The 209,859-nt window shown below is 41.0% G+C and carries 148 protein-coding genes and 2 pseudogenes; 105 read left to right on the top strand and 45 right to left on the bottom strand.

Annotated elements, in window-relative coordinates:
- Positions 1–231 (top strand): annotated as a pseudogene (locus J4N25_RS23265) (IS66 family transposase); the annotation flags it as partial.
- A 202-nt stretch (positions 232–433) separates the two neighbouring features.
- Here the strand turns inward: J4N25_RS23265 and J4N25_RS27210 are convergent.
- A pseudogene (locus tag J4N25_RS27210) lies at positions 434–763 on the bottom strand (DUF3644 domain-containing protein); the annotation flags it as partial.
- A 488-nt stretch (positions 764–1,251) separates the two neighbouring features.
- Between J4N25_RS27210 and dptF the strand changes: the two are divergent.
- The 3 genes from dptF to J4N25_RS23285 are packed head-to-tail and all read left to right on the top strand — an operon-like array spanning position 1,252 to position 9,758.
- The gene (dptF, locus tag J4N25_RS23275) at positions 1,252–2,976 is read left to right on the top strand and encodes a DNA phosphorothioation-dependent restriction protein DptF (protein WP_207424290.1); all 1,725 of its coding nucleotides are present in this window, start codon (positions 1,252–1,254) and stop codon (positions 2,974–2,976) included.
- Positions 2,977–2,979: 3 nt separating this feature from the next.
- A complete protein-coding gene (gene dptG, locus J4N25_RS23280; RefSeq protein ID WP_207424293.1) occupies positions 2,980–4,446 on the top strand; it encodes a DNA phosphorothioation-dependent restriction protein DptG in 1,467 nt (488 codons plus the stop codon).
- Between the two features lie 38 nt (positions 4,447–4,484).
- Positions 4,485–9,758, top strand: coding sequence for a helicase HerA domain-containing protein (locus J4N25_RS23285; RefSeq protein WP_207424294.1), 5,274 nt, complete (start codon positions 4,485–4,487; stop codon positions 9,756–9,758).
- A 48-nt stretch (positions 9,759–9,806) separates the two neighbouring features.
- Here the strand turns inward: J4N25_RS23285 and J4N25_RS23290 are convergent, their stop codons facing one another.
- The 7 genes from J4N25_RS23290 to J4N25_RS23320 all read right to left on the bottom strand — a co-directional run bounded on the left by J4N25_RS23290 (position 9,807) and on the right by J4N25_RS23320 (position 22,131).
- Positions 9,807–11,825 carry a DNA sulfur modification protein DndB gene (locus J4N25_RS23290; protein WP_207424295.1) on the bottom strand — a complete coding sequence of 673 codons (2,019 nt, stop codon included), beginning with the start codon at positions 11,823–11,825 and terminating at the stop codon, positions 9,807–9,809.
- Complete coding sequence (locus J4N25_RS23295) at positions 11,812–12,444, bottom strand: GIY-YIG nuclease family protein (protein WP_207424296.1); 633 nt, start codon at positions 12,442–12,444, stop codon at positions 11,812–11,814. The genes J4N25_RS23290 and J4N25_RS23295 overlap by 14 nt, the downstream gene beginning before the upstream one ends.
- Positions 12,445–13,548 (bottom strand): phosphoadenosine phosphosulfate reductase family protein, encoded by a 1,104-nt coding sequence (locus tag J4N25_RS23300; RefSeq protein ID WP_207424297.1) that lies wholly within the window; start codon positions 13,546–13,548, stop codon positions 12,445–12,447. It abuts the gene before it with no gap.
- The gene (locus J4N25_RS23305; RefSeq protein WP_207424298.1) at positions 13,545–16,763 is read right to left on the bottom strand and encodes a hypothetical protein; all 3,219 of its coding nucleotides are present in this window, start codon (positions 16,761–16,763) and stop codon (positions 13,545–13,547) included. The genes J4N25_RS23300 and J4N25_RS23305 overlap by 4 nt, the downstream gene beginning before the upstream one ends.
- A complete protein-coding gene (locus tag J4N25_RS23310; RefSeq protein WP_207424299.1) occupies positions 16,753–17,613 on the bottom strand; it encodes a DUF4007 family protein in 861 nt (286 codons plus the stop codon). The genes J4N25_RS23305 and J4N25_RS23310 overlap by 11 nt, the downstream gene beginning before the upstream one ends.
- A 356-nt stretch (positions 17,614–17,969) precedes the next feature.
- Positions 17,970–18,932 carry a carbon-nitrogen hydrolase family protein gene (locus J4N25_RS23315; protein WP_207424300.1) on the bottom strand — a complete coding sequence of 321 codons (963 nt, stop codon included), beginning with the start codon at positions 18,930–18,932 and terminating at the stop codon, positions 17,970–17,972.
- A gap of 1 nt (position 18,933) precedes the next feature.
- Positions 18,934–22,131 (bottom strand): RNA-directed DNA polymerase, encoded by a 3,198-nt coding sequence (locus tag J4N25_RS23320; RefSeq protein ID WP_207424301.1) that lies wholly within the window; start codon positions 22,129–22,131, stop codon positions 18,934–18,936.
- A 422-nt stretch (positions 22,132–22,553) separates the two neighbouring features.
- On the opposite strand from J4N25_RS23320, the gene J4N25_RS23325 reads away from it, so the two are divergent.
- Positions 22,554–22,898, top strand: a complete 345-nt coding sequence (locus J4N25_RS23325; protein ID WP_207424302.1) for a hypothetical protein — start codon at positions 22,554–22,556, stop codon at positions 22,896–22,898.
- Positions 22,899–23,028: 130 nt separating this feature from the next.
- Here the strand turns inward: J4N25_RS23325 and J4N25_RS27000 are convergent, their stop codons facing one another.
- The gene (locus J4N25_RS27000) at positions 23,029–23,154 is read right to left on the bottom strand and encodes a hypothetical protein (protein ID WP_255537144.1); all 126 of its coding nucleotides are present in this window, start codon (positions 23,152–23,154) and stop codon (positions 23,029–23,031) included.
- A gap of 71 nt (positions 23,155–23,225) precedes the next feature.
- Here J4N25_RS27000 and J4N25_RS23330 point away from each other — a divergent pair, with 71 nt between their 5' ends.
- The 3 genes from J4N25_RS23330 (at position 23,226) to J4N25_RS23340 (ending at position 24,496) form a co-directional block, all read left to right on the top strand.
- Positions 23,226–23,519: a hypothetical protein gene (locus J4N25_RS23330; RefSeq protein ID WP_207424303.1), complete on the top strand. Its 294-nt coding sequence runs from the start codon at positions 23,226–23,228 to the stop codon at positions 23,517–23,519.
- Positions 23,520–23,614: 95 nt separating this feature from the next.
- On the top strand, positions 23,615–23,794 hold the full coding sequence (locus J4N25_RS23335) for a hypothetical protein (RefSeq protein ID WP_207424304.1): 180 nt from the start codon (positions 23,615–23,617) through the stop codon (positions 23,792–23,794).
- Between the two features lie 6 nt (positions 23,795–23,800).
- A complete protein-coding gene (locus J4N25_RS23340; RefSeq protein ID WP_207424305.1) occupies positions 23,801–24,496 on the top strand; it encodes an SOS response-associated peptidase in 696 nt (231 codons plus the stop codon).
- Positions 24,497–24,625: 129 nt separating this feature from the next.
- Here J4N25_RS23340 and J4N25_RS23345 read toward each other — a convergent pair whose 3' ends face one another.
- Positions 24,626–25,222 carry a hypothetical protein gene (locus J4N25_RS23345; protein WP_207424306.1) on the bottom strand — a complete coding sequence of 199 codons (597 nt, stop codon included), beginning with the start codon at positions 25,220–25,222 and terminating at the stop codon, positions 24,626–24,628.
- Positions 25,223–25,765: 543 nt separating this feature from the next.
- Between J4N25_RS23345 and J4N25_RS23350 the strand changes: the two genes are divergently transcribed.
- Complete coding sequence (locus J4N25_RS23350) at positions 25,766–27,010, top strand: aminotransferase class I/II-fold pyridoxal phosphate-dependent enzyme (RefSeq protein ID WP_207424307.1); 1,245 nt, start codon at positions 25,766–25,768, stop codon at positions 27,008–27,010.
- A gap of 30 nt (positions 27,011–27,040) precedes the next feature.
- Positions 27,041–27,682, top strand: coding sequence for a TetR/AcrR family transcriptional regulator (locus tag J4N25_RS23355; protein ID WP_207424308.1), 642 nt, complete (start codon positions 27,041–27,043; stop codon positions 27,680–27,682).
- Positions 27,683–27,828: 146 nt separating this feature from the next.
- Here the strand turns inward: J4N25_RS23355 and J4N25_RS23360 are convergent, their stop codons facing one another.
- Positions 27,829–28,212, bottom strand: coding sequence for a winged helix-turn-helix transcriptional regulator (locus J4N25_RS23360; protein WP_207424309.1), 384 nt, complete (start codon positions 28,210–28,212; stop codon positions 27,829–27,831).
- 104 nt (positions 28,213–28,316) lie between these two features.
- Between J4N25_RS23360 and J4N25_RS23365 the strand changes: the two genes are divergently transcribed.
- Positions 28,317–28,949, top strand: coding sequence for a nitroreductase family protein (locus J4N25_RS23365; protein ID WP_207424310.1), 633 nt, complete (start codon positions 28,317–28,319; stop codon positions 28,947–28,949).
- 518 nt (positions 28,950–29,467) lie between these two features.
- On the opposite strand, the gene J4N25_RS27005 is transcribed toward J4N25_RS23365, so the two are convergent.
- Together J4N25_RS27005 and J4N25_RS27010 are read right to left on the bottom strand one after the other, a co-directional pair.
- Positions 29,468–29,602, bottom strand: coding sequence for a hypothetical protein (locus J4N25_RS27005; protein WP_255537147.1), 135 nt, complete (start codon positions 29,600–29,602; stop codon positions 29,468–29,470).
- A gap of 245 nt (positions 29,603–29,847) precedes the next feature.
- Complete coding sequence (locus J4N25_RS27010) at positions 29,848–30,084, bottom strand: helix-turn-helix domain-containing protein (RefSeq protein WP_207424311.1); 237 nt, start codon at positions 30,082–30,084, stop codon at positions 29,848–29,850.
- A gap of 452 nt (positions 30,085–30,536) precedes the next feature.
- Between J4N25_RS27010 and J4N25_RS23375 the strand changes: the two genes are divergently transcribed.
- From J4N25_RS23375 to J4N25_RS23390, 4 genes are all read left to right on the top strand, one after another.
- On the top strand, positions 30,537–30,803 hold the full coding sequence (locus J4N25_RS23375) for a hypothetical protein (protein ID WP_207424312.1): 267 nt from the start codon (positions 30,537–30,539) through the stop codon (positions 30,801–30,803).
- Positions 30,804–31,063: 260 nt separating this feature from the next.
- The gene (locus tag J4N25_RS23380) at positions 31,064–32,392 is read left to right on the top strand and encodes a TlpA disulfide reductase family protein (protein WP_207424313.1); all 1,329 of its coding nucleotides are present in this window, start codon (positions 31,064–31,066) and stop codon (positions 32,390–32,392) included.
- A 31-nt stretch (positions 32,393–32,423) separates the two neighbouring features.
- Positions 32,424–35,669, top strand: a complete 3,246-nt coding sequence (locus tag J4N25_RS23385; protein WP_207424314.1) for a SusC/RagA family TonB-linked outer membrane protein — start codon at positions 32,424–32,426, stop codon at positions 35,667–35,669.
- Positions 35,670–35,685: 16 nt separating this feature from the next.
- Positions 35,686–37,047 carry a RagB/SusD family nutrient uptake outer membrane protein gene (locus J4N25_RS23390; protein WP_207424315.1) on the top strand — a complete coding sequence of 454 codons (1,362 nt, stop codon included), beginning with the start codon at positions 35,686–35,688 and terminating at the stop codon, positions 37,045–37,047.
- A gap of 97 nt (positions 37,048–37,144) precedes the next feature.
- On the opposite strand, the gene J4N25_RS23395 is transcribed toward J4N25_RS23390, so the two are convergent.
- From J4N25_RS23395 to J4N25_RS23430, 8 genes are all read right to left on the bottom strand, one after another.
- A complete protein-coding gene (locus J4N25_RS23395; protein WP_207424316.1) occupies positions 37,145–37,432 on the bottom strand; it encodes a hypothetical protein in 288 nt (95 codons plus the stop codon).
- An 87-nt stretch (positions 37,433–37,519) separates the two neighbouring features.
- A complete protein-coding gene (locus J4N25_RS23400; protein WP_207424317.1) occupies positions 37,520–37,984 on the bottom strand; it encodes a MauE/DoxX family redox-associated membrane protein in 465 nt (154 codons plus the stop codon).
- 118 nt (positions 37,985–38,102) lie between these two features.
- Complete coding sequence (locus J4N25_RS23405) at positions 38,103–38,681, bottom strand: Crp/Fnr family transcriptional regulator (RefSeq protein WP_207424318.1); 579 nt, start codon at positions 38,679–38,681, stop codon at positions 38,103–38,105.
- Between the two features lie 123 nt (positions 38,682–38,804).
- Positions 38,805–39,035 carry a hypothetical protein gene (locus J4N25_RS23410; RefSeq protein WP_207424319.1) on the bottom strand — a complete coding sequence of 77 codons (231 nt, stop codon included), beginning with the start codon at positions 39,033–39,035 and terminating at the stop codon, positions 38,805–38,807.
- 52 nt (positions 39,036–39,087) lie between these two features.
- Complete coding sequence (locus J4N25_RS23415) at positions 39,088–39,633, bottom strand: C40 family peptidase (protein WP_242696003.1); 546 nt, start codon at positions 39,631–39,633, stop codon at positions 39,088–39,090.
- Positions 39,634–39,652: 19 nt separating this feature from the next.
- Positions 39,653–39,991: a hypothetical protein gene (locus J4N25_RS23420; RefSeq protein ID WP_207424320.1), complete on the bottom strand. Its 339-nt coding sequence runs from the start codon at positions 39,989–39,991 to the stop codon at positions 39,653–39,655.
- A 19-nt stretch (positions 39,992–40,010) separates the two neighbouring features.
- On the bottom strand, positions 40,011–40,646 hold the full coding sequence (locus tag J4N25_RS23425) for a DUF6266 family protein (protein ID WP_207424321.1): 636 nt from the start codon (positions 40,644–40,646) through the stop codon (positions 40,011–40,013).
- 58 nt (positions 40,647–40,704) lie between these two features.
- The gene (locus J4N25_RS23430; protein ID WP_207424322.1) at positions 40,705–41,352 is read right to left on the bottom strand and encodes a DUF6266 family protein; all 648 of its coding nucleotides are present in this window, start codon (positions 41,350–41,352) and stop codon (positions 40,705–40,707) included.
- Positions 41,353–42,196: 844 nt separating this feature from the next.
- Between J4N25_RS23430 and J4N25_RS23435 the strand changes: the two genes are divergently transcribed.
- From J4N25_RS23435 to J4N25_RS23455, 5 genes are all read left to right on the top strand, one after another.
- A complete protein-coding gene (locus tag J4N25_RS23435) occupies positions 42,197–42,451 on the top strand; it encodes a hypothetical protein (protein WP_207424323.1) in 255 nt (84 codons plus the stop codon).
- Positions 42,452–42,548: 97 nt separating this feature from the next.
- The gene (locus J4N25_RS23440) at positions 42,549–43,175 is read left to right on the top strand and encodes a hypothetical protein (RefSeq protein WP_207424324.1); all 627 of its coding nucleotides are present in this window, start codon (positions 42,549–42,551) and stop codon (positions 43,173–43,175) included.
- Between the two features lie 146 nt (positions 43,176–43,321).
- Positions 43,322–44,974: a trypsin-like peptidase domain-containing protein gene (locus J4N25_RS23445; protein ID WP_207424325.1), complete on the top strand. Its 1,653-nt coding sequence runs from the start codon at positions 43,322–43,324 to the stop codon at positions 44,972–44,974.
- Between the two features lie 509 nt (positions 44,975–45,483).
- Positions 45,484–46,110 (top strand): TetR/AcrR family transcriptional regulator, encoded by a 627-nt coding sequence (locus tag J4N25_RS23450; RefSeq protein WP_207424326.1) that lies wholly within the window; start codon positions 45,484–45,486, stop codon positions 46,108–46,110.
- A 193-nt stretch (positions 46,111–46,303) separates the two neighbouring features.
- Positions 46,304–46,729 (top strand): hypothetical protein, encoded by a 426-nt coding sequence (locus J4N25_RS23455; RefSeq protein WP_207424327.1) that lies wholly within the window; start codon positions 46,304–46,306, stop codon positions 46,727–46,729.
- Between the two features lie 150 nt (positions 46,730–46,879).
- On the opposite strand, the gene J4N25_RS23460 is transcribed toward J4N25_RS23455, so the two are convergent.
- Complete coding sequence (locus tag J4N25_RS23460) at positions 46,880–47,833, bottom strand: bifunctional helix-turn-helix transcriptional regulator/GNAT family N-acetyltransferase (RefSeq protein ID WP_207424328.1); 954 nt, start codon at positions 47,831–47,833, stop codon at positions 46,880–46,882.
- 349 nt (positions 47,834–48,182) lie between these two features.
- On the opposite strand from J4N25_RS23460, the gene J4N25_RS23465 reads away from it, so the two are divergent.
- Positions 48,183–48,452, top strand: coding sequence for a hypothetical protein (locus J4N25_RS23465; protein ID WP_207424329.1), 270 nt, complete (start codon positions 48,183–48,185; stop codon positions 48,450–48,452).
- Positions 48,453–48,593: 141 nt separating this feature from the next.
- Here the strand turns inward: J4N25_RS23465 and J4N25_RS23470 are convergent, their stop codons facing one another.
- Together J4N25_RS23470 and J4N25_RS23475 are read right to left on the bottom strand one after the other, a co-directional pair.
- On the bottom strand, positions 48,594–49,244 hold the full coding sequence (locus tag J4N25_RS23470) for a zeta toxin family protein (protein ID WP_207424330.1): 651 nt from the start codon (positions 49,242–49,244) through the stop codon (positions 48,594–48,596).
- On the bottom strand, positions 49,231–49,479 hold the full coding sequence (locus J4N25_RS23475; RefSeq protein ID WP_207424331.1) for a hypothetical protein: 249 nt from the start codon (positions 49,477–49,479) through the stop codon (positions 49,231–49,233). The genes J4N25_RS23470 and J4N25_RS23475 overlap by 14 nt, the downstream gene beginning before the upstream one ends.
- Before the next feature lie 465 nt (positions 49,480–49,944).
- Between J4N25_RS23475 and J4N25_RS23480 the strand changes: the two genes are divergently transcribed.
- The gene (locus J4N25_RS23480) at positions 49,945–50,766 is read left to right on the top strand and encodes an SDR family NAD(P)-dependent oxidoreductase (RefSeq protein ID WP_207424332.1); all 822 of its coding nucleotides are present in this window, start codon (positions 49,945–49,947) and stop codon (positions 50,764–50,766) included.
- A 134-nt stretch (positions 50,767–50,900) separates the two neighbouring features.
- Positions 50,901–51,791, top strand: a complete 891-nt coding sequence (locus J4N25_RS23485; RefSeq protein ID WP_207424333.1) for a helix-turn-helix domain-containing protein — start codon at positions 50,901–50,903, stop codon at positions 51,789–51,791.
- 41 nt (positions 51,792–51,832) lie between these two features.
- Here J4N25_RS23485 and J4N25_RS23490 read toward each other — a convergent pair whose 3' ends face one another.
- Positions 51,833–52,723: a helix-turn-helix domain-containing protein gene (locus tag J4N25_RS23490; RefSeq protein ID WP_207424334.1), complete on the bottom strand. Its 891-nt coding sequence runs from the start codon at positions 52,721–52,723 to the stop codon at positions 51,833–51,835.
- Positions 52,724–52,980: 257 nt separating this feature from the next.
- On the opposite strand from J4N25_RS23490, the gene J4N25_RS23495 reads away from it, so the two are divergent.
- From J4N25_RS23495 to J4N25_RS23530, 8 genes are all read left to right on the top strand, one after another.
- Entirely contained in the window at positions 52,981–53,550 is a 570-nt protein-coding gene (locus J4N25_RS23495; protein WP_207424335.1) for a DUF417 family protein, read from the top strand.
- A 33-nt stretch (positions 53,551–53,583) separates the two neighbouring features.
- The gene (locus J4N25_RS23500) at positions 53,584–54,126 is read left to right on the top strand and encodes a carboxymuconolactone decarboxylase family protein (protein ID WP_207424336.1); all 543 of its coding nucleotides are present in this window, start codon (positions 53,584–53,586) and stop codon (positions 54,124–54,126) included.
- A 110-nt stretch (positions 54,127–54,236) separates the two neighbouring features.
- Positions 54,237–54,449: a hypothetical protein gene (locus tag J4N25_RS23505; RefSeq protein WP_207424337.1), complete on the top strand. Its 213-nt coding sequence runs from the start codon at positions 54,237–54,239 to the stop codon at positions 54,447–54,449.
- A 289-nt stretch (positions 54,450–54,738) separates the two neighbouring features.
- Positions 54,739–55,278 (top strand): RNA polymerase sigma factor, encoded by a 540-nt coding sequence (locus J4N25_RS23510; protein WP_207424338.1) that lies wholly within the window; start codon positions 54,739–54,741, stop codon positions 55,276–55,278.
- A gap of 36 nt (positions 55,279–55,314) precedes the next feature.
- Positions 55,315–56,463, top strand: coding sequence for a FecR family protein (locus J4N25_RS23515; protein ID WP_207424339.1), 1,149 nt, complete (start codon positions 55,315–55,317; stop codon positions 56,461–56,463).
- A 76-nt stretch (positions 56,464–56,539) separates the two neighbouring features.
- On the top strand, positions 56,540–59,782 hold the full coding sequence (locus tag J4N25_RS23520) for a TonB-dependent receptor (protein WP_242696004.1): 3,243 nt from the start codon (positions 56,540–56,542) through the stop codon (positions 59,780–59,782).
- Between the two features lie 18 nt (positions 59,783–59,800).
- Entirely contained in the window at positions 59,801–61,450 is a 1,650-nt protein-coding gene (locus J4N25_RS23525) for a RagB/SusD family nutrient uptake outer membrane protein (RefSeq protein ID WP_207424340.1), read from the top strand.
- Between the two features lie 366 nt (positions 61,451–61,816).
- Positions 61,817–66,184: a hybrid sensor histidine kinase/response regulator transcription factor gene (locus J4N25_RS23530; RefSeq protein ID WP_207424341.1), complete on the top strand. Its 4,368-nt coding sequence runs from the start codon at positions 61,817–61,819 to the stop codon at positions 66,182–66,184.
- A gap of 28 nt (positions 66,185–66,212) precedes the next feature.
- On the opposite strand, the gene J4N25_RS23535 is transcribed toward J4N25_RS23530, so the two are convergent.
- Positions 66,213–67,919 carry a RagB/SusD family nutrient uptake outer membrane protein gene (locus tag J4N25_RS23535; RefSeq protein WP_207424342.1) on the bottom strand — a complete coding sequence of 569 codons (1,707 nt, stop codon included), beginning with the start codon at positions 67,917–67,919 and terminating at the stop codon, positions 66,213–66,215.
- A gap of 8 nt (positions 67,920–67,927) precedes the next feature.
- Positions 67,928–71,065 carry a SusC/RagA family TonB-linked outer membrane protein gene (locus J4N25_RS23540; protein WP_207424343.1) on the bottom strand — a complete coding sequence of 1,046 codons (3,138 nt, stop codon included), beginning with the start codon at positions 71,063–71,065 and terminating at the stop codon, positions 67,928–67,930.
- 638 nt (positions 71,066–71,703) lie between these two features.
- Here J4N25_RS23540 and J4N25_RS23545 point away from each other — a divergent pair.
- The 21 genes from J4N25_RS23545 to J4N25_RS23645 all read left to right on the top strand — a co-directional run bounded on the left by J4N25_RS23545 (position 71,704) and on the right by J4N25_RS23645 (position 102,656).
- Positions 71,704–74,181 carry a glycoside hydrolase family 95 protein gene (locus tag J4N25_RS23545; protein ID WP_207424344.1) on the top strand — a complete coding sequence of 826 codons (2,478 nt, stop codon included), beginning with the start codon at positions 71,704–71,706 and terminating at the stop codon, positions 74,179–74,181.
- Between the two features lie 369 nt (positions 74,182–74,550).
- Positions 74,551–75,111: an RNA polymerase sigma factor gene (locus J4N25_RS23550; RefSeq protein WP_369410878.1), complete on the top strand. Its 561-nt coding sequence runs from the start codon at positions 74,551–74,553 to the stop codon at positions 75,109–75,111.
- 147 nt (positions 75,112–75,258) lie between these two features.
- Positions 75,259–76,227 (top strand): FecR family protein, encoded by a 969-nt coding sequence (locus J4N25_RS23555; RefSeq protein WP_207424345.1) that lies wholly within the window; start codon positions 75,259–75,261, stop codon positions 76,225–76,227.
- Between the two features lie 161 nt (positions 76,228–76,388).
- Entirely contained in the window at positions 76,389–79,835 is a 3,447-nt protein-coding gene (locus tag J4N25_RS23560; protein ID WP_207424346.1) for a SusC/RagA family TonB-linked outer membrane protein, read from the top strand.
- An 11-nt stretch (positions 79,836–79,846) separates the two neighbouring features.
- On the top strand, positions 79,847–81,256 hold the full coding sequence (locus J4N25_RS23565) for a RagB/SusD family nutrient uptake outer membrane protein (protein WP_207424347.1): 1,410 nt from the start codon (positions 79,847–79,849) through the stop codon (positions 81,254–81,256).
- A gap of 20 nt (positions 81,257–81,276) precedes the next feature.
- Positions 81,277–82,032: a DUF4843 domain-containing protein gene (locus J4N25_RS23570; RefSeq protein ID WP_207424348.1), complete on the top strand. Its 756-nt coding sequence runs from the start codon at positions 81,277–81,279 to the stop codon at positions 82,030–82,032.
- A gap of 26 nt (positions 82,033–82,058) precedes the next feature.
- The gene (locus J4N25_RS23575) at positions 82,059–83,597 is read left to right on the top strand and encodes a PKD-like family lipoprotein (protein ID WP_207424349.1); all 1,539 of its coding nucleotides are present in this window, start codon (positions 82,059–82,061) and stop codon (positions 83,595–83,597) included.
- 10 nt (positions 83,598–83,607) lie between these two features.
- Positions 83,608–84,837 (top strand): hypothetical protein, encoded by a 1,230-nt coding sequence (locus J4N25_RS23580; protein WP_207424350.1) that lies wholly within the window; start codon positions 83,608–83,610, stop codon positions 84,835–84,837.
- Positions 84,838–84,886: 49 nt separating this feature from the next.
- Positions 84,887–86,170 (top strand): TlpA family protein disulfide reductase, encoded by a 1,284-nt coding sequence (locus J4N25_RS23585; RefSeq protein ID WP_207424351.1) that lies wholly within the window; start codon positions 84,887–84,889, stop codon positions 86,168–86,170.
- A gap of 13 nt (positions 86,171–86,183) precedes the next feature.
- Positions 86,184–88,157 carry an alpha/beta fold hydrolase gene (locus J4N25_RS23590; RefSeq protein ID WP_207424352.1) on the top strand — a complete coding sequence of 658 codons (1,974 nt, stop codon included), beginning with the start codon at positions 86,184–86,186 and terminating at the stop codon, positions 88,155–88,157.
- Positions 88,158–88,400: 243 nt separating this feature from the next.
- A complete protein-coding gene (locus J4N25_RS23595) occupies positions 88,401–88,955 on the top strand; it encodes an RNA polymerase sigma factor (RefSeq protein WP_207424353.1) in 555 nt (184 codons plus the stop codon).
- A 145-nt stretch (positions 88,956–89,100) separates the two neighbouring features.
- Entirely contained in the window at positions 89,101–90,156 is a 1,056-nt protein-coding gene (locus tag J4N25_RS23600; protein WP_207424354.1) for a FecR family protein, read from the top strand.
- A 46-nt stretch (positions 90,157–90,202) separates the two neighbouring features.
- Complete coding sequence (locus J4N25_RS23605; RefSeq protein WP_207424355.1) at positions 90,203–93,481, top strand: SusC/RagA family TonB-linked outer membrane protein; 3,279 nt, start codon at positions 90,203–90,205, stop codon at positions 93,479–93,481.
- 16 nt (positions 93,482–93,497) lie between these two features.
- Positions 93,498–95,276 (top strand): RagB/SusD family nutrient uptake outer membrane protein, encoded by a 1,779-nt coding sequence (locus tag J4N25_RS23610; protein ID WP_242696005.1) that lies wholly within the window; start codon positions 93,498–93,500, stop codon positions 95,274–95,276.
- 43 nt (positions 95,277–95,319) lie between these two features.
- A complete protein-coding gene (locus J4N25_RS23615; protein ID WP_207424356.1) occupies positions 95,320–96,945 on the top strand; it encodes a hypothetical protein in 1,626 nt (541 codons plus the stop codon).
- Positions 96,946–96,957: 12 nt separating this feature from the next.
- Positions 96,958–97,833: an endonuclease/exonuclease/phosphatase family protein gene (locus J4N25_RS23620; RefSeq protein WP_207424357.1), complete on the top strand. Its 876-nt coding sequence runs from the start codon at positions 96,958–96,960 to the stop codon at positions 97,831–97,833.
- 258 nt (positions 97,834–98,091) lie between these two features.
- Entirely contained in the window at positions 98,092–98,280 is a 189-nt protein-coding gene (locus J4N25_RS27265) for a hypothetical protein (RefSeq protein ID WP_500784471.1), read from the top strand.
- 18 nt (positions 98,281–98,298) lie between these two features.
- Entirely contained in the window at positions 98,299–99,525 is a 1,227-nt protein-coding gene (locus J4N25_RS23630; RefSeq protein WP_207424358.1) for a purple acid phosphatase family protein, read from the top strand.
- 409 nt (positions 99,526–99,934) lie between these two features.
- Positions 99,935–101,590, top strand: coding sequence for a sensor histidine kinase (locus J4N25_RS23635; RefSeq protein ID WP_207424359.1), 1,656 nt, complete (start codon positions 99,935–99,937; stop codon positions 101,588–101,590).
- Positions 101,587–102,219, top strand: coding sequence for a response regulator (locus tag J4N25_RS23640; RefSeq protein ID WP_207424360.1), 633 nt, complete (start codon positions 101,587–101,589; stop codon positions 102,217–102,219). Before J4N25_RS23635 ends, J4N25_RS23640 begins: the two co-directional genes overlap by 4 nt.
- Positions 102,220–102,332: 113 nt before the next feature.
- The gene (locus J4N25_RS23645; RefSeq protein WP_207424361.1) at positions 102,333–102,656 is read left to right on the top strand and encodes a hypothetical protein; all 324 of its coding nucleotides are present in this window, start codon (positions 102,333–102,335) and stop codon (positions 102,654–102,656) included.
- A 131-nt stretch (positions 102,657–102,787) separates the two neighbouring features.
- Here the strand turns inward: J4N25_RS23645 and J4N25_RS23650 are convergent, their stop codons facing one another.
- Positions 102,788–103,666: an AraC family transcriptional regulator gene (locus J4N25_RS23650; protein ID WP_207424362.1), complete on the bottom strand. Its 879-nt coding sequence runs from the start codon at positions 103,664–103,666 to the stop codon at positions 102,788–102,790.
- Positions 103,667–103,799: 133 nt separating this feature from the next.
- Here J4N25_RS23650 and J4N25_RS23655 point away from each other — a divergent pair, with 133 nt between their 5' ends.
- From J4N25_RS23655 to J4N25_RS23700, 10 genes are all read left to right on the top strand, one after another.
- On the top strand, positions 103,800–105,146 hold the full coding sequence (locus J4N25_RS23655) for a sugar porter family MFS transporter (RefSeq protein ID WP_207424363.1): 1,347 nt from the start codon (positions 103,800–103,802) through the stop codon (positions 105,144–105,146).
- Between the two features lie 42 nt (positions 105,147–105,188).
- Positions 105,189–108,512 carry a DUF5107 domain-containing protein gene (locus J4N25_RS23660; protein WP_207424364.1) on the top strand — a complete coding sequence of 1,108 codons (3,324 nt, stop codon included), beginning with the start codon at positions 105,189–105,191 and terminating at the stop codon, positions 108,510–108,512.
- A gap of 16 nt (positions 108,513–108,528) precedes the next feature.
- Entirely contained in the window at positions 108,529–111,426 is a 2,898-nt protein-coding gene (locus J4N25_RS23665) for an exo-beta-1,4-galactosidase (RefSeq protein WP_207424365.1), read from the top strand.
- A gap of 46 nt (positions 111,427–111,472) precedes the next feature.
- On the top strand, positions 111,473–113,905 hold the full coding sequence (locus J4N25_RS23670; protein ID WP_207424366.1) for a beta-galactosidase: 2,433 nt from the start codon (positions 111,473–111,475) through the stop codon (positions 113,903–113,905).
- Between the two features lie 220 nt (positions 113,906–114,125).
- Positions 114,126–115,805, top strand: coding sequence for a DUF5060 domain-containing protein (locus J4N25_RS23675; protein WP_207424367.1), 1,680 nt, complete (start codon positions 114,126–114,128; stop codon positions 115,803–115,805).
- Positions 115,792–120,141, top strand: coding sequence for a hybrid sensor histidine kinase/response regulator transcription factor (locus J4N25_RS23680; RefSeq protein ID WP_207424368.1), 4,350 nt, complete (start codon positions 115,792–115,794; stop codon positions 120,139–120,141). Before J4N25_RS23675 ends, J4N25_RS23680 begins: the two co-directional genes overlap by 14 nt.
- Positions 120,142–120,616: 475 nt before the next feature.
- A complete protein-coding gene (locus tag J4N25_RS23685; protein WP_207424369.1) occupies positions 120,617–123,832 on the top strand; it encodes a SusC/RagA family TonB-linked outer membrane protein in 3,216 nt (1,071 codons plus the stop codon).
- 30 nt (positions 123,833–123,862) lie between these two features.
- Positions 123,863–125,791, top strand: a complete 1,929-nt coding sequence (locus J4N25_RS23690; protein WP_207424370.1) for a RagB/SusD family nutrient uptake outer membrane protein — start codon at positions 123,863–123,865, stop codon at positions 125,789–125,791.
- A 23-nt stretch (positions 125,792–125,814) separates the two neighbouring features.
- The gene (locus tag J4N25_RS23695; protein ID WP_207424371.1) at positions 125,815–127,965 is read left to right on the top strand and encodes a hypothetical protein; all 2,151 of its coding nucleotides are present in this window, start codon (positions 125,815–125,817) and stop codon (positions 127,963–127,965) included.
- Between the two features lie 264 nt (positions 127,966–128,229).
- Positions 128,230–130,131: a PAS domain-containing sensor histidine kinase gene (locus J4N25_RS23700; RefSeq protein ID WP_207424372.1), complete on the top strand. Its 1,902-nt coding sequence runs from the start codon at positions 128,230–128,232 to the stop codon at positions 130,129–130,131.
- Between the two features lie 73 nt (positions 130,132–130,204).
- Here the strand turns inward: J4N25_RS23700 and J4N25_RS23705 are convergent, their stop codons facing one another.
- On the bottom strand, positions 130,205–130,999 hold the full coding sequence (locus J4N25_RS23705) for an SDR family NAD(P)-dependent oxidoreductase (protein ID WP_207424373.1): 795 nt from the start codon (positions 130,997–130,999) through the stop codon (positions 130,205–130,207).
- A gap of 77 nt (positions 131,000–131,076) precedes the next feature.
- Positions 131,077–131,658 (bottom strand): TetR/AcrR family transcriptional regulator, encoded by a 582-nt coding sequence (locus tag J4N25_RS23710; RefSeq protein ID WP_207424374.1) that lies wholly within the window; start codon positions 131,656–131,658, stop codon positions 131,077–131,079.
- Between the two features lie 208 nt (positions 131,659–131,866).
- Between J4N25_RS23710 and J4N25_RS23715 the strand changes: the two genes are divergently transcribed.
- Both J4N25_RS23715 and J4N25_RS23720 read left to right on the top strand, forming a co-directional pair.
- On the top strand, positions 131,867–132,868 hold the full coding sequence (locus tag J4N25_RS23715) for an aldo/keto reductase (protein ID WP_207424375.1): 1,002 nt from the start codon (positions 131,867–131,869) through the stop codon (positions 132,866–132,868).
- 60 nt (positions 132,869–132,928) lie between these two features.
- On the top strand, positions 132,929–133,843 hold the full coding sequence (locus tag J4N25_RS23720) for a helix-turn-helix domain-containing protein (RefSeq protein WP_242696006.1): 915 nt from the start codon (positions 132,929–132,931) through the stop codon (positions 133,841–133,843).
- 119 nt (positions 133,844–133,962) lie between these two features.
- Here J4N25_RS23720 and J4N25_RS23725 read toward each other — a convergent pair whose 3' ends face one another.
- Entirely contained in the window at positions 133,963–134,559 is a 597-nt protein-coding gene (locus J4N25_RS23725; RefSeq protein WP_207424377.1) for a TetR family transcriptional regulator, read from the bottom strand.
- A 136-nt stretch (positions 134,560–134,695) separates the two neighbouring features.
- On the opposite strand from J4N25_RS23725, the gene J4N25_RS23730 reads away from it, so the two are divergent.
- The 5 genes from J4N25_RS23730 to J4N25_RS23745 are packed head-to-tail and all read left to right on the top strand — an operon-like array spanning position 134,696 to position 142,168.
- Positions 134,696–137,929 carry a SusC/RagA family TonB-linked outer membrane protein gene (locus J4N25_RS23730; protein WP_207424378.1) on the top strand — a complete coding sequence of 1,078 codons (3,234 nt, stop codon included), beginning with the start codon at positions 134,696–134,698 and terminating at the stop codon, positions 137,927–137,929.
- 10 nt (positions 137,930–137,939) lie between these two features.
- The gene (locus J4N25_RS23735; RefSeq protein ID WP_207424379.1) at positions 137,940–139,739 is read left to right on the top strand and encodes a RagB/SusD family nutrient uptake outer membrane protein; all 1,800 of its coding nucleotides are present in this window, start codon (positions 137,940–137,942) and stop codon (positions 139,737–139,739) included.
- 7 nt (positions 139,740–139,746) lie between these two features.
- The gene (locus J4N25_RS23740) at positions 139,747–140,988 is read left to right on the top strand and encodes an alkaline phosphatase family protein (protein ID WP_207424380.1); all 1,242 of its coding nucleotides are present in this window, start codon (positions 139,747–139,749) and stop codon (positions 140,986–140,988) included.
- Between the two features lie 2 nt (positions 140,989–140,990).
- Positions 140,991–141,248: a CBU_0592 family membrane protein gene (locus J4N25_RS27245; protein ID WP_439648775.1), complete on the top strand. Its 258-nt coding sequence runs from the start codon at positions 140,991–140,993 to the stop codon at positions 141,246–141,248.
- 20 nt (positions 141,249–141,268) lie between these two features.
- Positions 141,269–142,168, top strand: coding sequence for a metallophosphoesterase family protein (locus J4N25_RS23745; RefSeq protein ID WP_207424381.1), 900 nt, complete (start codon positions 141,269–141,271; stop codon positions 142,166–142,168).
- Positions 142,169–142,258: 90 nt separating this feature from the next.
- Here the strand turns inward: J4N25_RS23745 and J4N25_RS23750 are convergent, their stop codons facing one another.
- Positions 142,259–142,909, bottom strand: a complete 651-nt coding sequence (locus J4N25_RS23750) for an HD domain-containing protein (RefSeq protein ID WP_207424382.1) — start codon at positions 142,907–142,909, stop codon at positions 142,259–142,261.
- 119 nt (positions 142,910–143,028) lie between these two features.
- On the opposite strand from J4N25_RS23750, the gene J4N25_RS23755 reads away from it, so the two are divergent.
- The 7 genes from J4N25_RS23755 to J4N25_RS23785 all read left to right on the top strand — a co-directional run bounded on the left by J4N25_RS23755 (position 143,029) and on the right by J4N25_RS23785 (position 152,093).
- Entirely contained in the window at positions 143,029–143,883 is an 855-nt protein-coding gene (locus J4N25_RS23755) for a helix-turn-helix domain-containing protein (RefSeq protein WP_207424383.1), read from the top strand.
- A 141-nt stretch (positions 143,884–144,024) separates the two neighbouring features.
- On the top strand, positions 144,025–145,122 hold the full coding sequence (locus J4N25_RS23760) for a D-TA family PLP-dependent enzyme (RefSeq protein ID WP_207424384.1): 1,098 nt from the start codon (positions 144,025–144,027) through the stop codon (positions 145,120–145,122).
- Between the two features lie 22 nt (positions 145,123–145,144).
- Positions 145,145–145,984, top strand: a complete 840-nt coding sequence (locus tag J4N25_RS23765; protein ID WP_207424385.1) for a helix-turn-helix domain-containing protein — start codon at positions 145,145–145,147, stop codon at positions 145,982–145,984.
- A gap of 76 nt (positions 145,985–146,060) precedes the next feature.
- A complete protein-coding gene (locus tag J4N25_RS23770) occupies positions 146,061–146,471 on the top strand; it encodes an ester cyclase (protein ID WP_207424386.1) in 411 nt (136 codons plus the stop codon).
- A 281-nt stretch (positions 146,472–146,752) separates the two neighbouring features.
- Positions 146,753–148,837 (top strand): glycoside hydrolase family protein, encoded by a 2,085-nt coding sequence (locus J4N25_RS23775; RefSeq protein WP_207424387.1) that lies wholly within the window; start codon positions 146,753–146,755, stop codon positions 148,835–148,837.
- Between the two features lie 171 nt (positions 148,838–149,008).
- The gene (locus J4N25_RS23780) at positions 149,009–149,446 is read left to right on the top strand and encodes a hypothetical protein (protein WP_207424388.1); all 438 of its coding nucleotides are present in this window, start codon (positions 149,009–149,011) and stop codon (positions 149,444–149,446) included.
- Positions 149,447–150,038: 592 nt separating this feature from the next.
- Positions 150,039–152,093 (top strand): DUF2264 domain-containing protein, encoded by a 2,055-nt coding sequence (locus J4N25_RS23785; protein WP_207424389.1) that lies wholly within the window; start codon positions 150,039–150,041, stop codon positions 152,091–152,093.
- A gap of 27 nt (positions 152,094–152,120) precedes the next feature.
- On the opposite strand, the gene J4N25_RS23790 is transcribed toward J4N25_RS23785, so the two are convergent.
- Entirely contained in the window at positions 152,121–153,119 is a 999-nt protein-coding gene (locus J4N25_RS23790; protein WP_207424390.1) for a helix-turn-helix transcriptional regulator, read from the bottom strand.
- Positions 153,120–153,292: 173 nt separating this feature from the next.
- Positions 153,293–154,372, bottom strand: a complete 1,080-nt coding sequence (locus J4N25_RS23795) for an alkene reductase (protein ID WP_207424391.1) — start codon at positions 154,370–154,372, stop codon at positions 153,293–153,295.
- Positions 154,373–154,646: 274 nt separating this feature from the next.
- Here J4N25_RS23795 and J4N25_RS23800 point away from each other — a divergent pair, with 274 nt between their 5' ends.
- The 12 genes from J4N25_RS23800 (at position 154,647) to J4N25_RS23855 (ending at position 177,191) form a co-directional block, all read left to right on the top strand.
- On the top strand, positions 154,647–157,025 hold the full coding sequence (locus tag J4N25_RS23800; RefSeq protein WP_242696007.1) for a beta-galactosidase: 2,379 nt from the start codon (positions 154,647–154,649) through the stop codon (positions 157,023–157,025).
- A gap of 141 nt (positions 157,026–157,166) precedes the next feature.
- Positions 157,167–157,751, top strand: a complete 585-nt coding sequence (locus J4N25_RS23805) for an RNA polymerase sigma-70 factor (protein ID WP_207424392.1) — start codon at positions 157,167–157,169, stop codon at positions 157,749–157,751.
- A 55-nt stretch (positions 157,752–157,806) separates the two neighbouring features.
- Positions 157,807–158,895 (top strand): FecR family protein, encoded by a 1,089-nt coding sequence (locus J4N25_RS23810; protein ID WP_207424393.1) that lies wholly within the window; start codon positions 157,807–157,809, stop codon positions 158,893–158,895.
- Positions 158,896–159,125: 230 nt separating this feature from the next.
- Positions 159,126–162,527: a SusC/RagA family TonB-linked outer membrane protein gene (locus J4N25_RS23815; RefSeq protein WP_242696008.1), complete on the top strand. Its 3,402-nt coding sequence runs from the start codon at positions 159,126–159,128 to the stop codon at positions 162,525–162,527.
- 15 nt (positions 162,528–162,542) lie between these two features.
- Positions 162,543–164,054: a RagB/SusD family nutrient uptake outer membrane protein gene (locus tag J4N25_RS23820; protein ID WP_207424394.1), complete on the top strand. Its 1,512-nt coding sequence runs from the start codon at positions 162,543–162,545 to the stop codon at positions 164,052–164,054.
- Between the two features lie 191 nt (positions 164,055–164,245).
- Positions 164,246–164,851 carry an RNA polymerase sigma-70 factor gene (locus J4N25_RS23825; RefSeq protein WP_207424395.1) on the top strand — a complete coding sequence of 202 codons (606 nt, stop codon included), beginning with the start codon at positions 164,246–164,248 and terminating at the stop codon, positions 164,849–164,851.
- A gap of 63 nt (positions 164,852–164,914) precedes the next feature.
- On the top strand, positions 164,915–165,901 hold the full coding sequence (locus J4N25_RS23830; RefSeq protein WP_207424396.1) for a FecR family protein: 987 nt from the start codon (positions 164,915–164,917) through the stop codon (positions 165,899–165,901).
- Between the two features lie 142 nt (positions 165,902–166,043).
- The gene (locus J4N25_RS23835) at positions 166,044–169,349 is read left to right on the top strand and encodes a SusC/RagA family TonB-linked outer membrane protein (RefSeq protein WP_207424397.1); all 3,306 of its coding nucleotides are present in this window, start codon (positions 166,044–166,046) and stop codon (positions 169,347–169,349) included.
- Between the two features lie 100 nt (positions 169,350–169,449).
- Positions 169,450–171,081 (top strand): RagB/SusD family nutrient uptake outer membrane protein, encoded by a 1,632-nt coding sequence (locus J4N25_RS23840; RefSeq protein WP_207424398.1) that lies wholly within the window; start codon positions 169,450–169,452, stop codon positions 171,079–171,081.
- 92 nt (positions 171,082–171,173) lie between these two features.
- Positions 171,174–173,228 carry a glycoside hydrolase family 127 protein gene (locus tag J4N25_RS23845; protein WP_207424399.1) on the top strand — a complete coding sequence of 685 codons (2,055 nt, stop codon included), beginning with the start codon at positions 171,174–171,176 and terminating at the stop codon, positions 173,226–173,228.
- 300 nt (positions 173,229–173,528) lie between these two features.
- Complete coding sequence (locus tag J4N25_RS23850) at positions 173,529–174,590, top strand: glycoside hydrolase family 43 protein (RefSeq protein ID WP_207424400.1); 1,062 nt, start codon at positions 173,529–173,531, stop codon at positions 174,588–174,590.
- A gap of 102 nt (positions 174,591–174,692) precedes the next feature.
- Positions 174,693–177,191, top strand: a complete 2,499-nt coding sequence (locus tag J4N25_RS23855) for a glycoside hydrolase family 2 TIM barrel-domain containing protein (protein ID WP_207424401.1) — start codon at positions 174,693–174,695, stop codon at positions 177,189–177,191.
- Between the two features lie 198 nt (positions 177,192–177,389).
- Here the strand turns inward: J4N25_RS23855 and J4N25_RS23860 are convergent, their stop codons facing one another.
- The 7 genes from J4N25_RS23860 to J4N25_RS23890 all read right to left on the bottom strand — a co-directional run bounded on the left by J4N25_RS23860 (position 177,390) and on the right by J4N25_RS23890 (position 186,426).
- The gene (locus J4N25_RS23860) at positions 177,390–178,730 is read right to left on the bottom strand and encodes an alkaline phosphatase family protein (RefSeq protein ID WP_207424402.1); all 1,341 of its coding nucleotides are present in this window, start codon (positions 178,728–178,730) and stop codon (positions 177,390–177,392) included.
- A 20-nt stretch (positions 178,731–178,750) separates the two neighbouring features.
- Positions 178,751–180,175, bottom strand: a complete 1,425-nt coding sequence (locus tag J4N25_RS23865; protein ID WP_207424403.1) for a hypothetical protein — start codon at positions 180,173–180,175, stop codon at positions 178,751–178,753.
- Positions 180,176–180,185: 10 nt separating this feature from the next.
- Positions 180,186–183,416: a TonB-dependent receptor domain-containing protein gene (locus J4N25_RS23870; RefSeq protein ID WP_207424404.1), complete on the bottom strand. Its 3,231-nt coding sequence runs from the start codon at positions 183,414–183,416 to the stop codon at positions 180,186–180,188.
- A 123-nt stretch (positions 183,417–183,539) separates the two neighbouring features.
- Complete coding sequence (locus J4N25_RS23875) at positions 183,540–184,520, bottom strand: FecR family protein (protein ID WP_207424405.1); 981 nt, start codon at positions 184,518–184,520, stop codon at positions 183,540–183,542.
- Between the two features lie 65 nt (positions 184,521–184,585).
- Positions 184,586–185,194, bottom strand: coding sequence for an RNA polymerase sigma factor (locus J4N25_RS23880; protein ID WP_207424406.1), 609 nt, complete (start codon positions 185,192–185,194; stop codon positions 184,586–184,588).
- Between the two features lie 413 nt (positions 185,195–185,607).
- Positions 185,608–186,102, bottom strand: coding sequence for a hypothetical protein (locus tag J4N25_RS23885; RefSeq protein WP_207424407.1), 495 nt, complete (start codon positions 186,100–186,102; stop codon positions 185,608–185,610).
- Complete coding sequence (locus J4N25_RS23890) at positions 186,103–186,426, bottom strand: hypothetical protein (protein WP_207424408.1); 324 nt, start codon at positions 186,424–186,426, stop codon at positions 186,103–186,105.
- A 258-nt stretch (positions 186,427–186,684) separates the two neighbouring features.
- Here J4N25_RS23890 and J4N25_RS23895 point away from each other — a divergent pair, with 258 nt between their 5' ends.
- The 9 genes from J4N25_RS23895 (at position 186,685) to J4N25_RS23935 (ending at position 198,554) form a co-directional block, all read left to right on the top strand.
- Positions 186,685–187,368, top strand: a complete 684-nt coding sequence (locus J4N25_RS23895; RefSeq protein WP_207424409.1) for a response regulator transcription factor — start codon at positions 186,685–186,687, stop codon at positions 187,366–187,368.
- 1 nt (position 187,369) lies between these two features.
- The gene (locus tag J4N25_RS23900) at positions 187,370–188,740 is read left to right on the top strand and encodes an ATP-binding protein (protein WP_207424410.1); all 1,371 of its coding nucleotides are present in this window, start codon (positions 187,370–187,372) and stop codon (positions 188,738–188,740) included.
- A 107-nt stretch (positions 188,741–188,847) separates the two neighbouring features.
- Positions 188,848–189,399, top strand: a complete 552-nt coding sequence (locus J4N25_RS23905) for an OmpH/Skp family outer membrane protein (RefSeq protein WP_207424411.1) — start codon at positions 188,848–188,850, stop codon at positions 189,397–189,399.
- Between the two features lie 125 nt (positions 189,400–189,524).
- Positions 189,525–189,890 (top strand): response regulator, encoded by a 366-nt coding sequence (locus tag J4N25_RS23910; RefSeq protein WP_207424412.1) that lies wholly within the window; start codon positions 189,525–189,527, stop codon positions 189,888–189,890.
- 400 nt (positions 189,891–190,290) lie between these two features.
- Positions 190,291–191,214, top strand: a complete 924-nt coding sequence (locus tag J4N25_RS23915; RefSeq protein ID WP_242696009.1) for a pectinesterase family protein — start codon at positions 190,291–190,293, stop codon at positions 191,212–191,214.
- 144 nt (positions 191,215–191,358) lie between these two features.
- Positions 191,359–192,123 (top strand): rhamnogalacturonan acetylesterase, encoded by a 765-nt coding sequence (locus J4N25_RS23920; protein WP_207424414.1) that lies wholly within the window; start codon positions 191,359–191,361, stop codon positions 192,121–192,123.
- Between the two features lie 10 nt (positions 192,124–192,133).
- The gene (locus J4N25_RS23925; protein WP_207424415.1) at positions 192,134–192,901 is read left to right on the top strand and encodes a rhamnogalacturonan acetylesterase; all 768 of its coding nucleotides are present in this window, start codon (positions 192,134–192,136) and stop codon (positions 192,899–192,901) included.
- A gap of 621 nt (positions 192,902–193,522) precedes the next feature.
- Positions 193,523–196,753, top strand: coding sequence for a SusC/RagA family TonB-linked outer membrane protein (locus tag J4N25_RS23930; protein ID WP_207424416.1), 3,231 nt, complete (start codon positions 193,523–193,525; stop codon positions 196,751–196,753).
- A gap of 22 nt (positions 196,754–196,775) precedes the next feature.
- A complete protein-coding gene (locus J4N25_RS23935) occupies positions 196,776–198,554 on the top strand; it encodes a RagB/SusD family nutrient uptake outer membrane protein (protein WP_207424417.1) in 1,779 nt (592 codons plus the stop codon).
- 109 nt (positions 198,555–198,663) lie between these two features.
- Here J4N25_RS23935 and J4N25_RS23940 read toward each other — a convergent pair whose 3' ends face one another.
- Complete coding sequence (locus J4N25_RS23940; protein WP_207424418.1) at positions 198,664–199,788, bottom strand: alpha/beta fold hydrolase; 1,125 nt, start codon at positions 199,786–199,788, stop codon at positions 198,664–198,666.
- Positions 199,789–199,883: 95 nt separating this feature from the next.
- Positions 199,884–200,276, bottom strand: coding sequence for an SPW repeat protein (locus J4N25_RS23945; protein ID WP_207424419.1), 393 nt, complete (start codon positions 200,274–200,276; stop codon positions 199,884–199,886).
- 400 nt (positions 200,277–200,676) lie between these two features.
- On the opposite strand from J4N25_RS23945, the gene J4N25_RS23950 reads away from it, so the two are divergent.
- Positions 200,677–201,618 (top strand): hypothetical protein, encoded by a 942-nt coding sequence (locus tag J4N25_RS23950; RefSeq protein WP_207424420.1) that lies wholly within the window; start codon positions 200,677–200,679, stop codon positions 201,616–201,618.
- A gap of 192 nt (positions 201,619–201,810) precedes the next feature.
- Here J4N25_RS23950 and ccsB read toward each other — a convergent pair whose 3' ends face one another.
- Complete coding sequence (gene ccsB, locus J4N25_RS23955; protein ID WP_242696010.1) at positions 201,811–205,152, bottom strand: c-type cytochrome biogenesis protein CcsB; 3,342 nt, start codon at positions 205,150–205,152, stop codon at positions 201,811–201,813.
- Positions 205,153–205,413: 261 nt separating this feature from the next.
- Here ccsB and rpsF point away from each other — a divergent pair, with 261 nt between their 5' ends.
- From rpsF to mtgA, 4 genes are all read left to right on the top strand, one after another.
- Positions 205,414–205,779: a 30S ribosomal protein S6 gene (gene rpsF / locus J4N25_RS23960; protein ID WP_207424421.1), complete on the top strand. Its 366-nt coding sequence runs from the start codon at positions 205,414–205,416 to the stop codon at positions 205,777–205,779.
- Positions 205,779–206,042, top strand: a complete 264-nt coding sequence (gene rpsR / locus J4N25_RS23965; protein ID WP_207424422.1) for a 30S ribosomal protein S18 — start codon at positions 205,779–205,781, stop codon at positions 206,040–206,042. The genes rpsF and rpsR overlap by 1 nt, the downstream gene beginning before the upstream one ends.
- 17 nt (positions 206,043–206,059) lie before the next feature.
- Entirely contained in the window at positions 206,060–206,503 is a 444-nt protein-coding gene (gene rplI / locus J4N25_RS23970; RefSeq protein WP_207424423.1) for a 50S ribosomal protein L9, read from the top strand.
- 74 nt (positions 206,504–206,577) lie between these two features.
- On the top strand, positions 206,578–207,303 hold the full coding sequence (mtgA, locus tag J4N25_RS23975; RefSeq protein ID WP_207424424.1) for a monofunctional biosynthetic peptidoglycan transglycosylase: 726 nt from the start codon (positions 206,578–206,580) through the stop codon (positions 207,301–207,303).
- A gap of 34 nt (positions 207,304–207,337) precedes the next feature.
- Here mtgA and J4N25_RS23980 read toward each other — a convergent pair whose 3' ends face one another.
- A complete protein-coding gene (locus J4N25_RS23980) occupies positions 207,338–207,823 on the bottom strand; it encodes an ABC transporter ATPase (RefSeq protein WP_207424425.1) in 486 nt (161 codons plus the stop codon).
- A gap of 52 nt (positions 207,824–207,875) precedes the next feature.
- Here J4N25_RS23980 and J4N25_RS23985 point away from each other — a divergent pair, with 52 nt between their 5' ends.
- From J4N25_RS23985 to J4N25_RS23995, 3 genes are all read left to right on the top strand, one after another.
- Positions 207,876–208,340 carry a hypothetical protein gene (locus J4N25_RS23985; RefSeq protein ID WP_207424426.1) on the top strand — a complete coding sequence of 155 codons (465 nt, stop codon included), beginning with the start codon at positions 207,876–207,878 and terminating at the stop codon, positions 208,338–208,340.
- Positions 208,341–208,689: 349 nt separating this feature from the next.
- Positions 208,690–209,043, top strand: coding sequence for an ISAon1 family transposase N-terminal region protein (locus tag J4N25_RS23990; RefSeq protein WP_207424427.1), 354 nt, complete (start codon positions 208,690–208,692; stop codon positions 209,041–209,043).
- Positions 209,036–209,794, top strand: coding sequence for an ISAon1 family transposase (locus tag J4N25_RS23995; protein ID WP_242696011.1), 759 nt, complete (start codon positions 209,036–209,038; stop codon positions 209,792–209,794). Before J4N25_RS23990 ends, J4N25_RS23995 begins: the two co-directional genes overlap by 8 nt.
- The last annotated feature ends 65 nt before the right edge of the window (positions 209,795–209,859 follow it).

A 209,859-nucleotide genomic window follows, 5' to 3' on the forward strand; every position in this document is an offset into this window, starting at 1 on the left:
ATCCGTCCGATTGCTTTAGGCCGCAAGAACTATCTTTTTGCAGGAAGTCATGATGCTGCTACTCGTGCAGGAATGCTCTATTCCTTTTTTGCTATATGCAAGAAGCACGAGGTGAACCCTTACCGATGGTTAAAATACGCCCTGGAGAATATCATGACGATCAACCATAAGAATATCAGAGATCTCTATCCGCAGAACTTTAAGAAACTAGTTGAAACTGACAATATGTAGTTGTTCGGGCGGATACGCTTTGAAAAGCTGGCCTTATCTTCGTTAGATAGTGAATTCCAATTTACAAATTCTATTGCGAGATCATTTTTATTCGTGTTAGCTATTTTGGGAACCTGGATTAACTTAATACTATATTCCTGAGTATTGAAAACTTCAAAATCAATTCCATTTCTATATTTTTCAATAAACTCTTTAAGTTGCTTTACCTCTGTAGAAAGTAATTGTTTATTAGCTTCAGTCTGTTCTCTTGTTCTGATTCTCGAAAATTGCAGGGAATATGCCAAGCTTCATTTAAGGCGTATTCGTGCCCGAAGAGTTTGATTAGTTCATTCTCAAAATTATACAAGAGTGCCTGACATTCCCCAAAAATCATCATGCCGATTTCTTCTTTATCGATACAATGGTGTTCTATCTTGTTCCTGAGTTTTATAAAGAATTCAAGATTTGTTTTAACACCATCCGACAGTTCTCCATACTTTGTAAGGCATGTTTTAAGTTCCCAAGCCTTTTTGTCACCATCAATTATCTTGTATCGACCGTTTTTTTCCTAGTTAAGGAAAACTAAAGGTTCATATAATTAAGAGATATAGAAATCGACTGTAGGTGAGGAGTTTAAGCAGGATGGGCGAAGCGGATTTATTATGCATATCGCTAATAAACTTTTCCAAGAAATACAAAAAGCTTATGACTCGTCCTTGCTTGATGCTATTCTGATTAAGGAAAAAGTTATTCCAAAGCTTCCAAAAGATATTGCAGAGGTCTTTTGGAGAAACATAGGTTAATTTTTTGAGGGAAAATGACCAACCTTAATTTAGCGGCTATTAGTTTTCTTATAAAGAGGTAACGATTTGATGATAGAAAAATTGCTTGTATGATTTTTTCAATTTCTTAGAGGTTGGAAGAATATTCCTCATTAATCTTTTGTATTTTAGATCCTCGGTCAAGGCAATTATTAGTTGTTAACCTTATTTCAAGAATGTCTAGGCCGTTTAACTTAGTCCTTATAAAAAAAATCCCTTGATGTTTAAAGAGTTACTGGATAAATTAAGTATTTCCTCACGAGAAGCGGTTGTTGATGGAACTCATAATAGTTTCGATGATTTTAAAAATTATCTGCATGTTGACCGACCTGTCGACCAGGTATTAGAGAATATTGTCATTTCATCAGTAAAAAGCGAGCAATCTCGGTTGATTTTGATCTCAGGAAACGTGGGCGATGGGAAATCTCACATGTTAGCGAAGTTGTTCAACAAATATGCCGACTTAATGGGTTCTGTAGGTGTGAGAAATGACGCCACGGAAAGCAATTACGTCAGTAAGAGCTGGGTTGAGGAACTGGAGGATTTTTTGAAACCCTTTAGTGATGATGAGTTGCAGATAAAAAATTCTGCGAAGGTCACCAAGATTGTTGCAATTAATTTGGGAGTATTATCTAGGTTTTTGAATGAAACTTCGGTCTCGTTTAGTGAGCTTTCATTATTTGTAAGAAACAAAGGAATTCTAGAAAACCGAGCGGTTTCCCATCATTACTACGAGGAAAGTTTTTTTCAATTTATCAACTTAGCTGATTTTAAATTATTTAGCCTGAATAAAGAAGGAGCGACCTCTGCGCTGTTAGAGACTCTGTTTGAAAAAATCACAGCACCGGAAGCAAGCAACCCTTTTTACAAAGCATTTATTGATTTTTACTCAAATCATCCCTATAGGGACAACTGCGTTATCAGATTCAATTACTTGCAGATTTCTAAAAAAGAAGTTCAGAAAGCTCTAATAAATTTGATTATTTACGCAATTGTTAAATTTAAATTAATAGTTTCAATAAGGGACTTGCTTAATTTTATTTATGACATAATTGTACCCTATCCTTACCAACAACAATCGAGTGAGAGTCTTAAGTCGTTAAAAGACTACAGCGACTTTTATTTTTCTTTGAAGCACTCACTTTATAACAAGTTGTTTGATTCCGAAGGACGCTCTGCTCTGTTATCCGCCATTAAGCAGCTGGATCCGCTTAGTTTACGGAGCGAAAAGCTTGATAACCTAATTTTTCAATTAAGCTCTTCCGAATATACTATCAGTTATTTTGAGTCTAAAAACATAGACCTTAATGTTTGGCGTAGTGAAGGTTTTGATCTCGCAGAAAAACGGGATTTAGTGAAAACTTTTGTAAGGTCTCTTTACATGAACAATCTTAATGAATTTAACCTTGACTTAGAAGATTTTTATGCTTACGCTCGGTACTTATATGCTTATCACACTGGTAACGTTTCGACATTAAAGACATTATACAAGATAGCTATTAAGGCTATACATACTTGGAATGGTAATGCACGCTCTGAGAATGAAGTCACAGTCCCAATAGGAAAACATCAACTAACCTATAATATTAGTCAAAACATCCTAATTGCTCCTGCTTCAATCAAAGTGTTAGCTAAGAGGGAATGCGAAGAATTGTATGACTTTGACACTTCAATAGTTGTAGACATTACTGCAGGGTCTGTAAATAATCCATTCACATTGGATTTTAATTTATATAGGCTATTAAAAAAGGTAATACACGGATATCACCCTAACAAGTTTGATAGAGATGAGCATATTGACTTTCAGAAGTTTGTAGACACAACTATTTCTGAGGCATCAAAAGACGTAAAGAGCATTAATATTGAAAAAATTAATGGAAGTATAAGAAAGAGATATCAGCTTTCTTTTAAAAATGCATTTGGATATGAATTCACAACTAATTAGAAAATGCTTTTCTCAATAGACGAACAAGGTTATTCATCCTCTTTCGAGGGATCAAAAAAAGGGTTTCAGCACAATAAAGGTAATTTAATCAAGCTATTTCCATTTGCAACCGAATTGAAAGAACTCCCAGAGTCATCTTTAGATCTGATCAATTTTTATGGCGTTGCCGGAAAGTTTCATCGTTCATGTCTCGGAATGGAGCAAACCTCCTTGCTGCCTAAAGATCAATTGATACAACTAATTGTAGACGAAGTAGATGCTGGACCTAATAAGGAAGACCTTGAAGACATCATTGAGGAATTACTTTTTGATAAAAATGACCATTTAATCTTATTCTCATTTCAAGTTTTACCTCATTTAGGATTCCAATGGCCAAATGCGAAATTAAAAAACCTAGAAAATTTTATTTGCAACTTGTTAATTGATGATGAGGTAAAGCAAATAATAGAGAGTACAATATCTGATAATGTTGCAAATAATATTCTTTATCAACTTGTCCTTGATAAGTTTAAAAATATTACAAGTAATGGAGTATCAACTTATAATAGCAAGGGTTATTACGAAGGGCTTTTGGTGAAGGAAATCCGAAATCTTTTTAAAGAAGACCTAAGTAATTTGATCCAAAACAAATCATTATTTACAGAGAAGGTTTCTACTCTTATAAAATTCTATTATTTCCAATACATATTGAAGTTGACTACTCAGTTAGGCAATCTATTTAGTGATAATCCCAAACCCAGTTTATTTTATTTTTCTCTTGATTGGGAAAAGCTATCTAAATCAAGATTAGCGATTGATAATGGATGGCGAAAGCTGGAAAAGCTAGTTGAACCAATGTTTGCCCATGCAAATTGTTTAGAGCTTTTACATACAATTCAATCTGAGGGCGGGTTTCTTAAGAAATGTTTTACTTATAAGGAAATCCAGACTGATATCGAGCAAATGGATGAAGAATCAGAAAAGGAATTAACCCTAGTTGTTAATAAACTTATTAACAGATATCGCGACGGCATTAAAGATACTGACTGGTCTGATTTCGAGGCCAACTATCAAATACCTGAAGGAAAAACTTATTCAACCTACCACTCCACGTCTCTAATACATAAACTGTACTCGATGATAAAATATCAATTCGAGAAATCCTACACGCGAAGGGCAGCTTATCGTTCTTTTAACGCTTGGTACAAAGAGTTTGTGAAATTAAACTACTATAAGTCTAGAGGCAGCTTAGGAGGGACCTTAAAACTAGATAAGGAAGGCCTTCTGCTTTTTACAGAGATGAGCATAATGAGTTCGAGGAAAGAAAAGATATTGATTAGTCAATTATGGTTGCAACTAGAAAGAAGAGGAATATTGCTTGATAATCAATCTAAACGAGAAGTTGTAAATTTCTTTGAGAAAATAAACATTTTAGAAAAAAAGAGCGACAGCGGGGATGCCCAATATGTAACTCGCTTATATAACAGGTAATGGTACAGGAGAACAGATTATATTTCTATTTATCAAAATTGATACTAGATTTTTTTACGGCTGGCACTATAAAGGATGGAAGTAAGTATCAAATAAGATTTGAGAGGGAATCAGATGTCCATCAATTATATAGTTGTTTAAAAACTTTTGCTGAAGCTGCATACAAAGAAGAAGGTATTGAAGTTGTTCCCTTTCTTTATAATGATTACGAAACTTATGCACTCAACATAAAGGATACAAAAATTATAATCGCTAGCCATGATAACGAGGACTTACTCACCGGCCTGAGGAATAATTTTCAAAAAGTATCACACTTTGAGAGTAATTCTGCCATTTTTTTCATTCACTCATCTGAGCTTGAGAGTATAAACAAAGGTGCAGAGAGCCTGGCTAGTAGAGACATGCCACTGCACTATGAAACGGTTAGTAGAAACATTATTTCAGAATTTTCAAAAGAACCGGCGTTCACCTCAACTCAAAAAGAATTTCTGCGAGAGCTGATAAAATCAGAGTCTAGTGACTACCAAATCGAAAACTCAAATGTTTTTGATCTGAAGAAATACTTAATAATTTTAATAACTAAAAAACTTGTTAAAGAGGATTATAACCTTTTAGGTGTATTTTTTGATGAAAAAGTTCATGATGAAGAGCTACCAAAGAAAGAAATACGTTACAGGGTCTTGAAAAATCGAAAGTACTTTTCAGAAATTTCTCAGAACGAGGAACTAGGCACTTTGGATGATTATTTGGAAAGACATTTTGATAAAAGTGGACAAAAAGCCCTTTCGGACAGAGAAAACTGGCAAAACGTTTCATTTGATCAAATATTGAAATATGAAGAAAATAGAGACAATATAAAATTCAATGAGTATATTCCTAATATTGATGGAATCACTTGTGAAGGGAATATTATTTGGGATAAAGAGGAAGGGACTAGTGCAAGCAAATCGAAAATTCGAAATATTATTATTTTTAATCCTAAGCTGCAAGATGAACTTTCAGTTGATCTGAAATTCAAAAAACGACCTTCCCTTGAAGCTTTTTCGGGGCCAGGTTTAGCAACTATAGAAGAAGAAAATAGATCTCTACATATCACGTTTTCAATACAGAGTTCAACCGACTTCAGTGTCTGTAGACTCCTGTACACGGAAATGAAGGATGGCAAAAAAAATACTTATGTTTTTAAAGTTCTTGTAGTACCCTTTGCGGAGGCTATTTTAAGACCGGTTAAAACTAAATATATAGTCCAGATTCAAAAAAATGGCAAATTTGGAATTGAGTTCTATTCCGATGATTACTTACTTTTCAACGAAGACGGATTAGATACAGAACCGATTTTATTTTATCCAAGTAATGCCTACGAGCTGTCGTCAGAGCAATCTTTAAAACTCGAATTAGGAGAAGTTGATGTAACAGACAGCCTATCTCTACCATTTACCCTAAATTACAAGTCTGCTTCAATCTTTGCTAGATTCGTGATGTCAGGTATTAAACCTGCACCAATAGGAGGACAAGCTGTTTGGAGTAAAAAGAATATTAGTAAAAAATCTTTCTATTACCTTAAAAGGGCAGATGAAAAGCGTCCTGATAGAGAAATTATTACTCTGGAGCATTTTAATACAGTGTATTTCCCAACTGGAGATTTCAGGGAAAATCTAAAATTAGAAGAAGAAATAATTGATCTAGGATATTCAGAGATTGTCATAACTGAACATGGAAAGCTAGAAGATAAAACAGGTGTCTTACCTCCCGACTTGGATGAGGCATATAAAAATATCATTTCCTATTTCCGGTCAACAATTAAAGGAAGTTATAGAATTTTACCTAGTACTATCTATGTTGATGGAGAACTCAGGACTTTATATCAGAAATACATAAACATCTATCTATCACAACTTAACAATATAGAACAAAATGGCTCCCTTTCAATAACTCAAAAGTCTCTATTACGGATTGGCACAATTAGGGAACAAGGAAATTTAGAGCGGCTAAAACTTTCCCCCTTACATCCACTTTTAGTAGCATACCAATTAACATTATTAGATTCCCTAGACGAACAATTTTGGAATAATGAAAACGGGGAGCTTGCAAAGAAATTTTCCCCTATAAATCTACTACCTTTTATAAATGATGGAGGCGGCGAGAAAGAGTATTTTATAGGCGTTGATCAAGATCAATCTCCCGACTGGTTGTATTATGTTAATGCTACAGTTGAAGGTCAGTCGATAAATCGGAAAAATGTTCCTGAGATGATGTCTTCTAAAATCAGGGAGTTTGTGAAACACTTTTCCTTTTTATACATTGAAAAAAATGCTCCAATACGCTTAAACTTAATTAATATTGGAGACGGGAGAGAAGCTCTGCAGGGGATTTTTGAATATTTTAGTTCGGCTACAAAAGAACTTTCAAAAAATTCTAAGAATCCGAATGACGTTTTTCCTATTTCCATCAACATTTACGGCTCAGAAAGTTTCGTTACTTGCTTTGAGCAATTTTCTAAGTTCGAAAATGCAGAAATCATTAAAAGCGAGTTTGGCATAAACCTAGAGCAGTTGCGCGGAAAACTTGAAGTTGAGGACTTCTTGAAACTTTATCATGAAAAAGTTCAGTTTTTCCTTAAAACTGACTCAAATAAAAATGAAACAAATTATGAATATGCTCATATTACTTTCCATCAATTTGACGAAAGTGATGTGGAGAAATCCGACAACAACACAAGCGAAATAGCGTCTGGAGTATCACTGGGTGGTATCCTATCTGACCTGCCTTCTATTTATAGTCAAGGGAATTACCGCACAGGCTTTGGAGTTAAATACTTAGAGGAAGTTGATGGGAATATTTTGCTTCAACTGTCTAGGAAGCTTAATTCTCTCGCCCATATAGAGGGAACTTCACAAATTTATAAAGATCATTATGCCTTTGCTTCGGTAATAAACAGTAAAGTCAAGCAAAACTTGCAGGAAGTTTACTCTAGTTCACAATGGGTTACTTTTATCAATCCTCGTGTTGATTTAAGCTTTTTCAAAAGTGATAAAGATGTTGTTATAATACACTACACAGATCAATATAGTACATCTAGTGGTTTTGATTCTATTACGGTCACAAGTAAGTGGGAGCAGTACGAATATATTCTTAAGGACTATCTGAACTCGAAAGTCGAGAACCTTGATGGTGCAATTAAGCCTATTATTGATATGTTCAATGCAATTAACGGATATTGGCTATTGAAGCTTGGATCGCAGAACCCTCATGAAAAGGTAGAAAAAGAGAAAGTTAGCATTCTATCAGCGGTAAAAGAGTTGTTAGCAATTCTTGATCATCCGAAAATAACGTGGGTAGTGCTGTCTTTAGAAGAAATTCTTAGGGTGACTGGGGGGGCAGGATTGAAACAAAAGTCAGGATTGTTTTCAGTGAAGAATCTAAATAAGACCGGGCAGTTTAGTGACGATTTATTGATGGTAGGCCTTGAAGAAATTGAAGGTGTACTACAATTATATTTTTACCCGGTAGAAGTGAAGATCGGCAATAATTCTTCTCAGGTTATCAAAAAAGGGGTTACCCAAGGAAAAAATTCTTTTGAATTAATTATAAAGACTCTTTCACAATCAGGCCTGAGCGGAAAAATTTACCGGAATTACTTCTCGAAATTGATTTTAACCGGCGCACAAAAATTGGCACTGTATAATGTTTGGCCCGAATACTCACCCAGGTGGGAAAATATTGAACGGTGGCGAGGTAAGCTTCTAAATGATTCATTTTCTATTGGAACGCTCAACAGTTACATTGGGAATTTCGGTGTTCTTTCCTTCAAAGAGAATTCTTCATACGGTAGACGAGAGTTAACGTTGCGAGAGAATTACTTACAGATAAGTTTATTTGAGTCAGACGGACTAAATGATTTGGTGCAGTCTGTAGAGAAATTGAAAGCCCGATATTCGGATCAGAATGCAATCGGCATTACCATTTCTGATCTATTTGAACAAAAATATTGTACTTCTGTTGTACGCAACATACTTGAAGACCCCGACTTTCTTCTTTCCGTAGAGTCAGAGGCAGGAATTGAGATCATCGATGAAGATTCGCTTTACATTGAGGAGATTAAGGCTGAAGAATCCCTCAAAAAAGAAACTATAGAGGAACCTGTACAACCATATTCGAAATCTCCTTTAAAGGTGTTGTTTGGAAGCCAAGCTAGCAATGGTAAGCCTATTGATTGGTTTCCAACCTCAACTAATAAGGTCATGCATATGAATACTGGCATCATAGGTACAATGGGGACAGGAAAAACTCAATTTACAAAGTCTCTTATCACACAATTAATAAGGAATACAAAGGATAATGTAGAGGCAAAAAAGCTCGGTATTTTAATCTTTGACTACAAGGGAGATTATATAAAAGAGGACTTTGTAAATGCAACAAATGCTAAAATCTACGAGCTACATAAGCTACCCTATAATCCTCTTGCTTTAGCTATTGGAAAGAACCCCAAACCATTGCTTCCTCTGCATACTACTAGGACGTTACAAGAGACAATCTCGAAGGCCTTTACTTTAGGAAATATACAAAAGACAGCACTACGAGGAATTATCATGCAAGCTTACGCAAATGCAGGTATAATAAGGGATGAGCCCAAAACTTGGGGAAGGATTGCACCAACAATTAATGAAGTATGTGAAATCTATCTAGAAAGTGAAAATCCTAAAATTGATAGTTTACATGCTGCTTTAACGGAAATATATGACTATGAGATCTTTGAGTCTGATGGAGAAAAAACAAAACCATTATTTGAACTTATAGATGGAGTTACAATCATTAATTTGAATGGATATAGCACCGATTTGCAGAACTTAATAGTGGCTATAACACTTGATCAATTTTACTCACAAATGCAGATTGATGGACATAGTAAGATAGACGGGGACTTTAGACAAATTAATAAAATTGTTCTTGTTGATGAGGCTGATAATTTTTTAAGTAAGGACTTTGAATCGCTCAGAAAGATACTGAAAGAAGGAAGAGAGTACGGTGTCGGAACAATTTTATCAACGCAATTTTTAAATCATTTCATAACTGCAGAAAATGAGTATTCCAACTATATTCTTACCTGGATCATACATAGGGTGAATGAGATCAAAGACAAGGAAATTGCTACCTTATTTGATTTACCCAACAGGAATGACAGGGACGCTTTAACAGGGGTGATTAAAAGTCTAGATAAGCATTACAGCATTGTTAATCTGGCTGGAAGTGAGCCTATAAAAATAAAGGATAAGGCATTTTGGGAATTGATAAAGGACTTTGAACCTGTCTAGTTAAAAAGAGTACTTTCTGCTTTAAGAAGTAGGAAGTACTCTTTTAATTTAGGAACTAGGCTTGCCTATAATTTCATTGATAACTTTCAATGCTTCATTATTTGTATCCACTTCTTTTATGATAGGGATGTTTGCTTTTAGAAAAAGGTTATCAACTTCATCTTTTGCTTGCCTTCCCCATTTGCTAATCGTTGTCATCGAAATTACATCTACGGTTAAATCTCCCTCTGAAATGTCATCTCTAGTGTTCCACCAGGAGTTGAAGTAAGTAATAACACGATCTTTAAATATTCTACCATCCGGGGAGCTGAGAAAATTTGTATTCAAGTAATATGGCGACTCATTTTTCTGAATCACCCGAATAATAAGCTTTTGATACGAAGGCCATAGTTTAGGATCTACACCTTTGATAAGTTCAGGTTTTATATCAGTCAAAATTGTTACCCAGTCTTCTGGTGATATTTTATTTAATGCGGAAATAAAATCTTCATAGCTATCGTTGAAAACATTTGAATCTTTGTAGAGGTCTAAAGCCATAAATAGACCGACTTGAAATGCTTTTGTAGTCGCTGATTCGAAGCAAAGGTTAACCTCCTTCTCTTTGCTCCCTTTAAAATACTCCGCACGAATCTGTTTAAACCTTTTTTCTATTTCGTCAATTGCCTGCACATAATTTTTTAAAGTTTTGTTTGCCTTGTCTTTAAGCTCCTTACTCTTAAATGTATAATAAAGGCCTTCGCCCCCACAGAAAACTTGTTCCCACACAGTTCGCTGAGTTGTATTCATCTCTTCATCATACCAATTCCCTATCTCCGTGCACGCTTTGTAATGCTGTTGAAATAGTGTAAATTTTGAAAAGATCGAGTATAATGGAGGATGTAAAACTTGGAGATATTGATTTTCGAAGTCACCAATTTTTTTAAAATCATTAATAGACACAACTTTACTATTTAACGATTCATCATCATAATTTATGTGGGAACTGTTAAATATGGGAGAATTGAAAATCTCGGAAAACTCAAAAGAATTGTTCTTAAAATAATCTCTACTTTTATATTGATGTAACTGGTTATATTGTCTTGATCCTAAAGTCAACCACGACTGGATTTCATATACGAATTCCGGATTAGTTATTGCTAGGACATTGCTTGATGACTCGACTAAATCAGAATCCTTATCGAATTCTGAATGAAAAAGCGAAAATGTATTTAATGCAAAGGAATTACTAGTAGCAACAGCTGAGTAAAAGAAACGAGTTAGTAAAGAGGGTATTTCGTAATCATTAAGTAGAATTTTCCTTGATTTACTTACTTTCTTGGCTGAATTGTTAACATCAACAAAAAGTCTCCTTGAGATGTACTTAGGGTCAAAATCCGATTCAAATTTATCATCCTCGAACCAAATTAGGGTAATCGGCAGATCCGCATTTAGCGCATCAGAAGGTACAACATCTTTGTAAAATGCAGGATAGACTGTGCTATCCTTGTCAGAAAAAGCTCCGCATGCAACACGGAAAGCATTTGCTCTATGTTGTCCGTCCAAAACTATAATATCTACATCAGAAATGTCTATTGACAATATCCCCAATCTGCTTTGCTGATTATTAATGTTGAAAAGTTCTAATTTCCACTTATCATCGAAATTAAAAATTTGATTTTCACTACCATCCGACGCAGTACTGACTTTACATTGAGGATATGCGGAGCTAATATTAGAGCTTAGTAAATTTTTAGGCATTAGAACACCCAATACTGCTGGAAAAAATGCAATACTTTGATTTTTTATTAAATACGGTATTAGCTCATATGCCACACGGTAGTCATCCAGATTCCGTTGAAGAAGGGATGCAAGATCCTTTATTTCACTAGCCTTGACCCTTTCCCTCATAGGTTTTAATTCTTTTAATAGGGTATATGAATCAGACTTGTTATCACTTCCAGTAGCAAGTGTAGAGAAATATCTTACTTTGACTGTTTTTTTTGGTAAATCAAAAACCCCGTACATGCCATGTAAATCAATGTACTTTCTTTGATTTATTGATTTACCGGTTATCTTATTTCCTGCCATAAATGGGATTGTAAGTTCTATTTAAATATTTTTCAACTTTTTGTAAATCATTCCAAATATATCCAACTGGCATTTCTATCGTTCTAATATATAGCGAACTTAGCTTCATTTTCCTAAACGATTTGATAGTGGTACCAATCCTTTGAGCAAAATGACTTGATTCTTTTTCTGTGTCAAAATCAATTTTACGTAATGGCGTAGGTGGGCTTAGTTTTGTTTTTCCAAAGTAAATATCCTCCAATTCGTCTCCATGCTCATTCAAACGTCGTTTTAAATTCTTTGATATTCCAATATAGAGGGGTGGGCTAAAAGCAAGGCTAGCTATTTCACACAAGTCGAAATCAATACTTGGACTTTCGAAGTCTTTAGCATTATAAGTAGATTTTATACTTCCTTGGTAAGACTCTTTTAATGGTCCCTCTATATTCACCTTTATACGCTTTTGTTTATACAACTTAAAATAATCCTCCAAATTAGTACTATCAAGTTTTAAATACCAAGCATAAATTCCTGGGACTTCTGGAATCTTATCAAGCTCACTTAAAGCATAAACACAATGGTCGTTGATACTCGATCCGCTAAGAACCTTCAACCAGTAATTATTTACCTTATTATCCATTCAAATAAAGCAAGAAGCACACCCTTCTTCTTCTGCATCCAAAATGTTATCAATCATAAATGATGAGTTCGAATTATCTGAGCGAGATTGACGAGCCAAATAATCCTCCTTAATTTGTCTAACTCTTTCTGGCCGGCTCAATTCTTCCAAAGTTTCGTCTTGATTCCACGTATAATCTCCCCGCTCATATTCTTTTGCCTGATTGAAAAGCTCAGGGTGCTGCTCTAGTAACCAAACCCATTCTATTTTTTGTTGATAAAAACAGAAATAACAACCCGAACGGCTTCTACAGTAACTACCCTTCTTGCCATTAACTTGAAACTCTATTTTATTATAATACTCTGGAATTCCTACTCCACTCCGTTCTAAAATCGTGAAGATATCATCTATTTTTAAGACTCGATCATCATCAACCAAAGAAAAATTTTGCTCAGCAGCAAGAGGATATGATGTAGTTTTAAGAAATTCAAAAACGAGTCTATTGAATAATTTTGTATTGGTCCGAAGTAGTGAATTGAGTTTTTGCTTCTGATTAAAATTAATCGTCAAGGGCGTACAAAGAATTTCACGAAAATAATCCCCGTTCGATGCCGGGATCAACCTGTCATAAATTTCGCAAACTTTAATTCGATTCGTTTCAATTAAAACCTTATTAATAACATCTTCGCTCCAAATATTTTGCCGGAAGGGAAAAATTGATTGAATATTGGATTTCGTTGAGATGTAGCCTTCACGGTCTTCATCTCCTCTAATTCCCACGTACGATATGACAGGGTCGTTCCCAACAAATCTTTCGAATGTGTCAAGCTTTAAACTTTTAGTACACCATCTATTTACAGGAGAGGGTAAAAATCCCCCTAGGGTTTTTAGCTTATGGTCAAATGGGTTCTTGTGACTACCGTCGAATGCTTGCAAGCGTGTAATTTTCTTACCAAGATAAACTTCCAGGTGGTCGATCAGTTTATAAGTTGCACCTAGCTCCTTACCTGTATCTGAAGTATAATATTCAATATCAAGGTCGGGATAATTATCCTTCATATAAATTGCTAGTGCTGCACTATCCTTACCTCCGGATATACCGAGCACATGTCTTACTTTCTTCATTTCTCCATCAACTCCTTTAGTATCTTCGATAAAGCGGCCAAATCAGTTATAGTATTATTTGAAAGTGTTTTCCGTAATTCCATTTCTACTTTCTCTACATCCTCCCTTCTGTCTTTAGGAAGCCTAATTATTCTCTTATTCAGGCCTGTATCAAAAGAACTGATTTCTAAACTTAATAAATCTTCTTTTTCTATTGAAAAATTTGTTTGAGATAAAGAAGTCAAACTGTCCAGTTCAAGAATTAATAATTCAAACTGGTCATAAAGCATAATCTCCTCTTCATCTGAGATTTTATCCAAGGTATTTCCCACTACTGGCTGCATTATGGAGTTAAGCCATGCTTTTTTATCATCCAGATCTGATTCTAATCTTTGTAGGAAACGTTTTTGTCTTGGCAACAATAAGTGCTTTTTTATACCTTGAAATCTTTCTCTTAGCCTTGATTTATAAGCGATAAAGTCCATTTCCTCTCCAAGTATTCCAAAAGAAAGGAATTCCTCAATTCTAGACAATAGTTCGTCGTAAGCTCCCCGTAATTCTCTAACTGCATCCTGAAGCTTTTCTGTATACTGTTGTAGTTTGCCTTCATTTTCCAAAAGTTGACTTAAGTCGAACCCTAGTGCAGAGGGGAAGGCTTCGAAAAAAGTTTGCTCAGGATCTTTAGCTCTGGCAATTACCTCGCGCACTTGTTTAGCCTCTTTGCTTAATCTACTTGTGTTTTTAGAATATTCCGGCAAATTGCGATAGAAGATCAAAAAGGGCTTAATAGTTTCGATAAAGCTTTGATTTCCTGGATTGATTTCTGATGATTGATTTAAGAATGTTCTGTAACTATTGAAAAGGTTAAGTTTAACTCCAACTATATCGAATGCTTTTATCTCGTACTCTTCCGGATTCTTGATAATTAGTTCAAGAACTTCATAAGATAATTGCGGAATGTATCTATCATCACAGAATAACGCAAATTCATTTCTTCTAATAAATAGAAATGTTGGTATCCAAAAGTCTATCAATCCCTGCTTAAGCTTATACGGCTTTTTAGATAGTATACTCCCCAATTCAGAGACTTTCCTTTTAGAGACTTTTGCCGTATTTAAAAAGCCTTCTGAAGCGTCCCATATAAAATGAAAATTATTTTTAGGATCTACTAGGATGTTATCCAAGATATTGTCGTATAGACGAATCCCATTTTCTTCAAGTAGAGCAAGCGCTATCGTTTTTTCGGGTGGAAATTTGTTAGATGCAAATCCAAGGTCCCTCTTGTCCCAATTTTCAACTAATGCTTTTAAATAACCGCGTTTAGCACTGTGAATAGAACCAGAAAGCTTATGCTTGTTAATCAGCTCGTTGTTGAATCTAGGAGCCTTATCGTAAATCTCAGCGCACATTTCGGACAATAATTTATTGAAAGTTCTTTTATTGACAACCCGTTCCTGAATGCTGCCCTTAAAAACCCATTGAACGTCCTTTGAATTATAGAGATTACTTAGAATTTTATGATTTAGTAAGTTTTGTTGATGTAGCAAAATTTCATTAAGCTCTTTAATGGCGACCTTGTCATCGATATTTTCATCAATTACTTTCTTTGTCTTTTCGATTTCAAAAAGTAACTCCTTAATAGCGTTTGAATTCTTATATAATCCAAACAAAATAGCTTCTTCCTGTTCCTCCGAAAATTTTTTAAGTTCCTCAGATGTTAGATTGTCATTGAAAATTAAATTAATGTACCCATCCGTCTCGCCTTCCGCTACAATGCTTTTAGGATACTCGGATATAAGGAACTCAAAAAGGCGGGGAGTCCCCGATTTATAAGTTGCCTCTTTTGCAATAACAGGAGGTAATTTGTAATATCTATTTAAAAGAGTAGTAACATCATTTACTGTATCAACCTTTTGTGAAGCCTTCGACAGTTCTAGTGGTATATCCAGATCTGTTCCTTCTGTAACAATAAATCGCGTCGCATAGTTGCGATATATTATCACTTTATAAACATTTTCGAGACTAGCAATAAGCTCGGAAGCGTCCTCTATTCCTAGACAAACAGTGCCGTATTGTTGTATAAAGTTTCTATCTAACGTAGCGCCAGGACTTGAAAATATATTTAATAGCCCTACTGTTTTGACAATTGACGAATAATCTTCAATTCTGTTCTCCACTTTTCTCTCAACCAGATCAAGTGCAGTTTTTATTGCTCTCCAAGCCACAAGATCCGGATTCCCATAAAAGTATAAGTAGGAGTAGAAATTAAAGATCAGGTAATCATAAACATGGGATAAATTGTAAAACTTATCTGTTCGCTTGGAATGTTCCCTGAGGCTAGTAGGATCGGTCGACTGAAGGAAAGAAAATAGTGATCTTTCATTCTGTCCATATTTCTGCAGAGCATGAGTCAAAATATGAGCAGAAAGTAGATCCATAGGATATAAATTCTCAGCAATATTTTGAAGGTCTGTAGATAAATGATTGAACGCTCTCGTATTCTTAAAGAGATCCAAACCAACTTCTATCTCCTTACTCTTTTCTACCCTCTTCTCCTTTGAAAGTTGTTGAGATGCTAAAAACAGGAGTTGTTCTACAGGTTCATTGAAAGTGAGTTCTCTAAATCTTCCTTTAACTTTTATCCATTCATTTTGCTGCCTTACATTTAGATTATAAGAGTAAGCGTCAAAACTCTGGTGAACAGCTGTAATTAATACAATATTATTATCTGGATTGTTAACAAACTCTGCTAATTGCTGGACAAAATACAGCTCTTTTTCTGCAGAGTGTTTAAAAGCATATTCTAAAAATTTTCCAAATTCATCTATGAAAATAACAAGTAATTTTCTGTCACCGGTTAAATCGTAGTATTCGTTATAAATCTGGGAAAAAATCCTTTGTGGCAAAGTTTCGTAGTCTCCAAGATCGAACTTATCAACAAAAGCGTCTTTAATAGATCGGAATTCACCTAAAATATTTATGAATTTTACATTAGCATTCTCTAATAAATCTACCTCAAAGTATTTTGATAGTCCCGAGAGATGTCTTTGTAACGCTAAGATGAACGCTGATTTCCCTGTTCCATAGGAACCAATGATTCCAAAAGATCTTACGCCTTCCTTAAAATCATTAGCAATTTGGCTTGCGATGATACGAGAATTCGGCGTTGGAATGTACTCTATATTTTTATCAACATCTCTTACAATATTGATAGAGGCAACATTCTTAGTTAGCATAGTAATGGTTTAAGATTTCTAATGGGGAGACTTGCCGTTTGATCTGCAACTCTTTTATCCCAGCGTGATCACTATAATTTACGTAATCGTAATTTTTAGATATTTGCTCAAGCTTGTTAGCTAAAGAAGTTCGCGATATGGCTAAAACCGAAGTTACATTGTTGTGATTTTGCTCTATTGTGGAGATACTGATCGACGAAGATTCTGTTCCACAATTATCAAGTATGATATACAGAAATAAAGCTTCTGGTAATTCATCTCTTTCTTTGTTTTCAATAGAGTATAATTCTTCTCCTCTTTTTCCTAAAGGTTTGACTAAGTCTAATTCTGTAAACAGTCCTTGAAATATATCCTCCTTAACCTTGCTGTCACTTCTTATATACATTTTAATAAGGACACCAAAATCATCCGAAATGGTTTTTTCATTTACTTGAAACGTTTTAATTTGCTCAGCCTTTCGTTTCAAAAAGCCGAGGTATGTATTTTTATTAAACTCTATTTTTTCTCTCCTGAGTTCGTTAAAAATCAAATTATAGGAGGAAGCTAACCCTTTCTTTACAAGATTATAATGTAAAAGCCATAAACTCATCTCATCTTCAAGGTAAGGATCCCACCCTTCGTCATCGAGAAGATGGGTTGCAAAATCCGTGAGTTGGTCTTCTGTATCTAGTATGCCCATCGCCCTCATCCAAAATCTAATTGCGGACACCATATTTTTACCCACTCCAAGATCAATAACCGCATCCTCACTATTAAAGGATTTTTTAGCTTTGACAAAATCGTATCCCTTCTTCAACCAGAATTGTCTACAAGGAAAAGTGTCGTGGCCCGAAAAACTAAACTTAGCCATAATAAAACAGAATTATCCAATTTGCAAATTTACTACAATGGAAATCACTATTACGATTTCACATCCAGAAGTTTCTAACAACATCATACTTTCAAATATACTAAAAAAATTAGCAATCAAAGGATTGGACTTCGGTTTTAAACGAAATTATGCATTACAATGAGATGGATAAGATTCATCTGCAGCTGCTGTTCATTTGGTTGAAAGTACTATTATTTTTATGCCATATAAGACCCTATTAGAAAGTCAAGTGAAGTATAAATATTTAAAATATTTTTGACAAAATCAGCTCAGAACCAGGATCGGTTGAATTATCTACGCCCACTTCGAAATCTATCATTTATGCCTTTCGCTATTTAAATTGTAATTACCTTCTTTTTTCGGTCTTTCTTTTTATCTTTCCTGTATCCAGGGGGGCTAGCTTTAAATGGGATGTTTGCCTCTTTTTTATCCTTTTCGCCATAATCAAAATCCTGGGCCCGATCCAGTTCCGCTACCGGGAGTGAAACGACTTGGATATTGAACATCTGCTGCCCCTGATACTTATAGATCAATCGTTGATAGTCCTTTTCGTAGGGTGACATGGCCAATGAACCTCCATAAAAACCAGAATTACAAATTACAACATTGCAGTACAGCAAGCGTGTAAGTGATTCAGCCATTGCAAAGTATGTATTGAGGTCTTTATTTAATGCAATTATAAATAGATGGTGAATTTGGCCTTGATAAAGCATCATTCTTTCGATATCAAAAATGTCAGAACAAATTATAAGGCCAAAATTTCCAAACCGTTGGGATTGGAAAATGAACATGGTTTGTTCTGGATCTTCTTTGCATGCCTGTGCTACTCCTCCATTCAGAATTCCGTGTTTAAACATTTGGCGTTCCATATAAGTGAAGTATGTTTTGCCAAAGTAAAAAGAGTTTTGACGAGTAGCCTTTAAATCGTTACCGAAATTATTTGGTATGGAAATAACTGCTCGGTTTCGGATATGGTCTTGCCTCGCGGGGTGTCGCTGGAAGTCTATTCCCGCAATAAATAAAATTCCATTTACTCTACAGATGTGCCTAATATCGGCAAGTTTTGATACAGGTAGATGTAACTCCGGTATTAAGATAATATCGGGCCGAACGGGCTCTTTTAGCATTGCAGCTATTCCTGCTTTGATTTCACCCCATACTCGAGCAGCAGTAATTGAATCCACATTAAGCTCGTAAAATAGCTTTTTGTTTACTTTAGTAGGCCCGCCCCAGGAACTATCAGAATCAAGAACAGGTTGAATAAGGCCAACTTTAAGGTGCTGTGATAAATTAGTCATTTTATTGGTGAAAAAAAGTACTTGCGTCCATATTCATCGCGTCAATATTAATTACCGTTAATTGTCGTGGCATTTTATCCCGGACCGAAAATTGATATTGTTCCAGCTTTCTCTGAATTTTCCTAATTTCGGTTTTAAAATCGGCTATAGTGACCATGTTCTTGTCTTTAGAGAGCTTGATTGGCTGTTCTCCATAATAGAGTTCCACTTCCTTCCTCGACAAGATCGCTCCGATTAAAATTCTTGTTTCAGAGGATACTGCTTCTGATTCTATTGAATAAAGGGCTTTAGAAAATAACTCATCAATAAATACGCGTTTACTAGAAGTGATAGGCCATGAAAATGACTTGGAAATCAGTTGAACAAGCAACACAGTAAGGCAGACGATTAGATCTGTCTCACCGCTACCATATAACCATTGCGATCTTTGCTGCCAGTTTGTTTCACTTGGAAAGTATCGAAAATCATCGATGAGATATCTATCCTCAACAATGCGTATCTTCTCTTTTGAACGTATACGACGCTTCCACGCATGCCAAGTTAATGTATTTTTGTTTGCCTTCCATTTTTCAGGTATTATAAAATTTGCAGGGTGAAAACTTGTTAATTTGGGGCCTGTTAGAAGAATTTTTTCAGGATCTTGCGGAACCTGAGCATAGGTGTCGGCAATCTGACTTATAATTTCCAGAAAGGTCCATTCTGACAATCGCGGGTCTGTCCATCGATCTTTTGAAGATTCTTTTATCACTTCCTTATACCATTCCATTAAGTTTTGCTCTTCTTTGGATGTATCGAGAATATACCGAAGCTTATCATATTTGCTTAAAAAAGCATCTTTGATCTGCTGATTGCATTCAAATACTTCGTACATGAAGCCTGAGTTACCCGAGAAGTTCCATCGCTCAGATAAAACCATTGCCATAGAGTCATCTTTGCTATGAATCAGAGGTATAGCATTGAAAATGTGAAAAGGGATTAAACTAGGATACATTGATATTAAGGACCATGAAATGGGTTGATTCCAATCAAGAGAATCAATATTCTCCCGCCATAAAGTTGGTTTATCCTGACTGTTTACCTCGTTTAGCAAAAAACAAAGGTGCTGTTCAAGTACATAAAGATTATTTTTATTAAATCGAGCGGGATTTAACTTAGAACTATGTGTATAGAAGGAGGTTTTATTGTTTACTGTACTTAAACTAAGCAGACTAAGTACGGGAGGTATCCTAGTTAGAATCTCGAAAGCAAGTCCAGAAACAACCTCGAAATTGAAAATCGTCTCTTGGAAAAAGGGATAGTCGATAGAGGGATTAATCAGGGAGAACGTAGCCGATAACGATGCTAAGTTACTCAGGAAGTTCCAGCTGGTATAACTGCGCCAGAAGTCAGTGGAACCGGAGACATTATTGTAAGCTCTTATTAATGATGCCTGAATAATTAATACACAATAGCTTTTAAGATAAGTCCTACTTTGATCATGAACTTCGACCATATTAATGATGGCCAAAATTTCTTCAATGCCATCATAGCCGCTATAGTAGCAGAATTCAACTGTCCTTTTCCAAAGCTTTATTTTGTCAGGATTTTCTTTACAGGCTTTAAGTAACAAGTTAAATATCCTGTGATACCTTTTGTTAATCTTTTCAACTTCGCGGCTAAAAATAGTTTGAATTTTGAGCCGCTTGGCCTCTTCTATAATTACGAGCTGTTCCTCTTCTTTTTTATTCCTTAGCTGGGCGGAAATTTCATTTAAAATCGCCTCCTTATTATCACGTGTTGATAAATCAAGTTTAGTGAAGTCAGGTTGAATATGCTTTGCCAGTTGAGCTAATTTCATCGCCCCAAAGGACATTCGAGTATCCCTACGGATTTCCGTTTCAGAAAAGTCAGCTATTAGAAAATGCTCCAAATCATCCTGTGCCTTTTCCAAATCATCCTCATTACTCAGGTTAAAATCCTCTCCGTTCAAATCAGACATCTTTTTGAGCGTATGAGTCATCAACGGTTCTGGATATTGTACGTCCAATTCGTTTCCTAAATGTTGGTTGGCAGGTATTCCTAATGCAAATCTTCCTTTTTCATCTTTGATAAAAACACCTGTCGGGCCCATCTTATCTGGGTGGAATTTAATTCCTTTGCCTTCGGCTAAGAGAAGATTTTGATAGAAATTCAAAAATTCCAGAAGTCCCTCCTGCGATGTGCTAAGAATTACTTGATCATCAACATATTTAAACAGTGCCAGATCTCGTTTCTCTTCAATCCAGTCTTGTAGTTTTTGATCAATTTTATAAAGTGCAAGATTTGCCAGGAATCCTGCCGCATACAAACCAGTGGGAAGGCCAGTGAACGAGTCAGCCTTTTGCAGGCCATACTCTTTCAGAAAATATGCCTTATCCCAGGGATTTCGAATAGGGAAGGTCAACATTTTTTCAGCAAGGTCAAGTATGATACCGACATCATTGCGATTTGCAAGAATGTCTCGCATATTTGAAATTACTAAACTAGCATCAACAGACGGGAAAAATCGGGAGAAATCAAGTCCAGCCCAGTAGAGTGTGTCTATTGATATCTCAGGCCAAAAGGTTTTATTGAAGTAGATGTTCTTATCAGGGTCGCTAGAGTTGTTCTCCTCAAATAGCAATTGTTCTTTTTCATCATAAAGATCTTCCGGCTGAAAGTTTTTATTTCGACTCATAACCTTGATGGTCATAGAGATATGACGTCTGTAAAGAGGCCAGCTTTGGTTCCATTTTCTATAAAGCCGTTGTGAGGTATTTGCAACCCTGCCTTTTTGCAGACTATTTATCCCATCCTTATCCAATTCATACCAGAGTGGTCTGTAAAGGCGGTTGCCATAATTCCAAAAAGGAAGCTTCGTGTCAACTGCTTCTCCAATAATATTAATGATAGCAATCCATATCAATTGATCATCCAGTGAAATACGAAAATAGGGGCGCATTTCCTGAGCATCACCTTTGTTTTTTTTTGGAAACGGAAATGGTTCTATTGCTTGCGGTGTGTATGTATTTTCTTCTATTTCTTTAATTAATCTGTAAATTTTGTAAGGCAGCTGTGCTTCATAAGCTTCTAATTCAACAGGATTATACCATTCATTGGCTTGAACTAAATACTGCCTGAGTTTTTTGAAGGCTAAATAAAAATTTTCTTTGTTTAGGAATCGCTGGGTATAATTAGACATATACAATCTGTTGATTTAGGTATTGTCAATACTTTAATAGCTCAAAATTAGATTTTTCAAGCAATAATTTGATTAAGCCTGGGCTTAAAATTCTATAAAGTCAGCCTGTGTCGCGGAAAAACGGAAGTCATCTAGCCAGTCTTCTCGGATGATTATGGCTCATTAATAACGCTGCGAGTTGGGCCAAAAGTAATGTAAGTATAGTTCGACGAACTAGAAGAAACAGAGTAAAATGGAGGTCATTGGTCCAAAAAACAGAAGTGACTGTTATTGAAGAGGGACGTTCTTAAATAACGGAGGCAATTGGGCCAATTTACGTTTCAAATAACGGAGGTTATTGGGCCAAAATCAGAGAGAAAACGGAGGTCATTGGCCCTCTTTCCATCAGGCGATTTTTGTGCAGTACAATACATACAGCACAAATGGCAGGTCAACGAATAGACATGATGGAAATACGCGCATTAATCCGTTTAAAGCAAAAGAACATCAGTAATCGTAAAGCGGCTCAGGCATTAAGGGTAGACCGAAACATAGTTGATGCTTATGTAAGTCGTTTTATAGCATTAGAACTATCCTATGATAAACTTTCTACCCTAAACGAGAAAGATCTGCTGGAACTGTTTACAGTAGAAAGCCAGACCGAAAAAGAGCGCTACGAACAGCTAGCAGCGCAGTTTGACTACTTTAAGAAAGAGCTGAGTACACTACACCCTTACCAATCCCTGCCTTGGAAACTGTGCACCCTGCTTCATTATTTTAAGCTTTAGGTGCATCACCTGGAGCTCGTTATCCCTCATCCATTCTTTCACCACTTCCACTAACTTCTTTGATAGTAGCTGGCATTTTGCTGAAAGAGGCTTCGCGTGAAAAACCTGCCGTAGGAGCCATTGATGTAGTCTACATGAATTTCAATCGTACAATAGCCTCCCGTTTATTACGATCTAATATCTCCGTCTTTGCGTTACTGTTGAACCAGTTGATCAGGTGATGAACTAAATTGTCTGTTGATAATCCGGTTGCCATGTCTTAATCTATTTCGACAAATCTCTCTAAAATTACTTACGTTTGCTAAAAATATTAGTAATTTTGAAAATGTGATTAAGGTTCATAAGACTACTTATCTGACTGTGGGCTTTATGTTTGAGGACAAACATCACACGCTGATTATCCAGCCCTATATTAAAATGGATTGCTGCAGTCGGCCTACGCAGTACACGTTTGAAGTAGGAATGTCAAATTGGAAGCTTGGATCTATTGAATTTAAAAATGGGGTTTGGAGACAGGTGTATAGAATAGATACCTGTAAATCCTGGCCTTATGAATTTACGACTGACGATTTAGACTTGATTGGAGAATACATAGAAACGTATTTGCCAGAATACCTGTAACAGATTAAACTTGAGAATATGGGGAAGATAGAAGAAGCGCTACCCGAACAGTTTTTAATGTAAAAGTGTATCTTGAGGGAACCCTATACGAGTTTATGATTATCCCTGGACATAATCCGAGGAAACAAGATTCTGAATTTCTGGTTGGTTTAGATGGAGAAGATTGCGGAATCCTCAAAATGGATTTTCCTGAGCGATGGGCCTGGAGTAAAGGAGGCTTAGGGCAAGACCTGGCCGAAGCAATTGGTGACCAGATTGATAAACATTCTATGTAAACAGCTATGTGCGGAAGAGTAGCAGTGCCAGAGTCGGTAGATATTTTTACTGCCCTGGATCTTATCCTTAAAGAGAAGGAGCATCCTATTGATATTAATGTACCTCCTGCGGCAAGCGTGCCTGTTATCTCCGATGCGAACCCTAAGGAGCTATCCTATAAACGTTGGTCACTTATCCCTCCGTTCGCTCAACCGGATCCTAGAAGCGGAAAACCTCTGGTGAAGCTCAGCACTTTCAATGCCCGTTACGATAAACTTCTCAACTCCAACATTTGGAAACCTTTGTTAGGAAAGAGACATTGTTTAGTGGTGGTAAATGGCTATTACGAATGGGAGGAGCTGGATGAATGGGCAGACGACAAGAATAAGAAAAAGAAGAAGCAGCCCCATTTTATCAAGCAAAAAGGTGAAGAGCTTACTCTTCTTGCGGGCCTCTGGTCAGATTGGGTGAACAAAGGTACAGGAGAAATTATAAGCAGCTGTACGGTGATCACTCATGAGGCAGTAGAAGCATGGGGTAAAATACATGATCGCATGCCTGCCTTCGTTACAAGGGAGGATTCTAAGATATGGCTGGATAAGGAGATTTCTCTTCAGGATAGATTGAAAGTCATCCAGCCGGTGGGTGAAGACTTTTTAGAATCTGTTAAGATTGATACTGTTGGGGATATTCAGGAGTTTGAGCAAAAGGTTTTAAAATAAAAATAAGCCCTATATCTACCTGTTGATTTCGTTAATACCTTCGGCGTGTTGCGAAACACTAATCTATGTAATTTAACTCAAGAGCCTCGCTACCTGTAGATAAATCAGCGGGGCTCTTTTTTTGGATTATTAATCATAATCTTCCGGGTTCCATGGAATACTAGAGCCTTTCACCTCAAGATTTATAATACTTCTTCTCGGATCATTCTTCCAGTAAGTTACCTCATACAGGTTACCCTTTTCAATTCCTTTGAATCGATAATCCTCCGGAAAAGTCATTGATCTTTCATAAAGATACTGACCTACGGCATACTTAAACGTCACTTGCACATCGAATAGTTTCCCGCCGGTATAATGGGTTATATATCCTACGGATTTTCCTGTTTCCTCGCCCTTTATAAAGACAGGTTTCATTTCCATAACATCTGCAACTTCGGGCTCTTCAAAATCATAACACAGGATAAATTTATCACCGACAATAAAATATGAAGGGCTTCCTCCCTCTTCTATATATCGTTTCCCTTTTACATAATATTCAAAACGGGCAGACCTTGAACCTTTAGATCCTCTTCCTTCATAATCAATGCAGGTACCTACAGTATACCTAGGGTTATCAATTGTTTTGTGCTGGGTGATCAATGCATAAACTACCATTCCAAAGAAACTTGTAAGACTTACTCCCACGAACCACATACAGCCATACCCCAAATGCTTCTCAGTAATCATTAGCCTAATTTTCCCTTTCTAACGTTAGAAAGCCCAGTAAGGTTAGCAATAGCTAAACAAGGTAAGTAATTAGCTAGAGGAGCTATGGTGATCTGAGAACTTCCGGTACATCAATCTGACGCTTTCCTTTGTAGTAAGTTTCTTTACCGGTAAGAGTTATCCAATTACTTCAAGTGGTCTTCGGGCTTCTCTGCGAACTTATCTCTATCGTTGCCTGAATACCTGTAGCTTCTTCTGTTCATGGGATCATTTCCATCGGATTGCTTGTGATGTATATTGTATTTCTCTATAGTTGTTATAGAAACTTTAGAAATAAGATTAAAAGAGCCGCTTTCTCGGCAAGAATTCAAGTGTTAATTGAATATCAATATTGTTTTTTTCTTAAATGAACGAAGTGTTTAAGTGTATTCTATCTCTTTTATAGTATACCTCTTTGCAATATTAAATAATTGTTAAGAATAACTCCTAAAAGTGAGAAAAGTCATAGTTTTCTTAACAAGAGGTAGCTAGTTTTAGGAAACAAAACCCTAAAATCATATCAAAATGCCTATTGATTTTTACTCTGCCAGTTTTAAAGACTTCGAAGATATTCCTGGTCTTAATGTTTATGAACGATCAGCTTACTTTACACAGTTTTTAAATTACCTAAAGAGCCAGGATCGGCTCAATTACCGTCTACTTTCCAACAGTCCCTGTTCTCCAGAAATGGAAATACAACTTGAAGGAGGCTCGAAACCGAGACGGATGGTAAGCTTCGTTTCTAATGATTACCTCGGCTTTTCGCAGCACCCTAAAGTGAAAGAGGCGGTGATAAAAGGAGTGGAGCAATTTGGTGCAGGTTCCGGTGCTTCTCCGGCAATAGGTGGGCATTTTAGCTACCACCAGATCTTGGAAGATAAGATAGCTGCCTTTTTTAAACGTAAGGATGCTATTCTTTATACCACTGGCTACACAGCAAACAGCGCTTCCCTGATAAGTTTGCTGAGAAAGCAGGATATCGCTATTCTTGATATGGCAGTACATGCCAGTATGTACGAAGGCTGCGCTTATACCAATGTTAAAACCTTTCCTCACAATAACCTGGATGCCCTGGAAAGGATCCTTCAAAATACAAAAGATACTTACCGTACCCGTGCCGTAGTTATCGATGGCGTTTACAGCCAGGACGGAGACCTGGCGCCACTAAACCGGATCGTTGAGCTTACAAAAGCATACGGAGCTTTTTTAGTTGTGGATGACGCGCATGGAACAGGCGTACTTGGAAAGTCGGGGAGAGGGCTCATCGAAGTATACGATCTTTTCCATGAGATTGATATGATCACCGGAACCTTCAGCAAAACCTTTGGCAATATTGGTGGATATGTAATCGCAAAGCCTGAGATTATTAACTACCTGAAATATCAATCCCGCCAGCACCTGTTTTCTGTAACAGCCACACCTGCAGTCCATGGAATCATAAAAGCAATCGACCTTATAGATGAGGAACCCCAATGGATGAACCGTTTGTGGAACAACATAGACTATCTGAAAAACGGACTAGTTGATCTTGGCTTCAATATAGGAAATACCCAATCCGCAATTATCCCTGTGAAGATAGGTGATCCTGTACTAAATGCAGAATCGGCACGCATTCTTCTAAATGAAGGAATATACGTCAACCCAATTATGTATCCTGCTGTCTCCCGAAAAGACGCCCGAATAAGGCTCTCTGTAATGGCTACTCATACTACCGAAAACCTGGATAAAGCTTTGAATGCATTCCAAAAAGTAAAATCATTAATTCATTAAATATTCAATACACATTAATCATTAAACATTATGATGGATTTTAAACAAAGCAGGAACAAAGATTTAACAATGGCGAGACTTATCGAAGCAGTTGGGGAGATTTTTAGGAAAGACGGTGTTAAGGGTTTAGGACTTAACAATATAGCCAGGGTAGCGGGTTGTGACAAGAATCTAATAAATCGGTATTTCGGATCACGTGATGGGCTGCTGGACGCATTTATTGCAGACAGAGACTATTGGTTAAAATATAAGACGGAGATCCGTCAATCAATAAATAATGTAATTGACATTAAAGATTACCCCTTAGTTGTTGCAAGGATATTAAAAGATCAGTTCAATTATTATTACGAAAACAAAGATGCCCAGCTAATAATACTGGCAGAGATTTGTGGTGAGGAAGAGGAGCTTTTACAAAGTATCGCCCGGGTTAGGGAATTATTAGGTGAAGATATCTTTGAAAAAATAGACCCGATATTTATAAAGTCCGGGCTTAATATTCGGACGGTGATGGCCCTGCTTACAGCCGGTATTTACTACCTGATCTTACATGCCATCAATAACGGTTCAACATTCTGTGGTGTGGATATTAACACTAAAGAAGGTAGAGATAGCGTTGCGAAAGGTATTGACTGGGTGGTGGATTTGGTTTTCAAAGCTACTGGCCTTTTGTAACCGAGGCATCGAAACTTCAATAAAGATACCTGCACTAGATTGAGAGAACTAGTGCATTTTTTAGCGTTATGTTGCTCTCATAGCAATGTGTTGAATTTACAAAAACCTGAGCTCCCTTAGCTTGGGTTTTGTGAATCTCCTTTAATTTATTCTTGAAGATCAGCTACTTTCTTTCTGCTACTTCTAATGATCTGCTCCCGGTGCTGTAGCCCCCAATTAGCAATAACATCAATAACCTCTTTTAAGGTTTCTCCATACTCCGTCAATTCATAGATTACCGTTTTTGGATAACCACTACCCTCTGTTCTTTTAATCAGCTGGTTCATTTCCAAATCTTTCAACTCTCTGCTCAACACCTTACCAGAAATACCTAGTACTTTTTTTAGCAGATCGGAGTATCGCTTAGGACTAAAACACAGACAAGACATGATCGAGACCTTCCATTTTCCGTTTAATACGTCCATTGCGTCATAAATTGCCATCACCCGTTTACGGCACTCTTCAGAATTAAGTATATCCTGCTCATCCATATGATTAAATTGATGGTGACTCAAATGTCACCATTATTACCGACTACAAAAATAGCTAATGCACTACTCGGATTATAGCTTTGCATCCTAAAATAGAATATAACATGGGTTTACTACAAGATTTAAACTGGCGCTACGCAACAAAAAAGATGAATGGATCAAAGGTTTCTAAAGAAAAGCTCGACTACATCCTTGAAGCGGCCAGGTTAGCTCCATCTTCCTCTGGTTTACAGCCCTATCAAATTTTTGTGATCACTAATAAGGAACTATTAGAAGAAATAAAAAAGATAGCCTTTAATCAAAGTCAGATTACTGATTGCTCACATCTTTTAGTGTTTGCAGCCTGGAATGGATATAGCGATGAACGAATTTCAAACGTTTTCAACTTTATAGTAAAAGAACGGGATTTACCTCCAGGGACGATGGATGACTACAAAAAACAACTACTGGATCTATATTTACCACTAGGAACCGACTGGCAGGCGCAGCATGCAGCAAAACAAAGCTATATTGCATTTGGTATGGCCATAGCTGCCGCTGCCGAACAAAAGGTCGATGCAACTCCAATCGAAGGCTTTGTTAATAAAGATCTGGATAAGCTTTTGAATTTGGATACATTAGGGTTAAAGAGCACAGTTCTTTTGCCCCTAGGTTACCGGGATGAACAAAACGACTGGTTGGTTAAAATGAAAAAAGTTCGGCAATTGCCAGAGCAATTTATAACTTATATAGAGTAGGTCTTACGGCTTTAAAAATCGCTTTCGCTAGACTCGAAAAGGTAAAATGGGGAGGAGAGCTCCCCTTTCCTAAATTTTATAACCTCAAATGTTTTGACCCGATCTCATAAATATGAAACCCGCCGATAAACGCCAAACTACGGATTATAAGATTATTGAGCTCTTGATGAAGGAGGCGCGAGTATGCATGTGAAGGAGATTGGGTATAAGGTGCATAAGAGTTAATCTCCAGTTCCAGTATTTGTTGCTGTACTTCCTTTTAGTGGTTATGCTATGAAGAAGCTTTAAGTAATGCCCGGCTACCCCAAGTAGTTTCAGCACTCAATCATTAGTGGAATACATGGTGGCGTACCGCGGCCTGCCAAGTCGGATAACATGAAGCAGTGGGTATCAAAAAGCAACAGGTACGAGCCTGTATTTACCGAAATGCTCGAACAATGGGCTGATCATAATCACATTGCCTTCCTTGCCGGAAGACCTCTCTGTCCCGGTTACATGTCTTACAAAAGCTAGCTGACTTAGCCGCCCGCTTCACTGTCATGTTTGCTTTTAGCTTTTTTTGCCTCAGCTTTAATGCGCTCCTGATGTTCTTTTTTTTCCTTAAATTCTTTTTGACGCTGCTTCTTTTGTTGCTCTGCTGCCTTGGTACTCATGACTTGCTGGTTGGTAGATCTATTTGAAAAAGGGCTGGTTTCCCAACGGTGATTTAAATTGAAATTTTATAAAGAATACAACTTAAGTGCCAAAGCGTAACCTAGAGATGTAAAGTAACGACGACCAAAAGTTGGGAAAAACCCTTATGTTACCCCACCATTGCCAGTGACACTTAGATAGCTAAGTAAACTGAATTTAGGTTTTCAGCAGGAATTTTCGAAGGAGGCTATTGGCAAGAATACAGTTACTTCAGCTTACTGAAATCTACTAAATCATTCATTGTAACATCTAGAGCTTTAGCTATTAACCACAGGTTGTAAGCTGTCGGGTTAGCTCCTTGCCGTTCGTATCTATTAATAGCTTGTTTATCCTTACCGCCCAAAATTGCGGCTAAAGTAGTTTGAGGAATGTTTTTTTGCTCACGAAGTTGACCTATACGCTTCCCTAAATTTTCCCTAAACTTTTCAAGCTCATTATCCACCAATGCAAGTTCAAAAGAAAATAAAATTTCAGGTCAACATATATGTTTACTTTTCCATTTTATTTTTTATATTTGAGTTAAATAATTAGGTATTAATAAGAGTCTTACAATCGCATTTCTGACGCCGTGATGTAAGACAGCAGATTAGTACCCCACTTTCTATTAGTAGGTATGTATATTTGCCTACCTCAATAGATGTGGGGCTGCTGTTATACGTGGCACGTAAGGCGTCAGAAACTTTAAGCGATCACGAATACGGTTCCCCCACATCTATTGGAATCAGTTCGAAGACTCGTAATCCCAATACGAGTATGAAACATTTATCATTAAAAAACCTTCTGCAAAATCTTATCTCAGCGCCCGAATAACGCTGTTATCTCCCTTTAGCCGAATTGGCTTCTCCGTTGCAATCACAGACAATCCCAAAATGATTTTACCAAACCGTTTAACATATGAATACAACCTTAAATCACCAGCTTCAGGCCGATTCAGACCCGAGCTTGTTGGAAAACTTTTTCAAAGCCTATCCTCCCGAAAGGACGGAGAAGATTTTATGGCGTTGGCTATTAGCCAGTGTGAAGAATGATTTTACTGGGATTTCCCAGGAGGATATGCAGGAGTTTTCGGATTTCTTCGAGAACCTTCATCGTCTGGAAGTTGTGCTCCACGAGCAGTACAATGAGCGGCAGAGTCAGCTAAAGAAAGGGGAAAGCGCATGAACTTAAACGCTGAACTGAAGGCCAGAAAATGGTCCCTTCTCATTTGTCCTCCTGAATAAATTCTCCCGTTTTCTAGTGTTAACGCTCCTGCATTCTATCTGCTGTTTGCTTCTACACTAAATCTATTACCTGTTTTTCTTCGCCTTGCCTTTCAAAAAAAAGCGCTTTAGAATGCTTAGGGGAATTCTATTGCCTTTTCTGAAGGAGCGAGGCGGGAAGAACATACTCGATCATTAATTCAATTCTTAAAAAATTATACTATGTCCGTTTACTATGATCCGAAGGAATCGCCCGAACGAAGACTTCTCAGAGGATTACTTTTCTTTCTTTTTGCCTTATTAATTGGCCTCATATCTTCTGCCGTTAAAGGCCAGGAAATTTCATCTACCATTAGAGCCTTGCAAAAAGGAGATACCGTTCCTGATCTTACGCTTAGCAACCTGGTGAATACCAGAGAGCCGGCAGAAACAATTCGTATTACAAGTGCAGATGACCGACTTACCGTCCTGATTTTCTTTGGCACTTGGTGCTCCTCCTGTCGTGCTGAATTTCCTTCACATCAGGCTTTACAAAACCAATTCAAAGAAAAGCTCCGCTTGATTATTGTTAGTGCAGAGCCTAAGGCTAAGCTAGCCTCTTTCTTCAGTACCGCCCGTTTTACCGATGGAACTCCTTACACATTCCCATGTGTGGGTGAAGACAAGCAGCTAAAGATGCTTTTTCCTCACAGATTGATTCCGCATCTGGTATGGATCAAGTCCGGTAGAGTGGTAGCAGCCACAGATGGTGAGGAACTTACCGCAGAAAATATTATCACTGTTTTTGAAGGATCAACTCCTCCGTATCAGAAGAAGGATATAGACCCGGAAAAGCCTCTCTTCTTTAATGGAGATCTGCCTGCCTCGGCAACCTTTTCACTTTTCACGAAAGGTCAGGTAGATGGGCTTGGCAATGGAACTAGATTCAGGAGATCCGGAGAAGTGGTTGTTGGGAGGCTATTGCATAACTGGCGCTTGTATAACATGTACCGGGCTGCGGCATCGGAACTTATACCTGGATTCAATGAAAAAAGAGTGTTATCAAATATTCGGGACTCATCAGGTTACTATACCCCGGCAGAAGCTTCTGCGGCAGAGCGCAGGAAGAATTATTGTACCTACGAAATCAGGGTTTCTTTAAAAGAAGCAGACAGTTTGTATGCCTACATGTTGAAAGATCTGAACCGTTATACTCCTTACCATGGCTCCATTGAAAAGCGAAGAGTGAAATGCCTGGTATTAACGGTTATCCCCGGATTTGAAGAGCGCTTAAAGACCAGGGGAGGTACGCCTGAATTATCGTTTTCTCCCGGACAGCCACCTTTGATGGTGAACTATTCCACAAAGATCCTGCTGATTAGGCTTAACGACTTGAAATATGTTCCCATACCCATAGTAGACGAAACTGGTCTGACAGAAAATATTGATCTATCGCTAAGCTTTTTTCCAACCAGCGAAGCCGAACTTAAATCTGCTTTATTAAAACAGGGACTGAAACTTACCGAAAGGGAACGTGAGCTTGAAATGCTTTGCCTTAAAGACGATAAATGATTTTTTATCTAATACCTCTCATTAAATAATTATGATCCAGCATTTTGAAAAATCTATACTCATTAAAATAAATTTCATTGCCATTCTACTTGCACTTTCCGGATTGTTCCTGACCTCAAATGTTGTAGCTCAAAGCGAAAGCTTTGAACTAAGCGGGAAAGTGGTCGACGAGAACGGAAAACCCTTGCCAGGTACATCGCTTGTTGTTGCGGGAAGCACAGTTGCACATACTGATCAGCTTGGGAAATTTGCTATAAGAACAAAAGTTGGTGATGTCCTCTTAGTTCGTTTTGTGGGTTACCAGGATAAAAAGATAACTATACATCCCGGTGATACCTCTCTGATAGTACGGATGGAACCTTCGAGAACCGAAATGGCAGCAGTACAGGTGACTGTTTCTACAGGTTACCAGCAATTGCCAAAGGAAAGGTCAACTGGATCTTTCAGTACCGTTGACGCCAAAGTGCTCGGTCAGCAGGTAAGTACCGGGCTGATGGAAAGATTGGAGGCTGTTGCTAATGGGATTACAGTCGATAGAAATACCAGTCAGCAAGGGCGCCTAATGGTAAGAGGGCTAAGTACCATCAACGGCCCAACTGCCCCGCTTATTGTTTTAGATAACTTTCCTTACGAAGGAGATCTGAATAATATCAATCCTAACGATGTTGAAAGTGTAACGATCTTAAAGGATGCTGCTGCGGCTTCTATCTGGGGCGCCAGGGCTGGAAATGGTGTAATTGTGATCACGACGAAAAAGGGCAGGTATGGGCAGAAAACTCAGATAGAGTTTAACAGCAATGCCGGTTTCGGTGAAAAGCCGGATCTGGGTTATTTAAGGCAGATATCTTCTGCTGATTTTGTCGAGGTAGAGAAGCTGCTGTTTGAGAAAGGTTATTATGATAGCCAGATAAACAATGCAGTTCAAACCGTATTAAGTCCGGCAGTGGAAATATTGCTAAGGAAACAGAATAATATTTTATCAGCTGATGAGGCAGATAGCCAGCTCGACCTGCTTAAGCAGCAAGATATGCGGGACGATTTCAGTAAACACTTTTACCAGCCATCCCTCAATCAGCAATATGCCTTATCGCTACGGGGCGGTTATGAGAATGTTTCCTGGAATGTATCGGGCGGTTATGACGATAATACCTCTAACCTGGATGCCCGCTATAAACGCTTCACATTAAGACTCAACAATAGTATCAAGCCTGTAAAGAACTTAACGATCAGTGCTGGGGGATTTATGACCAGCAGTAAGAGTACCAGTGGTAAGCCAGGTTATGGGGAAATAGGCTCCTTGTATGGTACTTACATCTATCCCTATGCTTCATTTGCTGATGAAGCAGGAAATCCTGTTGCCCTACCGCGAGAGTACAGGCAAAGTTTTTTGGAGACACTGGGAGGAGGGAAATTGCTGGACTGGAAGTATTATCCTCTGGAGGATTATAAAAATACAGTGAGTCAGAACTCGATACTGGACTTAAATCTGCATACCGGCCTGGAGTACAAATTTGCAAGGTATTTCAGCGTGGATTTAAAATACCTCTACGAGCGGCAAAATACTTCCGGAGAGCTAAACCAGGGGGAGAACAGCTGGTTCACCCGAAACATCATCAATACCTATAGTCAGCTTAGTTCTTCAGGTGCGCTGACTTATAAAATTCCAAGGGGTGCAATTTTGGATCTAACTGAAAAGAAGCTTAATAGTCAGAACCTGCGCGGTCAGTTGAATTTCAATAAGGACTGGAGTGTGCACAGTTTTAACGCGATAGCAGGAACTGAAATGAGAGAAACAAGAGTGAATGGGAATATCTACCGCACTTACGGCTATAACGGTAATATTTTAAACAATACCCCTGTTGATTACACTACCGCCTTTCCATCCATTATTAGTGGTTTTACCAGTTTCATCCCTAACCCAGCGGACTTTTCGCTTACCAATGATCGCTTTGTGTCTTATTATGCCAATGCAGCTTATTCTCTTCTCGGTAGATACACGTTGTCTTTGAGCGGCAGAAGGGACGCATCCAATCTATTTGGCGTGGGAACCAACGATAAGTGGAACCCCTTATGGTCGGCGGGATTAGGATGGGAACTTTCAAAGGAGCGTTTCTACTCTCTAAAATTGCTGTCTCTTTTAAAGCTTCGGGCAACCTACGGTTTTAGCGGAAATGTAAATCCTGCCATGACTGGCGTAACCACGATAGAATACCTGCCTGCTAATGCACTTACCGGACAACCCTACGCTCGTTTCCGTACCTATGCTAACCCGGAACTAAAATGGGAAACCGTCCGCACAAGCAATTTAGGGATAGATTTCAGAACTACCGCCGGCAGGGTATCCGGAAGCCTGGAGTATTACTGGAAAAAGGGAGATCACTTATTCGGCAGTGCACTAGTCGACTACACCGCTGGTATAGGCTCCACTATCGTAAAAAACGTGGCCAATATGAAAGGTAAGGGTTGGGATGTAGAGTTGAATAGCAATAATCTTAGCGGAAATCTGCGTTGGACGACTAACCTAAATATGAGTGGCTATAAAGACAGGGTCACTAAATACTACCTGAGTTCCAGGACTGGCAGCACCTTTATCAATACAAAACAAGCTATTTCAGGAGTGGAAGGAAGGCCGGTTTACTCAATATTCTCTTACAAATGGGCTGGCCTCGATGAGACTAACGGAGATCCATTGGGATACTTCAATGGGGAAGTTAGTAAAGACTATACTAGCTTAACAGGTGCTGCAACCACTGTTGATGATCTGAATTATCATGGATCGGCTATTCCTACCCTGTTTGGCTCTTTAGGAAATACTTTCTCCTGGAAAAATATCTCTTTAACCGCCCGCCTGTCCTATAAGTTCGGTTATTACTTCCGCCGTGAAAGCATTAATTACGGAAACTTATTTACCCAGTGGAGGGGAGATCAGGATTTTGCATTACGCTGGCAAGCCCCTGGAGACGAACAGCATACTAACGTTCCTTCCATGGTTTATCCTTATTCCTTTATCAGGGACGATTTTTATGCTGGATCATCTGTATTGGTAGAAAAAGGTGATCATGTTCGGCTTCAGTATATCAATCTTTCCTTTTCGCTGCCTGATAAGTACCTGAGGACTGTGAGCTTGAAAGGTTTAAACTTTTACCTGAACTGCTCCAACCTTGGACTTTTATGGGCGGCCAATACTAAAGGAATTGATCCGGATAATTATTACAGCTATTCCAGTCTTAAGCCTGCGAAAACATTTTCCCTTGGCTTAAAGGCAGATTTTAAATAAAAATAGAGACAAGACTATGTTTAGATTTATATATAAGGCAGTTTTATTGCTACTAATAACGATACTTATTTCCCTATCTGGCTGCGAAGATTTTCTGGATGAAAAGCCTAACCAGAAGCTGGCTGTACCCTCTACATTAGAGGATCTCCAAAACTTACTGGATAATACTGCAGCAATTAGCGTAAATAACGCTTCTTTACCTGAGGTTTGCGCTGACGATTACTACAATAGCGAGACCAACTGGAAGGCTTTGGATCCCTTTCTTAGAAATGCAACGATTTGGGAAAAAGACCTCGGCACGCAGGCAGTTAATTCTTGGCGAAATCAATATACTGCTATCTATTACATGAATTCGGTATTGGAAGGCTTGCAGAGTATTGAAAGAGGCGCTGGAAATGCGCAGCTTTATGACAATATAAAGGGACAGGCGCTTTATTACCGGGCAAAGTCTTTTTTGCTACTGGCTTCTCTTTTCTGCAAGGCCTATGACCCGGCAACAGCATCCAGTGATTTGGGATTGCCTTTAAGAACTGGGACTGACTTTAATAAGGTTTCTAAAAGGGAAAGTGTAGAAGCAACTTATTCTTCAATCCTGAATGATCTGAGTGCCGCAAGCTCCTTGCTAGACAACTCTCAGGTGCATAAGTTAAGGCCAACAAGGGCTGCAGCTTTCGGCTTGCTTAGTCGCGCTCACCTTTTTATGCGCAACTACCCAGCGGTTGGTGCATTCGCTGATTCCTGCCTTCAGATTAATAACAAGCTGCTCGATTATAATACGCTGAAGTCATCGGATACTTACCCAATAAAATATACCAATGATGAAGTTCTTATTTTAAACAGGATAACTGTACCCGCCCCTTTAAATGCTACATCGGGTAAAATTGATTCTAATCTTTACCGCTCTTACCACAACAATGATCTCCGGAAGAGTATCTATTTCAAAAAGAATGCAGATAATTCTTATGGATTCCGTGGGGGCTATGAAGGCAATGGATCTTTTTTTGGAGGGCAGGCAACGGATGAAATTTACCTGATGAGAGCTGAAGCTTTTGCACGTGCGGGAAAGAAAGACGAGGCGCTTCGAGATCTGAATGCCCTGCTGGAGAAGCGTTTCAAGGCTGGAACCTTTGTATCCGTAAGTGCTGCAAGTGCTGATGAGGCATTAGAGCTAATTTTAGTTGAGAGAAGGAAGGAGCTTCTGTTCCGTAATATACGTTGGCCGGATATCAAAAGGCTAAATAAAGAAGGCCGGAATATAAGCTTAGTAAGAAAGATCGGAGAGCAGGTTTATACTCTTCCCCCAAATGATAACCGCTTTGCGCTTCAAATACCGGAAGATGTAATTGCGTTATCGGGAATGGAACAGAATCCGAGGTAAGGATTTTTGAGAGGATTTCTACCATTGGACGGTTTTATATCATAGGTAGCATGATTAGGGAAGCAGGCAGGATGGCCTCATGCCATCCTGCTATTGCTTAATCGCGTTTGTGGTCTGACATTGCCACGATGTCGCTTTCAGAAACAGAATTCAGAAAGCTTTGCAAACCTTGCTGAGTGGAAGCATCCGTTTGAATGGAACAAGGAAGGGTTTCTCCTGAACCACAACCAGAAGGTTCAGCAACTCCTTGTTGATAAGCTGATGCTGACTTTATCTGTGATGAGTTTCCTGTAAATACCCAGGTTGTAGTTCTTCTGGCGCTGGTAAAGGCGCTTCCGATTACTGCTAATGCAATTACTGCTGTGCTTAAAATGTACTTTTTCATGTTTTTCAATTTTTGTGTTTTAAATAATAATAGATGTAGAGTTTAAGGGCTCCTTCACCTGGTGAAAAAGCTTCTTCTGTGTTGGAATTACTGTCTTGACCTCCTTTCTTTAATCAGTAAGCCGGCGATGGATAGGATGAGAAGCGTTATGTTAAATAGTAAATGAGCGTCCCAGGAAAGATAGGAGATAAGACCGCCACAGGTGCATGCTGTATCACCCAGTAGGTCAAGGAGAGCCATTACGACATAGAAAGTAAACACGAGCAGGAGTACAGTTGAGAGCTTGAATCCCAGCTTTCTTGTACTGGGAAAGAACAGAAGGATTACAGTTAGCAATTCAACGGCCGGGATAAACCAGGCAAGTATTCCAGCAATCGATTCCGGAACAGGTTGGTTTAGCATTTGCCGTTGTGTTTCCTCGAAATTCTGTAGTTTACTTAATGAGGAATAGGTATAGACTAAAATTAACAATAGGTAGCAAGTGGTAGTAACCAGATCGGAAGATATATAACCAAGCCTTGCTCTGTTTAGGATCTTGTATTCGATTTCCATAGCCGATGATCTTTACTCTAAAATTAGATCAGCTGAGGCGGGAAGTAAAGGGTCGAAAGTCGCGGGATGCAAAGAAGAATAAGGTTGAGGGATGGAGCAAATGCGTGGTTAGTTCTACCTATTTGCGAAAGATTTCCTGATTCTTAATCCTGCTGAGGTGTTTCCTCGACATGTTCAGGTAGGAGGAAAGCATAGGCAACGTTGCACGATCCGATATAAATCTGGATTGCAACCGGAATAGCCGGTATCTCTCAGCCGCTGAGTTGATCCTCAGGAACTGATCTCGCTGCTGTACTCGTTCATACCGGTACTCCAGCAGTTCCCTAATACCTTGGTTCAGTTCAGGGTAGTCTTTTATCACCAGCATCAGGTCTTCATAGCTGATTTGGTGTACTATACTCCGGTCCATAACTTCAACGTAATCTGATGAAACACCTCTGCTAAAAAAGTTACCTGGTATCAGAAAATCATTATCGGTAAAGAACTCTCTTGTAATTTCATTTGATTTCTGCAGGTAGTAAGAACGAAGCAGCCCTTTTTCTACAAAATAGATTGATCCTGCTTTTTGCCCTCCTCCAAGCAGGATTTGGTTGGGGGAATACACTTGTCTGATAAAGCTGGCTACAAGAGAGGTTTTAGTTTCAGTTGAGATAGAGGTAAGTTCTGTGAGTCTTACAAAAATAGGATGTATAGTCATAGTGATAATTCATGGAACTAATTTAGTCCGCTATTTTTGCAAGACTGGTGACATCAAATAATTTCTTTAAAAAAAGAAAGCCCTTTCGGGCCTTCTTCAACAAGTAGTAACATTTAAAAATTTCTAGTCTGACTCTCGCTTCACCGTTGCCGCTGAAACTGCAGACGCTACTACTCCTGCTGTTGCCAGGTACCCGGCAACTGTAATCACCGCCGCCGGTAAACTTATAGGTGCAGTCAATATAGCTCCACTAATTGCTGCTAGCACTAAACCCGCATTCCTTAACTTCTGAAAGAAGGGAGGACAGGGGGAGCTTAGGCGGGTACTTAAACTTAAGGTATTTTGATTTTTCATTCTGTTAATTTTAATTGTTCAAATTCTGTTAATTAAAGCCGGGGTACATTGTTTACTGCCACCTGGAAATGCAATAGATACTGCTAAGCAATCTCCTTTTTCTGAACACGCCATCTCCTTCGCGACTACCGGCTTCGTTGGTATTGCCTTCTACAGAAATGAGCATATTACTTTGTATCCGATCAACGAAGCCTACATGAGCAATTCTGCCCTTCTCGGGAAAGTAAAGTCCGAAAACATCTCCAATCAATAGCTTTTTGGGAAATGGGCTTCCGCGGATCCAGATCTGCTTGGATTTAGGAAAAAGGGAAGGGCTATAACCTGATCTTGGGTTCGGGATTCCTGCCTTTCCCAGAGCCCAGCAAACAAAACTGGCGCACCAGGGAGACCCTCTTTTTAATCCGGCATAAGCCAGGTACTCTTCTACCCGTACGCCATCATTTTTGCCACTTTTCTCCTTTACTCCAATCTCGGCTGTGTATATAGCCCTCAGGTCTTTTCTGCCTCGAACTGCTTTTTGCTCCTTATTAAAGTTGGTGATGCGAGAGACCTGCGAAAGGAGAAGAAGGGGCAGGATATAGGTTAATATTTTGATCATATTTTCCTTACTGCTGAGGTTAAACGAGGGCTGCAAGCGTGAAAACAAAACTCAGCAGCAGTATTAGGTAAAAGCCCAGGAAGATAAGCACTTTGTGGAGCTCCTTTAATCCCAGGAAGTCTAAGAACAGGTCGAACTGTGCATATTCGGCAAAGTCGGGCCAGATAGACCGGATGAGGATCCAGGTAACAGCCTTGAACGTTAGTACGCCAAGGATAGCCACAAAGACAGCACTCAATATGCCCGGATCCAGGGGCGCAGAGGTTACATCAATTTCTCTGATCAACCAGGGAAAGGCAAGGAATATGAGATACGATAGGCCTAGCATAGCGTACTCTTTTTTAAGTAATAAATTCATCTTTTTCTTATTGTTGGTATTAAGAAGTGAATCCCAGATAGTGTGTGGCCGACGCCTTTTTGAATGCCCTATCATGGAAAAAGAAATAGTAATGTAATTTTTGATTCCTGAAGGCTTCAGGAATGTAGAAATTCGCCACCCGGTCTATCCGTTCTCCGATATTTCGCTCAATTGCATATTCGTTCTTATCGGGCGAATAGATCAATACGGCTACCTCTTCTGCTGCTCCTTCAGGATTGTAATCCAGCTCGATATCCCATTCCACTCTGACGGTAAAGTTTTCCAGTAATTGCATTGCTGTCCTTGTTCTGGCAAGAGAGCCAGAGCTAAACATCAGTTCTGGATAATTGATCTCCAGATCCGGGTACTGGCCTTTGAACCCGTTCTTAAGTAGCTGCGACATGGCTGCTCCATAGCCGCTGGAAAAAGTTTTGCTTTTGCGAGTAATACTTTCTTCCAGCAGACTTCTGATGGGACTTAGCAAGGCCGAGGCCATGGCCATCTTTCGGTGTGAGGCCAGTTGCAGAAGGCTAAACTCCTGTTGCTTTTTCCTGGGAGCACTTCTGATGTAGCTTCTCTTACTGCCGTTGCAGCCTACTATATCGCCGATCCTTCCGGAAAACAGCATCTTTTTTAAGTTACGTAGTATTGCCATAGATTTTAAAGGATTAATGATGAGAAAAGAGCGGGCCGCTGAGGCCCGCTATGATTAATTAAAGTACAGTCACCTCGCCCATGTAATACGAGTTGGAAAGTCTTCCTTTCTCCGGGGAAGTAAGGAAGATATAACCATGAAGAGTATCTCCTGCATAGGTAGCCGGAACCTCAATATCGATCGTTCCATCACCTCTTAGTGCAGGGCTAAGACTGTTACTCATAAACAGTTTTTTAATACTGTTATAGAGGATAACCGTAACCTTGTCGGATACGCTGCCATTGAACTCGTTTGGTGTAGGATCCCAGCTTGCACTAACCTGTCCTGCTGTATCTGCAGTTAGCGTTGCAGCTCCCGGTAAATTAAGCGTTCCCTTACTGAGTAGCACCTTAGAATAATCAATGCTGAATTCAGGATAGACACCTGCGATAGCATTTGTGAGATTGTATTGTACCGCCAGGTTGTAGGCTGTTGCGCGCCCTGTTTTGCCACCGGCAAATCCCAGGTTCAACAGATCTTTCACCTGACCCAGGAAGGCGACCATCATCGCGAACTTCATTTGCTGTTCGATCTGGCCCTGACTGGGGTCTTTTTTACTACGTTTTGCAATTCCGCGGATGTAATTTATTTCCCGCCAGTTACTGCCTACCACACTTCCAACTTTACCACTGAATGAGCCATTTGCTCCATTATTAAATTCTGCCATTTTTTTAAAAATTTAAAGTTTTACCTTTTTGTGAATTATCGCTCAAAACGTATGGATACCGGTATTTTCTGTTTTGATGAAGCAATGTTAAGGGCTATTCCAGCGATCGAAAAATGAGTGAAAGGATTTGAAAGGATTTGAAAGAAATTGAAAGGATTTGAAATGAAAGGCAGGTTAAAATCCCTCAGCTTCGTCTGTTATTCGTCTTTTCTTTTACTGTTTGCTAAGACTGATTCGGGATCGGTTCGGGAAGGCTTTTACTGTTGTTTACCTTTTCTTTTACTAGTCTTTTGCAGTTCTTTTTCTTTTCTTTTACTAAAGTCGGCCAAGACTCGGCCGAGATTCGTCCAAGAGTCGTAGGGTTTCCGAATCGGTCTTAAACCCATCCCGAAAAGAGGTAAAAGACTTGCCGAAGAGAACCCTTTAAGCCTCTGGTTAAGAAGGTGTTTAAAGAAATGTTAATAAAAGGGGAAGTGTTGAATAATTTATTGCTGTATGTCACCACTTTGCGAAAAAAGCTGGGCTATTTTGGACAGATAACAACAAAAGGAGGTTTTATGATGAGAAATTTTACTAAATCTGGTTTTGAAAGATTAAGGAGCCCGCCAGGTTGAGAAAAACGTGATAGTTTTCATACTATCCTTAGAAAAAGTACACGTAATGAACTGATAAAGGTTTTCTTCTTTATTGTCTCCGCTTTATTAACGCTCCTAAACCTTTGTCCTAGGCATTACCACCAAATAATTATTCGCAATTTTTTCCGGTATGTGTATTCTGCCCGGAAAAATCATTTTCAGTTTAAACCCCTAATAACATGTTAAATGAATTAAAAATTCAATCCCTAATGACAGAGCAACTTCAGGTGCTCAAAGAGATCCGCAAATTTTTTGAAGACTTCTTCAAACCTAAAAAAGTTAATAAAGAAGAGTTGAAAGACGACAATTATGTAAAGACCCTTCTTGGCATAAGCGACACTACACTTTGGCGAATGAAGCAGAGTGGAATTCTGCTTGGTTCTAAAATTGGCGGTCGTGATTATTATTCTCACGAGTACCTGATGCAAGTGTACGAAGACCGCAAAAGGAAAAAGGGAAAATAGAGTTTGGAAGAGGGGAGGTGCTAGCTACTTCCCCTTTTGTTTCATCAGCTTAGCTAGTGTTTTTTATTTAAATTATAATTACATTTCAAAAATCCTTATGCAAGATTTTAATTACCGCCAGCACTTAATTAATATCCATCAAGATCTTCAATACTTCGTAAACGAGCTTTATGCCTACGGTTTGAGGATCGGAGAGAAGGGCGAGCTATCCGATATGCACAAGATCTTCGAAGTAGGAGACGAAATACCAGGGGATCTGGACATCTTGTGGGCTTTAGAAAGCGAGGCTGTTGCTGGCTTTGTAAAGATCATTGAATCTCTTTTCGAAATACAAGCCTCTCTGGTTAACCTGAACGCACTTTCTGAAGAAGAGTTGGAATTATCTAAGGAGCTTGAATCGGAAGAAGACCCTGAGGAAGAAAACGAACTTCCAGATCTTGGTGTTTACCTGAACGCCCAACGCTTTGTCTACGGCGAACTTCTTAACGCTTTTCTTGCCACCTGGCAACTGGCCCATCAAACTGAAGAAGTTCCGGAATCAGCTATCAGTCTTTTTGACGATTATTTCTTCGATGGCAAACTAGAATTAGCATCGGAAGATGCAAATGTTCAGCTACTGATGGAGGGTATAAACGAGATATTAGAGCTAAACAGGGAGATTAATTATTATGAGGATGAAGATGAGGATATGGATATGAGGAAAATGGGCTGGACAATGGAGTAGAGGAGGGTAACAGCTTCTGTAAATCGGAATAATTCAACCTACAATTAGATAAAAGAGTCGATTGTCCAACATTAATGCTTACATGTCCAAGGTATAAACTGGTGTTGTTGTTATGTTTGTAACTGGCCAATCTGCTAATTAAACTAATGCTTGCTGCTGAGAAACTTCTTTTTTCGTTAGTTTTTGTTTTTTTACAACTCAGCAATGCTGCTATTGTAAAAGCACAGACGGGTGATATTCAAAGTGTAATTTACAAAGCTATTGAAAAGGCCAGACCTGCGAGTGTAAGGATCTGGGGCTTTGATACGGTTTCAAAACAACAGAATAGCGCTCAATTTAGCGGAGTAGTAGTTACCTCAGAGGGCCATGTTCTTACCGTTGCACATACGATCAAACCCGGAAATACCTATAAAATTTTGTTTCCGGATGGGTTGGAAGTGTTAGGGGTGGCACACGGACGAATAGGGATGGCAAATGATGCCAATCGCCCCGATATGGGAATGATTAAAATTCAACCGAAAGGAAAATATCCCTTCGCAGAAATGGCCTGGTCCGGATCTCTTAAACCTGATGAGCCTTGCTTAAGTATAGCTTATCCGGAGAAGCTGAATCAGCTTTTTCCAACAATAAGATTTGGCGTAATTGCAGATACTCAACTTCATTATGGATTTCTTCGTTCTACTTGCAAAATGGAACCGGGGGACTCCGGTGGCCCGCTTTTCGATTATTTAGGCCGGGTAATCGCATTACATAGCAGAATTGATACTCTGGAGAAAGATAACTACGAGGTGCCGGTCGATCTCTATAGAAAGTACTGGACTGCCCTGAATGAAGTTAAAGATTACGAAACATTACCCTCAACCTTAGATAGCATTGGAACAGATCCTTTGAAAGATGCCATTCTTACCATGACAGAGCTTAAGGCTTTAACAGCTTCTAAGCGCAAAACAAGTGTGGTTAGTATCCGTACTTTTGACCACGGGAACGAGGTATCTATTCTGGGAACAGTTATTCAATTTAAAGGATCCTTGTACGTCCTAAGCAAAAGTTCTGAAGTGGGTGATAAGGGATATATTCTTGCCGCTGGTAGAAAAAATAACTTTAGTATCGTAGCCAGGGATAAGGATAAAGACCTGGTATTATTAAAGATTAAGGGGAGTTTACATAAGTCCATTTCAGCACTGCCTCCAGCTTCATCAGATCAAGTGGAACTTAAGACCGGAGCAATATTATCTGCTCAGTTAGCAGCAAATAAGGTAATGACGGGTGTTTTAAGCAGTGGAGTATTCGATCTACCCTTAATGTTCAGCAGAGGATACTTTGGCGCCAACGCTGTTTTTAGAAACAGTAAAGTTGAATTGTCAAGTATTTACCCGGGTAGTCCGGCTGAAACAGGAGGGCTGCAATTAGGAGATAAAATTCTGGAAATAGGAGGTGTTCCCATGACTGCCCCTATTGATTATGGGAGAACATTAGGGGAATATATCCCGGGGGATGATGTAAAAATCAATTTGGAGAGAAATGGGGCGAACATGGTTAAAGTAATAACCATGAAAAAAGTGCCTGAAACGTCGCACCCTGCAGGCAAATTCCCAGGAGGAAGTAGTACGCGTTGTGACGGCTTCAAAAATATTTTTGTTCATGATATTGCCGTGCGGGCGGAAGAGTGTGGGAGCCCAATCTTCACAAGCGACGGTAAATTCATGGGGATCAATATTGCCAGGTTCTCCCGTACCGCAACTGTAGTTATCAAAACATCAGATATTGAATCGTTTCTTGAAACTTCTGTGAAAGAATAAGGGTTATTTAATTCCCTCAAAGGAATATAATGCCTACGAGCCCTCTGATAAGTTATACTTGATGAAAGCCCTGGATTTCTATGATAGCAAGGAGTTGAATAATTATATTGACTCAGTAAGGAAGATTGAGTATGGTAAACTGGATGTCGTTTCTAGAGAATAATCCATGATATTTATTGGATGTGTGGACCGTTGCCACTTGTATTTTGCCGGATCTTAACCTGTTCCTGGATCTGACTCGTTCTTCAAATTTGCTGCGATTTTCATCAAGGATTCATGCTAAACAAAACCATACTATCAATTTTTCTTATAGCTCTTAGCAGTTGCTGTTATATAGGACCTCGAACACCGTATGGCCTTTCCTTGCTATTATTTATATCTCTTCATTATTAATAATACCCTCTTAATATATTATTAACCTCTCGTTAATTTAATTTCTAAAAAGTGACCCAAGTCCTATTTTTTTGTTTCACCCCTGTCTAACTTTAATAAAAGAATAAAATTAAGACATGGTTAATCAAGAAGTTACGCGAAAGACGATCCTGGAGGCTGCAAGAACTTTAATTAAAAAGTTGGGCTGGCAGAGTTTAACGGTTGAAATGCTGATAGCTGAGGCAAAAATTAGCAAATCAACTTTTGAAAACTATTACAAGAACCTGGATGAGCTCAAAAAGGCATATATCCAAAGTCAGGATTTCTGGTTTAAGCAACTTGGAAAATTGAGGAAGCCAGATTTTAATATTAACTCAAGCAAAGAGGTAAAGGAATTCCTGAAATCATTGATGGTTGAACGGCTCAATTTCATTTTTGAAAGTGAAGAATGGCGAGATATTATTCGGGAACAGGTTCGTACTAGTGCCCCCTTATTTAGTATTATTATTGAGACCAGAGAAAATGCAGCCTCCCTGGTACTAGACATTGTAAATCCTTTTTTCTCAAATTCAACTGTTGAAATTGGAGCAGCTATGGCCATGGTATTCAGTTCAATAGATTTCTTTAGCCTTCCGGAAGCTCCATATGGTTTCCTTGGTTTTAGTGCCGGCAGCCGGACGCCAGAACAGCGGCAGGATCTGATTAAAACAATTGATTTAGTAATAGATGAAGCCTTTTCCAAATGTCCGGAATTAGTTAATTGACCAATCTATTCTTGAGCGAGAGATCGTTGCAAAGCTCAGCTGATAGTCGCTTTAAGAGGTCGAGGTGTATCTTTAAATAGGAGAGATGATGGAAAGAAAGCCGTTCTAATTAAGTTCGGCTTTTGTGTTTTAAATCATTTTTCTTATTCGGTTTAGCCTTGAAATTAAGCTTATATAATTAAACCTATCCGAGATGGACAACCTACCCGAGAATAGAAATTCTGTAGATACTATTTTATCAGATTTTGAGGCTGAGCAATATGTCAAGGCTTTTTGGCGAGAGCCGACAGATGATGAATTGAATGAGCTAGCCCTGCATATAGCAACAGATTACATTGAAGGGATGAGTAGATATATGGAACTTGAGATGGACGATGTCGAAATGATTATAATGTTAGAAGAACAAAAGCAGAAGAATCTAAATGAGCTCAAGAGCTTAACAAGAGTAATGGAGATGCCAGGGTTGAACGCTATAGTGTTTTATACCCTGGCATTTTGTTTTTCCAAAACCCGAAAAGACAATAAAATCTGGTTCGGGGATGGTTTCATACGTTATATTAAGCGAGATGGGGTTTTGTGGTGGCACGATGAAGAGAATGATGTTTTGTTTGAGTTTTAAAAAACTTTTGCAGCCGGCTTCGTTGCCAGTACCCTTTTTGTAACCTGGCATCGTATCTGCTTTACAAGCCAGGACCGGATATTTCAGGAAAGATTGATAGCATTTCCCCTGCGCATAAATAAGTGTAGCACCATGAGTAGAAGGAAGAACTTAAAGTTCAACTTCCATTTGAATATTGCACCGCTCGTAGGGAGAGGGTGCTCCCGTTACTTTCTTAAAACCAAGTTTTTGATAAAGTGAAATAGCGGGCTTCAAAATGGTATTACTTTCCAGGTAGATCTTTCTGGCGCCAAGTTCTCTGGCTTTGTGCAATGCCGCTTGTCCCAGGAGCCATCCAATATTCTTGCCCTGAGCCTCCGGCGAAACTGCCATTTTCGCTAATTCGAAATCGCAATCTCCTTCCTGCATTTTAAGTAATGCACATACACCCATTGGTAAATCGTCATAGAGCGCTACTAAGATATAGCCACCTTTTTGAATGATGCTTTCATCGGGATTATCTAGTGCTTTATGATCTGAGGCTTCCATCTTAAAGTACTTAGTTATCCATTCTTCATTTAAGCTTCGAAAGACAGAAGCATATTCAGGCTTATAATCAACGATCTTTACTTTAGCACTTTCACGTTTCTTTTGAACTTCTTTTACCCGGTCGAAAAGGGATTTTTGATCAAGGAGGTACTCACATTCCTCAATGGCTTTCCACAAATCGCAGGTGGATTGCGATAAAAGCTCATTAACCGCTTGCCCTACGTCAAGGTACTGCGATTGCATAGGTTCAATGATTTTTCTGCCTTTTTCAGTCAGCTTTATCATATTGCGGCGGCCATCATTTTTATCCTTTGTTTCTTTTACCAAACCGGCCTTCGACATCTCCCGCACAATCTTGCTTACCGAGGGATGGCTGTGGCCTATATCTTTCGCTAAAGCGGTGACACTTTTACTACCCTCTGAGGCTAATATGAAAAATACCGGATACCATTTGGGCTGTATCGGCACCTGGTATAATTTGTAGATCTCCTCGGCATCACTGGAGATTCTATCTGTAAGTAATCTTAAGCGGCTTCCAATTGCAGCTGGGCCAGCGTTACTAAAAAAAATATTCATACGATTACGTAACTGGTTACGCAAATGTAGAGAAAGTGTCCTTTTAGTCCAAACAGTTGCTAGGAAAACTGATATATTAATGACTTAAACTAATTACTTATAGAATGACTAAGGCTAGAACATTTATCAATCCTGAGTTGGTGAGGCAAGGGAAAGATGAAAGAAAAGCGTTTTTTTAGGTAAAAAATTGTGTTGCAAACCTGCAGCGTTAAGGGCCAGGATGGCAAAGGTGGATGAGATCATCCGTGGGATGGATCAGCTACTTCAATTCGACATTAGTGTTTAAGGTCATTTTTCTCGTGGAAACTAGTTTTTAATTTAGGAAGACAAACTTTATTACTAAAAATTCATGAATAAAAAGGATTTAACTGAATATCTTGACTATTGGAACCAGCAGGATAAAGCCGAAGGCGGATTTAAGCCAATTAATCCCTACCAGTTAGGAGGGTATATGATCTCACCAAGCTTTTTCCTTAAATGGTATGTGGACAAGGAGGAATTTATTGCTCTTGCAAAAGAGATGGAGTTCGATTTGAGTGAAGTGGAGAGCTCAAAGATGAGTTTTCAGTACGGCGATCAGAATGTAGAAATAGAAATTTATCCGGAGCATGAACACTAGGTTTTCTTTGGAGCTTCTCCGAAGACTTTATGTTTCTATAGAAGGGAACTGGAGTGAACTTTAGCTTGCCTGGCTCTTATTTACTCCTCTCTCTGACCTTAAGCTTTTGCCAAGAAAATAAAGATAAAGTCCTAAATAATGCTATAGTTTAAACCGTCTTTGCAAATTTCCTTCCGGCTCAATCTTTTCACTAATATTGGAAAAGCTTTGATTGCTCATTATAATATCAAAAGTCGCTTTATCCATCCTATCTTGCTGAAATGAGTATTCAGCAAATCTTTTAATGAAGTTAAAGTCATTGCTCTGGTAGCGAAGCAGTTCCATACCCTTAAATGTTATCAAATTTTCTGCCTCATTCAATCCACCATTATATATTAGGTCAGTTCGATCGAAGTAAAAGTAATAATGCGAGAAGTTCTTGAAGTTTTCATTAAAGTTAATCAATACTGTGTCTTTCGAGATCGCTAGTCCATTTTCTAAAATCCTTCTTCTATTCGCACGATCAAGAGATTTATTGGGCGAGTCAAGAAAAAGCTGAACTTGTTGAGTGAAGTAACCTGCATCCTTCGCTTTATCTACCAGCTTCGAGAATTTGGGGTCATTGAAAACGGTTTCCAGTATAATGTCTCGCCTGTGTTTAATGGATTTGTCGAATAGTTCAAAGATCCTTCCCTTAAACACATCAGTCATTAAAATGTCGAAGGTTTCCAGTTGAGATATACGGGAACGTATAAAACTGGATTTCCCGACAGCATTAGGTCCTGTAACAAAAACAAGTTCAGGGGTGCTCATTAATAGGCGCTAGATAGGTATCAATCACCTCAACGGGATAGCCATTCTCATCATACTTATAATCTACCAAGGCTAAAAATATTTCCCCCGTTGGTAGCTCTTTTCGAAGGTACCCCCCGTCAGCGTTCCGTTCGGAGTAGTAAGGATTGCCCAATTCGAAAGCTCTTTGTCTTCCAAGCTCATGTAGATTTGTTAAATTCTTAAGTAGTTCATCGACTTTGCTTAACGCTTCCATATCCTAAGGTACTTATTTCAAAGATACAAAAATTGAACTGAATGGTTTTATATCTGCCTAGGAGAACTTGCTCCTCCTTCAAAAATTGTAAGAATGTTACAGGCAGGGTAAGCTTGAACAAGGTCTGGAATCTTTAAAGGGAAAAGTCATAGTACTTGAATGGGACGGCACACGAAAACCTCTTATGCGTTTACTGAACAAGGTGTTGCTTTGTTATCAGAAATAGTGATAGAGCTATCTCGGTGAGTATCCAGATTACCTGCTACGGTTGCTTTATTCTTGAATCCCCTTGTAGGGGCCTGGAAAAGACCATTAGGTTGCCGTCCTATATCAATATCTAGAAAGAAAGAGGATAATTAAGGCTTTCGTAAATCTGTGCTATTCTTCCCGACAAACGGGTTATTTATCCCACGTAAATCAGCCCACCTTTGAAATATCAAAAACAACAAAAAAAATATTACAATCATGAGCAAGACAATTTTCATCACAGGAGCATCTAGAGGATTTGGAAAACTTTGGGCAGAGGCCTTTTTAAAACGTGGCGATAAAGTAGCTGCAACTTCGCGTAACATCAGCGGACTACAGGATCTGAGCGATATATACGGTGACAGCTTTTTACCAATTGCCTTAGACATAACCGACCGTGAGGCAGCCATTGAGGCGGTAAATAAAGCGCATCGTCATTTTGGAAGTCTGGATGTGGTCATTAACAATGCAGGATATGGTGTATTTGGCGCAGTTGAAGAAGCAAGCGAGCAGGAAACCAAAGATGTATTTAATGCCAATGTCTTCGGTACATTGTGGATTACACAAGCAGCTCTGCCCATTTTCCGTGAACAGCGTCATGGTCACATTATTCAACTGTCGAGCGTTCTGGGCGTTTGGTCGTTGCCAACATTGGGAATTTACAATGCCACCAAATTTGCTGTGGAAGGCTTTAGTGAAGCCCTGGCTAGTGAGGTAGCCGAATTTGGCATTAATGTAACGCTAATAGAACCTAACGGCTACACTACCGATTTTGGTGGTGCATCAGCAGTGCAGAGCAAAGCTATTGCTGCGTACGACAATATCAAAGCCAGCCTTGCTACAGCGGAAGGCCTGCAGTCTGATGACTATGGCAAACCTGAAGCTACCGTACCTGCCATTCTAAAATTGATTGATGCAGAAAATCCGCCCTTACGCCTCTTCTTAGGCAAAGTTGGTTACAGTAAAACAAAACGTGTGTACCAGGAAAAACTTGACACCTGGAAAGCATGGGAAGATGTATCTGTAGCTGCACATGGCTGATTAAGCGGAATCGGGCGCTCTCTGTTGTCCAACAAAAGCAGGGCGCCCTTACCATCATTATAGAAAAATATTGCAAGCTAAGAGCAGTATTTGGTTTTATTTTTTAGTGATAACGCCCTACATTGTATGACAATATGAAACATTACAGCACACTTACGGATCTGCACAAAGGAAATGGCTGGGCTCCGCCGGAACACCCCCTGTTTAGTGTGATAGGCTGTCAGAGCGACTGCCCTTTGGGTGACCGTGAGTTTACCTCTGACTGCTATATGATCGGCTTCAAAAAGGTTAAATCAGGCGTGATACTTTATGGTCGTACAGAGTATGACCATTCCAACGGATCCATGATGTTTGTAAGACCCCGGCAGATCATCGAGATGAAGAACCTGGAGTTTGAAGAAAGGGGATTTATGCTGCTGATCCATGAGGATTATTTGAACGGGCATGAACTTTATAAAGCTATCCAGAAATATGGCTACTTCGATTATGAGGTCAACGAGGCGCTGCATCTGTCGCCACGTGAAGAAGCCGTTATTTGGGAGCTGCATGATAAAATCAAATCGGAATATGAAAATAACCCGGACGAGTATAGTAGGGAAATCATCCTTGGCCATCTTGCGTCCGTACTGATGTATGCACAGCGCTACTACAAACGCCAATTTGTTAATCGCACCGAAGTATCGGGCAAAACGGCTACCCGTTTTCTTGAGGTTCTTCAGGACTATTACCACAAGGGCCTTTTACAAACACAAGGATTACCATCGGTGAACCATCTGGCTGAAAGCCTGTTTGTCTCCCCGCGATACCTGAGTGATTTGTTGAAACAGGAAACCGGCAAAACGGCGATGGATCTGATTCATATCTCATTAATTAGTGAAGCCAAGAACCTTTTGAGGGAAGGACAACAGGGTGTTGCTGAAATTGCCTACCAACTTGGCTTTGAGAATAGTTCTTACTTTACCCGTCTGTTCAAAAAGCAAACTGGCATGAAGCCACTGGAATTTAAAAAGTTACATCTGAACTGAACGGTATAAGATAATTCACCCAAGAACTGAAATTTGATTGATCAGCTTTTGGGTAAATCTGCTACAATAGATATCCCGGTTCTGTCCCTGAATGCCTGGGGTGAAACTTTAGTGATCTTTTTAAAAAACCTGCTGAAGTAAAACTCATCCTGAAACTTCAGATTAAAAGCAATTTCCTTGATGCTTTGCCGTGTCAGGTGAAGTTGCTTTTTAGCTTCCAGTACCAGCCGCTCCTGGATTAACTGCGATGGCGTCTTTTTAAAGTAGTGCTGGCTGCGACGGGTGAAATTATCCGGTGTCATTGCCAATAGACTGGCATAGTCTGCCGGTTTGCGCAGATTAAGGTAATGCTGATCTAAAAGCTGCCTGAATTTTTCCATCTGTTCATCTTTTTTGATTAAAACAGAAGTTCCATCAAGCTCCCTCATTTTGATACTGCTTGATTTCGCAAGAAAGAGTTGCAAATAGGAGCGGATAACGATCTCGGAAGGGCAGTCCAGCCTTGCTTCCTCCTCCATTTCCTTTAGTATTCTTGAAAAGCTAGCGGACTGAGTGTCGGAGAGAGAAATGATCGGATCTAAATAGATATTGTTGAACAAAAGTCCGTTACATGCAACTTCTTTGCGATGATATTCGATGCAATAAAAATCACCGTGGAATTGCAGCACAACGCATCGCAAATTAATGCAGTCCCGCAGGTGAAGTACTTGTAAGGGGGTAGCAAATAAGAGAGCAGGAGCGGTAAACGGGAAAGCACCGAAATCTGCCTGAAATATACCTTTTCCTTGTGTGATCAGTAAAATGGTATATTCTGAATATTGCGTGGGATTGCATAAGGCTTCTCCCTCCAGGTGTTGCAAGCCTAACAAATATTCGCCAGATGAAGAATAAATAACCGGTATGGGCTTTAACATACTATAAGTATTGCGCATTGTGATCTGCATTCAAAAATAGAGGATTATGCGCTCCTTCAGCTGATATAATTATCAAATTTATTATCGATCAGAGATAATCTTAAAAGACGGTGTAAAATGTTCAAATGAGTCTAACCAATCTGTCGAATCGTTGCCGTGTAAAATCTGTAGTTATGGATAAAAAAGGGGCTTGAAGGATTTGTCCATGGATTGGCCTGTTCGGTCCATGTTCCGGCGTTGGAGGCAGCTGTATTTTTGGTAAAAAAATAAACAGCATGAAAAATTCAATCATAAATACTGTAGCCAGCCTGGACCAATTTGGAAAAAATGCCATACGCTTCGGAATTGTCGTCGTATTTCTTTGGATAGGTGGCCTGAAGTTCTTCACTTATGAGGCCGACGGCATCGTGCCTTTTGTGGCAAACAGTCCTTTTATGTCTTTCTTTTACAACTTTCCTACTGACTACAAGCAGCACATGAACAAGGAGGGCGAGCTGATTGCCGCTAACCATGAGTGGCATGTTCAAAATAATACTTATGGCTTCTCAAAAGGCCTGGGTATCCTGCTGATCACGATGGCTATTTTAGTTGCCCTGCACCCTGTAGCTCCTCTTTATAGTATAATCGGCAACATATTAATTCTTATAATGACGCTCGGTACCCTGTCATTTCTGATAACAACACCTGAAAGTTGGGTGCCGCATCTGACTGACCACCAATGGGGATTTCCTTATTTATCAGCACGTGGCAGACTCGTTATTAAGGACCTTGTCATCCTTGGTGGGGCCATTGTTACCATGAGCGATTCGGCCAGGGCATACCTCAACCGCCACCCTCATATCTAACAACAGCTTATTACTTATTAATTCATATATATCATGAAAACTATCACAGTACCTGCAAGAGAGCAGGTAAGCACTGAATCGCAGGCAATTTTTGATCAGATACAGAAAAAAATGGGAAAAGTTCCTAACCTGTACGCAACTATCGGCTATTCTGCCACGGCGTTGAAAAGCATGCTGGATTACGAAGCAACTCTAACAAGCAGCAGCATTTTTACAGCTAAGGAGCGTGAGGCCATTAACCTAGTCGTTTCGCAGGTAAATGCTTGTAATTATTGTCTCGCTGCTCATACCGCCATTGCTCAAATGAAAGGCTTCACTAAGGAGGAAACCATTCAGATCAGGAAAGGCATTTCGAAAGACACAAAATTGGATGCCATTATCCTTTTGGCGCAATCAATTGCAGAGAATAAAGGCCAGGCAGATGTTACGCTTACCCACAATTTTTTTGCTGCAGGTTATGATGAAGCCGCTTTAATCGAGCTGATCGGACTGGTCACTTTGAGAACATTTACTAATTATGTTTACGCTGCAACCGAAATCCCGATCGATTTTCCTTTAGCAGATCCAATCAATTGAGAATCGGTTACTCTTAAGTCTATTTACAGCATAAGTGCTTAATTGTCACTTATGCTGTTTTTGATTCCAAAATCCGACTCTGATGGAAAGAAAGCCGTTCCCTCTCCAAAATGGACAACCTACCCGAGAATGGAAATTCTGTAGATACTATTTTATCAGATCTTGAGGCTGAGCAATACGTCAGGGCTTTTTGGCGAGAGCCTACAGATGAGGAATTGAAAGAGCTAGCCCTGTACATAGCAACAGATTACGTTGAAGGGATGAGTAACTATATGGAACTTGAGATAGGCGATCGCGACAGGATTCTGGAGGAAAATCCTTGAAAATCCTCCTATAACAGCCAAGTGGCTTCATTCCCATGTAAAACTGTTCTCTTCAGCAAAAACAGGATGCATTCCTTCCCGTCAGGATTTGCAATGTTTATGATAATGAGGATTGGATATAATATAAATTATGACTTATTTAGCTAACAACAATAACCAATATGAATTAACCATTAACAACGAGGAATAGGGACCTTTATTTTTTTATCTTTCAATGACAACGTTAGCGTAATTGTTAAAAAAGATGGAAATTTAGAAACATCCTTCCCCTGATCATTAGTTTACCTATATGGATGATAAGGAAGAGCTACTTTTACAGCAAATAAAGAATGGAGACGGACTGCGGGGCTATGAACAGATCTTCAAGCATTATTATAAGGGAATAGTATTAGAAGCCTTTTACATTCTTAAAGATGAGATGGAGGCTGAGGATCTGGTGCAGTCATTTTTTTTGGAGGCCTGGGAGAAGCAAATTCTAGGTAATATTAACACCTCTCTACGGTCTTATCTTCATACTGCAGTCAGGAACCGCTGTTTTAATCTGCTGGAAAAAAGGAAAACCGAGGAAAAGAGGCTGAACAGCTTTTTGGATACTTTAGATGAATTTTCTGTTAACCCAGACCTGGAGAGGAAGGAATTTTCTAAACGACTCGAACTGATGCTAGCCGCCTTGCCGAAACAGCGTTTGGAAGTTGTAAACCTAGTATATTTGGAAGAAAAGAAGTATCAGGAAGCAGCCAGCGCTATGGGAATTAGTATCAATTCGGTTAAAACTCACCTGAAGCTTGCTCTGAAGAGTTTACGATCAAAATTAAATTCTTTAATTTGATTCACCCGCTTTTCTGTAATAGCTGTCAACGAATAAATGAAAGAGGACAAGGATATCATTTCGCTAATGTTTCAGAAGCTGGGAGGAACCATTTCTCCTGAGGATGATGAATTTTTGAATGACCGTCTTCTTGAAGATGAAGAGCTAAGAGAAAAGTGGAAGGAGATCGAGACGTTTGGTAAATCGCATTCGTCGGAAAGATTCCTTAAGAAAATTAACGAAGAAACAGCCTGGAGTAAAATTGAAGCTCAGATAGAAAAATTACAGGCAGAGGAACCTAGGAAATACTCTTACAAGTTTTATTTTCCTGCTGCGGCTATTTGCATTATCACATTTGCCTTATCAATTTATTTTTATCTTAAGCCCGGCGTAGCAGAACATTCAACGGCGATTAAAAAGCAGAGTTTTCCTGCGGGTATTAAACTGACCCTGCAAGATGGGACGTCTGTTGATTTAGATGTTAAGGGAAAGAAAGATATAGATGTCCTGGGTACTACCGTTACTGCAAGTGAGGACGGCCTTTATCTAGGCAATGTAAAAGGAGATTCAAATCAGTGGAGTACACTAAGCATCCCTGCGAAACTGGATTATAAAATTGTTTTGGCAGATGGGACGGAAGTCTTTTTGAATTCCTCCTCGAGTTTAAAATTCCCTATCAAGTTCACAGGGATAAAAAGAGAAGTTTTCCTAGCAGGCGAGGCTTACTTTAAAGTAGCTAGAGATGAAAAAAAGCCGTTTATTGTTCACACACCTGAAACGGATGTTCAAGTACTTGGAACGGAATTTAATATAGATGCCTATACTCCAGCCGTTGTTACATCCTTAGTTCATGGGGCAGTGAAAACTTCCGCAGGTAACGGCGATCACATTGTTTTGCACCCAGGCATTCAGGCTAAATATTTAAGAGGAAAAGGCTTTTCCACTTCGTCATTTGACCCAGCCTCGGTTACTTCCTGGATGGCGGGATCATATCATTTTGAAGATGAGGATTTGGCTACCATTGCTAAAATTATTCCACGCTGGTTTGATATTAATAGTGTAGTATTTGATAATAAATCACTGGAAGATCTTCGCATTACCGGGGAGATAAACAAACATAAGCCTTTAAACCTGTTTCTGCATAATATCGAAGCTGCCACCGGAGCAAAATGTATCCTTAAGGGGGATGTCCTTCATCTAAAATAATATCCCACAAAAAAAATACAATTCTTTTCACCCGTTTTCATACTATTTCTGTCTAGGGAGAAAAATAACCAATTGTATGAAGAATCTCACACCAGGCAAAGGTTCGGTTCTTGCCTTTGCATTTTTAATGCTATTTATGAACACGCTGTTTGGTTATACGCAGAACAATGTTTCTATAACTAAAAGCAGTACAACAATCTCACAGGTCTTTAAAGAGATCAAAAAGCAAACAGGCTTAACGGTATTTTACAGTAATACCTTATTGAACGACAAAGAAGAGGTGAAAGTCAACTTTGTTAAAGCAAGCCTGGAGGAGGTTATGAACTACCTCCTGAAAGGCAAAAATGTTAGCTGGAATATAAAGGACCAGTACATCGTGATTCAGAAGAACCAGCCTAGAACAACTACGACAGTTGAAGAGGCTGAACAACGTGAAAACATCACAGGAACAGTTACCGACGAAAAAGGAGTGTCGCTACCTGGTGTAAATGTGAAAGTAAAGGGAACAAATACTGTAGCAATAACAGATGCGAATGGACGGTTCTCTATTGTTGTTCCTAATACCAGCTCCGTTCTAGTTTTTACCTATATAGGTTTCTCAACTTTGGAAAGGACTGTTGGAAATCAAAAGACACTAAAGATCACTTTAAAAGAAACCTCTACTGGCCTAAATGAGGTAGTAGTAGTAGGATATGGAACTGTAAGGAAACGCGATCTTACCGGTTCGGTTGCTTCAGTTAAGGGAGCAGAGATTGCCGAGGTTCCATCTGCGAGTATCATAGAATCTATTCAGGGTAAAGTACCGGGAGTAGATATTACCAGAAGTAGCGGGTCTGCCTCTTCCGGCGTAAATATTACGGTTCGTGGTAATCGCTCTATCAGCGCGACAAATGGTCCATTGTTCATTGTTGACGGGGTTCAGTATTCGGAGATTCAGGATATTAATCCAAATGACATCGAGTCTATGGATATCCTTAAAGATGCCTCCTCAACAGCTATCTATGGTTCCAGAGGAGCAAACGGGGTTATTATCATCACCACAAAGAAAGGAACTACCGGAAAAGCAACAGTTTCATTTAATCCTTATGCGGGTATTTCACAAGTTGCCAGGTATCCTAACGTCATGAATATGGAGCAATGGACTGCCTTAAGGAGGGAAGCTTACCGAACAAATGGTGTGACTGATGATACAAAAGCTTTTAATAGTGCAGAACTGACTGCAATTGCTAATAACCAGTTTCTTAATTATCAGGATCTATTGATCCATAATGGTACACAACAGGATTATCAGTTAGGTGTGAATGCAGGCACTGAAAATACTAAAGTTTATTTTTCACTGGATTATTTACGTGAGAAAGGGATCTTTAAACAGGACTGGTCTAATCGGTATGCTGGAAGATTAAATATTGATCAAAAAATCGGAAAGTTTTTCAAAGCAGGGATGCAGGCACAGCTCACTCGTTATGAACAAAGTATCCGCCGAGATCCTTTAAATCAGGCAAATAAGATCAATCCTTTAGGTACCGTTTATGATGATCAGGGAAATTTCATCGTTTATCCTTTAAGTGGTTCTGCGGTTAGCCCTCTGGCTGATGAACAACCCGACGTTTACACTAACCGTAACTTGCTTACAAGAGTGCTGACGAATGCTTTTATCGAGGTAAATCCGGCGAAAGGTTTAACAGCACGGTCTACACTTGGGTCAACTATCCTTAACAATCGTGGTGGAACTTATGCTTCACGTACTTCTATCGATCGGAACGGTTCTGCTCCTTTAGCAACATATACCGCAGGAAACGGATTTTTAATAAACCTTGAAAATGTTGTTAACTATCAGAAAACCATTAATAAGCATTCCCTGACGCTGACTGGTGTGAATAGCTTTTTATGGAATAGGGCGGATACCATAAGAGCACAGGGGGAAAATCAGCTATCGAAGAGCCAACTTTTTTATGCACTGGAAAATGCCACCCAGAATATAGGGGTTAATACTGATTATGGCATGTCTAATCTTGTTTCCTTCGCCGGAAGAGTAAACTATAGTTTCGATGGAAAATACCTCTTCACTTTTACTGGTAGAACTGACGGTTCTTCAATCCTTGCAAAGGGTAATAAATGGGCATTTTTTCCCTCAGCCGCTTTTGCCTGGAGAGTGAAGGATGAGCCTTTTCTTAAAAATGTATCCGCGATTGACGATCTGAAGTTACGTGTAAGTTATGGTAAGGCAGGTAACTATTCTGTGCTTCCCTATTCTACCACCAGTACATTGGTGAAGGTTGCTTTCGGTTGGGATGAAGCTTCAGCACCCGGGTACACAGTAAACAGACGGGTAGGAAACGACCAGCTTGGATGGGAAATTACAGCTACAACAAATCTTGGATTAGATATCTCAGTTCTTAAAAACAAGCTATCTGCCACTCTTGATTACTATGATAGCAAGACATCTGACCTACTGCTTCCACGAGGATTGCCACCAAGTACCGGCGTTAATCAGGTGATACAGAATATCGGAAAAACCAGGAACAGAGGTATAGAATTAAGCGCAACTTCAAACAATATCAAGAAAACCAATTTCAGCTGGACTTCCACCTTATCGTTCACACGCAATAAAGAGGAAATAACAGAGCTCTTTTCCGGAGTAACTGCAGATATAGGAAATGGCTGGTTTGTTGGTTCTCCGATAAGGGTGTTTTATGATTATGAGAAGTTAGGGATCTGGCAGTTGGGAGAGGAAACTGAGGCAGCAAAGTTCGGTCAAAAACCAGGAGATATTAAGGTGAGGGATCTTAATAATGATGGGAAAATTGATGATACAAATGACCGGACGATCGTCGGAAGCCAGCGTCCAAGATGGTTTGGAGGGTTGGATAATAGCATCAAGTACAAAAACTTTGATTTCAACGTTTACATTTTTGCTCGTATAGGTCAAATGATTGATCCCGATTTTCTTCGCCGTTACGATCCTCAGGGCTTGGGTCAGAGTTCGGGGATTATTAATTATTGGACACCTGAGAACCCTTCGAACCTTTATCCTAGGCCGAACTCCGGCCTTTCTCTTGCTAGTATGCGTTTTTCCAGTACTATCGGTTATGTAGATGGGTCATTTTTAAGGGTAAGAAATCTTTCATTAGGATATACGTTGCCAAAATCCTTGTTCAATAAAAGCTTCGTCAACAACTTCAGGGTTTATGCAACCGGAAAGAACTTGTTTACCTGGACGAAATCTGACAGATTAAAGGATTATGATCCGGAAAGGGGAGGTTCTGAAAATTTCCCAATGACCAAATTATACGTGTTCGGTATCAATGCTACTTTCTAATCCCAAATCAATAATAAGATGAATACATATATTAAAAAATCACTATATATTTTGTTAGGGGCTCTCACTCTAACTTCGTGCAAAGAAACTCTGGAAGAGTACAACCCCGGTGGATTAACTGCAGAAAATGTTTATACAACTCCTGAAGGTTTTGAAACCCTTGTTAACGCGGCCTACTCCTATCAGAGATGGTGGTATGGTAAGGAAGAAGCAATTAGTATTTCAGAAATGGGAACAGACTTATGGATGAGCGGAGCAGGCGACGTTTATCCGGATCTAACTAAATACGTCAATCTTCAGGGAACTAATGGTGCCTTAAGGATAGAATGGCAAGCTTTATATGGAGGAGTGAATGTTTGTAATGCAGGCCTTAAACGGATCGATAATGCCAATCTAACTACAGCCTTACGCCCCATTCGCGAAGCTGAGCTGCGATTCTTAAGGGCTTTTTATCTATGGCATATTGTGGAAACCTGGGGTGGCGTGCATTTATCTTTAGAAGAAACGTTTGGAATTGTTACTGTTGCCAATAAAACTCCGGTAGAAACTTTCTATAACCAAATTATTTCAGATCTCGAATTCGCTGTCAAAAACCTTCCACCGAGTTCAACGGATTTTGGCAGGGTTACTAAACCTGCTGCTCAGTCTTTTTTAGCTCGAGTTTATCTCTTTAACGGCAAGAATGCTGAAGCGAATAATAATGCAAGAGCTGTCATAAACGGCAATTATGGGTTTCAACTGCTACCTAACTTCGCAGATCTATGGAAGATGAGTAACCTTAAGAACAAGGAAGTGGTATATACTGTAAATTACTCTTCAAATCTTGCCCTTAACGACGTGACTAATGAAATTTCAAACCCTTATGGTCACAGTAGAGGTAGTAATAGTGCTCATATGTTATTTACAATGAAGTATGACACAGAGACAGGAATGACGAGAGATATTGTTAATGGCAGGCCTTTCAACAGATACATGCCTACCCGGTTCCTTCTCGATCTTTACTCTGATAATGATGCCAGGTATGAGGGCTCTTTCCAGGAAGTATGGTATGCAAATAATACAGATGTTTTAAAAAGAAGACCGAACCAGAAAGTAGGAGATACTGCTATTCTTGCAACAAGAAAAGTAATTACAAACGCATCGGCCCGGAATTACCAGGTATACGACCGGAATTTTATTTACAATACAAATGGCACGGTAAAAGATCAGTTAAGGTATCCGTCTTTGTCTAAATTCCTTGATCCGACCCGGCCTTCTTTTAATGAGGCTCAAAGTGCAAGGGATGCTTTCGTAATTCGGTTTGCCGAGTTGTACCTGATTGCAGCAGAAGCGCAATTGAAATTAGGAAGAGCTGACTCTGCTGCTTATTACATCAACTTCGTGCGCTCCAGGGCTGCGAAGCCAGGAAAAGTTGCCGAAATGCAAATCAGTGCACCCGATGTAACACTCGATTTTATTCTGGATGAACGGGCAAGGGAATTTGCTGGAGAGCAGATCAGGTGGTATGATTTGAAGAGGACTGGGAAGCTGTTGGAGCGCGTACAGAAATACAATCCAGACGTGGCTCCTAATATTCAACCATACCATACCGTGCGACCTATTCCAAGAACCCAATTAGATGCGGTGACTAACAAGAACGAGTTTACTCAAAATCAGGGTTATCAATAAAAAATAAAATAATCAGTTCATACAGAAACCAAAAAGGGAAGCCGCCTCAAAAGAATCTGAGGGGGCTTCCTTTTGCTTATAAGGTAGGCTTGATTTTACTAATGATTTTAATATATTCTTTTCAAATAGAATGAAGAGGCTCGAAGATATTGCCTTAGTGCAGGAGGGAGACGAATGTATGTTGCATTGAATTTCGAAATATTTAAACTTCTTCCCTGCCGGTAGTAAAGGAGGAAGCTCAATGTAGGAAAAGCCGCAGCAGGTAGTTAAGTGCTTGAATTCAGGAAATCTAGTTATTTTTATGCTAACAGTTGGGACCTGGATAATTTTTACCAGTTAAATAGCCTAAATAGGGCCTGCATCTATATGAAGAGGAAAATATTCGATAAGTTATGTTATTGTATTATTGCGCTATGTTTTGTTGCAGGAAAAGTTGTAGCCCAAATGAAGTGCCGGATCGAACATTATTCGACCGAAGACGGGCTTTCACATGATGCTATTACAAGGATACTCAAAGACAAAGAGGGATTCATGTGGTTTGGCACATGGAATGGTATTAACCGTTTTGATGGCCATAATTTTGTTACTTTTAAATCGTTTCCAGGCGACAACGCAGAGCTTCAGAATGCACGAATTGATGTAATAGTCGAAGATAATAAAAAGCATTTGTGGCTGCGCGGATCGGATAAGCAGATTTATCGATTTGATAAATCCACCGAGCGTTTTCTGAATGTATCAAAAATTATAAATGCAGCCGCAAAAAAGCATATTGCCTTTCATAACATAGTTGTGCTCAGCGATGGAACACTTTTGCTCCAAACCGTAAGTGGAGAAGTATTCCATGTTCCGGATACACGATTAAAAGCTGCTACAAAATTTGTCCGGTTTGCAAGTGGGGGAACAGAAGAAAAACCGGTAGACATAAAATTCCTCACCGAGGGGCAGGACAGGTCCATCTGGATGGGTTCTTCTGCTGGTTTGTTCTGCTACTTGAAGCAGCAAAATGGCAAGTATAAGAAAGTTAAAAAGTTTAACAAGCTGCTGAAAGATAATTGCTGTACTGCGTATTCCGAGGACGACAATTATATTTATATAGGTACATCGGAGGGCCAGCTTTTGGTGTATCACAAATACAATCAAAAGTCCTGGATAAACAAGATTTCGGCAGGCAGGGTAGCGAACCTCTGTATTTCAAAGAAGGACCGTTCGCTGTTTGTATCAACAGGATCAGGCGAATTAATTGTTATGAGACAGGGGCGGCTTGCTGCACGTTACAACCTAAAGCAAGCTCTTTATTCTATATATGAGGATTTGACGGGGCATCTCTGGATCGAACCTGAAAAAGCAGGTGTGATAAGACTGAATCCTTCAAATGGTGTGTATGAACAATTTGCCCAGGCAATAGATAAGGGAATTATTAAAAGTGGTAGTGATTATAGGGTTTTCGAAGACAATGGGGGAATTGTCTGGGTTAACTTGAAAGGAGGCGGTTTTGGATATTTTAATCGAACAACTGGTAAATTAGACTATTTTTATAATAAGCCAAGCGACCCCAACCGTAGGTTCTCCAATACGGTTTACGATCTATACTATGATAAAGCCGGAGTCTTATGGCTTACTACAGAAGACCGCGGCATTTTTAAGGTCGTTTTTCAACCTAACTCTTTTGACCATAAATTACTTGATTCTACTGCCAGTTTTGCCTCTGATAACGATATCCGCGGAATTTTGTACGACAAACAGAAACGGCTATGGTTGGGGGTGAAAAACGGGAAGCTTTATATTCTTAAGGATAATAAGGTTGTTCCCAACTTGTTTTTAAATTCACCGCAGAATGGATTGGGTGCGGTTTACGCTATTATGGAAGACCATAATAGAAATGTCTGGCTGGGTACAAAGGCTAAGGGACTATGGAAGGCTACCCCGGTTGATGGCAGTGCTGGAAGATACAATTTAACCAACTTCACCTTAGACTCCAGTAAGGTAAATAACATTAATAGCAATCAGATCTATAGCGTGATCCAGGATAGGCAGAAGAGGATTTGGATAGGATCGTTTGATCGGGGGCTAAGTTTAGTATCGCAAGAGGGCGATAAAGTAAAATTTTTACACACCGGGCCTTATTTTAAGCACTATCCTAAATCGCTTTTCAACAAAGTGAGGCACCTGGCGCTCGACGGGAATGGCAGGATTTGGATCGGAACAACCGGTGGACTGTTAGTATTAGATCCTGCCCGGGGGTATCGGTATAAAAGTTATACAAAGTTGCCAAACAACAGGCAAAGTATAGGTAATAATGATATACAGTATATCTATCGGGATGCAAAAAATAGAATGTGGCTATGTACCTCAGGAGGAGGTCTGAATTTAGCGATAGGCCAGGATCCGATGAAATCTTTGTCTTTCAAACATTTCACGATAAGGGATGGACTTCCCAGTGATTATCTCCTGAGTTGTGCGGAGGATAAGGCAGGAGGTTTGTGGCTAGCTACCCAAAATGGATTGAGTCGCTTCGATATGAGCCGTTTAACGTCCAGGAATTTTGACTCGTATGATGGGTTGCCGCGAGTCCGGTTCTCTGAAGCTTCCTGCGTAAAATTGCAAAGCGGTAATTTTATTTTTGGTACAGCCAAAGGCTTAATATCATTCGACCCCGATGATGTTTTGAAGCGGAAAATTCCGGCAAATATTGCCTTTACCAATTTACAGATCAATAACCTGGATGTATTGCCTTCAGTTTCTCACATTCTTAGCCGAAGTATAAACTATACCGAGAAATTGGTATTGAAATTTAGTGACAACATAATCAGTATTGACTACGCTACCCTAGACTATCGTTCGCGGAATAAGCAATCATTTTTGTACCGGTTGAAGGGGTTCGATACTACCTGGCATAACGATCAGGGCCTTAAACGTATTACCTATACTAATTTACCCTCTGGCGACTATGTATTGGAGTTTAAAAGCTTAAACGGGGAAATGCCCCTGCGAACTCCAATAAAGAGTATCGAGATAATCATACTTCCACCTCCGTGGAGAACCTGGTGGGCTTATATATTTTATTTTATTGTGCTGTCGGTCATCTTCGAAATAGTACGAAGAACTGCTTTAGCGATGCTGAAGTTACGCAATAAGGTCGTTGTAGAACAGCAGCTGGCTGAGTTGAAACTTAATTTCTTTGCCAAGGTTTCTCATGAACTCCGGACTCCACTTACTTTGATACTAAATCCTGTGGAGGAAGTTTTTCGAACAGAGAGGTTATCGCATCAAGGAGTAGCAAATATTGATTTCGTAAGGAAAAATGCTAACAGGATGCTGAAGTTTGTTAATCAATTATTAGATTTTCGAAAGCTTCAGAGTGGGAATGACCAACTGCACGTCTCCAAAGTTGAGATCGTTCAATTTATTCGAGAGATAAGTGATTATTTTAGTGAAACGATCAAGCGTAAACATATAGCTTTTGACCTTCAATTCTCTGAGGAACCATTGTTAGCCTGGGTTGATGCAGGTAAGCTGGACGTAGTAATTTATAATCTCTTATCTAATGCTCTAAAATATACGCCAGTGGGAGAATCCATTTCTGTCGCTGTAAAATCGAAGGGTGATTCATTTACCATAGAAGTAAGCGACCGGGGGCCAGGGGTTGATGAGGCTAAACTGGCAAAGATCTTTGAACTGTATTATCAGGCCGAAGAATCAGTGGAAGCAGAGGGAGGTGGTACCGGAATCGGGTTGGCTTATGCTAAGGAAATAGTTGAAGCGCATAACGGGACTATTTCAGCAAATAATAATTCAGACCGGGGCTTAACAGTTGTGGTGTCTTTAAAACTGGGAAAGGCCCATTTTGATTCGAAAAAAGTGACATTCACAGACCATGAAAAAGCTACGTTTATTTCACATAGTTCATCTGCTATGTTAGATAATGATAAAACATACAAGCATCTCAAACCTTTTGATAAAGATCAGGAGCTGGTGCTTTTGGTTGAAGACAACAAGGACCTTCGGGAATTTTTAAAGCAGCAATTGACGGAGCTTTACCGGGTTGAAGTAGCGTCGGATGGCCAGGAAGGCTTCGAGAAGGCACTGCAACTACAGCCAGACCTGATCTTGAGCGACATTATGATGCCTGGAATGGATGGAATTGAAATGCTTGATCAGTTAAAAAACAATGAGATTACCAGTCACATCCCCGTAATTTTGCTGACAGCTAAATTTTCGATCGAAAGTCAGATTCAGGGACTTCAGTATGGGGCGGATTACTATATACCGAAGCCATTTAATAATGCTTTTCTTTTAACTGCAATAGAAAACCTTATTAAACAAAGAAAGAGGATCTTCCAATCTTTGAAAGACAATAACAAACCTATTCAATTACATCGAGGTGCAAGAACCATTACGGAAAAGGATGAAGCCTTCATGAAAAAAGTTATAGCGGTTGTAAATAACGATATGAACAATCCTGAATTTAATATTGATACGGTGGCAGAAACTCTTGGAATGGCCCGATCCACCTTTTATAAAAAGCTTAAAAGCTTAACAGACCTTGCTCCTATAGAGCTTGTAAAGGACCTTCGCCTGCAGCGTGGAAAGGAATTATTGGATGCGGGTGAAAATAACATCTCAACTGTTGCCTACTCAGTCGGCTTTAATAACCCGAAATACTTTGGAACCTGCTTTAAAGAAAAATACGGCATTACTCCTTCAGCTTATATAAAAAAAGAAAAGACCGCTTAACGCGGCCTTCTCTTTTCTAAACTTTATCTTAATCCCACAAGGGGCTTTGCGTTACTGCACCTTTATTGATCTCACTACGTGGAATCGGAATATAATAAAATCGATCATTCCATGTAGGCCTGTCAATCAATACTTTTGGTATATACACCAGTGAGTTATCCGGCTTTTTATAAATATCGACGCCTTTGATGTCTATTGATTCCACCTGAGGAGCGATCTTCCAGCGACGTACATCAAAAAAGCGGTGCCCTTCAAATGCCAATTCGATCCTTCGCTCATGCCGGATCCGGTCACGAAGTGCAGTACCGGTAATAGTGGTTGGAAGATCGGGTAAACCTGCGCGTTTGCGGATCTTGTTTACATACTCCCGGGCAACATTGTCTTGGCCAAGTTCAGACATTGCTTCTGCATAGTTCAGATAGATCTCTCCCAATCTGAAGAAGATCCACGGCTGCGAATAGCCTCCGTTTGAGCGGCTGATTGGTAAAGTTCGGTCTATAAACTTCTTAAGGCTGTACCCTGTTCGTGAGTTGTCACCATTCCGTTTATAGTTATCAGCTCCTCTGGCGCTCGGACCGATGAGGATAGGATTTCCACTTGCATCGAAGCCGGAGACAGATTCGGATACATCATATGCTGCAGGAAACGCCCCTCTGGCTTCGGGACGGAATATATCCCCCTGGTAGATCACTGTCTGATAAAATCTCGGATCGCGATTTGCATAGGGATTATTAGGGTTATAATTAGACGCCGGATTAATTGCACCATTAGCGAGGTATGGCAATTCACCGTTAATCATTTCATAATCATCTACCAAATTCTGAGAAGGAGCATTACGTCCGCCGAAGCCGCCCCACCCACCATAGGTATTGTTGGTATTAGTAAATGTTACCAGGTGGCCGGTGGTATTATTAAACGTCCTTACAAAGATCTGCTCAGCATTTGTGCTTAGGAAAGAAGTCCCATAATCGGCAGGCAGCTGATAAGCGTTCAAGTCAATAATTACTTTAGCAGCATCAGCCGCTTTTTGCCATTTTGCCTGATCGTTGGTGGGATTTTGAAGAGGACTAGCAGCATATAAGTAAACACGGGATTTTAAGGCCATGGCTGCGTGTTTAGTGGCTCTTCCAAAGGCGGCATCTCCAGGATTGTATTTAGTTGGCAAGTCTGGTATAGCCGCATCCAGATCGGCAGTTAGGTAAGTGACAACTTCATCATACGGTTTCTTTGTAAAAGTTACCTTATCGGTAAGGTCGTAGGTGTCTTCCACCACAGGCACTGATCCATACCTCCAAATTAGATTGGCATAAATAAACGCACGGACAAATTTAACTTCTGCTGTCAGTTGTTTTTTTCGTGCTTCGGTAACAGGGGAGTTTCCAACCTCAGCCAGGAATATATTCGCACGGCGGATGAATTGATAGGCACGAGTGTAATAATCTATCCAGTTACTAGCCTGACCATAATTGCTGATATTATCTGGATTCCAGGTTCCCAAAAGCCAGGTGTCATCGCCATAGGCCTCATCTGTATATTTCGACCACATGTGGGTTTCGAATCCGTGTGGTATTGCCTGGTACATGCCATTTACATAAAGTTCAACAAGGTTAGCATCGCTCCAGGCTATCTCTGAAACAAACCTGTCTGTGGGAGTTATATCGAGGTAGTCTTTGTTACAACCAGCAGTCAGCAATGCCCCTGCCAGAATTGCATTGAAGAATTTTCTTTTCATCATCTTATTATTTAGAATGAAACATTTACTCCGAGATTGAACACTCGCAGTTGAGGATAGTAATTTGCATCGGTACGGGTCGAGTTTGGATCATTTCCATCTGCACGGCCTTCAGGATCCAGAAAATCGATTTTGCTGAGCGTAAAGACGTTAAATGCATTTGTATAAACGCGCATATCTTTTAATCCGATCCGGTTAACTACTTTCTTTGGAAGAGTATAGCCAATTTCAACAGTCTTCAGGCGTAAAAACGAGGCGCTGTACTGATTAAATTCGCTGAATTGATTAAAGTTACCGCCCGATCCCGGCATAGTTCCATTAATGTTGTCGGGAGTCCATCGATTCTCCGCCCGGAACACAGCACTGTTACTTGCTCCTCCCAGTCCCGTGATGCCAGGGAAATAAAGAGCTCGTGCTTGTCCCTGGAAAAATAAAGATATATCCAGTTTGCGGTAAGACAACCCCAGATCAAGGCCGTACACAACTTCAGGAGTAGAGGAAAGATTTGTGCGGTACATATCATTCGCATTGATAACTCCGTCGTTATTTTTATCCACATACTTCAAGTCGCCAGGTCTGGCATTTGCCAGGTGTACAGAGGCATCGATTTCTGCCTGATCCCGGTATATTCCATCTGTTGCGTAGATCAGCACTCCACCAATTGGCCTGCCCGTCTGGTTTTGATACTCATACGCCAGGGGCACCTCGTCGAAATAGATGATTTTGTTACGCGCAAAAGAGATATTGCCTCGTATATTATAGTTGATATTGTGGGTTTTGTTGGAATGGGAAAGCACTAATTCAAATCCGCGGTTACGCACTTTTCCGATATTTTCAGGAGGTAATCCGGGAAATCCATATAAACCGGAAATACTCACCTGACGGGTTGCCAATATATTACTGCGATTCTGATTGAACATGTCAAACTCAATACCCAATAAGCCCTTCCATAAGGTTGCATCAAGACCGATGTTGCTTGTTTTTAAGACTTCCCAGGTATAATTAGGATTGGCTAACACTCCTGGATTTAAACCAAGTGCATCAGTACCGCCAAAATTGTAAGACGTGCCTAAAGAGTAGGTGTTTAAGTATGAATAAGGCTGGGATACGTTGTCGTTGCCCAATTCACCGTAAGATGCCCTCAATTTCAGATTATCGATAACTGATATTTTTTTAAGGAATGGCTCTTCAGAGACTCGCCATCCAAGTGAAGCGCCGGGAAAGAAACCGTAACGTTTGTTTTCGGGGAAGACGGGTGATCCATCGTAACGGAATAGGAATTCTGCGAGATATTTACTTTTGTAATTATAATTGGCACGGCCGAAATAATTATCTCTCCGGTTACGGTTAGATGAGCCTGCCGTGCTCTGATCTGCCAAACTTGAGCTTCCAAAATTGATATCAGGCAAAACAGTTGTAGGGAAGTTCCTTCTGAACGCCATCATGTCGTTGCCCTTTGTTTCGGCACGCTCCAGACCTAGCAACAGGCCAACAGTGTGCAATTTGAAGGATTTCTCATAATTAGCACGCAGGTTGTAGGTGGTTACAAAGCTCCTGCTGAACTGATCCCTTACGGTAGGATTTGCGATAACTGTAGATCGAAGCCTGTCGTAGGTTTGCGTATTGGCGTTGTATTGCCAGTAGAAATAAGGTGTTTCGAAGGTCTTGTTGAAATTATGGGTAAAGTCATAACTATAACTCCCGGTAAAAGATAGACCTTTCACGAACGGCACCTTATAATCTGCTACTAGTGTACTCTGCACAGGCAGACTTTCCTGTCTCAAATAACCAACCTGGTCTCTCAATAGAGGGTTTTCCGTAAACCTTCCAGCCGCAATCAATCCGTTCGGATAACGCGCATGGATAGTTGGTTCTGCACTCAGGATATTGACAAAGTTTACCCATGTTCCGGTTGATGGGTACATTCTCTTCTCAAGTCGTCCAGCAAGATTCAGTGAAACTTTTAAATTTTTCGCTATGGTGGCGTCAACATTTGTACGAAGGTTATACTGGCCGTAGTCGGTAGGATTGTTTCTAAAATGCCCGTCCTGATTCTGCAAACCCATGGAAACAAAGTATCGTACGTCTTCATTTCCACCATCCACAGATATATTGGCTTTATTTTGAAGGGACCATGGTTTTAATGTTTCATCTACCCAATCTGTGTTCGGGTGGGTGAGTGGGCTTGAGCCATCCCGGAATTTCTGTATATCTTCATCGGTATAAGTCAACCTGGCTGCTCCATTTCTGCGGTCAGCCTCATTCCGCACCTCGGCATAAGTAGCGGCATCAAGCACATCCAGAACTCGTGTTGGCTGACTGAAGCCCTGGTTATAACTAAAATTAAATGTCGGCTTTCCAACGGCTCCCCGTTTCGTTTTTACTAATATAACACCGTTGGCGGCTCTCGCGCCGTAAATGGCGGCAGAGGCATCCTTCAAAACTGTTATGCTTTCAATTTCAGAGGCATCTATTCGTCCTAAACCCTCTGTTGGCCTGATAACACCGTCAATCACTAACAATGGTTGAGTATTTCCGAAGGTACTTCTTCCCCGGATGAGGATCTGGGCATCGTCGCGACCGGGTTCACCTGTAGCGTTGTTGGCAACAACTCCTGGAAGACGTCCTTGTATGGAGTTGGTAATGTTAGGCATAGGGCTTTTTTGAATAGTTTTCCCTGATACATTTGCTACAGATCCTGTGAGTGTTTCCTTCTTTTGCTCTCCATATCCAACAACTACAACTTCATTAAGGCTTGAGCGATCAGGGGCCATTCGGATCTCGACAGACGTGCGCCCATTTAACGGGTATTCAATCGTTTTATAGCCTATAAAGGAAACAACTAAAATTGAACTTCCCTCATTAACGGATAGGGAAAAATTTCCATTTGCGTCTGTAACGGCACCTGTACTTGCTCCTTTTACCCGGATGCTAACCCCCGGCAAGGGACTTCCGTCTTCATCCAGAATCCGGCCTTTAATATCTATTTTTGCCGATCTTAAAGCGACCACGCGGTCAGCACTATTCAATAAAATCGTCCTTACCTCGCTCTCTGCGAATGCTTCATGGTTTAATAAACATGGTATAATAACGCAACACTGCGCATACCATGATCTTTTCAGGAATGTTTGCAGGAAATGTGCTTTCATAATATTGGTTCTAATTATCTGGTTATAAATAAGTCGTTCGCGGGCAGAATGCTAACGTTGGCGTAGATTTTTAATCTCGTTTTTTAAGAGGTATCCATGGTAAAGATTTTGATTTGGTTAGTTCTTTAATTATCGGTTTATAATTGCCCTGTCCTTTGTTGTTCCTATGCCTGCACAGCAATTAACAGAACACACATTGAGCTTTCATCAGAAAGCTTTTTTGCTTGCAATTAGCTTTTCAAAGCTCGTTGCTGCCAATAAAAACAGAGTAAAATTTTTGATAAAAGAGGTCGAGGAATTGGTATTTTAGTTAAAATTGGGGCAATAGAAGTTATTTTACCAAAATTTATACTATTTAACTCAATTTTTTTACCAGTTTGTTTTGCGTCGGGATTAGCTTTGTTCGCCGAATTTAAATAGAAAAAAGTGCTATTTCAGTTTCGAGTACCCTCAAGCAGTTTGTGAAACGCTAGTAGGTAAGTTAAAGAACAAAACTACCGTAAAACCTAAAATGAGAAAGTCTCATTTGAAATAGAACTAATAATTATAAACCCATTTTGAGGTGAACCTTAAATCCTGGGCTATTAGACTTTTTTAACAGGTTTGGGAAACCATAGAATAACGAGAAACTTAATAAAATGAAAAGAAGCACACGCTCGCTACTACTTTCACTACTTGCTTTACTTACTATCCGATCTTTTGCACAAAAGGCAGATGGGAAATTAAGCTTATGGTATGATAAACCAGCTTCGAACTGGAACGAAGCCCTTCCAATTGGAAATGGTCGCCTTGCAGCAATGGTATTTGGTGGTCTTAATGATGACCGTTTACAGCTAAACGAAGAAACTATCTGGGCTGGAGAGCCGGGAAATAACATTCCCCAGAATGTCTACGAATCAATCCAGCAAATGAGAAAGTTGATCTTTGAGGGAAAATATAAAGAAGCCCAGGATCTCTCTAATCAAACTTTTCCGAGACAAGCACCTGCAAACCTGAATTATGGAATGCAGTATCAGACTGCGGGTAACTTGTTTTTACGGTTTAAGGGGCAGGAGCAGGCGACCAACTACCGGCGCGACCTGGATATAGGCAAGGCGGTGTCAAGTGTTTCATACAACAATAATGGAGTGAACTTTAGAAGGGAATATATTGCTTCCATTCCAGACAAAGTTATGTTAGTTCGCCTTACAGCAGATAAAACCAACAGCATTTCCTTCACAGTTGGAATGAATAGTCCTTTTAAGGAATACCAGGTTCAGACCCAGAACGGAAAACTGCTTTTGTCGGGGCTTTCCAGCTCTGTTGACAACAAGAAAGGTAAAGTACGCTACCAGGTTCAGGTGCAGCCACAGGCTGATGGTGGAAAAGTACTATTTACCGATAGTACCATCCAGGTTTCGAATGCTAATGCCGTAACCCTTTATATTTCCATCGGAACAAATTATATCAATTACAAAGACATCAGCGGTAATGAAGTAGAAAAGGCTGCGAGCTATCTAAATGCCGCAGTTAAGAAGAAATATGAGCAGATTAAGACAGCTCATATCGCCTCTTATAAAAGGTATTTCGACAGGGTTAGCCTGAATCTTGGAACTACTGATGCCATTAAGAAACCTACTAACCTTCGGATTGCCGATTTCGCTACCGGTAACGATCCGGCATTAACATCCTTGTATTTCCAGTTCGGAAGGTATTTGTTAATCTCCAGTTCATTGCCTGGCTCTAATCCTGCCAACCTCCAGGGGAAATGGAATGATAAGTTAAACCCGGCCTGGGATAGCAAATACACCATAAACATTAATACGGAAATGAACTACTGGCCAGCAGAGGTCACCGCTTTGTCTGAAATGCACCAGCCTTTATTTGAAATGCTTAAAGACCTTTCAGTAACCGGCAAAGAAAGTGCATCTCAAATGTATCATGCTCGTGGATGGAATGTACATCATAATACAGATGCATGGCGCATTACAGGCCCAGTAGATGGAGGATTTTATGGAATGTGGCCGATGGGAGGAGCATGGTTAAGTCAGCACCTATGGCAGCACTATTTATATACCGGGGATAAGACCTTCTTAAAAGAGTACTACCCTATTTTAAAAGGTGCTGCGCTATTCTTTGTGGATGTATTGCAGGAGGAACCGACGAAAAAATGGCTGGTTGTATCTCCATCAATGTCTCCGGAAAATACTTATCAAAGCGGAGTAGGTGTAAGCGCCGGAACAACGATGGATAATCAACTCGTATTTGATGTGTTTTCAAATGTTATCCGCTCCTCCGCTATTCTTGGAACAGACAAACCCTTCGCAGATACTATTCAGACTCTTATTAAACGATTGCCACCTATGCAAGTGGGACGATTCGGACAACTGCAGGAATGGTTACAGGATTGGGATAAAGAGAACGACCGGCACCGTCACGTTTCGCATCTTTATGGATTGTTCCCAAGTGCCCAGATATCACCTTATAATACTCCGGAGCTATTTGAGGCCGCAAGAAATACTCTGGTAAGCCGCGGAGATAAATCTACGGGTTGGTCTATGGGATGGAAAGTGAACCTTTGGGCAAGGTTACTGGACGGAAACCGGGCCTACAAGCTAATTCAGGATCAGCTTAACCCTGCTCCGACTGAAACCACTGGTCAGAATGGCGGAACTTACCCTAACCTATTCGATGCACACCCTCCATTTCAAATAGACGGAAACTTTGGATGTACCTCGGGCATTGCAGAAATGCTCCTTCAATCACATGATGGTGCTATCCATTTGCTTCCAGCGATCCCTGACCAGTGGAAAAAAGGTAGCGTGAAGGGATTGGTAGCGAGGGGTGGATTTGTTGTAGATATGGATTGGGATAATGGTAAGATATTAAACTTAAAAATCACTTCTAAGCTTGGTGGAAATTGCAGGTTAAGAGTTCCCAGTGCGATTAAGGCAAACGGAACAATATCTCTTAGGTCAGCGACAGGAAAAAATACAAATCCTTTTTACGAGGTCGCCAGCATTCCAAAACCTATAATTTCTAATGTTGCACGGCTTGAAGGCATTCAGGAAAAGAAGGAATTAATTTATGATCTAAGTACCTCTCCTGGAAAAGCATATACATTTACGGCTAAATAAAAGATAAGTGCGCTGCTGGTGCACCCATCCGGCAGCTTTTTGATTATATCAGGTGAGCCTCAACTTGTTTGAGGCTCATTTTGTGATCCCCAAATCACCGGATTTCCTACCTTGTCATAGCCTACCTTACCAACCAGAGATAACTTCCAGGTGCCTCTTCTCATTGTGAAATGAAAATTATCAGGCTAAAAATTATTCCTATCATGGAGTAATAAGCCTGTAACTTAGAAATGGATATCGATGAAAGACGGACGAGAGTTGGAGTTAATGGAAATGTTAAAACGATTGCAGAAATAGTGCATCCTAGTGTAACAAACTTGTTCATTCGATAATAAAAACTTAACTTCGGATAACCGCAGGAGGTAGGGTGTGATTTACAGAGATTCTTCAGATTCAGAACTTATTTCTTTATTAAATAATGGAGACCGGGATGCTTTCAGTGAGATATATTCTCGGCACTGGGCCTCTATGTACAGGTCTGCCAATAATGTTCTGAGAGAAGATGAATCTGCAATGGATGTTGTTCAGGACGTTTTTTTATGGATCTGGAACAATAAAGGGTCTCTTAAGATTGAAACCCTCAGGTCCTATTTACTAAGCTCCGTAAAGTATAAGGTCGCTAATCAGATCCGTAAAGGCAAAGCCAGGGAACGCTTTTTATCTTTTATAGAGGAAACTGAATTGACAGAAGATCCGGTAACAGACTGGGTTGAAGTAAAGGAATTACGCCGTGTAATTCAAAACTGTGTAGACTCCCTTCCTGAAAGATGGAAAGAAGTGTATGAATTGAGCAGGAATGAGCATTTATCTAACAGGGAAATTGCTGATCGGTTAGGTATTTCAGAAAAAACTGTAGAAAAACATATTACATCTTCCTTGAAACGTATAAAGATTTCGGTTTCTCAGTTTATTTTTAGTCTTATTATGTAGTTTTTCCTATTTTTTTAGTTGGTGTTGCGAGTTTTGTAGAAAAAAAATGAGAAAAATGTGAAAAGTCGGTAGGGTTGGGTTCGATTTGTGTGCCTTACCTATATAGAAGGCAAAGAAGAGCAACATGTTCAGAGCCTCCGACTAAAAATGAAAAGGGAAGAGTTTAAAAAAATAGCAGACAAAGTATATCTTGGTATTGCAAGCGATGAAGAGCTCGCTTCTTATAACTTCTATTATAATTTGTACCAGGCGCAGCAAGCACCTGATGCGATCGTTGATACTGTAATAGGTGATACTATTTACACACGGTTAAGCAGTCAGTTAGATCAGGAGGAACGAAAGGTTCGTCAATTTAAGTTACGGCAGATCTATTTCCAGGTGGCTTCAGCTGCTGCAGTCCTTATAATGGTATCCTATTTTGCCTTCCAGTACCGTTTTCAACAATCTTCGGTAAAACCAGTGGAAATTGCCGCTCGCACCGCCTCAAGCGAAAACTACCTTGTACAGCTCCCGGACGGTAGTACCGTGATCCTGAGTAATGGAAGTACGCTTAAGTATGCTCCCACGCTTGCAGATGATACTTCAAGAGATGTGTACCTGACAGGGAAAGGTTTCTTTGATATTAAACATGATGCTTCAAAGCCTTTCATAGTTCATACAGGCGAAGTGAAAACCCGGGTTTTGGGAACTGCCTTTGACGTGAACTCACCGAATGCAGGGAAAGATGTGTTTGTCCGGGTGATCAGGGGAAAAGTTGAAGTTTCCACAGGATTATCTTTATTGGGAACCCTTACACCGGGAAAGCAGATTGCCTATAACGTTAAACAGAAGCGGGCAATTATGAGCTCGATAGATGCCGAAAGAGCAACAGAATGGAAAGAAGAAGACCTTGTTTTTAATGATATGAGTTTTGAAGACGCCTCCAGACTACTCGAGGTCCGGTTTGGCGTAACCATAAAGATTGCTGACGAAGAACTGGCTGAGCGCCGATTCACCACTACTCTTTATGAGAAACAGAGTTTAGAAGAATTTTTATCCCTGATCTGTGACTTTAATCAGGCTAGCTTTAAGGTCCTGCCAGGCGGAAAAGATGTATTAATTGAATCCTCAAATTAATTTAGATGGCAGAAAGCAAACCCACATAATAAGAAAAGCCTGCATCAGCAAACATATTGGCCGTATGGTTACTGCTGCAGACCCTCCGGCGATTCCAGATCGCCCCGTTTTTTCATGTAAATCTCCGTTAGAGAAATTTTCACACCAAAACATTCAAATATATGAATTTAACTGCTATTGCAGCAAGTTGCAGGATTCCTATTGTCCTGCCGGAACGTAATTGTCTTTTACTCTTCATGCGAGTTACATTATTCACCATATTATCGATGGCATTTTCACTTCAGATGCTGGTTGCTTCTTCGGTTCAAGGTCAAAGTATCCAAACCACAGTGATACAGCTTGAACTGAAGAATGAAAGTTTGACTTCAGCTTTGCAACGGATCGAAAAGCAAACGACCTTCAGGTTTCTTTATCGGAAAGATGATGTAGGAATTATTAAAGGCCTGACTATGCCTAGAACAACTGGTTCTGTTGAAGTTGTTCTCAACAAATTGTTAAAGGGGACCAGCCTCGGTTTTAGGCAGGTGAACAAGCATATCGTAATTTCATCAGGACGGATTAGTGCACAGGAAGAAGCAAATAATTCGGTAGTACAAGCACTTTCAGACCCTTTTGCAATAAATGGAAGAATAGTTGATGAAAAGGACGAGCCATTTCCGGGAGCAACTGTATGGGTAAAAGGTACCCGTACAGGTGCTGTTGCTAACAGTAAAGGTTACTTCACCGTAACTGTACCTGATTCTTCCGCTTTGCTCGAATTCCGGTTTATTGGCTACGTAACTCTGGAGGTTTCCGTAAAAAGTGGGGCCTACAGGTTAGTGAAAATGCAGCCGGAGAAGAAAATGCTGGGGGAGGTTACGATCAGTACGGGTATGTTCGATCGTAAAGCTGGCTCATTTACCGGTGCTGTTTCAACTTTTTCAGGCGCTGATCTTAAGGTTATAACCAATCAAAACGTATTACAAGGCCTTGCCATTCTTGATCCATCGTTTCAGATCATCGAGAACAACGACTTAGGTTCTGATCCCAATCGCTTACCTGTAATTCAGTTAAGAGGTCAAACCGGGTTCAGTAATCTCAGTACGGATTATTCAAATGTTCCCAATCAACCTTTGTTTATCCTTGATGGCTTTGAAACAACGCTGCAAAAGGTATACGACCTTAATATCAATATGGTAAAGAGCATTACTATATTGAAAGACGCATCCGCGAAAGCTATTTACGGGGCAAAGGCAGGAAATGGGGTTGTGGTAATTGAAACTGTGACGCCGCAAGCCGGCGCGTTGAGGATCTCTTATAATGTAAGTACAAATATAACCGCGCCCGACCTTAGTAGTTATAGACTTACTAATAGTACCGAGAAGGTTGAGGCCGAGTATCTGGCGGGCAAATACGCTTCCGCGATTCCTGATGTCCAGTCAACATTGATCAGAAGCTATGCCACAAACCTTAAAGCTGCACTTGACGGAGTAGATACCTACTGGCTGTCGAAACCTTTACAAAATGGGGTAGGCCAGCGCCACAGTGTTTTTCTCGAGGGTGGAGATGACGCCATGCGTTATTCCGCCAACCTTAATTACAACAACCTGAAAGGGGTAATGAAGGGCTCCGACAGAGAAACACTTTCCGGTACGGTGAATCTGCAATATCGATTGCGAAAATTTTCATTCAGGAATAACCTGATGATCGATCGTAACAGGGCAGAGAATTCGCCCTATGGCAGCTTTTCGGAATATACCCGGATGAATCCTTATTGGAGGATATTTGACGAGACTGGAGCGCTTATTCCCACCTATACATCATTCAGTAACCAAATTTATAATCCCTTATATAACGCTTCCTTAAATAGTATCAATGGTGATAGATATACGATGATCACTGAAAATTTCTACACTGACTACAATCCTGTAAAGGATCTTCGTTTAACTGCACGTGTAGGAATCACCAGTCAGAACAATGAAGCCAGCCTTTTCTACCCAGCCACCCATACCCGGTTTATGGGGATATCCCCAACTTCTGCAGAGTATCTGAACCGGGGAGAATTTACCAGGACAAATGGTAAGTTAAATACGTACAGTACCGACCTGCTTGCTGCGTATAACCTTCAATTTGGCAAGAATCAGTTATTGCTGAATGCTGGGTTTTCGGCTAACGAAAGTAAAACAGAAAGTACGGCCTTTACGATGGTAGGTTTTCCCAACGACAATATTGTGGACATAGCCTACGGAAATAGTTACAAACCCAATACAAAGGCCAATGGTGTCGAAAATACAAGCCGGTCTGTAGGTATAACTTCTGCGCTTAATTATGCCTACGATAACCGTTACCTGGCTGATTTAACCTACCGTACAAATGCGAGTTCACAATTTGGCACCAACCAGCGCTGGGGAGATTTCTGGTCGGCGGGCCTTGGTTGGAACCTACAAAATGAATCCTTTATAAAAAATTTGAAATTCATCAACCTGTTGAAAGTACGGGGAAGTGCAGGTAGTACCGGCACCCTTGGTTTTAGTTCTTACCAATCCATGGCTACCTATCAATATATCACCAACCAGAATTACAACGGGGATATGGGTTTTACTTTGATGGGCCTGGCTAATCCGGATTTGAGGTGGCAAAAGGTTATGGATTATAATATCGGGACAGATGCTACATTCTTCAATCGCTTAAGCCTGAGGTTCGACTACTTTATCAAAGATACAAAAGGACTTCTCACAGACCAGATCATTGCTCCCTCTGCTGGTTTTTCAAACTATAAGGAGAATATCGGAGAGGTGCGGAACAAAGGGTATCAGGTTTCTGCCAACATGCGGGTATTCGCTGGAAAATATTCATCTTTTAACGTTTTTGTGAATGGACAGCATGCTACCAACCGTATTCGTAATGTGTCGAACTCCATACTTGCGTTAAATAATTCAAATGATAATCTAACTCAAAGGCCAGGTGAAACCCTGGAACAAAACCGGGCAAGAAGACAGCGAGTTTATTCACGCTATGTCCCCGGACAGTCAATGAACGCAATTTGGGCGGTACCTTCTTTAGGGATTGATCCTACAAATGGTAAAGAGATCTTCACTAAGAAAGATGGATCGCTCACGTATGTATGGTCAGCTGATGATTATGTAGTGGCCGGGGATAACAACCCTGATTTTATCGGAACCTTCGGAACTAATTTTCGCTTCGGCAATTTTACCGGTAACCTCACCATGGGCTATCGCCTGGGCGGCCAGACCTACAACTCAACCCTGGTGCAGAAAGTAGAAAATGCCGATTTCAATTATAATGTCGATATAAGGGCATTGGAAGAAAGATGGAAAACACCAGGGCAGGTAAGTCTTTACAAGGATATTGCAGACATAAGCTCTACACAACCCACCACCCGTTTTGTTCAAGATCTCGATGAGTTGATCGTTTCTGCGATAGGCTTTGGCTATACATTCAATAATCCTCTCAGTAAGCTAAAGATCTCAAAGAGCGACCGCCGTTCAAATCTTACAGCTTCCATGAATCTGAATGATCTTGCCCGGTTCTCCACCGTTAAGACTGAGCGAGGTGTTGATTATCCCTTCGCCCGCACTATTTCTTTCTCATTACAAGCATCCTTTTAATCATACGAACAATGAAGAAGATATTTTCATACCTAATTATTTTAACAGGGCTTGTTTCATTGAGCTCCTGCGACAAATGGCTTGATGTTAAGCCAAAATCTCAGGTGGAGTCTGAAGTTGCATTTAAAGAGGAGCAGGGATTTAAAGATGCCTTAACCGGGATCTATGTTGGACTTACGGATAATTCCCTTTACGGCAAAGAACTTACCTACGGCATGGCCGATGTGCTTGGTAGGCAATATACCCAGTTAACAGGACCCTACACCCAGTTTAATACCTATAGCTATACTAATGATACAGTAAAGACAAGGGTAAATGCGGTCTGGAACAAAATGTACAAGAATATTGCTAACGCCAATAATCTTATCACTAACATAAAGGCTGCAGATCCTGCACTGTTTACCGGTACTAATCAAAAGGTGATCACTGGAGAAGCTCTTGCCCTAAGAGCATTTATGCATTTTGATCTCTTAAGGCTGTTTGCTCCGGCACCAGCATCAAACGGAGGTTCAACTGCTATAGCTATTCCTTATGTAACAACGTTTGGAGTTGAAAGTGTATCCAGGGGCACTGTAAATGAAGTGATCACAAAGTTACTGGGAGACCTTAGTGCGGCGTCTCTAGCTCTGAAGGATGCAGATCCGATAGTCTCAGGAAGTCGGGTGCCCTCCACAAGCACGGGCTTTTTACGCAACAGGACTTATAAATTCAATTATTATGCTGTGAAGGCATTAATGGCCAGGGTATACTTATATGCAGGAGATAAAGTGAATGCATTAGCTGCTGCAAAAGAAGTGATAGATTCTGGGGTGTTCCCATTTGTCCCATCTTCGGCAGTTATTAGTGGTGCCGACAGAGTCTTTGTACCCGAGTTGATTTTTTCGTTAAATATTAATAATCTTCATACGCAGGCGGTCACATACTTCAACGCTGATGCTACAAGTCTTTTATCCAGGCTTGAAAGCGAGTATAGTTCAGACTTCGATAATGATGTTAATGACTACCGCTATATCTATGGAAGTGGAACTACGCCAGGTAATTTCAGACGCTTCCCTACCAAATTACTGAGCAGTACTTTGTTAGCTAACAATTTCAAAATGCCAGTAATCAGGGTATCTGAGCTCTACTTAATTGCAGCAGAATGCTTGAAAGAAAGTAATCCTTCTGCGGCTGCCGATTTTATCAACAAGGTAAGAACGGCCCGGAACAGCAGATCTTCAGTTTCGTCTACTGCCACTCCTGCCGATATTCAAACGCAGGTCTTCAAGGAGTATCGCAGGGAGTTTGTAGCTGAGGGACAGCTGTTTTATTACTACAAGCGCCTTAATGTTGCTACTATAGAATACTCAGGGATAAATGCAGGAAATTCCATATATGTACTGCCACTTCCCGATGATGAAATAGAATACGGTGCAAATTAATAACATTCAAGTTTAAGCTGATGAAGAGTTTGAAATCTAATATACTAATGACCTTACTGATGGTAATTACCCTTTGTTCATGTAATAAAGAGGTAATGACCTATGAGGATGATCCCCGGGTTTATTTCTTTGAAAGGGCTAATGACCTGGTAAAAACACGAATTACATTCAAATCTTATTCTTTCCTTTTGCTACCCTCATCCATAACCCAGGACACGCTTAAGGTGAAGGTGAAAACTATGGGCCTGCCCTCAAACCGTGACCGTATAGTCAGGGGTGAAGCGATCATGGAAGGAAGTACGGCAGTAGAAGGTACACATTTCCGGTTTATCGACGGACTAGTAAAAGCGGGGCAAACCGAAGGAACATTAAATGTACTGTTGCTACGCACTGCCGATATCAAGAATAAAAGTTTAACGCTCAATCTACGTATCGCCGAAACAGCTGATTTCAAGCCGGGAATTGTTGAGGATAATTATTTCACAGTAAGCTGGAGTGATAACCTGGTGAAGCCATCGAACTGGGATGGATTTATCGGCTTAAGCTCCTATTTCGGTACCTATAGCAATGTTAAATACAGGTTCATAATAGATGTATTAGGGATTGCGAATTTTACGCTTCAGCAAAGTGCACGGGTACCCCTGCAACCTGGCGAGTATTCAGCTTCTATGATGCTTGATCTAAAATTCAGAATGAAAGCTGCTCTGGCAAACTATAATGCATCAAATTCACCGCTCACTGATGAAAATGGGGTAGCAGTAACTTTTCCAAATTAATAAAACAGATCCTAATAACTATTTTCATGAAGAAGATTTCAGAATATATATTTCCAATACTGTTTTTGTTGGTTTCAGGTTTCACCGCCTGTAAAAAGGATTTAGGTAACTATGATTACAGCACCAATCCACTGCCAGCAATTGATACTACAGGAATTGGCTACGTCTATACCATCGAGCGGTATGATAGTTTATTCATTGCCCCCAAGGTGTCATATGCGGGCATGGATACAACAAGACTTAAGTACAACTGGGTGATCTATAAGGTTATTACGGGTTCCACGTCTGAGGTGCAGACAAGAAAGCTTATAGCATCTCAAAAGGAACTCAGGGTTCAGATAGCTGAAGCCGTAGGAAATTACAAAGTTGAACTGGTGGTAACTGACTCGGTTAATAAATTGGTGTCTAACATCAGGTTTGATTTAACAGTAGCATCAGGTATAGAATATGGCTGGATGGTACTACATACCTTCAATGGCGAAAGCGACCTGGATTTTGTGGTATCAAGAGCAGCTATGCCAGTGGCAACACAAGAAAAACACCTCCGTAATATTTATTCGCAGTCGACAGGAAAGAAACTTCCGGGCGAAGGTCGTTTCATTGCCCAATCGCGTCGTACTACTTTTTCGGCACCTATTCAGAACTGGCTCACCATTGGCTCGCCAACTCAGCTTTCGCGTATTCACGGTAATGATTTTTCTTTAATGCGCGAGAATACCAGCCTGTTCCAACGTCCGGGCGAAGTAATAAATCCCCAGGCATTCCTTATGAGCTCTACTAATTCTAATGAAGTGCTTATCAATAATAATAAACTGTATTTCAGCTCTTCTCCTGATCCGCTTGGCGCTTTGTTTCCCGGAGCCCTTATAGGGGACTATTCACTTGCCCCCTACATTGCTGATGCCTCATCTTCAAGTATAATTGCCGCAGTATATGACGAGAAATACCAGCGTTTTTTGCATCCGGTTAACGGAACTGCCTCTATTGCAACATTCCGCGAGCCAGCTAATCCAGCTCAGCCCTTTAACTTGAATAATGTTGGTAAATCGATGATCGGAATGGACCGAGGTTTCCAAAACCAGACGCTGAACTTTTTGAAAGATCCTACAGGGAACGGTCGATGGTTATACATCACCAATTTTAACAAAACGGATGACGGACTAATGGCTGTCTCTAAAATAGATATGACTTCTTTGCCTGAAATAGCCGCTGCCAGGTATTTCCAGTCGAGCGAGTTTGGCTATGCTTCATTTTACGCCACAGAGCGTAGTGTTTACTTGTACGACTACCTGGGAAGCAATACCGCTTCCAGAGTTCTGAATTATTCAGCTCAGGAGACAATTACCAGCATGAAGATCTTTAAACCGCGGCCAACATTCAATCTTACAACAACTGATGGGCGCTTTCTTTATGTGGCTACATGGGATGGTACGATTGGCCGCTTGTATGAATACTCCATCAATCCAACCAGCGGGCAAGTTACAACAACTCCAACACATACTTATACCATCCAGGGGAAAGTAGTAGACATGTGTCCGAAGGCAAGAGGGGCAGGAATTATTTAAAATTATAGAAATGAAATTTAAACTTCCAGCAGGAGCATTTTGGCTCCTGTTCTTCTCTTTTCTTGCGTGTAAGGATGTAAACGGGCAGAATAAAAAACCGTTTCTTGTAGAACCGTCGCAGTTAAAAGCGGGTGAAAAGGTTCTTATCAAATATGACCCGGAGGAAAGTGTGTTGAAGGGAAAGGACCAGATAAAAGGGGTGATATACTTATTCAGGGATTTCAAGTGGATCGCCGATGACTTGATGATGGAGAGAAAAGGCCAACTATGGGAAGCCTCTTACTTGCTTCCTGAAGATGCAGCACTAATGACCTGCAAGTTTAGCTCAGGTGATCTTATCGACCAGGGTGGGAAGGCTACTTACACGTGGTTTATCGGAAAGAAAGATCCCTCTAAAGGTCCTGTTCCAGGCTCTTATATCGGTTGGGCCTTGTTAAGGAATAAGGTGATCCGTGATGGGAAGCCGTCCTTCCTTTCTCCTGAAAGCTTTATTGGTAATGATGTGGTAGTATGGTGGTTCAATCAGGAACTTCAGTATTCACCGGTAAGCCGCAGACCTATGTTTCCATTGGTGATGGAATTTCTACAAGCCACAGATACACTACGTGCTCAAAGAGCCGCTCCTCGCGAAGTTGCTGCTTTGCTGTCTATACATGATCTCAAAGAAGAGGAGCTGCTAGCCATTGTAAAAGTATCCCGTGAAGTATTAAAAAAAACCGCATCGGCCGATTCTCTTGAACAGGTGATCCTGCAACGCTTTCCACAAGGTCAGTTAGCCTGCGATAAGCAGCTCGAAGCTATTTATAGAGAACCCGATATGCAGAGGCGCCTTGAGATGTGGGAGGAATGTAAGACAAGGTTTCCAGGGGAGCGGTTAAAATACGGACGGTCAGTAGTGATGAATGACATCTATCCCGGTCTGCTGAAGAAGATAATTAGAAGTCGACTTGACCAGGAAGGTGCGGTAGCGGATTTATCATCGGATGTGGAAGTAGCTCCATACTACATCTTAAAAGATCTCCTTACTCTTCTGCAAAAAGAAGGAAAGGGCAGGGGGAAAAAAGTTAGCAAGATGCTATTGCCTTTAGTTCAACAGGTCAATTCAGAAGTGGAAAAAGCATCAGAAGACAGGAGTATACCTGAAAGTCAGCTTTTCTCTCCCTCCGAGTGGAAGGCGGGGGTTCTTAAAAATGAACCTGCGGTTTACCATGTTAATCATACAAAAGAATCACAATATTAATAGAAAATAATAATCTCAACAGTTAAAAACACATACCAAACTTTTTAAAATGAAACTTTTTAGATCTCTACCCTTGGCCGCTATGCTACTTACCGCTGGAATTGGCAAAGCTCAAAATAGCAATGAAAAGCTAAGAGAATTTAAGGTAATTGCGAAAACGCGCAATGCCGACAGTGTATTAATGCTTACTACAGAATTTATTGATAAATACCCGTATACAAAAACAGATACGGCATTTGATAAAAGAAACTGGATAGACTACTCCCGTATGTATCAAACCGTAGGTATATTAACTTCGGTAAAAAAGGATTTTTCAACCTACAAAAAATATGTGGCAACCGCTCCTTTCAATTCACTTTCTACAATTTTTTATAAGGCTGTAGAAATCCCATATGACCATCAGAAAAGCAGTACTGCTGAGGAGGTCCTACCCTGGGCCAAGTTGGTAATGGAGCGCATTGAAAATTTTAAGGATGGCAAACCGGCGGAGAACCCTTACCTAAGCTCGGATGATTGGGATAAGATGTTCTCAAACGTGTATGCAAGTTCTTCCGCATTGTATGCAGACATCCTTCTGCATGTGAAGCAATACAAAGAAGGCCTTTATTATGCAGAGATTGCTCAGCAAAGGGCACAATTCAAGAAGGCTCCTTTGAACGAGGTATACAGCCTTCTGTTGAAAGAAACAGGGAATACTGCAAAGTTGAAGGAAACCCTTGTGAAAAGTATGCAGCAAAATCAGGCATCACCTGCCGTAATAGCACTACTGAAAGAACAATACGTTCAGGAGAATAAGACAGGCGATGGGTTTGAAGCCTATATCAGTAATTTGAAAGATAATACGCTTACAGGCAAGCTTGAGGCAAAGGTGAAAAAATCAATGATAAACCAGGAATTGCCCGAGTTTAAAGCATTAAGCAATGCAGGAGAAATGGTTAGCCTTAAAGCTCAAAAAGGGAAGGTTGTAGTACTAGATTTTTTTGCTTCCTGGTGTGCTCCTTGTAAAGAAGCATTTCCTGGAATGGACATGGTAAGGCAAAAGTATTTGAATGATAAGAATGTGGTGTTTTACTTTGTTGATACTCAGGAGCGAAGGACGGATTACAAAGAGTACGTTGCCAAGTATCTGAAAGAGCACAATTTCGACTTCACCGTATTGTTTGATGCGGATGCCAAGCTTGCTAAAAGTTTCGGAGTGGGGGCCATTCCTCACAAAATGGTAATAGACCCGAATGGTAAGCTTCGCTTCTCGGAGGTGGGTTACATGGGAAGTCCTTCTGAGCTTTCCGATGAAATAAGTATGATGATAGAACTTTCCCGTAAATCAAAATAACGCCCGGATAGTCATGTTAATTAAAAGAGCTTTGGTAGTGCTGATACTGCCGCTAATCGTTCATTGTTCTGCTTTGGCGGGGGTGAACAGAGCAGATAGTGTTATTTTCGAGGGTGGGTCTCCAGGAATTAAGCTGGGTGGAACCTTGAGCTTTCCTAAGCAGGGAGATAAATTTCCGGTAGCTGTGATCCTGTCCGGTACAGGAAAGCAGGATCGTGATGGTACCATGGCAGGTCATAAGCTATTCCTTGCCCTAGCCAATCATCTTAATGAGAATGGCTATGCAGTGCTGAGGATGGACGATCGTGGTGTGGGCAAGAGTACCGGAGTTTATGAAGATGCAACCACCCTCGATTTTGCAAATGATGCATTGGCAGCTGTTCAATTCTTAAAAGGTCGCAAAGAAATTGATCCGGGCCGTATGGGCTTTATAGGTCATAGTGAAGGAGGGGCAGTGATGAGTATAGCCGCCTCTAAATCTAGCGACATTGCATTCATGATTAGCCTTGCCGGCCTTGCAACCAATGGTTATGACTCGAATGTAAAGCAGAACTTGGACCTGATTGAAGCAGCTGCCATACCCGAATACGATAAAAAGCGCCATCGCGAGATTATCAGGCTCATGTTCGATACTGTGTTAAAGAACGTCAACTCACCTGTACTCGACACCATCATGCGTTCTACCTTCAAAACCTGGTCTCAAAAAGACCAGGAGTATTTTAAGACACTAAACGTTGAATTTGACCATTTCCGGTTTCCAATAGAAAGCTATATCAGGACAGCAACGGGGCCATGGTACCGCTATTTTATGCAGTACAACCCCGAACCCTTTATGAAAGGGCTTAAGATGCCTGTTCTGGCTATAAATGGGGATAAAGACCTCTTTGTTTCGGGCAAGGAGAATCTGAATAATTGGAAAAAGTACCTGCAGGAAGGGGGCAACAGGAATGTGACGACACTATTGTTGCCAGGGGTAAACCATCTGTTGCAGCGATGTAAAACCTGTACTCCACAGGAGTACTCGAGTTTGGAGAACATCGATCCCACCATCCTTCAAACTATTACAAATTGGTTGAGGGAGAATGTTAAACAACCTTTGCAGAAGGATAAAAAAGCTTTAGTTCCCCGGGCTTACTTCCCCGAGGAGATGAAAGTGCCATTTAAAATAAGGAAAGACGTGATCTATGTAGCGGCAAATCTCAATAAAAAGGAGGGGTATTTCTTGTTCGACAGTGGTTGCCCGGTGATCATGTTAAATAAAAAATTCGTAGGGGAATCTGCTGATGCTGAGAAAATAAACGGCTTTAGTGGAATAAATGGTGGCTTTGGAGAGGTTCGTCTTGCTAAAGTTGATTCACTGAAATGGGGCAAAATTCTTTTAATGGATTTTCAAACCCCTGCTACCCAAATGGAAGAGGACCCGGAAATGAGCTCGATAAATGTTTTTGGTTTACTAGGACTTGAGGCTTTTAAGAATTATGAAGTTACCTTCGATTACGATGCTTTGGAAATGACTTTCAGGAAAGTGGACAAGTTGGGTAATTATGTATTGCAGCCTAAGCTGGAGACTAAACCTCTTCATCAGGCTGCAGTAACTATGCAAAGACATATTCCTATTCTTACCTTAAATATCAATAACAAGGATTACCGTTTTGGAATTGATTGCGGGGCTGCTATAAATATTATCTATCCTCAGTATTACGATGAATTGAAGACTCTGTTCCACGCAGTAGATACATTGAAGATTAATGGTAGTGCCAGGAATAAACTCGTAGCAGGATTCATTAAAGAAGCATCTTGCGGTCCGGTTAAATTTAGAGAGCTTTATACTGGTTTCGCCGAATCGCATTTGCAGAACAATGGTGAAGGCGCATTAAAAATTGATGGCCTGCTGGGAACCCCTTTCCTTGTGAATTATATAACAAGTATAAACTTCCGAAGGGGCGTAGTTAGCTTTTATCCTCGCAGAAATCAAGAGAAGGGTTAGATTTTAATTAACGGATTGCAGAATAATATATAACAGATATTTAGATAAATAGCATTATGAAGATACTGCGTGTTATAAGCATCCATCTTAATATGTGAAGCTTGGTTCAAATAACCAGGCTTTGTGTATTTTATACTAAAGAATATTGAACACATAATTGAAACCTTTATTTATACATTCATAACGTATCCTTAATATTCTCATAGCAGAAGGTAGCCTAAATTTGCCCCGGCAAGTATGGAAATGCAGAAGGAACTAGTAGAATTACTTCAAAAAGGGGATCACAATGCATTTGAGGAAGTTTACATTCAATGGCATAAGAAGGTCTATTATTATTTTCTAAAGAAAACCAACGAATCCGAACAAGCAAAAGATCTCACTCAAATGACTTTTGTTAATTTTTGGAAATACCGTGCTTCCATCACTGCTGAATATACTATAGAAGTCCTGCTCTTTAATAAAGTGAAGTTCGTTTATATCGATTGGCTTAGAAAAAATGCTAACGAAAGAAAACTTGCTTCAGAGCATGAGGCGGATCTTCACTACGATAATTCTCTGAGTTCCCCGGATACTTCCTTTGAGCTAAGCCAGAGCATTTTAACGGCAATAAATAGTTTGCCGGAGATGAGAAAGAAGGTGTTCAAGCTCAAACATCTCGATGGTTACTCCTATAAAGAAATAGCCTCTTCATTAGGGATTTCTCCAAAAACTGTAGACAATCATTTGCTACAGGCAACACGGCAGATGAAAAGGATCATGAGCAGCTTCTTTACTCTAATAATCCTTCTACTTCAGTAAATTGAATTAAACGATCTATCCAGCCATTCGAGAAACAGGGCATTCAATAACCAACCTTTCATTCTAAGTTTTCTCACCTCATCCAGGCAAATCTTATTTTTTTTTACCCCGATAGGGAATTTTTTATTTCCAAACGATCTTATGCATGAATAAGTTTAGAAACATGACCGCAGAGGACCTCTTACGTAAATTTTTTTCCAATACCTGTACAAAGGAAGAAGCAGATGCGGCAATGCTTCTACTAAAGGAGAATCCTGAACTTGTAGATGAGTTCCTAAGTCAGAAAGATTGGGATGATACTGAGGTTGACAAAGAACTTCCTATCGAAATAAGCTCGGAGATGAAGGAAGGAATATTCAAACAAACCAGGCCATCTCGTACCGTAATTAAAATGTTCCAAAGAATTTCTATAGCTGCCTGTCTGGCCGGATTCCTGTTCTTTGGGTATAAGTTTCTAAACCTCCCGGGAAGCAGAGAGTTCCAAATCTCCAGGTATGAAAGTAGCAGGATTGAAGTGACTGAAAATACAGGGAATGAAAAACTGGTGCTGAGGTTAAGCGATGGTTCAGAAGTAAGGTTGTCACCTGGCGGAAAAATCAGGTATGAGAAAGAATTCAAGGGTGATAAAAGAGATGTTTTTCTGGAGGGTGAGGCCCTTTTTGATGTAGCAAAGGACAAAAGACGGCCTTTTTCTGTCATCTCAAATGGAATAAAAACCACTGCTCTGGGAACTCAATTCTATGTATCCAATGTAAATAAGGGGCAACAAAGGATCAGACTGATCGAAGGAAAAGTGGTGATTGATGCAGAACAAAAGATACCTGCAATAAACCGGGTATACTTAGTTGCAGGGCAGGAATGTCTGCTAAGCATTGGCGACCGGTCGGCTTTGGTTAAGAATACAAATCCTGTTAGTCAAATGAAATCGGCTTCTAGCAGGAGTACCAATCCCCAGCCCTTACCAATGGTGAGCCTTAGTTTTGCACAAAGCCCCATAACCAGGGTTCTTCAAAGTCTTAGCCAGCACTATAACACTAAAATCATTTTCAATGAATCAGACCTTTCAGGTGTCTACTTTACCGGTAGAATACTGGAGAAAGACAGTTTAGAAAGGGCAATAGAGATGGTTTGTGAAATGAACACTCTAAGGTTTAAAATAGAACCAGAACTGGTGAGGATAGAGAAAGGTAATCCGAAATAAAATTTAACACATATAATTTATTCAATCAGCACCAAAACTATTAACAATGAAGCAATTTTACAGGTGGCTTATGTCCGGCTGCATTCTTCTGATGTTTGCAACCACGCTGTACGGTCAAACCCGAACTTCGGTAACGGGAACAGTAACGGATGAGCAATCAGTCCCTCTGATTGGAGTAATGGTAGTTGCCAAAAACTCCGCAGACACTACTAAAATTTACCGGGCCTCTACTAATGAGCGAGGAATCTTTACGATAGCAAACGTGATTGCTGAGGAGACTTATAATTTTAGTTTTTCCTATCTAGGTTTTCAAACCCATTTACTCGCAGGCTTTCGTGCTCATCTTGGAAACTCGAATTCCCTTCTTGTCAGAATGAAGGAATCGTCGCGTTTTTCTTTAAATGAAGTGATAATTGTGGGATATGGAACCCAGAAAAAGGCCAATTTAACGGGTTCTGTGGCTCAAATTAACGGAGACCAATTGCGCGACCGTCCCTTAACCAATATCTCAAGTGCACTTCAGGGAACTATTCCAAATCTAAGTATCTCTAGGAGTGGAGGAGCCCCGGGGACTATGGGCAGTCTGAATGTAAGGGGGGTAACTTCTATAAACGGTAATAACGCGGTTTCGGGTGGTCCTCTTGTCCTCATAGATGGTATTCCCGGAACCCTCGACCGGCTTTCTCCAGAGGAGGTTCAAACCATCACCGTTTTGAAAGATGCAGGGTCAGCAGCTATCTATGGAGCAAGAGGTGCTTTTGGAGTAGTACTCGTAACAACTAAAATGGGCGCGGGTAAGCCGGTTATCCGTTACAACAACTCTTTCGGGTTCAATACGCCAACTACCAGTACTGATTTTATAACAACTGGTTACGACTGGATGAAGCTGAATGACGGGGCTCTTTCTCATGTAGGCGGATATTCAGGATATACGGAACAGGATTACCAGGAACTCCTTGCGAGGAGAAATGATAAAACAGAAGATCCAAGTCGGCCATGGGTTACCATTCAGAGAAGAAATGGTCGCGATCAGTATGTTTATTATGGAAACTATGACTGGTATAATTTTATGTTTACCCAGTGGCAGCCCATGCAAAACCACAATGTGAACGTTTCGGGAAGCAGCGATAAGGTTTCGTATATGATCAATGGGAATATGAAATCGATGGACGGCATTATGAGCGTTCATACTGATAAATACAAGTCCTATAATCTGCGGACAAAAATCGCCGCGAATATTAAGCCATGGCTGAAGCTCTCTAATAATATCAACTTCTACCATTCGACCTACAACTATTTTGGAAGGGAAGATGGAGGAAATGCGAATTTTGTCCATATAAACGTGCATGCCTCCCCGGCTTATGCGCCGGTCAACCCGGATGGAACCCCAACCTATATTACTGGTCTAAACCAGTATGATATTGGTGATGGTATTTTCGCTATGCTGCAAAGTGGCAGCACCAGGGGAGCGAACCGGAAGTACGAGCTGACCAATATCTCTGAAGCTACTATAAGTCCTCTAAAGAACTTGAATATCACGGCGAACTATAGTTACAATCTGTATACTGATCCTAACTTTTATCGTCAGGCTCCTGCAAATTATTCGCTAGTTCCAGGCGATGTACAGGTGGCGACTAAATACAGCACTGACCTGTTGACGGAAGAACAACAGTTTAACCAGGTTCATGTAGTAAATGCCTTTGCTGAGTATAACAAAACTTTTAGTAAGGCTCACAATTTGAAATTAACAGCGGGATTTAACCAGGAGCTCAGTAAAGCAAGGAAAATTACCGCTGCAAGGCAAAATATTTCCTCACAGGAACTAAATGATCTGGATCTGGGAACAGGAGATCCTACAGTTGCCGGAGGTTCCAGTGAATATGCTTTACGCGGCTATTTTTACAGGTTGAACTATAATTATAAAAGCAAGTACCTGTTCGAAACCAACGGTCGGTACGATGGTACATCCAGGTTCCCTAACGGTCAAAGATTTGGCTTTTTCCCATCAGCATCAGCAGGATGGGTACTTAGTAGTGAAAAGTTCTTTTCCCCGATCAGATCAGTTGTAAGCAATATGAAGATTCGCGCATCTGCGGGAGAGCTCGGAAATCAACAGATATCCAAAGACGGCTTTGATCCCTCGTATCCTTATATATTGGCTATGAGGTCGGGGACTATGGCTTACATGTTAGACGGCGTGCGTGCAAATTATTATCGCTCTCCATCTCCTGTTTCTGCCGATTTAACATGGGAAAGGGTTGAATCATATAATGCTGGTATTGACCTTGGCTTTTTCAAGAATCAACTGGAAGTAAGTTTTGACAGGTTTATCAGGAATACTTCCAATATGCTTGATAATGGCTCTCCTCTTCCTTCAGTGTTTGGAGAAGCTGAACCCTTAGTGAATGTTGCTAGCCTGAGGACGAAGGGATTTGAGGTCTCAGTGAACTGGAACAGTCAGTTTAAACTTGGAGGAAAGCCTTTCAAGTATAATTTCGGAGCAAACCTGGGTGACAGCTATTCTTACATAACCAAAGTGGACAATGCAAGTGACTTCACTTATGGACTGTATGAGGGAAAAAGATTAGGTGAGATTTGGGGCTATGTCACTGATGGTTCTTTCAAAACCGATGCAGAGGCAAGAACTTACCCCATAGATCAGACTTTCCTGAATAAGGTAAGGGTTGACAATAATATTCCTTTACGGGCTGGCGACTTGCGCTGGGTGGATTTGAACGGAGACAATAAAATCAGCGCAGGTACAAATACCATAAGTGATCCGGGTGATCAAAAAGTTATAGGGAATTCAACGCCCCGTTATGCTTTCGGCTTCAACCTCGGTGGTAGTTGGAATAATTTTGATGTTTCTGCCTTCTTCCAGGGTATCGGAAAACGTGATTGGTATCCAGGCAGTAATGCAGACCGCTTCTGGGGCCCTTACTCACGCCCTTACTTCTCCTTCATACCGGCAGACTTCGCTTCGAAAGTATCCACTCCCGAAAATCCTAATGCATATTTCCCGACGCTAGTTGCTTATGTGGCACTAAATGCAAACAACGAGTTAAGAGCTACCAATAACCGTTACCTTCAGGATCTTGCTTATGTGCGTCTAAAAAGCCTGGTGTTGGGATACTCCTTACCTGTGCGCTTAACTGAAAGATTGGGGATACGTCGGATGCGTGCATTTATGAGTGGTGAAAATTTATTCACCCTAACAAAGCTTGAGACAAAATACATAGACCCTGAACAAGCAATGGCTAATGGCGATGCCCGCGTGTACCCTTTTAGCAAAACCTATTCTTTTGGAATCGACATTTCATTCTAAGTCAACAAATACAGAAATGAAAAAGCAATTAACGATAAAGGCATTTTTCTTCCTTTTAACAGTAACGACTCTTGTAGCATGTAAAGATGATTTCTTAGAAAGATATCCAACTGCAAGAGTTTCACCTCAGACCTATTTCAAGTCGGAGAACGACCTGAAGTCATATACAAACTACTTCTATTCATTCCTACCAGATGCGGCGGAAATCTATGGCGAAACAGCGGATAATATCGTTTTGTCTTCGGTAGGCAGGGAAATCAGTGGAACGCGTTTAATACCCACCTCAGGAGGAGGATGGGATTGGACTGAACTAAGAGATATTAACTTCTTCCTCAATAACGAAAACGTTAAAGGCTATTCTAACAAATCAGTACGTGATAAATACATTGGATTGGCGCGTTTCTTCCGGGCTCACTTTTACTTTGAGAAAGTAAAACGTTTCGGTGATGTGCCCTGGTATAGTGAAGTTATTGAAACGAATAATCAAGATGCACTTCAAAGAGCTCGTGATCCAAGGGCATTGGTGATGGACTCAGTTTTGGCTGATATTGATTTTGCTATTGAGCATCTGGACGCAACTAAAAGTGTTGAACGGGTTACCAAATGGACAGCGCTGGCTCTTAAATCACGGATCTGCCTTTATGAAGGTACCTGGAGAAAGTATCATACTGAATTTAATGTATCTGGTGCTGATCGTTTTTTGCAGGAATGTGTTAGTGCCTCTGATCTTCTGATGACCTCCGGCGGTTATAATATATATACCGCAACAACTGGCCCTTCCAAAAGGCCATATCAGGATCTGTTTGCCCATAAAACATTAGACCCTGTAGCCACTGAAGTGATTCTTGGTAGACGTTATTCTGCTGAGCTTAATCTCAAACATGGTTTGCAATTTTACCTTACTTCGCGCACTCAGGGAAAGCCCGGTTTCGAAAAGCGCCTTGTAAATAGTTACCTAATGCGCGATGGTTCTCGTTTTACTGACATTCCAAACTACGAAACCCTCCAATTTTATGAAGAAGTCCAAAACCGTGATCCTCGTTTGGCCCAGACGATCCGTACACCGGGATACCGGAGAATTAACGGGACTGCGGAAAGTGGGCAAGAGATGGCTCCTAATTTTGATGCTACCGTAACAGGATATCAACCGATTAAATGGATGAATGATCCCGCAATGGATATGAGCGGGCAGTCGGCTCAGGATCTATTGCTGTTCCGCTTCGCTGAAGTCCTTCTGAACTTTGCAGAAGCGAAGGCCGAGCTTGGGACTATCACCCAACAGGATTTAGATCGCTCTGTTAAATTATTACGCGATCGTGTTGGAATGCCTAATCTTATACTGAGTGTTGCTAATGGCAATCCCGACGCCTATCAAGCTTTATTATATAAAAATGTATCAGGAGCTAACAAAGGCCTTATCCTGGAAATAAGAAGGGAACGACGCGTTGAACTTGTAATGGAGCAGAACTTTCGATGGGATGACCTGATGAGATGGAAAGAGGGACATCTACTCGCTGACCAGTTCAAAGGAATGTATTTTCCAGGTCCAGGCTTTTTTGATCTCGACAGAAATAATAGCAATGACGTGGAAATTTATGCAGGTGCTAAACCTCCATCCACAGGTGTATACCAAATTCCTGTTAGTGATCTTTCTGAGGGAACAAAAGGCGTGATCGTCACTAACAGGAATATCATTAAGACCTTTGATGAGAATAGAGATTATTTATGGCCGCTGCCAATCGAAGATCTTACCATGAATCCTAAGCTTATTCAAAATCCTAATTGGAAACAGTAGGCTCCCGAAAAAAAATATTAGCAAATAAAAATCCAAGATATTTATGAAAAAAGGTTTAAGCTTTTTTTTGCCGGTACTCATGTTATTTATTCTTTCCTTCTCCTCTTGTAAAAAAGACGTAGAGACAATAGCTGGACCTCAGATTGCAGTGAGCGACGACGCACCAGATTTGAAGGAATTAAACGCAGGACAAAGGGTTACAATCCCAGTAACGGTCGAGTCAATTGAAGGGATCAGAAGGCTCTCTTATTTCTTTATAAAAGAGAATGCGAATGGTACCGAGTCAGGTACCCCTGTAAATTACGACCCCACAGATTTTCCTGAGAAATTACAAAGGGATATTGTTTTCAGTGCTCAGCCCGGTTTAGTTGAGCTCGTGATTGTTTCATTCGACAAGTTGAATCGCAGCTCGGAAGTACATCTGAACTTTAAAGAGATAAGGGAACTACCTGTGTTGACTTTTACAGATAATGTGAAGTTTCAGCAATCTGTTTTTGAAAACAAACAGCTAACCATTACAGGTCACGTGAACTCGAAATACGACCTATCTTCTATCAGCTTTAGCAGTGTGGTGAACAATGTGGAATCGTCGGCTCAATCCCTTCAATTCAGCAATAAAAATAGTACGGATTTTTCCGCCCAACTAGTTGTTCAAAAAGGCTTAAGCGCGATTATATTGAAAGCTACAAATATGTATCAGGGAACGGTAACAGATACTTTTAAAATACAGACTGTAGTTGACGATGCTGTTAATATTTCGCTTGCAGGAGGAATTACGTCAATTAGTAAAGTTTTCGCCGGTGCGACTAATACCATCTCTGGCTCCGTTTCATCGGGAAGTAACATTGCGAGTTTATCGTATGCTTTAAAAGTTAACGGCGTTTATGGACCTGAGACTGCAATAGCTATTGGATCACCTGCCGACGCGTTCAATTTCACAGCTTCGTATAATGGGGTGAAGAACGCTGAAGCTGTACGAATTACAGGAAGAAATCAGGGGAACAAAGAAAAAGTGATCGAACTACCTGTACTGAAAGTGTATAACAAGCTATTAACATTTACCGTCGAACTAACTACGGCTATTGGTCCTGGTAAGAAAAACTGGTTCTCGGCTTATCGTGCTCCCCATGTTTTTGACGCCGCTAGTGCTGCTTCTGTACAAACTATGCTCGACTTCGCTTTTGTGAAGTATAGTGCCTCAAGTTTCCGCATTATGCCTGCAGGTGTGGTAGAGGCGGGAGCGGCATATCAAACAGCCATGGCTCCGTATATGGCTGGCTTCAATCAGGCAACTTATACGCTGGTAACGGTAAACCGCAATAGTATTACTGAATCTGCCTTTAATTCCCTCGAGTGGGATGGAGATCTTACCTCCTTCCTGGAAACAAAAATATTAGGGCCGATAAGTGAAGGTGGCGAAAATTACAACATCAGAACTACTAACCGACGTTTTAATGGTGAGTTGCAGGTAGGTAAAGGTTTTATCATTGGATGGGGCGCTTGGCGCTGGGGAACAACAGTCGCTGATAATAAGGCTTTTGGACTTGTGATGGTAAAAGCTTACTCTGTTTCTAACGGACAGGCCACAACTACCCTGGAGATTAAAGTTCCTGATGAAGATTTTCGCAGCAAATATAATTCTGAATCCATACACTCATATCCATTATAAGTTATTCTATTTATGCACTTATTTTATAGATTTCTATCTTTTAAAAAATCTCTCGCATTTATCCTTCTTCTTGGATCCACTATCGCTCTCGGGTGTTCTAAGGGATCTGGAGAAATAGTTGACAAAGAACCAGCCGAAAGTCAGTCTGGTAAAGGGCAGTCAATAAGAGTGCTGACCTACAATATCCATCATGCCAACCCTCCTGCACATTCTGGTAAGATAGACCTTGATGCTATTGCTACCATCATAAAGGAATCAAAAGCTGATCTGGTAGCTGTTCAGGAATTAGATAGTGCAGCTTCACGTTCTAACCGCGAATTTCAACTCAAAGTTCTGGCAGAAAAGACAGGCATGCACTATTTCTTTGCGAAAGCAATTCCTTATGATGGTGGTGGGTATGGTATCGGAATTCTTTCAAAGTATCCGATCAGTGACCTGCAAAATATTCCGCTTCCGGAAGACCTTAGTTTGGGGAATTATGAAGACAGGGCCCTGGCTCTGGTTAAGGTTTTGCTTCCTGACAATCGGATCGTTTATTTCGGAAGCACTCACCTTGATGTGAATAAGGAAGAAAACAGGATGCTTCAGGCCCAAAAAATAGTAGATGTAACAGCCGCTCTGAAAGCACCTGTTATTATAGCCGGCGATATGAATGCCTTGGGGACCAGTCAATCAATTAATCTTTTAACGAATTATTACACCAATGCAAGCAAGAAGTTAGAACCAACGATTCCCAATACTAATCCCACACGTAAAATAGATTACGTGTTTTATGCAAAGCATGGCGATTTTACTCTCCTTAATGAGGAGGTTATTCGTAGTGGTATTGCAAGTTATGCTTCTGATCACCTTCCATTTGTAGTGGAATTGTCTTTGGCGAAGAAGTAGGGGCATTAGTAAATATTCCAAAAAAAGGAGTCTGGTAGTATATATCAAACTCCTTTTTTATTTTAGATCGGCGTTATTATTAGTAAGTTTAATAAGCTAAGAATAGCGAGAAAGGGTCAAGCCTGGCTTACCGGAGAGCAATATGAGGCAATCTTAAGGGGGGCCACGGCTACAAATGCTGATACAGCGTTGAGCCTGGTAAATCACGTAAGGACTATTCGTAATGCTACACCATTTCAGTCGATAACTTTGAACGATATGCTTGCGGAACGGGCCCGCGAATTCAGCTGGGAGGCCTGGAGAAGAAATGATCTTATTCGGTTCGGAAAGTTCGAGGGTTCTTGGGGGGGCAAAACAAACACCGATGTATATAGACGGATATTTCCTATCCCTGCTTCGGAGATCATTCTGAACCCATCATTAAAGCAAAATACAGGTTATAATTAATTGAAGGCCATTATTAAAATGAATGCAGATAAAATAAGCAGGAAGAATTTCCTTGGACAGGTAGCTAAAACGGGTGCTTTGGCATTGCTTCCTTCCGTAGTAAGCGCCTCTGCTCATGGGAACGAAAGTAAGGAAAAGCTACGCGCTGGTTTTAAGTTTCTTACTCAGCCGTATTTACAACAACTCACCGCCGATAGTGTGGTTATCAGGTGGATCACCAACGAAGTGGCTGCTTCCTGGATTGAATACGGGGAAGCTGAATTAACCCAAAAGGCAATTACTACAGCAGAATTTGGATTACTAGCAGCTAATACCAGGATCCATGAGTTGAAAATTTCCGGTTTAAAACCTAATACACGTTATAATTACCGGATCTGTTCAAAAGAAATTGTAGACTTTCAACCATATAAAATGACCTGGGGGGAAAGCATTAGCAGTGAGACTTTTTCTTTTACTACCCTTAATCCTACTGCAAATGAGGTTTACTGGCTGGTATTTAATGATATTCACGACCGGCCCGCTTCATTCAAACATTTATTTGCATTAAATAATCAGGATCCTTTCGACTTTGTTTTCTTAAATGGAGATATGTTTGATTATCAGACGGACGAGCGGCAAATGATCGATCACCTGCTTTCGCCTTTAACATCTCTTTTTGCCGCTGAGAAACCATTTCTGTATGCCAGGGGAAACCACGAAACCCGCGGAAAGTATGCTCGCGAGTTCCCTGATTACTTTACCAATCCCGGAAGACAGTATTATTTCTCGTTCACACAAGGACCGGTGCATTTCATTGTACTGGATACAGGGGAAGATAAAGCGGATGACCATGCTGAGTACAGTCAGTTGGTTGCTTTTGATGAATACCGGGAACAGCAGGCCGAATGGCTTAAAGAGGAACTTAAAAGCGATGCTTTTAAAAAGGCTCCTTTCCGGGTGGTAATGATGCACATCCCTGTCTACCATTCTGGAGAAGGGCACGGTACCCTACACTGCCGGAAGCTCTTTAATCCATTATTCAGTAAATCTCGAATTGATCTGATGGTATGCGGGCATACCCATCAATATGGAGTTCATCAGGCAGATCCATCTACTCATAACTATCCGATTGTAATAGGAGGTGGCCCTAAAGAAGGGAAAAGGACTTTAATTAGCGTGAGGGCAGACAGGAAAACCTTAGCATTACGAATGGTGCGGGATGATGGAACTGAGGTGGGAAACCTGCTATTGAAATCACGTAAATAGCATTCTATGACAATTGTTTATCCATAGCCATAGAATGCTTCCCAAGGATTCCTTTAATAACACTCCGGAAGAATAAGCCGGAGTGTTAATGTTTCATCACCGCCTAAGGAAGCCAGTCTCCGAATGGCTTCTTCATTATTCTTCCTAATAACACAATCTTCTCTATGGTCATTCATTTCCACTCTGAATTGTTAATAGAAACCTATTAATGCATAAGTTCCTATTCTAATCCCGAAATTTCTTACTTTGTAGTTGCACATGTAGGCCTTCAATCAATACTGCTACTAATTGAGGTTTAAAGAGGTAAGTTTTTAGGGTCGCAAACAGGTATCTGTAGATATTCGAAAAGACCTTTTCAATGCTCGAAATTGGTAGTTTTATGGGGCAACCATAACGTAAATAGGATTTAATGAACATCAAAACACTGATACTGCTTATAATCAACAGTTTGATCGTACTTGTGATCGCTCTGTTGTCTTTTTTGTTTTATAAACAGTTTTCAAATGTTCTGAATGACCGTATTCTGATGCAGCTGAATTCTATCGAAACCCTCGAAAGTATTCAGATAGAAAATCTGATTAAGACTAAGTGGAAAAGTTTTGCGGAATCTAGGCTCTATAGTGAAATGATTGACAGTAGCGTTTTCGAGCTTCCGGATAGTATAAAAGTTATCGATGGAATACATGATCTTACACCTTATCATAAGGATAAAAAAGCAACAATAGGTTTTATTTTAAATACCAGTAAAGGCAGGAAGATTGAGGTTATAGACTACAGCGATATACAAAACATTCTTCTGGAACGAACCGGTATGGGCGAGAGTGGGGAGACCTACTTGGTTGGCGAAGATTTTCGAATGCGTTCAGAGTCCCGCTTCTTTCCGGATAAAAAGCCGTATGATATATATGTAAAAACGCAGGGTGTTATAAGTGCCTTAAAAGGGGTAAATGGAAGAGGTATTTTGTCGGATTACCGAGGTATTCCAGTTTATAGTGTCTATAGTCGAATTCAAATCTCAAATTTGAAGTTGGTCATTCTTTCTGAAATCGATGTAAGTGAGGTGACCAAGCCTTTACATGAATTGAAGATGAGGCTTACCACGCTGACTTTTGTTATTTTCCTGGTTGCTGTTACCCTGTCTCTTCTCCTGACACGGATCATTATTGATCCGATAAAGAATATGCGAAATAGCCTGAGAATAATGGCTAAGGGAGATTACGATCAGACCATCGAATATAAAAGGAGTTCAAACGAAATAAAGGAAATGTTTGATGCGCTGTCGAACCTGAAAGCGTCTTTACAGGGTGCCGTAAAATTTTCTGAGGCCATTGGCAATATGGATCTAAATACAGATTACAAACCTAATAGTGCTAATGATGTGCTTGGGAAAAGTCTTCTAACGATGAGAAATAAGCTTATCGATTTTAAAAACCAGGAGGACAATACCAGGACAATGGCCAAGCGATTGCTGGTTAACGGTTTGGAAAACGAGAGGCGCCGGCTTTCGAGGGAACTTCATGACGGTGTTGGCCCCTATTTAACTTCTTTGAAGCACTATATTGAAAATAACGTCGAAAATGAATCGAAGAAAGCTGAGATGAAGAAAATAGTGGATGAAACCATTTCCGAGATCAGGTCAATGTCGAACGCCTTAATGCCTGCTTCAATAGATGATTTTGGAATTGGCGTAACACTAACAAATTACATCGAAAACGTAAACAGGTCAACCAGTATAAATATTGAATTTGAGGATCTTACCAAACAAGAAAACTCAAATATTACTGACCATCAGGCAATCAACCTTTTTAGAATAAGCCAGGAGCTGCTAAATAACTCATTAAAACATTCTAAAGCGAAAAACATACGAATTACACTTTCAGAATTTGATGAGTTTATTTCACTTTTCTATTTTGATGATGGTTCTGGTTTTGATATTAGCACCGTGAAACTAGGGTCTGGAATCACAAACATTAAAGAGCGTGTAGACATTTGCAATGGTAAAATTACGATCAACGCTTTACCCGGAAATACAACTTTCGAAATTGAACTTCCTGTTGAATTATGAATGAGATAAAATTAATAATTGCCGACGACCATGATCTTTTTAGAAATGGACTTGTAGAGTTACTGAAAAAGCATGACGACATTAAAATTGTTAAAAGTGTTGCTGATGGCTACGAGTTTTTGAACGTAATAAAACAGGGGTTCGAGGCAGATATAGTTTTACTGGATCTTACGATGCCAAAAATGGACGGTTTTGAGGTTTTGAAGGAATTAAAAAACCTAGATGCTAAAATAAAGCCCATTGTAATTTCTATGCATAGTGCTGGTAACTACATCGCCAAATGCGCTAAGATGGGCGCCTATGGTTACTTGTTAAAGAATACTGATGAATCAGAACTGATCTTCGCTATCAGGACTGTTCATAAAGGAAAAAAATATTTCAGCGCCGAAATCTCTGAGAAAATGATAAATTTTATGTCAACCCAAAGTGTCAGCGATGATGTTCTGTCAAAGAAAGAGACCGAGGTGTTGGGATTAATCTCTAAGGGATTTACCACAAAAGAAATTGCTGCTAAATTATTTGTGAGTACACGAACAATAGAAACCCATCGTAATAGTATCCTCAAAAAACTTGAGGTGAAAAACACGGCCGAGCTTATTAAAAAAGCTACTGAAATAAATCTGATCTAAATTTACCAATCAAATTTGCATCCGTATAAATACGGATGCAAATAGCGTAGATTCATATAACGCTAAAGGGCCTCTGTCGACTGTAAATTTGTTAAGAACAAAAGAAAACAGTCATGAAAAAAGCGTTAGTAATTTTAGGGTTGTTTGCCGTTTCATTTGGTGCCTTGGCACAAGAAAAAAGCGAAGTAAAACAAAGTGATCTAAAAGGTCCTGAATATAAAAACTATAAGCATTGGATGCATAAGGTTGCGCCAACAAAAGTAACTTCAGCCACCACTGTAGAAACACTTCAGGGTCCTGAGTATAAGAACCGTCAAGCGGGAAGAAATGCTTCAAAAGCAGAGCAATCCCTGGTGACCACAGGTGGTAATGAGCAGCAGAAATTGAAAGGTCCTGCTTACAAAAACTTCAATCACCATACAGGAAGACCAAATTAAGCATAATCTTGCTTCAACTTCTTATTGTTGAAACACATACAATCCGTAGAGCTTAACATAAGGCTCTGCGGATTTTTTTTATTACGAAACCTACTACCTCTCTTCAAATAATAATACTATCTCACTAACTATCATCCTTTGTGTTGTTTCCTGTATTGCAGAGGCGAAATGTTCATTTGCTTTCTAAACATCCTTGAAAAGTAGTACTGGTCATCAAATCCAACCTCCTTGCAAATTTCCTTGATGGTCATCTTGGTAAAATAGAGATATTGACAGGATTTCTGGATCTTCAATTGTAGAAAGTATTGGATAGGGGCGTATCCGGTGCGTTCACGGAAGAGTTCCGAATAGCGGGAGATCGAATAACTTGCCATCATAGCCAATTCTTTAATACTAATATTTTTGGAAAGGTTGTTTTTCATATAGCTTATTGAATTTGCCACCCTGTCTTCTTCTTCTTCTTCTGACGAGGTGAAATATATGAATGAACTAAGAAACTGTAGCAGTTTGACGTAAAGAAGATCGATTTCCCGTGTCCCAAGGTCATTCTCGAGGAGATGAAATACTTGATGATAGACGTTTATTAGTGAGGCGTCGTAAGGGATTGACTTTAGTTCAGATGTATACCGCTCGTAGAGGAGGTCGGCAGTTGAGCCTGTAAAATGCACCCAGTAAATACTCCAGGGTTCTCTTAATGAACTTCCATAACTATGCGGAATATTTTTACAAAGTATAAAATAGGTATTAGCCGTTAAGGTGAACTCTTGTTCGTCAATTTTTATCCATCCTTTCCCATTGGTGCAATACAAAAGTATGTACTGATCGCAGCCTGTCTTTCGTTCGCGTTGGTGAAAGGCAGCGTGAGGATAATGTCCTACCGCAGTGGGATGCAGGGTTTTACCTAACGGATTTTGTTGTATAGCCAGAACCCGGTCGGGCGATAAGACAATCATTTGTTGTCCGGGAAAGCCCTCTTCAATCTTGTTTTCCTGCTTTGCTTTGAGTTCCATACTATAGTATGAGAGTAACAGTAGTATTAGTTTGACGTCGTAAGATAATCCATTTTATTAAATTGATAATCCATTTCGGAAAGAATAGCAAAAACTACCTTTACAATTCCAATTAGACCTGAAATTATAAGAAATGGCTTCTCAAAACGTGACTTTCAACAATAGTTACATTCTCGGAATTTCTTTTATCTCTGCTTTAGGGGGGTATTTGTTCGGATTTGATTTTGCCGTAATTTCCGGTGCACTTCCGTTTTTGAAAGCAGAATTCCAATTGGACGCCTGGTGGGAGGGCTTCTTAACCGGATCGCTTGCCTTGGGTTGTATTGTTGGTTGCTTAGTGGCCGGAAATTTTTCCGACAAGTATGGCCGCAGACCAGGATTGATGCTTGCTGCTGCAATTTTTGCGGTTTCATCACTGGGAATGGCGTTTTCTAACTCGCTCGCTCTTTTTGTTTCAATGCGCTTTATAGCAGGGATAGGAGTGGGAATGGCTTCCATGTTAAGTCCCATGTATATCGCCGAAGTATCTCCTGCGCATGTAAGGGGGCGAAATGTTGCGATCAATCAATTGACCATAGTTACCGGTATTCTTATTACCAATCTTGTTAATTATATCCTCGCTGATAATGGTCCGGATGCCTGGCGATGGATGTTCGGTTTAGGAGCTGTTCCTTCTGTTTTATTTTATCTGGGTGTAGTTTGGCTGCCAGAGAGTCCTCGTTGGTTATTTAAAGCTGGTAAGACGGAGCAGGCGAAGGTCGTTCTATACACCATTGGATCGGCAGAATTTGTTAAAAAGACGACAGCAGAGATCGAGAAGTCGCTGGTGGGTGGAACGAAAACCTCATACTCTGCTGTATTTGAAAAGGCAGTAAGGCCTGCTGTGCTGGTAGGGATTACCCTGGCTGTATTTCAGCAATTGTGCGGGATAAACGTTGTTTTCAACTATACCTCCACCATCTTTGAATCGGTCGGAGCAAGTCTTGACCGGCAGCTTTTTGAGACGGTTTCTATTGGCATTGTTAATCTGCTGTTTACACTGCTTGCCATGTGGCAGGTGGATAAGTTGGGGCGCAGGCCATTGATGCTCATCGGCTCCATCGGCTTATCGATAGTTTATATAGTTCTGGCCTTTCTGTTGCAAAGTCAGGCTGCGGCAGGTGTCGTTTCCATTTTTGTTATGATGGCTATTGGCATGTATGCTACTTCTTTAGCACCAGTAACCTGGGTGCTTATTTCTGAGATTTTCCCTAATACTATCCGTGGTGTAGCATCTTCTGTTGCCATTGTATCTCTATGGAGTGCTTATTTTATCCTGGTATTTACTTTCCCCATTCTGGCGGAGAAACTGGGTACTTACGGTCCCTTTTATCTATATGCAGTGATCTGTTTTCTCGGATTTCTATTTGTGCTTCGAAAGGTGAAGGAAACGAAAGGGCAAACATTGGAAGAACTCGAACAAAGCTTTGCCGGGCACTAGGCTTGCAATTCTCAATTAAGGTATTAAAACAATTAGTATAGTATGAGCAATAATCCTGTAACGGTTTGGGAGGAGAAAGTAAGTATCCCTACTTATGGAATTGGCCAACCCGATAAGAACCCAATGTTTTTTGAGAAGAGGGTTTACCAGGGAAGCAGCGGGGCGGTTTATCCGAATCCGGTTATTGAAAAGATCTTCGACGAGAAAGTTGATAAAGAGTACATAGGCCTGTTCCTGGAAAATAAGTATCTCAAGATCATGATCCTTCCGGAATTGGGAGGACGGGTTCAGATGGCCTATGATAAGATTAAGGAGAGGCATTTCATCTACTATAACCAGGTGATTAAGCCGGCGCTCGTAGGCCTCACTGGTCCCTGGATCTCTGGAGGAATAGAATTTAACTGGCCGCAACACCATCGTCCAAGTACCTTTGAACCGGTTGATTATACCATTACTGAAAATGAAGACGGAAGTAAAACCGTGTGGGTAAATGAGGTTGAGAAGATGTTTCGCACGAAGGGAATGGCATGTTTTACTCTTCATCCGGATAAGGCTTATTTAGAAATTAAAGCTAAGCTTTATAATAGAACTAATTTGCCGCAAACCTTTCTGTGGTGGGCAAACCCGGCTGTTAAAGTGAATGATGATTATCAATCCGTTTTTCCACCTGATGTAAATGCTGTGTTCGATCATGGTAAGCGTGATGTTTCCACTTTTCCGATTGCTACCGGTACTTACTATAAGGTAGATTATTCTCCCGGTACGGATATTTCCAGGTATAAAAATATTCCGGTCCCTACTTCATACATGGCTATTAACTCGGTGTATGATTTTATGGGAGGCTATGAACACGATACCCGTGCGGGAGTTTTGCACGTTGCCAGTCACCACGTGTCTCCGGGTAAGAAACAGTGGACATGGGGGTATAGTGATTTCGGGCAGGCCTGGGACAGGAACCTCACAGATGAAGATGGTCCTTATATCGAGCTGATGACTGGTATGTTTACAGATAACCAACCTGATTTCAGCTGGTTGATGCCTTATGAAGAGAAAACCTTCACACAGTATTTTCTTCCTTATCAGGAATTGGGACTGGTGAAGAATGCAACAAAGGACTTGTTGTTGAATATCGAAAAGGCGGATGATAAGGCAGTTATTAAAATATATGCTACTTCAGTCCAGTCGGGTTTAAAGCTTGTATTTTCTCTAGAAGGCAATGTTCTTCACGAAGAGGGCTTTTCTATACGTCCTGAGGAGGTATATGAAAGAGAAATTCAGCTTCCGGTAGGTGGCGATGAGAAGCAATTTTCAGTGAAAATACTGAATGCTGCAGGACGGGAGGTATTAAAGTATGAGCCTGTTTCCAACAAACAGAATCCTATGCCAGCTCCTGCAAAGGCTGCCTTAAAACCCGAGGAGGTAGAGAATAATGAGCAATTATTCCTTACTGGCCAGCACCTGGAGCAATACAGGCATGCTACCTATAGTCCGCTTGATTATTATAACGAAGCGCTTAAACGTGATCCAAAAGATATTCGTTGCAATAATGCTTTAGGTTTATGGTACCTGAGAAGAGGGAGGTTTGCCATAGCACTTGATTATTTTAAGAAGTCGGTTGAAACGATAACAAGCAGAAATCCTAACCCCTACGATAGCGAACCTTATTATAACCTGGGATTAACTCAAAAGTACCTGGGTAATGATAGAGAAACCTACAATGCTTTCTACAAAGCAACCTGGAGCAGCGCTTGGCAGGATATTGCTTATTTCTCAGTTGCTCAAATAGATGTGATAAGAAAGGACTTTGATCTAGCCTTGGAAAATATCAATAAAGCGATTGACCGTAATGCCAACAATGGGAAGGCATATGTTTTAAAAGCGGCTATATTGAGAAATCTTGAAAAATATGAAGAAGCCTTTGCTGTAGCTGAACAGGCACTAAAACGTGATTTGTTTAATCTGGGTGCTCTATATGAAGAAGCACAAGTGCTTAATGATTTGGGAAGAACTGAAGAAGCTGGAAAGGTGATTCAGCGACTTTTAACTCTATCCAGGCAGAACGCTCACAATTTGACCGAGTACTCTATTGATTATGCTGCTGCAGGGCTTTATGAAGAATCAACTGAATTGCTTCGCTTAGTAGCTGAGGATGATAGTAGTCCGCTTACAGATTACTACCTGGCATTCTATTTTCATAAACTAAACGATGTAAGAAGTTCTTTACACCTTGCGAAAGCTGCCGAGGCCAGTTCTTATCTATGTTTCCCCAACCGTGTTGAAGATATTGCGGTTCTCGAATTTGCAATTAATAAAAATCCTGCTGATTATAAGGCTCCATATTACCTGGGAAACTTTTGGTATGATAAACGCCAATATCAGGACGCGATTAATAACTGGGAGCTTTCTGAACAAAGGAATTCTACATTTCCAACAGTTCACCGGAATCTGGCAATAGCTTACTTTAATAAACTTAATTTAGCGGATAAAGCTCTTGGAAGTTTTGAAAAAGCATTTGCCCTGGATAGATCCGACGCAAGGGTGTTAATGGAATTGGATCAGCTTTACAAGCGAATCAACAAAAGTCCGCAGGAGCGAATAAAGCTGCTGGAAGAAAATCTTGAAACGGCAAATCAGCGTGATGATCTTTATCTTGAGAGGGCCGCTCTTTATAATTTTCTGGGCGACTTTCAGAAAGCCTACGATCTGATCATGGCCAGAAAGTTTCATCCCTGGGAAGGTGGAGAAGGCAGAGTATCCGGTCAATACATCTATTCCCTGGTTCAACTAGCAAAGCAAAACATTGGAGATGGTAATTTTAGGAAGGCCATTTCTCAATTGGAGGAAGCCCAGTTCTATCCACACAACCTGGGCGAAGGAAAGCTGTTCGGAGCGCAGGAGAATGACATTTTCTATTGGCTGGGATGTGCCTACGAAGGTCTGGGCGAAACACAGAAAGCCATAGAGTTTTTTGAATTAGCGACAGTTGGTCTATCTGAACCTGGTGCTGCAATGTTCTATAATGATCAGCAGCCGGATAAGATCTTCTACCAGGGACTGGCATGGCAGAAATTAGGAGCGGAGGAAAAAGCCAGGGTTATTTTTGAAAATCTTGATAGATATGGTAAAGCTCATCTGGAAGATGAAACTAAGATTGATTACTTTGCAGTATCACTTCCTAACCTGCTGATCTTTGAGGATGACCTTAATTTAAGGAACAGGATCCATTGTTTGTATATATCCGGATTGGGACTAGCCGGAATGGGACAAGCTGCTGAATCTGAAAAAGCTTTACGTGAAGTGTTGGAATACGATGCGATGCATTTTGGAGCCCACTTGCATTTAGAGCTGGTATTGAAAGAATTATGATATAGGAACAACATTCATGATCAAATTAAATAAATTTATTCTATTCATCGCCTTTATTGCATTCACAGCCTTTAAAGGCGATGAAACGATTTCTTTAAGCGGGAAATGGAAGTTTCAGGCAGACCCTAATGGTAAAGGAATTGCTGAAAAATGGTTTTTAAAAAGCCTGGCAGAGGAGGTTAAACTACCTGGATCAATGGCGGAAAATCTAAAGGGCGACGAGATTACCCTGAAGACCAAGTGGACCGGTAGTATTTACGATAGCTCTTTTTATTTTAATCCCAGGTTAGAGAAATATCGCCAGCCTGGGAATATTCATATCCCATTCTGGCTAACTCCTCAGAAGTACTACGTAGGTGCCGCCTGGTATCAAAAAGAGCTGAACATCCCTTCGGCATGGAAGGGAAAGCGGGTGGTTCTTCATCTGGAGAGATCACATATTGAAACAAGGGTATGGGTAGACGGAGAGGAGATCGGGATGCAGAACAGCCTTGTGACGGCTCATGAATATGATCTGACTAAGAACTTAAGTCCTGGTAAGCACTTGATCTCGATCCGGGTGGATAACAGCATTAAAGAAATTAATGTAGGGCCCGACTCCCATAGTATTACTGATCATACCCAGGGAAACTGGAACGGTGTTGTTGGTAAGATTGCGTTGAACGCTGGTTCGCCGGTCTTCTTTGAGGACATCCAGGTTTTTCCGGATATAAAGAACAGGAAGGCAAGAGTAAAGCTGAATATCAGGAATACAGGATCAGAGAAGACATCCGGTAAGATTTCGATTTCTGCGAAAAGCTTTAATGTTGAGGCAAAAGATGAAACACAGATTGTTTCCAGCGCTTTTTCGGTTGCAAAGGCCGGCAATACATCTCTGGAGCTCGAATTGCCATTTGGGCAGGGCATGCAAACCTGGGACGAGTTTAATCCGGCATTGTACAAGCTGACCGCAATTTTAACTACAAAAAAGGTTGAAAGTACCAGGGAAGTACAATTTGGTATGCGGGAAATTAAGATTGAGGGCAATCGCTTCCTGATAAACGGTCGCCCGGTATTTCTTCGTGGCACTTTGAATAATTGCGAGTTTCCTCTTACTGGTTATCCAGCCACTGCGGAGATCGCTTGGGAACGGATCTTTAAAATTGCGAAAGATCACGGCCTTAATCATATGCGCTTCCATTCTTGGTGTCCGCCGGAAGCTGCTTTTATAGCAGCAGACAAAATAGGGCTATACCTTCAACCTGAGGGGCCAAGCTGGCCTAACCATGGGCCCAAGATTGGTCTCGGGCAACCCATAGATCAGTACTTATACGATGAAACAAACCGCATGGCGAAGGCCTACGGTAATTATGCTTCCTTTACCATGCTTTCGGCAGGAAACGAACCGGCAGGCGATCAGGTTAAATATTTGAATGCTTTTGTGGATTACTGGAAGAATAAAGATGACCGCCGTGTATATACGGGAATGTCTGTAGGGGGAAGCTGGCCCATCGTTCCAAAGGCAGAATTTCAGGTAAGAGGCGGAATACGGGGACTAGCCTGGGATAAACGTCCTGAAACTGTATCTGATTTTTCTCAGCCTTTATCCAAATTCAAAGTACCTTTTGTAGCTCATGAGATCGGTCAATATTGTGTATTCCCTAATTTTGATGAAATCAGGAAGTATACCGGAGTGTACCGTGCCAAAAACTTTGAGATGTTTCAGCAGGATCTGAAAGACCGTGGAATGGGAGCACAAGCTCAGGATTTTCTAATGGCTTCAGGAAAGTTGCAAGCTCTTTGTTATAAGAATGAAATTGAGAAGATGCTTCGCACACCTGGTTACGGAGGTTTTCAATTATTAGGATTACAAGATTTCCCGGGACAAGGAACTGCACTTGTTGGAATCCTTGATGCTTTCTGGGAAGGTAAAGGCTATATGTCATCCAGCGAGTTCAGGCGTTTTTGTAATACTACAGTACCTCTTGCGCGTCTTCCAAAATTTGTTTTTAACAATAACGAAACATTGGAAGCAGGAATAGATATGTTCCATTCAGGAGCGGCACCCTTAACAAATGCTGTAATAAGCTGGACAATAAAAGGTGCGGAAGGTAAACCAGTGGCATCGGGACGTTTTGAAGGTAAAAGCATAGAAATAGGAAATGGTATCCCTGTTGGGAAAATAAGCTATCCATTATCCTCCATAACAGAACCAACTCAGCTTAACCTGGAAGTTCGTGTAGAAGATACGCCTTTTGTAAACGATTGGGATTTTTGGGTTTACCCTGACAAAACCGAAGAAATTAAGAATGATGTCTATTATACTACAGTATTAGATGAGAAGGCCAAAGCTGTTTTAAGTAGAGGCGGCAAGGTATTCCTTAATGCTGCAGGCAAGGTAGTAAAGGGCAAAGAGGTTGCCATGCATTTTCTTCCTGTTTTCTGGAATACCTCCTGGTTCAAGATGAGGCCTCCTCATGTTACGGGCATGTTTATCCGGGATAAGAGTCCAGCCTTTGCAGACTTTCCAACCGCCTACCATTCCGACTTGCAATGGTGGGATATTGCTGATCGATCTCAGGTAATGATCATGGAAGGTTTTCCTGCAGGTTTCAAACCCTTAGTTCAGCCAATTGATACCTGGTTCCTGAACCGCCGGTTAGCCTTGATTTACGAAGCTAGGGTTGGAAAAGGAAAAATCATTGTTAGCAGTGCGGATCTGAGAAAGGATATAGACCGGCCAGCTTCCAGGGCATTATTCTATAGTCTCCAAAATTATATGGCTTCTGACAAATTCAATCCTCGGGAAGCGGTAAGTTTTGAGGTGATAAAAGACGTGTTTGTAAATCCTTCCAGGGAGCAATTTAAGACGTACACGAAGGATAGTCCTGACGAATTGAAGCCTAATTCAAACCAAAATAAAGTTAAACCATAAGTGTAATTCCTGAAGCCGAATTTGCTTCCCTTTTTTTTGTAAGCCCATGAAACTTAATACCTTTTTATCGACGTTTCTTTGTTGCCTTTATTTTGCTGCGGGCAGTCAGACGATCTATTCAATCGATGCAAGTGGCATTCCTGAAGAGCCGCGTAATACATTAAAACTTGGAGGCGAAGGGGAAAACGGGCAAAGTATTGCGGTAAACAATCAATATATAAGCCTTAATGGAAAGCCATGGATACCGATTACGGGCGAATTTCATTTTTGTCGTTATCCAAGCCGCTATTGGGATGAATCGCTGAAAAAAATGAAGGCGGGTGGTATTAACACTGTAGCTACCTATTTATTTTGGAATATCCATGAACAAAAGGAAGGGAAGTTCGACTGGTCGGGGGATAGGGATGTAAGGAAGTTTTTAGAGCTTTGTAGAAAAAATGGATTATATGCTATTGTCCGTATCGGCCCATTTGCCCATGGTGAGATACGTAATGGAGGGCTTCCCGATTGGCTTTTGGGAAAACCTCTTTCTATTCGTTCAAATGACCCTCTCTACTTATCCTACGTCGAGAAGTTCTATAAGGCCATTGCTGATGAAATCAAGGGTACCTATTTCAAGGATGGAGGGCCGGTTATTGGTGTTCAGATAGAAAATGAATATCAACACTCCGCTGCTCCCTGGGGATTAACTTATCCAGGGCAGCCTCATGATATGACCGCCTCTGAGCGCGACCTGGCCTTAACTCAGGAGGGAGTTGGTGTATCCCGGGAGAATAATCCATATGCAGCCTTGGGTAATGATCATATGAAAATATTAAAGGAGCTTGCTGTGAAAGCTGGACTGATTACGCCTCTTTATACTGCAACTGGCTGGGGGAATGCAGCTATCGTGCCTAACGAGAGTATTCCGGTAACTGCGGCTTACGCCTATCCGTTCTGGACACCTAAAAAGGATATTTCTCCTTTTTTCTTGTATAAAGACATGAGGAAGAAGCCAGACTATTCTCCTGTGCGCTATGTCACGGAGGATTATCCTGTTTTTCCGGCTGAATTAGGTTCTGGTATCATGACTGTGTACTCCCGGCGTCCTATTGCGGTTCATAAAAGTTTCGATGCCATGATCAACCGATGCCTGGGCAGTGGGGCCAACGGAGTAGGATATTATATGTATCACGGCGGTTCGACTCCTCACAACGACGCTTACTATTTCAGTGATGAGGCTTATGGATTACCCAAGATCTCTTACGATTTTCAGGCTCCTATAGGTGAGTTTGGCCAGGTACGTGAAGGGTATCATCGCTTGAAGCTGCTACATTGGTTTTTAAACGATTTCGGCGATCGTCTGGCGCCTATGAGAATTGTGTTACCAGAAAATGTATCCTCTTTAAAGCCGGAAAATATTAGCGAACTGAGGTATTCGGTCAGGAGTAATGGCACTTCAGGCTTTCTCTTCCTGAATAATTTTCAGGACGACACGACGATGACTTACAAACGGAACCTTCGCTTCTCCATTAATACCTCTAAAGGAAAAGTTAACCTTCCCGCTTCCGGCTCTTTCGACCTTCAGCCTGACGAGAATCTTATACTGCCTTTTAATTTTAATATGGAAGGGGTGAACCTGCAGTATGCAACGGCGCAGTTGATGGCTCGAGTTGACAATCCAGAAGATCTATTCTATGTGTTTTTTGCTCCTGAGGGGATTAAGCCTGAATTTTCTTTTGCTCCTGGTGTGAATGTAAATGCCTTAAATCTTACCACCGTCAAAAATACTGCTGGCAGTACCATAGTAACAGCACTTGGTGACAGAGCAGAATTTTTGATTACTGAGGGTAAAAGACAAGTTAAAGTGTTGGTGTTAACGAAAGAAACTGCACTTAAAACTTACCTGGTAGATATTGCAGGTAAGAGAAGATTAATATTTTCGGAGAACACGATCATTCCGGACGAAAATTCTCTTACAATCTTGGGTAGGGAAAATAACAAGCTTTCCTTTGAAATTTATCCGAAAGTGAATTCAGGAACTATCAGGAGCAATAACCCATTAAAATCCACCAAAGCTGGAAGCAAGTCTGTCTCTGCGTATTCAATTACACTACCGCAAAGCGATTTTACGGTGCAATCAGTGAAATTTGGAGAGAAGAAGTTTTCCATTAAGCTTCCTGATCTAAGTCCTGCCTTAAATGATATTTTTCTTCAGATAGACTACACCGGGGATACTGCTATGGGATTTGTAGATGGAAATCTTGTGTTTGATGAGTTTTACAAAGGTATGCCCTGGGACATTGGCTTACGAAACCTGCTGAGCAGCAACAAAGCCCGTGAAATGGTTTTCTATATCCGGCCTCTCCATAAGAATGCTACGTATCTGAAGGATCTAAACCAATCGACGCTGCCGGACTTTGGAAACTCGAAATCTTTACTAAAAGTTAATAGTCTGAAGTTTGTGCCGGAATATAAAACTGTAGTGAGTTTTCAATAAGGTTAGAAATAGGTAAACGGAGTTGGCTTGTTAAATAAGTTGATCTGTCTTGGTTGGATAGCCGGCACCGCGTTACGTATCCTGAGTTTTACAAGAAGCATCTTGACGCGTTTTCTAATAATTCACTACCTTTAAATTTTACTGGCCGGCCGCTTAATTCCATAGCTTTTCCTTCAGGGTAAATGTATTGACAGTATTTAAGTAAATACAGGTAAGGGACATGAGCAGGTCAGGAAAATTTATTAAGGCATTTATATCCATGTTTAGATCCATTACCTGCTTAAAATCCTTTATAACCGTTAAACTCTTTATTGTCCTTGTTTTACTTCTTGTTTCAAGCAGACTAACAGCCCAGCAATCAGTAGAGAAATGGGGAATGTTTGAAGTCGTCTTAAAAGGTTCTGAAGCTGGAAACCCTTATATCGGCACTACCTTAAGCGCAGTTTTTCATAACGGGGAGAAGACTTACCGTACTGAGGGTTTTTATGATGGAAAGGGTATTTACAAGATCAGGTTTATGCCCGATCTGGAAGGGGTGTGGAGCTATTCGATTGAAAGCAATAAGTCTGAGCTGAATAATCAGAAAGGCAGCTTCACCTGTACAGCAAGCTCTGGAAAAAATCATGGTAAAGTGAGGGTACGTAATACCTATCACTTCGAATATGCAGATGGAACACCCTTTTATCCTTTTGGAACCACTATTTATGAATGGCCTTACCAGGATGCTACTACAAAAAAACAAACCCTGGAGAGCTTAAGGAAGAGTCCCTTCAATAAAGCAAGAGTCCTGGCAATACCGCCTTACAAAGAGAGATATTTGAACGGCCCATTAAAGCTGACTGATTTTCCCTTTATGGGAAGCTCTAAGGCCGATTGGGATTTTTCAAGGTTTAATCCAGCTTATTTCAAAAACCTCGACAGCTGTATCGCACATTTGCAGGATCTGGGGATAGAGGCTGATCTGATCCTTTTCCGTCCATATGATAAAGGAAAGTGGGGTTTTGATACGATGGATGAAGAAACCAACATCCGGTACCTGAAATATATGATTGCCCGTTACGGGGCCTTCCGGAATATCTGGTGGAGCCTTGCCAACGAAAATAGCTTCATTAAACATCTTACCGATGAAGATTGGGACAGGCTCTTTCAAGTGATCGTAAAGAACGATCCTCATGAGCACCTCCGGTCAATCCATAATGCAGACCGGATCTATGACTATAACAAGCCCTGGATCACGCACGTGAGTTTGCAGTACTATAACGCAGCTAAAGCGCAATGGGGAACTCCTTTGTTAAAGGACATTTACAGGAAGCCCGTTGTACACGACGAAATAAATTATGAAGGAAACATCGCGAGTCGCTGGGGGAGGATTTCAGGTGAGGAACTTACCTTCCGTTTCTGGAATGCGTACATTGGCGGAGGTTATGCGACGCATGGAGAATCCTATGTTGAAAGTCCCTGGATATCTAATGGAGGCCGCTTAACCGGTACTAGTCCGGCAAGGATTAATTTTTTAAGGAAAATTGTTGAGAGTGGCCCGCAAGAAGGGCTAGAGGCGATCGATCATTTTTACGAGACCAATATGGCCGGAAAGCAGGGGGATTTCTACCTGGTTTACTTCGGAAAGGAGAAATTAAAGGAATGGCCTTTTATACTTCCCAAACGAGGTGTCACTGCCGGAGCTTCCTACCGAGCAGAGATCATTGACACCTGGAACATGACTATTAAGCCTGTAAAAGATGTATTCGAGCTGCAGCCCATGAAAGGGGATAACTACCGTTTTATTGACAAAAATAAAAAGTCGATAAAACTTCCTGGTAGGCCCTACATGGCACTGCGTATTCGAAAAGTAGGCGGTGCTGAGGAGACTTCAAAGGAAATGAAGCATGAGCTGGAGTAAAAGAGGGTATAGACGCTCAATAGTTGAACTCTGCGCAGCGCTGTTTTGCTTTATTTCTACTGGCTTTGCTCAAGGCCTACCTAGTTGCTCGGTTACCCATTTCTCTACTGAGGATGGGCTTTCTGATAATCGAATTTCAACCATAGTCAAGGATAGGGAAGGGTTTATGTGGTTTGGGACCTGGACCGGCCTGAACCGTTACGACGGCCATTCTTTTGTGTCTTACAAAAGTTCCCCTGGAGACAGCTCGGCGTTGAAGAACAACCGGATTGACGAAATTCAGGAGGGCTACGACGGCTATTTCTGGCTGCGGGCAAATGATCAGCAGATCTACCGCTTCAATAAACGTACAGGCCATTTTCTGGCAATTGCTGATATTATCAAGGAGAGTACGAAAGGGCAGTTGGCTTTCAAGAATATTATCCTCTCTGGTAAGAATAGCTTATGGCTTACTTCCCTAAGACACGGAGCTTTTCACATTCAACATGCTAATACATCAACACCTTCATACAAACGTTTTCCCTGCGCAGCAATTAATTTTCTTCTTGAGGATGAGCAAAAGCGGGTGTGGATAGGAACTAAAAAGGGACTAAAACTTCTAGTTTTAGATAAAGGAAAATATAAAGCTACCGGTGGTTATCCCGGTTTGAATAACCTATCGGTAAATGCCATTGCTGAAAGTGCAGATCGTATTTATCTTGGAACAGAAGCAGGAAATTTGTTTGTCTTTGATAAACGATCAGCAGTGCTGACAAATAAAAAGGTGTCTGACTATAGCATTAATTCCCTGCGAGTTTCCACAAAAAACAGCGCTATTTTTTGTGCTACCGAAGGAGGCGAAATTGTTAGCGTGAACCCCAACGACTTATCATTACAAACTTTTGTATTTGCCGAAACAAAACCTTTGCATGCCATACGCGAAGATGGGTCAGGTTGCCTGTGGCTTAGTCCTGATGGCTTTGGTGTGGTTCGATTTGATCCGGCAAATCGCCGGTTCAGTTATTACATGCAGAGTACAGATGCAGATTACTTGCAGAACTTTAGGGGATTCAAATTTTTTGAGGATAAGCAGGGGCGTGTATGGACGGTGATGAAGGGCGCGGGCTTTGGCTATTATGATAAAGGCAGCGATCAGATCTCTTACTTTTATAACAACCCAAATTCAGCTACCCGTCAATTTTCAAATAGCGTTACGGCGGTTTTTTACGATCCGGACGGTGTAATGTGGTTAAGCACCTACGACAGGGGATTGCATAAAGTCAATTTCCATGAAGCGAATTTTAAGATGCAGGTTCCCGTAAGTAATACTCCACTGCGGGCAACAAATGATGTAAGAAGCCTGCTACTGGATAGTAAAAAAAGACAATGGCTTGGTACAAAAGCGGGTGGTCTCTACGTGTATTATAAGTCTGACAAACAGAATCCTGTCCAGGATATCCTTATAAATATGCCGGTGGGAGGGTTGGGACAGGTGTACACCATTTTCGAAGACAGTAAAAAGAATATTTGGTTTGGCACTAAAGGTAAGGGTCTTTATAGAGCAACACCCCTAAATAGCTCTTTAGACAGGTATCATTTAACACATTTCGAAAATAGCAGACGATATGGTTCTCTAAGCAGTAATATCGTTTATTCAATTACTGAAGATAGTGACGGCAGGATTTGGGTGGGGACCTATGGTAACGGTATTAACCTGGTATCTGTGAACGGTGAGACTGTATCTTTTATCAATGCTGACAACCTCCTTAAGAATTACCCTATCCACCATTATCACAAGGTTCGCCACCTGACATTCGACAAATTTGGTCGCTTGTGGATAGGTACCGTTAATGGCCTTATTGTTACAGAGCCCCGCGGGAAAAGACCAGAGGAACTGAAATTCACGATCTATAAAAAAGTTCCGGGAGACATTAACAGCTTGGGAGACAATGATGTTTTGTTCATATTGATTGATTCGGGGAATGAGGTGTGGGTAGCGACAACGGCTGGCGGACTTAATAAAGTGATTGGAAAAACGGCGACGAACCTGGCTTTCAGGAACTACTCTACGCGAGATGGTCTTCCTAGTAATTGCATTACAAGCCTTATTGAGGATCATAAAGGAAACCTGTGGTTAGGGACTCAAAACGGACTAAGCAAATTTGATAAGAAGAAATCGTTTAAGAATTACAATTCCCTGGACGGATTAACTAAGAAGTCGTTCTCAGAAGCAACGGTTTCATGGACGGCAGATGATCAATTGGCATTCGGAATGGCTGGAGGCGTTCTTACGTTTAATCCAGCTCAGATTATTGGAAGCAAGATCAGGGGACAATTGGCTTTAACCAATCTGCAAATCAACAACAAGGATGAAGAACCAGGTTATGGTGTGTTAACACAGTTACTAAATTATACCGGCGAGCTGAAACTGGAGCATGATCAGAATACCGTTTCCCTGGATTATGCGCTACTTGATTATCGTAAATCAGGTGGCGAATCTTTCCAGGTCAGACTGCGGGGGCTGGATGACGAATGGAGTAACAATGGAGATCGTACCAGGGCAACCTATACCAATTTATCGCCCGGAGAATATGTCTTTGAAGTTAAAAGCACGCGCCAAGACTTTTATTCCAACGTCCCATTTAAATCACTAAAAATAGTTGTATCTCCTCCTTTCTGGAGAACATGGTGGGCTTACCTGACCTACAGCTGTATACTAATAGTAATAGTAGGTTTAATACGGAGGACAGAGCTAACCATGATTGCTTTGCGACAGCGAATTGAACTGGAGCATAGATTAACCGAATTAAAGTTGCAGTTTTTTACCAATATCTCTCATGAGCTTCGTACACCTTTGACGCTGATCCAGAACCCTGTGGAAGAAATATTGAAGCATGAACATTTATCTGAGAAGGGAAGGGGTTATGCCAGGATGGTTTCGCGGAATGTGGAGCGTATGGAGCGCTTTATCACACAACTACTTGATCTGCGAAAAGTACAAAGTGGAAATAGCAGCTTGCACTTAAGCAGAAATGCGATAGTGCCTTTTATAGAACAGGTGGTGGCATATTTCTCGGAAGCTTTTAAAGAGAAAAATGTCAGACTAAAGATAGCTTGCCCTGGCGAAAGCGTGGAACTTCTTTTCGATGCCGAGAAGATCGAGACCGTTTTATATAATATTTTTGCGAATGCACTGAAGTTTGCACCTGCAGATAGTCAGATTGACGTGGAGGTGGTAAGCGAGGAATCGCTTTGCCGTATTAGTATAAGGGATCAGGGAACCGGGGTAAAGGAAAAGGAGCTAGGTGATATCTTTAAGTTGTATTATGAGGGCGAGTCGTCTGGCTCGAAACAACTGAAAGGAACAGGGATCGGCCTTTCTATAGCAAAGGAGTTTATTAAGTTACACGGTGGCAATATTTACGCTCGAAATGTAGAGGGACGCAGCGGACTGGTCGTAGTTGTCGAGCTTCCCACCAACCTTTCTGAAAACACAATTTTAAAAGATTCTATTGATAGCGAAATCGTCGTCTCCCCTTCCCGCCACAGTACGACGGTCGAGGCCTCCATCTCGGAAGCCTCGACCAAAAGAACGAGTATTTTGCTGGTTGAAGATAACAGCGATGTTCGATTGTTTCTTAAAGAGCAATTAAAGGAGCTTTATGACATTGAAACCGCAGAAAATGGTTTGGAAGGGATTGAAAAAGCAAGCCGGTTTCGTCCTGATCTTATCTTAACCGACGTCATGATGCCGGAAATGGATGGGATTGAAATGCTAAACACACTAAGGAACAATGCTGAAACCAGTCATATTCCCATAATAGTACTTACCGCTAAATCCTCTGTAGAAAGTCGAATTGAAGCCCTCAAATATGGTGCAGACTATTACCTTACCAAGCCTTTTAATACTGAAATGTTGCTCGCAGTAATTGCAAATCTAATCAGACAACGTCAGCGATTTTTTAAACTTCTTGCAGGAGATGAGCAAAGCGAAGGTTCATCCGATCCCCGGCCTGTTATTACAGCTTTTGATAAGGCTTTTCTAAATAATGTTATAAAGTTTGTAGAGGACGGATTGCATGATCCGGACTTTAGTGTGGAATCTATGGCTGATAGTTCTAATATGAGCAGGTCGGCTTTCTACCGCAAGTTGAAAGGGCTCACGCAAAAGGCACCGGTGGAATTCATACGGGATATACGGCTTAAGAAAGCGAAAGAATTATTTGATCTGGGAGGACAATCGGTAGCCGAGGTTGCCTATAAAGTTGGCTTTGATAACACTACTTATTTCAGTAAATGTTTCAAGCAGTTCACTGGTTTTGCCCCCTCCGAGTATAGTAAAAGAAAGCGTAGCTAATACATTTTGATACCCCGGATTTTAGTGAGCATGTATGTTCAGACATAGCTGTTTGTATTTGCACACCATAGTCTGGCGCAAACCACTGAATCTGTTTTAAAAGCGCCTTTAAAGTGCTCCAGATGCAATAATTGGTCAAAAAGTGCTGATAGTTGACTAAATATTACTGACGTGACCAGCTGTTTCCTGATAAGTTTGCCCTAGCGAATAACCAATTTTAAGCCAATTACAACAACGCTATTTGCTGTGGCGAAATTAACTAATATAAATAATCAAAAAGTGATGCTTGGGCAGGGTGGTAACTTTGGTCGCTGATTCAATACGGCCCCAAAAGCCAGACAGCAATTAATATCTATTAATCAATATCAAACTGAAATTATGAAGTGATAAAAATTTACTATTAGCTATTTATCAGTTATTATTTAACTAACCATTTCCAATTACTAACTAATTATTCATACAAATTTCTTGCATTATGAAAAGACTGCTACTTCTTGCAATCTTACTTTCGGTTTCTTTTAGCCTGTTGGCGCAGGATAGACAAATCACCGGTACGGTAACAGAAAAGGGGACGGGACTGACACTACCAGGTGTTTCAATTCTACTTAAGGGCACCAACGTGGCAACCAAAACAGATGAGAAAGGAAAATTTTCTCTCCGCACTAAAGAAACAGGGACTGTTCAACTCGAATTTAAAATGATCGGGTTTACCACCCAGGTAGTTTCGGTGACGGGTGAGGGACCGTTAAAGGTGTCGATGGCCGAAGAGTCTAAAGGCCTGGAAGAAGTGGTAATTATCGGATACGGGTCTTCTACAGCGGTAAAGAATCTTACCGGTTCGGTTGCTTCCGTGTCAGGCAAGGTATTAGGACGAGTTCCGGTATCATCAGCGGCTGAAGCATTACAAGGTAAAGCAGCCGGTGTACAGGTAACTCTGGCTGATGGTGCACCGGGATCGGAAATTAACATCCGTATTCGTGGAGGAACCTCCGTAACGCAAAGTAATGCCCCTCTTTTTATCGTTGATGGTTTCCCTGTAGATAATATCAATGATATTCCCCCAACAGACATTCAGAGTATTGACGTCTTAAAGGATGCTTCCCTGACGGCTATCTATGGTGCCCGCGGAGGAAACGGGGTAGTTGTAGTTACTACTAAACGTGCCAAGGCTGGCAAACTTAGCGTTAATTTTAACCATAACACGCAGGTAAGAACCCTTGCACGTAAAATCGAAGTGATGGATCCCTATGAGTTCGTCAAGGTTCAGTACGAATCAGTAGTTGGTAATAATACCAACCGTCAGAGATTCAGAGGGAATTTTGGGAACCCAATGGATTTTGATCTATATAAACGTTTTCAAGGAAACGATTGGCAGGATGAGATCCTGGGAGGTAATCCTTTGAGTCAAATGTACAATCTCACCCTTAACGGAGGGACGCAGACACTAAGGTACAATACAAGTATTACTCATAACGAAGAAAAAGGGGTGCTTATTGGATCTGGTATTTCGCGAACTAATGTTAATACAAAGTTTGCTGCAGACCTATCTAAAAAGGTTAAGGTGCAAATAAATCCCCGTTTTATCTATACACAGAACAGGGGAAATGGAGCTGATGCAATTGGATCTGGTGGTTTGATCGATGTGTTACGCTACCGGCCTACTAATGGACTTCGCGAATTTTCCTACCTTCCGACCGAAGACATAGACCCCGAAGACGAGCGCTCGTTTCAATATACCAATCCTAAAGGAGATATTGATCAAAACTATCAGAGAAGGAATACTTATCAGTTCGTTAATCAGGCTTCAATTGATTGGACTTTGTTAAAAGGCCTCATTTTCCGTACCACTGGTTCACATCAGATGACTCATGCGTTCTCCGATCGATTCTGGGGCGACCTAACCCCTACAGCTGCCGGTAACAATCGTTTGCCTGTAGCCGAACTTTCTACGCAAAGGACTAACCGATATCAATGGAATAATACATTAGAGTATACTAGAACAAAGGATAAACATAATTATTCTTTCCTGGCTGGTCAGGAAATTCTAAGCACAACCCGCTTTACAAATACAAATACGTCGCGGTATTTTCCTAAAGCTGTTGAACCAGTAAGGGCGATACGAAACTTCGGTTTAGGAACTCCCTGGAGATCTTTATCAGCAATAACTTCCCCTGAAAGGCTATCATCCTACTTCGGACAAGCCAGGTACAATTTCGATCAGAGGTATCTCTTCATGCTTACTTACCGGGCTGACGGATCTACTAAGTTTGCGCCAGGAAAACAATGGGGTTATTTTCCTGCCGTTTCAGGAGCTTGGGTAGTTACAGAGGAACCCTTTATGGCTGATCAGAAGATTTTCTCCCAGTTCAAAATTCGTGCAGCCGTTGGTAAAGCCGGAAATAACAATATTACTGATGATATGTGGAGATATCAGTACGCCATCACGTCAAGTGGTGGACCGGGCTGGGGTGAAACCAGCGAAACCGGCTATGAGTATTATACCAATACAGGTGGAGGAACGATGCCTAACCCAAACATTAAATGGGAAACTACTCTTACCCGTAACCTGGCCATCGATATGGGCATATTCAATGACCGGCTGACTATCACTCCTGAAGTTTACTGGTATACCACAACTGATCTCCTTTACGAAAGTAACATCCCAACAACCACAGGTTATACAAAACAAATGCAGAACGTAGGGCAGGTTACTAACCGGGGCGTGGAGCTTACGGTTAATGCTCAGGTTATTAAGCGTCCTAAGGCTTATTTGAATGCAACTTTCACTTTTGGTGCTAATCGGAAGCGTATTGATAAGCTCAATGGTGCTGAGGATGTTCTATGGATGAGTCCTTCAAGCGGATGGCGATCTTCTGATGCCGATTACATGTTAAAAGTAGGCGATCAGGTAGGGCTTATATATGGCTATGTTTATGATGGCATTTACCGTTTTGATGATTTCGATCTGCAGGGCCTGAATTGGGTGGCTAAACCAGGAACTGTAAATAATGATGCACTTTTTGGTACCCAGCCAGGTAGGCCAAGATTCAAAAATTTTGTAGATGCAGAGGGGGAAAACAATGTAGTAAACGAAAGGGACAGAGTGGTTATAGGGAACACGAACCCTAAATTCACAGGTGGGTTCAATTTGTCAGGAGGCTGGAAGAATTTTGACATGTCTGCCAACTTCTTCTACATGTATGGGTTCGATGTAAACAATGCTACCCGCTATACCTTATCCTCTTTCGAAAACAACAATAACAACTACTTCAATGTGCTTCCGGAGTTTAATTCAAGCAGCCGCTGGAGGTATGCTGATGATGTTTATGGTGACCGGATGGTGAGCAATGCGAACTACGTTACCCAATACCAGGAAGTAAATGCAAATGCTACTATATTCAACCCGGTAGATATTGGGAAGAAAGTAACCCACTCTTACTTTATCGAAGACGGTTCTTTCCTGCGATTGCAAGACCTTACTCTTGGTTATACCTTACCTCAAAAGGCTTTGAGCCGTGTTAAGGTAGGAAGTCTGCGCGTGTTTTTAAGTGGTTACAACTTGTTCTTATGGACCAAATACCGGGGATATGATCCTGAAGTTGATGTGCAAACCGGGCTAACTCCTGGTATAGACTACAATCGTTATCCGCGGAGCCGGAATTTTGTGGCAGGTCTTAATATTACTTTATAGTCCAGGGTATTTATCAAAAAATTATACGAGATGAGGAAATATTTTATAATTCTCAGTACAATACTAATTGCACTTGCTTCTTGTAAGAAGGATTACCTGCAAGTAAGTTCCGACTCAAAATACGAAGGAGATTATGTGTTTGGAAACAAGGAAGAAATCAACAGGGTATTAACTGCAGTTTATGCTTCTCTAATGAGTAGCGACACTTATGGCAATGCTTACTTTAGCACCTTCGCTTTAAACAACGACGTTGAATTCACAGCTTTCGCAGGTGAGCTGCCAAGCGTAAATGGTGAAGATTTCCGGGCCTTTGATGGCGCTGCGCATGCTGGCCCTGTTCTTCGATTCTGGAACAAGGAGTACGAAGGAATTGAACGCGCCAATATTTTTATTGATGGCATTCAAAACAGCGCCGTTTTCAATAAGGACGATAAGGACCTTACTCAGATGCTGGGTGAAGCAAAAGTTCTTAGGGCTATGTTCTATCATGATCTGGTAGTAATGTTTGGGGATGTGCCATTCAATACCGAACCATCTATGAAGCTTGGATCCTCCTTGGTGATCCCCATTAAAGACCGTAATGAGATCTTAAGTTTCCTTATTCAGGACTTAAGAGATGCTGCTTCAGGTATGAAATACGCAAATCAGTTGAGCCATGGAATAGAAAGGGTTTCTAAGGAGTTCTGTTACGGTATGATTGCCAGAATGTCCCTTACAAGGGGCGGTTATGCCCTTTATCCGGAGGGAGGTAGGGGTACAATGAAACGAATGACCGACTACAAAGATTATTACAGGATCGCTATGCAATATGCCGACTCCGCGATCTCTTCTAATACACACATGCTTAACAAGGCATATAGAAACGTATTTATTGACGAGGTTAATAATATTGTAACCAGTAATGACGATCCGATTTTCGAAATTCCCTTTTTGCGATTATCCAGTGGTAATGTCGGGTACGTTACGGGAGGAGCAGTAGGTTCTACTGATAATTTGACTAACCATGTTTGGGGAGCTGTGAACGGTGGAATGAGGTTAAATGCGTTCTATCATTACTCATTCGATCGTAATGATGTTAGAAAGGATTATACAGTTGGGATGTGGAATTATGATGCGGCAGGGCAGCCACAAGTACTGGTTGATTATACAATGTACAATAACAAGTGGTCGAAATTATGGTCAGATCCTTCAAGGGCATTAGGAAACAGCAGTACAGGCAGCACTGGGATTAATTTCCCATATATGCGCTATGCCGACATTCTATTAATGTTTGCGGAAGCAGTTAATGAGGTAGAGGAGGGTGTAAACGGACCGAACGGAGCAAAAGCAAAAGCTGCATTCAAACAGGTACGCCAACGTGCATTCCCGGCGGCTGACCAGCCGACAAAAGTAGATGCGTATATCGCTACGGCGGCTTCATCAAAAGAGTCTTTCTTCGATGCTATAGTTCAGGAACGTAAATGGGAGTTTGGTGGCGAGAACATCCGCTGGAAAGACCTGGTACGCTGGAACCTTTATTCAAAGGTGGTTTATGATAGCTTCAAAGAATATCTTATCGTAGCTTCCATGGCAGGCGGCGACTTTATGGAAGGATCCGACAAGTATCAGACGTTGCCTATCAACAAGTTCTACAAGCGGGAAGCGAATCCTAACAATAAAGATATTTTTCCAAATACCAGCTTACCGATAATCAAATTTTATAACCCCTGGGAGGCTGTTCTTAATCCGGGAACAGATTGGCTGACAGCAACTTTCTACGACTGGTATAACGTTGATACTTCAATGCCACGAAATCAAATCCTCTATTCATTCCGTGGTTACATTAAAGGTGGGCCGACAGGCAATTGGGAAAGTTTTGATGCTAACAATTTGCCTCCGGTACGATATATCCTGCCCATTCCAAGCCAGGCAATTCAACTTAGCAACGGCGTATACAAGAATAACTATGGCTATAATTAATAAGGAATTAAAGGAATTGTAATATGAAAAATAAAGTTTTAATCCTGAACGTTGTTTTGCTTAGCCTCCTCACGATATTTCTTACTGCCTGCAGGAAGCAGATTCTCGAACCTACAGACGAAGAACTAAACAGAGCGTTTATGGCTGTGTTCCGTACCCAGGCGAACACTGGAAAAAGCAATGATCCCCTGGCAAGCCAGGTAGTGAATACAAACGATATATATCTTGTATGGAACGGCATCGAAGGAGCAGCTGGCTATCATCTTAAGATGAAAGTTCAGTCTGGTTCATGGGATAATCCGGCAGATGTTCTTTGGGACACTATCGTTGGACCAGATGTTCTTAAGATCACTAAAAGAGATTTGCAATATTCCACAAAGCATAACTTCGCCATACAAACTCTTTCTCCAAAAGGAGAGGCATATCATTCAAAGTGGTATGGTTTGGGAGACGGTGCTCACCCTGACGATCGTACAGAATTCGAAACGGGAGAACGAAGGGGAATTCCCGATGTGGTGTCGGTTGCAGGGGTAACGGAAAACAGCATGAGAGTATACTTTGACCTGAAAGTGTACAGCAAAGATCCAGCTGTTCTGAATCCTAGTTTTCAATATGAAAATGATAAATTTTTATTAGACGAAATCCTGGTTCAACCAGCTTCTGTAAACAGAGATCTGCCTTCGAAAACAGTTAAGCTTACGCCGGCAGACATTGCGAATGGATATGTAGAAATTTCCGGCTTAAGTTCAAATGCCCTTTATGTTGTGAATGGCTTAAACAACGGTGTAGGGCGTTATTGGGACAGGCTTTATAATACTACCATGGTACGTATGAAAGGTCAAATAGGAGCACCCGTTCTTATTCCTCACATTGTGGATAACGCTAATACCTGGGCTCAACAGAACAATGCCTCACGCCTCGATACTATATTAAATAATTATTTGTTTGACAACACGAAAGCGGAAGGTACTGTATTTATGCTTGAAGCAGGTAAGAAATACTATCTGGGTAGCGGCGTGGTCCTTGCAAAAGGCTTAACCATAAAGTCGAACGCTCCGGGAACGAAAGCAATTCTTTATATGGGTCTTGGTTATAACGATGCTAACAATGCTTCACTTGCTTATAACTTTCAGCTGGGACGTCCTGCACAAGCAGGGGAGATTGGTGGGATCACGATGGGCGATGTTATTTTTGACGATCTGAGCGTAGAGCTACCACTTGCTGTAAACTTCTTCAATCAGTCATTATATCCTGGCAAGGCAATAAACGGTAATTACTTTATAAACCAGCACTCGGCCTCTATGCCATTTACTTGTTCTAAGTTGGAGGCCCGCAATTGTAATTTCCAGGGAATGGTTCGGAGCTGGTTTAGAACCCAAGGCTCGAACCGTCAGGTTATCGAAAATATAACCTTGGAGAACTGCTTATTCCACGATGCTGGAATGTATGATGTTAACGGACGTGGATATTGCTTGATCACTGGCGAAGCGAAGTCGGAAAAAACAAATATTTTCAATAATGTGGTTATTAGAAACAACTCCTTTGTTGGAATTAGTTATGACCAGCTTATCCGGGAGAATGCGAACCTGGCATGGGCTCCAAGTGTTGTTTGGAATGTAACCATTGAAAATAACACTTTCTTAAATGCATTTGCAATTACGAACGGTCGCTTCCTGATACAACATCAGAATCCTCCGGCAAACAGTAAATACACCATTAAAAAGAATCTGTTTATAAACGTTAAAGCTGCAGGAGACGACAGGCAGTTGTTCTTGAGTGGGATGGACTTCAGGACCTACCGTCCGGGTTTAAGGTTCGATATTGCAGACAACTATTCAACCTCTGCAAAGTCAGCAAACAACGCTGTTACCTACTTTACCTCGGCAGAGATCTTCAACAATCAGCCGTTTAGTCACAACAGCAGGGGAGCTGGATTTAACGGAGGCGCCTTGAACGCGGGAGGTCTGGAAGCAACAAGAGTGATCACTGGCCCAACTCCAATTGCACCGGAAAATTTAATGGTGGACCCTTATCCAAGGAGTAAAAAAGTAGGAGCAAATTGGAATACTAATGCTCATATTTATAACCTGAATGGTTTGAAATATAAGAATACTCAGGAGGTGTTAAACCATCCAATTTATACTAAAGGAATTGGAGACCCTCGTTGGAGGTAGTTTAGTGGATATATCTTTTCAAGGATTGATCCGAAAAGCAAAATTTGGAAAGCCTTAAAGAAAGCCCCTCGATTAAGTTCGAGGGGCTCTCTTTGTTAGAAGAGTTTATGGCGGGGTTGCTATTACTGTTTCTGCTCTATTTAAGCCTCTCAGTCCATCAGATAACTCTTAATTCTGTTTATTTTGATATTATTGTCTTTGGTCTGTTGTTGAGTAGCGATAGGTGAGGATCAATTAAACTAATTATAAACATGCTTTTCTGGAATGGTAGACGAGGAAATAGACTTTAAGACCGTATTTGAAGGGCTTCCTGGAAAAATCCTTTTGCTGGAACCGAAACTTCCTTTTAAGATCCTTGCGGTAAGTAAAGAGCTCCTCAACCTTATTGGCAGGAAAAGGGAAGATATAATCGGCAATAACATTATTGACTTTTACCGTGCCAACACTGCAGGAACGAGTCTGCGGGAATTGGAGCGGACAGTTGAGGTGATGCTAAAGGAAGAAGGAGCGGAGGAAGTGATTATAGCACGTTTCAAAAGGAACAAAATGGAGGATCTCTCTCAGCCATTCTCCTCGGCAACAAATAAGATTATTCGCAGTGAGAATGGGGAGCCTCTTTATGTTATCCAAAGCATTACACACCTTAATAATGAGAGATCAGGCAAAGTTCAATCAGGAGGGAGAGAAAATGAAAGTGAAGGCATCGCTGTTGAAGATAAAAAAGAATCATTTATTCAGTTAGAGCAAAGTGAAAGAAATCTTCGCAACCTGATTCTCCAGGCCCCTATAGCCATATGTATCTTCCGTGGTCCGAATTACATAGTCGAAATAGCTAATGACCTGATGTTGAAATCCTGGGATAAGAAGGCTGAGGATGTATGGAACAAGCCTGTTTACAACGCACTCCCCGAAGCGAGAGGGCAGGGTTTTGAGGATTTGCTTCATCGCGTTTACACTACCGGGGAAACCATTACTGCTTATGAGGTAGCAGGAACTTTAACACGGAACGGTATTAAGGAAATTTATTACGTTGATCTTGTTTATCAAGCATTGCGCGAGCCCGATGGGACGATATCCGGTATTATGATCATCAATATTGACGTTACTGAACAGGCGCTGTCAAGAAAGAAAATTGAAGAGGCGGAAGAGAGGGCAAGACTAGCAGTGGAGTCGGCAGAACAAGGAACATATGAAGTAAACTTGGTGACCGATGAACTCTTTGCATCACCAAGACTTGCTGCAATTTTTGATATTGAGGGGATTGCTGGACGGAGTCGTTACATTTCTGCCATCCACCCCGATGATCTAAAGATCAGGGAAGAAGCATTTGGAAGGGCCTTCAATACGGGAAGCCTGGAGTATGAAGTTCGTGTTATAAAAAAAGATGGTAGTATTACCTGGATTAGGGCTAAAGGAAAAGTTTATTTTAATGAACACAACCAGCCTGCAAGGTTATTAGGAGTGGTGCAGGATATTACGGCTGAAAAAGAGATTAACAGGCAAAAGGACGATTTCATCAGTATAGTTAGTCACGAACTGAAGACACCGATCACCAGCTTAAAAGGGTATACTCAAATTTTAAATAGAAAATTTGAGGCAGCTAACGATATTGGCGCTACCTCAATGCTGGCAAAAATGAATGAGCAGGTTAAAAAGCTACATTTTATCGTACAAGATTTGCTGGATGTAACCAGGATTGAGGGTAACAAAATCAAGTTCCGGAACGAAGAATTTAAGTTTGATGAATTAGTGATACAAACAGTTGAAGATATGCAGCGGGCAACTGTGTCCCATTCTTTAATTGTAGAATATACTGATGAGATAACAGTTAGTGCAGACAAGGAGCGAACAAGCCAGGTACTTGTAAATCTTCTTTCAAATGCTATCAACTATTCGTCAAAAGGCAATAAGGTAATCGTCAGAACGTATCTTCAAAGCAACGAGATTGTTTGTGGCGTAAGGGATTTTGGTCTGGGGATAGAAAAACATGATCAAAACAGAATCTTCGAGAGATATTATAGGGCAAGCGATGAAAACAGGTTTAATGCAGGGCTTGGTCTGGGTCTGTTTATTTCAGCAGAGATCGTTAGAAGGCAAAATGGCAGGATCTGGGTTGAAAGTGAGCCCGGTAGTGGTGCAACGTTTTATTTTAGTTTACCTGTGTGAGCCATTATCATTTTAGATTTAAAAGAGAGAGCGGCTCAGGCCGCCTCTTCTATTTGAGCTTATACATTTCTCATTAAAGGATTCCAGTTAAAACTCCTCCGTCTGCACGCAACGCTGCGCCATTCGTTGCGGAAGACAATGGGCTGGCTAAATAGGCGACAAGGCTTGATATTTCCTCTGGTTCAATAAACCGTTGAATTAAGGAGGTTGGACTTATGGTGGCTATCAAATGTTTTTTAACATCAAGGACGCTGCTTCCTTGCATAGTAGCTATGCCTTCTACTGCATCAGCAACTCCTTCCGAATACGTTGGGCCTCCTACTACTGCATTAACTGTCACGTTTGTATTCCTGGTTAATTCTGCTAAACCCCTGCTGATGGAAAGCATGGCGGTTTTTGTCATGGCATAAGGAATCATATTTGCAGGAATTTTAATACCTGATTCACTGGTAATAAATATAATTCTACCCCGGTTTCTTTCAAGCATTTTGGGAAGCAGGTGCCTGGAAAGGCGAATGCCGCTCATTACATTAACTTCAAACAGCCTGTTCCATTCATCATCTGGCACACTTGCAAAATCCTGAAGGCTAAATACTCCGACATTATTGATGAGGATATCCACCTGTGGTAATTGATTAAGCATGTTGTATACTTCATTCGAATTTGAAAAGTCTGCTGCAAGTCCGAAGACCCGGGCTGATGGTACATGTGTTTGGAGTTCTTTAATAGCACTATCTACCCGTTCCTGCGTTCTTCCATTTATGATGACGTTTGCCCCTTCTGCCAGTAATTGTTTGGCAATTGCAAATCCAATTCCCTGGGTTGAACCCGTAATGAAAGCTACCTGTGATTCTAATTGTAAATTCATTTAAATATCTGTTATGTAAATTCTATAGTGGTGGTTATGATAATTGTAGTGATCGTTCCAAAAATTGGTAAAAAAATTTAGGAGAGGATAGAAAGCTGCATTTCGATCTGCTTTTTTAACACCTCTGGCTCGGGATACATTCTTCTGGTTACATTCAGACCATTCCAGAGGGTTATTAAGTATCGCCCTAAAATAGCAGGATCAGTGGTGTTTGAGATTTGTCCTTTTTCCTGAGCTTTTGCGATTGTCCTTGTGTAAAAATCTTCAACTTCCTTTAGAATATCCACCGCTTCCTTCTCTAATTCGTCATCCAAAAAAGCCATTTCTGTAGCAGTATTAACGATCAGACATCCCAGCAAATGGCTTTCAGATTTCTCTTCAGCGATACTTAAGAAAAAGTTTTTTATCATCCCGATAGGATCTTCATTTTCGGAGACCTCTTTTTCAAAGTTCTTAAGTGCTGCTCTACGCTCAGCAACCGCTTTCCGGAAAACTTCCCGCTTACCACCCTTGAACGCGTTATAGAAGCTCCCAGCTCCCATCCCTGTAGCGCGCAGCAGTTCATCAAGTGAGGTTGCGGTAAATCCTTTCTTCCAGAATAATTTCTGTGCTTTTTCTAAGACTTCCTTTTCATTAAATACAACTGGCCGGCCACGCATACAACAAGGGGTTTTCTATTTTGTAATGTTTATTACAAAAATAGAAAATGTTCGCATATAGGGCGGTATTTCTTTCATTTTTGCAGATCTTATGGTATGAGATAAGATAATGACTATTCCCACCAGCCATCTGAACACAACAATAAGCTTTATGGATACATTCCGCGTATGGAATGACCATAGCTTTGTTTAATAAACAAGGATAAATATGAAAACAATCAGTTTAGGGAGCCAGGGTTTAGTAGTTCCGCAAATAGGTTTGGGCTGTATGGGCATGACAAGCATTGCTGGTGCCGACATCTATGGAAAGGCAGACGAGGCAGAGTCTATCGCCACTATACATCGGTCGCTGGAACTGGGGGGGAACTTTTTAGATACAGCAGATCTATATGGTCCTCTTTTGAATGAACGACTAGTAGCTAAAGCGATTAAAGGTTATCGTAATGAATATATTATCGCTACGAAGTTTGGATTTGAGGTGGATGATAACGAAGTACTTACCTGGAGATTTAACGGTTCTAGAGGCTACGTAAAGAAAGCAGCGGAGCGTTCGTTAAGAAATCTCGGTACGGATTATATCGACTTATACTACCTGCACCGCTTGGACCCTAACACGCCGGTTGAAGAAACGGTTGAGGCTATGGCAGATCTTGTTAAAGAAGGGAAGGTGAGGTATATTGGTTTGTCGGAAGTGTCTTCTGCAACCATCAGGAAAGCACACCAAATCCATCCCCTTACTGCTGTTCAAACAGAGTATTCACTTTTCGAGAGAGATGTGGAAGCTGCAAAGATAACAGATACACTTGCGGAATTGGGTATTAGTCTCGTTGCTTATTCGCCTCTGGGTAGGGGATTTATAAGCGGAGATATTAAAAGTCCGGATGATTTCCCTGCTGACGATTTTAGAAGACAAATACCAAGGTTTCAAGGCGAACAATTCTATAAGAACCTGGAGCTTGTTCATGCGATAAATGCTTTGGCTGCAGAGAAGAGCGTTACTGCTTCACAGCTGGCTATTGCTTGGATATTAGCTAAAGGACACGTGCCTATTCCCGGGACTAAACGGGTTAAGTACGTTGAGCAAAACATTGCGGCCTCAGATATTGAACTTTCGCAGGAGGAACTGGATCGTTTGGAAGCCATCATTCCTTTGGGTGTATCGACTGGCGACCGGTATGATGCTCATAATATGGCTACTATCGACAAATAAAAAACTTTAAGCGGCGCGGTTAACCTTACCTTTACCGCGCCGCTTAAAGGCGTAATGTGTATGAGCAAAAGTCTTCCGTATACGATAAATTCTATCAGTGAACAAAGAAGGGCTTTGTCGCTCCCGAGTCCTAGTCATCCACTAATTGACGTATTCCGGTTAGAGGATACCAGGCGTCCTGACGACAGGGATTTTCAAATACTGCACCTGAACCTTTACTGCATAGCTATAAAAAGGAAAGTAAATGGTAAGGTTAAATACGGTCAGGGTCATTACGACTTTGATGAAGGAGTAATGTCGTTTTTTGCACCAGGCCAGATAGCAGCTAATGTGCCGAGGAACCATGAATTGGAAGGATGGTCTTTGTCATTTCATCCGGATTTTTTGTTAGGTTATCCACTGTCTAAAAAGATCGAGCAGTATAGTTTTTTCTCCTATGCAGTAAATGAAGCCCTGTTTCTTTCGGAGAAGGAAGAGTCTCTGGTTACGGGGATTGTTGAACGCATCCGGCTCGAGCTGCAAACCCCCATAGATAGTTTAACTCAAGATGTGATTATATCGCATTTAGAGCTGTTGCTGCATTATAGTCAGCGTTTCTATATTAGGCAATTCAACACCAGGAAACCGGCTCATCACAATCTGCTGACTGAAGTAGAGCATTTGCTTAACACATATTTTGCTAATGATGAAAAACTGAATGCGGAAGGCCTGCCAACTGTTACATTTCTGGCAGCACAGCTAGGCAAATCGCCAAAGTATTTGAGTGACACCCTGCGGAACCTCAGCGGACGTAGTGCTCAGCAACATATACAAGATCATCTGCTTAAAAAGGCAAAAACATTGTTAAGCACCACTGACCTCTCGGTCGCCGAAATCGCTTATACTCTAGGTTTTGATTTTCCTCAATCCTTCAATAAGCTGTTCCGCCGAAAAACAAACCAAACCCCCCTGGAATACCGCCAGATGTTTAATTGATCATACATTTAAGCGGTTGTTATAACTACAGTGAAAAATGCACAATGCTTGACACCTGAGGTCTGGCCTCAGACAGGAGTGATAATTAGGATATAAATAGTATTTGCTTTGTTCGCATATTAGCCCTTTAAACCTAATAACTTAAAGGCCTCTTGCCGGTATCTCTCCAAATGCATATCATACTCATCCATATCCTGCACCATACTTAAATAATAGTATGCCCCGTCAGAAATCACAAAAACAAGGTCTGCAGCTCGCGAGGGATCTTCGCATTTTATTAATCCCTGTTCCATGCAGCTTTGGATCAGGTTTTGCAGCCAGCCGCGAAGTAGCAGGTGTAGTTCACGAAAACGGTGCTTTATCACTTGATTGCGGAAAATAAGAGCAAAGCAGTTATAAAAAACGCTATCATCTATGTAACTATCCCACTTCCTTGAGAAGATATTGTTCATAACGGCGATCAGCTTTTCCAGAGCATTACCTTTCTCTGATTCCAATAAGTAAATGTTTTCATATCGCATTATTATTAGATCAATAAGGCCCAGGGTCATTTCTTCTTTAGTGGCAAAGTAATGCACAACTAAACTTTGGCGCATATTAAGCTCTTTGGCCACCTTACCGAAAGAAGTGTTCTCTATGCCTTCACGTTTTGCTACTTCGTAAAATGCTTCAACAATCCGTTTTTGCTGGTCCTCTTTTAAGCTTCTTCTGCCCATATACTTTTTAAAAATAGATTTTCAGCGCGAAGAAAGGATAAAAAAAATAAATTGACTGATCGGTCAATTTATTTAATAAGCACTTTATGCCGGCTTAACATTTCAGCTCTTCCTTTGCAGAAACTAAAAGGCTGACATGAAAACACTCTACGTTACTTTAATTACATGTCTTTTACTATGTTCCAACTTTGCTTCTGCGCAACAAAGAGTTTCGGGCATTGTAAAAGACGATCAAGGGGAACTTCTCATCGGGGTACATGTAAAAGAAAAGGGGAAAACGAATGGGACCCAGACAGACATCAATGGAAAATTTGCAATTAACATTTCAAATGAGACGGCGGTTCTTGAGTTTTCCTATTTGGGATTCATTAAGCAGGAGCTTCAAACTGGCGGACGAACTTCTTTAAATGTTATACTGAAGAAGGACCAGTCTGAATTACATGAGGTAGTTGTTGTAGGTTATGGAACACAAAAAAAGGTCAATCTATCTGGGGCTGTAGATCAGGTAAATTTGAAGGCATTATCCAGTCGGCCAATAGCTAATGTGGCGCAGGGATTACAAGGCCTGGTACCTAATCTTAATATAGACTTTGGTTCAGGTGCGCCAGGCGCGGCAGCAACTATAAATATTCGTGGAATAACCTCGATTAACGGTGGAAATCCTTTGATATTGATTGATGCAGTACCTTCGGACGCACTCGAGCTTAATCGCTTATCTCCTCAGGATATTGAAACAATCTCAGTGATAAAGGACGCTTCTGCTGCAGCTGTTTACGGCGCACGTGCAGCCTTCGGTGTTATTCTCATTAAAACTAAAAGCGGATCGCAAGATGGAGTCAGGGTTAGCTATAGTGCAAACACCTCCCTTAATAAACCAACAGTAATTCCGGAAAAGGTAACTGATCCCTATATTTTTTCAAGGTTGCTTGAACTTTCAACCAACAATACCCCCTGGGATAATGTAAACTATAGCGACCAGTTTTATCAGTATGCCAAGCAACGCTCCGACGATCCTTCTACACCAGGCGTAAGGATAAATCCAACTGACAAGGGGCTTTGGGAATATATGGGTAATCAGGATTGGACCCAGTATTTCTTGAGTGACAACACCATTTCTCAAGACCATGCTCTTTCCCTTAGTGGCAAATCTGATAAAGCCAGCTATTATCTATCTGGTAATTATAACCGCCAGAATGGTATACTTAAAATAGCTGATGATTATTTCGATCGTTATAGTCTTCGCAGTAAAGTGGATTACAAAACTACGCCGTGGTTAACTTTGGGTAACAACACTTACCTGACAACAACCCGCAGGGATAATCCTACTAATTACTCCATCTCTGATATCTATAATCTCTTTCCCACCAGTTACGATAGAAATCCAGATGGAACCTGGGCAAATACTAGTGTTGGACGCACCGGAGCTATGTTAATGGAGGGAGGAAAAAGTAGTGATAAGTATTTTAGTTTGCAAACTCAATTTAATGGTGAGCTATCGCTCATAAAGAATACTCTGCGTTTTAATGCAGATTTCACTTATCGTCGCGGAGCAGATAATTATCGTGAATACAGCACTCCTTATAAGATAGGATATGGTCCTAACGATATTAGGGAAGAGGGAAACAGCTATGCACGAAAATGGTTTGCTTTTAGTAATTATACCGTACTGAATACTTATGCTACTTTTAATAAAAAGCTTGGTCGTCATGATCTCACCTTACTCGGAGGCTTTAACCAGGAATATTTCCGAAATGAAGAAAATAATATAAGGCGTTTCGGTCTTATTTCCGCTTCATATCCGACAATTGGTTTAGCAACAGGCGAACTTACCGCAACTGAATCTATTCAGGATTGGGCTATTCAAGGTTTCTTTTACCGCGCCAACTATATCTATAAAGACAAATATATTTTGGAATTTAATGGCCGGTACGATGGAAGCTCTCGATTCCCTTCTAACAAACGTTTCGGCTTTTTCCCCTCCGCCTCTGCTGCATGGCGATTGGATCAGGAAGGATTCCTGAAATGGGCACAACCTGTATTAAGTAATTTTAAGTTAAGGGCGTCATACGGATCATTGGGTAATCAGGAAGTTTCCAATTACGGTTACATTTCAACGCTGAATCCCTATACTTCTAGCTACCTGATAGGTGGAACCCTGCCACTAGCTGTATCAAGCCCGGGATTGGTAAGCCCGGATTATACTTGGGAAAAGGTAACTACCCGCAACTTCGGTACTGATATTGGCCTCCTTAATAATAGGCTGAGCTTTAGCTTCGATATTTATGAGCGTAATACAAAAGGAATGCTCACACTTGGTCGGGATCTTCCCGATGTGTTAGGAGCAAGCGAACCTCGTGAAAATGCGGCCGACCTGCGTAACCGCGGCTGGGAATTATCTCTTGGGTATCAAAACAGTGTTAAAGCTGGTAGAAGCCCGTTTTCATTTGGAGCCCGTTTTGTACTTTCAGATAGCCGTTCTGTTATTACAAAGTTCGATAATCCTAATCAGAGCCTGCTGCAGTACCGGAATGGTATGGAGCTTGGAGAGATCTGGGGTTTACAAAGCGACGGTTTGTTTAGAACACAGGCTGAGATCGATGCTCTTGATCAATCCTCTATCATTCCCTGGGGCGCATTATCTATTGTTCCTGGATGGCCTAAATATAAAGACACAGATGGTAATGGCAAGATTGAAACCGGGGTAACTGCCATAGATCCTAAAGACATGTCTATTATAGGAAATTCTTCTCCGCGCTTCAGATTCGGCTTCGACGTAAATACAAGTTGGAAAGGTTTTGATGTACGAGCATTCTTCCAAGGCGTAGCAAAGCGTGATTACTACCCTTTAGATTATCTCTACTGGGGCTTCTACCAACAGCCTTATGCTGGAGGATATCCTCACTTACTTGATTTTTACAGACCAAATGATGATAGCGCCGTGGATATGGCAAGACATTCTCAGGCCTTTATAAATGCAGGCCTCGCCAATCAAAACCTTGATGCCCGTTATCCAATACTGCAAGCCTGGCTTGCTGATGTTAACCTTGGTACAACGCCAGGGAATGCCAAGGGGTTGGCAATTCCACAAACAGGATATATGCTTAATGGCGCATATTTACGCTTCAAAAACCTCACAATTGGATATACTTTGCCAGCTACCTTAACCAAAAAATGGCGGGTATCGAATGTTCGCATTTATGCCAGCGGCGAGAATATTCATGAATGGTCTGCGGTAAAAAAACACTTTGATCCGGAGGCGATAAACGTTAACGCAAGTATCAACCCTTCAGCCAATACTGAAAGAAGTGGTAACGGATATGCTTATCCATGGCAAAGAAGATATTCAGTAGGCGTAAACCTTAATTTCTAAAAAGCTAATTATGAAAAATATTACACTATATCTGGCAAGCATAGCTTTAACTGCAATTAGCCTTAGTAGCTGCAAAAAAGACTTCTTAGAAAGGCAACCAGAAACGGCTATTGGAACTGACAACTTTTTCAATAGCGAACAGGATCTAAAGCTCTATATTAACAATTTGTATAACTTCCCGGGCTGGGGTATTTATAATGCAGACAGGGCAACCGATAATGCTGCAACTACAGGTGCAGTTGAGATCAAGACAATGATGGTAGGAACCCCAAGCGCTTCCAGTATAAATACAGGCTGGAACTGGGAGCAGCTACGTAGCGCCAATTACTTTTTGGCAAATTTCAAAAAGGCACCTTTAAATAGCGAGGTGTTAAATCACTACGAAGGTATAGCCCGCTTTTTCAGAGCACAGTTTTACATAGAGAAAGTTAAACGCTACTCTGATGTGCCCTGGTATGAGAATGTTATTAACACCAACGACACAGAACTACTGATGAAAGCCCGGGATCCGAGAACTATGGTAGTCGACAAAATAATGGAAGATCTGGCCTTCGCAGCAGAACATGTTAACGTTAGCTCGGAAGCCGGGGCAGTTAATCGCTGGATAGTAAAGGCATATCAGGCTCGTTTTGCGCTTTACGAGGGTACTTACCGCCGTTATCATTCCGAATTAAATCTGGCTTCAACTGCTCCCCGTTTTCTACAGGTTGCCCGTGACGTATCAAAAGATATAATGGACAATGGTAAATTTAAAATCTACACTACCGGAAATCCAGGGCAGGACTACCTTAACCTGTTCAACCGTGAGAATCTGAACGGTAACAGCGAGGTGATACAGGCAACTTATAATGAGAATGGTTTAAGGAATAGTGGCTGGAGTTCAACTGTTTTCGGGAATTACGAAGTGTCTCCTGCTAAAGACCTGCTACAGGATTATTTAATGACGAACGGTACTCCTTATACTAACCAGGCTGGTTATGCAACGTTTTCTTTTGTAAAAGAGTTCGAAAATCGCGATCCTAGATTAAGTCAGACCTACGCTTACCCAGGATTCGTTCTGTCTAATACGAGCACCTATTCTCAAGGGGGAGGGTTATATGTGCAGCAATTGGCGAAGAATTTTACAGGTTATCACCAGATCAAGGGATTTGTGAATAACCAGAGCAGCGTAGTTCAGCAGAATCTGGATGTGCCAGTTGTTCGTTATGCCGAGATCTTGCTAATTTATGCGGAAGCAAAAGCAGAGCTTGGAGAACTTACTCAGGCTGATATAAATTTAAGTATCAACCAGCTTAGAGACAGGGTAGGAATGCCGCACATGTCACTTACTCCAATACTCGACCCGGTTCAGGAAGCTAGATATCCAAACGTTACCGCAACACAAAAGTCAGCTTTGTTAGAGATCAGGAGGGAACGCCGTGTGGAAATGGCGCTTGAAGGCTATAGATTTGACGATTTGATGCGTTGGAATGCTGGTAAGTTATTGGAGAAAGAGCAGGAAGGGATATACTTTTCTGGTGTCGGTCAACATGATCTTACCGGGGACGGAATTCCGGATATAGTGCTTTTAAATAATAATGAATCGATACCTGCCGTGAAAGAGAAAAACTCTCTTGGAAAGGACCTGATCTATTACCGTACTGGATCGATTGGTCAGGATGCGGGGGTGTTTCTGAAGAATGGAAACTCGGGTACTATTCAAACTACTGCAGATAATGGTGTGTTCCAGGAGCCTAAGTATTATTACAGGCCTGTGCCGCAGAATCAGATATTGTTAAATTCTAATCTAAAACAAATATTCGGCTGGTAGTACCAATATGAAAAGATTATTAATAATGGCTGCCTTAATCGGGGCAGCCTCTTTCGCCAACGGGCAGAAGAAGAAAGCGCTGTTTGTGATAATAGATGGAGTCTCAAGAGATGTGCTAGATAGTGTACCTACACCTAACCTGCATGCTATTGCCAAAGAAGGAGCATTACTTAATGCTTATCAGGGGGGAGAACGGAACGAGTTTAATCAAACTCCTACAATCTCGGCTCCTGGCTATAATAATGTACTTACGGGTGTTTGGTATCACAAACATAACGTACCGGATAATGCGATCAAGGCGCCCAACTACCACTATCCAACTATTTTCCGGCTGTATAAAGACCAGTATCCAAATCGGAAGATCGCTGTTTTCTCGAGTTGGGAAGATAATCGCACCAAACTAATTGGTGAGGGTCTTCCTCAAACAGGAAACATTAAAATGGACTTTCACTTTGATGGCCTCGAGTTAGACACGGCAAATTATCCTCATGACAAAGCCAGAAAGTTCATGTCGGAAATTGATCAGGCTGTTACCGATGAAGCTGCTCGCGTGATTACTCAGGAGGCGCCCGACCTTTCCTGGGTATACCTTGAATTCACGGACGACATGGGGCACATGTACGGGGATAGCGAACAATACCGGGAGGCGGTCAAGCTTGCCGACCAGCGTATAGGCAAGTTATGGGAATCAATAAAGAAACGTAAGGAGAAATATATGGAGGATTGGCTCCTTGTAATTACCACTGATCACGGACGAGATCCGAAAACAGGACGTAATCACGGGGGACAATCAGATCGCGAACGGGCTTCATGGATCGTTACCAATGCTAAGCCGGTAAATAGTTATGCAACTGAAACGAAGCAGGTCGGTGTGGTTGACATATTACCTACCCTTGCGCGCTTCCTTGATGTTAAACTATCTTCTGAGCAACAAAAAGAATTAGATGGTGTGCCCCTTATTGGAAAAGTATCAGTATCGCAGCCCCGCGTCGTGGTAACTGATAACAGAATAAAATTGTCCTGGAAGCCTGCTAACAATGAGGGGAAGATAAAGGTCCTCTTAAGCACGTCTAACGATTACAAACAAACTGGGAAATCAGATAAATATAAATTGATTGGAGAGGTTCCGGTAAAGGATGGGGAATTTGAAATAGATCTAAAGGGACAACCGCCTTCAGAATTTTATAAGATAGCGCTGGAAGGAAAGTATAACACAGTTAACCGTTGGATATTTAGCAAAAGTAACTGAGGATGTACCCTGTCTCCTTCGATATATTCTTTAATACCTTAGGCTGGCTGGGTGCTTTTTTATTCCTTGTCTCGTATTTTCTGTTAATAACCAAGAAATGGAAGTCGACCTCGGTTCCGTTTCATTTGGCAAATATCTTAGGTGGGTTCTTTGTCGCTGCCAGTGCCTGGTATGATCATTCTTATCCATCAGCCTTTATCAATTTTGCCTGGGCTCTTATTGCCTTATATGGTATGTATACTGATAGGAAATCGAATTAAATTATCACGGAAAATTTCTCATGAAAAGAAGAAACTTTATTCAACGAGCCATTGCCCTAAGTGGAGCTGCCGCTTTACCTTCTATTTCCAATGCTTCAACAAATAGATTGAAGCCAACTCTTACTATTGCTCATATTACAGATGTTCATATTCGAAGTAAGGAGGATATTCCTGAAAGAGCCAAACGTTATCTTTTAGAGGCCCTCAGTAATAAAGACATAGATTTTATCCTTAACGGAGGAGATTCGATATTTGACGCCTCTTATGATGATGTTACCAGGGAAATGGTTACTGAACAATGGGCGATTTGGGATAATTTTATTGGTAGTACCCGGCTTGAAGTATTTAGCTGTATCGGGAATCATGATCCCTGGTGGAAAGCGCCTTCTGATCAAGACGGGATGTATGGAGTTGCCTATGCAGCGAAGCGTTTAAAGATGCCGCACCGGTACTACAGTTTTACTAGGAATGGTTGGCATTTTTTCATCCTGGATGGCAATAATAAAGGAACGCGTTTAGACGGTGAACAGATGGAATGGCTAAAGGATAGCCTCGGGAAGCTTGCCACGAACTCGCCCGTCCTTATGATGTCACATTACCCAATACTCTCCTCTACCTGTGCATGGAGTGGTGGTCAGCATGGCGACTACAAAGAGCTAAAGGAATTATTTTATAAACATAAGGATAAAGTGAAAGTATGCCTGAGTGGGCATCAGCATTTAAGGGATAGCGTGGTCTACAACGGTACATCTTACTTCTGTAATGGTTCCTTAAGTGGATTCTGGTGGGGCAAGGGAGATAAAGAATCAGCAGGACCTTACTATTATCAGGAAACACCCCCAGGCTACGCAATTCTAGAGTTGTTTGCAGATGGGACGGTTCGCAATAAGTATGTGGCCTTGGAGAATGAATTATATTAAATGAAGAAAGCCTTCTGCGGGCTTTCTTCATTATTCACCTTGATGACAACACGGAAGTCCTATTTGCTCTCACCTTTATTCGTTGTCGTGTTATTCTGACCAGGGAGAATGAAGGATGCAATCACAAAAGTTCTTTCGATGGAAGTTTGGTATCATATAAGAGCAGACATCTGCTTTAATGTTCCCGAAAGTCGTTTCGGTTTTATGTTCGAAACCGCCAAAGAAAGTTGGGATGATTTTCTTTTTGAAATCATTACGCGGGAAGTAAGAAATGATCTCTTCCCGGTTTGCTGCGCTAAGGGTTTCGTATCCTTCTCCCATTACGTCAAGGCCAACACCGCTGTACATTAAGGCAACTTCATTCTCTTTGTGCTCAGCTATTCCGATGGTGGTGTGCAGGGCGATAGTGTCCCATACAAGCTGAAGTTTATCCTTTGCTATTCCATGACTTTTTAGGAAGTCACGGGCTGCATTGGCCCCGTCAACTTCAAATCTCAGGTCAGGGCTGCTGTAATGAGGTACCAAACCAAGGTCATGGAACACTGAAGCCACATAAAGTAGTTCGCTGTCATGCTCCAAATTGTTGCGTTTGGCATTGAGTGAGGAGAAGAGGAACACGCGTAACGAGTGATTATAGATAAATTCAGTACCATGCTCAAGCAAAAGCTCGGTTGCCTGACTTGCAATGGTACTATCCGGGATTAGGATCCCGGCTACTGATTTCGGACGATTAACTGACATAAATAAAAAATTTGCTTAGGCCAAAATTAGCCCTGCTGGCTCCCGTAAAGAATATCAATAATGCCGTTTCACATGTCAATTTTGACAGGTGAAACTTTTACCTTTATGTTTGTTTTATTATGTTAACGTCAAACGTATTTGTAGAAGCAACTATTAAGGATTCATTCTCCATTAGTCGTTTGGATCATGCTGCGCTAGACACTGATTTTGCAAACCGGCTCATTTATCACCGGATACTACTTGTTGAACAAGGTTCGGGCATTTTAACGGTTGACGATAATATCTTCGAATTTTACGGTCATAAAATATTCCTTCTTGCAAAGGGCCAACTCTATGTATTTAAACATCCCTCGGTTGTTACTGGCTATGTGTTATCCTTTGGCGATTGCTTTTGGGAAAAAGCTCCGGCAAGCGCCAGCAATTGCAAAGCTGTTCTGTTTAATAACGCAGCAGCTAATCAACAACTTCAACTGAACGATGCTGAGCTTATTGAGTTTTCCTCTTTGTTCAGAACTATGCTTGACGAATTTAAGAAGGCTCCATACAACAATCAGATCGATGCATTAGCGGCTTACCTGAAGATCATCATGATCAAGCTGGCAAACATAAAGCTGACCGATGAAACGTTGTTTGACACGCAGGACTATGTTCTTTATCGCCAGTTTATGGAGTTGCTGAGTTCGCAGTTCAAAACCTACCGGGAAGTGAGCGACTATGCCAGAATGATGGGAATAACTGCACGACGATTGAGCGATCTGTGCAGGCGATGCAGCAACAAAAGCGCAAAAGAGATCATTAACGGACAATTGGTAGCTGAAGCTAAACGTTCTTTACAATTCAGCTCCAGTCCTGTAAAGGAAATTGCCTATCAACTCAATTTCAATTCTCCGGAGCAGTTCAGCCATTTCTTTAAAAAGAACACCAGCTTTTCACCAGCTAACTACAGGGATCAGTTTCTTAATTTAGGCGGCTAGGCTTAGAAAAAACGAACTGCTGTTCATTTTTGTCAGTTATGTTGTGGATTAGGGGTTGTAGTAGAGGCAGGTTTTGAGATAATCGGGACATCAAACCCTGGTCGAAAGCGGGAACAGCCTTCATCATAAAAGAATGTAGTTATGTGGAAAATAACAAATGCAGACCAATTTGACACCCCCTATCTTGCTATTGATGTGGAGGTGGTAAAAAAGAATATACTGAGTTTAATCAATATGTTTGGTGGCACTCAAAGGCTACGTCCACATGTAAAAACGCATAAATCTTCGGCAGTAGTAAAATTAATGCTGGAAGCAGGGATATCTAAATTTAAATGTTCTACAATTGCTGAAGCTGAAATGGTTGCTGCCTCGGGCGGAGGAGATATTCTACTGGCTTACCCGGTTCACGGCGTTAAAATTGACCGTTTCCTAAAGCTGGCATCGACGTTTCAAGATACCCGGTTTTCCTGTTTAACGTCCGACCAAGACAATATCACCCATCTGGCAAGTGCGGCGGCAGAGGCAAGAGTTACCGTAAATGTCTTAATTGATCTGAATGTCGGAATGAACAGGACAGGAATAAGGCCGGATGCTCGTGTTGAAGACCTTTTCGTTCTTTGCAAGTCATTAGGTAACATACACATTGCTGGCTTACATGCTTACGACGGTCATTTGATTGATGTTGATGAAGATATACGATTGTCTAAAGCAAGATCGGGTTTTGAAACAGTTGAGCAATTAATAAAAAGGCTTAAACTTGCCGGTTATGATGTTGAAACAATTGTTGCAGGCAGCACGCCGACGCTGAACTTTTATGCGGGAAAGCCAAATGTTGAATGTAGCCCGGGGACATTTATCTACTGGGATCAGCATTACCAAAAGCAATTCCCCGAGCTTCCATTTAAACATGCCGCAGTTTTGGTTGCCAAAGTTATTGACCAGCCCGCGGAAAATATCAGCTGTATTGACCTGGGTTATAAGTCTATTTCTTCTGAAGATAGCCCCTGTGAATGTGCCGTATTTCCCGGTTTCCCAGAATTAAAAGTCTTAGGACAAAGTGAAGAACATATGTTGGTTCAAACCAAAGAGAAGCAACTTGCTCTAGGACAGATCATTTATGCCCTGCCGTTTCATATTGGCAGAACTTGCAATTTGTATAGCGAGCATTTTGTTATTCAGGAGGACATTATTAAAGATGGCTGGGAAAGCATTGCAGCTATCAGACAGATCACCTTTTAAATATTTCCAGTAAATTACGAACATGGAAACAGTCCCTATCCCTGATTCTTTAATAAACGCTAAGCCTGTAAACAATCACATTGATTTTGTACCATATACATCAGAAACTGCGGTTATTAAGGGGCGGGCAATATTGAACAGGCACATGATTAGTTTGATTACGGAAGGTGAGAAAGTGATGTATGTTGAGAATAACACCATTACTCTCACCCCCCAGCATCTACTGATATTGTCTTCGGGAAACACCTTATTCACCGAGCGTCTGGGCAGGAACTCCCGGATTAAGAGTACGATGATATTTTTCAATGATGCGGTACTTAGGGAGGCCTTGCAAGCAATCCGGCCTGGCATGGGTTCAGAAAGAAGGTCCCGTCCATTCATACTGTTAGAAAGGGATCTTTATTTGCATACTTTCATTGAGAGCGTAAGTATGTTAATGGACCAGGGATTGTTAAGCCCTGCTTTACAGCGTGTGAAATTGAATGAATTACTGCTATATCTGGAAAGTAAGTCGCCCGGCATTTTCGCCCAATTTCATGGCAATGACATTGCCAGCTGTGAGGAGGAGCGCATTCGAACGGTAATGGAAGCTCACTCCCTTGCCCAACTAAGCCTGCAGGAACTTGCTTTCCTTTGCCACATGAGTCTTCCTACATTTAAGCGGAAGTTTGAACAGGTATACCATGAAAGTCCTGCCCGTTGGTTGCAAATACAACGATTAACAATGGCTGCGGACCGCCTGCGTTCAAAAACCTCGAGGCCTGGAGAGGTTTACCTTGAGGCCGGTTACCAAAACCATTCCAGTTTTTCCAAAGCCTTCAAACAGTACTTCGGTGTACTGCCAAAAGACTACTTACATTGAGCTTTTAAACTTATTTTCTGAACTTCCAGCACTGAAGCAACAGCGGTGCAGCTTATAATTTTGATAAAAAAATATTATGAGCACAGAAACTAACAAAGAAATCGTAACCCGCTACAACAAGGAAGTTATAGAAGGCTGCAACATGGATGTATTAGAGATTTTAACGACTCCTGGTTTTGTTAATCATTCCGCAGCTCCGGGCATGCCAGAAGGGGTGGAGGGAATGATGTACTTTTTTAAGCAAATCCTGCATAGTTCCTTCTCCGAGGTCAGGGTTGAGATCAGAGAGATGTTGGCGGAAGGCAATAAAGTTGCTACCAGGAAAGAAATTACTGCAATGCATACGGGTGAACTAATGGGCATACCTGCTACAGGAAAAACCATCACTTTAAAAGTGATCGATATTCTTGCAATTGACAATGGAAGGATTTCTGACCACTGGGGCGAGAATAATTTTATAGCGGTGCTGCAAAGTTTATCACAATAGCACCAAGTAAAAGATGAAATAAATTGAACAAATGTTCCATTCATCTCTACATCTGTGACACTTCAAAGAAGATCAGTAGTCTAGATTTGCATTCGATATAAGCACTAACATTAGAATTGGCCCCGTCTCATTATCAAAGGCCCGGCATGAATGCTTGCAATTATAAACACATAGACACACTAGCGATTAATTTGATTAGCACCACGGCTTTTTAAACCTGGGGATACGATCTGTTGGCAAAAGCCAAAGGGTTGCAGCTGGTCAAAAATTAAGATTTTGAAATGAAAAGTAAGATCACCGTTTTTTTATTTATTACCACATCCCTTTTAGCTGCGGTAGGTGTAAAAGCTCAGACTACTGCTTTATCCCCTGAGCAGTCCGCGAAAGGGTTCGTTCATACAGCAGCAGGAAATCCTTATCTTCCTCTTTGGGAACACGTGCCGGATGGCGAGCCCAGGGTTTTCGAAGATCCTGACAAGCCTGGTAAGTATCGTGCTTATATTGTTGGTTCGCATGATGTAAGGGTCAATAGCTACTGCGGAGCTGATATAAGGATGTGGTCAGCACCGGTAGAAGATCTAACGAGCTGGCGTGATGACGGGGCTATCTTCACCTATCAGATGGATGGACAGTGGGATGTAATGTATGCGCCGGATCTGGTGGAGGTAAAAAGGAGGAACGGTAAGAAGGAGTATTATTTGTATCCCCATAGCCGTGGAGCTAATAGAATAGCAATGGTAGCTAAAGGAGATCGTCCTGATGGGCCTTTTACCCCTATAAATTTAACTGCTGACGGAAAGCGAACCTTACCTGGAAGTATTCTCGGATTTGATCCGGCAGTATATATAGAGCCTGTTGATGATCCCAAAGACCCCGATTACAAGATCGGCTTCAGAGCTTACGGGTATTGGGGCTTTCAAAAGTCTTCTGCAGCGCAACTGGATCAGAATACAATGTATTCACTTAGGCCGGGAACAGAAATCATTGAACGTCTGATTCCTGCCAGTTCCCGTTATGGAGTTCTTCGTGATCCGCAAGGTACAGAGTTCCCTAAGATCTATCCGGGTGAAGACCTTGGTACATTTAACTTTTTCGAAGCTTCATCCATTCGCAAGGTGGGCAATAAGTATGTGTCCATTTACAGTGGTTACTCCGGACCGGAGTACGGTATAAGCAGTTCTAACTCTACCTTGAGGTATGCCGTGGGAGATTCACCTTTAGGTCCCTGGAAAGGGGGGGGCGTTCTGGTAGATTCACGCGCCCCAGTGCTAAACCAGGACGGAACTGCAATTGTAGGAACGAACGCAGGGCATAATACGCATGGAAGCATTGAGCTGATCAACGGACAGTGGTATGTCTTTTACCACAGACCCCCGCGAGGATTTGGATACGCACGCCAGGCAGTGGTTGCTCCTGTAGCAATAAAGTGGGACGAGAAGCCGGTTTCCGAAGGCGGAACAGTTTCCATTCGCGCTTACGATCCTTATGCCAAAGATAAAATATGGACTGCAAGGAGCAGTGATGGAAAAGAATATAAAGGTGCTGAAGTTACTTCAGAAGGGTTCCATTTTTATGGACTTAACCCTTATCAATACTATTCAGCAGGATATGCCTGTTATCTTTCACGGGAAGTTTCAATGGACGATTCATGGGATATCTGGGATAATCATATGCCTGTTTCTAACATTAAGAACTGTTCGATCGTTGGGTTTAAATATTTTGGTTTTGGCGGACTTAAGACTGCGAAAAATGGTATCAAACCCTTTGAAGGAACTCAAAAAGGAAATCAAACGGCCTTCAATGTATTTCTTACCCCAAAAACAAGCAGGTCATTCAAAGTAAATGTTTGGTTAGACGGACCATGGGATAATAAGACCTGGAAAGGGACGAAGATGGGGGAAATTATTGTTCCTGCCGGTTCGAAGCAGGAGGCAAGGCAGTTTAGTATCGATGTATCGAAGTTTGTAGACCATTTGGGTGAAAAACACGCTGTTTACTTGGTGACTGAAGGGGAAGGCGGCGAAGCACTGTGCGAGCTGCAAGGTGTAGGATTCAGTTCGAAGAAAAAGAAACTGGTTCGCCCTATTGTGCCTATTGTCGACATAGCTGTCGACGGAAAGTCGCTGGAATTACCAAAAACACCGGTCAGATCTACGAATGAAAATGGAATACTAGGTTATAATATCTACGAAGTGAATTATAGCCCGGCAGCTGTAGATAGAATACCTGTTATTGCTGCTTCTGCCAGTAGCCCTTCGGTTAAAGTTAAGGTAACTCAGGCAACAACTGTCCCAGGAACAGCTATTGTGGATTTTAATTATAATGGGGTTGTTAAAACTTATCGGGTTGTATTTCCTGCAAAATAAAGGTAAGCAAACACTAACCAGTTAAAGGGGAAGCTGGTTTTTGTATCACCTGCTCCTTTTACATTTTATTTTAAATTAACGGTGAGTGCCAACTCACCGTTTCCGGTTTTAGCCGTTATTTATCATACATCTAATTGGGTGTAACCAAGACAAACTACAGACGTATTACCTATGCACTTACAAGTTCTGGTAATAGCAAAAGACATTGGGATCAGATGGATAGCGGAAGGTAATCTGCGTGCTTCCCGGCCTATTACTACCAGAATAAGTTTATTTAACTATTTTTTGATGACTGTTGGTAATTGGAGTTCGACTCAACAAGGTATTTTAAATTATTCTAATCCATTTAAACGGGTATTTATTCCGAGGGAAGAAATAAGTAAAATCGACTCTATGGAAGGATCTTCTGTTTACAGATGGATGATACATGCTGCAGAGATGGCAGAAGCAACATTAGAAGACGTTCAAGCCTTTAATTTTGTATTCGTTTACGCTATGGGCCTGGCGGGTTCAGACCTTTCGGAAGCTGCCTTCTCAATGTCTTTAGCGAAGCAGAAGGAAGTCCTTTCCCATAAGAGAATAAACTTCTTGCTGGACAAAAAGAGATAATTATGTAAAGGTAATTTTGTTGTGTTCAAAATGCCTATAATTATTTATGCCTGTAGACCTTTATCCGGTAGCCGTCAAGACGGTTCCAATCCATCTTCGGTGCCAACCACCTAAAACTCTTGCTATCCCTGAGTATTGTCTATACATAAGTTTGTGAAAGTCCTACTTTGCTCGAAAAAATCTTAATTCGAAAGTATTTGCTTAGCCAGTGGTCGATTTTTTCATTTGCATGTACGTGTTTCTTGGAGCCGGCGATGCGGCAGCTGGTTCGCGGTAGGTCTATTTTACGGATCAAAAAGAGTTAAGATACTTCTTATTTTGATTACAGGACCAATACAGGAGACCACTCAATTCTTAAAAGGTAACATATCCGTTGCAATCTGGTTGAAAAATGTAAAGTAGGATGTAAAAAGTAAATTTGTATCAATAGCTATCGCTATTTACTACTAATTATACTATTGAATAAAACACATCCTCTTTCGCCTTTTACTCTTTTCAGTGCCAGAACCGGAGAAAAGTCGGATAAGGTGAATAAGAACCTTTAATAGGAGTGTTTTATAACAGGCTTCAAAGAATAACAGCATTTACATAAATGAATTTAAAATACAAGTTTTTGTGTACCCTGGTACTTTGTGTACTGTGTGAGATTTCCCGCGCTCAGGTTCTTACAACAGACAGTCTTGCAAAGTTGAAACAATCCGCAGGTACTGAAATGATATTTAATGTTTCCAACCCGGATTTTAAATTAAGTCCCTTTACTGGTATGACAAGAAAGCATTGGAAGGAGGCAGGATTATATTTATTAAGTGGTGCATTCAGCTATATAAAGAGTATTCAGGATCCAATGAAGTTTCCGAAGCAGGAAGGCAAGAGCTATCCCCGGGATGGCAAGCCTAATGCAACAGAGAATATGGAAGGCTTATGCCGTACCATGTTCATCGCAGGCCCTTTGCTTAAAGAACATCCTGATCTGGAAATGAACGGTATTAGGATCGGCGATTATTACAGGTATCAGATAGAAAAAATGCTGATTCCGGGGAGTGATACTTACATAGAGCCTCTTGGGGCGAAAGGAGGGCCAAGTCAGAAGCTTGTTGAGTTTGGAGGACTTGCTGTCTCACTGCTCACGGCACCGGAAGTTTTTTGGAACCCCTTGCCGCAAAAAACCAAGGAAGTCCTTGCAAAAACAATGTTAAGTTATGGGGAAGGCCCAACCATCGCCATGAACTGGCGTTATTTCAATATCATGATCCTTAGCTTCTTCAAAAGTCAGGGTTATACAGTGAAAGAGAAGTACCTCGAGGAGCTTTTGCAAAAAACGCTAAGTCAATATCAGGGGCAAGGCTGGTATCATGACAGTCCCTACTACGACTACTACAGTATGTGGGCATTTCAGATGTATGGTAAGATCTGGACGGAATACTTTGGGAACAAATATTATCCTGAATATGGAAAACGGCTTGAAGCGAATTTTGCTGAGCTTCAGGATAACTACCCCTATATGTTTTCCAGAAATGGTGAAATGATCATGTGGGGAAGAAGTATTTCCTATCGTATGGGTGCGGCGGTGCCATTTCCATTAATGGGCTTTAAAAATAACCCGGAGATTAACTATGGTTGGATGAGACGAATTGCATCCGGCTCAATCCTTCAGTTTCTGCGAAACCCCAATTTTTTGAAGGATAGTATTCCTACCCTTGGTTTTTATGGTGCATTTGAGCCTGCTGTTCAAACTTACAGTTGCAGGGGAAGTGTTTATTGGCTTGGCAAACTTTTCCTTGGACTTTTGGTACCAGAGAGCAGTCAGTTCTGGAAAGAAAAGGAGAATGAAGGTCCCTGGGAGAAGGAATTAGAAGAAGATAAAGTGTATAATAAGTTTGCCTCTTCATCAAATATCCTTATTACAAACTATCCATCGATAGGAGCCTCTGAGATAAGAGCATGGTGTAATAGTAAAACCGTAGGTGTTTATCAGGGGACTGAGAATTACACCCGTTTGTCGTACAATAGCGCTTTTCCCTGGCAGGCAGATGGAAAGAATGGTGAGGTATCTATGAACTATACTTTCAAAAATAGAAAAGGAGATTGGGAAGCCTTACGTGTATTTAATTTTTCCAGTTATGAAAATGGGTTTTATGTTCGTAAGGCGGTTTTGGCATCCGATACAACAGTAGGGATTGACCTGGCAGAAATGACATTACCCGGTGGAATTCTCCGGGTTGATCGTGTTAACAGTCCTGGCCCCATTAGTTTCAGGTTGGGGCACTATTCTTTACCTGCAACCAAGGGCGAGATCATCAGCAGAACAAAACGGATAAATGGAAAGAATATAAAGATCATTGATAACGGTTCTTATCAGCTTGCCATGGTCCCTCTGGCCGGTTGGCAGGATATGAGTGTTATTGAATCCTCAGGTTTGCATCCCGTCCATTCAAAGAGCTCCGTGATCAACGTTTCTAATACATTTAATGGAAAGGGAAGTGACCCAGGTATTTTTGCAAGCTTGATGTTATGGAAGCGATCTGGTGAGAAGTGGAAGAAGGAAGAGCTACTTCCAGTTGTTAAGGTAGAAAGATCACCAGGAGTTGAAAATAAGCAAATCAGGATAACATTCCGTGATGGAAAGACCGGCCTATTGAGTTATTAACGATTGATCATTTACATCTATCTGGCTCTATCTCAGGGATTTGTCATTCATTGAAGAGTACTTCTTCGGTGCTTGACCCGAGTACCGCTGGAACAAGCGGCTGAAGTGGCTCAGGTTTGTAAATCCAAGTTGGAAACCCACTTCAGCGACAGACCTATGGGATTGTTTTAGTAAATATGCGGCTTCTGCCATCCGTTCATTTTGATAGAAGTTATAAATCGTATCCCCAAAAACCTGCTTAAATAATTGCTTCATTTTGGTTTCACTCATTCCTGCAAATCTGGCCAGATCAGGAAGTCTCGGAGGTTTACTAAGATCAGCGATAATTGCAGCTCTTATTTCATATAACATAGCCACATCCCGGTTGTTTATGGAGTTGTGTTGTTCGACCTGCCGGTCTAGTAGTTTTTTAATTAAAAGATATAACAGTTCCAGAACTTTAGCTTTGTAGAATAGATACCCTAACTCGCTTTGCTCATTTGATTCTGCCAGTTGTTTTACTATTCTGTCTATTTCCGGAGTCATGCTTTCGTGATAAAAGAAAGGGACCTCGCTATTGAGAATTGTTTGAACCAGGTGATTGGTTATCTCCAACTGGAAAAAAGATCGTAGAAGAGTTGTACTTATACTTATAACTGCAAAATACACTTTAGATCCTTCAGCGAAAAAACTCTCTGTACCCAGGGAGCTTGATGCTACCTGAATTGCTGCACTGGAAGCGTTTGAAGGCCTTGTAATTTCTATCCCTTCGGAAGAATCGGCCGATAAAGTTTCGTGACTGTTGAAAACGATGGATATTAAGTCATTTTTGTCGTCGGAAGAAATGCGTCTTAGATGAAGATCTTGGACAAGGGTATAATGGTGCAAAACAAACTTCAGTTGTTGCTCTACCTCTATCTTTTTTATGAATCCATTGCCAAGCCAGGTAGGAATAGATAGTTTGTTCTGCACTACCGGTACTTTTAACTTTTCAGCAAAGCTTGAAAGAATATTAAGCGAAGGATTAACAGTAAATTCAATAGTCATGTAAAGATGCTTCGTGCCGTTTTTACAATTTATAAAAGTACAGCCAGATTTGAAAATCTCTTAAGAAATCTTTCGAATGCTGGCTGTACTGACCATTAAAGTAGTGATGAACAGGTGTAGGGGCATTAAAACGTTTCTGCTAAGCTCTTGAAAGACCATTTACCGCCTTAAGATTATACCATTTCTTCTTTCAGCGTTGGGTAGTCTGTATAGCCCGACTCTCCAACAGTATAGAGAGTAGTAAAGTCAGGTTGATTGAGGTTTGCTCCAAGTTCAATTCTTTTATCAAGGTCCGGATTAGCCAGGTAGCTTCTACCGAAAGCCACAAGGTCTGCAAATCCAGCCTCTAAGGCCTGTTCAGCTGTTTCTGGCGTCAGTGCATTACAGAGGATTATTGTTCCACTAAAATTAGCACGTATAGCATTAAATGTTCTTTGTGGAATCATTGGATTAGCACTGATATGGATGTAAGCGATGCCAGCTTTTTCCATTTCTGCAGTAAGATAACTGTAGGTGTCGTGCACATCGTCCTGGTTGTAAGGCTGCAGGTCTCCTAACTGGGAAAACGGCGAAAACCGGATACCAACTTTTTCCTTCCCTATAGCGTCTGAGATTTGTGTTACTACATCGATTGCAAATTTAGCACGGGCTTGAATACTGCCTCCGTACTCATCTGTGCGATTATTTACATTGGGATTTAAGAATTGTTCTACCAGATACCCATTGGCTCCGTGGATCTCTACTCCGTCGAAACCTACCTCTATTGCATTCCGGGCTGCAGTGGTGAAATCACTCACAACTCTCCTGATTCCTTCTATTGAAAGAGCGGCAGGTTGCGAATGGTCCTGCATGCCTTTTGTATCGGTGAAGATCTGTCCCGCTGCCTTAATATCTGATGGGCCAAAAAGCGTTGTCCCTGCAGGCAGATTATCGGTATGGCCAATCCGGCCTGTATGCATCAGCTGAATGAAGATCTTGCTATTGCCCGCATGAACTTTTTCTGTTACCCTCTTCCAGCCTTCAGTCTGAGCTTGATTAAATATTCCGGGAATTCTGGCATAGCCCAAAGCTTCAGGGTCAGGTGCCGTTCCTTCAGTGATAATTAGTCCGGCACCTGTTCTCTGACCATAGTATTCGGCCATCAAATCATTCGGCAGATTATGAATTGCTCTGCTTCTGGTCATAGGCGCCATCACCAGGTGATTCTTAAGAGTAAAGTCCTTCTTGGAATACGATTTTAAGATATTGTTCATAACATTTTATTTGTGTATCCCAAAGTTCGCTAGTTAATTAAGCTGAAAATAGCGCTAAAAGACATAATAAGAGTCCTATCCGGCAGAATTGTGCCGGGTTTTGACAGGTGATTTATAATATAAACTTTCCTAAAAAGAATACTTTGCCCTCCTACAAAGAACGAAAGGAAAGATCCTAATGAAAAATCTCATATATTTTACAATAAGGAGTATAAAAACTTCTTTACTTTGTCTTGAATCTGGAACTTTATAACTTGCCAATTACCTGTTTACTATGACGCTAAATAAGCATGCCCTGTACATCAATGCCCGGCTTTTTATTTTTACAATTTTGTTTGCTGTACTTGCAATGCATGTTCATGCTCCTGCAAGGGCGCAAAGCCCTGGAACGTTCACGTTGGGCAATAAGGAGTTTTTGTTGAACGGAAAGCCCTTTGTGATCCGGGCTGCCGAGCTTCACTATCCACGTATCCCTAAAGAATATTGGGAACACCGGATCCAGCTTTGTAAGGCAATGGGCATGAATACAGTGTGTATCTACCTTTTCTGGAATATTCACGAGCAGAAGCCTGATGTGTATGATTTTTCCGGGCAGAACGATGTGGCTGAATTTGTAAGACTGGTTCAGAAGAACGGAATGTATTGCATCGTTCGTCCTGGACCCTATGTATGTGCAGAGTGGGACATGGGCGGCCTTCCCTGGTGGTTATTGAAGAAAAAAGACATCGCAGTACGCTCCATGGAGGACCCGTATTTTATAACGAGGACACAGAAATTTCTAAAGGAAGCAGCCAAGCAACTGGCACCGCTCCAGATTCAAAACGGTGGAAATATTATCATGGTGCAGGTTGAAAATGAATATGCAACTTTTGGTAGTGACGGGCGCTATATGGAAACCATAAGGAATAGCGTCAGAAGTGCTGGATTTGACAAAGCGCAGTTATTCAGATGCGACTGGTCTTCCAATTTCAATAAGTATCAGCTGGATGGAGTAGCTACCACACTGAATTTTGGTGCAGGATCAAATATTGATAATCAGTTTAAGAAATTTCAGGAGATCTATCCTACGGCACCTTTAATGTGTAGTGAGTATTGGACCGGCTGGTTTGACCACTGGGGAAAGCCACATGAGACACGTTCTGTAAATACCTTCATCGGGAGCCTGAAAGATATGATGGACAGAAAAATATCCTTCAGTTTATACATGGCCCATGGGGGGACTTCTTTTGGGCAATGGGGTGGAGCAAATGCACCGCCTTATTCTGCCATGGCAACTTCTTACGATTACAATGCTCCTGTGGGCGAGCAGGGAAACATTACGGAGAAATTTTTTGCAGTCCGGGATCTTTTGAAAAACTATTTGCAGGAAGGGGAGATTTTACCTGATCCTCCAGCTGAGAAGCGTGTTATCACGATTCCGGAGTTTGAGTTGAACGAATCTGCTCCTTTGTTTGAAAACCTGCCGCCGGGGAAAAGAACAGAGACAATAAGACCGATGGAAGATTTTGATCAGGGCTGGGGACGTATATTATACCGCACAACCATTGCTGCCTCAGCAGCAAAGCGTAAGATCGTGATCACAGAATTGCACGATTGGGCTTCTGTATTTATTGATGGAAAACCAATCGCGAAGCTAGACCGTCGAAGAGGAGATAATACTGTGGAAATTCCCGCTTCACAAACGAAGCTTAGGTTGGACATCCTGGTAGAAGCAACCGGAAGGGTTAATTACGGGAAGGCTATAATAGACCGTAAGGGGATTACCGAGAAGGTAGAAATAACTGAGGGATCAGGATTGAAAGAAATCAAAGACTGGACAGTTTACAATTTTCCGGTTGATTATAACTTCCAAAATAAGTACACCAGGTTCTCCTCTAGACAAGTGACAGGACCTGCCTGGTATAGGGGAAAATTTATTCTTCGAGAAACAGGAGATACTTTTCTGGATGTTAGCACCTGGGGAAAAGGAATGGTATGGGTAAATGGACATAATCTGGGCCGTTTTTGGAAAATAGGTCCTCAACAAACCCTGTTTGTTCCGGGTGTTTGGCTGAAGAAGGGTGAAAATGAACTATTGATCTTAGATGTAGACCAGCCTTCTTCAGCGAAAGTTGCTGGCTTAGCCAAGCCTATATTGGATAAGATAAATCCTGACGCCTCTCTTTTAAGTCGGTTTATAGGGCAGAATTTAGATCTGTCGAACGAAGTTCCGGTGTCAAAAGGTGAGTTCGGGCCGGAAGAAGGTTGGAAAACAATCAAATTTGACAAGGCACACACAGGGCGGTTTTTTTGTTTCGAGGCGTTGAGCGCCCAGCAGGCTAATGACCCACTAACCACGGTCGCTGAACTGGAGTTAATCGGGGATGACGGAAATAACCTGGCGCCTCTTAAATGGAAAGTAGTTTATGCCGACAGTGAAGAAGTAACTGCAAGTAATAGTTCAGCTGATAAGGTGTTTGATACTCAGGAATCAACATTTTGGCAAAGTCAGTCATCAGGTGCAAAGCCATCTCATCCTCATCATCTCTTAATCGACCTGGGAGAGGTTGTCTCTGTTAGTGGGTTTAGATATTTGCCAAGGTCTGATAAGAAGACCGGAGGCATGGTTAAAGGATACAGGATTTATTTGAAGAACGCAGCTTTTAAATTTTAATAGATTGATAAAAAATTGATATAACGAAACGCGGGTTTCAATGTTTAATAGCCAGCATTGAACCTTTAAGCCGGGTACCTGTTTTTTTTAAATATAGTTTTATAACCCTGGCTTGGAACAGAGAGCAGAATTGTTATCGATATGTTAGAAAAGGACTTAGAAAATATTTTAATAGCAGTTGCTTATCGAAACGACGAGTTAGCGTTCAAGGATCTTTACTACCAGTATTTTAACAAGCTGTATAATTTTGCCCTGCCTATCGTTAAATCTGGGGAAATCGCAGAGGAGGTTGTGAACGATGCCTTTATTAGCCTCTGGAATAATCGCGCAGAGCTTCCTGCAATCAGGAATTTCAAAGTCTACATCTATACTGCAGTGAGGAACAGGTCATTAAATGCCAGCTCCCGCCTGAAAGTTCATGACCATCTAGCGCTGGATGAAGTGGACTTAAAGTTTTATACAGACTATCAGCATGCTGATGATAAATTGTTAGCGGAAGAACTTACTGAAATCCTGAACAATTCTATTGAAAAATTGCCTGCTCAGTCGAAAGTGATCTTCCGTTTGGTAAAGGAAGATGGCTTGAAACACAAGGAGGTAGCCGAATTAATGAACCTTTCAATTAAGAGCATCGAGTATCACATGGGTAATGCCTTAAAGAAGGTTTGGGAGACTTTCGTAACCTACTACGACTCGGCTGCAAAAAAAAATCAAAAAAAACTTTAACTCTCTTTAGGGTGCCGCCCAATTCTTGTGTCTTTATTGTCAGGAACACCTGAAAATGATCAAACAGATCTGGATACTCATAGCAAAAAAGTTTAGTGGCGACGCCTCGGAAGAGGAGTTACATGAGCTTGAGAAGCATTCTAGTGGAAAAAATGCCAGCTTTCCTACTAATGCTTTAGAGGAGATCTGGCATAATACTACTACATATGGGGTTGACGAAACGAGAGAACTTGATAAACGCTGGGAGAGGTTTGAAAAGACATGGAAGCAAGATCTCAGCGAATTACCTATAGAAAGTGATGAGCGACCAGCGGGAAGGGATTTTTTCCTCAAGAATATCTGGCAATCCACTTACTTCCGCTACGCAGCAGTAGTTTTATTGACAGTTACCACTGGTTACCTTTTTTGGCCATCCAAAGGCAGGGATGTAATTACTGCAATGGAAGCCCCCGCAGTTGGTGTCAGCAAGCTTATTTTACCGGATGGTAGCAGTGTATGGCTTAATTCTGGAAGTAAGATAACCTTTAAGAACAACAGTAAAACGAATTGCAGGGAAGTAAACCTTACTGGCGAAGCATATTTCGATGTTGCTAAAGATGCCCGGCATCCCTTTATCGTTACTACTCCGACCTTCACAATTAAAGTATTGGGAACAGCGTTCAATGTAAAGTCTTATGAAAGATCAGAGCAATCAGAAGCTACTCTCGTTCATGGGAAAATTGAGTTGTCCCTGTTAAGGAGGCCCGAAACCAAGTACATTTTAAAGCCCTCCCAGAAGCTGATGGTGACCAGTGCTTCAACTCCAAAGGGTAGAAGAGATATCAAAACAGCAGAGGCAAGCAGAAATGACGAGTTTTTAGCAGTAGAACTAACCAGGGTTGAGGACTCAAGAGCAGAAGGTATTCCGGTTGAAATATTATGGTTTAAAAATCACATTAATTTTGATAACGCCACTTTTGGTGAGGTTGCTCTAATGATGGAGCACAAGTATAATACGAAGCTTGTATTTAAGAACGACAATCTGGCCAGCATCAAGTTTTCGGGAAAATTTAAAGATGAAACCCTCGAAGAAGCGCTAAAAGAATTGAATGCCATTATAGACTTTAAGTATCAGATCAGCAAAGACGAAGTTCTGATCTATTAATTATTAAACAACCAATCATGTTAAACCTAAAAGGAGAAGGCCTATGTAGATAGTTGTAAAAACCAATAAAGCAAAACGGGAAATGCGCCAACATCCCCCGTTTAATAATGCTATAACTAACTAGTACATTTTCAAGAAACCAATAGTTACAGATCAAATACTAATTTATGAAAAAAAAGTATTGCCGCATAACCGTATGCAGGCATGAACGTCTTTTAAAATACTTCCTGATGTTCAAATTCACAATGGTCCTAATCCTGATAGCATCTCTACAGGGTTTTTCGAAAGGATATGGTCAAAAAATCAACTTAAGCGTTCAGGGAGCCAGGTTGAAAAAAGTTTTAAATGAGCTGGAAAGGCAGACGGATTATCGCTTCTTTTACCAGGACCAAATAATAAATCAGGTTCCTAGGCTATTTTCTATCAATGCAAATAATGATGAAATTAACAATGTACTGAGCAAGCTATTTAATGGAACTAACATAACGTACTCTCTGCGTGAGGGAAAGGTGATCATTCTAACAGAAAAAGGAAGCCAGGCACAGACGTTAATTACCGGTACCGTAGTTGACGAAAAAGGAGAAGCACTGCCCGGAGTAAGTATCAAAATAAAAGGAACGAATACAGGAACATCAACAGATGTTAACGGTAAGTTCAGGATCAGCGTTCCGAACGAAAATGCAGTCCTTGTATTCTCTTTCATGGGCTTTACTCCGGTAGAACAAGCTGCCACAAAAACAGATATAAGGATTGTCCTTAAGTCGAGTGCAACAAGCCTTTCAGAAGTTGTAGTTGTGGGTTATGGAACACAAAGAAGGGCTACGGTAACAGGGTCGGTAGCCAAAATCACTTCGGAAAATATAGAAGAACGTCCGATTACCCGGGTCGAGCAGGCATTACAAGGCCAAATGGCAGGGGTAGCAGTAAGGAATACATCAGGATCTCCTGGCGCTGATATTCAGGTTCGTGTTCGCGGAGCTGCTTCACTTACCGGATCGTCTGATCCTTTATATGTTGTAGATGGGGTTCCTCTGGATAATCTTTCAGGTATCAATCCTGCCGACATCGAATCTATTGACGTGTTAAAGGATGCAGCATCTGCGGCAATCTATGGTTCACGTGGTTCGAACGGTGTGGTTTTCGTTACAACTAAGCGCGGAAAAAAGGGTGCTAAACCTACTATCTCGGTAAGTGGTTATACTGCCTTATCGAATGTGGAAAGAAAGGTGGATGTAATGACCCCCGACCAGTGGATCGATTTCAATAAGAAATGGTACGACAGGCAATGGACAATAAACAACCCCACGCAAAATCCTAATGCCTCGCAGGAGGAAAGGTTAGCGTTTGCAAGGGCGACAACTCGTCGTTTATATGGCACAAGAGATTCTTTAGCGCTTATCCGGAATACCTATGGAATATACGACCCATGGTGGGGAACAGACCGAATCGAGGCTATAGATTGGCAGGATGCTTTATTTAGAAATGCCCCTGTGAATGATCTTCAAATAAATTCAACTGGTTCCACGGAAAACTTAAGTTACGCTGTTTCTGCGGGTATTTTTGATCAGGAGGGGATAGTTGAAGGCTCATCATTCAGACGTTATTCTTTCAGGGCTAACCTGGATGCGAGAATTAACAAGCGAATTAAGATAGGAGCTAACCTGGCTCCTTCATTAGGAGTGTTAAAAGGGCCAAATGTTGATGGAAGGGATAATGCCGTGGCCCGTTCCTTAAGTTTTCCAGGTTGGGTGCCGGCTGGAGCTGGAAAAATGGCAGGAGCGGACCCATATAAGTTTTATGATAACTGGGGAACAGGACCCAATAACGTTAGTCCCTATGTTCAATCTGTATATAACGAGAGGAATCGTAACGATATTCGTCTGAACACCTCATTAACCACTACTGTTAATATCCTGGATGGTCTGGATCTAAACGGGCTGGTGGGTTGGAATATCCGGGAAAACAGAGAACGGGGCTATTCTCCTACCTGGATACAGGGAACTTGGAATCAGGCGACGCCCGGTCAATTGTCTACCTCAAGGTATTCAACTACTAGCGGATATCAGTTACTAACTCAGGCAACCTTAAACTACACAAAGAAACTTGGGAATCATAACCTGGATGGATTGCTTGGTATTTCCCAGGATAAATCAGGGAACGAGTACACCGAGCAAAGTCTCACAGGGTTTCCAAACGATAAATCCTGGATATTTACTAAGGAGAAAGCAACTACAGTAAATTTGAACTCGGTAGATGCTGATAAATTTGCATTAATATCTTACTTCGGAAGACTTCAGTATAATTACAATCTCAAATACTTGTTTTCTGCCTCATTTAGATATGATGGATCATCGCGCTTCGGTCCGAATAAGAAATGGGGCTTTTTCCCCGCCTTATCTGCCGGATGGTTGCTTAAAGAAGAAGAGTTATTTAAAAATATAAGCTGGTTAAGTACAGCTAAACTAAGAGCAAGCTGGGGTGTAGCTGGTAATGACCGTATTGGAGGAGCCAATTATGTTTCCAGCATGGGTGCTTTAAACTATCCGCTCGGAGATCTTCAAGCTATTAACAATGGTTATGTGGTTAGTAATATTGCTTATTCTGACCTAAGATGGGAGAAGTCTGACAGTTATAACCTTGGTATTGATTTCGGTGCTTTTAACGACCGGATCTTTGTTACCGCAGATGCCTACTATAAAAAGACAAGCGATTTGCTTTTAAATACTCCAATCTCCCTTAGTACAGGATTCTCTAACATGATCAGGAACGTTGGTAATATCGACAATAAGGGATTTGAGTTAGGGATCAATACAAGGAACCTTGTAGGGGCATTTAAATGGAATTCTAATTTCAATTTGTCCTTAAACAGAAATAAGATCACGAAGCTGGCCGGTGATAATACAGATATTCGCCTGGGACAGGGAAATACAATTATTCAGCGCGTAGGTAACCCTATTAACTCTTACTACTTACTTAAAGCTACAGGGGTTCTCCGTGAAAGCGATTTTGACAGGGTAGGAAACAATTGGGTGGCTAAAGTGCCGGTGTGGTCAGGTCAAAAACCTGGAGATACTAAATATGAGGATATAAGTGGCGACGGAAGAATAACTTCTGCAGATTACTCTGTTGTAGGAAACTACCAGCCGAAGTTTGAATATGGTTTTACCAATACTTTCTCCTTTAAAAGATTTGACGCATCGGTATTTATCCAGGGAAGAGTAGGTGGAGACCTTTTATCCATCGGTTCACGAGGTTGGAACCGGGCTACCAGTGATCCTCGTTGGTCATATATGGAACAGTGGCTAACTAAAGCATATTGGTCAGAGGCTGAGCCTGGAGATGGAAAAGTGCCTGCGTTTTTCTCTGCTGTAACCAGTGAGTACGATACCAACTGGATGTACGATGCCAGCTACCTGAGAATTAAAAATATAAGTTTTGGTTACACTTTCCCGGTTAAGAATACTTTTTTGAGGAGCGCAAGGGTATACACTTCTTTGGAAAACGTATACATGTGGGATAACTATTATCCTGGTTTTTCTCCGGAAGGAGCGACACAGGATAATGCATCTGCCGACTGGGGTGCATATCCACAGGCCCGTACTTTGTCATTTGGTCTTTCAGCATCGTTCTAATCAAAAATCAACGCAATGAAACAAACGAAAATCAAAATATTAACAATATTGCTTGCATTAGCAGTATCTTCTTGTAATAAGGATCTTATTGACATTGGTCCTATAAGCAACAATACAACAGAGAGTTTCTATACCTCGGAAGTTGAAGTAAGACAGGCAGTTGTAGGCATCTATGCCAGACTTGGAAGAAACGGAACTAACACTGATTTTGCAACCGATTATTACTGGCTTGCTTCTGAAAACAGATCGGATCTCCTTTATTTAGGAGCCGAAACCAGTGCTCAGAACAATCAGCTGGAATTTAGGAAGTTTTTAACATCACCTACCAATTCGGGGGTTTCAGGAATTTACTCCCGCCTTTATTCTTTAATAAAGGATGCAAATAATTTACTGGCAAGAACGAAGGAAGGTGAATATACGAGGTATCGTGCTGAAGCCATGTTCCTTAGAGCCTTCGCTTATTCGGAGTTGGCTAGATCATTTGGACCTGTAGCCCTTGTAACCACCCCGATTGAAAGCGATCAGGCTGTTTCCCTGCCGAGAGCAAGTTTGACAGAGGTTTATGCTCTCATTATCTCCGATCTTGAATTTGCAGGAGCTAATCTGAACAAATTTTACACAGGAGCAGAATCTGGCCGGATAGGAAGCGTAGCTGCTAAGGCTCTGCTGGGGCAGGTGTATATGACTATGGGCGGTTACCCTTATAATGATGCTACAGCTTATGGAAAAGCCGAAGCGACATTCGCAGGCATCATCGCAGATGTAGATACACGCTGGCAGCCTGATTACAGTAAGCTATTTATCCTGGCAAACGAGAATAAGAACGATATTTTTTCTATTCAATTTGCATCAGGGGGACTTAATGTAGGTTCGAGTTTGCCTGGTTTCATCACCAGTTCCAGTTCAACCGGAACTCCTTATCCGGATTGGGTGTTCACCTCTTACTCCAATCAGGGACAGGATGTTAGGGTAGATAGTGCTGTTGTGAAAGAGATGAAAGCAAATAACGATCTTCGGTTTGCTCCATCAATTGATGAAGGGTATTGGGCGGATAAAGCACATACTACCTGGGTAAGCAGAGCAATTGTGACCAAATTCCTGGAAAAGGATCCTACCAATGCGACGATTAAATCATGGAACGACTTTCCAAGGAATTTTCCGATCATAAGACCTGCTGATGTATACTTGTACTATGCAGAGGCATTGATCAGGAATGGGAAAGCCGGTCAGGCAAGAACCTTTGTTAATAAGATAAGAACGAGAGCAGGCCTTCCAGCTTTAACTGCCGATCCTACTATGGAAGATATAAAGAGAGAAAGGAAGTTCGAGTTCATTGGTGAGGGAAGAAGATTTTTCGACCTGGTAAGATGGGGGGAAACGGAAGCGTTAGAAACCCTTACTGCGTTTGCAAGACATTATCATTCTCTTACTAATGGTCAGTTGCCAACCAAAAGAGATTTGCTATTACCTATTCCACAGGATGAAATGAAGACCAGGAATAACTGGGAAAACAACTTTGGCTATTAGTTTAGCTTGATTCGGTTAATATCTGGAGGCTGTCTGTATGGACAGCCTCTTTTTATTTATGGGCCTTTTATAGCCGAGTTGTTAAAGGAAAAATATAAATGTAATTTAGACAATTGCAAGAAGAATGTTACCTTAGGGTTTCAAACTAACAACCAATTATAGCGCGCGATTCACGCTACTTAAAAACATTTATGGCTTCAAAGGATTTTAAATATTTGGAAGACAGTTCGCTTTTTGAGTTGGTGAAGCTGGATAATAAGCAAGCCTTTGACGAGCTCTATAACCGGCATTGGGAAAAGCTTTTCTTGTATCTGGTTCGGGTGATAAAAGACCAAGAGGAAACCAAAGATATTCTACAAGAGGTTTTCGTTTCATTATGGAACAGAAGATTAGAATTGGACAACATTGAATCCATAAGTGCCTACCTTTTTTCATCTGTTCGTTTTAAGGGCTTGAACTACCTGCAAAGAGAAAGTAAAAAGAGCTTTATCATTGATGCCTTGTTAATTCAGTCAGAACAGGAGGATAATTCCCTCGACTCAATTCAAGCTGTTAGAGACATAAATAGCCTGCTGGATAAGACCATTGAAAAACTTCCTTCCAAAATGCAACAGGTTTTTATTCTTAGTCGTAAGGAACAACTGTCATACAAGGAGATAGCCCAGCAGCTCAGTATTTCAGATAAAACTGTTAAAAAACAGATTAGTAACGCTTTAAAAATATTCCGCCTTAGTCTGCAACGCGAAAAGTTAATCAGTCTCTTACTGTTTATTAACCTGCTTCTTATATCTAAATAATTTTTTTTTAGAAAAATCTACTACCACAGGCCTGCTTAATGTACTTACTTATACTAACCGATTATGGACAAGGAAAGACTTATCTCTTTATTAGACCGGCATGCAAGAGGAACATGCACTTTGGAAGAGGAGCGCGAACTTAATTTATGGTTCGAAAAGGCCTCTGAAAAGGGAGACTGGTCATGGTCTGATACTGAGAAAAGACAAATAGATGTAGAACTTAAAGAAAGTATTGATAGGACTATTCAAAAAAGTGTTTTTATAAATCGATCTTACCGCGGCTTCCTCAAAATTGCAGCAATGCTAATGTTGATATCGGCAATTGCATTTCTTTTTTGGCAACATCACCCCTCAAATGCTAAATCTGTTATTGAATACGCCGTGTCTAAAGCAGAAGCTGGAAAAAGAGTAAACCTTAAGCTGAGCGATGGTACTATGATCATCCTGAATGCAGGAAGTCGCTTAAAATATCCTTTGAGCTTTGGTGACAACATTCGAGAGGTTGAACTACTAGAAGGGGAGGCGTATTTTGATGTTGCCCATGATGATACAAAGCCATTTATTGTTATCAGCGATAAAACCCGAACCCAGGTACTTGGAACAGCCTTCAACATCAGGGCGTACCGGTCATTCGAAGATATAAAGATCACTGTAACGAGAGGAAAAGTTGGGGTTTGCAAAACCGATAAGAACAACAGGTCTGTTGGAGCTGCGATCCTACTATTACCCAATGAACAGTTGCAGATCAGCCGCAGTACAGGAGATCAGAAGAAAGTTCATACTGATGGAAATGAGATCCTCGGTTGGACGCAGGGTAAACTTATATTCAATAATGAGCGAATGGCCGACGTAACTACTCTTCTTGAAAATACCTATGGAGTGCAATTTAAGTTTGCCAATGAAACTATTGGAAGGATAAGATTTAGCGGGTTTTTCAACTCCAGCGACAGTTTCAAAGAAATACTATTTTCTATTGCAAAAGCTAACAACCTAAAATATATCCAAACAGGAAATACCATCACATTCAAACTAACATCAATTAACCCTTAATATGAACGCTATGACATAAGAATGTACAAAAAAACCGGCATGAGCTGGTCAAACCGGTTTCAGACAGCTTCCTAACGCCAATTATTCGGCTGTCTGCCTTTTAGATAATAAACGCATTTATTAACCAAACATCATCAAAGGTATGAAAAATTATACCACAAGGACGAACTATGCCCTAAAGCAAACTATGAGAATTAGTTGTCAAATCTTCTTCGTACTGGCTTTAAGTACTCAACTTCTGATTGCTAGTACTTCTGAAGGACAAGTTGCATCTGAAGTTAAAATTGACTTGCAGGCCGAGAATAAAGGCTTGAAGAATATCCTGAATACTATTCAGAAGAAAAGCGGATTAAGATTTATTTATAATGATAAGCTGATAGACACTTACCGTAACATCAGCATTTCTGAGAAGAATAAGCCGGTGAATTATATTCTGAAGGAGATTCTCAAGAATACCGAGCTGGATTACCTTGAACAGAACAAGAAAATTATCATTATTACCAGGACAACATCTCGTAAAACCAAGGAAGTTTCAAGGACAGAGCTTTTGGATATACCTGTTAAAGGTGTGGTGAAAGATGAAAAAGGTGAGTCTCTTATTGGGGTAAGCATCAAGATCAAAGGAGGAACAAGGGGGGCAACTTCAAGCGCACAAGGAACATTCAACCTCTTGGTACCGAATGAAAATACAGTTCTTGTTTTTACCTATCTGGGCTACGAAACGCTTGAAGTTCCCTTAAATGGTCGAACGAGTGTGGAAGTTATCCTTCGCGAATCACGTAGTAACCTGAACGAGGTAGTGGTGATCGGCTACGGTTCGCAGAAGAGGGCCAATGTAACGGCTTCTGTTGCTACAGTAAAGGCTGAGAATTTTGTAAAAGGACCTGTTCAGGATGTCGGACAATTGATCCAGGGAAAAGTGGCCGGATTAACTGTATCAAATCCGAACGGAGATCCTACAGGAAGTTCCCAAATCCTTTTAAGAGGAAATACAACCCTGTTTGGCGCCAATACGGACCCTCTTGTTATCATAGACGGGGTACCGGGTACTCTCAGAACAGTTGCACCGGAAGATATAGAATCTATAGACGTGTTAAAAGATGGCTCGGCCGCCGCAATATACGGAGTAAGAGGAACCAACGGGGTAATCCTTATTACAACCAAGCGTGCAAGTGGAAGCTTTAGTAATGCGGTCGACTATAGCGGCTCTGCAAGTACCCAGACGATAGCAAAGCATCCGGAAATGCTTAAAGCTGAAGATTATAGGGCGCAAATAGCTTCGGGAACGAGGGAGGCTAACCAAGACTATGGGGCTTCCACAAACTGGTTGGATGAACTAACTCAAACCCCTGTAACTCAGATCCACAATTTGACTTTTAGGGGAGGTAATAATAAGACTAATTACCTGGCCTCTTTAAATTATAGGGCATTGGAAGGCATTTTCCTTAAGTCGGATAACAAAACCTTTACGGGAAGGGTAGATGTGAATCATTTCATGCTAAATGATAAACTGAGGATCAATCTCACTCTATTAAATCAGAACAATAATTTCACCCAAACGCAAAATGGAGGCTCGTTCAATGGCTATACCTACAGGCAGGCATTGATACGTAACCCAACAGAGGCTGTATTTGGAGCGGACGGGAAGTGGCTTGAATTACCTGGGAATTTCAATTATGAAAATCCGCTGGCCAGGATCTATGAAAGTGATGGACAAACAAAGGGTATAAATTCCAGGGTGAATGGTACACTGGTGTACAATCCAGTAAAAGGACTAAGGCTGTCCTCTCTTTTTTCTTACAACAGGTTCAACTCTAATTCAGGCTATTCAGAAACAAAAAATCATATTTCCAACATCAGGGATAATATGAACGGATATGCAGCAGTCGGAAGTTCCCTGTCAATCGACCGGTTGATGGAGCTGACTGCAGAATATTCAAACAAGATCAAGGATCACCAGATAACTTTGTTAGGCGGTTATGGCTACCAGGAACAAGAATCATATAATAATTTTATACAGAATTGGGACTTTACGATTGATGACTTTGGCTATAACAATATTGGGTTAGGACGAGCAATAAAGGATGGCAAGGGAGCAATAGGAAGTGGAAAAGGCGAATCTAACCTGGTCAGTTTCTTTGGCCGCCTTACGTATAGCTATAAAGATAAGTATCTCTTAATGGCGAATGTTAGGCATGAAGGGGCTAGTCAACTTTTTGGCGCAAACAGACCCTTCGGTACCTTTCCTGCCGTTTCTGTGGGATGGCGGATTACTAACGAAGGCTTCATGAAGAATCAAAAGATTTTTGATGATCTGAAGCTGAGAGCGGGCTATGGCGTAACTGGCAATCCACCTTCCGGCGGTTTTCTTAGTCAGGCACTCCTTAGATTTGGATCTTTTGTGTACAGTGACGGAAAATGGATACAGGTGTTAGAGCCTTCAACTAACCCGAATCCATATATCCGCTGGGAAGAGAAGCATGAAGCTAATTATGGCTTAGATTTCAGCATGTTCAAAGGGCGAGTTTTTGGAAACCTCGATTACTATGAGCGAAGGATAAAAGGGCTGCTCTATGATTACCAGGTTCCAAGTCCTCCAAACTTATATCCCTCTACAAGAGCTAATGTGGGTACTATGGAAAATAAGGGACTTGAAGCGATTGTAAGTGTGGTTCCTGTCAAATCTAAGAAAATCAATTGGACCACAAGTTTTAATTTCTCTACAAATACAAATAAGTTAACGAGTTTGTCTAACGATTTATACAAGGCTACAAATGACTATTTCCCTACTGGAGAAACCGGAGAGCCTATCCAAACATTTACCAATATTGTTTTCATTGGGAAAGGTATCGGAGACTTCTATGGGTTTAAGGTGGTGGATATTGATGAGAATGGTAAATGGATCTATGAAGATAATAATGGCGATCGGGTGCCATCAGCAAATTTTGCCCGAACCTTCGAGAATAAAAAGGTGCTTGGCAATGGACTTCCAAAGTATTATGCCGGTTGGAACAATAACTTCCAGTTCAAGAACTTCGATCTGTCTGTAACTATGAGAGGGGCCTTCGACTACCAGATCCTGAACTTCGAAAGAATGTACCTCGAAAATCCGACGATTAAAAATTATAACCGATTAAAGTCTTCTGAAGACAAGGTGTTTGGCAAGGCACTATTGAATGAGCCCCTGGAGTTTAACAGTTACTACATCGAAGATGGAGATTTCTGGAAGATCGATAATATAACATTCGGATACAGCTTCAATAATTTGAAAACGAAGTACTTGAAAAGCGCAAGGCTCTACGGAAGTTGCTTGAATACGTTTGTAATAACTAGATACTCAGGGATTGATCCGGAAGTAAACAGAAGTGGTCTTTCGCCTGGTAATGACGTTAGAGACCGCTATCCTACCACACGTACTTTCACTGTCGGACTTAATCTAAACCTTTAACTAACAAACCTGCAATTTATTCATTAGCGCGAGGTGGAATTTCAGAGGATATTGCTATCGCTGAGATGTTTACAGTAGTCGCAAGTAAACGGAATGTAATATGAAAACCAATTTAAAATATATAAAAGGATTCTTGTTTTCCTCTATTCTTTTAGGCAGTTTTTCCTGTACTAAATTGAAAGATGACCCTTATACCACGATCATTTCGTCAGAGCTCACAGTTACTGATCAAAGTAGTGCAGCCCTTCTGGGAGCAGCATACTCAAACTGGCGCTTTGTTTTACTGGATTGGGATGGATTGTGGAGAGCACAAGAACTTTCCGCCGATCAGGAAGTAATTCCTGGCCGCCCAAACGGCTGGGTAGATGGAGGCGTGTATAAAAGGATCCACGATCATAAATGGACAGCAGACGAAGGAATAGTCGTCAATACCTGGGGCCGTACCTATGCCGGAATTACTAACTGCAACAGGTTGATCTACCAGATAGAAACAGAATTAATCCCTCTGGGAGCAAGAAAGGAAGCAACAATAGCAGAGTTAAGAGCTTTAAGAGCTTCCTATTACTATGTGCTATGCGATATATTTGGTAATGTCCCAATTGTAACTCAATTTGATTTGCCTGAAGGCTTTTTACCTCAGCAAAGTACGCGTAAGCAAGTATTTGATTTCATAGTAAAGGAATTGACTGAAGCAATTCCATTACTAAACGAGAAAAATGATGCTTCTACCTATGGCAAGTTTAACAAATGGACGGCTTATACCCTGCTTGCTAAAATGTACCTTAATGCTCAGGTCTATTCAGGAACGGCCGAGTGGACGAAATGTATAGAAGCTTGTAATGCTGTTATTAATTCGAATGCAGGCTACCGCTTGGAAGCAGATCAGAAAAATGTGTTTCTAACTAATAATCAGAACTCAAAGGAGATAATCTTCGCTTTGCCTCTGGATGAGAACTACACCAATAACTGGAACGCCTTTGATCTTCATATGCAATCCCTTTCCCCGGAGAATCAAAAGACGTATAATTTGCTATCTGCTCCATGGGGGGGGATGGCTGCAATTCCTCAGTTTATAAGTACTTATGATAGCGAGGACCAGCGCTTCAGGAAAAATTGGATAAAGGGGCAACAGTTTGCAGCTGATGGAACTCCTCTAGTGGGCACTATGGGAGCCACTAAAGACAAGCCTCTTATTTATATCAACGAAATTCCAAGCATCGATTTTGGAGAATCTGTGCATGGTTTACGCTTGGGGAAATTTGAAATAAAAACGGGCGCTACTGTTCAGCTTAGCAACGATTTTCCCCTATTTCGATATGCTGATGTATTAATGATGAAGGCTGAAGCGCTTTTGCGTACGGGACAGGCCGATGATGCTGCACTTATCGTAACTGAACTCAGACGTAGGGCTTTCACGGGAGCTCCGGACAAAGCTGTTGTTACCGGTGCGCAACTTCAGATGGGAAGCACTTATAACTATGGTCGCAGGGATAAGGATCTCAGCACCACCGAGGGCGGCGCTAATATCACCTTTGGCAGGTTTCTCGATGAACTAGGATGGGAGTTTGATCAGGAAGGAAGAAGAAGGCAAGACATGATCCGTTTTGGTGTCTTTACCACCAAATCATGGTTTTCTCATAATGCCGATAATAATAGTGATAAAAATCTTTATCCGATTCCAAGGCCAGAGATAGCTAAAAACCCTAATCTAACACAAAATAAAGGCTATTAACTCGTATACGGGTTGATTTAATTGGTGGTCATCGGGCTAAGCCCGGTGACTTTTTTAACGAACTCACACAACTATAGATATACTTTCAAGTGATGAAAACAAGTACATTAATTAAAACAACTTTAATTCTGGCCTTTTCAGGAACTTTGGCGATTTCATACGCTCAGCAGAAAGACTACCCTATTCAGGCAGTAAACTTTACCTCTGTGAAATTTACCGATAATTTTTGGTTGCCGCGTCTCCGGATAAATCATACATCCACTATTCCCGCATCCTTCGAACGTTGTGAAAATACCGGACGAGTGAAGAATTTTGAGATGGCTGCAAACCGCTCTGGTAAATTCTGCACCACATTCCCTTTTGACGATACAGATATTTACAAAACTATTGAGGGAGCATCTTTTTCCCTAAGCCTATTCCCTGATAAGAAACTGGAGCAGTACATTGACGGCTTGATCGTTAAGGTCGCTATGGCTCAGGAGCCGGATGGTTATCTCTATACAGCTCGCACGATTGATCCTGCGCACCCCCATGCCTGGGCAGGACTGCAACGCTGGGAAAAAGAGCGTGAATTAAGTCACGAGTTATATAACTCCGGCCACTTGTATGAAGCTGCTGCTGCCCATTATTATGCCACAGGGAAAAGATCACTGCTTAATATCGCTTTAAAAAACGCTGATCTGGTTTGTTCTGTCTTTGGACCTGGAAAAATGCATGTAGCCCCGGGTCATGAGATCGTGGAGATGGGACTGGTAAAACTATATCGAATTACCGGAAAAAAGGAATACCTGGAATCGGCAAAAGACTTTATTGACGAGAGAGGACATTATGCCAAGTATGACAAGAATAGCAAAGATCCATGGAAAAGCGGGGCCTATTGGCAAGATCATAAACCTGTTTTAGAGCAGAAGGAAGCAATAGGGCATGCTGTAAGAGCAGCTTACTTATATGCGGGTGTAGCCGATGTAGCCGCTCTTACAGGTAATCAAGCTTACCTAAAGGCTATAGACAGTATTTGGGAGAATACAGTTAGTAAGAAAATGTATGTGCAAGGAGGTTTGGGGGCGGTACCTGGTGGTGAAAGGTTTGGTGATAATTATGAGCTTCCTAACACAACGGCCTATAACGAAACCTGCGCGGCAATTGCTAATGTATATTGGAACCATCGCATGTTCCTGCTGCATGGCGAGGCTAAGTACATAGACATTCTGGAAAAGAGCTTGTATAATGGATTAATTTCGGGAGTGGGTCTGGATGGTAAGTCATTCTTCTATAGCAATGCCATGCAGGTGAAGAATAGCTTTTCGCACAGCGCTTTGGAGCATGGCCGTTCAGGTTGGTTTGACTGTTCCTGCTGTCCTACAAATGTGTCACGACTTCTTCCGTCAATCCCTGGATATGTATATGGCCAGAAGGATAAAGACATCTACGTAAATCTTTTCGTTAGCAGCAATGCGACTTTTAGCGTTAAGGGTAAGAAGGTAAACATCGAGCAACAGAATAATTATCCCTGGCAGGGCGCTCTAAGGTTTGTAGTTTCTCCCCAGGCCTCAACAAACTTTAATATGAAAATTCGGATTCCTGGGTGGGCAAGGAATGAAGCTATGCCTTCCAATCTTTATCAATTTACAGACAAAACAGACACGAAAGTTGAAATAAAAGTTAATGGTAAAGTTGTAAATTACCAGGGGGACAAAGGTTATGCAACGATCAGCAGGGCCTGGAAAAAGAATGATGTGGTGGAAGTAAACCTTCCCATGGAAGTACGCAGAGTGATTGCCCACGAAAAGGTAAAAGATGATGTTGGCAAAGTAGCTCTTCAACGGGGACCAATTGTTTACTGTGCAGAGTGGGTAGACAACAATGGTAAAGCTTCTAATCTTCTGGTACCTGTAAACGCTTCATTTCAAACAGAATTCCGCCCGGAGCTTTTAAATGGCGTTACGATAATCAAAGCCAAGGTACCCGCTATTGAAATTGATGCAATGGGTCAGAACGTAACAACGGTGCAAAGAGACCTAACTGCTATCCCATATTATTCATGGGCTAACAGAGGCAAGGGAGAAATGCTTGTATGGTTTCCTCAGCAGATAAAAGATCTGGATGTTATAACGACGGAACTTGGAGATAAAAGTGTGGGTAAATAGTTCGGGATTTTAATACAGAGGTATGGATAAACCTAATGGATGAAACTGGACCTCTTACAAGGTGCACAAGTAGAATTTATGCTGGATTTACTAAAATCCCATGCAGAAAAAAACTGCAGGGTTAAAATAAAAGATCAAAGAATTAAAATGAAAACTATCTTCATCTTTACATTGGCGGCTGGAATTAGAACGTAATTTAGTGGCTGTACTACTTGCCAATTATATCTGAAACAACAACCAAATTCGATGGATTCTTGCATGACTTTTCATCTTTTGTTTATTTTATTTTCTTTCTGTTCTATGCGCCTCATAAGGGTTCATTCACCAGTGGGAGTTTTCGTAAGTCGCGTTCATGTATTACCCGGTCTGAAACCAGGTTTTTTTAAGCAGATTGCCTTACTTTTCTTTCTTTCCTTATCGATTAATATATCATCTAAGGCACAAAGTAAAGGCGGCGATCTGCATCGCTTGGCCTCAAGCGGCAATCCGATAATAACGGATAAGTATACTGCAGATCCTGCTGCACTTGTAAAAGGGGATACACTTTGGCTATTTACCGGTCATGATTCAACCGGAAATCAGAAAGGTTACAAAATGAAGGACTGGCTGGTCTATTCGACTACCGATATGAATAACTGGGTAGAGTATCCTGTCCCAATGAAGATCCAGGACTTTACCTGGGCGAAAAGCGGCGACGCTTATGCGGGACATGTAGCAGAAAGGAATGGGAAATATTACTGGTATATTAGTACTAATTGGACAGGTATCGGAGTAGCAGTTGCCGATCGGCCAGAAGGACCGTACAAGGACGCTTTGGGCCGCCCCTTATTAACTAATAAAGATTGTTTCGCTTCCAAACACTCCTGGGCCTGTATTGATCCTGCAATATTTATCGATGATGATAAACAAGCCTGGATCTTTTGGGGGAACCGCCATTGTTACTATGCAAAGCTGAAGGAAAATATGATCGAATTAGACGGACCGGTAAGGCAAATGAACTTTGAGGGATTCAATTTTACCGAGGCTCCCTGGATCCATAAAAGGAATGGAAAATATTATCTTTCGTATGCTACAGGCTTCCCTGAAAAAATTGCTTATGCGATGGCTGACAAGATTGATGGACCGTATAGCTATAAAGGAATCCTCAATGAGATTGCCGGCAATAGTAACACCAATCATCAAGCCATTATTGAGTTTAAAAAGAACTGGTATTTCATTTATCACAACGGTGGCATACAGGATGGAGGCAGCAGTTATAGTCGTTCTGTTTGTGTGGATGAACTGAAGTATAATGCTAATGGAACTATTAAGAGAGTAGCGATGACTTCGGAAGGGGTGGCAGGTTTGAAAAAAGCGAAGTGATAAGATGCTCATTCGAAATCGAGAACTTGGGCCCTGTTATATCCTGTGACCAGTCGAGGAGATTCACTATATTATAATGCCAATTGTAAATCATACTGACCAATGATGAAATCATTCAAACATCCTCTTATTGCTTTAAGCCTATTGCTGCTGCTTACAAAAAGTCTTCATGCTCAGCCAGGCTTCGGCCAGATTGAAAAAATTAATTCTGATTGGCGGTTTCATCTTGGAGAGGTGGACCCTGGAAAGCAATTGGACAACCGCGACCGTTCATGGAAAGCAGTACAGTTACCGCACGATTGGACGGTTAAGCAAGACTACGATCCCTCCCTTGCCAGTGCTACTGGTTTCCTTCCCGGTGGTATTGGTTGGTACCGAAAAACCTTGGCCATTCCTAAGGAAGATGAAGGAAAAAAAGTTTATCTCTACTTTGAAGGTGTTTATAACCGAAGCGAGGTTTTTGTAAATGGCAAGTCAGTAGGAAAACGGCCTAATGGCTACATATCATTTAATTATGATATAACACCCCATCTTAATTTTGGCACTGATAATCAGATTGCAGTTCGTGTTGACCATAGTCAGGATGCTGATTCACGCTGGTATACAGGCTCTGGTATCTACAGGGACGTGTATCTTGTTCGAGCCAACCCTGTGCATCTGGAGCAGTGGGGCGTATATGCATTTCCAGAATTGAAGGGAAGCAAAGGAGTATTACATATACAAACTGATGTAAGAAATGAATTGCCCCACGATGCCAGCATTACGGTTGTGAATGAATTGCTTGACAGAAGCGGAGCTGTTATTGCCAGGAGAACAAGCGGATTGACCGTGACCAAAAATAATCGAAAGGAAATTAAAGCAGACCTTTCTGTTAACAATCCGGCGTTATGGAGCTTAGAAACCCCTAATCTTTATAGGCTTCGCACAATAATACTTCAGGACAAAAGAATTATAGACAGCACTTCAGTAATCACTGGTTTTAGAACCTATAAGTTTGATCCCAATAAGGGATTCGCGCTTAATGGTAAAAATATGAAAGTAAAAGGTGTATGCCTGCACCATGATGCGGGTGTGCTTGGGGCAGAAGTTTATCCGGAAGTTTGGCGCCGCCGTCTTTTAGCATTAAAATCCCTTGGAGTAAATGCTATTCGGACCAGCCATAATCCACAGGCTCCTTCATTGTATGATCTATGCGATGAACTCGGTTTGCTGGTTATGAATGAGGCGTTTGATGAATGGGAATTTCCTAAGCGAAAATGGCTGCAGGGTTGGAACGTTGGAACTCCGGGCCATCAGGGAGCTTTCGATTTCTTTAAAGAGTGGGGAGAACGTGACCTGGGCGACATGGTAAAAAGAGATCGTAATCATCTTTCGATATTCGCCTGGAGTATTGGTAATGAGGTAGACTACCCCAACGATCCATACTCACATCCCATACTGGATGGAGATAAGAATGCCGGCTTTACGCAGGCAATGTACGGAGGTTATAAGAAAGATGCCCCTGATGCAATGCGATTGGGAGATATTGCCAGAAGGCTTGCGGCGGTGGTTAGAAAGTATGATACAAGTCGCCCGGTCACGGCAGGCCTGGCAGGCGTGGCGATGTCTAACGAAACTGAATATCCCTCAACCTTAGACATCGCTGGTTATAATTATACCGAAAGTCGTTATGTCTCAGATCATAAACGCTACCCTAAACGTGTTATTTACGGTAGTGAAAATCGTCACGACCTCGGCGCGTGGAAAGCTGTTGTAGAAAATGAACATATATTTGGTCAATTTTTGTGGACTGGTATTGATTATTTAGGGGAATCCGGCCGCTGGCCAGCAAGAGGGTTTTATTCAGGGTTACTGGATTTTGCAGGGTATATCAAACCCAGAGGATATTTCCGCCAGTCCCTTTGGTTGAATAAGCCGATGGCCTACCTCGGCACTTATCCACTTAAAGGGGGTGGAGCTTCCGCGGATGCCTGGTCTGTACTTGAGAATGCACAGGCACCGCAACGAAATCCAATTCCATCCATGGACGCCTGGCCAATTTGGAATTACCACACAGGGCAGATAATACGGGTGGTTACCTACACTAATGCAGCTAAAGCCCGTTTGGAATTAAACGGCACCGTTGTTGGCCAGACTAAAGACTACGACCAGAAAACCGGGATCATTTATTGGGATATTCCTTATGCCGACGGAAAGCTTGAAGTGATCGGTATGGATGCTGCTGGGAGAGAAACCGTTCGTCACCGACTTCAATCCAGCAAGCGCTCGTACGCAATTAAAGTGCTACAAGGGGATCAAATGCAGGTAAGGGGAGATGGCGGTGTGGCGCAAATTGAGCTTCAGATCGTCGACGAGAACGGCGTTCCGGTAGTTAATGCCGACGATGAGATAACTTGTGAGATTGCCGGAAGTGGGAGACTACTGGGTATGGAAGCGGGAGATAACTCAGATGTAGGTGATTATACAGACAATAAGCAAAGGGTTTTCCAAGGTAGAATGATTGTCTACATTCAAAGTAATGGTAAGCCAGGCGATGAAGTGATGGTGCGTTTAAGTGCACCCTGGCTTAAGTCTTCCTCTATGAAGATCAAATGTCGATGAACGAGAAAGAACCATTGACTAGTGCAGTTTTTTCAAATCCGGCGATACAACGGCTTTAGTACTGGTACAGTGGTTTCAGAAACAGCGTGAGTCCTTGGCAAGTGAAGATTTAACTAATTGGAATATAGTAAGGAATATAGGAGCCGAACTTTATAATAAATGCCCTCAGAGAGTTAGATGTCCGCTGAGGGCATTTCGTTATTTTTTGTTCGTGCTTAATACGGAAGGCAAAAACTTGCCGTCGGGAGCATTAAATTCAAAGCCTAATAATTTGGCTACTATTGGAGCGATGTCTTCCAGAGCCATTTGCGGTATTACAGTGCCTTTTTCTATGCCTGCTCCTGCCGCGATAAATCCGGTTTGTATTTCATGGAAATCTGGATAAAATCCGTGGGTTCCTCCCTTAGCCGGTTTAAGAGGTTCACCCTCCGTCGAGCCATTCATACTAATGCCTTTCATAGGAGCTAAAGCTAAAACAGCATTGGGATCTGCCCCTATTTTATCAAGCTCAGAACGTTCAACTATCCGGAATAAGCTACGGTACTTTTGAGGAAGACCATTTAAAAGGGCTTTTACCTCGTTTAGTGTTTTTGTATCGCCTTTTTTGCTCAGATGCAAAAACGCCGAACCGCTTGCGGTATGGAACATCGCTTTCCAGCCTTCGTTGTTTTTAGCACCTGCAAGCCCTTTTTCAGCCAGCCATACATTTGGAGCAAGAGCTGAATGAATATCTGAAAATCCATGATCGCCGGTAATGATTATAGCAGTTTGATCTTTGATACCTGCTTTTTCAAGTCCGTCAATCAAGTTTGATACTGCATGATCTGCCACTGCTACTGCTCGTCGAACTTCTGCTCCCGAGCGTCCATGTTTATGTTGGGCTCCGTCAACACTCACAATGTGTATGGTTAGCAAGCTAGGCTTATACTTCTGAAGAATGTAGGCAGCCATACGGCTGTTGTTCTCGTCAATGTCAAAGTACTGCAGATTTAAACTGCTTGCTTCGATATGTCCGATAACTTTATCGGTCATTTCTTCGAATAAGCCTCTAGGTGTTGCTGATTCGCTTATGGCTCCCCTGCGGTCAGAAGGATCTGTTTTCGACCATATCTCGGGAAGGTTATAGTCAATTGGAGCTCCAACCGTTACTGGCCATGATACTGAAGCTGTTTTCAATCCGGCTTTTTTTGCGGCTGCCCATATCGTTTCTGATTTTACTTCTTTGGCCTCTGTAGGCCAGTCACCTCTTCCGTTAGTCTGGAATGGGGTGTTGTAGTAAATGCCATGACGTGCAGGTAAAGCTCCGGTTACCAAAGTAGTATGCGATGGATAGGTAACACTGGGAAATATGGATCTTACCTCTTCAGCATAAACACCATTAGCTTTTATGCTCTGCAGGTTGGGTGCTGGCCAGGAGGGATCCAGATAGAAATCAGGACGAAAGCCGTCAATACTAACGAGTATGACGTGTTTTGCTGGTTGAGCAGCTGCTGCCAAAACAACTGCAGTTGCTATAATCGTTGAAAATATCCTCTTCATTGAATTGCTGGAATTAGTATTTAGTTAAGGAATGGAAAAATTTCCTTAGCCTGTTTATTCTGGACCAGTATTTTGTTCATGTCAAATTTCATGGTCACCAGGTTCGATGTGCGGTCGTATGTGAAATCGTCCATTCCCCTGTTGAGAGGTATAAATGCAGGTATTTGGGCTTTGATATCTTGAGAGGTAATGTTACTGTTGTTCAGCTGTTCCGTCTGTGATACCGGAAATTTAATTCCCAGATCTGTCATACGTCTTCCCTCGGCGAAAAATATTTCCTGACGCAGCAGATACAAAATATACATCAGATCATCCTGCGAAGTAGTATTGTCGATATCCTGAGCTGTGACCTTTGTACCTGAGATTGTATATGCTGTTATGTTTCCCGCCTGCCGGTTTAATACATATCCGCTTTTTACAGGAGCTGCTGGATCGAACTTTAGGTTGGCTGCAGTAAGCGCATAGTCTGTCCGGTTTCCGCCGTTCCGGGTCTCTTTCTTGTCGTCAAGAGAAACGGTGGGCCTTTTGGAAACCACTTCATCTAACATATTTTTCAATGTAGTTTTTCCAGCTGCCAGGTCGCCAGATGAGATTTGAGCTTCGGCAATAATAAGGTAGGCCTCTTCAGCTTTGGCAATACTAACAGGTTTTTGTTCCTGGTTTGCAGTTCCTACATGATAATACTTCGGATCCAGGTAATCCAGACGGGGTAAAGGGGCGAACTCGTTGGTAGTGGATGAGAATATATAGGTTTGAAAATCGTTAGATACTCCATTTACACCATCAAATGTAACTTGTTTCAAGAGCGTCTTATTGCTCAAAGCTTCATTTGCGAAACGGGTTGCATTTGCGGCATCTCCAAGATCATAGTACGCACGCGCTTTAACTATATTGTATACCAGTTTTTCGTTGGCAATAGTTTGCAAATCGATAGCCTGGTCCAGGCTGGTAATCGCCATTCTAAAGTGCTCCTGAGGTGTAATTGCCACAGCCCCTCTTGCTGTGGGAAGGCTGACAAAAAGCTCTCCACTCAGCAGGTGAGCGTAAGCATTTATAAACAGGATTTCAGCCCGGTCATTAGCAGTGGTGGATGCATCGCTGTTCACGATCGTATTTATGCCATATTCCGACATTTCCCGCAGGCGGTGGACGGCAACTTGAAGGTTATTTACGTCAAGATCGAAATAATCGATCTGTGGGATATCGAACACTTTGCTGCTAAGAGTCCGGTTATTAAAGTAGTTGTCGGAGACTAGTTCAGAACTTACCACTGCCTGGTTAATGGTAAGTGCAAATTGGCGTCGTAAACCATTGAGCCAGGTTTTGGTCACCTCTGGCGTGGTAAGGTAGACTTCATCCGTAATATTTGGATTTTCGACATCACAACCTGATAAAAGAGTGGGAACAATGAGTGTAGTATATAGAATGTTTTTGATTATTTTCATGTTGAAGGATTTAAAAGTTTAGCCTGATGTTTCCAAGGAACTGACGGGGAGCTGAATACGTGGCATAGGATACCCCTCCGGTAGTAGCTCCGTTTTGTCCCTGGGTGCTACCACTTATAGTAGCCTCCGGATCGAAGCTTGAGGACGAGAAGTTTAAAGGGTTTACAGCACTGAAACCAATGGAAACACCCTTTATTGCTCCTTTAAGGTAGCGTGGGGCAAAGGTGTAAGTGGCGCCAATGGTCCTCACTTTGATGAAATCAGTTTTTTCTACAAATCTGTTTGTAACATCGAGCCAACGGGTTCTTTGACTTTTGTCGATCTCGGCCTGAGGGATTCCCTCTGTATCGGCTCCATAATTAAACCGGAACTGCCGGTCGAAAGAAACGGCGAAAGCTCCTTTTTGGTAGTCGGCATTAGCGAAGATGCTCAGAGCCTTATATTTGAAATTAAGACCCATACTTCCAAAAAGGTCGGGCAAGGTTGTGCCAAGATAAGATTGCGGGGTAGTGCTTGTTAAAAGTCCACTATCGTCGAATACGCCAAGGTTGCCTCTGATAAAACCTACCGGATAACCTTCCTGGACCACAGTTTGAACCGTCCGTGCGCTGAAACCGTTAATATTGAACGGAGCAGCACCACCTGAGCTGACCACTTTATTATATAGCGTGTTCAAGGAAGCGTTAATGCTTAATGTGTAACTCTTTTTCTGCAGCGGTACGAACACTGTGTTGAACTCCAATCCCCGGTTTAAAATTTCTCCTATATTTCTAAATTGATTGATCTCACCTGTCGATGGAGCCGGAGGTGTGGAGAACAGAGCATCGCGGGTTGCTGAGTGATAGAAGCCTCCGGTAATCAGGATGCGGTCGTTCAGGAAACCCAGATCTATACTGGCTTCCAGCGTACCTGTTTTCTCGGGTTTAAGGTTCGGGTTCCCTGGCTGTCCAAAGTAGGCGGCCTGTGCTCCATTGAAGCCGGAGAAGGAAATGGTACGTTGATTACTGAATGGTACGGGAAGGTTACCTGCCAAACCATAATTACCTCGAATTTTCATTGAAGAGATTACGCTTCGCAGGGGTTCAAAATACTTCTCAGTTGAGGGTATATAGGATAAGCCAATTTTAGGGTAGTACTGTAATCCTATGTTATCTCCAAAGGCTGGGTTACCATCTGCTCGTAGTCCGAGATCAAGGAATAGTTTATTTTTAAATCCAACGTTCTCCTGAACATACATCCCGTAATTGACAGCTTCAAGATAAGCTTCAGTACTTGTGCGCGACGCTGCATCCCTGATTATACGGGCACCATCACGAATATTATCACCACGGTATTGTATCTGTTGATCCTCGTTACGGAACAGCTGCCAACCAATTGTGCTGACAAAAGAGAAGTCAGCTAATTTGAGTTCATATTGCCCGTTGGTTTCAAAGGTGAGACCCAAATATTTACGGTCAAAATTATCTATAAAACCCTGGTTGTTCACGGCAGCATTGGTGGTATGTGAAATGTATTTATTGGTTTGGATTATGGTTTGACGCTGCACCCGGTAATCGACACCTCCGGTAGCTTTAAACACCAAGTTTTTTAGTGGGGAGTATTTGAAAACCTGAGAGGTGATAAAGCGGTTAACGTTAATGTTATTGTCCTGTAAACGTTCTGCTTCGTCAACGTAAGCTTTGATTGCCGTAAACTCCTCTTCGGATTGTGCGTCGAGATTTGGATTGAATTTCGGACCAGTTATCGATGATGCTCCGCTTTCTGCAAACCATAGGCCTGTATAACCTCCCTGATTACCATTACGGTTTCGCTTAAATGTATTGTTCGTATAGCTGAATGAGCTTTCGTAAGTTAACTTGCTGCCCAGGGCGGCATTGAAACCCGACCGAAAGTCTATTTTTCTGTTATGGTTTTGGTTGAAAATCTGCACGCCCTGAGTGTTTAAATAGCCAGCCGAGAAGCTGTACCCTACCGAGCCTTTGCTTCCATTTATACCAAGATTATGTTTCTGAAATAACCCGTTTTCAAAGAGCAGATCTTTTGTGCGTTTATACTTAAGAAAGTCCGTGGTCGGAGTTTCAACACCCGTCTGCGTTTCGATCGTAATGCTAGTTCGTTCAGGTCCGCTTTTCTTAGTAATGATCTGGATGACGCCATTAGCTGCGTCTGATCCGTAGAGCGTGGTTGCCGCACCTCCATTAACAAATTCAACCTTTTCTATGTTTTCCAATGGAATATCGGCAATAGAACTAATGGCTGCGCCAGAGGCACTGCCGCCGCTAAGTGTTGAGTTTGTATTTAAATTATCAAGGCGGACGCCATCAACATAAATGATAGGAGTAGAATTAATGAAGCCCGAATTGACACCTCTTGAGCGCATGATTGAAGTTGCTCCTGCCTGTCCGCCTGTTAATCGTATCTGGGCGTTTGGCAGCTTGGCCTGCAATAACTGATCAAATCTTGTAGCGGGGATATCTTGTAATTCTTTTTCCCCGATAGAAATTACATTGGTTGACAACCGTCTCTTGCTTATGTTTATTCCTTGCCCGGTTACTACCACTTCATCCAGACCGGTCCTGTCTGCCTCAAGCATGATGCGTAAAGGAGATTTTACCAACTCTGCGTTCAATACGATCCTTTGGGTTCGGTATCCTATGTAGGAGACGGACAAAACCGGATCGGCAGCAGTAATTTTCATGTTGAGTGTGAAGTTACCGCGGGCATCTGTTTGTGTTCCAAAGGTTGTTCCAACAATTCCAAGTGCTACACCTATAAGGGGTTCACCAGTTTGCTTATCTGTAACCAAACCCGTAATGGAGAGGGGAAATGTAACGTTTGTTCGGCCGGGAACGGAGTGAATAACCGGTTTGTAAACATCAAGGATTATCTCCCGGGTATTAATTTGCCTTATGGTCCCCTGATAATCTTTCACGAGAAACTCGAGGACTTCAAGAACCGTTTTGTTCTGTGCAGCAATCGTAACTTTACGGTTTGCGTTTACGGCCTCGGCATTGTAGCCAATGGAAAAAGCTGATTTTTTTTCAACTATCTTTAATACATCTCGTAATGTTTGCTGTTTAACTTCCAATGAAATCCTTACTTCTTTCATGGATTGTCCGGAAGTGGGGGTGTTGGCTAATACCAATGCTTGAACTAGTATAATAAGCGCCAGTGTAAGTTTCATTTTTAAACCAAAAAGTAGCCTGATCAGGTTGTTAGAACCCGAGTAAAATTTTTGCATATTTGAATGTTTTAATGTTTTAACCGATCATTAGAATTTGCAGACTGCTGCTTCAGCTGCCTGCTGCAACCGGATGATGTTACCAGCATTATCCGGTTATTTGTTTTTGTTTACCTTTTCATTTTAGTCCCTGATAATAATTTTATTGTTGCTGACGATGAACTTATGCTTTGTTAAAGTGGAAAGCACATTTAGGGCATGACCTAAAGAAGGATTAGCCATTTTCATAGTATAATGCCTGCTCGGAATACTGGTGGTTTGTAAAATCACTTGTTTTGAAAAATGCCTGCTCAAAAGTGAGGCGATCTCTGGTAAAGTGAAATTATCTATGTACACAGTATTATTACGCCAAGAAAGGATCTCCGATGTTGATTCGTCCTTTATTTCACTCTGTTTAGTTTTAAGATCATAGGTAAGCGTCTGATTTTTGACAATACCCTGGGTGAGGACAGAGGGCTCTGATTTTGGAATGCTCCTTAATATCTTGACTATGCCTGTAGCTACTGAAACCTTTATATGTCCAAGATCTCTATAGGCTCTGATATCGAATGATGTTCCTTTGACTACCGTTTTTAATTCTCCTGAGGTAATTACGAAAGGTTTATCCGGATTTTTTGTAACATCAAAAAAGGCTTGCCCTTCCAGACTTACCTTACGGTCATGATCATTATAATCGGAGCTGATCACCAGACGTGAATTGCTGTTGAGCTCAACTACAGTGCCGTCATCCAGTGTAATAGTTTTGCGGGTGTTATTTGTGGTATTTACTACTCTTTCCTCTGGCCTAAGGGGCTTAGAAGAATTCAAGTAAAGAAAGCCAATGGTAGTAAGCAACACTATTGAGGCAGCTGCAGAAACTGCAAACCACAGTCGCCTGGTTTTATTCTGTTCCTGCGGTTCCTCAATTGTTTGTTTGTCGATCCCATGGTTAATTGTCCTATAGACAGAATCTCTGTTATGGATTTGATCTTTATCCTGTGTTGCTGAGTCGAACGATTCGTACCAGGTATCAATAGCTTGTTTTTCGGAGTCGCTTGCTTGTCCTTCCAGATATTTTAGAAGTATCGACTTTAATTGTTTGTTGCTATACTTTTCTGAGTCCATCCATCTATACTATCCTGGAAAGTGCTTGGAGGTACTTTAAGAGAAGGTTAAGTTTAGGTAAATCTTCAGGGATCAGATATGCCAGCAGCAATCACAATGAGAAGCGCAAGGAAATCGGGATCGTATTCCTTTATCCGGCTCCTTAATTTGTCGAGGGTAATGGAGATGTTGTTCTTTACCGTCTGTTCAGAAACTTCAAGGTATGCAGCAATTTCCTTGATAGATAAACCTTTTTCCCGGCTTAAAAGATAAGGCGTTTTTAACCTGTCGGGCAAGTTGTCAACTGTATTTCTTAATAACTTACTTAATTCTTTAACCTCTATAGAACTATCTAGGTCGGAACCCACCGCAAGTGAAAGCAAAGAGCTAAGCTCAACGCTACGGTTTATAGCATTACTCTCTTTACTGAAATAATCGATTACTGCGTATTTTGCAGATTTGAATAAATACGACGCAATACTTTGCTTATCATCGTGCTGGACAGTTTCACGGTTGCGCCACAAGGAAATAAATATTTCCTGAATGATGTCCTGCGCCTCGTCCTTGTCTTTTATGCGACGGTAAACATGCTTGAACATCTCCTCCCAATAGCGGTTTACCAGGATTTTGAAGGCAAAGTGATCGTTATTTTTCACTCTTTCCAGTAACAGAGAATCTGTTTCAGCATTCAACATGGGACAAAGCTAAAGGGCTTGTTTAAACTCTATATTAAGTTAAATCAGATTCTGGGCTTTTTTTACAGTCTTATTGGTACTTCTTAAGGGAAGAAGGTCATCTAAAAACTTTCATCCTTTTTTTGCGAGCTTCTGTTGATAAAGGTTTTCTTCGCCGCCTGCTCTTTGTACTCCTGCGGGAACCAGTTGCCACTTAATCATTTAACATTTTAGAAATGTTAATTTTGGTTATATGACCTATCTTAGAATAACAAAATGTTAGGGTATGCATCTATTAAAATCAGTCCTGTGCTTGGTTAGAGGGCATAAGTGGAGATATCGATTTGACGGCACCAAAAAGAAATGTGCGTGGTGCAAGAAACGGGTGGTAATTCATAAGCTTACCATGTGATTTAATTGAGATTAACTCAGGTTCATTGGTCGCCAAATTGTGTTCCTATAACACTGTTGCGGTATAGCTGAAATTGAGGCATGAAATCAAAGTCACTATTTGCCTTATATGCAGGCTCTAATACAATGGTCCACCTAAAGTCTTCTGAAAGCTCCACCGAGCTCCAGAAGAAAACTGCTTCCAATTCCTCTAAACTTACGTCCTGTCCTTTTTGCCGGAGGTACTGTTTCAATTGGAAAAGTAAAATGCTTTTGAGCCCTTGGTACTGCCTTGCCAATTCAACTACCTCCGACAATTGTTCTGCACTTGGACCGGATAGGCCAGATGAAAAGATCCTTAGCTCAATATCGTATTCTGCAGCTATATTATGGACCTGGCCCGACCAATAATAACGGGAACCTTCCTGGTTGAAAAACAACAGGCCGATGTCGGGAATAATTACGCTGTGACTGTATTTCCGTTTGGAAGAGGGAGCAATTGCCTTCCGTAATTTATCCCAAAGGTTTAATATCTTCATTTAACTCGCTTTAAGCTTCCTCACATATTGAATTAACAAGCCTCCTGCTTTTTGAAGGACTCCCAGATATTGGAAGCTTAGCTTTAAGGCAAACACTATTAAACCTAGCTCCCAATTTATAATTAGCATAACAACCAGTAGACCTAATTCGAACCAGTATAGGTATTCCATCCACAAGGGCAAGAGAGTAAAGTTCGAAGGCAGAACTCCTTTTTTAACCAGTCTTATTTGTTTTTTATCGAAAGAAACAATTGCGGTAATAATCAGGTAAATTGAAACGATGGCTAAAGAAACAAGACTAATGGTGTTATTAAAGATTAACATGTGAATTTTTGTATTTATATCCTATACACAACATTCAAAGTTGAAAGCTGTACCTTAAAATTGCCTTAAAACTTATTGAAGAAAAGAAAGGTGCTTTTCCATGCTTTTAAGGTGTTTTTAAGGATTGCAGGGTACATTTGAATGATGTTGGCTGGAGTGTTGCTGGCATCATCCATAAGTTCAGAGCCCTAGCAATAGGGCTTTGTTTTTTGTAGGAAAGTCGTCGGGGAAATTACATGAGATAACGCGTCAAATGCTATGGTGAAAATTCTTATTCTGGAAGATGATCGAAAAATGGCTTCTGAGTTGAAGTTGTTCTTGAAAAATAATGGGTTCAATTGTGAGGTGGTTCATGATGGAGGTGTTTTTCTGAATATGGACCTGGGTAAATTTGCGTTGTATCTTTTAGATATTAACGTTCCGACGCTAAATGGAATAGAAGTTTGTAAACGTATCCGTGAAAGCAATAGTTTAAGCCCCATTCTGATGCTCACAGCTTATAGTTCTGTTTCGAATAAGGTGCAGGCACTTAACTTTGGAGCAGATGATTATTTAGTTAAACCTTTTCATCTTGAAGAGCTTCTGGCGCGAATTAATGCCCTGCTTAGGAGATCGGCAAGAGAAGTTAAAGAGGAGGAGGATGTGATCTACACAGTAGATGACCTGGAAGTTAATATATCAGAAATGAAAGTTCAACGAGCTGGAAAGCAAATTGAATTGACACCTAAAGAGTACAAGTTACTTGCATTGCTGGCTAAGGCGAAAGGACGCACTGTTTCTAAGCAAGTTATTTCTGAGGAGGTCTGGGATATTAACTTTGAGACAGGAACAAACACGATTGAGGTTTATATCAACTTTCTGAGAACAAAAATCGATAAAGGCTTTAATTCCAAACTAATTCACACCCGGACAGGATATGGCTATTATTTAAAGAAGATCTAAAATGAATCTTAAACTCCGATTTTCATTAGCCTTCAGCCTTCTTTTTTCATTGCTCCTTGCAGCCTTGATGCTAACCATATACTATTTGTTCTCAAACTTCCGCCAGGAGGAATTTCGCGACAGGCTCTCAGAAAAAGCAGAAACAACAGTGAAACTTCTTGTAGAAGTAAAAGAGGTTGACTACCAATTAATGAAAATAATTGATAGAAATAGTATCAATCGATTATACAACGAAAAGACGCTTGTATTTGATGATGAAATGAAGCTTATTTATAATAGTATAGATAATGCCAGGGTTAGTTGGACAAAAGAGGACTTGAAAAAAGTAAAGGAGGAGAATTTAACCTTTAAACGATATAAGGAATATGATGTATTAGGCATTCATTACCCCTATTACAATAAAGACTACTACGTGTTAATTTCTGCCGAAGACAAATATGGGAACAACAAACTCAGATATCTGAAATACCTTCTAGCGGTTTCATTTGTGGTCAGCGTAGTTCTTGTTTGGGTTCTCTCATTTTATTTAAGCAAAATGAGCCTTAAGCCGCTTGACAGTTTCAGGAAGGAAATTCAGGAAATTACAGACAAAAATTTAAATAAAAGATTAAGCGAGCCAACAGCCGCGGGTGAAATTCAGGCACTATCCTATTCTTTTAATCAGATGATGAATAGGATTGATTCTGCCTATCAAAGCCAGAAATCATTTACCGGAAATGCTTCGCACGAGTTGCGAACACCTATCGCTAAAATTTTAGCACAACTGGAGAATGTTATGGGAGACAGGGATATCTCAGCCAGTGTAAGAAATACCTTGAACAGTGTAATTGAAGATGCAACACAATTGTCGGAGATAGTGACTTCCTTATTATTACTCTCTGAAATTAATAATAAGGGGGATTACGCAAGCTTTTCAAAAGTCAGGTTAGATGAAATTATTTTTGCTTCGTCAGCCCAGGTGGCCAAGTTTCATCCTGATTTTAAGTTTCAATTTGAAATAGAACCGTCGTCTTCAGTTGATCTGAATTTAGAGGTGAACGCTGATGAAATACTTTTACAGATAGCTTTTGCCAATTTATTTAGGAATGCCTTTGTTTACTCAGAGAATAGAACGGTACAGTGTAAGATAAATCAGGCGGGAGGGAATTTGGAGGTAGTTATCACGAACACCGGTCCAACCCCTAAAGTTAAAGATACTTCGGAACTTTTTAACACCTTTACCCGCGGCGATAATGTAATGGAAAAAGCCGGTAGCGGTATCGGCTTAAGTATTGTAAAACGCATCTTGCAATACCATTTTGCTATCGTTGAATATAAAACACCCACCTCAAATTTAAATGTTCTGGTAGTAACTATTCCTAATAGTATTTAAGCCCATATTAAGCTCCCTTTAAGCTGATTTTAAGATCGTCAGGCAATATTTGCGTACTGATTAAGGTATGAATTACCTGGTATTCCATTTATTAATTGTTTATAAGTATGCAGTATAAGATGCTATTTCTGGTAGTCCTTTTTCATATTTCGCTTGCTGGCTTTTCTAAAGCGTTTGCTCAGCAAAAGCTTGGTTATATAGATTCTGAGGCACTATTGATAGCATTACCTGAATTTAAGGCAGCGGAAGCTGCATTCGAGAAGTTTCAAAAACAGAAGCAATCGGAGTTGGAGGGTATGGATAAGAACCTAAGTTCAAGGATTTCGCAATATGAAGGGAAGTATCGAAATTTAAGTGAAGCTAACCGGGAGGTGCTTGAAAAAGAATTGAAAGCTCTGGCTGCAGAGATTGAGAATTTAAAGGAAAAGCTTGAAGAGACCTCGCTTAAATCGCAAGAGGACCTCGCTTCACAGCAGGAGAAACTATACGCTCCGGTTTTAGAAAAAGCACAACTTGCTATTAAAGCTCTTGCTAAGGAAAAAGGATATTCTTATGTTCTGGACGTTTCACAACCTGGTTTACTCTTTTTCCAAGGTGAGGATCTTACTCCAGCCGTAAAAGAGAAATTAATTACGAATTCTGGTACTGCAAAAAAGTAGCAGATACGGGATTATAAGGCAAGTATTTTAGGGGCCTGAAAACGAAAACAAGTCATGGAATTCGGCGACAGGCAGAACCAGTAATGATTGTTGTATAGTGAAAGATTAAATACTTGGTTATCCAGATGAGTTCTAAAGTTCTAGTACAAGAGGGAGATAAGGATGTTGGCGAACTAATAAAAGTGATCTTAGAAAGCGCAGGGCATCAGGTAGTGTTGCTACGTAATGTGGAGAACTTACTTCAGGTGGCATCAAGATATTCGCCAGATCTTATTATTATAGACCATGTTTTACGCGATGATCCTATTTTAGACCTTTGTAATCAGGCCAGATTTAATCAGGCAACCGCAAGAACTCCAATTCTGATCACCTCAACCAGTCCTCGCGCTAAAGAACTTTTGTCTATTTCTAAGGCTGATGATTTACTCGAGAAGCCGTTTGACATCGGTGTTCTTGTCGAAAAAGTATCAAATTGCATTTCTTGCAAGTAAAATGAAGTGGGGGGATATGCCATGAAATAGGCTACCAAGCAATCGGTTTTAAGCCTTTTTTAATCCCCATGTTTTTATTTTGTTCGTATCAGTTTTCCCAACTGAAATCCATCATAAGTTAAAGCCCTAGTAATAGGGCTTTATTCCTGCCTATAATACGAAATCTTTGAACCTGGCATCTCAAATAATGTCTCTCTTCATCATGGTAAGTTAATGCTACAAAGCGGTATGGGCATGGATACTAAGGTGAGTTATTTTGGTTACTTAAAATAAAGTAGTTACTCTGTGTCAAGCAGAATTACCTAAATTTGACACCCATATTTAACTACACATTCACACTTAGAATATGATACGGAACAAAAGTAAGACTTTAGTAAGTTGCCTTATAACTTGTTTGCTGTTGTGCCTCAGCTCACTCCCCCTGTTTGCGAAAAAGAAGCAGATTGTAGTTGCTCTGGACGGTAGCGGCGACTTTAAGACAGTAAGTGCAGCGATCAATTCAGTTCCTGATAATAATAGTTCAACTATAGTTATCTACATAAAGAACGGTATTTATAAGGAGAAGCTCACGATCCCAAAACTGAAAACGAATATAGCCCTGGTGGGCGAAGATGTAAATAAAACTATTTTAACCTACGACGATTACGCATCAAAGAAAGACAAAGCGGGAAAGGACATTGGTACCTCACGATCAGCAAGCGTCTTTGTGCTTTGTAATGATTTCGTGGCAGAAAACATCACTTTTGAAAATTCTTCAGGTCCTGTTGGACAAGCCCTCGCAATGTCAGTGGGTGGAGATAAAGTCTTTTTCAAAAACTGCAGATTCCTGGGTTTTCAGGATACAATTTATACTTCAGGAGGAAATACCCGCCAGTACTTCTACAAATGCTATATTGAAGGAACCGTCGATTTTATATTTGGTGCAGCAATAGCCGTTTTCGATGAATGTGAAATCTTCTGCAAACGCAGTGGGTACATTACCGCTGCCTCAACGCCGGAGGGGCAGAAGTTTGGGTACGTGTTTAGGGAATGCAAAATTACCGGAAGCGCTCCAGACAATTCATTCTTCCTTGGTCGTCCATGGAGGCCTTATGCCAGGGTGGTCTTTCTGAAATGTGACCTTCCTGCCTTAATTAAGGCTGAAGGATGGGACAACTGGCGAAAGGAAAGTAACGAACAAACTGCCTTTTATGCAGAATATAAAAACAAGGGGAAAGGCTTTCAACCCAATAAGCGAGTGAAATGGTCTAAGCAGTTAACAAAGGAAGAGGCTAAAGAATATTCAACAACAAATATTTTTGGAGGATGGAATCCTCGGCAATAGTGATTCCAGATTAATCTAATCATTAATGCGAAGAAGTGAAAGAAGATGCACGAGGAGCATTAAGCCATGTAAAAGCCTGTAAACCGATGTCAACAGGTTAATAGCCAATGCAAGAGTAGAATAAGTTACGTTTAATTGCGATGTATGAAACCATATTTAATATACAGTTTTATTGCCTTGGGATTTCTGGGGCTGGCATTTACATCCTCGCCCAGGAAAATGAGGGTCTTTTTGGTGGGCGATTCTACCATGTCTGAAAAGCAAATATCTGCTTACCCTGAAACTGGTTGGGGCATGGTGTTTTCAAAGTTTATAGACACATCAAACACCGTAATTTATAATGTAGCCCAGAATGGCCGCAGTACAAAGTCCTTCAAAGAAGAGGGCCGCTGGGCACCGGTAGTGGATAGTCTTCAGAAAGGCGATATCGTTTTAATTCAGTTCGGTCATAATGACGAGATCCGAACCAAGGTACAATCAACAACCGAAAAGGAGTTTCAAAATAACCTGGAGAAATACGTAGCCGATGTGAAAAGGAAGAAGGCGATTCCTGTTTTAATTACCCCGGCAGCAAGAAGGAGCTTCGGAGCGGATGGAAAACTGGAAGATACTCATAAAATCTATTCGGAGCTGGTACGTAAAGTGGCAAGGAAAAAGAAAGTGGCACTTGTAGAATTAGATCGGCAAAGTCAGGCCCTGTTGCAGAGCTGGGGACCTGAAAGATCGGTATGGTTATTTAATCATCTGAAACTGGGCCAGAATCCTAACTATCCTGAAGGGAAAGAAGACAATACTCATTTTAGCGAGTTAGGAGCAAGGAAAATGGCTGAGATTGTTTATGCCGAATTGAAAGCTCTGAATCCGGGCGGAATAAATGAACACTTCTTTAAAGCAAAACCTAAAAATTAAGGATAGAACTATGCGCATCTTTAATAAACTTACAGCTATAGCCCTGGTATTAACGCTTTGTTCTTTTGTGTTAAGGGATCCGGATCGAATCACTGTTTATCTGGTTGGCGATTCTACTGTATGTACCCAGCCTGTTTCTCAGGCACCGGTAACCGGTTGGGGAACTCCCTTTGCGGTCTTTTTTGATAAAACAGTTAAGGTTGAAAACCATGCTAAGGGAGGTAGAAGTACAAGGACGTTTATCGGTGAGAACCGGTGGCAGCCAGTCGCTGATGCATTAAAGGCGGGTGATTACGTATTCATGCAATTTGGCCACAACGATGAGGCTAAGGAACCGCAATATGCTGAACGTTATACTTCGCCTGAGGATTACCGTAAAAATCTAATTCGTTTTATAACAGAGACTCGCGCAAAAAGGGCATATCCTGTTCTTGTAACTCCCGTTTCGAGGAGGAAATTCAGTCCGGAAGGCAAAGCTCTGGAAACGCATATCGAATACTCTAAGATCGTAGAAGAGATCGCTTCAGGGTACAAAGTTCCAATGGTAGACCTGGATAGAAGAAGCAGGGCTTTATATGAAAAATTTGGACCGGAGGGTTCTAAAACCTTATTTAATATTTCAGAGCCTGGAGTAAATCCTCAATTTCCGGAGGGAGCTAAAGACAACACTCATTTTAGCGAATACGGAGCAAGGCTGCTTGCAGAATTAGTTCTCGATGAAATAAGGAAACTGAACCTGGAATTAACCAGCAGGGTGGTAAAACCAAAAGCAAAATAGGGAAGCGCTGTTATTATTATTCACCAGCCGTCATTACCGTTTCTCGATTTCCTGGTGGCCAATCCGGCGTAATTAGTACACCCTTTGGTGTGCTTTTTTTGATATTAAATCTGTGATATTTAGTATTTTAATTCGTAATCCAGATCATTTTATTCCATTGTTAAAGGTCCCATATTTGTAGTAGTTAAAAGGAACGGCAATGGAAATTTTAAAAAGAATTTTTAGCACTCTAACTAACTTTTTGGAAAGTTTGGATTAAGAGAAGAAAACTGTTAAAATCAGTTTTGATAAAGTAATTCTCCTCTCAGGCAGGATTTAGAAAAAAAGGGCGAACCGTGAGGTATATTGCCCTTTTTTTGTGAAAATCAATTCGTTTATTTAAGGCCACTAAGAACCTTCCAATTACTTTCATCCTCCGTTTTTGAGCATCTGCTCATGAAGGTTTTATTTTGGTTGATCTTTCGCAAACCACATCACTTTAGCATTTCATATACGAATATCCTTTTCATTTCAATATTAAATTTTAAACGGGACTTCCTGCTAAGTTTAATGTAAAGTCGAAAGTTCTTTAACTTGAGCTTTAAATACCGGGAATAGCTTTGCGACCAAATCGAGAAGCTAATGAAACTCAAAAGTTCTACTATTATTTTTTTTATTTCAGCTCTTTTGCTGCTCTTCCATGCGGGGGTGTATGCACAAACACGAACAGTTAGCGGTACTGTCAGCGACAATAAGAACGAATCGTTGCCAGGAGTAGGTGTAGTATTAAAAGGTACTAAAACTAGCGCAACTACAGATGCTAATGGAAAGTATGTAATAAACAATGTTCCTGAAAATGGTATTCTGGTTTTTACATTTATAGGGTTTGGTACGAGGGAAGTTCCGGTTGCGGAGAAGTCTGTAATTAATGTGAAGCTTGAATCTGATACGAAAGCACTGACTGAAGTAGTGGTGGTAGGTTATGGAGTGCAGAAAAAAGCCAACCTGACTGGAGCTGTTGAGTACATCTCAGGCGAGGTATTACAGAACCGCCCTGTTCCTAATCTTACGCAGGCCATCCAAGGGGCAATTCCTAACCTTAATATTAGGATGATGGATGGAAAGCCAACTCAGGCTCCCAATTTTAACGTGCGTGGAGTTACCTCTATTGGACAGGGTGGAAATGCGCTGGTTCTTATTGATGGGTTTGAAGGCGATCCAAGTTTGCTTAATCCAAATGATGTTGAGTCTATTTCTGTGCTGAAGGATGCGGCATCCTCCGCCATTTACGGTGCGAGGGGTGCTTTTGGTGTGGTTCTTATTACCACTAAAAAGCCTCAGAAAGGACGAACCACAGCATCTTTCTCATCGAATTATGCATTCAAGCAACCATTGCAGGTCCCAGATTTTGTCACCGACGGATATACCTGGTCTAAAATGTTTGCAGAGGCCTTTGTAAATGGAGACGGGGCTTTCCCTCAAAATGCAAATAAAACCCAAAAGTTCTCACAAGCGTATCTGGATGAGTTTAAAAGAAGAGTAGAGTCTGGGCAGCCCTATAATGAAGTTGAAGTAAACCCTACAACAGGTGAATACACCTATTATGGAAGCACCGACTGGTACGGGCACTTATACAAGAAAAACACTGGTGCTATAGAAAACAACGTGTCTGTTAGCGGAAGCGCAGAGAAGGCTTCTTTTCTGGTTTCTGGCAGGTTTTTGAATCAGGACGGTCTTTTTAGATACAATACAGATGATTATAGTATGCAGAATATCAGGGCAAGAGGCACTGTGGATTTATTCAGGTGGTTAACAGTAGAAAACAATGCTGATTATTCTGTGATGAAGTATCATAACCCGATCAACGTGGGAGAGGGCGGAGGAATCTGGAGAAACATTGCAGATGAAGGACATCCAACAGTTCCTATGTTTAATCCTGATGGATCTCTTTCGTTTACGGCGGCGTATACGGTCGGCGATTTCTATTATGGAAAGAACGGCATTGATACTACAAGAAAAGTGTTCAGGAACATCACCGGTCTTAGGGCAAAGTTCTTTGATAATAAATTCAGGGTAAACGCCGACTTTACCTTCAGGAATACTGATGGAGGAGTAAATCGTAGAAGGGTTCAGGTGCCTTACAGTACAGGTGCAGGACAGCTTGCCTATGTGGGTACTACAACCAATGATCTTCTCTTTTCTAGTAGAGAGACCAGGTATTTAGCTACCAACATTTACGGAGAGTTTGAAAATACGTTCAGGGACAGGCATTACCTTAAATTTATGGCCGGGTACAACTACGAACAGTCTACCTTAAATGCTCTTCTTACACAGCGAAACGGAATTATTTTCGATGATGCCTTCGATTTGAACCTGGCGTTAGGGCAGGCTATAACTACCGGGGGTGGTTATGAGAAATGGGCAATACTTGGCGGTTTCAGTCGCTTGAATTATTCCTTTGCCGACCGGTATTTGTTAGAGGTTAACGCTCGCTATGACGGCTCGTCTAAGTTTCCGCAAGATCAACGCTTTGGCTTCTTCCCTTCCGTATCCGCTGGATGGAGAATTAATCGTGAGCCATTCTGGAAGATTTCTCCCAAATTTGTCTCTGATCTGAAACTTCGCGCTTCTTACGGATCCTTGGGCAATGGTAATATTGATTCCTATGCCTATCAGGAGCTTTTTAGAATTGTACAGTCCCCGATAATCCTTAATGGTACAAAACCTCAAACTACTAGCCAGCCCGCAGTTTTGCCTCAAGGTATAACCTGGGAAACTTCAACTACCACTAATATTGGTTTAGACCTTGGCATGTTATCTAACCGCTTATCTTTCTCGGGAGATGCCTATATCCGAAATACTACCGACATGTTTACGGTAGGCTTAACACGGCCGGCTACTTTTGGCAATACGGTTCCTAAAGGCAATTTTGCCGATCTTCGTACCAGAGGATGGGAGCTGTCGTTGAGCTGGAGAGACAAGATAGGAGGGAAATCCAAGCCCTTCAACTATAATGTCCGTTTGATGCTTTCGGACAATAAATCGAAGATCACACGGTATAACAATGAGAATAAGCTTTTGAGCGACTATTATGAGGGACAGACTTTGGGAGAGATCTGGGGTTATGAAACCGAAGGCTTTTTCATAGATCAGGCTGATATTGATGCCCACGCTAAACAAAGTCCTCAGATGCGAGCGTCGCCTACAAATATTTGGTATCCTGGAGATATAAAACTTCGTGACCTGAACAATGATGGTTTTATTAATGTAGGAACTAACAGTGTGAACAATCCCGGCGATAGACGGATCATCGGCAACTCGGCTCCGAGATATCAGTATGGAATAAATCTTGGAGCAGACTGGAGCAACTTCTCTTTCTCTGCATTTTTCCAGGGAGTGGGTAAACAGCAATGGTACCCAAGTACTGAGACTGAGATGTTCTGGGGCCAGTATAACCGTCCTTATAACAACATCCCCACATTTCATCTTGGCAATATGTGGACGCCAGAAAATACAAATGCCTATTTCCCTAGAACCATGTCGCGTGCCGCTTCAAACAACACGAGCAGAGAGTTAGGGGTGGCACAAACGCGCTACCTGCAAAATGTAGCTTACCTGCGTATGAAAAATATCCAGATTGGATATCAACTTCCACAAAGGCTGATATCCAGGATCGGAGCGCGTACAGCCAGGCTTTATCTATCGGGTGAAAATTTATTTACGTACTCTCCGCTGTACAAGATCATGAAGACCATCGACGTTGAGAACGCTGTTCCTGCTGATCAGGTGCTAAACCCTAATAGTACAAATGGTGATGGTTATAATTATCCGATGATGAAGAGCTTTTCAGCTGGAATAAACTTTGGCTTTTAATAAAATTTTAAATCTCATTCAAATGAAAATACAATATCTATGGTTAATGCTGTTTAGCCTGCTAATCACTGCTTGCGAAACGCTCGACCAGGAACCGGAATCTACAGCAACAAAAAGTGCTGTGTTTGGTACTGAAAATGGATTGAAGTTATATACCAATTCTTTTTACAACATGTCATTCTTGCCACGAAATGCAATCGGTTTGGATGCAATGTCTGATTATCTTGCCGTTAAATCTGTTGAGAGCTTTATTCAACCTGGTGTCTTTTCTTCTGCCCTTAGTACAGGCTGGACATGGACCGACCTGAGGAACATTAATTATTTTATTGCGAACTGTAATAATCCGGCCGTACCTGCTGATATACGAAACAACTATTTGGGAATAGCAAGGTATTTCAGAGCATACTTTTATATGGAGAAGGTGAAACGATTTGGTAATGTGCCATGGATTGGTAAACCACTTGAGGTAGATGATCCCGCACTATATGCTGGACGGGATACACGAGAGCTGGTGATGGACTCGGTCCTTGCCGATATCAATTTCGCTTGTGCCAATATAAAAGCAACGAACGATCCTTCTCGTACAACAGTTACCAAGTATGTGGCCTATGCGTATAAGTCCCGTCTTTGCCTTTTCGAAGGAACCTTCAGAAAGTACCATACTGAACTTAACCTTCAATCTACTGCAGATGTATGGCTTAACAATGCAGCAGCTGCAGCAAAGGAGGTTATGGATAAGGGAGGATATTCGATAAATACAGCCGGAGGTGCAGGAGTATCTTACCGTCAGGTTTTTACTAGTAACGCACCTGTCGCCAATGAAGTTTTGCAGGCTTCGGTAAGTGATCTGAACCAGGGCGTGCTTAACGACGCCAACTGGTGGTGGACCAGCGGAACGTATGGGGCAAAAGCAAGTTTTATCCGCACCTTTATTAATACTTATTTGAAGCTTGATGGTACTCCTTTCACCAGCGACCCATCCTATAAAACAATGTTGTTCAAAGATGAGGTGAAGAACAGAGACCTGCGACTGAAGCAAACTATCAGGTCTGGAGATTACAAACGGATTAACGGTGGTGTACAAGTACCAGCGCCTCCTGTTTTTTCGTACACGTTTACCGGGTACCAACCTATCAAGTATACTCTCGACGATATGTATTATGACGCAGGGGCGTTGAACACAAATGCTATACCTCTTTTCCGCTACGCAGAAGTGCTGCTAAACTATGCAGAGGCAAAAGCTGAACTTGGTACTCTTACTGATGCAGAATGGGCAGCGACAATAGGAGTCCTTCGCGCCAGAGCAGGTATAAGCGGCGGACTAAGCACGAAACCTACAGTAGCAGATCCTTATTTAGTAACAAATTATTTTCCTGGAATAAGCGATCCGGTTATACTTGAGGTCAGACGTGAAAGAGGGATAGAACTGAGCCTGGAAGGCTTCCGTTTTAGTGATATCCTGAGATGGAAGAGGGGCGCATTAATGGAGCAGGAGTGGAACGGATTTTACGTACCATCGCTTGGTACTCCTATGGATCTTAATGAAGATGGAATTCAGGATGTAGCCTTTTATCAGGGCACCAAACCTTCACCGGCTATAGCAGGAGTTACTTATGTTGATGTTTCTCCAGCAATAGGCGGTAAAACAAATTCCCAATTGTTGAAAAATGGAAATAGCGGAGAGCTTATCTGGATGAATGAAATTCCAAGAAAATGGGAGGATAAGATGTATTATTACCCTATTCCTCAAAACGACTACCAGAGGAATCCGCAGTTAGGGCAAAATACCGGCTGGAAGTAATAGAATATTGCTATAACAAGATGCCGGCTTCAAAGCCGGCATCTTGTTATCTTTTCCCCACTCTTGTTTCAAGCAAGGCATTTCTGTTTCTTTTATACCCAAAATCCATTTATCCTTTGCTACCTCTTATAAACTCATTTACAGTCTGATTTAGTTCTTCATGACGTTCCATTAGTCCCATATGTCCCGCTGGTGTTAGGGTTATTACCCTGGATCCAGGTATACGTTGATTCATTTCATAACTAGCTTCTGGCTTCGTTAGTTTATCTGAGTCTGCAGCCACAATCAGGACAGGGATTGAGATGCTGGTAAGTACTGAAGTGGCGTCATAATTAAACATTCCCAGAACTCCGCGCGCGGTGACAGCAGGAGGAGCCATTGCTGATAAAAGACTTGCGAAGTCTAGTTGTGCTGGTGTTTGCGTTCCTGCAAAGGTGAGGAAGCGTGTCATCATCAGCATGTTGCCGTTCGAATAGCTCATCCATCTGCTCAGCCAAACAAGAGGAGAGAACAGGATCATTAACCAGCATATAGGTTTAAGTACAGGATTCTGTAATGCAATTAAAAGTTTATTTAGGATAGCCGTTTTTGTTGGATTAGTATAGGTAGTATGTTCCAGCACCAGTCCCATAATACCGGTAAGCTTTTGTTTAAACATTTTGCAAAAGGTAAGTATTGTCATGCCACCAATACTGTGTCCCCATAAAATAGGATTAACGGGTTGTGTTTTTTCCAGAACGTCGTTTAGAACTGAGGCTAAGTTCTCTAAGGAAAAGTCTTTATTATCCGGACGACGGGATTTTCCCAGGCCTGGTAGATCAATAAGGATTAAGTGGTAATCTTTACCAAAATACTTCTTCTGATAATACCATTGCATACTGTTCGAATTCCACCCATGCACAAATACGATACTTTGACGTCCTTTAATTCCATAATGCTCAATGTTGATTAATGAACCATCTGATCTTCTAAGTTCTTCTTGGTCCTGACTTCTTTCAGGTTTGGGCTCGTCTTCACCTCTTCTTTTTCGGCTCAGTAATAGCTTGATTATGCTCCTCCCTCCTGAAAGAATATAAAGAAGCAAAACTATAGCTCCTATGAGACAAGCGCGGGCATACTCGTCATCCAGTGTGTCCCGGTATACGTACCACTCCCGCCATAAATAAATGTCAGCTCCTAGAAAAAGTAGGGATAGCAAATCTGCAAGTAATAATCCTAATAGCAGTAGGGGCATAATTCTTATGTTTTAAAAGTTCTTGATTATTCGATAGACAGGTTTTTAATAAAAAAAAGCCTCTCATCCGAGAAGCTTTTTATTTTAAAATGTTTTTAGTGAGAGGGACTGATACCTCTGTCCAGATGATGATGATGAGAATGTTGTGACTCTCTTTCTGTGAACAGACCAGCGCCAATTTCAAGAATACCCATAATTAAATGCGGCATGTATACCTGCTCGTCAAAATTTAACAACCATGGAGATGCTGCCAGGAAGATACCTGCTAATACATCCATTGTTAAGTGGGTCGACATAGAAAGAACCTTTTTGCCTCCACCTTCATAATCCGTTAGGAAAGACATCAAAAGGATCACGGCACCAACAATAACTGCCGACCATTTAGCCCCCTCTACATCAGCGAACCCTAAAATCCAGGGAGCTGCAATCAATATTACACCCGACATGTAATCTAACACGGCGTGGAATTTTCTGCTTATGAATCTCATAGATAGTTTTTTTGTTTCAGATCACTAAAGTCCAATAGACGTGCCAAAAGAATTTGAAGCAGAGTCTAATTGGGAAAACAGGTAGTTTCCGGGGTGGTCCTTTTTTAGGGTGTTTTAATCCTCAGCTTTTTCGGGATTGCTTTAGCTTTCCGTTATCCTATTCTTAATCCCAACTTTTGTATGTGTGCGAGATTCCTCTTACATCCCTCACCGATAAGTCCACCTTTTTTAGATTTACTGTGGACCCAACAGGGAAAGAAGGGGACAAAAGTGGGAGTACATATAAAGTGTGGGAATAAGTAGGACGAAGTCAGATTAAAAGAAAATTGTGATGTGAAACATTTTTTCCTTTGACGGTATCTTTTATCTTGCTTTGTCAGTCACTTAAACTTTAGAACTCATGGCCATTATAGATAAGAAAGGAATTCTTCATGGACCTGTTGATAATATCGTGTACCGCTATTACAGGGGAATGCAAATTGCGCAGATGAAGCCTACCAAGGTTAAGCAAACCGTTGCCAGTAAAGAAGCGAGCCTTGAATTTGGTCTGGCTGCCAGTGCCGCAGCAAGTATCCGGGCAGTTTTTAGCCGTGTTTTTAAAGGGAATGATGGGGGAATGGCTAACCGGCTTACTGCAGTAACCTTAAAAAGCATCAAAACTGCTACTCATAAGCGCAGAGGCGAAAGGGATGTGCATGATGGAGACCCCGATATGTTCTCGGGCTTTCAGTTTAACCTTAATTCCCAGGTTGAAGATTGCCTCCGGGTAAAGCCTCAAGTTCAATTTAACGATGATGGAAAGTTGTTTGTTCATATTCCTGCTTTCAGCGCAAAAGATCTTCGCGGGCCTGGTGCTGATCATTTTGTCATCCGGTTCCTGGCTGTATCATTTAACTTCAAAAGCTCCATTGCAAGTTATTTAAGCAGCAAGGAGATCAAAATAAAACAAGGAGAGGGGTTTGAAGGTGCTGAAATAGAGATCCTTGAGTCACTTCCTCCAGGTCGTCTGGTTTTGCTTGGTATGTTTATTCATGCCTACAAATGCGATCATTTTGATGGCTATACCCGCATTAATAATAAAACATGGAGCCCAGGAGGAATAATAGGCGGATGGCAGGCCCCGGCACAGGAAGAGCCAGAAGCGAACAGTGAGCGTGAAAAAGAAATTGCCGCGGTAGGTGATGTTCCAATGGATCCATTACCCTATTCCGGCCATGAAATTCTAAAGAAATTTAAAGATCTATGGGCCAAACAGGACAAAAAGCTACAAGATAAAATAAAGGAGAAACCCAGTGTGCCGGATATAGATGAAGAACTTCCGGTAGGCGATTTTAGTATTTGATTGAAATGTAAGGAATGGGTTCTGGATTAGAAGCAGATCAATAGTCCTTAAATTCCAGCTATTGATGACTCGGTAAGGCGCTAAGGAACAAAAAAGCCCTGAAGCTATGAGAGCAGCAGGGCAACCTAAACCTTATCACAATTATATATTATACGAACGTTTTTTTAGAATAGTATACGTGCGTCTTAAATTTTATTTCCGCCTGGTCTTTTGCGCAGCGGCTGGCTTTGGAACTACAACAGGCTTGCTTTTATATCGTCTGTAAGAAACTATTGCCAAAATAGCTACAATTGAAATTGTAATATAAACCCATGACGGAATTGGAACAGGATCACCCTGAGCATAAGAATGCAGTCCACTTAGATAGTAATTTACACCAAAATAGGTCATGATAATGACTGAAAAGGCAAGCAGTGAAAGTAAGTTGAACAGGTATTTGCCTCGCATTCCCGGTATAAGTCTCAGATGGAGAACAAATGCGTAAACGATCACTGAAATAAACGCCCACGTTTCTTTAGGATCCCAGCTCCAGTAGCGTCCCCAGCTTTCATTTGCCCATATACCACCAAGGAAAGTACCAACTGTTAAAAGGAATATCCCCACTGTTAGCGACATCTCGTTCACGATGCTTAGTTCATTAACAGAAGCGGCTACTTTTTTTCCGATCTTTTTATGGTCGATGATATAAAGGACCAATACTACAGTGCCTAATAAAGCACTTAATCCGAAAAAACCGTAGCTGGAAGTGATGATAGCAACATGCACCATTAACCAATAGGATTTAAGCACAGGTACCAGTGGCGTGATCTGAGGGTTCATTTGTGAACCACCATGTGCAAATCCCATTAAAATAACTGCGATGAGACATCCTGCAGCTGGAATAAAAGCATTACTGTTACGGTACAGCAGCAAACCAGACATAACCCCGATCCAGCTGATAAACATTACAGCTTCATACCCATTGCTCCACGGTTCGTGTCCGGATATATACCAGCGCACTCCCAGTCCGAACATCTGTAAAAAAGCTCCTATACTTATCAATATCAGTAAAATCTTTACAGCTTTGGCCAAAGTTTTTGATTCGCTGAAAAGCCTTCCAAATGCAAGAGCAAGGATCAAGGTGCCCAGCAGGGCGTACGCAATCATTAACTTCAGGAATATATTCCAGGAATTGTAGCGCACCTCCATTTCAATTTTTGCAGCTGACGGTACAATGTCTTTGCCCAGCTGGAGCTGGATCTGTTTAAGAGCTCCCAACTTCTGTTCGGCCTCATTCCAATTTCCGGTCTGGATTGCATTATTAACGCTTACCATGTAATCGACTGCTGCATTTGGTTTAGCTGGACTATTCGCAACTGGGGCCTGAGGCGCACTCCAGGTATTGTTTTTATCTCCTGCGATAGGGAAGACTCGCAAATATTGACCATTGAGTAATTGTTGCATCACCTGCAGTTTGTCGTTCAATTCAATGATATCCTTGTCATATCCGTTTTGTTCAGACGGCTTTTTTGCGAAAGATTTCAAATATTCATCTTTCAAGCGAAAATCTACGCTGCCATCAGGAGTTTGACCAAGAAGGTTTACCATGCTGGTGTATCCTTCTTCATTTGCCTCTACCGCTTGAAGTAATCCCGGGCCTCCTTTAGAGCCAACTTTTATCAGGGGTACATTAACCCAATCAAACGGGCGCGCAGACATAGACAAAAAGAATTGGTTTGCGCTTAAGTTATAAAAGCGGTCCTTGCGGTAAAGCTTCCGTAGGATTTCCAGCGCCATAGTATTTACCGGCTCTATACGTCCATCAATATTCTGTACCAGCAAACGGCCAAACTTGTCTGCATGAGCTTCATCAATATGAACAGTATTTGCAAATGTTTTAGCATCAAGCATCTGGCCTGCCAGGAGCTGTTGGATGGCGGCAGCATGATCATGATTTGGTGCTTCTGCCGCTGGCATTGCCGAGCTATCCTGCGTGTGAGTATGGTCATGCTGACTATGATCATGTTCGCTATGCTCATGCTGAGTATGGTCATGTCCCGCTTCTTTTCCATGCATATCAATTTCCTGGCCCTGAGCGGCGAAAGGCAGGAATAGCAATAGAATTAGGCGGGCTTTTGATTTGGATAGTTCCTTTAATTGCTGGCTTAATTTGTGAAAATTCGAACCCTTCCAAAAAAGCGTAACAAAAAGACCTAGAAATAGGAGAGCATAACCGATATAAGTTATCCGGGTTCCCCAAAAATCGTGGTTTACAGATAGCACTGTTCCAAGTTCATCGGGGTCATAGCTGGATTGGAAGAAGCGGTAACCCTGTTCATCCAACACATGGTTCATAAATATCTTATAAGGGCGCTCGGTTTGTCCATTCTGGATAAGGACATCGGATGAATAAGCAGCGGGACTATTACTGCCCGGGTACTTCTCCATTTTGAAATCAGTGAGCTTCAAATAGAAAGGTGCCAGGTATACCCTCGATCCGTAAGCAAGTGAAATTGGAAGTCCACCGATCTCGCTTTGCGACTGAAAGTCTGTCATTCCTCTTCCTCCATAAAAAGATACTGTATCAACTGCATTTGGTGTAGTAACCTCCACTTTTAGGAAATCCAGATCGTGCTCATTTGTACGTTTGTCGCCTTCAAAATAAACGATGTCACCTGGCGAAGCAGGCTGAGGTACAACAAAGGCTAAGTTCCCGAATTGATAAAGACTTCTGAGATGGAAATCCTGAGGTTTGTTATCTGATGTCACCGCCTTCCTTTCCTGTGTGGCCATGATCATATAATTACCCTGAAATGGGGAAGATATGGTGTAGCCAGAGGCCGCGTCTGCAATATTAATAGCACCAGGAGTAGGCTTATTATAGCTAACGATCATATCCTGGATGAGCTTAATACTTCCGCTTGGAATATATTTATTTACCCTTTTGCCATTTTCAACCACAACTAGGTGCAGCGTTTGTTTACCCGAGGGGTTAAGAACAAGTGAATCCTGCGCCCGGGCATAAAAATCTATCACTCTCATCTTGACCCTTTTTCCCTTGTAATCGTATTCAGATACGAAGGATTTGTTAAAAGGCTTAAGATACCAGGGTATCCGATTTGAAAGGAGTATTACGGGAACATCATCATAAGCAAGTGCTTGTTCATTTAAACCTATTTGCACTTTAAAGAAGGTAGCATCCGACACTACCTCATTGCTTGAATCCCCCTCACGTATGTGCATTGTACCCTCGAAACTAATATACCTGGTGATAAACCCTCCGATGAAGATAATGATGAAAGCCAGGTGAAATACAAGTAGGGGAAGTTTTTTTAAGGATAGCAACTGATACCTTTTGATATTGCCCACGAAATTTAGTATCAGCAATACCATAACAAGTTCGAACCACCAGCAGTTGTAGATCAGTTGCTTGGCAACTGCAGTTCCGTAATCGTTCTCCACAAATGTAGCCAGAGCCATAGAGAACGCATAGAAAAGCAACAGGATACCCATAGTTCGGGTAGAGAACAAAATATTTATCGTTTTAGAAATCATTTAGTGTGGATTTTTGCCTGCCCAAGAAAAAGGCACCATATTAGGTAATTTTATAGGACTATTTGAGGTTTTCCAAAAATAAGATACTGGAATGATATTCATATGATATTGGAATGAGAGTTAGAAGGGTTAAATAGAGCATATTCGTTAGAAGGGAATACTGTTCATATTTTCTGGTTATTGGTTTTGATTTTATTTCCTTTTTGTCTACATTTGCGCTCCCTTTGTCTAAGGGTTAAATAATTGATAAACAAACAGAAAATGCAACAGTACGAAACAGTGATCGTTCTTACCCCGTTGTTATCTGACGAAGCTGCGAAAGAGGTTATTGCCAAATTCCGCGGTGTTTTAACTGATAACGGAGCCGAAATTATCCACGAGGATAATTGGGGTTTGAAAAAACTAGCGTATCCAATCCAAAAGAAAACTACTGGATACTATCACCTAATTGAATTTAAGGCTCCGGGTGAACTAATTAATAAACTGGAGGTTGAATACAAGCGTGATGAGCGTGTGATGCGTTTCTTAACGATTGCTCTTGATAAGCATGCACGTGCTTACAGCGAGAAAAAACGTAGTGGCGCTTTCAATCAGAAAAAACAACAAACTGAGGAGGTAGCTGGATAATGGCAAGAGAACAAATTCAATACGTAACTGCCCCTAAAGTAGAGGACAACCGTAAAAAGTATTGCCGTTTCAAAAAGAACGGGATCAAATATATCGATTACAAAGACGCTAACTTCCTTTTGAAGTTTGTTAACGATCAGGGTAAAGTGTTACCACGTCGTTTAACTGGTACTTCTTTGAAGTTCCAGCGTAAAGTGGCTCAGGCTGTAAAGCGTGCCCGTCACATCGGTATTTTACCATATGTTACTGATTCATTAAAATAATTGGAGGTAAGTACGACATGGAAATTATTTTAAAACAGGATGTTAAAAACCTTGGCGAGAAAGACGACGTAGTTAAAGTAAAGCCAGGTTACGGACGTAACTACTTAATTCCACAAGGATTTGCCACTTTGGCTACTCCTTCTGCAAAGAAAGTACTTGCTGAAAACTTGAAACAAGCTCAGTTCAAACAAGAGAAGATTAAAAATGATGCTCTTGCAATTGCTGCTCGTTTAGAGAACGTTAAACTTAGTATCGGCGCTAAAGCTGGTGAAAGTGGTAAAATCTTTGGTGCTGTTAACACTATTCAGGTGGCAGATGCATTGAAGAAAGAAGGATTCGATGTGGATCGTCGTCGTATCACTTTCGAAACTGAACCTAAGTTTGTAGGTGAATACATTGCTAACTTGAACTTGCACAAAGAAGTTAAAGTTAAAGTTCCTTTTGAAGTTGTAGCTGAATAAGCTCTTTTTCGAAAGAAAAATAAAATTAGAGTGCTTCTGGTAATTTATCAGAAGCACTTTTTATTTTTGCCCCGATGTCTCCTGCGAAGAAAAAATCCCCCAAAAAAAGCTCTAGTAGATTTTCAAGATTTATCACAGTAGCCAGGAAAGTAGTTCTATGGTTTTTTATCATTACTATATCCTGGGTTATCATCTATCGGTTCATTAATCCTCCCTTTACCTTATTGATGGTTCAAAGAGGCATTGGAGGTGTTGTGGCAGGAGAGGGATGGAAATTGGAGAAAGAATGGAGAAATTCTGAGGAGTTATCGAACAACCTGAAGCTGGCTGCGGTAGCTGGAGAAGATGCTAACTTCATGCATCACTTTGGATTCGACTTCAAATCTATTCAAAAGGCATATGCGAAGAACAAAGCAGGGAAGCCAATAAGAGGAGGGAGTACTATAAGTCAGCAAACTGCTAAAAATGTCTTTTTATGGCCAGGGCGATCCTATATTCGAAAGGCATTTGAAGCTTATTTCACGCTTCTGATAGAGATCTTTTGGAGTAAAGAAAGAATATTAGAAGTGTATTTGAATGTTGCAGAGATGGGCGATGGGATATATGGCGCTGAGGCAGCAACGAGGAAGTATTATCATAAATCCTCACAGAGGTTAACCAAGGGACAAGCTGCTTTGATCATTGCAGTATTACCGAACCCAAGGAAGTGGTCTCCAGCTCATCCTACAAAATACATTTATTATAAGCAGTATCTAATCTTAAGAAATATGAGGAGAATAGGTAAGCTTAGATTTGATTAGTGGTATTCTAATCAAATCCAAGAGTCGACCACTTTTATTGGGCAGAACTTAGGCTGAAAACCCTGGCGTGCCAGCTCTGCTTGAATGGAACTTCCCAATTGCTATCTAATTCTTTTTTTGTTTGAACCAGATTGTTGAATACAATAGTGTTCTCAGTGATTCTTCCTTCCTGGATTAATCTTTCGAATTCATCCCTGTTGCAGGACGATACCTCTTCTTGTTGCTTGTAGGCAATGTTAAAGCGATCGAAAAGATTTACCCGATAGTCGGCCTCAATTTGCTTCATAAGGTTAACAGATTTATCAATAGAACAGCCTGTTGCGCCTGCCTGACTCTCATCCACCATTAATATGATAAAGCGATCATATTTAATTTCTGCAGATGCTGCCAGCTGAAAACCGTGTGCTTGCCATTGACTTGTAAAGTTGCCCAATAATGCCTCTATCTCTCTTTTTTCTGTATCTGTAAAAGGTCTGTCAGAGTGATAAATCCAAACCCTTGAATTTTCTGAAATTTGCATGGCATAAAGTTAGTTAATTCTTAAATTAGTAGAGGTTTAGCTTCTCTGAATCATGTTTTATAATTGTCAAAAAGGACTGGTCCTGGTTTTGTTGCTTTTGGTGATTTTTCTTTTTTCGGCATTCTCAGATATTTCTATCCGGGCAAATGTGAGCTGGGCTGAAAATTTCGTTAAGAGTTGTTTTGATGCGACAGCGGGTAAGCAGAAACTTAAAAAGTGGGAGCTAGTTATAACTGATAATGGATTCTTCCGATTTAAGAAGTTCTATGTAAATGGAAAGCAGGAATATTTTTCGTTTAATTTAAAGAAGTTTGATGACTTTGATTACCTGGGCACAGAAGAAGTAGGTGAGATTGTTTTGAGAACCAAGGAAGATGATATTATCGTTCAAACTTATAATGATCCGAAAGGAAATATAGATTCGATGGCCCGGGAGTTAAGAATTCCGGTACTTAACGTTCAGGCAGAGATGCTGGATAGTTTGAGGACAAACATGCTCGACTATACCCGTAACTGATTAATGCCATACTCCTATTTAAAAAAGACTAAGAAATTGTTAATCTTTTATTGGCTACATAATATTATTGACTATTTTTGTCGCAGAAGTTAATACTCCCATAGATATGACTTTGATTAATGATTAATGTGTTAAAATAAGATGGCTCGTTTCTCCCAAGGCAGCGAGCCATACTTATTTTGTGCTTTTGAGAATGGGACGTCTATTTTTAAAGAGTTAACGCGGCTTCTTAATTCCATTTTTGATCTTTTACAATTAGTTGGGATCACATAGCGGATCAAGCGGAATTCTTGGGGGGAAGGAATAAAAAGTGTTTTTTTGCAAGCAGTAAAACGTAAATATTATTGTCTTGCAAGATCCATACTTACAATTAGCTACTCTTCTATTACCAAAAGGATTATTAGATTTCTTTGAATTAAAGCAGGTTCTTCAAAGAGAGTCAGGTCTTGAAATCCATCTGGAGGAAAAGAACTTTGTTCCCCATGAGTATCAGGATCAAAAGTTAGAGTCAAAAGGTCTTCTTCCCGCCGTCAGCATTCAGGATTTTCCCATTCGGGGACAAAAGGTAGCTCTGTGTATAAGACGTCGCAGATGGACAGTATTATCTACAGGAGAAATTGTTACAAGAGACTGGGACTTAGTACATAAAGGGGCACGAATGACAACAGAATTCGGTCTTTTTTTAAAAGGAATATTTGGATAACCATCCGATCAGTGCTTATCAGCTGGGTCATTACTTTAAAGTGGATGGCAAGCAGTTGCAGGAGCAATACAAGGACTATCTGAGTTATTATCATAGCTGGGATCAAAAAGAACATGCAGAGAAATGGCTGGTGTTTCCAAAGAATCAGGGCGAGTACCTTAGTATCGATGAAACCGCCCTTTCTAATGGAGAACTTTATACCATTGTTACCAATAAGGCAGCAAAAGGACGAAAGGGAGCTATTGTGGCCATGTGTAAAGGAACAGTAGCAGAAGATATTATAGCGGTACTGGAGCGTATTCCCCTAAGAGTTCGAAACAAAGTTAAAGAAGTTACCCTGGATATGGCAGCTAATATGGCTAAAGCTATTCGCCGTTGCTTTCCTCATGCCAGAAGGGTAATTGACCGCTTTCATGTTCAGAAACTAGCTTCAGATGCTGTTCAGGAACTTCGGATAAAGTATCGCTGGAAGGCCTTGGATGAAGAAAATAAGCTAATAGCCGAAGCCAGAAAGAGTAAACAGAAATACCAGCCGGAAGTATTGAGCAACGGGGATACTCTAAAACAGCTGCTTGCCAGAAGCCGCTACCTGCTTTTTAAGCCATCATCCAGATGGACTCCCTGTCAGAAAGAACGCGCAGATATCCTGTTGCCCAGGTACCCACTTCTACAGAAAGCCTATCTGCTGTGTATCCGCCCGAACAACTACATATTGTCAGTTTCAACTAGTTTCTTAAAGTTCTGCGGATAGAGATCTCTGATATTCTTATGGTTGATCGTCATGATATTCTCCAGGGCGTATTTTAACCATCGGTA

This window comes from Desertivirga brevis, from assembly GCF_017355835.1.

Coding starts and splice junctions, on each gene's coding strand:
- J4N25_RS23855 (WP_207424401.1), top strand. CDS start 174,693: ATGATGAAATCATTCAAACATCCTCTTATTGCTTTAAGCCTATTGCTG.
- J4N25_RS23355 (WP_207424308.1), top strand. CDS start 27,041: ATGATGGATTTTAAACAAAGCAGGAACAAAGATTTAACAATGGCGAGA.
- J4N25_RS23570 (WP_207424348.1), top strand. CDS start 81,277: ATGAAGAGTTTGAAATCTAATATACTAATGACCTTACTGATGGTAATT.
- J4N25_RS23775 (WP_207424387.1), top strand. CDS start 146,753: ATGAAAAGTAAGATCACCGTTTTTTTATTTATTACCACATCCCTTTTA.
- J4N25_RS23325 (WP_207424302.1), top strand. CDS start 22,554: ATGGCAGGTCAACGAATAGACATGATGGAAATACGCGCATTAATCCGT.
- J4N25_RS23520 (WP_242696004.1), top strand. CDS start 56,540: ATGAAGAATCTCACACCAGGCAAAGGTTCGGTTCTTGCCTTTGCATTT.
- J4N25_RS27265 (WP_500784471.1), top strand. CDS start 98,092: ATGCTTGCGGAACGGGCCCGCGAATTCAGCTGGGAGGCCTGGAGAAGA.
- J4N25_RS23805 (WP_207424392.1), top strand. CDS start 157,167: ATGTTAGAAAAGGACTTAGAAAATATTTTAATAGCAGTTGCTTATCGA.
- J4N25_RS23545 (WP_207424344.1), top strand. CDS start 71,704: ATGAAAAGAAGCACACGCTCGCTACTACTTTCACTACTTGCTTTACTT.
- J4N25_RS23490 (WP_207424334.1), bottom strand. CDS start 52,723: ATGCGCAATACTTATAGTATGTTAAAGCCCATACCGGTTATTTATTCT.
- J4N25_RS23925 (WP_207424415.1), top strand. CDS start 192,134: ATGCGCATCTTTAATAAACTTACAGCTATAGCCCTGGTATTAACGCTT.
- J4N25_RS23465 (WP_207424329.1), top strand. CDS start 48,183: ATGAATAAAAAGGATTTAACTGAATATCTTGACTATTGGAACCAGCAG.
- J4N25_RS23900 (WP_207424410.1), top strand. CDS start 187,370: ATGAATCTTAAACTCCGATTTTCATTAGCCTTCAGCCTTCTTTTTTCA.
- J4N25_RS23860 (WP_207424402.1), bottom strand. CDS start 178,730: ATGAAGAGGATATTTTCAACGATTATAGCAACTGCAGTTGTTTTGGCA.
- J4N25_RS23930 (WP_207424416.1), top strand. CDS start 193,523: ATGAAACTCAAAAGTTCTACTATTATTTTTTTTATTTCAGCTCTTTTG.
- J4N25_RS23745 (WP_207424381.1), top strand. CDS start 141,269: ATGAAAAGAAGAAACTTTATTCAACGAGCCATTGCCCTAAGTGGAGCT.
- J4N25_RS23295 (WP_207424296.1), bottom strand. CDS start 12,444: ATGGATAATAAGGTAAATAATTACTGGTTGAAGGTTCTTAGCGGATCG.
- J4N25_RS23895 (WP_207424409.1), top strand. CDS start 186,685: ATGGTGAAAATTCTTATTCTGGAAGATGATCGAAAAATGGCTTCTGAG.
- J4N25_RS23290 (WP_207424295.1), bottom strand. CDS start 11,825: ATGGCAGGAAATAAGATAACCGGTAAATCAATAAATCAAAGAAAGTAC.
- J4N25_RS23300 (WP_207424297.1), bottom strand. CDS start 13,548: ATGAAGAAAGTAAGACATGTGCTCGGTATATCCGGAGGTAAGGATAGT.
- J4N25_RS23605 (WP_207424355.1), top strand. CDS start 90,203: ATGAAGCAATTTTACAGGTGGCTTATGTCCGGCTGCATTCTTCTGATG.
- J4N25_RS23615 (WP_207424356.1), top strand. CDS start 95,320: ATGAAAAAAGGTTTAAGCTTTTTTTTGCCGGTACTCATGTTATTTATT.
- J4N25_RS23835 (WP_207424397.1), top strand. CDS start 166,044: ATGAAAAATTATACCACAAGGACGAACTATGCCCTAAAGCAAACTATG.
- J4N25_RS23440 (WP_207424324.1), top strand. CDS start 42,549: ATGCAAGATTTTAATTACCGCCAGCACTTAATTAATATCCATCAAGAT.
- J4N25_RS23525 (WP_207424340.1), top strand. CDS start 59,801: ATGAATACATATATTAAAAAATCACTATATATTTTGTTAGGGGCTCTC.
- J4N25_RS23650 (WP_207424362.1), bottom strand. CDS start 103,666: ATGGAACTCAAAGCAAAGCAGGAAAACAAGATTGAAGAGGGCTTTCCC.
- J4N25_RS23305 (WP_207424298.1), bottom strand. CDS start 16,763: ATGCTAACTAAGAATGTTGCCTCTATCAATATTGTAAGAGATGTTGAT.
- J4N25_RS23585 (WP_207424351.1), top strand. CDS start 84,887: ATGAAACTTTTTAGATCTCTACCCTTGGCCGCTATGCTACTTACCGCT.
- J4N25_RS23830 (WP_207424396.1), top strand. CDS start 164,915: ATGGACAAGGAAAGACTTATCTCTTTATTAGACCGGCATGCAAGAGGA.
- J4N25_RS23435 (WP_207424323.1), top strand. CDS start 42,197: ATGACAGAGCAACTTCAGGTGCTCAAAGAGATCCGCAAATTTTTTGAA.
- J4N25_RS23790 (WP_207424390.1), bottom strand. CDS start 153,119: ATGACTATTGAATTTACTGTTAATCCTTCGCTTAATATTCTTTCAAGC.
- J4N25_RS23375 (WP_207424312.1), top strand. CDS start 30,537: ATGAATACAACCTTAAATCACCAGCTTCAGGCCGATTCAGACCCGAGC.
- J4N25_RS23560 (WP_207424346.1), top strand. CDS start 76,389: ATGAATTTAACTGCTATTGCAGCAAGTTGCAGGATTCCTATTGTCCTG.
- J4N25_RS23740 (WP_207424380.1), top strand. CDS start 139,747: ATGAAAAGATTATTAATAATGGCTGCCTTAATCGGGGCAGCCTCTTTC.
- J4N25_RS23415 (WP_242696003.1), bottom strand. CDS start 39,633: ATGATCAAAATATTAACCTATATCCTGCCCCTTCTTCTCCTTTCGCAG.
- J4N25_RS23475 (WP_207424331.1), bottom strand. CDS start 49,479: ATGGAAGCGTTAAGCAAAGTCGATGAACTACTTAAGAATTTAACAAAT.
- J4N25_RS23670 (WP_207424366.1), top strand. CDS start 111,473: ATGAAACTTAATACCTTTTTATCGACGTTTCTTTGTTGCCTTTATTTT.
- J4N25_RS23430 (WP_207424322.1), bottom strand. CDS start 41,352: ATGGCAGAATTTAATAATGGAGCAAATGGCTCATTCAGTGGTAAAGTT.
- J4N25_RS23685 (WP_207424369.1), top strand. CDS start 120,617: ATGAAAAGACTGCTACTTCTTGCAATCTTACTTTCGGTTTCTTTTAGC.
- J4N25_RS23410 (WP_207424319.1), bottom strand. CDS start 39,035: ATGAAAAATCAAAATACCTTAAGTTTAAGTACCCGCCTAAGCTCCCCC.
- J4N25_RS23505 (WP_207424337.1), top strand. CDS start 54,237: ATGGACAACCTACCCGAGAATGGAAATTCTGTAGATACTATTTTATCA.
- J4N25_RS23755 (WP_207424383.1), top strand. CDS start 143,029: ATGTTAACGTCAAACGTATTTGTAGAAGCAACTATTAAGGATTCATTC.
- J4N25_RS23575 (WP_207424349.1), top strand. CDS start 82,059: ATGAAGAAGATTTCAGAATATATATTTCCAATACTGTTTTTGTTGGTT.
- J4N25_RS23630 (WP_207424358.1), top strand. CDS start 98,299: ATGAATGCAGATAAAATAAGCAGGAAGAATTTCCTTGGACAGGTAGCT.
- J4N25_RS23765 (WP_207424385.1), top strand. CDS start 145,145: ATGGAAACAGTCCCTATCCCTGATTCTTTAATAAACGCTAAGCCTGTA.
- J4N25_RS23945 (WP_207424419.1), bottom strand. CDS start 200,276: ATGAGATTCATAAGCAGAAAATTCCACGCCGTGTTAGATTACATGTCG.
- J4N25_RS23800 (WP_242696007.1), top strand. CDS start 154,647: ATGACGCTAAATAAGCATGCCCTGTACATCAATGCCCGGCTTTTTATT.
- J4N25_RS23425 (WP_207424321.1), bottom strand. CDS start 40,646: ATGGCAATACTACGTAACTTAAAAAAGATGCTGTTTTCCGGAAGGATC.
- J4N25_RS23580 (WP_207424350.1), top strand. CDS start 83,608: ATGAAATTTAAACTTCCAGCAGGAGCATTTTGGCTCCTGTTCTTCTCT.
- rplI (WP_207424423.1), top strand. CDS start 206,060: ATGGAAATTATTTTAAAACAGGATGTTAAAAACCTTGGCGAGAAAGAC.
- J4N25_RS23820 (WP_207424394.1), top strand. CDS start 162,543: ATGAAACAAACGAAAATCAAAATATTAACAATATTGCTTGCATTAGCA.
- J4N25_RS23760 (WP_207424384.1), top strand. CDS start 144,025: ATGTGGAAAATAACAAATGCAGACCAATTTGACACCCCCTATCTTGCT.
- J4N25_RS23690 (WP_207424370.1), top strand. CDS start 123,863: ATGAGGAAATATTTTATAATTCTCAGTACAATACTAATTGCACTTGCT.
- J4N25_RS23725 (WP_207424377.1), bottom strand. CDS start 134,559: ATGGGCAGAAGAAGCTTAAAAGAGGACCAGCAAAAACGGATTGTTGAA.
- J4N25_RS23875 (WP_207424405.1), bottom strand. CDS start 184,520: ATGGACTCAGAAAAGTATAGCAACAAACAATTAAAGTCGATACTTCTA.
- J4N25_RS23920 (WP_207424414.1), top strand. CDS start 191,359: ATGAAACCATATTTAATATACAGTTTTATTGCCTTGGGATTTCTGGGG.
- J4N25_RS23515 (WP_207424339.1), top strand. CDS start 55,315: ATGAAAGAGGACAAGGATATCATTTCGCTAATGTTTCAGAAGCTGGGA.
- J4N25_RS23345 (WP_207424306.1), bottom strand. CDS start 25,222: ATGATTACTGAGAAGCATTTGGGGTATGGCTGTATGTGGTTCGTGGGA.
- J4N25_RS23880 (WP_207424406.1), bottom strand. CDS start 185,194: ATGTTGAATGCTGAAACAGATTCTCTGTTACTGGAAAGAGTGAAAAAT.
- J4N25_RS23610 (WP_242696005.1), top strand. CDS start 93,498: ATGAAAAAGCAATTAACGATAAAGGCATTTTTCTTCCTTTTAACAGTA.
- J4N25_RS23870 (WP_207424404.1), bottom strand. CDS start 183,416: ATGCAAAAATTTTACTCGGGTTCTAACAACCTGATCAGGCTACTTTTT.
- J4N25_RS23455 (WP_207424327.1), top strand. CDS start 46,304: ATGGACAACCTACCCGAGAATAGAAATTCTGTAGATACTATTTTATCA.
- J4N25_RS27245 (WP_439648775.1), top strand. CDS start 140,991: ATGTACCCTGTCTCCTTCGATATATTCTTTAATACCTTAGGCTGGCTG.
- mtgA (WP_207424424.1), top strand. CDS start 206,578: ATGTCTCCTGCGAAGAAAAAATCCCCCAAAAAAAGCTCTAGTAGATTT.
- rpsF (WP_207424421.1), top strand. CDS start 205,414: ATGCAACAGTACGAAACAGTGATCGTTCTTACCCCGTTGTTATCTGAC.
- J4N25_RS23665 (WP_207424365.1), top strand. CDS start 108,529: ATGATCAAATTAAATAAATTTATTCTATTCATCGCCTTTATTGCATTC.
- J4N25_RS27005 (WP_255537147.1), bottom strand. CDS start 29,602: ATGAGTACCAAGGCAGCAGAGCAACAAAAGAAGCAGCGTCAAAAAGAA.
- J4N25_RS23710 (WP_207424374.1), bottom strand. CDS start 131,658: ATGCGTGGCCGGCCAGTTGTATTTAATGAAAAGGAAGTCTTAGAAAAA.
- J4N25_RS23390 (WP_207424315.1), top strand. CDS start 35,686: ATGTTTAGATTTATATATAAGGCAGTTTTATTGCTACTAATAACGATA.
- J4N25_RS23405 (WP_207424318.1), bottom strand. CDS start 38,681: ATGACTATACATCCTATTTTTGTAAGACTCACAGAACTTACCTCTATC.
- J4N25_RS23450 (WP_207424326.1), top strand. CDS start 45,484: ATGGTTAATCAAGAAGTTACGCGAAAGACGATCCTGGAGGCTGCAAGA.
- J4N25_RS23780 (WP_207424388.1), top strand. CDS start 149,009: ATGCACTTACAAGTTCTGGTAATAGCAAAAGACATTGGGATCAGATGG.
- J4N25_RS23950 (WP_207424420.1), top strand. CDS start 200,677: ATGGCCATTATAGATAAGAAAGGAATTCTTCATGGACCTGTTGATAAT.
- J4N25_RS23750 (WP_207424382.1), bottom strand. CDS start 142,909: ATGTCAGTTAATCGTCCGAAATCAGTAGCCGGGATCCTAATCCCGGAT.
- J4N25_RS23935 (WP_207424417.1), top strand. CDS start 196,776: ATGAAAATACAATATCTATGGTTAATGCTGTTTAGCCTGCTAATCACT.
- J4N25_RS23590 (WP_207424352.1), top strand. CDS start 86,184: ATGTTAATTAAAAGAGCTTTGGTAGTGCTGATACTGCCGCTAATCGTT.
- J4N25_RS27000 (WP_255537144.1), bottom strand. CDS start 23,154: ATGGCAACCGGATTATCAACAGACAATTTAGTTCATCACCTGATCAAC.
- J4N25_RS23500 (WP_207424336.1), top strand. CDS start 53,584: ATGAAAACTATCACAGTACCTGCAAGAGAGCAGGTAAGCACTGAATCG.
- J4N25_RS23595 (WP_207424353.1), top strand. CDS start 88,401: ATGCAGAAGGAACTAGTAGAATTACTTCAAAAAGGGGATCACAATGCA.
- J4N25_RS23815 (WP_242696008.1), top strand. CDS start 159,126: ATGTTCAAATTCACAATGGTCCTAATCCTGATAGCATCTCTACAGGGT.
- J4N25_RS23315 (WP_207424300.1), bottom strand. CDS start 18,932: ATGACTAATTTATCACAGCACCTTAAAGTTGGCCTTATTCAACCTGTT.
- J4N25_RS23530 (WP_207424341.1), top strand. CDS start 61,817: ATGAAGAGGAAAATATTCGATAAGTTATGTTATTGTATTATTGCGCTA.
- J4N25_RS23795 (WP_207424391.1), bottom strand. CDS start 154,372: ATGAACAATATCTTAAAATCGTATTCCAAGAAGGACTTTACTCTTAAG.
- J4N25_RS23695 (WP_207424371.1), top strand. CDS start 125,815: ATGAAAAATAAAGTTTTAATCCTGAACGTTGTTTTGCTTAGCCTCCTC.
- J4N25_RS23785 (WP_207424389.1), top strand. CDS start 150,039: ATGAATTTAAAATACAAGTTTTTGTGTACCCTGGTACTTTGTGTACTG.
- dptF (WP_207424290.1), top strand. CDS start 1,252: ATGTTTAAAGAGTTACTGGATAAATTAAGTATTTCCTCACGAGAAGCG.
- J4N25_RS23980 (WP_207424425.1), bottom strand. CDS start 207,823: ATGCAAATTTCAGAAAATTCAAGGGTTTGGATTTATCACTCTGACAGA.
- J4N25_RS23940 (WP_207424418.1), bottom strand. CDS start 199,788: ATGCCCCTACTGCTATTAGGATTATTACTTGCAGATTTGCTATCCCTA.
- J4N25_RS23770 (WP_207424386.1), top strand. CDS start 146,061: ATGAGCACAGAAACTAACAAAGAAATCGTAACCCGCTACAACAAGGAA.
- J4N25_RS23735 (WP_207424379.1), top strand. CDS start 137,940: ATGAAAAATATTACACTATATCTGGCAAGCATAGCTTTAACTGCAATT.
- J4N25_RS23640 (WP_207424360.1), top strand. CDS start 101,587: ATGAATGAGATAAAATTAATAATTGCCGACGACCATGATCTTTTTAGA.
- J4N25_RS23400 (WP_207424317.1), bottom strand. CDS start 37,984: ATGGAAATCGAATACAAGATCCTAAACAGAGCAAGGCTTGGTTATATA.
- J4N25_RS23600 (WP_207424354.1), top strand. CDS start 89,101: ATGAATAAGTTTAGAAACATGACCGCAGAGGACCTCTTACGTAAATTT.
- J4N25_RS23890 (WP_207424408.1), bottom strand. CDS start 186,426: ATGTTAATCTTTAATAACACCATTAGTCTTGTTTCTTTAGCCATCGTT.
- J4N25_RS23715 (WP_207424375.1), top strand. CDS start 131,867: ATGAAAACAATCAGTTTAGGGAGCCAGGGTTTAGTAGTTCCGCAAATA.
- J4N25_RS23620 (WP_207424357.1), top strand. CDS start 96,958: ATGCACTTATTTTATAGATTTCTATCTTTTAAAAAATCTCTCGCATTT.
- J4N25_RS23470 (WP_207424330.1), bottom strand. CDS start 49,244: ATGAGCACCCCTGAACTTGTTTTTGTTACAGGACCTAATGCTGTCGGG.
- J4N25_RS23460 (WP_207424328.1), bottom strand. CDS start 47,833: ATGAATATTTTTTTTAGTAACGCTGGCCCAGCTGCAATTGGAAGCCGC.
- J4N25_RS23655 (WP_207424363.1), top strand. CDS start 103,800: ATGGCTTCTCAAAACGTGACTTTCAACAATAGTTACATTCTCGGAATT.
- J4N25_RS23565 (WP_207424347.1), top strand. CDS start 79,847: ATGAAGAAGATATTTTCATACCTAATTATTTTAACAGGGCTTGTTTCA.
- rpsR (WP_207424422.1), top strand. CDS start 205,779: ATGGCAAGAGAACAAATTCAATACGTAACTGCCCCTAAAGTAGAGGAC.
- J4N25_RS23845 (WP_207424399.1), top strand. CDS start 171,174: ATGAAAACAAGTACATTAATTAAAACAACTTTAATTCTGGCCTTTTCA.
- ccsB (WP_242696010.1), bottom strand. CDS start 205,152: ATGATTTCTAAAACGATAAATATTTTGTTCTCTACCCGAACTATGGGT.
- J4N25_RS23850 (WP_207424400.1), top strand. CDS start 173,529: ATGCGCCTCATAAGGGTTCATTCACCAGTGGGAGTTTTCGTAAGTCGC.
- J4N25_RS23910 (WP_207424412.1), top strand. CDS start 189,525: ATGAGTTCTAAAGTTCTAGTACAAGAGGGAGATAAGGATGTTGGCGAA.
- J4N25_RS23395 (WP_207424316.1), bottom strand. CDS start 37,432: ATGAAAAAGTACATTTTAAGCACAGCAGTAATTGCATTAGCAGTAATC.
- J4N25_RS23365 (WP_207424310.1), top strand. CDS start 28,317: ATGGGTTTACTACAAGATTTAAACTGGCGCTACGCAACAAAAAAGATG.
- J4N25_RS23540 (WP_207424343.1), bottom strand. CDS start 71,065: ATGAAAGCACATTTCCTGCAAACATTCCTGAAAAGATCATGGTATGCG.
- J4N25_RS23700 (WP_207424372.1), top strand. CDS start 128,230: ATGGTAGACGAGGAAATAGACTTTAAGACCGTATTTGAAGGGCTTCCT.
- J4N25_RS23350 (WP_207424307.1), top strand. CDS start 25,766: ATGCCTATTGATTTTTACTCTGCCAGTTTTAAAGACTTCGAAGATATT.
- J4N25_RS23730 (WP_207424378.1), top strand. CDS start 134,696: ATGAAAACACTCTACGTTACTTTAATTACATGTCTTTTACTATGTTCC.
- J4N25_RS23535 (WP_207424342.1), bottom strand. CDS start 67,919: ATGATGAAAAGAAAATTCTTCAATGCAATTCTGGCAGGGGCATTGCTG.
- J4N25_RS23360 (WP_207424309.1), bottom strand. CDS start 28,212: ATGGATGAGCAGGATATACTTAATTCTGAAGAGTGCCGTAAACGGGTG.
- J4N25_RS23485 (WP_207424333.1), top strand. CDS start 50,901: ATGAAACATTACAGCACACTTACGGATCTGCACAAAGGAAATGGCTGG.
- J4N25_RS23705 (WP_207424373.1), bottom strand. CDS start 130,999: ATGAATTTACAATTAGAATCACAGGTAGCTTTCATTACGGGTTCAACC.
- J4N25_RS23340 (WP_207424305.1), top strand. CDS start 23,801: ATGTGCGGAAGAGTAGCAGTGCCAGAGTCGGTAGATATTTTTACTGCC.
- J4N25_RS23635 (WP_207424359.1), top strand. CDS start 99,935: ATGAACATCAAAACACTGATACTGCTTATAATCAACAGTTTGATCGTA.
- J4N25_RS23840 (WP_207424398.1), top strand. CDS start 169,450: ATGAAAACCAATTTAAAATATATAAAAGGATTCTTGTTTTCCTCTATT.
- J4N25_RS23660 (WP_207424364.1), top strand. CDS start 105,189: ATGAGCAATAATCCTGTAACGGTTTGGGAGGAGAAAGTAAGTATCCCT.
- J4N25_RS23810 (WP_207424393.1), top strand. CDS start 157,807: ATGATCAAACAGATCTGGATACTCATAGCAAAAAAGTTTAGTGGCGAC.
- J4N25_RS23420 (WP_207424320.1), bottom strand. CDS start 39,991: ATGAATTTATTACTTAAAAAAGAGTACGCTATGCTAGGCCTATCGTAT.
- J4N25_RS23380 (WP_207424313.1), top strand. CDS start 31,064: ATGTCCGTTTACTATGATCCGAAGGAATCGCCCGAACGAAGACTTCTC.
- J4N25_RS23445 (WP_207424325.1), top strand. CDS start 43,322: ATGCTTGCTGCTGAGAAACTTCTTTTTTCGTTAGTTTTTGTTTTTTTA.
- J4N25_RS23480 (WP_207424332.1), top strand. CDS start 49,945: ATGAGCAAGACAATTTTCATCACAGGAGCATCTAGAGGATTTGGAAAA.
- J4N25_RS23385 (WP_207424314.1), top strand. CDS start 32,424: ATGATCCAGCATTTTGAAAAATCTATACTCATTAAAATAAATTTCATT.
- J4N25_RS23510 (WP_207424338.1), top strand. CDS start 54,739: ATGGATGATAAGGAAGAGCTACTTTTACAGCAAATAAAGAATGGAGAC.
- J4N25_RS23720 (WP_242696006.1), top strand. CDS start 132,929: ATGAGCAAAAGTCTTCCGTATACGATAAATTCTATCAGTGAACAAAGA.
- J4N25_RS23680 (WP_207424368.1), top strand. CDS start 115,792: ATGAGCTGGAGTAAAAGAGGGTATAGACGCTCAATAGTTGAACTCTGC.
- J4N25_RS23985 (WP_207424426.1), top strand. CDS start 207,876: ATGTTTTATAATTGTCAAAAAGGACTGGTCCTGGTTTTGTTGCTTTTG.
- J4N25_RS23675 (WP_207424367.1), top strand. CDS start 114,126: ATGAGCAGGTCAGGAAAATTTATTAAGGCATTTATATCCATGTTTAGA.
- J4N25_RS23825 (WP_207424395.1), top strand. CDS start 164,246: ATGGCTTCAAAGGATTTTAAATATTTGGAAGACAGTTCGCTTTTTGAG.
- J4N25_RS23320 (WP_207424301.1), bottom strand. CDS start 22,131: ATGTCTAATTATACCCAGCGATTCCTAAACAAAGAAAATTTTTATTTA.
- J4N25_RS23885 (WP_207424407.1), bottom strand. CDS start 186,102: ATGAAGATATTAAACCTTTGGGATAAATTACGGAAGGCAATTGCTCCC.
- J4N25_RS23645 (WP_207424361.1), top strand. CDS start 102,333: ATGAAAAAAGCGTTAGTAATTTTAGGGTTGTTTGCCGTTTCATTTGGT.
- J4N25_RS23335 (WP_207424304.1), top strand. CDS start 23,615: ATGATTATCCCTGGACATAATCCGAGGAAACAAGATTCTGAATTTCTG.
- J4N25_RS23905 (WP_207424411.1), top strand. CDS start 188,848: ATGCAGTATAAGATGCTATTTCTGGTAGTCCTTTTTCATATTTCGCTT.
- J4N25_RS23555 (WP_207424345.1), top strand. CDS start 75,259: ATGAAAAGGGAAGAGTTTAAAAAAATAGCAGACAAAGTATATCTTGGT.
- dptG (WP_207424293.1), top strand. CDS start 2,980: ATGCTTTTCTCAATAGACGAACAAGGTTATTCATCCTCTTTCGAGGGA.
- J4N25_RS23310 (WP_207424299.1), bottom strand. CDS start 17,613: ATGGCTAAGTTTAGTTTTTCGGGCCACGACACTTTTCCTTGTAGACAA.
- J4N25_RS23865 (WP_207424403.1), bottom strand. CDS start 180,175: ATGAAAATAATCAAAAACATTCTATATACTACACTCATTGTTCCCACT.
- J4N25_RS23495 (WP_207424335.1), top strand. CDS start 52,981: ATGAAAAATTCAATCATAAATACTGTAGCCAGCCTGGACCAATTTGGA.